The organism is Saprospira grandis str. Lewin (genome assembly GCF_000250635.1).
Classification (GTDB): Bacteria; Bacteroidota; Bacteroidia; order Chitinophagales; family Saprospiraceae; genus Saprospira; species Saprospira grandis.
On the sequence record NC_016940.1, the window covers coordinates 230,685 to 461,370 of the forward strand.

Sequence of the window (230,686 nt, forward strand, 5' to 3'; positions counted from 1 at the left end):
GAGAAGTTGGCCAAAAGCTTTGCGGGAGCGAGTTGGGAGCGGCAGCGATATTATAATCCCGACCTAGCCATTAAGTATGTAGAAATTGGCTTAAAGGCGGCAGACATCAATGACGAACTTGCGGCCCAATTGAATTATTTGGGCGCGCAGATAGAGCTTAGCCGTCCGCATATTTTGGGGCATTATTGGGACTGGGAAGATAATGTCAAGAAAAGCAAACACAAAGACTACCTCAAAGCCCTTAAACAGTATAAGGGGACCAGTTTTGAGCGAGAAGTTTTGAATGAATGCTATTATTATAGAGCGCTTTAAGTAATTAGCGGGCTGGCTTCAGTATTGAAGCCAGCCCGCTTTTCATTTGCGTTCTACAGGGCCGCAGGCAATAGCCAAATTTAAACGCACTCACTTAAAGCAGCGCGATTAAATCTGGCTGAGGGATGGATAAGGGGGCGGCGCAGCCGCAGACCCAGCAAAATGAGCCTAGCGAAATTTTGCGCAGGGCCGAGCAGACCTGCGAGCCCTGACACAGCCCGACCCAAGGCCGAAGGCCGCAGGGGCAGCCCCAAAAAAGCAAAAAAAAAGCGCCCCAAAAGGGACGCTTAAAGGATTAGATTTCTCCGCGCTCAAATTTGAAGAGGATATCCTCAAACTCTTTTAGGCTAAAAGAAACTTCATCGATAGAGAGGCCTTCATTTTCGGCCTTTTGCTCTAGGTAGTTGAGGCAGCGGAGGTAAAGGCCACGGCCTACATTGCTGATTTCGGCAATATCTTCAAGGCTTTCAATTATTTTATCTTTTTTAATTAGGCCCCAAGTCATTTTGTTCGCCCCCATGAAAAGCATGCTGTTATAGTGCGGGCTTTCAAAGGATTTGATCTTGAATTGTGCGTTTTTCTTAAAGTCATTGATGAAAGGATGAGTTTGGACTAACTTGAAGTAGAAAAAGTTGCCAATAGTCTGTAGCTCAAAGAAATCATCTTGATAGATAGGGGTAACTTTCTTGTCTCTAACCTTTAGGCCTACTTGTGTACGCTTTAGGCAATAGAGTTGTCCATCCTTTTTATAAAAGGCGAGCTGATTAACGTCCCAAATAGATTTGAGTGTTTCCCCATTGGCTAGTTCAGCCTTAATGTTATAGGCAAAGCACTCTTTTTTTTCTAGGGTAAACCTAACTAGTCGAGCTTTTTTGACTTCCTTAATGGTTTGGCCTTCATCTTTTAGTAAGGCCTCAATATTTTTGTAGTAAGTGCCTTGCGCTTGAAGGCTAAGGCCTATAAATAGCAGCAAAAAGCTGCAAATTATTGATTTCATATTTGGTGGTTATTAGTCTTGCTTTTTGATGCGTTTGATGTCTTTGCGAATTTGACTTTTTATTCTTCTAGGCAGGCTACCTAGCTTGGGTATTCCTATTTTATTATAAAAACCAATAGTTTCATAGGTCGAATTAGCGGTATTAAAAATAGAGCTAAAGTAAAGCTGCTCACTAACAACACCCAATTTCAGGTCAGCATTGACATAGCTAGCAACACCAATTGCTGCCCCCCCTGCTATCAATAAAGCATAACTTAAACCGAAACTTCTGTCCTCTTCTTTTGACATTTCTGCATTTAACATAATAGCTCCTGCAATAAATGAGACTGCTCCAGCTGCAACAGCAATTTGAATAGGCGTATTGATTTTACGATTATATCCCTGTTGAATATATCCTCCGGTAACGATATAAGGAGTGCCGTATTTTTTACAGATTCTATCTACTTCTCTTTGGTTAAAGATAGGGTGATGGCGGCTGTCTAAATTCATACGGAAGCGAAGCCAGTCCTTAATCGTGGCCACTTCGGCATAGCGTTCTGCATCTAGCTCTTCTACATTGCGGTTATCCAATGTTTGAACATGTAATCCCTCTTTTTCTGCAGCCTTATTCACTTCGCCATAGAACTTTGTTAAGATTTCATCTCGTTTTTCAAAATCTAGGCTTGTTTCTGTTTCGCCGAGAAACTTGGGAGCTTTCTTAACTGCTAACAAATACGGATTAACATAAAGAACAGAGTCGATACCCAAACCTGGCGCTTTGGCTTTTTTATCTGCTTTTCGGGCTTGAGCTTGATCAATTGAATCTTTTTGCATCAATTGCTGATGATAGTCTTCTACCTGTTCGTAGTCCGTTTTAAAGGCCTCATCGACCAAGAGGTCTGAAAGTAGATAGCGAGCAATATTATAGCCCTTATTCAAATCACTATAGCCATAGCTTTTGCGATAACTATTGAACAGCGTTTTGAGCTTTACGTCTTGCAAAGCTTTGGGTAGACTATCTTTGGTCACTTTTGCTACAGCATACTCTTGCTCGGCGGGGGCCTTGGCTAGATAGGCTTTAATTTCAGCCGCTGTCATCGCCTCAGGCAATTGATCGAAGCTAGGAACATGCTGTTGCAGCACATAGATCGCATCTCGATAATAGTTCTCAAAGTATTTATCTTCTGGATAATCTCTCTGCAACTTCCAAGCCTTGTAAAGGGTCAAACTAGCTAGTTCTACAGCACGCAGGTTACTGCTCATGAAATAAAGCTGCTGTTGCCCCCCCTCAATTTTGCTATAGGTTTTTAGCTGGCGACGATAATCACTGTTCATGAAGCTGCTTGCTTCATACATGCTAAAGCGAGAGATAGCATGCAGGGCCTGAACCTCTACTTCTCTAAGGTAACGGCTATTGGGCTCTTCTTTGCGTAGCAATTGAACCACATAGAGTGCATCTTCAAAGCGGAAGTTATGTAAATAGTAAGAGGCTAGCTCAAAGCGAGCAATTTTGCGGATGCGCTCAAATTCTGCCTTGGGCTCAATAAAAAATTGATCGCCAGTGGTTTTTCCAGAAATTGCCTCTTCTACGACCTCCCAACGGCGAAGCGTACTGGGGTGAGTGCTTCTGAGGGTATCGGTATTTTCCGAATCATCGACCCAGGCTGAAATAGCATTCAAACTATCCTCGGGCAAAAAGATAGAGGGATCTAGCTGACAGCTTCCCTCATTAAAATATTGAAGATCAAAAGCGGTGGTATCATACAGCAAATAAGCGTAATTGAGTAGACTAAAGGCCGACTTGAGGGCTGCTGTGCTGTACTGGGTTTTCAGGAAAATATCTAAGCCCCCTTTATCCGCTTCAAATTCGAGCTCTCTAGAATAAGAGTTAGACTCCAAGAGGGCGCTATTAAAGTCTGTTTTCTTGAACAGACTTCTTTGCTTGCTCTCTTTTAGAATCGCCAAGTCTTTTTCGTACTGGCTTAGACTATGTTGTTTTTGTACGTGCATCAATTCATGAGAAAGCACGAAGGCCAACTGGGCCTCATTCTCCAACTGGGCCAAAAGGCCCATATTGACACAAACCACCCCAGTGGCGGTAGCAAAAGCATTTACTGCAGAAGAGCGAATAACAAAGAAATCTACCTTGCCTTTGAGCTCTGGAGTATGCTCTAGCAGGCGGTTTCCGACCTTATTCACATAATCATTGACGGGCGTACCAAAAAGGACCTTGCCCGAGCGGAGCAAATCATCAATGCTGTAAATAGTTTGTTGTTGAAACTTTGCCTGAGTTTTACGGTCTTTGTTGCTTAAGCCCGGATCTAGTTGGGCCAATCCTAACTCATACTTTTGTGCTGAGCTGAGTAGAAAACGTTCGGGGACTTCACCGCTAGCCGACAGACAGCGGTAATCGTCAAAATCTTGCGCCCAACCCTTTTGTCCAATAAGCAGGAACAGAAGAAGGGCCCAGAATTGCATTTTTTGCATGGTTCTAGTTCTAAAAAAAGTGTTAAAATAAATTTCTTTGTACTAGATGCAAATCTATAGCTTTTGGTTCCTTTCTTCAAAAAAATATTTTCAGTAAAAATGATGAACTTTAAAGTATACAGCTTAATCTATTAAAAAACATTTTGCTCAATTCAAAGTAAACCTACTTAAATACTGTTAATTGAGCAGGACATCAAAAATAAATAGCTAAATGGGGGAAGGCATCTTAATTTAATCCATCTTAGGCCCAATAAGTGACGGCCTAATAAAATCAAATAACATCTTATTATTTTCTGGTGGTCCTAGAGGCCCGCAGGCAATAGCCAAATTTAAACGCACTCACTTAAAGCAGCGCGATTAAATCTGGCTGAGGGATGGATAAGGGGGCGGCGCAGCCGCAGACCCAGCAAAATGAGCCTAGCGAAATTTTGCGCAGGGCCGAGCAGACCTGCGAGCCCTGACACAGCCCGACCCAAGGCCGAAGGCCGCAGGGGCAGCCCCAAAAAAGCAACTCACATAGTTTAGAAAAAAATAAAATTCCTTTTTTCTGCCTGAAATGCCTACATTGAATAACAAACAAACGATCCCCTTAAAACAAGATTGATGATGTCTAAAACTCTGCGCCTAGGTTTTATTATGGGAGGTGGCGTCTCTCTGGGCAGTTTTTCTTCGGCTGCGCTCTGCGAATCGATTAAGCAGCTATTAGTTTATGCGGAATATGAGGATACTGCTGGGCAAAAGCGGCCTTATACCCGCATTGAAATTGATGTGCTCACGGGCTCTAGTGCGGGGGCCATTAGTTTGGGAATTATGCTTAGGGGTTTGGCCAGCCCTAGAGATCAATATCAGTTTTTGGGCTATAACTCCTACCCTCATTTTCGGCAGGAATTGCAGCAAGAACTGCTGGGTCAATTTGGGGAGGCCGCCTATAAAATGATGGGCGAGCAGCCTGAAAAGTTTGAGGATTTGCTGGCCATTCAGGGCGTTCAGAAGCTACAAGAGCACATCTGGGCCAAGGAGGTCAATTTAGGCGAACTCTTGGCTCAGAACAAAGAAAAAGTAAAGACGCAGGCCGGTTTATTGGACCGCAGTTATATAGATGAAATGGGTCATCGCTACTTTGGTTTTCCGCAGCAGCAGCCCGTAGTCAGTCAGCGGCGGCTCTTGGCCCCAAGGGTTCTTTTTGCCTGTACCCTAAGTAATTTGCAGGCCCTCAACTTGCAAGGCAGTCAAAAGGGATCGCCTTTTGGCTCGGCCCTCAATGATGCCGAAGTCTATAAATCTCATGCGGAACTGCGTTGCTTTGACCTCAACTTTGGGGAGGTCAAAGAGGAGTTTTTCCACCACTACCCTATTCCTTGGCGGCAATTTCATTTGGGGCCAGCCTACTGCTATGAAAATAAGGGGCAACAAAAAGAAATGGGCAGTTTGCTCAATATGGCCTATTGGCAAGAGCTCTCGGCTAGTTGTATTGCCTCGGCGGCTTTTCCCTTGGCTTTTGAGCCTGTTCGCCTTCGTCGGTATCGGCATGAATTGCAGGACCGCTGGCCAGAAGCCTTGGCGGCAGAAGACAGCCATATTTTTACCTATGTAGATGGTGGAATGTTTAATAATGAGCCGATTCGAGAGGCCATGCGGCTGGGTAGTTATTTGGACCAGCTGCATAAGGGCGGACCAGATTACGACCGCTTGATGCTTTTTGTCGATCCTATTGTGGGCGAAATTAAGGAGGATTTTCAGGAGGGCTCTACGCAGGTATTGGGGCTGCAGCGTTCTTGGTTGACTGGTCGAGCCAAATGGGGCGCACGTTCGCCTTTGGCCCGAATTGGCGACAAATTGCCCAAGTTAGTCTCGGCCCTTTTGCATGAATCTCAGCAGGGAGAATGGCGCAAAATCAAGGCGGTGGTGGATCGTTTTGAGGAGCGCAAAAAGCTCCGACAGTATCAAAAACTACAGTATTCGGGCAAACAGCTTCCGCCCCAAGAGCGGCAGGTCCTTCGGCAATTTATAGAAGAAAAGCTGGCCCAATTGCGTCAGGGGCTCTACCTGCCGCCGGCCTATTTGCAGCTGAGCCAAGAGCTCAGCCGAATCCTAAGTGAGGAGCAAGCCTTTTTTGCCGATAAATTGCCCTGGCAAGATGCGCAGGCGCTTTGGGACAGCCTTTATGCCTATGTAGAGGAGCAAAAAATCAAGGCGGAAGAGCAGGCCGCTTGGGACCTTGCCTTGAGCTTTTTGGGCCTAGATTTAGGGCTGGGCTTGCTGGCCAAAGAACAAAAGGCCAAAATTGTGGGCATTGCCCCCTTTGACTTTTACCGCTCGGAAAAAGAGCCCTATGGCCTGCTTCAGCTGCCCGGTTTGGGCCTTTCGGGTTTTGCGGGCTTTGCCTCGGAGGCGGCTAGTCGCTATGAGGCCCGTTATGCGGCCTACTGCAGCTTCAGAATTTTGAGAGAACTGGGCTATAGCAGCGCCCCCGCCGATCTGATGCAGCGGCCGCCGGCCTTCTCTTTAGCACAATTTGACCAGCCCTTGCTCAATGGGGTTCGAGAGGCCTTGCTGCAGCGTTTTTCGCAGCTGGTGCCTTCAGAATATCGGCGGGCGCTGCCTTTTTTAGAGGGCTTTTTATCGGATAGTTTGGATCGTTTTATCGGGCAAAATATTGGTCCAAAACGCAAGTGCATCCATATCGAGTTACGCCTACATTTGGCCAAGGATACCTACTGTTTGCGGGGCTATGATGAAGAAGGAGCATACAAAAAAAACCAGCTCAATCCTAAAAACTGGGCTGGCCGAGAATATATCATCACTAAGGTCGACTACTACCCGGAGCTTCAGACTTGGTCGGGCCCCAATTTAGGTCCCGATAATCGCCTTTGGCTAGACCGTATTCGCCTCTTTAATGAGCAGGAATTTATGCCCTTGCCCCTGCCCAAAATTCCAGAGGGACATCCGGCCTATCTGCGGGCCTATCCCGTTTTTGAGCTAGATTTGCGCACAGAAACTGAAATTGGCGTTGGCCGAGCCATTAGCGCCGAGGAATGGCAACTCTTGCCCGATCCCAAAAGTCTAGATACTCCTGAGTATTAGGATCTTTTTTTGGGGCTGCCCCGCCCTGCGGGCGGGTCGGGCTGTGTCAGGGCTCGCAGGTCTGCTCGGCCCTTCGCAAAAAATGCTGCGCATTTTTGCTCGGTCTGGCCTTCGGCCCCCCTTATCCATCCCTCAGCCGAGGCGCTACGCGCCTTTGCGGCGGCTTTGCCGCCTTGCAGAACGCAAAAGCGCCCGTTCTTTGAAGAACGGGCGCTTTTTTTCTAATACTGAATAGCCGTATAAGGCAAGAGCTCTTTTAGGGCTTGAATATCTTCTAGGGGAATTTCGGTATTATTGAGGTAGAGGCCAGAGAGCTGCGGCATATTGCCCAGACAGCTTGGCAATTCTTTGATTGGATTGCCCTGTAGCTCGAGTAGGCGCAAATTGACCAATTGGTCGAGATTATTGGGAATCCTTTCAATTTTATTCTTTTGCAAAGAGAGCGTTTGCAGGGCGCTTAATTGGGCCAAATCTGCAGAAAAGGCCAGAATAGCATTTTCCTCTAGATTAAGATTTTTCAAGCTCTTTAGTGTTTCAATATTTTTGGGCAGCTCTTCGAGCAGGCCCTTTTTGAGAGAAAGCCTTTGGAGATTGGGGAGTTCGGCCTGAGAAAAATCGAGGGTTTTAAATTGGCCCTCATCTAGCTCTAGTTCTTCTAATTGGCCTAAACGCAAAAAGAAAGAAGGCAAGTTAGCCCCTCTAGACTGGCTGAGGTACAAGCGTTTTAGTTTAGGCACCTCGAAGCGTTCTTTTTCGGAGAGTTTTTCAAAATTGCAGCCCTCCCAATGTAGTTCTTCTAGGGCGGGCAGATAGCAAGCCCATTCGGCTACAAAAACGGGGTGTAAAGCTTGGCAATAGCCCAAATTGAGGTGCGTAATTTTTTCATTTCGGTAGAGGTCCATAGGGATTTGATAAAGCGGATTGCCGGCCAAATCTAGAAAATAGAGTGACTGTAATTGGCCCATACTTTTGGGCAGCCGTTGGATACTATTATAGCCTAGCTGGAGCTCCTCTAATTTTTCTAATTGACCCAGGGTTTCGGGCAAGCGTTTAATTTGATTATCTCTGAGGTCCAACACTCTAAGTTTAGTCAATTTACCCAAATACTTAGAAATATCTTTGATACTATTGTAGCGCAGGCGCAACTCTTCTAAGTTGGCAAGTTTGCCTACAATTTTGGGAATATCCGTCAGTTGGTTTTTCTCCAACTGCAAAAGCTGCAAATTTTCGAGTTTGGCCACCGAGGCGGGCAACTTATGAAGATTATTATTTTGCAGATATAGGCGTTGGAGTTTATAGAGCTTACTAATTTCTTTGGGTAGATCGGTAATTCCCTGAGAGCGAAGATCTAATATATAGACAAACTCGGGGTTGGCTAGGGCCTCATCTAGATTGCGGTAAATTTGTGTTTGCTCCAGCTCTTTATCAGATAATAAATATTGTTGTGCGAAGCTGGGAAGGGCCAAAAATAGCAGGCCCAAACAAAGACCAATAGTTTGATTCATAAAATCCTGATTAGCATTTTTTTTAATGGAAGCGACTTCCTAAAGCAGTAGGTACTAAAAAGGGGATAGCAGGGACATGGAGCACTTAAAAGAAAGTCTTTTTTTAGGAAAAGACAAGAAGAAGACCAATAGTTTTTAAGGAAATCTAAAGGTAGTAAAGAATTTGTTAAGTGCTATGGGGGCTTAGAGGGCCGTCAGGCCCGCAGGCCTAGCGATGTGCAGCAGTGGCCCGCAGGGCCAGACCCAGGCAGCTTTGCTGCCGCAGGGCCGAGCGAACAGCGAGCTGCGGAACGTAGCGCCCGCCGCAGGCGGACAACAAGGCGCAAGCCGCAGTTCGACGACCAGAGGGAGTAACGCCCAAAAAGAACAGCGAGCTGCGCAACGACAACAAGCCCTTTAGGGCGTCTTCGACGACCGAAGGGAGTAACCGCCGCTACATTATATTCTGTGGAGGCCCCAAAAATTTCTAAAAAAAACCTAAAAGGCGGCTTGATTTGGTCCTTTAAGAGAAAAAAATTAGCTTTCGGGATTGCATTTTTAAAACACATCATGATGAAACGATACCAAGATATTCCCGCTGCGCTTTTTCAATTGAATCGGCAGCGATTTATGCAAAAAATGAAGCCCAACAGCATTGCGATTTTCCATGCGGCGGACCTATTGCCGCGTAATGGGGACTGTTTTTTTCCTTTTCGGCAAGATAGCGACCTTTTTTATCTTTCTGGTTTAGATCAGGAAGAGGTCGTCTTGGTACTTTACCCCAATTGCCCCAAAGGCAAAGCATTTGAGGAGGTAATTTTTACGAAAAAGACCAGTGAATATATTAAAATTTGGGAGGGTTATAAGTACACCAAGGAAGATGCGGCTCAGACTTCGGGGGTATCTACGGTGGCTTGGTTAGACAGTATGCCGGCCATGCTCAATGAGATGATTTTGTTGGCCGATACGATTTATGTTAATGGCAATGAGAATGATCGGGCGGCTTCTGAGGTGCCTAACCGCAACCAGCGCAAGGCCTTGGAGTTGAAGCATCAGTATTCGGGGCATGAGTTTTTGCGTGCTCAGCCTATTTTGAAGGAACTGCGGATGCAGAAAACGGAGGAAGAGGTTAAATTGATGCGGGCGGCTTGTGAAATTACGAATCGGGCCTTTCGCAGAGTATTGCAAACAACTCGTCCGGGCCTAAAAGAGTATGAAGTAGAGGCGGAGGTCATGCATGAATTTATTCGCTCTGGAGCTTCTGGGCATGCTTATTCGCCTATTATTGCGTCTGGGCCAGCGGCTTGTATTTTGCATTATAATGACAACAATGCCATTTTGCAGGATGGCGATTTGATGTTGATGGATTTTGGGGCAGAATATGGCAATTATGCGGCAGATTTATCGCGTACGATTCCGGTAAATGGTCGTTTTACAGAGCGCCAGAAGGCGGTTTATGAGGCGGTGTTGCGGGTAAAAAATGAGGCCCAGCAATTGCTTCGTCCGGGCAATAACTTGACCGATTACCATCAGGAAGTGGGGCATATTATGGAGCTAGAGCTCATTGGTTTGGGCTTGCTTAGCCAAGAAGAAGTGGCCCAGCAAAACCCGGCCATGCCTGCTTATAAGAAATATTTTATGCATGGCACCTCACATCATATTGGTTTGGATGTGCATGATTTGGCCAACCGCTATGTCGAATTTAAGGAGGGGATGATCTTTACTTGCGAGCCCGGTATTTATATCCCTGAAGAGGGCTTGGGCGTGCGCATTGAGGATGATTTGCTCATCACGGCAAATGGGGTGGATAACCTCATGGGGCAAATTCCAATTGAGGTGGAAGAAATCGAAAGCTTGATGAATGCTTAAGCTTTTGCGCTGAATAGACAAAGCCCGCTACTGTATAGTAGTGGGCTTTGTTGATTTTTGGGGCCTAGGTGTGCTTCTTTGGGCTTGGGTAGAATTTATGCTCAGGGTCCAAAAAGACTAATTGAAAGCATTGTTGTTCCATGAATCCGATTAGCCGACGCTTTCCAGTCAGGCGTAAAGAAGCCCAACGAGCAGTTCCAGGAATATTGCGGGGCTGCTTAAAAGCAGAGCCCTTGGGAATATTTGGCCCATAAATTTTGAGTCGCTGATCCCTTTTCAACTCATGTACACTAGAGTTAGCTAAGTTAACCAAGCTATCCAATGCATCTGCTAATAGGCCATTTTTTTCCCAATATTTAAAGGGATATAATTGCGTTCTGGAAAAATAAGCAAAAGCAAATTTGAGCAGCTGCCCATCGCCTGTTTCCCTTTCATCAAGATCTTTAGACTCCCGCTTAGGGCCTTTTCTCTCTCGTCTATTCTTCTTGCCCATACTCCAATAATTTTTCTTCTAACAGCTGAAGCTCTGGCAAAGCCCCATATTTCCCCTTCAAATAGTTCTTATCTAGTTTCTCATCATTTCGGACCTTGTAATCTAGTAGCGAATAAAGTTGAGAAGCCCCTCTGGGCGTTTTCTCGACAAAGTAAATTTGATCCCTACGCAAAAGCTTTTGCGCTAGCAAACGAGGATTGTGTAAACTAAAGGCAAACTGCGCCCCTTTTTTATTGTGCTGATGAAATAGCTTCAACAAAAGCTCTAAGAGTAAAGGATGAAAACTAGCATCTAGCTCATCTATAAACAAAACCTCTTGCTCTTCTAGCGCTTCATAAATAGGGGCCAAAAAGCAAAGCAATTTTCGAGTTCCTGTAGACATCCGCGCTAAAGGCAAACCTTGACTTTCTATCCCCTGTCCACTCTCATCAAATACCTGATGCCAAAAGCAATATTCTCTTTTTCCAGACTCCTTACTTAAAGAAATTCGCTCAATGCCCAAAGGCTGCATAAACTGCTGTAGCCAAAGTCTAAATCGCTCATCTTCCTCAAACTTTTTCAGCCCAAATCCCAGTATTTGCTCTCCCTTTAGACCCGTTAATACATTCACCTTAGCAACATAATCCAAAATAGACTTAGCAATTGTTCCATTAAACTGCGCACAAACAAGCAAAAACAATACATCGGGCCTCGTCTTTTCGGCTAAGCGATCGCCTTCTGAAAACAAGTCCTTATCATAATCAATTTGCTGCTTCTCCCGCTGAAAAAGCTCCTCTTCTTTGTTCCAACCTCGATACAGCCATTCCGCCTGCAGTTTGCCCTCAAAAATCTCAAAACCATAATGATAAAACTGCCCCTCTGCAGCAAAAACGAGCTCAAAAAAAGAGCTTTCTTGGGCTGTAGTAGGAGAAAACAAAAAGGCCGTACTTTTCCCCGCATCTTCCTTAAAAATAGTGTCCAAACCATGTCTCATACAGTCTAGCATAAACCTTAAGGCCAAAAAAAGGTTGGTTTTTCCGCTAGCATTGGCCCCATAAATAGCCAAAGACTTCAATATTTTGTGCCCCTCCAAGTAAAATATATTCTCTTCTTCATGCTCTTTGGTCGTCTTATTTCCCAAAAAACTCAGAATAGCTTCTTCTTTAAAAGAGAAAAAATTCTCTACTGCAAATTGTATTAACATAGCTCCTAAAGGATTTCGCTTTATTCAATTCAGCAATATACTTCTGTTTTGTGATTTTTTCACAAAAATTACAGCTTTTTACCATCCATTTTTTAGGTATTTGGGGCCTCCTGCCTGCGGCAGGCGCTACGCTTCAGGGCTCGCTGTTCGCTCGGCCCTGCGGCCTAACGGCCTTGGTCTGCGGCTTCGCCGCCCCCTTTCGCATCGCTAGGCCTGCGGCCCTTCGGGCCTGTAGGATGAATATATAGCCCTCTGGCTTGAAAATCTTATGAAATAACTCTAGGAATAAAATCTTGGACCTACAAACAAAAAAGCGCCTTCTGAACAGAAGGCGCTTTTTGCATGACATCTAAGGAAAGCTTAATCAACAAAAGCTTTTAATCCCCGCAAGCCCATATCCACTACAGATTCTGGATTATTGGGCCCTACATCCCATTTTCCATTGCCATTGAGGTCTTCCCATTCAAAGCTTTTGTTGGTCGACAAGCTCATGTTGATTTCAATATCTTCGGTTTCATTGCCTGTAATGCTCAGAATTTGGTCCAATTGACCAGTGACAATGCAGCTACCGGCCGGAATAGGCGAGCTGGCTGCCAAAGGATTGGGCACGGTGGTCCCTGCGGCCTGACCAGAAGTTAAATTAAAGGGCGTTTCAAAGGCCCAAAATCCCTGCAACTTATTGGCATTAACGGCCAAAGATTGTTGGTCCACCACTACCGTATCGATATAGGTATTATAGCCCACAAAACTAGCCAAACGGCCAGTAAACGCCTGGTTATTATAATAGAACGCTACCCCATAGTTTTGGTAGGCCAAAGAAAGACGGAGCCACTCATAGTCGCCCAGAGGAAATTGAGAAATGGGGACCTCCAAAAAAATATCACCAGAAGCGGTAGCTTTCCGCTGCGAGAAATCAATAGCTTGATCGCCGCCAGTAGTCACTTCTGGAGCATGATACAAAACTGCCCCATCGCCCAATTGGGTATAAGCCGAGGGAGCCAGCTCTAAATAATGGGCCGTAATTTCGTAAAAATCGGGATCTTGGCCCGCATGCCCTGCGGGCATAGCTGCAGGCTGCCCCAAATTATCTAGCCGCTCTTGGCTAGGGTCTACCGAAATGCGGAAAATGACTTTAGCCTCTTCTGTTTGAGGATCGGGCGTTTCTTTTTTGCAGGCCCAAAGCAAGGGCAAAGCAGCAAATAATAAGAGAAATTTGTTCATTAGCAGTTTAGTTTAAAGCATGAAGAATGGTCCAAATGGCCCAGCGCTGCGCAGCGGTGGCGCGAAGCGCCAGACAGAGCAAAAAAGCTCCGCTTTTTTGCGAAGGGCCGAACAGACCTGTGAGCCGCGCAGCATAGCGGCGGCCGAGCTAGCCAAAGGCTAGCCGGCCGCGGGCCCCAAATCCTCATTATCCTAGCCCTTATATTTGGCCAAAGTAAAGCCAAAAGTAGAGCCCACACCTAGGCGGCTGCGCACATTTATTGTCTGTTGATGCGCCTCCACAATATGCTTAACGATAGAAAGGCCCAGACCAGTGCCCCCCTCATGTCGAGAGCGGCCTTTGTCTACCCGATAAAAGCGCTCGAAAAGGCGGGGCAGATGCTCTTGGGCAATGCCCTTGCCCGTATCGGAAATCTCGATCAGAACATTTTGGTCCAAATCGTAAAAACCAATGAGGGTATGGCCTTTTGGGCGGCCATATTTGATCGAATTGGAGACCAAATTGACCAAAACCTGCCGAATCATCTCGCGGTCGGCTTGTACAATATAAGGTTTTTTGGCCGTGTCCTTGAAGCGCAGATCGATCTGCTTTTTCTCGGCACTGATCTCCATGCTTTCCACCACCTCTTGGGCCAACTCCTGAATATCAAAAGGCTGCATTTCTAGCTCTACTGCACTAGACTCAAATTTAGAAATCTGATTGAGCTCTTGGACAATCTCTGCAATGCGTTCCACATTATCAATGGCCCGTTGCAAATACTTATCTCGGATCATTTCATCCTCCAAACCGCCATCGGCCAAGGTATACAAATAGCCCTGCATATTAAAGATAGGCGTTTTGAGTTCATGCGAAACATTATCAATAAACTCTCGGCGGTATTGCTCCATTTTTTTGAGGTAACGAATCTCTTGGGTCCAGTCTTTGGCCCATTCGGTCACCTCTTTTTCTACTCGGTCAATAATATGATTGCGCATATCAATATTAAGCGGCTTGCTTGATTTAGGGGCCTTTAGGCTGTGTATCGACTTATAAATCAACTTCACTTTGTTATAGATAAACTTGCGCAAAGCCCGATGGCTAGCATAGTAGCCCGTGCCCAAAAAGATCAGGAAGGCGGGCAAAAGTGCCCACCAACTGAGTAAGCTAGGCAGCAACAGCTTGAGCGCAATCAAGCCAATTAAGGCCGGCAAACTGGCTTGTAGGGCCGTGAGAAAGGCCAATAATTGGGGCGTAGGATTTTTAGGCGCCAAAAATAACATAGGGTCAAAATTTAACAAAAGGCAAAAAAAGAGGAGAGTCAGCTAAGTACTCTCCTCTTTATTATTTCTTCAAAAATTAAAACTCAAACTTATAACCAATCCCCTTAATGGTCTTGATATAATACTCGCCAATCTTCTCTCGAATTTTGCGAATGTGCACGTCAATTGTTCGGTTACCGACAATCACATCATTGCCCCAAACATTCTTAAAAATCTCTTCGCGAGCAAAGACTTTTCCGGGTTTAGAGGCCAACAAACAGAGCAGTTCAAACTCTTTTTTGGCCAAGGCAATTTCTTCTTCTCCTCGAATCACCAAAACTCTTTCCTTATCAATGACGAGGTCCGCCACCCGAATTTGGTCCCCTTCTTCTTGCGGGCTATTATTATAGCGTCGCAAAAGGGCCGCAATTCGGCTGATGAGCACTCTAGGGCGAATCGGTTTGGTGATGTAGTCATCGCCTCCCACTTCAAAACCCACAATCTGCGAGTAATCCTCGCTTCGGGCCGTGAGAAAAGCAATAATGGTGTGTTCAAATTCGGGCTGGCTACGCAATTCTCGGCAAACCTCTACCCCGTCTAGCTCAGGCATCATAATATCGAGCAAAATAAGGTGAGGTTGTACTTCCTTGGCCTTTTCTACGGCTTCCATGCCGTTTCTGGCCGTACTCACCTGATAGCCTTCTTTGATGAGATTGTAGGTAACGAACTCCAAAATATCGGGCTCATCATCTGCAATTAGAATTTTGTAGTCCTTTTGGTCTTTCATAACAGGCAGCTTTGTTTTGCGCAAAGTTAAGCTTTTTTAGAGAAAAGCAGGGCGACTATTCGGGCTTGTCTATAGACATTTTCTATTAAGAAATCGTAAACATTGAGATTAACGCTGTCTGAGCCGCCAATGTTTGGGGTAATAGTTATTCATTCTCCCCCCTGCCAAGCCCTTGGCCCAGCCTAAAGGCAAGCCCTGATAATGGAGTTGAAACCAGCCTTTGGGCATGTTTTCTAAGGATAAAACTTCTCCTCTCAAATAATTTAAGGCCGCTTCTTTTTCTAACTCTATGCTCGGAAAAGCAGATTTGGCCCAAGCCAAACTCTGCCCACTACTCGCCAATGGGCGATATTTTGCCCCTTTTTGCTCCAATAAGTTGGCCCCCGCCTGCAAAAGATATAAGGATTGGGCCAATTGCTCGCCCAGTTTTTTATGCGCTTTGGGAAAGGCTAAAATTTCTTCTCCTCTCGACCAAAAGTCTAGCCCCCAAGCCACATCCAGTTTTTTGGCCCAATTATCCAACTCCTTAACGGCCTTAAAACTAGGCTTTTTAGGCGCTTTGAGCTTTTTGGCTCGCCCCGCTTTTCTCCGAATTACCGACAAAAAGAAGCCTTCTCCAGAAACCAGCCCCGGATAGGCCCGATAGCCCAAATTGCTTTCGATAAAGCCCCAGTTTTCATCTAGCGCCAAACGCAATAGCTCCAAATCTTCCCGCTCGGCCAAAAGCCGCTCGATTTGCTCCTCATTTTCATGTCGGTTAAAGGTGCAAGTGCTATATACCAAAACCCCTTCCGGCGCCAAACAACCAATAATTTGGTCCAAAATCTCATTTTGTCGACTCGCACAATGCTGCATATTGGCCAAAGACCACTCGCCTCGACTAGCCGGCAATTTTCTAAACATCCCCTCTCCAGAACAGGGCGCATCCACCAAAATGAAGTCAAAACAATGCTTTAGGTCCTTAAAATCAGCAGGGCGGTTACAAGAAATCCAAACATTCGGCCGGCCCCATTTCTGTAGGTTTTCGGCCAAAATATGGGCTCTAGATTTGACCACCTCATTGGCCAATAATAAGGCATCAGCAGGCAGTTGAGCGGCCAATAAAGTTGTTTTTCCACCCGGTGCTGCCGATAAATCTAGGGCCGCCAGATTTTCTTTTTGTGGTAAATGCTGCCGAATCACCTGCGCCAACAACATCGAAGAGGCCTCTTGCACATAATAGGCTCCCGCATGCCAAAGCGGATCTAGGGCAAAGTTTGGCCGCTCCAACAAATAATAGGCATCCGCAGACCAAGGCAGGGGCTGCAACTGCTCGGCCCAAGGCAATTTGGTCCTTTTATACGGATTTTGCCGCAGAGAAAGCGGCTTTTCCTCGGCTTCTAGCCCCGCCTGCAAATTGGCCCAATCCGCCGCAGGCAATTGCTCCTGCATCAACTGACAAAAGTCCTCTGGTAACTGCATTTCTTTTTTTTTGCAAAAAAAGCCCTTTTTTAAGGGGATCCCTAATTTTATTTATTTTTTTTGGGGCTTGCCCGCCCTGCGGGCGGGCCGGGCTGTGTCGCAGCTCGCTGTTCGCTCGGCCCTGCGCCGCCTTCGGCGGCTGGGTCTGGCCTGAGGGCCACTGCTTTCCATCCCTAAGCCTGCACGACCAAAATCAGCATTATGAAAAAAACAATCTTCTTTCTTCTCCTTTCTATGAGTTTTTGGGCCTGCCAAACCGCAAGCGAAGAGCAGCCGGTCCAAACAGAAAAACAAGAACAAACTAAGGGTCAGGCCGCAGCGCCAAAAGCTACTGTTTCTGGAAAACTGGCTTATCCGGGGCATTTGCCCAAGGACCTCACCATTGTGGCCCGCAATATTGGAACAGGCGCCATGATGACCACTAGAGAATTTGACCGCTCTACCCTAGAGTATGAGCTAAAATTGCCCGCAGGCCAATATGAAATTTTTTCGCTCACTCAAAGTCGCCCCGGCCAAAAAGCCTATTACTCAGAATATATGCTTTGCGGAGAAGGACCAAATTGCAAGTCGCATCGGCCAGTTATCCTAAATTTAGAAGCGGGCAAAAACTACCCACATATCTCCCCCTCCGATTGGGCCGCCTTTGACAAAAAATAGCTGCATGTTAATGACTGCCCAGCCTTCCCCGCCCCGCCCGGCGCCTATCGGCTGAGGGATGGTAGGGGGGCGGCGCAGCCGCAGACCCAAGTTTTTGAGCGCAGCGAAAAAACTGCAGGGCCGAGCAGACCTGCGAGCCCCGCACAGCCCGACCCCAGCCGAAGGCTGGGGCAGCCCCAAAAAATCAATAAACTACTACTTATGAGTTTTCTAAACTACTTATCTGAAATTAAGACCTTCATTTTTGATGTGGATGGCGTTTTTACGAATGGCGAACTGCTGGTGCAGGAAGATGGCCGTTTGCTACGCAGCATGAACGTTAAAGATGGCTTTGCCTTTAAGCTGGCCCTAGAAAAAGGCTATGAGATTTTTATCATTACGGGCGGCCGTTCTGAGGGCGTTTGGCGCCGTTTTGAGGGTTTGGGCCTGCCTGCTGGCAATTATTTTGCGGGACAGCACGACAAACTTTCTTGTATGCGAGAGCTGATTGAAGCCGAGCGCATCAATTTGGACCACTGTTTATATATGGGCGATGATTTGCCAGATTATGCGCCTATGCGCTTGGTGGCTTTGGCTTGCTGCCCAGCCGATGCCGTGCCTGAAATTCAGGCCGTTAGCCAATATGTTTCGCCTAAAAAAGGGGGCTTGGGTGCTGTGCGTGATGTCATTGAGCGAGTCTTAAAAGTGCAGGACCAATGGCCGCAGGAAAAAATTACGGAGCTCTAATAGGCGCTTTTTTTCGCCTGATTCGCTGGCCCAATCTACTTCTGTTGTGGATTGGGCAAGCTTTGTTTTACCTCCTACTTTTACGCCCCTTAGGCGAAGAAAATTGGTCCATTTATCTACTTTATGCTTTGGCAACAGTTAGTTTGGCTGCTGCGGGCTACCTCATCAACGACTATTACGATTTGGAAATAGATCGTTTGAATGAGCGGAAAGGGCCATTGGGCCAAGAAATTTCTATTTTTTGGGGCTTTGTTCATTATGCTTGGCTACAGCTCTTGCCCTTAAGTTTGGCGGCTATTTATTCGCCAAGCTTTCTTTTGCCCATTTTGCTGGGCATTAGTTTTTTGCTTTGGGCCTATTCTGCTCATCTTAAGGCTTGGCCTTTGGTTGGAAATTTATTGGTGGCGGCTTTAGTCTTGGCGAGTTTGGGCCTCTATTATATAGAAGCCCTACCCTATTTGCGAGAAAACCGCTGGGCCAAAACCTTTTTTGAGGCCTATTTGGTTTTTGCCTTTGGCAGCAATTTGGTCCGAGAAATAGCCAAAGACCGAGAAGATCTAGCAGGCGACCAAGCCAAAGGGACCTTTACCTTAGCCTATTATCTGCCTAGCTGGGCCCTCAAAAGTTTGCTCTTTTTTCTTCTTTTGGGCAGTTTGGGTACAGGAGTGGGTTTAGTTTGGCCTTATTTCAGGCTATTTTCAGGCTATTTTTGGGGTCATTTTTTGTTGCTAGCAGCACTTTTGTTTTTGCTTATTTTTGTCTTAATCCGAGCAAAAACTAAAAAAGATTGGCGCCAACTCAGTCTGTTACTCAAAATATATATGGCCTTAGGCTTAGCGGCCTTGGCTTGGTTGCCATAAAAAAAGAGCCCCTGAAAATTCAGGGGCTCTTTTGTAAAAAAGCAGGCTAAAACCTAATCCTCCTCGGCTAGGCGGCGCTGTTTTTCAGTATCTAGCTGAAGCACGCGCTCTTTCAACTCTTCTAAGCTAATATCCTTAGCGGCAGCCAAATCTTCTTCTGTTGGATGAACATGAGACCAGTTTAGGCCACGCTCAATACGATAGATTTGCATAGGCGTAATGGCAAAAGCCTCGGCCAATTCTCTCTTTTTGAGTTTGCTGCGCTTAGAAGCACTTTTGAGCAAGCGCACCTTAGCGGGGCTCATGCGGTAGTGACGTTCTTTGCGGCTACGGGTATCCTTATAATTAGGACTATTTTGCATGTACTCTCTCCATTCATCATGGTTGAGCCACTTAATATTGGTCCATTTATTATTTGAACGGTCATAATCTACATGCACCGCATGATTAAACTCATCAGAGGGCTTTTCGCAGAAATGAGTAGCGATAAAAATATGTAGAGCTAGCTCGCCATAAGTTTTATCTGCCAAGCGAATATGCAAACGGCGGAAACCGCGGTGGTCTACAGAGCCTTTCAACAAACGCTCACCAGTGGTGCGTTTATGATAGCTCTTAATGCGGCCCATATTAGAGATATAGTATTCGAAGTGTAGAGTTGGGCGACCAAAATCTACTTTTTGCCAAACTTCACCGGGAAGTGTGGTCACTTTTTGACTTGCATCCATTGGACAAGGAGATTTTAAGTAAAAAAATAAGTTGTCTGAGTTAGGCACTCATTAAAGATACAAAACTTTGCTGTTCTGTAATTATCTTGACTTAAAGATAAGGCATCTTTATTGCCTAAACAAGCATTTACTATTTTTTTTTAGTTTTTCGCCTACTTTATATCTCTGATAACAGCTATTTCCCCATTTTTCTAATAAGTTTTGGTCATTCGGCTAGGGACGACAAGGATATAGTCTGCTTTTTTGTAGTGTTCTCGGTCCAATTTCGAGATATCTTCTTGTTCTACGGTAGTAATTACGGCCAGTTTAATTTCGGGTTTTTCCTCTTTAATATAGTAGACGATTCCCTCATGAAAATCGGAGTGGAAGCTTCCGTTGAAGTGTAAGAACAGCTCGCCTTCATTCCAGTTAGAGAGGGTAAAATGGGCCATAGTAGCATCTTTTAGCATTTGGGCATGCGGAAAACTTTCGTCTCCGCCGGCCATATCGAGCATTTTTTGGTAGCAGCCTAGTTCCATATTGGTGGCAATGGGCAGGGGGGCAAAAAAGACCTTAGAATACTCGGGCAGATTATCGAGTTGGTCTAGGCCTTGGCGGCTCACCATAGAGGCATATCGGCGGGGGACATTGGTGCAGGCGAAGCGCAGGCCATTTTCTCTTGCAAACTCGACTAATGGTTTATAATCGGTGCGGTAATTGGGCCAAAGACGCATTTCTTTTTCAAAATTGGAGCTACTGATGTAGCCAAAAAAGTACTCATTCATAATCACCTGATTATCGGCCTCAAACATTTCGGCCCCCATCACCAGCTCCTCTCCTCTTTGGGCGTAAAGGTCGCGGCTGAGCTCAAGTTGCAACCAGTGGCTAATTGTATTATTATGCAGTTCGCCAAAAAAGACCATATCCTGCTTGCTCAATTGCTTAAGCATTTTTTTGTACTTCAGTTTTTTGCCTTTGCTATCATAAAGTTGGTAGGCTTCTTTTTCTTGGGCCATAGTTTGCCCAACAGTTAGGCTAAGTAGGAGTAGCAGACTCCAAAATGTTTTCATAATTGATTCTTTTTTATGTATAAAAATTTAGCTGTTTTTTGGGGCCCGCGGCCGGCTAGCCTTCGGCTAGGTCGGCCGCCGCTATGCTGCGCCGCTCGCAGGTCTGCTCGGCCCTGCGTCGCTTTGCTCCTTGGTCTGGCGCTTTGCGCCACGGCTGCGCAGCGCTGGGCCAAGATAACGCTTGGCGGCCTACAAGATAGGACAATTCTTTTTGCTAGGAAATTTGGGTAGGGGCCGCCAAATATAGACAAATAAGAGTTCAAAGCCGCCTTGGCCCAAAGTTGCTGGCTGAAAATCGGAATAATTGACATCATAGCTCAGGCCCAGCTCCCAGTTATTTTGATACTGCAGACCAATACGGGGCTGCCAGCTATCTTGGAAGCGCCAAGAGAGGCCGGTATACAGACTGAGTTCTCGGCCGGGGCGTTGATCTAGGGCATAAAAAAAGAGCTGGCTGCTGCTCCACTCCTGATAAGGTCCTTGTTGTTGGAACTGAAGCGCCGTTTGGGCCTTCCATTTTTGGCCCCAGCCATAAGCTAATTGGATATAATGCAATTGTCGGATAGGCAGATAGCGGTCTTCTTCTCCTAAAAAGCTCTGCTTGGGTTCATGCAAATGAAAGAGGCCCAGTCCCCATTTCAGATGCCATTTTTTGCCTTGATAATTTAGGGCCAAGCCAGCGCCCAGATCGCTAAACAAAAAGCTTTGGGCCCTGGCTAAAGCGGGTTCTTGCAGCTGCCAGCTGGGATCAAACTGATCGCCCTGAAACTGTTCATCAAAGCTAGCGCCCTTATAATTGAGAAAGCGCTGGCCAGCCCCCAAATAGCCTCCTATATTCAGCGACCAATTTGCGGCTAAAGGCTGTGTTCGGGCCAAGCTCAGGCGCAAGAGCGATTGTCCTAGGCCCAAATCTCCAGCCTGATCGGCTTGGAGATAGAGGCCCCAATGAAAGCCGGCCAAGGCCTCTTTTTGCTCCAACCCTAGGCCCAAACTCTGGTAAGCCACGGGCACTGCCGACCATTGTTCTCGGAGCTGTAGATTGGCTCGGTAGCGGCCATCAAAGGCGCCTGTTTCTGCGGGCGAGGCGGTCCAGAGGCTACGGTCAAATTGGCTAAAGTGCAAATCTTGGCCAGAGAGCCAAGGCCCAAGGCCCAAAAGAAATATAAGTAGGTAGAACTGTTTCATGCAAAGCCATTTTAAGGAGAACAAGGGTGGAAAAGGGGGCCTTGGCCCAGCGCTGCGGAGGGGTGGCCGAAGGCCAGACCGAAGCCGCCGCAGGCGGCTGAAGGGCCGAACAGACCTGTGAGCCCCGCAGCATAGCGGCGGCCAGCAAAGCTGGCCGCGGGCCCCAAAACACCTACTAAATATAAGAAACTCCTTGAAAAAAGGCGGATTCTGTCTGGGTCTTGGGGGCAAAAAAAAAGCCCTTGGCGGGGCCAAGAGCAAATATACTTACTTAAGAAACAGAATAATTTTAACGTTGACGGCCTTTGACGGCTTGGCTGGCCCAATGAGCATTCATTTGCCCAAAAGGCTGCTGGCGCTGCTTGCCCTGATCGAGGACCAAAGTAAGGCTTACTGCATGAGGCTGTAGAGCAGGAGCGGCCTGTGCTAGGCTGTTCGTTTTGGTGGTAATTCCTGCTTGAAGAATGCGCTGCTTGTTCATAATATTCAGCTTTTGGGTGAAATAATATTTTGTCTAAAACTTCTTTTACATAAAATGCTATGGAAGTATAAGGGCTTAAAAGAACTTTTGCTAGTTGACGCAAGTCAAAAGCTGGGCCAGTTGTTTTATTTTTTTAGTGCTGGCCGCCAAGCTCCTTATTATTAGGCATTTAGAAAAAGGTTAAAGAAAGCTCAAAAAAGAAAGCGCCAAATTGACACATAGCCGCTTGGTTTGGCTGTCAATTTGGCGCTTGCGTAGACAAAAGCTAAATATATGGAGGATGGTATATTTTGGCGATTGCCTAAGCAAGCGCCGGGGCTTACTTAATTAGCGTGCTTGCTATTTTTCCAACTGAGGTGAAATTGGCGCATAGCGGGATAGTGGGCAAAGCATGGGCTTTGTCCGGCTAGGGCTGTGGCGGCATCCTGAATAAGGTTAGAAAAATGAAGCATAGTTAATTTTTTGGGGTGATCCCGATAAATTACGATTGCCAAACTGCGGCGGATGGGATTCAGTTCCAAGCTGGGGAAAAGTTTTTTTAGCTAAGCGAAAACCTAAAACACAAAAATCTATTTATCAATAACTTCTGAAAAATATTTTTTTTTCAAATAGGCCAAATGAAAACTATGGCCTTCTTATTTCTCCTCTAGAGTTAATCAGTAAAAAGCTAGTCTGCCCCAAGAATAATCCGTACCTTTGGGCCTCAAATTTAACTACAATGGGCTTACAACAAGATATTCGACTATTAGAAATGGAGGACCTACTCGCCTATTTTAAGGCGAAAGGCGCTCCCAAATTTAGAGCTAAACAAGTTTTTGAATGGCTGTGGAAAAAAGGCGCTCACAGCTTTGCCGAAATGACGAACCTCTCTAAAAAATTGCGCGAACAATTAGAGGAGGATTTCTGTATCCGCCCCATTACGCTCGATATGGAGCAGCGCTCTAATGATGGCACCATCAAAAATCGCTTTCGCCTACATGATGGCCACCTCATCGAATCGGTGCTGATTCCCGTCCCTAGCCAAAACCGCTTTACGGTCTGCATTTCTTCTCAGGTGGGTTGTAGCCTGAGCTGTAGTTTCTGCGCTACGGGCAAAATGAAACGCCTGCGCAATCTAGATGCCCCCGAAATTTATGATCAGGTCCTTTTGGTCAACCGCCAATGCGAAGAAACTTACGGCCACCCTATTACCAATGTGGTCTATATGGGCATGGGCGAACCCCTACTCGCCTATCGGCCCGTGCTCAAAAGTGTGGAGTTGCTGACAGCTCCCTGGGCCTTGGATATGGCCCCTCGCCGCCTCACGATTAGCACGGCGGGCATTGCCAAAATGATTAAGCGCCTAGCCGATGATGGCATCCGATCCAATCTGGCCCTCTCCCTGCATGCCGCCGATGATAGTAAGCGAAATGAGATTATGCCTATTAATGAGCAAAATAATCTAGAAACGCTCATCGAGGCCCTGCAATATTTCTATGAGCAGACCAAAGACAGCAAACTGACCTTTGAGTACATCGCTTTCAAGGATTTTAATGATAGCATAGAGGATGCCCAAAAATTACTGGCTCTCTGCCAACAATTGCCCAAGGTGAAGGTCAATATTATTGAGTACAATCCCGTAGAGGGCGTCACCCTAACCAAAGCCGCTGCCGAAAAAATTGACCGCTTTTCAGAATACCTCAACCGCAGAGGGGTGCCCTGCACTGTCCGCCGTTCTAGAGGAAAAGATATTGATGCCGCCTGCGGCCAGCTAGCCAATAAGTAGTTGTTTTTAAAGGAGGTTTGGGGCCTCCCGCAGCAAGCTGCGGGCGCTACGCTTTGGGGCTCGCAGGTCTGCTCGGCCCTGCGCAGGCTTCGCCTGCTTGGTCTGGCCTGACGGCCACCCCGCCGCATCGCTAGGCCAGTCGCTTCGCTCCTCTACTGCCGCATCGGTTACTCCCTTTGGTCGTCGAGCTGCGAACTAAAGTCCTTGCTGTGACCAGCTCCTTCTAAAGGCAGTTAGCTATAGGCCCATGGCAAAGCCCATGGACCCAAAAGGATCAAAACTGAAGTTTTGATCCTTTTTTTATGCGCTGTTTAAAATTTTGTGTTTCGCCTTTTTACTGCCTAGGGGCTTGTCCCTAAGCGACTATTGGCCAAATCCTAGCCAGCTAAACGCCCAAATTTTATACAGGCAGACAACATCCTAAACCCTCCTTTTTTTAGCACCAATTGTTAAGGACAAGTTAATTAAGGGATTTAACGAACTTATTATTTGATAGCAATGAGCTAGCTTTTTGTTAGCTCGACCTAGCTTTCTACTTGCTCGACCTAGCTTTCTACTTGCTCGACCTAACTTTTTACTTGCTCGACCTAGCTTTTTACTTGCTCGACCTAGCTTTCTACTTGCTCGACCTAGCTTTCTACTTGCTCGACCTAGCTTTTTGCTTGCTCGACCTAACTTTTTACTTGCTCGACCTCCCTTTTTACTTGCTCGAGCTAGCTTTTTGCTTGCTCGACCTAACTTTTTACTTGCTCGAGCTAGCTTTTTACTTGCTTTTTAGGTCCAGCAGGCGGCGAAGCCGCCGCAGGCTGAGGGATGGGCAGCAGTGGCCGCAGGCCAGACCGAGACAGCGAAGCTGGCGAAGGGCCGAGCAGACCTGCGAGCTGCGAGACAGCCCGACCCGCCCAATAATTCATGAGGGTTTTAACCCTCATTTTGTATAAGCTCGCAAAGCGATGCCGCTTTGCGCTGGGTTTCAACCCGGCGGAAGGGGCAGCCCCAAAAAAAAGAAAACTTAAAGACTTTAATTTTTCGGATATATCCTGTATAATGAGAGCAGAAAATTAAGGCCTAGAAATAAACATAGCTAGACCAAAGACATTATACATATAACCAAAACATCTCTATCTAATGATGAATAAAAGAACATTTTTGAAACGTTCGGCCACCTTGGCATTGGGGGCTAGTTTGAGTCCTTTATTCTTGCAATCTTGTCAGGAAGAAGGGCCAAAAAAAGAGGGGGAGCCCCAAAAAGAAGAGGCCACAGGCGGTTTATCAGAATTTGTATTGCCCGCTTTGCCCTATGCAGCCGATGCCCTTTTGCCCCATATTGATACGGAGACCATGAACATCCATCATGGCAAGCATCATGCGGGTTATGTAAAGAAATTGAATGCGGCTTTGGCGGATAATCCCTTGCAGAAAGAGGCCAATAATTTGGAGGACCTTTTGGGTCGTTTGGAAGATAAAGAGGAGCATACGGCTTTGCGCAACAATGGCGGTGGGCACTACAACCACAGCTTATTTTGGACCAATATGAGCCCAGAGGGCGGAGGAACGCCAGAGGGGGAATTTGGGCAAGCGTTGGCTCAGGCTTTTGGCTCTTTTGAGAACTTTGCCAAAGAATTTAAGGCCGCAGCCGCTAGTCGATTTGGTTCGGGTTGGGCTTGGTTGGCTGTAAATGCAAAAAAAGAGCTCTATATTTGCAGCACGCCTAATCAAGACAACCCCTTGATGGCTAAAATTGTAGAGCAGGCGGGTCAGCCTATTTTGGGCCTAGATGTTTGGGAACACGCCTACTACCTTAACTATCAGAATCAACGAAAAGCCTACATTAACTCTTTTTTCAATATTATTAACTGGTCGGCAGTGAGCCAAAACTGGTCAAACATCGTTAAATAAAAGAGATTGAAAAAGAGAATAGTTAGCGGACTGGGGGGCATAGGTTTATTGGTAGCCTGTACCCCTACGGTTGGCCCAGAAGAGGAGCAGCAGCCTCAGGAATTGATTCAGCCTGCCATAGACAGCAGTGCAGAAAAAGAAGAACAAGACAGCCTTAGCCTTTTGGAGCAATTGGACAGCAGTGGGCTGCGGATATCGCCCAAGGCTAGTGCAGCAGAACGCGCCAAGATTATGGAAATCATTAGCAAGGAATACCTGATGGGCCAGTTTAATCCGGCCACAGACCAACGTTTTGAGCGGATCGAGCGTCAGTATTTGGTCTATCCAGAGCGAAAAATCTTTATTCGGAAGGAGGCCATGGCCAAATTCAAGGAGATGCAAGCTCGGGCCAAGGAAGATGGGATTGCGCTAAAAATCATGTCGGCTACCCGTCCATTTAATGTACAAAAAGCCATTTGGGAGCGAAAATGGCGAGGAGAGCAAAGAGTGAACGGAAAATTTGTTCCTCAGGATGCGCCTCAGAAAGCCAAGGCCGAACAAATTTTGGAGTGGAACTCTATGCCGAGTACATCTAGGCATCATTGGGGGACTGATATTGACATAAACAACATAAACCCAGCCTATTGGCTCAAGGGGCAGGGGGCTAAAGAGTACGCTTGGTTAGTGGCTCATGCTGCCGAATTTGGTTTTTGTCAGGTCTATTCTGCGGGCCGTCCTTACGGTTATCAGGAAGAAAAATGGCATTGGTCTTATATTCCTTTGGCTAAAGAGTTCACAAATCAGTACAAAAAGTACATTAAGGATCAAGACATCCACGGATTCTTAGGGGCCGAGGCCGCAGCAGAGATTGAAGTTGTTAAAAAGTATGTATTGGGGATCAACCCAGACTGTCTTTAAAATAGCTTGATGAACTTGTTGTTGGCCAGCCCAACAATTAGAAAACAAAAAGCCCTTATTGCCAAAATCGAGAGGCTTTCATTTACAAACAAGTTCATTTAAAAGCTTAACCTAAGATGCTTTCAGAAAACGACATCCAACAACTAGAAGACTATCAGTACAACCGTCTTTCTTCTAGCGAACGCAAGGCCATTGAAAAGCGCATGAAAGAAGATCACGCCTATAAAAAAGAAGCCAAGGCTTATCTTCGCCTTTATCAGGGCTTTCAGATTGACAAGCTCAGCGCTGATATGGAACGTTGGGATAAAGAGCAGCAGCACCCCCAATTTTTCCAGCTAAAACATTTGGCGGTAGCGGCTAGCGTTTCGCTCTTTATTGCCTTAGGGGCCTATCTCTTTCAGCAACAGACGAGCAGCCCAGCCAACTATGCTCATTTTTATGAGGCCTACAAGCCCTTAAACCTACTATCTAGAGGGGGTGAAGGGGGCTTAGACAGCCAGCTCATATTGAAGGCCCAGACGCTTTATAAGGAAAAAAAATACGCTCAGGCGATTCCTCTTTTGGCCCAATGCCCAAAGACAGACTGCCAATTGATGCAAGGCGTAGCCCTACTAGAAACCCAAAAAGAAAATGAGGCAAAAGCCATTTTTCGGGAACTTAGTCGAGAACAATCTATTTCTTTAGAAAAACAGCAGATTGCAAGTTGGTACTTGGCACTGACTTTGGTAAAAACAGAAGAGTGGACCGCAGCCGAAAAAGAATTGGAGCATTTGCTACGTACTGCTAAAGAAGGTTACTATATTGAACAAGCTAAAGCATTGATGCAGCAGATAAAAGCCAGATAAGTCGCTTAGGTCCTTAACTAAAATTGTTGATCTCTAGATTTTTTTTTATCTTTACTATTAAAAGAACTAGTTTCAGGCAATGCTTTTGGCCCTAACTCATCCACTGAGTGCTAGCGACTATTTCGAAACAAAACTTATGCAGTTTGCGGGTCGCCAAAAAAATTCAATTGCAAAGTAAAACACCAATCTATTCTATGAGAAATCTTCGCCTCCCTAAAGAGTTAAAGCTTTTTGCGCTGATCGCTCTGCTGCTCGTCATGATTGTCGATAGCGCAGATGCCCAAAGAAGACGCAGAAAAGGTAGAAATAGTGGCCGTTTGGAAATCATGGAAAACCTTCCTGAGTTTTTCGTGAACGATAACCGCCTACCCGATTACCTCAAAATGGTATATCGCCGCGATGCGACTCGCCTAGCTCTTCGTTTGATTGACCGCGAGCAGCGGATGTCTAAGCAAACAATTATTGTCCCCGAAGAATTGGTCCAAGCTATTTATAATGCACTGGTGGCGGTTCGTCTAAGTGATTATGGGGCCGTTCAGGACATTACCTCTAAATATTATGTGCGTACTTTTCCGCAGCCCAATGTGGAGAATATCATTTTGCTTGCCGAGCATGATGCCGACTGGCTAGAGCCACTTAAGCGACGTGCCGATACTACGGCTAGCCCTAGTATCAATAACATTATTCGCAAGTATAATCTAGTCATGACCAATATGGTTTATCTGGATGAAGAGCGTGCAGGCCTTGTTTTGCAGTCTCGCGAGTTTATCAATATGGCGGCTTTGGCCATGAAATTCTATACGGAAGAAGGGATTGGTTCTATTGAAGAGACGCTTCCCTATGGAGATGGCAATGACATTAGCATTGAGCGAACTAAAGAAGGCTGGGACTTGGTCTATAGCGTGAAGTTTGGTAACTGTGTCAATCAATGTCAGAAGGTGCATCGCTGGGAGTTTTCCATTGATGAAGGTGGTGAAGTTTCTTACAAGGGTGACAAAGGCCATACGATTCCGCCTTGGTTGAGCCCAACGGCAGAAGCCAAAAAATATCCTGATGTCTTAAAGAATTAAGGCCTTTTAAAAAGAAAGCTATTGAGTACTGCTCAATAGCTTTTTTTATTTTGCTAGTTATTGATCTGCTGATCGAAGAATAAATACTATTTGTTATTGTTGTTTGTTTTGGGGCCCGCGGCCAGCATAGCTGGCCGCCGCTATGCTGCGGGGCTCACAGGTCTGTTCGGCCCTGCAGCCGCCTGCGGCGGCTTTGGTCTGGCCTTCGGCCACCCCTGCGCAGCGCTGGGCCAAAAGAAAAAAGCGAAACTTGCCCTGGGGGCAAGTTTCGCTTTGCGCAGAAGAGCCTGCGGGATTCCTTAGGGCATCTTCTGGGCGGGGATAAGGACTGCAGCGAGGAATACCGCTCTTATTCGTCCTACAGGCCCGAAGGGCCGCAGGCTGAGGGATAGTAGGCAGTGGCCCGCAGGGCTAGACCAAGGAGCCGAAGGCGACGCAGGGCCGAGCGAGCAGCGAGCTGCCGCATAGCCCGACCCGAGCGAAGCGAGCGGGCAGCCCCTAATAATAATTAATATAATAAAGGAAAAGCCCTGTTAGCTGGCCAAAAAGGCTTGTGAGGCTACTATTGAGTTTTCCTCTGAGCAACTCCTCATAGCTTTGGCCCTTTTTTGGGGGTTGTTTGGCGGCAATTAAGGCCCTAATTTTTTTGCGGGCTTGCGCATACTGCTGCCAGCTATACCAAGCCAGATAAATAGCCAAAACAAAAGGGAAACTTCTGGTTAAATCGACCTCCCAATAATCAAAAATCCAGATAGCGATAGGCAACATAATTGCGCCCTGTGCCAAGGCCGCCAAAAACTCTATGCCTTGGATCAGCAGCGTGTTTTCGCTAAACAACTTACGGTCTCCGGCCTTGACAAAAGGGATAGCCAAGAGCAAAAGCATAAAGCTAAAGACGATCTTAATCAGTAGCGCCAGTAAGTTACTAAAGACAGAAATGGCCAAAAGGCTAATAAAATAGGCAAATATAAGTTGAAGCATTTGAGGCTGTGTTTGGGCCAAAAAAAAGGGGGCCAAAGCCCCCTATACATTAGAATGCCGAATTGGCACGTAGACGGAACTGAGAATACATTCCAGAGTTTCCAGCCTCAACCGAATAAGTTTTGCCATTGATTTTCACCTTGGCAAACTTTCGTTTCAGACCAGCCACCGCATTGTTGTACTCTGGCTTAGAAGAGGCCGTAGTGAGCACGCCATTGGTGTATTGGAAATAATACCACTCTCCGTTGGGAGAAACAAAATAAATATTCAGTACATCTCCTCTAGCGGGATCCATTTGTACTTCTACCGCTCCTTTAACAATTTGGCCAATATGGGTGCCCATCATAGAAGCCAGCTGCAATCGGCCATTAGAGACAAAAGACTGCGTTTTGGGGCTCCACTTCATAATCATCTGAGAGAAGAAAAGCGTATGTTTTAAATCTTTGGGCAAGACGAGGCGGTTATCATTGGCCACTTTTTTCCACAGCTTATCAAAGGCTTGGTTTTCGGGCACAATCTAAGGCGCCACTACCAAAGGTAATAAACTGGGCCTCATTTTGTTTTACACGGATATTATCAAACTTAATTTTTTGGTCCTTAAAATTGTCTACATTAAATTCCAAAAAGCCATCTGCCGTATACTCTCGCTTACTAATAATGTTAATGGTAGCATCTAGAATTTGGTGATTTTGGTTAAAGGTATCGGCCACAATTCTAGAGCTATCGAGGGTACGCATATGGGCATGTCCTTCAATTTCGATATGCTCATTGATGGGGTAAATAAAGGCATCCGCTACTCGGATATACTCTACGCCATCTACCTGTAAGAGCCCCGTATTGAGGTCATAATCTGCAGACACTCCCATAAAGTAAAGTGAGTCTTGGCTTTCTTCGGTGGCCAAGAAAAAGCCGGCTTTCCCCTCGGTGGCATCAATATGAATATTGCGTTTATCCATATCCCAGTGGAAGCGGTCCAAAGAGGTTTTATAAGAGTTATAGGGCAGGTCGGTACTGAGGTCCTTTTCTCGAGCAATAAAGTCACCTGTTCGTTTATCAAAATCGACTACTGCCTCTACATTGTTGTTATCAAAGGCAAAGGCCACCTCTCCTTGTTGTTTAATGGAGACGGCCGTAGAGGGGGAAGTCACGCTATTTCGCCCAAATTGAAAGTCTCCGCCAGGGTTTGATTTCAGGGTCGCTTCATCCCATTCAAAGATTCCTCTACCCAACAAGCCGTTGGGGGTTAAGTTTAGCGAGCCATCTAGGACATATTCTCCGCTTTCGAAGAACTGAAAAGGGACCCCTTCTTCCATATCCGACTCAATATACATAGAGTCGCTATAGGGGGCCCAATCAATAAATACAGATTGTCCATCTACTTTAGGAAACTCTACGCCATCAATTACTTCTTCCTCTAGGGCAAAGTCTTTTACGCTATCGGCTACAAAGCGCTCGGGCAAGAGCTCGATATACTCCGAGGAGATGGTGGCCCCCAAATAATCAAGGGTACCATTGGCCAAAAACCCTTGGTTACTGATCCCAAAGGCGCCTTTAAATTGGCCTTTTCCTTTTCCAGGATCTTCTCTTAGGTAAATGGGGTAACCTTCCTCTCCGGGGGTTTCCGACTCAAAGCCCAGAGAAAGGTCCAGATACATAATCTTTAGTGGCTCATAAATCTTCGGAAAGATATCGGCGGGAGTCAAACAGCCCCGCAAGCGCAAATTATCCGAGTCATAATCTTTTAAGGTGTGTATTTCAAAGTTTGGATAAACCTGATAATAGAAATCTTCTTGCGGATAAACCTGCTCGCCATAAATCTCATTCAGGCGGCTTTCCCGTTCAAAATAAACATAGGCCGTATCGCTCACAAAGACAGAAGGCATATCGGGCGGGCTCTCCTGCTTACCCGACTTATTACTAGGGGCATCAATAGATAATACGCCCTTGGTATTTCGCAACTGATTATTGATGAGTAGGGTTTTCTTAGAGGGTTGTCCCTCGTCGGTAGTTGCTCTAGCATCGCTATTAAAACCAGCATAAGGACCAGAAGAGTATTTCTCCCGCTCATATACATAAAAGTCAATGAAGTCAATACTGTCCATGGCCACTTCATAACTTTCATAGAAGAAGCGGAAGTTTTGCCCTGTAAACTTGAGCAAGCCTGCTTCCATCACCCCATTAAAGAGCATATCTTTATTGGCCAACATCTCTACTTTTTGCTCCAAGGGAGATACATAGACCTGCTGACTATCAGAAAGGGTGAAGGCAATAACGCCCATGGTCTCCATGCTCTGATCTTTCAAATTAAAGGTGGCATTAGAAGAACGTTTCTTGGCCTTTGAAGGGACCGATTTGATTTTAATTTGGTCGTAGTTGTGTACATTAAAGTCACTTCTACGGGCCGATTCCTTATAGTGAAATAGCTTTTTACGCAAAACGATCAAATCCTCTTCGGGATCATAGGTAATAAAACCATCGGCAATCATTTCCTGAATCAAGGTAGAGCCATTGTCTCGATTATGAGAAGGCGAACGCACATCATTGATAAAGTCCCAGTAGTAATAGGCATCGATCATTCCCTGAGAAAAGACAGAGGGAAAGCCCTTCTCAAACTGGTTCCAATCGTCATAATTTCTAATGATCTTAAATTTGGGGTTCATTTTCGCTTTCTGGATGGTTTTGCAGTCCATAATATGCAGTTTTTCCATCCGCTTATCCAACATCCCTAACAAAAACTCTGGGGGTAATCGCTTGCTGTCATCTACCTGTAGGCTCAATTCCATATCCCAATTGGCCAATTCGTCATCTGGGCATTCGCCATTGGCGCGCTGCTCCAAACTGCTGCCTAGGGCCTCCGAAATCAGGGCAAATTTAATAATGGGGTTGATGGTCCCAATCAATTGGTATTTGTGCATAACATCATCATCAAAGTACTCATCAGAGGTAACTTCCATGTTCTCTTTGTTATCGCCCAATTCCATTTCATCACTATCAATCTGCCAACGAATCGAGTTGGTCCGCATTTCTCCATCTTGCAAGGAGTTGTAAAAAGGTACCTTAGAGGTCTTGTCTTTTCCTCGCTCCAAACTGAGGTACTTTTTCTTAATGTCATAACGCATCGAAATGTTCGGATGATAAATAGAGTCAATCCCGTTTTCGGTCTCAAAGTAAATACTCACCTCCGCAGAATAAGACTCTACTTTCTGCCCCTTGGCAATATCAAAAGTCTCGGCAAAGGCCCGGACCACTAAGTCGCCTTTGCTATTCGTAATCTCAATAACCGAACGGTTGTTCTTATCGCCATACCCCCGCACGTAGTTCCCCTCTAGCTTAAATCCTCCCCGATAATCTACTCCCTCTCCAATGTCATCAATGGCTACCCGCTTAGAACTAGAGTAAAAACGAGGGTAAGATAGATTGGCCGGCTGCCGAATCCCCTCCTTTTTCTTGCCCGTTTCTTCATCCTTATAGGTATATACTTCGGAGCGTCTCGAAATCCGATCCTCAAAAATCCCCACCATCGGCTCCTTAAATACCGAGGGGTAAATTAAGGTAGAACTATCTACTTTATAAGAGGTTTGCTTGGCCAAAATATCATAGTCCGAAATCTCACAACGGGCATCTTCAGCCCCCTCCTGCCGCCAATGAACAACTCCTGACTCGCCTTCCCATACCGCATCTTTTCGCAAAGGATAATAAACTCCAGAAGCCTCCTCAATGGTCAAAGAGTCATCCTTATTAAAACAATATAAGGTGGTGTTTTTATACTGTATCCCCAACTCATTGTTCTCAAACTTAATCACAAAGTTCCGGCTGTCGGCCTTCCAAGTATGGCTGCCTCGACTCACTTTATAGAGGTTGTTTTCAATCCAAAACCCTAAGGACCACTTAAGGTAGTTCTCAAATAGGTAGTTGTCCCGAATCTCTTTTCCCTCCAATACTTTCAAGGAAATCTCAATCCAACGATCAAAGTATTTTTGGGTCAAACCATCATCTTCCGCAAAGGACACAATGGTCTCTAATAAGGGCCGAATGTAGTTGTATCGCTTCATTTTTAAGCCCACCATTTGGTTAGTTAGCTTCAAAAAACCCTCATAGTGCTGCTCGGTTACCCGCCGCTCTTTGATCGCTTTCTTAAAGCGCTTGAGCGTCTGCTCACAGTCATCTCGCTTAAATTGAGTCAATACATCCTCAATTTCCTTATATAATTTATCCCGATCTGTCGGCTCAAAAGGGTCGGTATTTACCCCCTGCGCCCAAAGACTGCCCACTAAAAATAGCAGGCCCATCAATACTGTTAATTGCTTCATCTCTTTTTTATTTTTTATTTTTTTTGGGGCCTCCGCTTCGGCTTCGCCTTGCGGCGCTACGCTGCAGGGCTCGCAGGTCTGCTCGGCCCTGCGGCCTGACGGCCTTGGTCTGCGGCTTCGCCGCCCCCTTTCGCATCGCTAGGCCATTGGCCCCTTCCCTGCCCAAAATTACAATTTTGCGCTTAGTGGATGAGCTCCTTCAAGGGAATCAAATCCAAATAATTGACAATCGCTTTTTCTTCGCTCAAATAACAATAATATGTCAAGGCCCATAAAGGCCCCAAATAATAGAGCAGATACCCAAAATCTTTTTTATTAAAGTAATATAATCCAAAAAATAATGCCCCCGCTGCCGCAGATAAGATAAACCCCAAATCAATAAATACGCCTCCTTTTGCCCAACCCAAAAGGGTATAACTCAGGCCAATTAACCCAAAGCAATGGGCCAAAAAATAGAGCCATAAAGGAGACATCAAAAGGGCAGGCCTCGGTTGCCGAATCAAATTGCTTAGGGGCAGAAATAAAGCCGAAAATAACAAACTAGCTGTGGCCCACAAAATGGCCCGGTCCAAAGCTGGCCAAGCCCAATACCAAAATAGGGCCGCTAGCAACAAAATAAAATGCCCCAGCAGTTGCGGGCCCGTCCAGATCCAATAAGCATCAAATTTGGGCCGCTTAACAAAGACCGATAAGCCCCGCCAACTGTTCCAGAGCAAAAAGGCCAGCAAGTATAAATAGACTAGCTCAGGATGAGCTAGGCCCCAAGAACTATATAGCTGGCGACTAGCTTCCATCAAAAAGAAAAAGAGCAGGTCCAACAACAAGAAACTCATCAAGTTGCTGCGCTCTTCCTCTTCTTCCCAATAATCTAAAAGACGAGTCATCTAATTATTTGTTGGCGGTCTTTTTATTAGAAAAGCGACGCAGAAAACTCTCTTTATAGCCCAAACTCAATAAGGCATTCCGAAATTTCTCTACCTCTACGGCCTGAAAACTAGGGTTTAATAGACCAAAGGATAAGCGATAATGCCCATTCGCATAGCTGATGTGCAATTGCTTGGCCAAGGCTTCGTTCCAAGCCGCCTTCGCTTGCAATTTTGACAGATCTAGTAAGCGATCTGCCGAAAACTGCAAGCTATGCGTGAGTGCATCTCCATCTACCGACTCAAATAAGACGTCTTCTTGCACAATATAGGCTTGCTTAAACCCAGATTTTTTGACCAAGGCCAGCACCTTGGCCGCTGTGGCCTTGCCCATGTACTTGCCTAGGTATACCCGAGTTAGGCCTTTATCTGTTGGCTCAAAACTAAGCACTCCATATTTGGCTAAGGGCGCAAATACACTACTATCTATGGCCTGACTCATAGCCGCAATGCGCAATTTATAGGTTCCTTTAACAATTTGCGCTTTTACTGCCGTTTGCCCAAAGCATAAAAGGGCCAAAACAGTCATGAATAATCTAATGCTTCGCATAAATCTATTTAAGTAACTGAAAAAATGGTTGGTCATTTTAAGGTACAGCTTTTTTATTGGACCGACAATAGTTTTTAGTTTCCTTTAAGGGGCATGCCCCTGCTCTTCCCCAGATTCAATTAGGCTTTTTCTAAGCTAATTTGCTTCTATTTACTAAGTAAAAAAGAGCCAAGGCGGTGCGGCCTTGGCTCTAGTGGAAAGAAATGCTTATCTATTCTACTGACTTTTTTGATCTTTAGCTTTTGGTCCATAAAACGCCCCGCCAAAGGTCCCCCGAAGGGATTCCTTAGGGAATCCCGAGGAGGGGCGGCTGGGCGGGGTCGTCATCAGGGATGAGGAGCGAAGCGACGAATGCCATTTTAAGGGAGCAACTAGCGGCCAAAGAAGAGCGCCCCAAGAAGAAATGAAGGTGGAGCGGCCCAGCGCTGCGGAGGGGTGGCCGAAGGCCAGACCAAAGCCGCCGCAGGCGGCTGCAGGGCCGAACAGACCTGTGAGCCCCGCAGCATAGCGGCGGCCGAGCTAGCCGAAGGCTAGCCGGCCGCGGGCCCCAAAAATCACAATAAAATAAATAGTAGTTCATCTAATAAACGGCGGAGGTCTTCTGATTCTCCGGCCCAGACCATTTCCTCTATGCTTTGCTTGCGGATAGGAAAACAAATGAGGCTATCTTGAGGCAGGGCCTCGGGGTGGTGCAACATCAGTTGTTGGAGGTCGGCCCTTAGTTCACGGATTTCCTCTAGCAGCATATTGGGGGCAAAAAAGACCGACTTTTGTAGGCGCTCGGCCCCTTGGCGCTGCAACAATTTGCAAACGGCCAGCCGCAGCCGATTAGAAGAAATATCGTAGGACATAATGTAGTGACTCTTCTTCATCGGGCTCTAAACATGGTGTAGGTAACAAAAGCAATGGTCACGCAAACCATAAAAATGATGACCAATTGATAAAAATTCCAGCGTTCTTGGTCCATCCGCTGCTGTTGTTGTTGCTGCGGTTCTATCTGCAACCTTTCTAATCTTGGAGTTGCGGCGGCGGCCTGTCCTTCTTGCTGCTTTCTCTTCTTTTGCCAATAATCCTGTGCATCTTTAGGACTAATTTTTTCGGGAGAAGCCTTGGGCTGCCTCAAATCTTCCTGATGAGCGGCCAACTGGCTTAGCTCATCGGTGGAGAGGGCCTGAGGGTGCAGTTCGTGCCTTTCGGTAGGATAGCGCAAAAGGACATCGGAATTGGCTTGGGCATAGACCCAATAGCGCACCCCGCCATGGCCGCTACAGGCGCCCCTTCCTTTGAGGTCCTGTTGTTCTTCATCCATACAAATACAGCCTAGGCGTTTTGTTCTATCGGGTTCGGGGCGATTGGACTGCACATATTTGGGTGTAGCTGGGGCTGTTTTGGGTTGATCAGCAGGCGGAGCGACGGGTCGTTCTTTTTCCAAATCGGAAGAGCGCAGCTCCTCCTCCCATTCATCGGCCTCTATAGAATCGATTAGGGGGTAGGTTTTTTTTTCGGGGCCTTGATTGAGGGCCAATGGAGCGGCAGAAGTCTGGGGTTCCTCCATCCATTCGCCAACCTCCCAGAGGAGCAGAGGCGTTCCGCCCAAAGTACTTAGGCCCAAAAAATAGCTCAGCAGCTTCCACCAGTCTAGTTTAAATGTTGACATTTGTATGTAGTTTGGTTAAAAATCGAGGGTTTTCAGATAGCTAGCTAAGCTTTGGAGGCCTAAGTCTATCTGGGTTTTTCTTTTTCTTTTTTGGCCCTGATAAATAGTGCGTTCCTCCAGATGGCCCAACATGGCGGCAATCACCTTTTTCTTGCCAGAGGGGGCTAGGCGGATGCCCTCTCGGATAGAGCGTTCTTCAAAATGCTGTTGGGGATCTAAGCCTTTTTCGAAGACCAATTGCAGGGCGGTCCATTCGGCCCAATGCCGATAAATTTCGATACAATCAAAGACCAGGGTAGGCCGATTATATCGGTCGGTATGCAAGACGCCCATATAGGGATCTAGGCCTGCTTTGATGAGGCTGAGTTCGACCAAGGGATAGAGCATTCCATATAAATAATTGAGTAGGGCATTAAAGGGATCGTAGGCGGGGCGGCGCATACGGCCAGCAAAGCCCCATTTTTCGGGCAAGACTCTGGCAAAGGCCTGAAAATAAGTTCGGCTAGCGCCGCCCTCCCAGCCTCTGAAAGAGGCGGCTAATTCTTTCAAATTGGCTCGGGGAGAAATGGGGAGTTTCTCCCATCTTTGGATCAGTTTGCTCAGGGATTTTTGGTCCTTGACAAAATCGCTTTGGCCTTGTTTATCTTTGCGGGCATAGGGTTGCTCTTGCAAAAGCTCTAGGGTCGTGAGTTGATTTTTGGCCCTTTGGAGCAATTGGTCTCGCACCCAATCCATACCCAGCGGATGGTCGGCAAAGCGGGCTTGTTTTTTTCTGACCGTAGAGATAGAGCCATATTGGCCCGACCAGAGATAGCCCTGCGAGCGGCCCATTTGATCGGTAAAGACCATAGGAATATTATGAGAGAGGGCCAGAAGAATGGCATCGCTACTGATGCGCACCCCTTTGGTTAAAAAGATACAATTGATTCGCTGACAAGCGATTGCACGGCCTTCTGAATGCTTGGGTTTGAACCAAAACATGCCATTTTCTACGCCTAAAAAGGCTCCGTATGAGTCTAAATATAATTGCATGAGTTGGAGGCTTCCGAAAAGCGTGCAAAAACATAAAAGACTGAATATCAGGATAAAAGTCAAAAGCAACTCATCAAAAAATGATAGTTATTATATATAATTGATAGACTAACAGCTAGTTGCAAAAAGCGGGCGTTTTATTTGGCCCAGCGCTGCGGAGGGGTGGCCGCAGGCCAGACCGAGCTGGCGAAGCCAGCGAAGGGCCGAACAGACCTGTGAGCCCCGCAGCATAGCGGCGGCCGACCTAGGCGAAGCCTAGCCGGCCGCGGGCCCCAAAACAGCAGAAAAGAAAAATTAAAGGGGAAGAGAAGCTCGACAAAAACATAAAAACTTGTAGTTTCGTGCCGCAAGAACAAACAACCTATACCGCAGGCAGCTTTAGGGCTGCACAACAAAACTATAGATCATGAAAAAAACAGCCTTACACCATATCCATGAAGAACTTGGGGCCAAGATGGTTCCTTTTGCGGGTTATGATATGCCCGTTTCTTATGCCGGAATCAAAGCCGAGCATTTGGCCGTACGTTCCTCTGTTGGTGTTTTTGACGTTTCGCATATGGGCGAATTTATTGTGCGTGGAAAAGAAGCGCTGGATTTGGTGCAGTGGGTAAGCTCTAATGATGCCAGTCGTTTGGAGATGGGCGATGTGCAATATAGCTGTCTGCCCAATGAAGAAGGGGGAATTATTGACGACTTTTTGGTTTATCGTTTGGGCGAGGACCAATGCGCGGCAGGAGAGCAAGCCTTTATGTTGGTGGTCAATGCCTCGAATATGAAAAAGGATTGGGATTGGTTGCAATCTCAGAATCGCTTTGACTGTGAGCTCATTGATATTTCGGATAAAACGACTTTATTGGCCGTGCAAGGTCCAAAAGCGGCCGAGGCCTTACAGTCATTGACCGAAATTGCTTTGGGCGAGATGAAATACTATAGCTTTCAGAAAGGAAAATTTGCTGGCTTGGAAAACGTATTGGTTTCGGCAACGGGTTATACGGGAGCTGGTGGATTTGAGATTTACATTCGCAATGAAGATGCGGAAGCTCTTTGGACCGCTATTTTTGAAGCTGGAGCTGCTTATGATATTCAGCCCGTGGGTTTAGGTGCTCGCGACAGCCTCCGTTTGGAGATGGGCTATTGCCTTTATGGCAATGACATTGATGATACCACCTCTCCTATTGCAGCGGGTTTAGGTTGGATCACCAAATTGCAAAAAGGCGATTTTGTGGGCAAGGAAAAAATTGCTGCGGTTAAGGAAAACAAGCCTACCGAAAAGCTTTATGGATTGGTTATGGAGGGGAAACGTCCGGCCAGACAAGGCTATTTGGTGTATTCTGTAGAGGGAGAAGAGATTGGACGGATCACCTCTGGTGGCCCCTCTCCTAGTTTAGGAAAATCTATTGCCTTAGCTTATATTCAGTCGAATTGGGCCAAAAAAGATACTGAAGTTTTGGTAGAGATTAGAGGCAAGCGCTTTGCGGCCAAGCTGCAGCGTCCTCCATTTTGGAAGGGCTAAAGAAGAAAAGCGGATCAAGGAGTTAACTCCCTGATCCGCTTTTTCATTTCCTAGTATTAGGCTAGTGTTTTTTCTCTGCTTTCTTGATGGCCTCTTCTTCTAGAGAAGAGATTTTCAGCTTATTGAGGTTATCGCTCAATTGGGTACCCTCCATAATTTGTTGTTGGAGGCCAGAGAGCGTACCTGGGCTATAAGGCACTAAAATAGAGGCATTTTTCTCTCCAATTTCCTTAACCGTGTCATAATGCTGGGTGAGCAGCACAAACTGCATAATTTCGGAGGGAGAGACATCGCTAAGGGTATTGCTAAAGTCTTCTACCGAATCGGCAAAACCTTTAATAATGGCCAGACGTTGTTCGGCCACCCCTTCCCCTTGCAGACGTTTAGATTCTTTTTCAGCTTCGGCATCTTTAATCTTAGAAATTTTGCGCCCTTCGGCATCTTCCGCAATGGCTTCTTTATTTCGGCGGGCGGCATTGATGCGGTTCATGGAATCCTTGACCAATTGGTCGGGGTCAATATCTGTAATTAGGGTTTTGACAATGCGGTAGCCGTATTTCTCCATATGTTCGGCTAGTTCCATACGAACTGCCGTGGCGATATCATCTTTGCGGGCAAAAACATCATCTAGCTCCATTTTGGGCACCTCGGCCCGGACCACATCAAAGATATAGGAAGAAATTTGGTTATAGGGATTATCTAGTTCATAATAGGCCTCCTTTACTTTGGTATCCATGACTTGGACGTGCACCGAAGCCTGTAGCTTGACAAATACATTATCCTTGGTTTTGGTCTCAATTTGCACCTCCATCTGCTGGATCTTGAGGTTAATCTGCTTACTGACCTTATCTAAGAAAGGGACCACAAAGTTGAGCCCAGGATGCAAAATGCGATTATAACTCCCCAAACGCTCTACAATATGGGCGGAACGTTCTCGGACCATTTTGAAGGAGGAGAAGAGCACATATAAAATAGCGCCTAAGGCGATTAAGGGGATAAATTCCATACTTCTAGTTTGTATTGGTTCTAAAAAAGAAATCGGGGTTGCTTTTTGTGCTATCTTGCACATACAATATAAGGCAAAAAGTCTTATTAAGGGTTCAGCTTTAGAGCGAAAAAACATATTTTCCAGCTATCAAAAATGTAGATTATGAGCAAAAGACTAATTATCAGCAGTTTGTTCCTCGCCACTATTTTTGTGGCCTGTGGGGGCCCCAACAACAACAGCAATAACGGCAGCAGTAGCAGCAGCAGTAGTAGCAGCAGCACAAAAACGCCCGCCAAACCCAAAGCCGTTAATGGAGCGATGGTATATAAGAAAAACTGTGTAGTTTGTCATGGGGCCAATGGCCGCATGGCCCTAAATGGCGCTAAAATTCTTCCCGAATCAACCATGACGCTAGAAGAGCGCATTATGCAGATCAAAAAAGGAAAAGGCGCCATGCAAGCCTATGAGGGGGTACTTTCTGAGGCGGCCATCAAGGCGGTAGCCGAATATACCATGCAATTTAAATAAGTCATTATATGCTTTTTGAGCTTGAAAGCCAGCGTTTGGGCCTCACCCAACTGAGCAGTGAATATGCCGAGCAGGTACAGGAGTATTTGGTTCGAAATCGTTACTTTTTTCAGCGCTATATGCCGCGCTGGCCTCAAGCTTTTTGTCAAATCGAAGAGATTCAGAAGCGTCTGAATGAAGAAAAATGGCTGTATCAGCAGCGGCGTTTTATTCGCTATTATATCTTTCATCGCAGCGACAGCCAAAAACATCGCATCATTGGCGATATTTCTTATAGCCACTTTATTTATGGGGCCATGCGCTCTTGTTTTTTGGGCTATAAGGTAGATCAGCAGTTTAATAATTTGGGCGTGGCCACAGAGGCCCTAAAACTGAGCAATCCCCATATCATGCAGCGCTTTGATTTGCAGCGCATAGAGGCCCATATTATGCCCCAAAATAAGGGCTCCAGACGCCTAATCGAAAAACTGGGCTTTGATCTAGAAGGCACCGCCAAGCAATTTATTTGCATCAATGGAAAATGGGAGGACCACTGCCGCTACGCCTTTGTCAAAGGCCTAAATGAGGAAGAATTTTGCTGATTTTTTGGCGGCTTGCGCTCCCTTTTTACTAATTTCGCCCCCATGAATATCTTGCAACAAACTTGGGCCCTGATTAAGAAAGATGCCCGCATCGAATGGAGAAAGCGACAAGCTATTGGCGGCATTTTGCTCTATGTTTTATCTACCACTTTTGTGGTCTATAGCATTGTCGGCGAAAAAACCTCTGGGGTGGTTTGGGCAGCCCTCTACTGGATTATCGTGCTTTTTGCCTCGGTCAATGCCGTGGCCAAAAGCTTTGTGCAAGAGAACCAAGAGCGACAGCTTTATTATTATTCTTTGTTACAGCCCGCGGCCCTCATTCTCTCCAAAATTTTCTACAATACGCTCCTACTTTTTGTAGTTTGTCTTTTGTCCTATGGCAGTTTTTCGCTCATTATGGACAATCCCATCCGTTTTCAGGGCCTCTTTTTTCTCCTGATGTTTTTAGGCAGCCTTGGCTTTTCTATTGCCTTTAGTTTTGTGGCTGCCATTGCCGCCAAGGCCCAGCAGGCCGCCACCCTGATGGCCATTCTCAGCTTTCCGATCGTCATTCCGATCCTGATGACCCTCTTGCGCCTCAGCAAAATTGCCCTGGGCCTAATGACCGACACGATGTATTATAAAGACATTTTCATCCTTTTGGCCATTGATCTCATTTTGGGCAGTATTGTCTTGCTGCTCTTCCCCTTTCTTTGGAGAGATTAGTTCTTTTTTTGGGGCCTGCCGCCTGCGGCGGCCGGGCTGTTTCGCAGCTCGCTGTTCGCTCGGCCCTTCGGCGCTTTCAGCGCCTTGGTCTGGCCTAACGGCCACTGCTGTCCATCCCTAGGCCTGCGGCCCTTCGGGCCTGCTAGCCGTGGCTGCAGGTTGAAACCAGCAGCCAATTTAGGTACAGCACAGCTAGCTCCTGACCAACAATTGGCCTGCAGCTTAAAAGCCGCAGGACCTGAAAACCAAATATATCCTTCCCCCAAACAAAGCAGGGGCTTTTAAGCCGCTGCGGCGAGAAAGACCAAAGCCCAACAAGAATGGCTGCGGCCTTTAGGCTGCAGATAGCGGCAAAGCCGCCATGGCCGAAGGCCAAACGGCCTAGCGATGCGACGGGGTGGCCGTAGGCCAGACCCAGTTTTTTGAGCGCAGCGAAAAAAACGCAGGGCCGAGCAGACCTGCGAGCCCCAAAGCGTAGCGGCGCAAGGCGAAGCCGCAGCGCAGGCCCCAAAAAAAATCAAAAGCAGTTTATCAGCAAAAAATTATTTTTTCCTAAAGTTCATTATCTTGTCCCAACTGCAAGATTATGGAAGAAAAGAACAGCCCCGAGCAAAAAACCACTCTTTTTTTGAGCGAGACCAAAGAAACTCTCTCTTTGGCCCCTAAAGCTTTTGCCTCGGGTGGCGAAGGCAGCTTGTTCCGCATTTTATCGCCAGGAAAGTATAGTGATCGGGTAGCAAAAATTTATCATCCGCATAAAAGGACAGCCGAAAAATTGGCCAAATTGGAGCTCTTGATAAAAGATCCTTTGGGCCAAGGAGCAGAGGGATTTGCGCCCAGTTTTATTTGGCCCCAAGCCATTTTGCAAAATGAAAAAGAGGAGCAAATTGGCGTCATGATGCCGCTGGCCCAAGGAAAAAAACTAGAATTACTTTGCTTGCCCAAATTGCCCAAAAAAATTGATGGGGCCTGGAAACGCTTGGCTTTTGATCAGGAAGGCAACCAAAAACTTCGTTTAAAAATTGCCTTTAATTTGGCCAATGCCCTTCGACAACTGCAGGCGAAAAAAAAATATGTACTGGTCGATCTAAAAGCCGAAAATATTTTGGTCCAACCCAATGGACAAATCGCTATTGTGGATGTTGATTCTCTACAGGTTTCAGATGGCGAACAGTTTTTTAAGGCCGCCGTAGCTACTCCCGAATATTCTGCCCCCGAATATTATCAATCGCCAAAAATAAAACGCTTTGAAGCCAGTTGGGATAATTTTGCCCTGGCCGTTATCCTCTATAAATTATTTTTAGGAATTCATCCCTTTGCCGCCTCGGCCAAAGGAGAATATGCCAAGCGCGTCAGTTTGCATGAAAAAATTGAAGCCAAATTATATGTGCATCATCCAAAAGCTAAAGAATGGTTGCAATTTTTGCCGCCACCCCACAAAAAATACCATGAACTTCCGCAGGGGCTGCAAAATTTATTCGCCAAAACTTTTGTAGAAGGGCTAGATCAGCCAGAAAAAAGAGCGAGTCCGGAAGATTTTTGCTACCAATTACTTCAAGCAATTGGTGGCTGGACACTCATTATCTCTTTTGAAGAGCAAAAAATATTAGAACGAAGCAAGGCTTTGCAGTTAGCTGATAAAACACAAATTTTTACCGCTTTTCAACCTCAAGAGGTAGAAATCAAAGAAGTATTGCCCAATGCGGCAAGAGAGCTAATGGCGCTCAAAAATAATTTTTTGGCCGAAAAACAAATCGAGGAAAATCAAGGCTGTTTGGCTGCTCTAGGCTTTTTTATCTATATAGCCGCTTACATTCTACTTTTTGTTAGTGCTATTGCTTTCTTTATGGCCACAGATGGCTGGCTTTCTTTCTTTTGGTATTTTGCCGGCGCCCTAACTTTATGGATGCTCGGAGCGCATTGGAAAAAATCAAAACAAATTGCCCCTCCTTTTAATAACTTCTTGCAAATTGCTGGTCGACTGGGAGCAGTCGCTCTACTTATTTGGGGCGGAGTAAAAACCCTTTACATTCACTCCATACTATATATGTATGCTCCCTTTTATTGGAGTATCTGGACGCTGAGTACTTTTGGCGTAGCTAAACTATTTTCTAAACAAGAAGAAGGTCATTTTTTTTCTTTAGATAGTTTAGCTGTCTTTTTGAAAATGATTACGCTAACAGTTTGGACCATAAATGCTTTTGATATCTTGGACCTGAGTATGGCGAATTATATGGAGGGGGAATACACTATTTTTTGGTCCATTTTTAAAGATTATTTGCCTGCAAACGCTCTAATTGCAATTTTTTACTTTGTAGGCTACCTCTTAGAGCTCATTAGCAGACAAAAACGAAGTTCCCATTCTTCCACTCATGTAAATAGCCTGATAGAAGATTATAATCTCCAAATGAGCCGCCTACAACAAGCTTATACCGGATTAGAAGCAAATTTGCAACAACTACTGCAAAATCAGAAAGGAAAAGAAGAGCGCTTTTTTGCCCACTGGAAAAATAAAGCGCTAGAAAGCAATGAAAATCTCGAAAAACGCTATGATGCACTTCAAGAAGATGCTGCGCAGGCCCAAAATAGAAGCTCAAATCATTTGCTTGAACAAATTAGTGCCGATTTTCCAAAGCTAAAACAGATAAGCAGCCTCTCGGACCTCAGCAAAAAAATTACAGCTCTTGAAAAAAACGCAATGCTCTCCCCCGCTCAAAGAGAAACACTAAAAACTAGGCTACAAGAATTATTGCAAGAAAAAGAAAGAAGCGATTTGGCCTATTTTCATAAAATGCAAGAAAAATACGCTCAACTACTTCAAGATGTAGCCAATTGGAAAAAAGAAAAGCAGCAACAATACCAAAAAGATAGAGCCGTTTACCTGCGCTCTGCTCAAAAAGAAATTGAAACGCAAGCTAAATTTAAAGATTTAGCTTTAAATGACTTTTTAGAAGAACTAGATGAGCTCCAAGATCAGAAAAAACAAATTTTGATTCAAAAACAGGCCCTAGAAGAAAAATAATTACAACGGTTTTTTCGCCGAGGGAAAATCCGTTCATCGCCTAGGGACAAGCCCCCAGGCTAAGTTTTTTTATCAGCCCGCTAAAGAGGGCCTCTTTTTATTTTGTTGTTTTTTCCCCCCATTGCTAATTGAAAGCCGCTATTTGAAAGGGGGTGTTTTTCATCCCAGATAAATTTCATAGGAACCCTAGGGCCAAGGCCCTAGGCTAAGGAAAAAATTGTCATCCCCTCATTCGAGGGGATTTTTTTTGGGTTGTGGTTTGGGCGGTTGTTTTTTTTCTTGGTGTTTTTGGATCAGTGGGTTAAAACCCAGAGCCATACAACAATTCCATTCTACATCTATAGTGCGGAGAGGATTAAAATCCTCTGCCGCTTTGAACATGATGGTTTTTGGTCCATTGTTTTTTTGCCGAGAGAAATTTTCATCCCTGTTTTTTTATGGAGGTTTTTAAACCTCCATTTAAAATGAAATGCCTTTTTGTTGCCTGGCTGTAGGTTTCAACCTACAGACCACCGCAGTTTTTGGGCCGAAGAAAAATTTTGTTGTTTTTTAGGCTTGAGCCTAATTGAAAGTGTTTTTGGATCAGTGGGTTAAAACCCACAGCAACAAAGAGGGCCGTTCTACATCCAAAAAAATGAGCCGATGGTGGAAACCATCGGCCCATAAAATGTGGTGGAAAAAATTGTGGTGGAAAAATCCGTTCATCGCCTAATAGCCTATCCTTTTTTCACCACTTCTAAGTGGTAGAAAATCTAACGACGTAAATTTCGCTCTTCATCACGGATTTGCTCTTCTTTTATCCTTTTTTCATAATATTCCACCCGTCCTTTAGCCCATTCTTGCACCTCAGGAATTCGGTGATCAAGTAATTTTGCTGATATTTTTTTTCGATCCTCCATTAAAGGCACCATTGAACCTGAACTAGAAAATGTTTCCATTCTTGCCGCAAGTGCCTCTAAAACGCCTTCTTGAGTTCCAAATTCATCAATTATAGACATTGTAAACTCATGCCAAGTTACTGAATTATCTTTTTGAAAGATTGGCAGAATACCTACTATTATAAGTGGAGCTTTGGGTTGATTTTTAGTGCACCAATTTAGTATTTCAGCGTAATTCGAGCGGTCGTCAAACAAAAAACTATCACAGTAAAAAATACTTGTTTTATGTAATAAGTTTTTAATATTAAATTTTTGTCGAAAATCTTTTCCCAAAAGGCTATCAGCTAATAAAGGCCAAACATCATTAAAATACTCCTTCAACAATACCTTTAATAACATTCTTAAATCATCCTCTTGCCCTATCGATTGGCCACTACACACTACTAATATGTCCTTGGTTAGCTTTAACGCAAAAGCTAACTGAGAGGATTCTTCTAAGAGTTTAATAGAGTTATCAATAAAATTCATGCGACTGAGGTCTTGAGGTCCATCAACTGTTAATAGATAGTCGCTCTTCATCAATAATTTTAGTAAGTCTTCTTTGTAGTACCCCCAATTTTCTGAATTGTTGTAGCAAAGCGTTCCTAAAAACTGAATCGCTAATTTATTTCCTTTATCTCCCAGTGAGTCTATTTCATAGATGAGCCATTTGACATCATCTTTATTAAGCTTAGATAAAAATCTTGCGTAGGTTAATGCCTCCAAACTATCAACTAACGAAGGATTTTTACGCACAACTTCTAATAAAGCGCTTACATCCTCCTTACAAGGAGGCAGCAGCCAGGGTAAAAGGTTAGATGCATAGATATTTATTTTGTCATTTTTTAGTACTGAATAATAGGCTGACCTTTTAAAATCTATATCATTTTGATTTCTAATAAAATTTAACCAAAAAATAGGGTTCTTACTCTCATCCTCTATTTCAATAAACTTATCTATAATTTTTTTTAGAAAATTATTATCCCCCGCATAAATTTTAGTCTTAGCCAACTTACTAGCAAAGTAGTAGGTATATCGCTGTTCCCCAACGAATAGTAAATCTATGTATGGACTTAGGTCGATATTTTTTTTCTCTATTTCATCAATTAACTCATCAATCAAAATTTCATTTTCACTTACTTTATTATTTTTTTCATCTAAAACTCTGCCTCGCCAGGTTGGCCTAACCACAGTATTTACTAGCATTAACTCAAATGTTTGGGGTGCTAGTTCTACAAGTAAGTCATCTATTACTATCCTTGATTCGCTTGGTATATCCTTAAATGTACTAACCCTCTGAATTTCCTCATACATTGACAGCCAATTTCCATTATTAAAAGAATAAAGATCTAAAATATATTTTTTTATCCTTTCTGGTGGATAAGGCATGGGTAAAAAATATGGGACTAATAGATATAAAACTCTATGCTCAACAATATCTAGAGCAATAGCTGAGTAGGGCTCTTCTTTCTTGTCTATTTCTATTTTTAGTATCTCTAAAATAGAAGCCCAGTAATCATTTATTTCTTCTATTGATGGTTTATGGTCTACTAAAATCTTGCTTCCCTGTTTCTCTGCTCCTAGCATTCTAGTAAAACGGATAGTCTCTAAAGCAGAACTACAAGCTTCTAAACATATTTTTCTAAAATCTTGGCTTTTCTCAATCCCCCAATTTATAATAGCTAATCGATTGGCTAAAGGAGTTTCGGTTCCTGCTAAAAAAACTTTAAATAATGACTTAAACTGTCCCGTAGCATTATTACCTATGCGCTCATTTTCTGCCACAGCAAACATCAACATTAACTTTGCAGCTTTAGGAAAGCTAGTCTTTCTGTAACAGAGTTTTTCCAAAGCCCAAACTAAGTTTCTTCTTCCTTCTTGAATTTCTAATAGTTGATCAATGGTATAATTTCTATAATTGTCCCATAAGGCTTCCACTGCTACTTCTGGGTTCACAACACAAATAGAGCGGAATAGACGTGAGCCCATGTAAGTATTTAAAAATTCCGCTTTAGAAAAAGGACAACCCGGTCCCCATAATTCTTTAACAAGTAATTTTGAGTTCTTTAGATTACTTAAATCCTCTAATCTCTGTGCAGCTTGTAAGCCTAAATCTTTTATTTTTTGAAATTCCAGAAACCTTGACTTTACTTTAGCATTTCTAGCATCCCTCCACCATCTAACTGCTAATTTCAAAGCTAAAGGCAAGGGTTTTAGATAGATATATCTACCCTTTGCTTCTAATAGCCCTTTCTTTAAGTATTTGTCACAAGTTTTTTGAAAAGAGTCATATGTTACTCCACATAGTTCTTCTGCAATATAAACACCTACTTTTTCTAGTTCTTCTATTTCGTTTACAGGCAAAAATTCTTCTATAGATCTTGATACGTATAGAACTTTATCAAAAAGCGCTATTGCCTGTAGAACTTTTAATTCTTCTTTGTTTTCTTTATCGTTTCCAAAAATTATTTTTCTCTGAACTTCATTATCAATTAACACCTCTCTATTAACTTCCCCTTCATCTCTGTTACAGGATTCTATTATTTTCAATCCCATTAAAGGGAAATTATCGGCACAATCTATATACTTTCTAATGATATCTTCAGGAAGATTGTGCTTTTGTAGATTACTTCTTAATATCTCTTTCAAAATTCCCTCATTAATCTCTGGTTTCATTTCAATAGGAGTACAGACTTCAGGATCAATATCAGATTTTACTGCCTCGTTGTTAATAGTCAGCAATTTAATGCTCCCCCCCCTTATTGTTTCAGCAATTTTCTTGTGAAGATCGGGCTCACAGTTGTCTAAAACAAGGGTGATGTCTAAGTTGTTCTTAGTTGCCTCAGCCACTAGCACCATTAAGTTTTGAGCTTTTGGAGCATTATAGCTATCGCCTTCCACATCAAAATAAACAATATTGTCTTTTGGGGTATCTATTCTAGCTTTCAAAGATTCAAAAACAAGACGCGTTTTACCTAGTCCTGACAAACCTACAACTCTAGGATATCTATTCTCTGCTAATGTCTGTAAAATTTTATCCCTGAGTTCTTTCAACAAAGAATTATCCTCATATGCAATAATATTAAAGTTTGACCAAGCACTTAAAGACCTAAATATTAAATTTTTTTTCATCCCCTCTTCAATGAAAAAAAGATGGTCTAAACTCCAAATAGGTTCTGCGTTTAATCCATTATCAATTAAAAGTTGATTGACTAAAGTAATAGGAACAATTCCAACTCGTTCAAAATCCTCGAAAATAGAAAAGCATCCGACTAAAGCATTTTCTTCTTTTATTGCTATAAAACAAGGGCTTCCTGAAAACCCTTGAGAAAGCCGACCTGATTGGTCAACGTGACCACTATCACTAGGGCTTGAAGATGTCAGCCTTCTACATAAGATATTTTCTGCACCGACATCTATATACTTTAATTCTACATAATCAATAGAACTATTTTTGCTATCCTTAAATGCTGCAGGGTATCCTTTTGTTTCTATGGTCTCGAATAGGCTAGCCACTTTACTACTACACCACTTTATTAAGTCAAGCAATCCAAAATCAAAGTTAATATTCTTTTTTTCCAATAAACATATTGCTATATCTTTCTCTCCCCCCCCTTTTTCTGACGAATATAGCAATATATTTTTGGGAGATAATTTCGTTTTTTTACCATCGTAACTTTCTAATATTATCTCAGAAGGAAGATCCTCACTAAAATCTTTCCCTACTAAACAGTGCTTACAGGTAACGACATAAATATATCCCTCATTTGCTATCGACTCATGAACGAATGCTGTTCCACTTATTTCATTACAGAAAATCTTAAATATTTGCTCTTGTTTAATCATACTCAAAACATATTACTTCCCCATTTTCAGGGAAATGAAGCTTAAAATTGTGATCATCCTGAACGCTTTCCGGATCAACGTCTAATATTTTTCTTAAATACTTTGTATCCTCTGTAAAGAAAATATCAATTTTCTTTTTTTCAATACCTTCTCGATAAGGTGATTTTACAATTCCTGCTATAGTTTTCTTATCTGGTAATTCTTGTAAAATACCATTAGTACAAATAATAAACTTATTTGTATTTATCATTTTTAGGAATTCATTTGAGGTGTTATGCTGAGAAGCATGATGAGAAACTTTTAATAATTCTAAATCGATTTTGGCATCAGCTCTTTCTAAAAGTGTTTGCAACCCAGATATAAGTTGTGATGGCACTGCATCAGCAGTAAATAAAAACTTTATTTCTTTATAAGATAATAGAAAAGCTATACTGCTTTTGTTCCAAATTGAATTGTCTTCTTTAAAGTTTGCAGGTTCAAAAGCACTCAAATCAAAGTCGTCTATTTTTTTATTATGATCCCTACTTTTTTTATTAGATGAGTATCCAGCGCCTCTTTCCCATTTATAAATCTCATCAGCGACAATATCTTGCTGCTCTTGGGATGGCGAGATTACATCAATAGTTAAATCTCCAATTGTATAGTGGTGACCTGCTATAATTGTTTTTGGTTTTATATTATGCTTTCCAAGCTTATCTTGAATATTTAAATATTGTTTACGCCCCATGTAGTCTTTATTTTCATTTGGACTAAGCAAAATTTTATCTGAATTGTTCATCCAGAATTCTTTTATCAAAGAAATATCAAAATTTTCATCCTCTAACATGCCTTTAATTCCTCCAGTATGATCATTATGAAGATGAGTGACAATAACCAAATCTAACTTATCAGTTTCTGAAAATCCTTTCAAAATTGGCTTTATACCCCCTCTATAAGTTTTTAAGCTCCCTCCATCTAACAAAATATGGATTTTTGCTCCATTAAATTTGTGCTCAATAAAAATACTATCACCTCCACCTGCAGGTAAAAATTTAATCTTTAAACTCATTTTTTATTTCTAATATAAATAAAAAAATAACTACATGCACATCTCTTTACTAAAAAGTATCTAGATTTAGCCCCCCAACAAAAAAAACAGCAGAAAAACCCCCTAAAATTCTCCCCCACTTCTTATTTGAAAGCCACTAATTGAAAAATATTTTTTGGCCAAAAAAAAAGCAGCCCTTTCGGGCTGCTTTTAAAATTACTACCTCAGCAGTAAATCAGTAAGAAATGGACTAGAGCGTAAGGCGATGCGCTTGCACTTGAGCAATCATATCTTGCAAAGAAGTTTGACTGCGGCTGAGCTGATCAATATTGCTATCCAACATAAGTTGGGCAACAGGACCAAAGCGCTCCATCTGGTCGCGCACTTTAAAGAGGCGATAATCTACAGTGGTTTTGCGGTCGCTCATTTCTTCATGCTGGGGAGTACCCGCCTGAAGCGTAGGCAGAAAGTTATCCAACATTTGCTGCTCGTTCAACAAGCTTTGCTCATCTACTTTGAGGTTGACGGCCTTGTCGCTGTTTTTTTCGCGGCGCAAAATGCGGCCCTGCAAACGATAGTTTACAGCATCCAATTCGGTTTGAAGCTGGGCTTCCAATTCATCACACTCATCAGTAGTCGTGATGACAGAAAAGTCATAAACCATAATTTTATAGGTTTAAAGGTAAAATAATTGTAGCTCTCGCTATGGGGATTACTACATAATTCAATAAGAACTTTTTCTAAATGTATTATACGTTATATAGTGGGGCCAAAATAATGCTGTGCGATAAACACAGCTCTGGGCCATCTACAAACTAAAAATCGTTTTTCGTTGCGATTCAAGTATATAACTGAGGCCTCAACAAAATAATTGCATCAAAAGCCAAAAAAATTTATTTTTTATGTTAATGGCCAATATTTTCTGCTTTAAAATAGTGGTATATGTTATATAGTAGAGCAAAAATAATAGTCTGTAGTATGGGTCAGCTACAAACTGAAAATCATTTTTCGTTGCGACTTAAGTATATAACTGATGTCTAAACAAAATAATTGCATCAAAGCCCAAAAAAAATAATTTTTTTTTGCCTGCCAGTTATTTAGGCGGCCATGGCCAATGTTTTTTGGCCCTCTTCCTCTGCATTAGGATATAAAGCAGCTAGGCCAACTAAATATAGACGGTAATAAAGGCCAATAAATTTATTGAGCAGGGCTAGCGGTCCCTCATAAGCCGATAAACTAAAGTTATTCATCGCCTCCTCTTTTATATTTGCTTTTTGGGGCAACTCTTTTTGAGATTGTCCCTGCAATAGGCCCAGCGCCAAAAGTTGCTCATATAAATAGGCCAATTCTTGCAGCTCCTGCATAATTTCTTGAGGTTGGCCCAAAGCCTTAAAAATGAGGAGAAACTCTGCAAACAAAAATTTTCTGCGGCCAATAAACTCCTCCAAACCCGCCGCCCGCAAACGCTTGCGCAAAGTAGGATAAGAAATGCCGTAAAACGCCTTGAGCATCTTTTTGCTTAGCTTATAGTCCTGAAGTTTTTGGTCGAGCTGCATAGTCTTTCGTTTTTGTTGTTAGATAAAGTTATAGATAAACTTTTGTATATGCAAGTTATCAACCTAATAATATTTAGTTTTTATAGCTTGAGCACTAAATTATTAGCTTTTTGAGTCAAAAAACTTTAGTTTATAGAGCACTAATGCATTTTTTAGCTCCAACTATTTTTGGGGCTGCTCCTCCCCTTTCAATTAGCAGCTTTCAATTAGTGAGGGCGGCAAAAAACGACTTGTTTTTTGCCGCCCTTTTTTTGGTCCAAAAAAATAATTAGCTTTCATTTTTAGGGCTTAAGGACTATAGCATAGAAAACAAATCTCTTTTTTTTATACCTTCCTTTTTTTCTTTACTTTTAAACAAGCAAAAGATAAGCCCCAAGCCAAAAAGCAATCTATTTTGCTTAGCGGTCCTTGGCCTAGCGATGGGGAGCAGTGCGGCGAAGCCGCAGACCAAGCAAAAAACTTGTTTTTTTGCGCAGGGCCGAGCGAACAGCGAGCTGCGGACCGTAGCGCCGCAAGGCGAAGCCGCAGCGGAGGCCCCAAAAAAATCTAATAAAAAAACAAATGACGACGCAAACAGAACAAATACTAGAGAATGAATTGGTAGAGCAACTAATTGGCTTGGGCTATGAATATCTGCCCATTAAGGAAGAAAGTGATTTAGTAGCCAATTTTAAGCGGCAATTGGAGCGCCTCAATGGAATTTCTTTGTCGGAAACAGAAATGCAACGTTTGCTCCTGCAATTGAATCAGGGAAGTATTTTTGAGCGCTCAAAACGCTTGCGGGCCAAAAAACTGGAATTACAAAAAGATGATCAAGAAACGATCTATTTGAGTTTGTGGGATCAAAAAAATTGGGCGGAAAATAAATTCCAATTGATTCGACAAATGCGGATGGATGGACGCTATAAAAATATTTATGACCTGAATATTTTGATCAATGGGCTGCCCTTGCTGCATATTGAATTAAAACGGCGAGGCATCGAGATGAAAGAAGCCTTTAATCAGATTCATCGTTATAGCCATCAATCTTTTTTGATGGGCCAAGCTTTGTTCTCTTACACACAACTTTTTGTGATTTCGAATGGCGTAAACACTAAATATTTTGCGAACAACAAAACAGGCGAGCTCAATTTTAAGCAGACCTTTTATTGGGCCAATAAAGAAAACCAGAAAATTAGTCGCTTAGAAGAATTTGCGCAGCATTTTTTGGCTCCGCCTCAGCTTTTTAAAATGATTAGCCGCTATATGGTGCTCTCCGAAGCAAATAAGCGCATTTTAGTGATGCGACCTTATCAGTGCCATGCTACAGAAGCTATTGTAAATCGAGTGAAAAATAATGGGGGCAATGGATATATTTGGCATACAACAGGCTCGGGAAAAACATTGACTTCTTTTAAAAGCAGCCAACTTTTGCAAGAGCTGCCCAAAGTGAAAAAAGTTGTTTTTGTTGTGGATCGCAAAGATTTAGATTATCAGACGATCAAAGAGTTTGATAGTTTTTCTAAAGATTGTGTGTCGGCTACAGAAAATAGCAAGCAACTGATTCAACGTTTTTTGGGCCGAGACAAATTGATTGTTACGACCATTCAGAAGCTAAATTCCGTCATTCATAAAAAAAATAAGCGAGAACAACTCCTGCCCTTACAAGAGGAAGAAATGGTTTTCATTTTTGATGAGTGCCATCGTTCGCAATTTGGAGAAAGTCATCGCCGAATCAAGGACTTTTTTAAAAAGGTGCAGCTTTTTGGCTTTACCGGCACGCCCATTCAGGCAAAAAACGCTATGGATACCAAATGGGGCAAACAAAGCACAAAAAATCTTTTTGATGAATGTTTGCATAGATACATCATCACGGATGCTATTCGAGATGAAAATGTGCTTCGTTTTTTGGTGGAATATGTGGGGCGCTATAAAAAAACGGCCACGGCCAATGAAATCGACATTGAAGTAGAGGATATTGATCGCCAAGAATTGCTAGAGCATGAATATCGCTTGGAAAAAATTGTCGACTATATTATTAAGTACCACCCCATTAAAACCAAAAATAAAAAGTACAATGCCATTTTTTGTCTGCCCAGCATTCCCGTTTTAAATAAGTACTATGAAATTTTCAAGCGAAAAAAAGCCGAGGGCGCGCATGACTTAAATATTGCTTGCATTTTTAGTTATGGGAGCAATGAATCGCCTGAAGGACAGGATGAAACTCAGGATGGCTATACTTATCGGGGGCATAGTCGAGATCGTTTAGAAGAAGCGATGATGGATTATAATGCGAGTTTTAATGCGAACTACAACAGCCAGAGCAGTCAATCTTTTGACAATTATTATAAAGACATTGCAAAACGGCTGCGCGATGGGCAAATCGATATTTTATTGGTGGTCAATATGTTTTTGACTGGATTTGACAGTCCGCGGCTCAATACCTTATATGTAGATAAAAATTTGCGCTATCATGGTTTGATTCAGGCTTTTTCTCGGACCAATCGTTTGATGGGCAGTGAAAAATCGCAAGGAAATATTGTTTGTTTTCGCAACTTAAAGCAGGCCACCGATGATGCGCTTCTTTTATATTCGGACAAAGACGCTCCGGAGCTGGCTTATAGTCCCAGTTATGAAGAACAGCGAGAAAAATTTGACGAGAAGGTCATGGCCTTAAAAAAATTGGTTCCGACTGTAGATTCGGTAGATTTTTTACCTTCGGAAGAGGAAGAGCTGGCTTTTGTGCAGGGTTTTCGGGAGTTAATTCGTTTGCAGAACATGCTTTCGGCCTTTGTCGATTTTGATTTGGAGCAAACGGCCATGCAAGAGCAGGAGTTTGCGGATTATAAATCGAAATATTTGGACCTCTATGAAAAAGTTCGGCAAAATCGGAAGCTCAATAAAACTTCTGTTTTAGAAGAGGTTGATTTTGAGTTGGAATTGATTCAGCGCGATGAAATCAATGTCGTTTATATTTTGCAGCTTTTGCAAAAGGCTGCTTCAGCTTCGGCAGAAAAAAGAAGCTTGGCCATTGAGCGGCTGCTTCAGCAGTTGCAGGCAGAAGTCAGTTTGCGCAGCAAAAAAGATTTAATTGAGAAATTTATTCGGGACAACCTGCCAAAGATCGAAGAGGCCGATGATATTCCCGATGCCTTTGAAGAATTTATGCGCAAGGAGCAAGCCGCTAGTTTTCAGGCGATTTGTCAGCAATATGATTTGGACCAAGAAAAATTTGAGCAGCTGGTCAAAAACTATTTGTATAGCCAGAAAATGCCCTCTAGCGATCAATTACTCGCCAGCCGAAAAGAAAAACCTAAATTATTAGAGCGAAATAAAATTGCCCAGGGCATAAGAGAAGAGTTGGAGGGATTTGTTGGGCGGTTTATGGAGTAGGGGAATTTGTTACCTTTAAAAAAATTATATGAGTTTCACGAATCAGAAAGAATTACAGTACATTATGCATAGATATACTATAATGTATTATTGGTTAAAGACTGATGGGAAAAAGCGTTTTATTGATTATTACTCAGATGATGAAGATGAGTTTGAATTTAATGAAGCTCTTAACAAACTAGAAAACCCTGATTTTATAACCACTGGAAAATTAGATGCTTTTCTAGAGCACTTTAGTCGATATGGTATTTTTAGTTGGTCTAACGAAGCCTATATTGGTGAAATGAAAGTACGAACTCTTATCAGAGAGCTAAAAAATGCTAAGCGTAAGTTTACTCCGCCAACATTCACAGTTGATGCAACACAACAGGTACCTATCGATTTAGAAATACAAAAAGATTATTTAGCACAAATAGATGATGATTTAAAAAAGATTAACACAGATAATCTAGAAGCAAAACGAATAGGTGGATTTAATGTAATCATTCAATCTAGTTTACAGTACGTTGAAGACACTGCTAACAGCTCAGCCCAACTTTTATCCCCCGAGTTACTTAACTATAGAAAAATTACAGCGCCTAATTCCCTTTTAAAGCTAGTAGAAACAAATAAAGTAAGAATTGACTCTTTAGATTTCAATTCTGATGGTAGTTCTCACAGTGTCGCATTAAAAATATCCAACCTCACAGGTAAACAACTAAGTATTTCTATACCAGAAGGTCAAATATTCGAAAATAGAGTCATATTTCCAAAACCTTCACAAAACTTAGCTTCTATAAATGAACATGAATTCATATTGGAAGATTTCAAAGAACTAAACATTCCTGCCTATTGTATTAACCAGTCTTTTTCAGCCCCTTCAGGAGAGGGGAACCTTACTATTTTTGAGCTAGTAAAAAAAGGATTTAAGGATCAAAATGATATTTGGAATTGGATTGAAAACATTATATGTTCTTAAAATATATAGGAACCCCAGGGCCAAGGCCCTAGGCTAGCTAAAAAATTATCATCCCCTCATTCGAGGGGATTTTTTTTGCGGTTGTGGTTTAGGGGTTGTTTTTTGAAGTTTTTTTGGACCTGTGGGTTAAAACCCACAGCAAAAAGGGAAGACATTCTACATCCAAAAAAATGAGCCGATGGTTAAAACCATCGGCCCATGAAAATTAAACTAAAAACCTTTCCCATTTTCCAGCAAACAAGGGCTTTAGCCCGCCAATTTGCATAGACAATCAACCATGGGCTTTAGCCCATGGCCGTAAAATAATTCCATACTAAAAATTCAGGGGTAAAAACAATTGCTATTATTTCTGCCCCATAAATTTCATAGGAACCCCAGGGCCAAGGCCCTAGGCTAAGGAAAAAATTGTCATCCCCTCATTCGAGGGGATTTTTTTTGCGGTTGTGGTTTGGGGGTTGTTTTTTTTGAATCTGTGGGTTGAAACCCACAGCCATACAACAATTCCATTCTACATCTATAGTGCGGAGAGGATTAAAATCCTCTGCCGCTTTGAACATGATGATTTTTGGTCCATTGATTTTCCCCAAGAGAAATTTTCATCCCTGTTTTTTTATGGAGGTTTTTAAACCTCCATTTAAAATGAAATGCCTTTTTGTTGCCTGGCTGTAGGTTTCAACCTACAGACCACCGCAGTTTTTTCCAAAAAAAATTTTTGTCCTTGTTTTTTAACCCAATCGCTAATTGAAAGCCGCTATTTGAAAGGGGTGTTTTCTTGACGGTTTTCTAGACCTCTGGGTTAAAACCCACAGCAAAAAGGAGGGCCGTTCTACATCCAAAAAAATGAGCCGATGGTAAAAACCATCGGCCCATGAAATGTCGCAGAAAAAATTGTGGTAGAAAATTATTCATCGCCATTAGGCCAGTTTTTTCCCAAAAAAAATTTTTGTCCTTGTTTTTTAACCCAATCGCTAATTGAAAGCCGCTATTTGAAAGGGGTATTTAAGGGCCGAAGAAAAAAGCCCAGAGAAAAAACTAAGGTTGTGCAAAAAAGGAGAGCGAAGCGAGCCTTTTGGCCTAGCGATGGGGAGCAGTGCGGCGAAGCCGCAGACCAAGCAAAAAACTTGTTTTTTTGCGCAGGGCCGAGCAGACCTGCGAGCTGCGGACCGCAGCGGCGCAAGGCGAAGCCGCAGCGCAGGCCCCAAAAAACAGAGATCACTACCATCTTGTCAATTTATCCTTTAGTTTTTTGGCCTTAACAATATCCGAATCAATTTCTTCTAAGGCTGCTGGCGACCATAAGGCTAAACTTTTTCGATGAAAACGCTCCTCTTCTTTCCAAATGTTGGCATAAGTCTCTCTATAAAGGGCTTTCATTTTTTGCTCTTCTTTCTCATATTCAAGCTGCATCCGATCGCGAAATTCCTGATAACGCTCTTCTTGCGATAATTTATAGGCCTTCATTTTTTCTTGCAGCTTGAGATTAACCTTTTTTAAAGCCGCTCGATAAGCAGCAAACTGTTTTTTAATGCGTCCTTTTTCCTCTGGATTATTTTTTTGGGCCAAAACAGCCTGCTGTTCTATTTTATCCAAAATTTCTTCCGCCCGCCAAAGAGTCCGAACATTTTGCAAGGCCGGATGCACCGCCTGAATTAAATGGACCACTTCTTTTTTAGCCGCAGTTTCAAACTCCTTTTCTGCGGTCAGTAGTTCTTGATAAGTTGCAGCTAAGGCCTCTTCCTTTGCTTCCCAATCCAATAGAGCCACTCCAAACTTCTTTTGCCAACTTAGCCGATGCTTTTGCATGCTTTTTTTAATATTTTCTTGCAAAACCTCCTGCTCTCTAAGCATTTGTTTTTCTCGATGCTCCAAACTTTGAATAAGATCGTGTATGCTATTTTGTAATTTTTGACGCGGATAAGCCCCCCCAAATAGCAGCCCAATAAACAGAGAAATAATGGACCAGGCCACAAAAAATAAGAAGATCAAAAAAGCAAGCCGATTTTGCCCCATCTCTTCTAACCAACTGGCAAAAGAAGAACTGACGAAAATCAACAACATGCGGAGAGAAAAGGTAATAAATAGACCAATCAAAATATTCAACAGCCAAACTTCACTAACAGCAGAGTACTTCTTTGCTGGATCGGCCTCCAAAAACTGCTTAAAATGAATGGGCGTTTTCCAATCTATAGCCATGCGCAAAGTCGGCGATAAAGACAACTCTCCGCTTGCATACTGATTTAAATTGGGCAAAATACTTTCTAAAGCGGGCAAGCGATAGGCGGCAAAAGTCTGCGCGCTCATTTTTTTCTCAAAAGCAGTCCGCAATTTTCCATCTTGCATTTCTTGCAAGATCATCCAACACCATTTCTCTGCATTAGGGCGAAGTTCGGGCGATTTATGTCCCTCTACAAAAGCTAACTGAAACAAATTTCGAAACTCTGCCGAAAAGCTATGATAATTTTGATGCGGTGGCGGAACAGATGAAAAAAGTTGATCCGCCTTGGGATGATGAACAAATAAGCCGGCCTCAATTTTTTGATGCAAACTCGCTAGGTTTTCCCATTTCCCCTTGGCCGAGGCCGCAAAAGGATGAATGCCCAATAATAATTTGTAAATAATAACGGCCAAGGCAAAATTATCCCAGCTGGGAGAAAAATAATTACTTCTTGGTCGCCGATAATATTCTGCTGCGGCATATTCTGGCGTAGTTACCGCCGCTTTAAAGCGCAATTTTCCATTTTCCAAAATTTGCAGCGAGTCTACATCCACAATAGAAATTTGCCCATCGGTTTGCAACAAGACATTTTCGGGCTTAAAATCGACCAAAACATATTTTTCCGATTGCTGCAAACGATAAAGCGCATTGGCTAGGTTAAAGGCAATGCGCAAGCGAAATTCTCGGCCCATTTTAGCCGATAAAGCAAAACGGCCCCATTCTTCACGCATTTTTTTGGGCAAAGTGGGCAAACAAAAGAGCTCTAGCTTTTTTCCACTGACCATTCGCATAATAAAACCAATGGCCTCGCCCCGCTCATTTTCTATAATATCTTCGGGCCAAACAAAACTCGGCTGCTCCTCTGGCCGATAATGCGCCAAGGGATCTTTTAATAAAAGCCTGATCTTGGCTATTTTTTCTTCCGTCAATTTATGCGGATGATAAATTTTTGCTACCCGATCTTGATAGTTTTTTGGCGTTCTAATTTTAAACAACTGCCCTTCTCCCCCAGCCGCAAAAGGTTTGCTGGCCAAAATAATTTTGTCTTTGCGTTTACTTAAATAAAGGCTGTGCATTTACTGTTGTTTATGGTTCTAAGCCCTGCATTTCTTGCACAGAAAACTGAACAAGCGCATCCGCAGCAGCTTCTCGATAGGCCAACAAATGTTCGCTTTGCATATGCTGCTCCCAAAGCGCGCGACTTTCCCAAAGCTCATAAATTAAAAATGAATTCGGATCTTTAAGGTCCTGATTTAAGTCATAGGTGATACAACCTTCCTCCAATCGAGTGGCATTTACCAATTTAAATAATTCTTCCTTAATAAATTCAACTTTTTCAGCTTTCACTTCTAGTTGAGCGACAATTGTTAATTTTTGTTCTTTCATGAGTTCTTTTTTTAAACGTTTCCCCAAACTAAGCGAGAATAAACAATTTGGCAAATCACGGCCCTTTTTTAGGATTTCTTTTTTTGGGGCTGCCCCTGCGCTTCGCTTGGGTCGGGCTATGGCGCAGCTCGCTGTTCGCTCGGCCCTGCGTTTTTTTTCGCTGCGCTCAAAAAAACTGGGTCTGGCCTTCGGCCACTGCTATCTATCCCTCAGCCGCTCGTCTAATTTTTTTCTTTGGGCTTTTTTCTTCGGCGGTTTTGCGGCTGTTGTTGTTTTTCTTGCAACAAAAATGTTTTCCATTTTCCAGCCCATGGCCATAAAATAACTCCACAAAAAAATTCAGGGGTAAAAACAATTGCTATTATTTCTACCCCATAAATTTCATAGGAACCCTAGGGCCAAGGCCCTAGGCTATTGAAAAAATTGTCATCCCCTCATTCGAGGGGATTTTTTGGGGGATGTTTTTTTTGAATCTGTGGGTTGAAACCCACAGCCATACAACAATTCCATTCTACATCTATAGTGCGGAGAGGATTAAAATCCTCTGCCGCTTTGAACATGATGATTTTTGGTCCATTGATTTTTTGCCGAGAGAAATTTTCCTCCTTGTTTTTTTATGGAGGTTTTTAAACCTCCATTTAAAATGAAATGCCTTTTTGTTGCCTGGCTGTAGGTTTCAACCTACAGACCTCAGCAGTTTTTCCGCCGAAGAAAAATTTTGTTGTTTTTAGGCTTGAGCTTATTTGAAAGCCGCTATTTGAAAGGGGAATTTAACCGCCGAAGAAAAAAGCCCAGAGAAAAAACTAAAGTTGTGCAAAAAAGGAGAGCGAAGCGAGCCTTTTGGCCTAGCGATGGGGAGCAGTGCGGCGAAGCCGCAGACCAAGCAAAAAACTTGTTTTTTTGCGCAGGGCCGAGCAGACCTGCGAGCTGCGGACCGCAGCGGCGCAAGGCGTAGCCGCAGCGCAGGCCCCAAAAAATCAAAGAATTATTCCTCCGCCCAGTTTTTCACCTGCCTAAATATTTCTTGCTGCCAAGCCCTTATATTTTTATCGTGGGGAATAGAAACGCCTAAAATACTACAGTCTTTTGCAGCCGATTTTTTCTGTGACTGAAAAAAACCTGCTTTAGAAACTCCATTGGGGTGAATTAAAGCCGCTTTTTGGCCCTCATAATAATCTAGATAGACATAAAGTTGCCGCAAATCATGCGGAGAAGGTTTGGATTGCTCCAATCGCTTCCATTTGCAGTCTAACACATACTTTTTGTTGTTGAGCTGCAAAATAATGTCGGGCTTCATGTAAACGGATGAATTTTGATCCGAAAATTGCCAAAACTTTTTTCGCGGCTCGGCCCAAATGCGATCAGTAGGACCCAACTGTTTTTTTAAACTCTTAAAAATAAAGCGCTCCCAAAGAGCATTCATATCAAACATCAGGGCCAAAACTTCTTGCTGTCCCCGCTGCAAATCTGGATGATAGTGCAATAATAATAGCCGCGCAATGGCCAGCGCCCGCCGATAATGCTCATTGTTGCGATGAAAAGAAATTTTTTGAAAACTGGCCTCCGAAATAAAAAGATCGGGCATGGGCGGAAAATCAAGCAATAGCGAGCCAATTTTACTCTTCAAATTTGCCTCTCGATTAACTTTACTCAATAAAATCAAGGCTTTGTACAAAATCTGATGAATAAAATGCTCCTTATTATATTGACTGTGGCGAACGTAAAAACGCTGCTGCTGACAAATATTTTTTTGAAGCTGCTTGGCAAAAATTAACTTCCCTTTTAATGCCGTTTGATTTCGCTCCACTTTTTTGTAGCGCTTAATCAATCCTCTATGCAATAAATACTGCAACTCTTTGATATATAAATCAAAGTAAAGCGATAAAATTGCATTGGGTTTGAGTTTCAACTGGCTGCTGCTGGGCGTTTGAATGGGCAAACTATCCACAGCACGCAAAATATCAATCAACATTTTTCGCCAGTGATTTTTATCCGCTGATTTATCGGCCTTGGGCAAAATTTCGATGCTAAAATCAGCCAGTTGCAAAACACCTACCTGCTCGCAAAACTTGACATATTTATGGCCCAAAGAAAAATAAGGATGACCGCCCCGCTCATGAAAAACTTGTAGTTGCTCCAACTGCTTTTTCGTCAAGCCATTTTCACCCAAATACAATTTTTCATGCTCATAAACAGTAAATTGCTTGTTCATAAGGCCTTATTTTATGCTTCTTTTTCTAGCCCAAGCTGCGCCAAAGCCATTTCCAAATCTACTTCGGCCCAAGGGATCAACTGAAAACGCTCCTCTTCCATCAAGGGCTCATAATCCATAGCGGCAAAAATTTGGGTTTCTTCTTCTTTGCGGACAAATCCCTGGCCCAAAACCAACCCAATTTTTCCAAAGTCGCCATAAAAATACTCCTGCAAAAGTGGAAGAATTTTATGCTGCACGACCAGTGCCAACTCTTTTTCTGGCGCTTCCGCATTTTTTATGGGCAAAAAATAACTGTGGCCAATCAAATGATCTTTAGACAGTAGCCGCTCTATCCGTTGGTTGATGGTCCATAGCAATTTTTCCATCGCATAGCCATAAACCAAAGTATTTTCAAGCAATTCTGGACGAGGCGGCATTTCTACAAAACTAAATCTTCTGCGCAAAGCGGCATCCAAAGCTTCTACGGAGCGGTCCGCCCTGTTCATCGTTCCAATAATATATAAATTGGGTGGCACCGAAAATTCGTCTTTGCTATAGGGCAAGACAATTTCTAGGCTTTCTTTTTGGCCCAAACGTTTATCTTCTTCCAATAAAGTGATGAGTTCGCCCAGAATTTCTGAAATATTTCCGCGGTTAATCTCATCAATGATGAGGACGTAGTTTTTGGGCGCCTCTATTTTTGAATCCGTAGCATATTGCTCTAAGGCATTCAAAATGGATTGATAATAAATCCCCAATCCTTCTTTTAAATTAAAGTCTCGCTGGCTGGTAAATATTTCTTTTAGCGTGGCTATCCTCAAATAGTGTGTTCGGCTACCACTAGCTTTTTCAAAATGAATCCGCCCCCTTTCTTGATCTATTGCATAAATTTGAAATTCTGAATTTGCTCGACGTAAAGAAAAGGCCATATTTGGATCGGCCTCCCAAGCCGCCAAAAATTTTGCAAAGGCAGCATCAAAACTACTTTCGGCATGCAGACGATTTTCGCCCAAGTAATTTTGTGCTGCAAGTTGGGCCAACTGCTTAAAAATACCCGCCTTAATTTCATAGGATAAATTTCCCTCACTTTCTTCTTCCAATACAGGCTTGATCCCCTCTACAAAATCTTCATAGCTCATACTTTGATGAAAAGTAGTGAACTGAATTTGTCCCAACTTTTTGTACTGCGCATAAGCAGCCCGCAAAATTTCTCGACCAGTAGTAAAAGGGCCTTCTAAATCAAGCTCAGAAAAAATCTGCTGGGCTTTTTCTAAGTTATTTTCCTTTTCTATTGCATTTAGCTCCTCCAAATCTACTCCCGCCAAAATGGCCAGCGCATAATTGATGCTGTTGTAGGTTTTTCCGGTGCCGGGAGGGCCAAAAAGAATTTGGTTGTTGGGGAAGTGCGATCTTTGTTCAGGCAATTTTTCAAGCTGTTTAGAATTTTCTTCCTCTGTAGCATAAGCCAAATCAAATATATATTCTTTATAGGCCGCATTATATACTGCTTCCTCTAACTCCGCTACATTATATTTTGCAAAACTTGTTTTCTTTGTTCGCTCTAACTCCTTAGCTGAAGAAGCGATAATTACGGGCAGTTGTGCTTGAAGTTCTTCTATATTTGCTACAGGATGTAGCCAGTTTTCCATAAAGTTTCTCGTATCAATATGTTGATAGATTTTAGCCCCTTTTTCATACTTATATATAAGTACTTGTCTTTGCCCAATAATCAATGCTAATACAGGCTCACTTTTAGGCAAAGAGTACATCACTCTAGGGTCGTTCCGATCTATATTTAATTTTTCAATTACTTGCTCCATCAAATTAAAAAGCAAACTGGCCTCTGCCCTACTAATTTTTCGAAGCATTTTAATCAATCGATTTTCGGCTTCTATGTTTGCCTTAGGATAAGGATTTGGATTTTTAGTTTTCCAATCCCAGAGCGTTTCGCCAAAAGCAAAAAAATCTTGCTCCCCTTTCTGAGCCAACAAATAATTATTTAAACTACTATAACTTAAATCTTCGCCATCATAACCAAAAGCTTGGGCTGCTAAAACAAGATCTTCTTGTTTGAAGGTGTTTACCACTTTATAATCACTGTATAAGAAAGCAATTTTTCTACGCAAAGCTTCTCCATAATCTAAATCTGCCAAATCGGCTAAGCGATGTTCTTTTCCAGCCAAGGCTGCTGCATAAATAATTTGACGAACATTTTTAAAGGCCTCTGCTGCTGTTTCTCCATATTTTGCCTGCCAAGCATATTCTCCATCATTTTTTTGGCTCTCTTTGCTCGACTTTGTGGGCCTTTTCATTTTATAAATACCGTGATTAAAAGAAGAGCCTCCTCCAGCACTGCCCAAAGGTCTAGTCTTATATTCTAACCAATAACAAAAAGAGGTTTGCTCCGTATTACTATATTCCTCCAAACTCATTTTTTCGAGCCGCTCTAAGGGCCATTCTTTTAGAAAGGCTGCTTTTAATTCTGCTAGTTTCAAGGCTGTTTCCATCTTTATTTTTTATTTATTCCAAAGCAAAATGATAACTAAAAAATGGCTTAATCTGTCTCCACATCATTATGCTTTATCTATTTCATTTTAGGCCCCTTAAAATAGGATTTTTTCTGTTGTTTTTTTTTGGGGCCTCCGCTGCGGCTTCGCCTTGCGGCGCTACGTTTCGCAGCTCGCTATTACTTGCTTCGCTGCGTCGGCTCCCGTTGGTCGGGTCGCTCGGCCCTGCGCAAAAAAACAAGTTTTTTGCTGGGTCTGGCCTAACGGCCACTGCTGCACATCGCTAGGCCGCTCATCTAATTTTTTTTCTTTGGGCTTTTTCTTCGGCGGTTTTGCGGTTGTTGTTTTGAACCTGTGGGTTGAAACCCACAGCCATACAACAATTCCATTCTACATCTATAGTGCGGAGAGGATTAAAATCCTCTGCCGCTTTGAACATGATGGTTTTTGGTCCATTGATTTTTCCCAAGAGAAATTTTCATCCCTGTTTTTTTATGGAGGTTTTTAAACCTCCATTTAAAATGAAATGCCTTTTTGTTGCCTGGCTGTAGGTTTCAACCTACAGACCACCGCAGTTTTTTCCAAAAAAAAATTTTTGTCCTTGTTTTTTAACCCCATTGCTAATTGAAAGCCGCTAATTGAAAGGGGTGTTTTCTTGACGGTTTTCTAGACCTCTGGGTTAAAACCCACAGCAAAAAGGAGGGCCGTTCTACATCCAAAAAAATGAGCCGATGGTAAAAACCATCGGCCCATGAAATGTCACAGAAAAAATTGTGGTAGAAAATTATTCATCGCCATTAGGCCAGTTTTTTTCCAAGAGAAATTTTTATCCTTGTTTTTTTACCCCATTGCTAATTGAAAACCGCTATTTGAAAGGGGAATTTAAGTGCCGAAGAAAAAAGCCCAGAGAAAAAACTAAGGTTGTGCAAAAAAGGAGAGCGAAGCGAGCCTTTTGGCCTAGCGATGGGGAGCAGTGCGGCGAAGCCGCAGACCAAGCAAAAAACTTGTTTTTTTGCGCAGGGCCGAGCAGACCTGCGAGCTGCGGACCGTAGCGCCGCAAGGCGAAGCCGCAGCGGAGGCCCCAAAAAAACTATTCATCTGAATAATTATCAATTACCATTTCCCCCCAATCAATGATAGCATTGATGAGCGGGACAAGAGTTTCTCCGAACTCAGTTAAGGAGTATTCTACCTTTAATGGTGGTTTAGAAGTATATACTTTACGGTTTATCACTCCGGCTTCTTGCAAAGCTTTTAATTGAAGACTAAGGGTACGCTCCGTTACTCCTTTCATTTTTTTTCGTAATTCGCTATACCGCAATGTCCCATCAATAGTTAAATGTGCAAGAATAACCGTTTTCCATTTTCCGCCAATAATTCCCATCGTAACACTTGTACAGCAGGGGTATTCCACGCCTTTCACTTTATACATATTGCCTCTTTTTTTTAAAAAAACTTGATACTATCCTTTTTGACCGTTATTGCAAAGATAGCAAACTATACTTACATTTGTTACTATAAAAATTATAGCTGCTATTAGCCAATAAAAAATTGAGCTAGTGAGCTGTATATATTTTGTATAAAAAAGCTTGTTAAGCCCTGATAGAAAGTAATTATCTAATTGAAGTCAATCAAAAATTGGCGTAACAAAATAAAAGTAGACTAATGGATATTATTAAGACATTAAATTGGAGATATTCAACCAAAGAGTTTGATCCTGAGAAAAAAATCTCTGCAGAAGATGTTGAAAAGATTAAAGCGCTTCTGAGAATGAGTCCTTCAAGCACAAATATTCAGCCTTGGCATTTTATTATTGCGGATAATGAAGAGGGGAAAAAACGTATTGCTAAAGGAACGCAAGGCTTTTTTCAATTTAATGAGAAGAAGGTCCTGGATGCCTCACATGTAATTCTTTTTTGCTCAAGAACGGATGCAGATGATCAGTTCATGACTAAAGTGCTAGAACAAGAAGATAAAGATGGGCGCTTCCCGAATGAAGAGATTAAAAATATGGTAGATGGCGGGCGAAGATACTTTGCAGATTTGCACCGCTATGATTTCAAAGATTTTCAGCATTGGATGGAAAAGCAAGTCTATTTGAATATGGGAAATCTTTTATTGGGAGCGGCTGCTATGGAAATTGACAGCCTTCCTATGGAAGGAATTGACTTAAAAGCTCTTGATGAAGAGTTTTCTTTACGCGAAAAAGGATATACTTCTGTTGCTGTTATTGCTCTAGGGTACAGATCTTCAAGCGATTTCAATGCAACAACACCTAAATCAAGACTGGAGTTAGAAGATATTATAACGATGGTCTAATAAAATGCCGACAACAAAAAATATCTTGATCGTAGCTGAGGATTTTAATCCTTGGCTACTTTTTTTTGTGCTAGTCTCAAGCTGTTATTCTGGCGGCATTAGTTTTTACTCACAGATAAAATCAAATTGATTTTTCTGCTCTTTGCTAATTGAAAGTCACTATTTGAAAGGGGAATTTAACCGCCAAAGAAAAAAGCCTTGAGAAAAAACTAAGGTTGTGCGGCCTAGCGATGCGGCGGGGTGGCCGCAGGCCAGACCAAGTTTTTGAGCGCAGCGAAAAAAACGCAGGGCCGAGCGAACAGCGAGCCCCAAAGCGCAGCGGCGCGATAAGGATTGGCAAATTTTTCTGCATATTCAGCTTCTTTTTCGGCCAATTTGGCGGCGCTATCATCGGCCTCCATAATTTCTCGGCGGAAAATAATTTCTGAAGCGCCTTTAGCGCCCATCACCGCAATTTCTGCAGAAGGCCAAGCAAAATTCAAGTCGGCGCCAATATGTTTAGAGTTCATCACATCATAGGCTCCGCCATAGGCTTTGCGCGTGATGACCGTGATGCGAGGAACGGTAGCCTCACAAAATGCATAAAGTAATTTGGCCCCATTGCTAATGATGCCATTCCATTCCTGATCGGTGCCGGGCAAAAAGCCAGGAACATCTTCCAAAACTAAAAGAGGAATATTAAAGGCATCACAAGTGCGCACAAAACGAGCGCCTTTTTTCGAGCAATCGACATCCAAACAACCCGCCAAGACCATGGGATTATTGGCAACAACGCCAATACTTCTGCCGCCAAGGCGAGCAAAACCAACTACGATATTTTCTGCATACTCTTTATTGACCTCATAAAAAGAATCAGCATCTACCAATTCTTCGATCAAAGCACGCATATCGTAAGGATGATTGGGATTTTCGGGCACGATTGTATTTAGTGCGGGACGTTCCTCTTGGCCAGCTTCATAAGGCAGCATGGCTGCTTCTTCTTCGCAGTTTTGGGGCAAATAAGAAAGCAACTTTTTAATCTGAAGCAGACAATCCATATCATTTTGAGCGGTAAAATGCGTCACGCCAGATTTTACGGCATGCGTCATCGCTCCACCCAATTCTTCAGCACTTACTTCTTCATTGGTCACGGTTTTTACCACATTGGGCCCCGTGATGAACATATAAGAGCTTTGCTCCACCATATAAATAAAATCGGTCAAAGCGGGAGAATAAACCGCACCGCCCGCGCAGGGGCCCATAATGGCCGAAATTTGTGGAATTACACCAGAGGCCAAAGTATTGCGATAAAAAATATCGGCATAACCGCCCAAAGACTGTACGCCTTCCTGAATGCGCGCTCCACCAGAATCATTGAGGCCCACCAAAGGCGCCCCGTTTTTTATGGCCATATCCATCAACTTGCAGATTTTTTCTGCATGAGTTTCAGAAAGAGAACCACCAAAAACGGTAAAATCTTGAGCAAAAACATAGACCAAGCGTCCTTCTACGGTTCCATAACCCGTCACGACGCCATCGCCATAAATTTTTTGCTTTTCCATTCCAAAGTCATTGCAACGGTGGGTCACCAAAGCGCCCATTTCTTCAAAAGAACCTGGATCCAAGAAAAAATGAATACGTTCACGGGCCGTAAGTTTGCCCTTGGCATGTTGTTTCTCAATTCGTTTTTCTCCGCCACCTTGAGCCGCTTGGGCCAATTTATCTTGCAGCGTTTGTAGTTTATCTTGCATAGCTTCTCGATATTTTTTTCGCCGCCTAAAATGCTACTTTTTTAAGGGACGGCCAAACTTTACTCCTAAAAAACTTGCCCTAAATGGCTTTGGCCCTTGGCAAATGCTCGGGCCGCATGATCTGCTCTTCGGATGGGCTCCGGAATCCGATAGCCCTGATCAGCCAACTGCAAAACCATTTCTCGAGCCGTTTCCAAATCTATTTTATGGCCTATACTTATATATATAGGCTTGACGCCCGCCTGCGTCCGCAAGGCATAGCCCAAAAGCTCTTCATTTTGCATAATGGGCGAAACACTTCCTCTTTCCATTCCTGCCGGATCATCAACAGCCAATAATGGGCGCTTGGCCATACCAATGCTAGGCCGATCTAACTGAACGCCCAACCAACTAGCCACCCCCAATCGCCGAGGATGCGCAATGCCATGCCCATCGACCAATAAACAACTGGCTTTTTCGCCCAATTTTTCTTCTAAGGCCAAAATAGCCGCTAATAAGGGCGGTCCTTCCCGAAAAGAAAAATAACGAGGCCGATATTCCATGCCCGCCTTTTGTAGCGATAAATATACTTTTTCGGCTCCTTCTTGCCAACGCAAAACATCTATGGCCACAAAAGCATCCTCTTCTACATACTGTATGTCTAAACTAAAAATCAAATCTCCCTTTTGGGGAGAATAAGCAGTACGCGCTACTTTTTGGGCCATTTTTTTCTGCGCCTCGGCCAATTCAGGGATTTCTTCAAAGGGATTTGCCATAGGATTAGGGTTAAGAGAGTTCTTCTACAATCAATCCGTCTTGCATCCGCAAGCAGCGGTCACTCATTTTGGCCAGCTCCATATTATGCGTCACAATGACAAAAGTTTGTTCAAAATCTTTACGCAGGTTAAAAAAGAGCTGATGCAATTCTTCCGAGTTTTGACTGTCCAAATTCCCCGAAGGTTCATCGGCAAAGACTACCGCCGGCGAGTTAATCAAGGCTCTGGCCACCGCCACTCGTTGTTGCTCTCCGCCCGACAACTGTTGGGGTTTATGGTCCATACGATCTGCCAAGCCCAAATAATCTAGCAGTTCTTTGGCCTTTTTATGCGCCTGTTTTTCTGGCGTTTTCTTAATAAAAGCCGGCATGCAAACATTTTCTAGAGCCGTAAATTCTGGCAAAAGATGATGAAACTGAAAAACAAAACCAATTTGCTCATTCCGAAAGCGAGAAAGCGCCTTTTTCTTCATCTCCCCACAATTCTGCCCATCAATCCAGAGCTCCCCCTCATCGGCTTGGTCCAAAGTGCCCATAATATGCAGCAGCGTACTTTTACCCGCCCCCGATTTTCCAACAATACTCACCAGCTCGCCCTTGGCAATCTCTAAACTTACGCCCTTGAGCACCTGCAATTGCTGATAAGATTTACGAATATTTACTGCTTTGATCATTTTCTTCGATTTGCCGAAAAGATAAACATTTTTCCAGAAGATTTTTATCTAGAGGAGCTTTTGGGGCCCGCGGCCAACTCAGCCTTCGGCTTCGGTCGGCCGCCGCTATGCTTCGCGGCTCGCTATTCGCTCGGCCCTGCGTTTTTTCGCTGCGCTCAAAAACTGGGTCTGGCCTACGGCCACCACTGCGCAGCGCTGGGCCAAAAAAAAAGCGAAACTTGCTATTCAGCAAGTTTCGCTTGGCGCCATTCAGCTCATCCGCCTAAATACCAAAGATCTCGGCATCTACAAAAAACTTAGTGTAGATATTTAGCTCATGGTCTTGGCTAATCGCCTCATCGGTTACGGCATTGATTCTTAGGCTAAATTCATCGGCCTTGATGTACTCTTGAAGATCTACGCCGGTGGTGGTCAAACTCAATGACTCTCCAGCCGCTACATCTACAGAATCTTGGTAGGCAATCCGTACTTCATCCAAGCTATCGGCAGAAATAAAGACCTCAATAGACTCTAGAAAAGAGAAATCGGCCCCAGAAGGACTGTTAATCGTCAAGGTCATTTCTGTCAATTGAATTTCTTCAATCAGGTCCTTACGGGTGTCATTCGACTCAAAGGTAGAAGTCGAGCTAGTGTTAATAGCAGGAGTAGACACATCAAAAGGAACTTGCACCCCAAAGGTAGAAGGAATAGTAACAGTAGTATTGTAGTCAATATTAAACTGTGTCAATTTTTCGGCTTCTTCACAAGAAGACAAAAGGCCCAAGCTTAGAAAAAGGCCAAGGAAATAAAATGCAAATCTTTTCATCTTGTTAGTTTTTGGGCCTAAAGGCCAAGTTATTTATAAATTTTAAGACGATCGCCCTTATAGATGGTGTTCTTGCTTTTGTTGTTCCATCTTTTCAATTCCTGAATGCTCACATTGTATTTTAAGCTAATGGAATACAAGGACTCTCCACTCTTAACGATATGTGTGCGGTAATTGCCAGTAGCTGCCGCAGGCTTTTGATTACTTTTTGTCGTTTTCTGGCTCATAGACTCCGACTTGGGCTTTCCTCCATTTCTTAAGACGGCCTGTTCTTCCTTAAGTTTATCGATGCGGAAGAAGAACTCATTTTCCTTGGGGTTTTCATCCAACCAAGCCAAACTATTTTGTAGGGCCTCAAAGAAGAGGTCTCCTTTTAGGCGGTAGCCTTTTACGGTTAGGTGGACCATATCTGGCTGGGCCAAGCGGCTTTTGGTCCAATCTAACATTTTGCGTTGGCCACCAGAAATCCAGTACCAATCAAAGAGCGCACATTTTTTATCATAGGCAATTTTGTGCATCATATCCGAGAAAGGCTCTCCAGACATACAGTTCTTTTTCTTCCAGAAAAGGTCTTGCGTACTGGTCAGAATAATACAGATATCGGGCACCGCCTTGCGCATCTTATCAATGATGGTTTTGATTTCGCTTTCTAGCTCGGGCTCAATCTTATCATAATATAGATAATCATTGGTCCCAAAATCAATAATCGCTACATCGGGCTGTAGATGGGGCAATTGCTCCCAGAGCAATATCTGATTGAGCAAAGAATTGTACTTGGCCGCTCCTACTCCAGCATTATGGACCACGGCGCCCTTATCGGCTTCATCCTCTAGGCTCATGCCATAAAACTCAAACTCCGACTCATATTTATTGCGGCGAACAATATGTAGGGTTAACTTTTGGTCCGTAATAGCAGGCAGTTCTACCTCAATGTAAGGCTTACGGCTAGACGCATCCACAATGACGGGAATTCTCTTACCGCTGGTTTCTACCACAATATCAAAGCTGCGAATATCTCGCTTGCAAAAGATTTTTAGCTGGCGGTAGTTTTTGGGTACTGGCTTTTTAAACTCAAAGACTAGGCTGCTGTTGGCCTGTTCGGTTCGGCAACTCATGCCCCGAATCCCCAAAGGCAATTTGAGGCGCATGCGAAAGCTACGCTCCGCAATCCATTTTCCCGTATGCTTGGTTTTATACTCTATAGAGGAGTAAGTTCTGGCGGTAGAAGTGGGAAACATCAACCCACGGCCCGTTGCTCCATGTACTTCCTGCATCCGCTTTCGGATTTGGCCAGGCAAGGCATCATTCTGACAATGAGAGTCGCCAAAATGAATGACAGTCAATTTCTCCTTATCGGTCCGTTTCCACTTCTGGCGCAAGGTCTCTAAGGCTTCGCGGTTATAAAACTGCAGCATATTGAGCTCGGGATGCATCCAAGGGTATTCAGACAGATCCACCTTTGTGGTCGGCGTAAATTTTACAGCTTCGGGCTGTGCCTGACAGGCCTGCTGGGCAAAAATGAGGAGGAGTACGGCAAAAAAACTAATTCGTCCAAACATGAATTCTTCTATTTTAGGCGGTTGAGCAGTTATTTTTTAAGCTCGAAAAGCAAGCGCAAAGCATGCGCTTCGGCTTAGCGCTGTGAAGGGGTGGCCGAAGGCCAGACGGAGCTTTTTTGAGCAAAGCGAAAAAAAGCGAACGGCCGAGCAGACCTGCGAGCCCCGCAACATAGCGACCCGAGCGGAGCGAGGGGAAGCCCCAAATCAAAACAATTAAACAGTGCGCTGAGTTTCTAATTCTGGGGCAAACTGTCCCATTCTTCCTTGGCGGCTTTGGCGGCTTGCTCTGCCAATTCTTTTTGCTTTTTCAGGTAGAGCTCATTGTATTTTTCTGCCTTACCCAAATGACGCGAAAGGAAATCGCCCATCGGAAACATTTTTTTGCGGGCGGGCACTGCATGAGGCGCACAAACGCCCCCCTGCGTCAATAAACGCTTAATCATTTTGACATGTGAAGGCGTATTGGCCGAAAAACTATTGTGAAAAAGGATCAGGTCGGTTACCTTGTTCTTTTCCATAAAGTCCATCAAATTTCCCTTAAAATAGCGGTAATCGATCACATAGGTCCGCTCAAAATGTGAGGGAATATAAGTGGCAAATGGATTCCCATAAGAGTTTTTAACCACCAAAGCACGGCGATGATTGGAGGTATCCTGCTCGCTAAATACGCAGATAGCGGGATAATCTCCCCCCAAGAACACCCCATAAGCAGCCCCACCTTTGGCATTTTCAATATACAGACGGCTGCCCGCCAAACGGCTATAATCGGCCCCCACCAAACGATAAGTTTTGTGGCGGAAAGGGATTTTAAAGTACTCTACCGAATCGCCTTTTTCCTTGAGGCGTTTATCTCTAGTTTTGAGGTAGAGCGAACCCAAAAAGTTGGGGATGGTCCCCTGTTCCATTTCCTCAATCGGAATCGCTTTCAGGCCAGCTTCATCACAAAAGGCTTTGTAGGCATAATAGGCCCCTCTGCCCGTCCAGTGATGGTCCGTATTAAAAAACAAATATTCGTCTTTATGCTTAAAGAGCTCGGTGGTCACATCAAAGGCATGCACGGCAGAGTCCAAATAATGATAGATGGTATCAATGTTTTTGCGCTCTGAAACCGCCTCCTCTATGTATTCTGAAGGCAGGTAAAATTCGCCATGCGTGGGCGTAACCCCACAATGCAATTGGATCCCTTTGGGTGCCAACTTCTTTTGGTATTCGTTCACGACTCTGGCCCAAAGCTTAGCGGTGTTTCGGCTACCGCCAAACATCTGTATCGCCATGCCTTCATAGATAAGTAGACCTCGGCTAAGGCGCTGTACATCAGAGGCGAAGCCCTCATTTTCAAATAGATTATTGGCACTGCTGTCTTGGGCCAAAGAATCGCCCCCAACTAGCTGTAAACTATCGCCTTGTAGGCTATCGTTGGCCGCAGCAATGGCATCTATACCCGCATCCATATCTACTCCCTCGGCATAAAACTTTACATCTTCATTCGCAAAGCCTCGGTGGTTTTCAATAAACTTTGCAACAGCCACCCAACGCTCCCGAAAAGGAAAATTATCAGAGAAATGAAGGTCCAAACTGTCGGTGTAGCCCCCCGCAAATAATTTTTCGGCAGAAAAAGACGGCATAGGCGCCAGCTCCCGCTTCTCAATTTCAGAAACTTGCTGCTTGGGCAAAACAAAAAACAAAATGCCTAAAACCCCCAAGGGGATCATAAATAAAATAGCATTCAAACGATATGGATAAGGGGTGTTCATAAGCTAGAAACGATAATAAATGAAGGGATTGAAGGAATCGCCAACCAAAAGGGCCATAGATACAAGAAGCAAAATTAACTGGATAATTCCCAAGGACCACCAATAAAGCAAACCCGACTGAAAACGCAGCTTGTTCTCAAACCATCTCCCAAATGGCGGATAAATGGGCAAGCAAAGCAGTACCGCCAAAGCCAACCAATAGGCATGCTCTTTCAAGACAAGGCCCAGCTTAAAGTTCCAAAGCGAATTTTCACTGGCGCCTACCATAATTTCAAAGAATTGGAATAACTGATTGCTGTCCTCAAAGTAAAAGAGCACCCAGCTAAACATGACCGCTATCAATAAATAAGCATGACTGAAAATAGCCGGCAAACGCTTAAAGATTTTATTCAAAATCAAACGCTCCAATAAGATCAACACACCAAAATATAAGCCCCAAAAGACAAAGTTCCAACTTGCGCCATGCCAAAGGCCCGTCAAAAACCAAACGATGAAAAGGTTGAGGTAGCCCCTTAGCTTCCCCTTGCGGTTTCCCCCCAAGGGTATATATATATAGTCCTTGAAAAAACTCCCCAATGACATATGCCAACGCCGCCAGAAGTCTGCGGTGCTCTTCGCTATATATGGATAGTTGAAGTTCTCGTAATAGTGAAAGCCAAACATTCTCCCCAAACCAATCGCCATATCGGAATAACCCGAGAAGTCATAGTAGATCTGCAAAGCAAACATGAAAATCCCAAACCAGGCCTCGGCAACGGTAATGGTACTCAAATCTAATGGATTGCCCGGCTCGCCCAAATACAAAACAGCCAAACCACCCGCCACATTGGCAATGAAGACTTTCTTAAACAACCCAATGCAAAATCGCAAGATGCCCTGACTAATATCATAGGCCGTTTCTTTTCGGTTGTTAATGTTGTCCTCAATATCCGAATAACGAACAATCGGACCAGCCACCAACTGATGAAACAAACTGACAAACATCAGAAAACGCAGAAAACTTTTTTGCGCCTTGACCTGCCCTCTATACACATCTACGGTATAAGAAATGGTCTGAAAACTATAAAAGGAAATTCCAATGGGCAAGGCATATTTGGTCGGCTCAAAGGCGGTCCCAAACAAGGCATTGAAGTTTTCATAAAGGAAAACATTGTACTTAAAGGTGGCTAGCAAACCCAAATTGACCAACAAAGAAGAAATCAACCCCCATTTGGCATGGGCCGTCCCCCTAAAATGCTCAATCCAACGCCCATTGCCATAGTCCACCAAGGCTGAAATAATCAGCAAGATGATCCAGACAGGCTCCCCCCAAGCATAAAAAGCCAAAGAGAATAAAGTCAGCAGAATATTACGATAGGTCTTGTTGTCTACCGCATAGTAGAGCACTAAATGCAGGGGCAGAAAGACCGTTAAGAAGATGAGGCTAGCAAATACCATTAAATACGCTTTGAGAAAGTCCAGCTTGGTCGTTAAATCATTGACCCGCAAAAGTACAAATATCTATAGTATTTATCCACCTATTTCTGCCGCTGTTTTTTATTGCTGTTTTTTGGGCCTCCGCTGCGGCTTCGCCTTGCGGCGCTACGTTGCGCAGCTCGCTGTTCGCTCGGCCCTTCGCAGGCAAAGCCTGCTCGGTCTGCCCCTGCGGGCCACTGCTGCACATCGCTAGGCCGTTTGGCCTTCGGCCATAGCTGCAGCTTGAAAGCCGCAGCCATATACATACCCAATACGCTAGCGCTTTAGCTTCCCATGGCCTGCAGCTTAAAAGCCACAGGACCTGAAAACCGAATAACTTCGCCCATCTCCAATGAAGCCTGTAGGTTGAAACCTACAGCCATACAACAATTATATGCTACATCTATAGTGCGGAGAGGATTAAAATCCTCTACCGCTTTGAACGGCCCTCAGAACTGCTTCATTTATGATTTAGTCAGCCTAGAAGATGTTTGTTTATGCAGGGTTTTAACCCTGCATACTATATTAAATTGCATTCGTTAATTGGCTGTAGGTTGAAACCTACAGCTCGGCCCAGCAGGCCTTTAGGCTGCAGGATATTTGGCCCAAAAATACAACTGCCTTCCATATTTCGATTCTAATCGCCTATTGTTAAACTGTAGTAGGGTCGGTCCAGAAAAAAAAGATAGCGCATTTTAGATACGCCCGGAGGAGTTTGTAAACTGCAGATTAGCTCCGGGCATCGTTCAGAGCTGTTTTGCAAATGCAAATTAGCTCCGGGCATCGTTCAGAGCTGTTTTGCAAATGCAGATTAGCTCCGGGCATCGTTCAGAGCTGTTTTGCAAATGCAAATTAGCTCCGGGCATCGTTCAGAGCTGTTTTGCAAATGCAAATTAGCTCCGGGCATCGTTCAGAGCTGTTTTGCAAATGCAAATTAGCTCCGGGCATCGTTCAGAGCTGTTTTGCAAATGCAAATTAGCTCCGGGCATCGTTTAGAGCCGTTTTGCAAATGCAAATTAGCTCCGGGCATCGTTCAGAGCTGTTTTGCAAATGCAAATAAACAAGATGCGGCCGTTTTGGCTGTATTTGCATCATCCGAAACTTGCTAGACTAGCGTTTAGCTGCCGCCTTGGACCAAGAAGGACCTAAAACGATTCTCTAGCCGCATCAAGCAAGAGTTTGCCCCAAAAGGGCCGAAGGCCCGCGGCTGAGGGATGGTAGCGGGTGGCGCAAAGCGCCAGACCCAGCTTTTGAGCGCAGCGAAAAAGCGCAGGGCCGAGCAGACCTGCGAGCCCGCGCACAGCCCGACCCGCCCAAAGGGCGGGGCAGCCTCAAATCAAAAAAAATAAAAGGACAATAAATAATATGCTGGCGGCCCCAGACAAGCGGCCCAAAGAAAAAGGCGAAAAAATATTATGCGCAAAAAATTGTAGCTTTGCCAAAAAGCGATGAGCTGCGTTTAGTATAAAAAGAATAGCTAGCGATATGAGATTAAAAAAGTATTCCTGGGCCTGTTTGGGCCTTTGTTTATTGTTCCTTCTGCCCTTTAGCGCCTGCCGAAAAGAGCAATTCTTAACGCAAGCGGGAGCAGATCTTCGCTTTGAACTGGATACCCTCAGTTTTGATACCGTCTTTACCGATATGGGCTCGGCCAGTAGGCGATTTAAGGTCTATAACCCACACAGCCAAACCCTAAAAATTAGTCGGATTGAGCTAGCTGGAGGCGGAAGCTCTGATTTCAGTTTAAACATTGACGGCCAAAATGCCTTGGCGGTGGAAGACATCGAATTGGCGGGAGGCGACAGCCTGTATATCCTCGCTTCTGCCCGAATTGACCCCAATAATGGGGACGCTATACGGCTAGACTCTATTTTATTTGAGACCAACGGCAGCCAACAAAAGGTCTACTTAGAGGCCTATGGCTGGAACGCTATTTATCTTGGCCGAAGAGGCTACCAAACCCGCTTTGTCAATGAGCAAATCCAGCTAAACCCCGATACCCCCTATATCTTTTTGGGCCAACTCTACTTTGACAGCAGTTCGGTACTGACCGTGCCTGCCGGAACAGAGGTATTCATGTTTGGGGGACCAACAAGTCGCCCCGGCGACCGAGCAACCATTGTCATCGGGCATAATTCCTCGATCAAAGTGAATGTAGGCGGCGATCTCAACCAGCCCGCCGAGTTCAAAACCCATCGATTGGAGGAGGATTATCAGGATTTACCCTTTCAGCATGGGGGAATTTACCTCACTGCCCAAAGCGTGAACAACCAAATACATGGTTGCATTATTCGCAATGCGGTAGATGGAATCGTCATTGATTCTTTGGCCCCGAACCACCCTACGGTCAAGTTAGAGCTTAAGAAAAGCATGATCTATAATGTAGACCGCAGCTGCATTTTGGCCCGTTTTAGTAGCCTTTGGGCCGAAAACTGTATCCTGGCCAACTCGAACCAATATAATTTCATCAATATTTTAGGCGGCGATTATACCTTTAGGCATTGTAATCTGATTAACTTTGGGACCAACCCCTTTGTGGGCCGCAATGAAGCCGTTTTGAGTATGCGTGACTTTGAAATCCGTTATGATGCCGATGGAAATGAAATTCCAGTTACGGCGGATCTTCGCGCTCGCTTCCAAAACTCTATCGTTTATGGCAATCAGGCCGAAGAGATTGAGCTGGGCTCTTTAGAAGACTTTAGTGGCGGCGCCCAATGGGACTACGCCTTTGAACACTGCCTACTCAAGGTAGATACCTTTGCAACGGGGCAATTCAATTGCCTCATCAATCAAGAACCTTATTTTAGAGATTTAGAACTGTATGAGTACCAAATTGACAGCAGCGCCTCTCCCCTTATCAATGCCGGCATGCCGCTCAATCCGAGCCTAGCCGATGATGCAGAGAGCAAAGGGCGAGACGCCCAGCCCGATATTGGTGCCTATGAATTTTAAAAGCATGAAAACACTATTGCTCTTAGAGCCCCCTTATGCCGTCTACAGCCTAGAAGTAGAAGAATTGGCCTTGCAAGAAGACTATTACTACCTCTCGCTTAGCGATTTGTTTATGCAAGAAGCGGGAAGTAAGTCGGCTTTGGGCCAAAGCTTGGGCGAACTAGATGCCAAGGACCGTTATAAGCAGCTGATGCAAAGCAAATTGCGCAAACTCCCCCGCAATATTAAGGCGGGCTGGTTGCTAGACCCCGATTGCATTTCTTCTTTGGAGGAAGCACAGGCCCTTAAGGAGTTGTTGGAAGAACTCAACCACCCTTTAGATGCCATTATCATTGGGCAAGCCACTGCCGAAAACCTCTTGGCGGAGGTCCCCGATTATGAGGACAAAGAAACTGCTGCCGAAGAAATCAAAGACTATTTTGTAAAGCTTTTACCTGGCATCCTTCAAATTTTTCCCGAGGTTCCTCAGCTAGAGCTAAGTGAGCAAGACGACTGGAAGGCCCTACACAAGCAAATTCGCAAACTGCTCCGCGGAACGACCCAAGAAAACTAGACTTCATGTATTCCCCCTCTTCCACTAGGGCCAAAGGCTTTGTATATAGCTGTTTGGCCCTATGTTTTTTAGCCTTGGCGGCTTATAAAGCCTATTTTTTGGCCTTCACCCATGATGAAAGCCTTAGCTATTTAGACTATGTGATTGGCCGCAATAGCTGGGAGGTCATTAGTTTTGCCCATAATGCTTCGGCCAATAATCATCCGCTCAACAGTTTGTTGATGAAGGGCTGCAATACCCTTTTTGGAGCTGCAGAATGGGCTTTGCGGCTGCCCAATCTCTTAGCGGGAGCCCTATTTGCCTATGCGCTTTGGCGGCTTCTACAGGCTTTGCCTCGCCTTTCGCTTCCGCTCTTTTTCTTGGGCGGCAGTTGGCTTTTGGGCCAGGCTTATTTCAATGATTTTTTCTCTTTGGCCAGAGGCTACGGCCTTTCTTATGGCTTTTTCTTGCTGGCTTTTGCCCAATTATTCCTCCTGAAGTCTAGCCTAAAAGGCTTGGCGGCTGCCCTGCTCTTGGCCTGCCTTTCGGTTTATGCCAATTTTTCTCAACTGGTGCCCCTTTTGGCCCTTTTGGCCAGTTATACCCTCTATCAGTTATTATTTGGTCCAAACCGCAAAGCCCATCTTTTTGCCCAATTGGGCCTGATGGTTTTGGCACTGCTTGGGCTTGGCGCCGCTATTGCTGGCCCTATTTCGGGCCTAATTGAACGCAAAGAACTCTATTTTGGGGGAGAAAAAGGGCTGCTACAAGACACGATCGGCTCTTTGGCCAAGCATCAATTGCAGGGCCTTGGGCTAGAACAATATAGTTTCTTGCTCTGCTATGCCTATCCCCTTTTGCTGCTTTTGGGCCTGCTCTTTTTAGTCCTAAAACGAAAGGAAAATAGCCCCATTTACCGCCTCATCTTTATGAGTAGCCTCTTGCTCAGCCTCATGAGCATCGGCCATATTTTGGCCCACAAACTCTTTGGGGTCCGCTTCCTCATCGATCGTACGGCCCTCATTTACCTGCCCTTTATCCAACTGCTCAGCTTTGCGCTATTTGCGGCCTTGGTCCAAAAATGGCGGCTACAAAGCTGGCTAGCGGGCGGTTTTGCCTTGCTGCAGCTCTACATCTTTGCGCAAAGCTGGCAGCCCCATGCTTTTCGAGAATGGACCTATGACCAAGACAATAAAGCCATCCTTGCTGCGGTCTCTGAATTGGCCCAAAAGGAGCAAAAAACCTATAGCTTAGGGACCTACTGGCTCAATTTGCCCAGTTTCCGCTACTACCAGCAAAGGGGCTGCTACCCAGGCATCCAACTGATGAACTATCGCGCAGAATTTGACGCCCAAGCCCATTTCGATTTCTACTATATCTATGCGCCCTATGGCTATGAGGCCCTAAAACAGGACTATCGCCCTTATCAATCCTTTGCAGAAGGGCAACTTTTTAGGCATAGATAAAGCAAAAGGCCTAATCTCTACAGACTAGACCTTTCTTTTCTTTTGGGGCCCGCGGCCGCCCTTCAATTTGGGGCGGCCGCCGCTATGCTTCGCCGCTCGCAGTTCTGCTCGGCCCTGCGTTTTTTTTCGCTTTGCTCAAAAAAACTGGGTCTGGCCTTCGGCCACGGCTGCGCAGCGCTGGGCCATTCTGGCCTGCGGCCAGTGGGGGCTTCGCCCCCAGCTTAGCGGATCCTTGGCCGAAAATTATGCTTTCTGGCGGGCAGGGGCGTAAGGACCGAATCAATGGGGGGGAAGCCCTGCCAGTAAGTGGCGGGCAAAAAGCGCTCTTGGCCGGCCCCTTGGGCCAAATTCTTTTGATTACGGAGATAAGTGGCTTTCATTCTGGCCCATTCCGCCTGAGGCAACTGGGCAAAATTGCTACTATCTGCCAAAAGGGCCGAAATAGGCAGTAAAGTATAGATCCAATCGGCTACGGGCTTTTGTTTATAGTGGTGGATATGTCGCCAAATGGGGATATAATTGGCTCCTTTGGGCTGTAGCTCTCCCGTAAAGCGGTTTTTCTGAAAATCCAGCTCTAGGATCAGCCCAATATCGGTATTGGGGCGAAACTGATTAGAGATAAAATTACCGAGAGAATAGGCGGTAAACTGTCCGCTACTGCTATCACGGGCCAAAGGTTGCAAAACATGGGGATGTCCCCCAATAATAAGGTCCACCCCTTCTTTTCTTAGCCAAGCCTCCCATTTTTGCTGTTCTCGGTTGGGCTGTAGTTGATACTCTAGGCCCCAATGAGCTAGCGCAACAATTAAGTCGGGCTTTTTGGCCTTTGCTTTGGCAATGTCGGCCCTAATTTCTAGGCTATCCATCAAATTGACGATACCCGGTTTGCGAGTTGGGATGCCATTGGTCCCATAGGTAAAAGAGAGCACTGCCAGGCGCAGCGCTACACTATCCTTTTGCAGCTCATAAAGAAGCGGATAAATCGCTTTTCGTTCTATGCTATCTCTAAAGCTGCCCGTATGGGCCAAATTTAGGCTATCCAAAACATCTAGGGTATGTTGTAGGCCATAATCAAAGTTATCATTTGTGTGATTATTGGCAGTAGAGAGCAGATCGAAGCCTGCCGCCTTAATAAAATGGGCCAGGGTATCGGGCGAGCGGAACATGGGGTAGCCGCTAAAATTATTCTTATCGTTTAGGGTCAGCTCCAAATTCAGAATGGCCAAATCCGCCGAATCGATGAGGGGGCGGAGATAGCGAAAAGCGGGTTCATAATCAAACTGCCCAGAGGCGGGATCATAAGCGGCGCGGATTTGGTCCCCATGCTGCATGAAATCGCCTACGGCAAGGAATCGAAAGTTGACAAAGGTATCTAGGGGGGGCGGAGGTGCCTGGCTACTGTCCTTAGTGGTCCTTTGGTTTTCTACAATTTGGGCGGGTTCGCAGGCCCAAAAGAGGAGCAAACAAAGAGAGAGGGGGAGAAAATACTTCATAGATAGATTTTAAGAGAAAGGGAAAAGTTTTTGGGTGTAGAGGCGCGCAGCGCCTGGCTGAGGGATGGAAAGCAGGGCCGCCGCAGGCGGCAGACCCAAGGCTTTTGCAGCGCAGCGAAAAAGCCTGCAGGGCCGAGCAGACCTGCGAGCTGCGACAGAGCCCGACCCGCCCGCAGGGCGGGGCAGCCCCAAATCCTGCAGTTTGTTAATCTTGTTTAAAAAGCGGGAGGCGGATATAGAAATCTGTGCCTTGGCCCTCTTCTGTTTCAAAATAGATTTCGCCTTGCATCGCTTGGATCATTTTGCGGCACATAGACAAACCGATGCCCGTGCCCGAAGATTTGGTCGTAAAATAGGGGACAAAAATGCGTTTGCGTTGTTCTTCAGGGATGCCGCAGCCATTATCTCGGACAAGGACCAGCGCGTCTTCGCCGGCCTGTTCCAATTGGATTTGCACCCGTCCTTTTTGTTCTTCGGGAATAGCTTGGATTGCATTTTTGACCAAATTATTGAGGATGCGCAGCATCTGGCTACGGTCGGCCCAAACGGCTAATTGGGGCAAGGGGGAGAGCAGTTCGATTTCGGTTTCGCTTTCATTTTCCTTAAAGAGCTGTTGGATAGACTGCAGCATTTCGTCTAGGGCGATCACCTCATTTTCTGGGGGCGGCATCTTGGCGAAGTTAGAAAACTCGGAAGCGATGCGGGCCAGATTATCAATTTGTTCCACTAGGGCCTTAGAGATGCGGGGCATCATTTGCTGGGCTTTTTCGGGGCTTTTTTGGGCGGCTCTTTCTAGCAATTGCAGCTGCAACTTCATGGGAGTCAGGGGATTTTTAATTTCGTGCGCCACCTGTTTAGCCATATCTCGCCAGGCCGACTCCCTTTGGCTTTGGGCCAATTTCTCGGAGCTTTCTTCTAGGGCCTGCAGCATTTCATTAAAGCGGCGGACAAAATCGCCGATCTCATCTCGGCCCTTCCATTCTAGTTGTTCGTTCTTCTCACCCACCTTAATCAGGCGCAACTTCTCGCCAATTAGGGAAAGGGGGCGGGTTACAGAATTGGCAATTAGGAAAGCCACCCCAGCGGCTAAAATTAGGAAAATCACATAGACATTGAGCAGGGCCCCGAGGAACTCCGCCACATCCTGCGAGCGAATATTATTGCTACCCGCCAAATCATAGGGCAGATTGAGAAAAGCGATAATATTATTTTCCTCATCTCGTAGCGGCACATAGCCTGAGAGATACTCTAGATTATTGATCGTTTCTCTTTGGGGATAATTATCGAGTTGTTCGAAGCGCATTTTTCGGTAAGCCAGGGGATCCATCTGTCGGCTGAGTAGGCGGCGTTCAAAAATGGCATCTTCAGAGGAGGACAAAAGCTGGCCATTGAGGCCATAGACATTCACATCAATTTTGTGAATATTGGCTAGGTCCTTTGCATCGGGAATCAGTTGGCTAGAATCGGGGCGATTGACAATTTGCCAGCTGGCGGTTTTGGCTGTACTAGCAATTTTTCGTTCTAGGCGTTGTTTGTGGTAATCATTATATTCATTTTGGAAATAGAAAATCGTGACCACCCCGATAGCGATAAAAGAGAAAAGGCTCACCAAGACAATCCCTTGTTGGATGCGTTCTCGCAAAGAGGCCTTAAACTCAATCACAATAGGTTGCCATTGGAACAAATACTTCATAGCGGCTAGGCTAATAAAGAGCAAGAAAAGCAAGAGAAAGCCAATACAAAAGATATAAGAAAAGAGGCTAAAGGGTTGCAGCCAGGAAGTTGCTTGCAGAGCCACCAAGCCCAGATAATTCCGTTCATCTTGGTAGAGCAGATAAGTTTTATCGCCTTTTTTCTTGCGTAAAAATTGCTTGGGTTCGGGCAACTCCTCATCAATAGCCAGATAGGCGGCAAAATCGCCATCTTTGCTCAGCACCCTTTGGTTGCCCTTATAGAGTGCATACTCAAAATTGCCGTAGGTTTGTTCTAGGCGGCTTTTGGGCAGAGAGAGCAGTTCGACATAGATCGAGTTTTGGCTATCCTCCTCCTTCGGGCGGAGTTCGAGGACAATTCGGCCCAAGAGCTTATTGCCCTCCCGCAGTTCTAGGTCGGCATAATAGACAAAGCGGCCTGATTTCTCTGAGTAGAAATAGAGGTTGGGGCTAGCCATTTTCTGCGAGCGTTCAAAAATATCTTTTAATTGGCCATAAGGGAGTTGCTCTCCTTTTTTGGGCAAATTCAGGCTATTGTAGAGATAGATATTATAATCGTAGCGGCCAAAAAAGGCATTATCCAGATAAAGGTAGGTCAGGCGATCGACCACTTGGCTATAAGGGATATAAAGCGAGCTAAAATAGACCTTAAAGAAATTATCGTTGAGCAATTTGGGCTCTAATTCCAAGAAAGCTTCTTCTACTTTTGGGTCTTGTTCAAAGGTAAGGACCTTAAGAAAATCTTGGCGGAGGGCCAGATTTTTTTCATGATTGGCCTGTTCGATAAGCAGGGTCCCTACCCCACTAAAAAAGAGCAGCCAAGCGGTGATCCACATAAAGGTCAGTTGTTTTTCCTGCACAAACCAAAGCAGCAAAATGCCAAAGGCAATCACAAAGGCTGCCAGGGCCAAAACATAGAAAATGGGCAGGCCCATACTCAGGCCTAGGGCGGCGCCAAAAAGCAGACAGATTAACAGATAGCTTGCTTGCTGTAAGTAGCTCCAATTTAAGTTAGCCAGCATGCGATACAGCTTATTGACCAAGAGAAAATAGGAGAAGAAAAGGACCACTAGGGCCAGCATTGCCAAAAAGGAAGGGGCATCCACCCTAGTCGAGTTTTCAAACTCCAAATAGACATTGGCATTGAGCACAATATCTCGGAGCGTAAGCTCTAGAGCAAGGAAACCGCCCACCAAAACCGAAAAGACAAAGAGGGCCAGACCATTTTTCCGCCAGCTACTCCAGCTTTTGATCGCTTGTTCCTTCCAGTTGGCTAGAATAAAAATCAGCAGGGCCACAATCCAGCCCAAATCGAGGAGTAAATCGCCTAAGGCATAATACCAAAGCGAGTCATTATCAGATAATTTAAAGCTAAAGAGCGGCAAATCGTGGGTTAGTCGAGGCAGCTCGGTATAAACCCCTAGCAGGCGTAGGCTGAGGCTACCGAACAAGAAGAAAAGGGTGCCCAACAACTGCCCCTTTTGCCGAGTGAGTTGGGCGGCTAGGCGAAAAAGCAGGGCGATCCAGCAAAAAGCCCCCAATAAATAAAGGGCCAAAGCCCCATAGGCCGAGTCTCGGTAGGGAAAATTGGGTTGTTCCTCCAAGCGCAAATACGTTAGGCCCAAATCATCTAGGACTAGCTGCGCCGAACTATCGGTACTTGGGCGAACATACTCTCCAAACTCCTCTGACATCAGCGGAAAATTATTGTCTAGATAGCCATTTTGCACCGGGAAACGCAGGTAGACCGGCAAGAGGCCCAATAAAGTATAGCGGTACTCCTGTTGGTTCAAAATCACCTTAAAAGGGCGCTTAATCATCAGGTACTTAGAGCCCGCCATATCCATAATACGGCGTTCTGGCTTACTTTTATAACGCACATCGGTCTGGTAGGGCTCCACCTTATTATTGTTCCAATAAATCAGCGAATCGCTTTCATTATAAATCAAAAGCGTATAGGGCAGAGCATTATAAACCGCCAAACTATCCTCGGACCATTCATTATCTACCGAGCGCATCAGAAACTCTCGGCGTTCAACTCGCTGCTCTAAATCCTGCTCCCAAAAGGCCAATTGACTAGCTAACTCTTGGGCTGCTTCTGGCAAATCTGGCGATCGATAGGCCCAATTTTCTAAGGTATTTGCCGAGAGGATAAACAGTAAACCCAAAAGGAAAATAAAGCTGGGCCAAAATATGGTTCGTTTCATGATGATGCTAGACTAGATGATGATGATGGGCCTCCTGCCTGCGGCAGGCGCTACGTTCCGGGGCTCGCTGCTCGCTCGGCCCTGCGTCGCTTCGCTCCTTGGTCTGGCCTGCGGCCACCCCTACACATCGCTAGGCCGTTTTGGCCTACGGCCAATAGGGGCGACTTAGCTGCGCTCAAAAGTACAAAGCGAAGCAAAGGCTTTTCCTAAAAGAACTAAAATATTTTCGGTATTCTAAAGTTTTTCCTCAACTTATGGTTGGCGGCAAAAAAATCAATAGCGGCCCTCAAAAAAAAAGCAAAAAAAGTTTGCAACTTGAGACTTTGTTCTATTTTTGCCGCCCCAAGCAAAATTCATTTTTTTCATGCAGCTCTTGCTGCGCACAACTTTCACATTTAGCTGATGAGCAAGACTTTAGGAAGACACATTTTGGTTGAGTTTTTTGGTTGTTCACCTGACATTCTCAACGATGTTATCACCATTGAAAAATCTATGGTAAATGCCGCTCTTGAGGCCCAAGCAACGGTCATCAATGCGACTTTTCACCACTTCTCTCCTTATGGTGTTTCTGGCGTTGTCGTTATTCAAGAAAGCCACTTGGCCATTCATACTTGGCCAGAGTACGGTTATGCTGCGGTAGACCTTTTCACCTGTGGCGATGAGGTAAACCCTTGGATTTCGTATGACTACCTCAAAACCGCTTTTGAGGCAGATTATGGTTCGGCCATGGAGATCAACCGCGGTCAAGCGGACTTGCTCAAGCGAGTAAACATTGACCACCTCCTCAAAGAGCGACAGGGCACTGAGTCGCAGCTAGAGCATAAGGTTAAATTTAGCCGCAATGTTTGGTTTACCGATAAGGATGAAAACCTAGCGCTTTCTCTTCGTCATACTGGTAATTTGCTCTACCGCAAAAAGTCAGAGTTCCAAACTGTTCAGGTTCTAGAATCTCATGCCTTTGGCAAGATGTTGACCATTGACAACCTCATTATGACTACAGAAAAGGATGAATTCATCTATCATGAGATGATTACGCATCCCGCCATGTTGAGTCATGCCGCTCCCAAAAACATTTTGGTGATTGGTGGTGGTGATGGAGGAACCGTTCGCGAGTTGTTCCGTCATGATTCGGTAGAAAAGGTGACCATGGTAGAAATTGACGGCAATGTGGTAGAAGCTTGTAAGGAGCATTTGCCTCAGATTGCGGCGGCTTTTGATCATCCTAATTTGGACCTCAAAATTGCCGACGGCATTGCTTATGTAGCCGAAGCTGCTGCAGAAAGCTTTGATATTATCATTGTAGATGGCAGTGACCCCGCTGGTCCAGCAGAGGGACTTTTCTCTGAGGCCTTCTACAAAAATGTACAAAAGGCCCTTAAGAAGGATGGTATTTTGGTATTGCAGAGCGAAAGCCCGCATTTCCACCAAAAAGCCTTTGTTGAGCTCAACCACTGTCTAAAGGACATTTTTGGTGCTGAGGCCGTAGAGGTATACTTGGCTCAGATTCCTACTTATCCTACAGGGACTTGGAGCTTTACCATGGCGAGCAAAGATGGGCAGGCCAAATTGCCTCAGCTCGATCAGGCAGCGGCCAATGCTTTTTCTGAGAAGCATGGCTTGAGCTACTATGATGGGGGGGTACATCAGGCGGCTTTTGCTTTGCCTCCCTTTGTTCGTAAGATGTTGAAATAAGGTGTAGGCCTGAATAGAAGAGGAGCGCAGACTTTCCATTGGGGAGGGCTGCGCTTTTTTGGGTCCAAATGGGCGGCGAAGCCGCCCCTGGCCGCAGGCCAGCATGGCCCAGCGCTGCGCAGCCGTGGCCGAAGGCCAGACCAAGGAGCGAAGCGACGCAGGGCCGAGCAGACTTGCGAGCGGCGCAGCATAGCGGCGGCCGCCCGCCCTATTTGGGGCGGCCGCGGGCCCCAAAACAGCATAAAAAAACAGCTAGTAGAAAACTACTAACTGTTGAGTAATTACTTGAGCATCCAAGCGGTAATGCTGAGTCGAGCTCGTTTGGCGGGCAGGACGGCATGTGGTAACTCATGGCTTCTGAAGCAGACGAATCGGCCAGCTTTGGGGGCAATTTTTACTTCTTGGCCATTGGGGAGTTGGAGCAAGAGCTCTCCCCCATCGGTATCTGCCCAATTTTCATTGAGGTAAAAAATGGCAGAAAACTGTCGGCGGCTATCGTGTTGAAAACGATCGACATGCATTTTATAAAAGCTGCCTATATCGTAGAAAGCGTAGTGCATTTCGGCGCTGCGCAGGCCCGTATAGCAGCTGTGGTTAAGGTAGTGCAGAAAGCCCATTAGGGCCTGTTGGTACCGGGCTTCTAGGGTTTCTGGGCTATGGGGTTCTATCCAGAGAATCTGGTCATTTCGGATAGTGGTATGCTGGGCAGCTTGTTGGCCGATGCCAGCGGTTTTGAACTTAGATTGGGCTTTTTGGGCCAGCAAATAAGTTCGGATTTGGGCCACAAAAGGGGCTGGCAGAAAATCATCTACCAGCCCGTAGCCCTGCTCAATAATCCCAGTAATTAGGGATTCGTATTTTTCTTCCATTCAAGGGATTAAAAGCGCCATTGGTTGGCGTACTTAACAAAAATTTTGGCCAAATTGATTGCGTCATCAATACCTCGGTGGTGGGCGCCTTCAAACTCAAAGCCTTCTCGTTCGACGGCTCTTTTGAGGCCAATTTCTCGGCGGATGCCCTTAATGCGGGGATATTGATGTTTGAGGCTAATGTGTTTATCGGTCCAATCGGCCGGTAAATCGTGTAGCTTACAATTTCGGGCTAAGGCCTTGCGGTCAAAGAAACCCCAAGAGCAGAGCAAGTAGTCTTCGCCTTTTGTTAGGCCGATCCAATCTTGGAAATCCTCGATTACGGTAGGAAATTCGTCGGCTTGATTGACCTCTATTTGGCTGATTCCGGTTAGTTGCGTACAAAAATCGGAGAGTTTAGGATGTTCGCTTGGGCGGACAAAGCTCTCGAATCTGGATTGTAGTTCGGCGTATTCATTAAAGAGAAGAGCGCCGATTTCGATAATTTCTTGGCTGCGCCCCCGTCGTTCCACATCGGTTTTCCAACAGGTAGCTTCTAGATCATAAATGATAAAGTTCATAATATTTTTTGGAGTAAGTTCAATAAAAGCGGGGGCGGCCAGTCTAATCGTCTTTTTTGAGTCGTTCGGCCTCTTCTTCCTCCTCCTCGTTTTGGCTAGCTTCATCGAGGATAGCGGCATCATCTTCATCGTCTAAGCCAAAGTCATCGCGGAGAGTTCCGTCATCATCGTAATCGTCATCATCTTCGATGATTTGTTCGGCTTCACGAATTGTCATACGGACCAAATAGTAAACATCTTCGCACTCGAAGGGGAGTGCAGAAACCAGCTTACCGTTTCGGTCGGTATATTTGACGAGGTGCTGGGCAAAACCCCGGGGGTAGCGGAGTTTAATTTGATCAAGGGTTTCTTCTGCTAGGGCATCATAATCCTTGATAATGCGTTTTTTGCTGTTCACAACTTGCTAATTTAAGTGGTGGTGTATAAGGTTGTTATTCTTGTCTTTTAAATCCGTCTATTGGGCCTATTGGCTTAGGGCCGCAAAACTTGCAAAAAAAGCTTAAATCCTCAAGTGAAAATCAAAAAAAATTAAGGTCGTAATCCTTCGCCTGCTTTGATCTGAATTTGCTCTACCTCTTGGTAGAGGATCTTGGCATAAGCGTCTAACTCCAAACTGAGAATTTCAGTTTCATTTTCGAGAACAATCCAGTAGGTATAATGGCCAAGGGGGTGTTGGGTGGCCAAGACATAGCTAATGGTTCTGTCGGCATATTCTTTTTCTAAGAAGCGCTTAATGGCCAGGGTAAAGGAAGAGGGGTCCACCTCCATTTCTGATTTGAGCCATTTGCCGAGCTCATCAAAGTAGGCCAAGACATAGATTCCGTTGGCTTCATCCCAAAATTGGCCCTGATAGCTGCTATCTACCTCCTGCCAGATGGCTTGTTTGACCTGGGCTTGGGGGTATTTAGTTTCAAAAGCGGTTTGGACCTTTTTGGGGAGCTTGTGGGGGGCAATATTGGCTGTTCTTTGCGCCCAACTAGGGCTGCTCAGGGCCAATAGTAAGAGAAAAAAGAGGTATTTCATCGTTTTCTTTTCATTAGTTCTAAGAAAGTCAGCCACTTAAGGCATAAGCAAGCGCTGATATTTTTTCTTTTTCCCCAACAATTCTAGGGCCATATCGAGGCAATGATCAGCCTTTAGACTATGGGCAATAGCTGCAGCTCTTAATTTTTCTTGCTCCACAATTTCGACCTCTAAGAGATGTAGAATTTCATCCTTGGCGGCCAGTAGTTTGTTGCGTTCTTGGCTGCGGAGTCCTTTTTCTAGGGCCTTTATTTCTTTATCAAGGGCTGTTTTTAGGGCTCCTTCCTGATCGAGCTTTTGCTCAAACTGCTCGAAGGCCAAGGCCGTTTTGCTCTTTTTAAGGTAAGCGTTTTTATCCATCAAGGCCATAAAATCATCAAAGTCTTTGGCCTGAAGGCTCCAGTTATCCAAATCTTCGGGCAGTTTATGCTGGCTGCGATAGGCTACGCCAAAGTCAAAAATAGCGGGGCTGGCCAAGAGCTGTTTTTTCAAGCTCAACCATTCTTGATTCTCATGTACTAAATCGGGGCGAATGCCACCGCCATCATAGACCTTTCTACCCGCCAGGGTACTAAAGGCTTGGCGCAGAGAGTCGGCAATCACTTTTGGGGCCCCATTTTCATATTCTAGCGATTGGATACAGCGGCCCGAGGGAATATAATAGCGGGCGGTGGTGAGCTTGAGCTTAGCCCCATGCGGTAAATCTACCGTGTTTTGCACCAAGCCTTTTCCAAAAGAACGCTGCCCCACAATAACGCCTCGGTCTAAGTCTTGGATTGCCCCCGCCACAATTTCTGAGGCAGAGGCCGAACGCTCATTGATGAGCACCGCCAAGGCAATGCTGCTATCAATAGGCATATTAAGGGTTCTAAAAATTTGCTGTTGCGATTTCTCTCGGCCCTGAATAGAAACGACTTCCCGCCCTCTGGGCACAAAGACATTGATGACATTGACGGCCTCGCTCAATAAACCGCCCGTATTGCCTCTAAGGTCGAGAATCACGCCATTGAGCTTTTCTTTTTCTTGCAAGGCCTCTAGGGCTTCCCCCAAATGCTGCCCCGCCTTTTCTGAAAAAGTAGTGAGCGAGAAGTAGGCAATTTTGCCTGGCAAAACCTCATAATGCGGAAGATTATTGATGAGGATATTTTGGCGGCGTAGGCTAAATGTTAGCTTTTTGCTCTGCCCCGGCCGATGTACGGTCAATTGCATGGCCTGCCCCATTTTCCCTCTCAACTCTTGGCTGATTTCTGAAAGGGCTTTGCCTTTTAAAGATACCTCATCAATAAAAAGAAGGGTGTCTCCGGCCATAAGGCCCGCCTTATGGGCTGGACCATCGGGGTAAATGTGCGCCTACCCCAATGCTTAAACAGAAAGTCCCTTAGTTTAAGGTGGAGGTTCTTCAGGGAGGGGAGCTAGCTCCCCTCCCTAGAGAAGATGCTGAAGAAAAATATCCTTGAGGAGTTTTATATCCTAAAGAACTATGAAGCCTGTGATTGTTATAATAATTAAAAATACTCTTTAAGTCCTTTGTGTAAATCTAAACCATTTTCATAAGCTCTCAAATAAATATGCTCATATTTTACGGACCACCATAATCTTTCTACAAACACATTATCTAAGGCGCGGCCTTTTCCATCCATGCTGATCTTAATTCCTCTGTTGAGCAACTCAGACGTAAATTCTAGAGAAGTAAATTGGGCTCCTTGATCAGAATTAAATATTTCTGGCTGCCCCCATTTCCAAGCTTCGTCCAGAGCCTCTAGACAAAATCGCTTATCCATGCTGTTCGAAATCCGCCAGCTCAAAACATATCGACTATACCAATCCATGACAACGGTTAAGTACATAAAACCCGCTTGCATAGGAATATAAGTAATGTCAGTTGCCCAAACTTCATTTGAACGGCTCACTTTTAGGCCTCGAAGTAAATAAGGGTATTTCTTATGGCTTTTAGCTGATAATGAGGTGTTTGGCTTAGGTAAAACAGATCGAATATTCATCTTTTTCATCAAGCGAGCAACTCGTTTTTTGTTACAAGTCAAGCCTGAGGCCCTTAAATACTCGGTCATCCTAGGGTAGCCCCATTCTGGATGTGACAGATGAAACTCGTCAATTTTACGCATCAGCTTTAAGTTTTCTGCACTTTCGCCCACAGCTTGATAGTAGTATTTTGATCGGGAAACCGACATTAACTCACATTGCCGAGCTATGCTAAGTCCTTCTAATACTGCTATTTGGCTCAGTCTTAAAGCTTCATCACATTCCTCTATATTTTTTTTTAAGCCAGTCTAGCTCAAACTGCAACTTGCCTATTTGCTCATATAAACGGGCTTCTTTTTCTTCATCAGCATCCACTTTGGGCCCTCGCTTTTTTTCATAAAGCAAAAAACTATTGGCCAAAAGTTCTTTCTTCCAGGCCGATATTTGATTTGCATGTAGCTCATATTTTGTCGCTAATTCTGCCAAGGTCAATTGCTCTTTTAGCGCTTCTAAGGCTACTTTTGCCTTAAATTTAGAACTGAAATTACGGCGCTTCTTTCTCATCTCTTTTGTAATTTAGTGCTTCATTATACGACTTTTTTTCTTGCGTTTTTCCACCTTAAACTACTGTCCTAATTTTGGGGGTAAGGGCAAATGGCCGTAATTAAGCCGCCCGAAGCCGTGGCCCGCACTCGGGTTCCTATGCCCGCATAACTGCCCGTAATAGAAGAGCGAAAACGCTCTACTTCTTGGGCTGGAATATAAGTGGTGTAGGGGTCCAAGCTCTTGAGCATGGCATCCAAGCCCGATTTCATCAAATCTTCAGGCGGCACCTCATCTACATAGTAGGTATTGAGCTCTCTAAATACATTAGAGTAGAGCTCTAGGTTCTTAGCAATTTCAAACTCATCTGTTAGGGTGGTGGCCAAACCTATCCCGCCCCCCAAAATGAGAAAAGCGAAAAACAGTTTCTTGGCTGATTGTATGGCAAACATCTCTGTAATCGGTTTTAATGTGGAGTGAATTTACTTTTCTGGCGCTTCCAAAAGCTGATCGAAGGCCTTTGCATCCCCAAAAAGAGCAATGGCGGCCTTTACTTCTTTATCCTCTTTCAATCGAGCCATAATAACTTGGTCCTCGCTATAATAACGACGCAAAATGGCCTGACGAAGCTGAATAGATAAGGCCTCTTTTTCTTGATTCAATAGCCGCTTTTTTTCTGCTTGGATTTTGGCCCGCAAGGCCTCAAAAGCCGCCTTTTCCGAGGCGTATTTTTTCTCTTCTTTGGCCGTTTTCTCTAGCTTGGCCAATTCTTTTTCCGAAGGCAACTCAAAAGCATAGTTTTTCTGGGCCAAAAACTGCAGATAGTCCGCATACAACTGCTCCGATACCTGAAAATCCAAGGCGGGAGCAATGCTGTCTACTTTCTGCCGAAAATCATTGGCAAATTCAAAGAGTAGGCGACTTTCCGTTATCGCATCCAATAAGTATTTGGTTTCGGCCAAAGCTATTTTATGGTCCGGCTCCAAACCGCCTCCATCAAATACTTCTCGGCCATTTTCGGTGCTGAAGCTGCTCCGCAAAGAGTCGTCCATCCGCTTAGACGTCCCTCCCTTGTAGGCTAGGGCCTGAATACAACGGCCCGAGGGAATATGATAGCGGGCGGTGGTCAGTTTGACCTTAGAGTTATAACCAATATCATAGGTGTTTTGCACCAAACCTTTACCAAAAGATCGCTGCCCCAACAAAACCCCTCGGTCGTAGTCCTGTATGGCCCCCGCTACAATCTCCGAGGCCGAGGCCGACTGTCCATTGATCAACACAATCAAAGGGATTTGGCTGTCTAATGGCTGATTTCTGGTGTTGAACGAACGGTCCCAATTGGCTACCTTGTTTTTGGTGTAGACAATCAGCTTATTCTTGGGCAAAAAGACGTTGCAAAGCGCTACCGCCTCAATCAAAAGCCCCCCGCCATTGTCTCGCAAATCTAAAATGACTTGCTTGGGGTTGTGTTTTTCCTGCAGTTCTTGCAAAGCGTTAGAGACATTGCCCCCAGCTCGCTCCGTAAAGGTGGTCAACACAATATAAGCCGTACTATCGTCCAACATACTATAATAAGGGACGTTTTTTCGTTCTACCTTGGTCCGCGTCAGGTTGTGTTCCTTCGAGGCCGCCACTCCCCTACGGGTTTCTACCAATACCTGCGTGCCCGCTTTTCCATGCAAACTCCGCTCGATATCCTCTAGCTTTTTGCCCGAAATATCGCTGCCATCTATCCGCAGAAGCTCGTCGCCAATCTGAATGCCCGCCGCCTTAGCTGCCGAGCCATCCACCAATTCATTCACCAATACTTTCCCTTTATATTCAATGAGCTCCATGCCGACCCCATCCCAAGAGCCCTTAAAGTTGATGCGAAATTGCTCAATCTGGGCCTCCGAAAAGTAGTTGGTATAGGGGTCCAAACTGCCATTCATCGAGTCTATGGCTATGCGCATCAGGGCCGTCGGCTCAGGCTCTTCTACATAATAGCGATTCACGGAGCGGTAGGCGGCCGCAAATATTTCCATGCTCTGGGCCAAACGAAGCAGCCGACCACCACTGGCCAAACTCAGCCCCGCTAAAAGCAGTAGCCCTAAGGGCCAAAATTTTCTGTATTTCATACTGTTTTTTGTTTCTTTTTTTGGGGCTTCCCCGCCCTGCGGGCGGGTCGGGCTCTGTCGCAGCTCGCTATTCGCTCGGCCCTTCGCTTTTTTTCGCTATCGCTTCAAAAAAGCTTGGTCTGGCCCTGCGGGCCACTGCTATCCATCCCTAAGCCTGCGGCCGCTTCGCGGCCTGTAGGACCTATGTTTTGGCAAAGCTCAAGCCCTCTTCCTTCCAATCCAATTCTTGTAAATGCAGTTTGCGCTTATAAAAAAGTGCGGTGGCCTTCTCAAAAGAAGGCGTATAATCGGTAACATAAAACTGGGCCAAGGGCGCCAGATCTGTTTTGGCTTGCATATCATTTTGGACCAACTGCGCCTTTACTTCTTCTACTACTGCCGCAATAGAGTCAAAAACAGCCACTCGGCCCTCATAAAAGGCCTCTATCTCTGGCCGAATAAGCGGATAATGCGTGCAAGCTAATAAAAGCGCTTCGATATCCTGAAAATCAGGATAGCTGAGGTACTGATGTAAAACGGCCTGACTCACCGCATTGTTAATAAAACCTTCTTCTATCATAGAGGCCAACATGCCCGTAGCCAAAGAACTAACGGCAATATCTGGCCTTAGGGCCTGCAATTGCTGAGGGTATTGGTCTATTCGAGTAGTGACTTTGGTCCCAATTACCCCCACTTTTTTGTAGTTTTTTTGGGCCATGCTTTTTACCAAAGGCGTAATCACATCCACGATCGGTAGACGGTCCCCCCAATAGGCTTTGAGCCGCCCCAAAGCCGCAGCCGAAGCCGTATTGCAAGCAATGACCAGCATTTTGCAGCCTTGCTCTACCAAAAAGCGACTAATGTGCAGGGCATAGTTGGCGATGGCCTCTGGACTCTTCTCCCCATAAGGTAAATGAGCCGTATCGCCCAAATAGATAATAGACTCCTGAGGAAGCGCCTGGCTAATCCCCGCCGCAACGGTCAGTCCACCTATACCCGAATCAAATATGCCGATAGGGCCATGTTTAGCTGTTGCCATAAAGAATATAAAAAGATTTTGGGCGAATGCCCGTTTGTGCTGCAGATTTAAGTTTTTCTTTCATTGGGCCTAAATATAAGCTTGAACTTAGTTAAAACCAACTGTCCTTTGCCCTCAAGGCTATTTTTGCCTCCTTAGGGCTGTTTTAAATTTTGTGCCTGCCCTTTTTGCTGCCTAGGGGCTTGTCCCTAGGCGACGATTGGCCAAATCCTAAGCAGCTAAAGACCAAAATTTTATTCTGATACACAAAATCCTGAACAGTCCCCAAAATCCTGAACAGTCCCCAAAATTCTGAACAGTCGTCCCATCATCAACGACCGCTGAACTATCATCAATGATGTCTGGGGTATCATTAACAACCGCTGAACTATCATCAATGATATCTGGGGTATCATTAACGACCGCTGAACTATCATCAATGATGTCTGGGGTATCATCGACGACCGCTGAACTATCATCAATGATGTCTGGGGTATCATTAACGACCGCTGAACTATCATCAATGATGTCTGGGGTATCATTAACGACCGCTGAACTATCATCAATGATATCTGGGGTATCATTAACGATACTAAAAAGGTCATTTTCTAGCTCTTTGAATAAGTTCAGTAAGTCAGTACTTTAACTTATTGCTAACAATTGGCCCATTAGGCGGTTTAGCAGGCGGCGAAGCCGCCGCAGGCCTAGCGATGTGCAAGGGTGGCCCTCAGGGCCAGACCGAGCCAGCGAAGCTGGCGAAGGGCCGAGCAGACCTGCGAGCCCTGAAACGTAGCGCCTGCCGAAGGCAGGAGGCCCCAAAACAGCAGCGAGCTGCGACAACAAGGACTTTAGTCCGTCTTCGACGACCAAAGGGAGTAAACGCCGCAAGGCGAAGCCGCAGCGACAACAAAGACTTTAGTCTGCAGTTCGACGACTGAAAGGAGTAACGCCCCACCCCTTAATCATTATCTTCATGAATAGCCTTAAGGACCCTTTTATCGATGCGGTGCGGGCCATCAAAAAGTTGGATATGGGGAGGCTGGGGCAAGTTTTTCCAGAAAGCGATTTGTTGTTCTAGGCGTTCTTTTGGGAAATAGGCATCTTGCTGGCCACAGACCCAATGGAACTTAAGCTGGGTTAAAAACTCGCTCTGAACATCTAGCTCGGGCGGGGCATCGGCGGCCCAGATGATCAATTTATTTAGCCTTTGGGGTTGGCGGTGCAAGGCCCAGCGGAGGGCCGTGGCGCCTCCTTGCGAAAAGCCCAGCAGATGGAACTTTGCCTGGGGTGGAAACTGGGGAAGCAGATGCGCATAGAGTTGATCTAGATAGGCTAGATAATCCTTAATTTCGTCTTCTCGGTGGTTTTTGGTCATCCAAGAATGGCCAATTTGGCCGCTGCTGGCCTTGCAGTAAAAAGAAGAGAGCGCCTCGGGGGCGATGACAAAGGTATGGGGCAGTTCGGCAAACTTTTGGGGCAGGCGGCTAGCATCTTGGCCATAGCCATGTAGGGCCAGGTAAATATGCTGAGTTTGAGCATTCAGCTTGCCTAAAGTGTGGTAGTGAGCGGTTTTTTTAACGGTCAGACGTTCTATTTTCTGCATAGTTTTTACTTTTTTGGGCCCTAAAATAAGAAATTCATGCACTCTCCCTCCCTTTCTTCTTCTCGGCCTTGGGCCAAGATAGTTGCTTACAGCCTAGCTATCTCACTGATGGTCCTTGTTTTCAGTTGTCAGAAATGGCTGATGGCCTCTCCTATTATGTTTGACATTTGGTCTTATTATGCCTATTTGCCCGCCACTTTTATAGAGGGCGATTTGAGCTTAAGTTTTTTGGATGAGCATCCGGAATACATTGACTTATACTATCAGCCTGTTTATACCGAAGATGGAGAGCGGATCATTAAGATGAGCATGGGGCTGGCGGTTATTTACTCGCCTTATTTTTTCTTGGGGCATCTTTGGGCGCATTTGCATACGGGTATGGCGGCCAATGGATTTTCTCAGCCCTATCAGATTACGCTGATGTTGGCGGGGCCAATTCATTTGCTCATTGGGCTATTGAGTTTGCGAAAATTCTTGTTGGCCTATGTAAGTGAAAAAGTGGTGGCTTGGACCTTTATATTTATTGTTTTGGGCAGTAATTTGGCCTATTATGCCTCTAATGATGGACCAATGCCGCATGTTCACAACTTCATGCTCTTTAGTTTATTTTTAAGGGGAACGCAACTTTGGTTTAGGGAGCAGAGCTGGAAACATACGATTTGGCTGGGGCTGTTGTCTGGCCTCATCGTTTTGGTTCGGCCCAATAACGTCTTGATTGGCCTGAGTTTTATCTTCTTTGGGGTATATCATTGGCAGAGCTTGAAGGCGCAGCTGCAGTTATTTTGGAACAATGCCCCCAAGCTGGGGGGATTGTTAGCCTTGGCCTTTTTGGTCCTATTGCCTCAGCTCTTCTACTGGAAATACGTTTCTGGCGACTGGATTTGCTACTCCTACAAAAACGGCGAATATACAGAGGGCTTCTTCTTTGATCGGCCTAGAATTTACCTGGGTTTATTTTCCTATACCAAAGGTTGGTTGCTCTACAGCCCCTTGATGCTGGTGGCTATTTTGGGTTTATTTCGCTTGCCCAAAGGCCTGCGCTGGGCCTTTCCGATCTATCTACTGCTCAACAGCTACATCATTTTATCTTGGTGGTGTTGGTGGTATGGGGGCAGCTTTGGGCATCGGGCCTTTATTGATGTTTATCCCTTTTTAAGTTTGGGCTTTGCGCTTTTCTTTCAGGCCTTTTTTAATTGGTCGAAGCTATTGCGTTGGGGAGTAGGCAGTGTACTAGGGGCATTTTTAGCGCTCAGTATCTTTCAGACTTGGCAATACATTGAGGGCATTATACACTGGGACAGCATGTCGAAAAAGACCTATTGGGATCATTTTTTACGGACCGAAAAAACGGCAGATTACGAGGAGTGGCTCATTATTCCCGACTATGGGGCAGCCTTAAAGGGAGAAGTTTCTTATTGGAATGACTACCGAAAAAAGGAAGAAAAAGAGTAGAAAAGGTTTTTTATCTTTGTGGATAAACCATACAAATTCACTAAGATGAAACTAATCTTTTCGCTCTGCCTTTGGCTATTGAGCAACTCTATTTTATTGGCCCAGCTCAACATGAGCGCAGCGCCATCGGGCCAAGCCAAGGCCGTCAAAGAACAGTATTTGGACCTAGAAGACGGTCGTCGGCTTTTGCAGGCCGAGCGTTTAGCTGATTTAGATATTAGCTACCAGGCCCTTGTACTAGAAGAAGAAGAGCTCAGCAGCTTGCCGGCTACAATTGGCCAATATAGCGAGCTGCGTTACCTTTCGCTTTGGGGGCAAGAAGCGCTAGAAGAGCTGCCCGAAGAAATTGGCCAGCTACAAAATTTAGAAGTCTTAATCCTAAATAGTACAGGGATCAAGCGCTTGCCCGCCAGCATTGGGCAGCTCCAAAACCTCCGAATATTGGACCTAGGCAATTGCCAACTGCAGCAGCTGCCCGAAGGGCTGGGCCAACTCCAAGCCCTAGAAGCGCTTAATCTGTCGGCTAATCAACTAGAAGAGCTCCCCCCTAGCATTGGACAATTGCAGGCCCTAAAAATGGCCGACCTAAGCAGCAACCGCCTGCAAGAGCTGCCCAATGAATTTTCCCAACTGACCCAACTAGAAGAACTGGCCCTAGAAAATAACCTGCTCTCTTTTCTGCCTTCTAACTTTGGCGGATTAGTTGCCCTAAAAACATTAGTGCTCGCCGAAAACCAACTGGACCAACTGCCGGCCTCTCTTGGCCAACTAAAACAACTAGAACTATTAGAACTCCAAGATAATGACCTGGGCCAACTTCCTGCCCAAATTGGCCAACTCCAAAGCCTAGTAGAGCTAGACCTCTCGGATAACTTTCTGCAGCAACTGCCCCCAGAAATTGGCCAACTCCAAGCCTTGAAAAGCCTATTTATTACAGAAAACGAACTGCAGCAACTGCCCGCAGAGTTTGCCCAGCTCAAAAACTTGCAAGAACTACAATTGCAAGAAAATAAGTTGACAGCCCTGCCCCGAAACTTTGGTAAATTGAGCCAGCTAGAAGAGCTGCAGCTCAGCGAAAATAAGTTGGAGGCCCTGCCCAAATCTATCAAAAGACTCAAAAAACTCTCTAGCCTAAACCTGAGCAATAATGAAATTTACCTCTTCCCAAAAAATGCTTCTGGCATCAAAAATTTAATCGCCCTAGACCTAGAAGGGAATTACATAGAAGAACTTCCAGAGGAAATTCAAGAGCTCCAAAACCTAGAGTTTCTGATCCTTTATGATAACGAACTCCGCAATTTGCCCCCCTATTTACAAGATTTAAGCGCCCTGCGCCGTTTAGATATTAGCGATAATGAATTTGAGGCTTTTCCAGAGGTGCTCTACCAAATGCGCCAACTCAAAGACCTCATCCTAAATGTAGATCAGTTTGAGCCCACTAAAATACAAACCCTAAAAAACCGCCTACTCAACTGTAATATAGGCCCCTATGAAGGCTAGCCAATCGTTTTTTGCCCTCACTTCTTAAAAAACAATAGCGATCGATTCAAATTTTACCTTTTCTTGCATATTTTTTGCGCCTTTGCGCCAAGCCCTAATTTAGCCCTTGCGCAAGCCTGACTAAACAACTATTATGAAACGATTTGCATTGCTTTTTATCTTTGCCGCGCTCTCTCTGAGCTCCCTATCCGCCCAACGCAATTGGGAACTAGGTGCTGGCGTTGGCGCCGCCTCCTATTTTGGCGACCTCAACCCCTTTTTTACGGTCAAACACCCCGGCCCAGCCATTAACCTGCTCGCCCGCAAAAATTTTGATGGCCGCATCTGCCTGCGCCTCAATGCTGGCTTTGCCCATGTTTGGGCCGATGATGCCCAATCGGCTAGCGATTATGCCCAAGCCCGCAACCTCCGATTTCAATCTAAGGTCCTCGAAGGCTCGGCAATTATTGAGTTTAATTTCCAAGATTTTCATGGCGATAGCCGAGACGATGCCGATATCTCGCCCTACCTTTTTGCAGGGGCCGGCATGATGTATTTCAACCCCCAAACCCGCTACAATGATGTGCTCTACGACCTACAACCACTAGGCACCGAGGGCCAAGCTCCCGGCCAAGAATATAGCCTCTTTAGCCCGGTCGTGATTCTGGGCATCGGCCTCAAATTCCATGTCGATTATCACTGGAGCTGGAATGTAGAGTTGGGCCATCGGGCTACTTTTACCGACTACCTCGATGATGTCAGCGGCAGCTACGCCAATGTGCAAACCGTTGGCGATTATAATGGGACCATCGCCGCCGCTCTCTCCGATCGCTCGATCGAAATTTCAGATGTTCGCCTAGGTGGCAATGGCCGACAAAGAGGCGACAGCAGCACCAAAGATAGCTATATGATGCTTACGGTGGGCTTTTCTTACCGTTTTATGCCTTTGCATTGCCCTGCTTATTAATGGGTTTTGGGGCTTGCCCGCCCTGCGGGCGGGCCGGGCTGGGTACTCCCGTTGGTCGTCGAACTGGCGCCCCTTCGGGGCTGGTTGTCGCAGCTCGCAGGTCTGCTCGGCCGTTATTCCCTTCGGTCATCGAACTGCGGCTTTCAGCCTTGTTGTCAGCGCTAAAGCGCTTCGGTCTGGCCCTGCGGGCCACTGCTTTCCATCCCTAAGCCAATCGAAAAGGCGGCGATGCCGCCAAAAGAAAAAGGAGCAAACAGAAAATTCTGTTTGCTCCTTTTTTGCGCCTTCCCGACTAGCCAAAATGGTCCAACTCATCTAGTGTTCCCTGATAGTTGGCCTCGCCAAAGCCCAGCAGAGGCAGAAAAACAAAGGGTAAAAAAATCATCCCCATGGCAAAGCCTGTTCCCTTCCCAAAACGCTTGGCAATTTCTATGGGCACCACAAAAATGGGAATAATCGGCAGGATAATCCACCAAAGGGGCTTTTCGGCAATTTCTAAAGCCACAATAATATTATAGATCGGCACAATAGCCGCCCAGCCGGGTTTGCCCGCCTTCTCAAAAATTTTCCAGCTGCCCGCAATGATGCCAAAAACGACCAAGAGGTAGACAATCAGGAGTACAATTATACTTGCCATAATAATTAAGTTCTTCTTTTTAATCCGTTGCAAAGCATAAATTAGGTATTTTTGCCAGTAAATTGCCGCTTATTCTATTAAAACTAAAAAAATATATCCCATGCTAAGCAGTACTATTGCCCTGGCAGGCGACCATGCCGGATTTGATTATAAAGAAGCCCTCAAGGCGGTTCTGATTGAAAAAGGCTATAGCGTAAAAGATTTTGGTCCAAATGCTAGTGATTCTGTAGATTATCCCGACTATATTCACCCCATGGCCCAAGCCATGGAAGAAGGTGACTTTAAGCTGGGCATTATTGTCTGCGGCAGCGGAAATGGGGTGGCCATTACCGCCAATAAATATCCACATATTCGGGCGGCCCTTTGCTGGTTGCCAGAGCTAGCTAGTCTGGCCCGCCAACACAATGATGCCAATGTTTTGGCCCTGCCCGCTCGCTTTATTGAGCTAGAGGCGGCCAAAAATATTCTAGATAGCTTTTTATCTGCCGACTTTGAGGGTGGGCGCCACGCCCGCCGAGTCGCTAAAATTGCCGATGGCCTTAATTTTTAAGCCGAGAGAAAGAAAAAAAAAAGAGAGCTCTGGCTCTCTTTTTTTTTGGCCCTATTGTCTTGTCCTGATATACTGATACAACAAAAACAGAAGATAGATGGAAAATAAAGAAGGTCAGTATGTTAAGCGGACGCAAAAAGATTATACCTTAGCTTTTAAGCTCCAAGTTGTGTCGGAAGTAGAAAATGGCGAGATTGGATTAAGGGCGGCTCAACGGAAGTATGGGATACAAGGAGACAGTACAATTCGGACATGGATCGAGAAACATGGCCAATACGATAAAAGCTATAAATTAAGAAGTATGAAGAAGAGTCCAGAACAAGAATTGATGGAGTTGCGTCAGCAATTGAAGCTTTTAGAGAAGAAAAATCGTCGCTTGGAAAAGGAGCTAAATCAGGCAGATAAGAAGGCCTTGTTTTTTGATATGATGATAGATATAGCGGAAGAAGAGTTTGAAATTCCAATCAGAAAAAAGTCTTTACCCGAACAGTTGATAAATTCCAAAAAGAAGAAAAAATAAGCTTAAGTGGCTTATGTCGATTGGTCGGGATAAATCGTCAGCAGTACTATAGATCGAAGGCGAAACATAGATCTAATCAGGGTTTGGCAGAAAAAGTAGTTGCCTTAGTTCAAGAAGTACGGAACAAAATGCCTCGCTTAGGAGGCCGCAAATTGTACCATTTACTTCAATCTGAGTTGAAGGCTCTGCGAGTAGGCCGAGATAAGTTTTTTACTATTTTGCGGGCCAACAATCTGCTAGTTCGACCTCGAAAGAACTATCATACAACGACAAATTCCTTCCACCACTACAGAAAGCATAAGAACAAGATAGCTGATTTGAAAATTTATCGGCCAGAGCAAGTCTGGGGTTTCAGATATTACTTACATTGGAACGAGAGAAAATCCAATGTATTTAGCCTTGGTCACAGACGCTTATTCTAAGCAAATAATGGGATATGATGTCTCTGACAGCTTGAGCAGTATTGGCTCTATTCGAGCCTTAAAACAGGCTGCAAAGCGTCGTTTATATCCTAACGAAGAGCTGATTCATCATTCTGATCGGGGCATTCAGTAATGCTCAAATGATTATCAGCAAGTACTCAAAGAGTTAGGCATAAGTTGTTATATGACTGAGTCTTATGACCCTTATGCAAATGCCGTAGCAGAGCGAATAAATGGAATATTAAAGCAAGAGTTTATTGCAGATTTTTTCCATTTAGGGCTAGATGCGATGAAGAAAATAGTGGCTCAAAGTATTGATATTTACAACCAAGCGCGGCCACATTGGTCTTGTCAATTTATGCCGCCTGCTGAAATGCACCAACAACAAGAGCTCGAATATAAGAGCTATAAAAAGAAAACAACTCTAGCCCAAGATCATCTTAAGCCAGAGTTGTTAAATTGACAACAAGTTATTTCCGTAAGATTTTTTGACCTTTTTGAAGGAGGTCAAAATCTTCCAGAATAACTTTTCACCCGTATTTAATCAGAATTTTATTGCTTTAAATTCTGTATCAGTTTTTCAGGACGGGACATATGCGTCTAGCAGGGCCGAAGGCCCGCAGGCTGAGGGGCTGTAGCAGGGCCGCCGAAGGCGGCAGACCCAGGCGGCAAAGCCGCCGCAGGGCCGAGCAGACTTGCGAGCTGCGCAATGGCCCGACCCGAGCGCAGCGAGTGGGCAGCCCCAAAAAAACAATCTTAAAATCGTTCTGCGCTGCGCCAAAATGGCCATAATTGCATCTTATAAGGTATAGATTCAATTCACTTAACTGCTATCCTTATGAAATTATTGATGTCTTTTTGTCTGCTGCTCCTCAGTCTCCCTATTTGGGCCAGCGGCTTTCTGATTGTAATGCCCGACGGTAGTGGCAATGGCCGACAAGTTTTGTTTCCACTAGAAAACCGCAGCACGCAGGTCGAAGTAGAAGTTAGCGATTTTATGGCCTCTACTTCCATTAAACAAAGCTTTTATAACCCAACAAACAGCCGCTTAGAAGCTTATTTTTTGTTTCCTGTGCCCAAGGAGGTCGTGATTCAGCGATTTGCCATGACGGTGAACGGAAAAATGCAGGAGGCCGAGCTACTAGATGCCAAAAAGGCCAAGCAAATTTATGAGCAAATTGTGCGGCAGGCCAAAGATCCCGCCCTGCTCGAATATTATAATCAAGAACTATTTAAGGTCCGAATTTTCCCGATTGAGCCCCGCTCCGAGCAAAAAATTGAACTGACTTACCATCAGGCACTCAAAAAAGATGATGGCGGTTTGAGCTATAGACTGCCCATGAATAGCGCTAAATTTTCGGCCAAACCCATCCAAAACATCAGCCTGCGATTAAAACTCAAAAACCAGCAAGCGATCAAAAATGTCTATAGTCCTAGCCATGAAATTGAGCTCATCCGCAAAGGCGAAAAGGCGGCTAGCGTAGGTTTTGAGCAAAAAAATGTACGGCCCGATCGAGATTTTGAGCTCTATTGGCGAGCCGAAGATAAGGCCATTAGCAGCTCTTTATTGCAATACCAAAAGGGCAAAGAAGATGGCTATTTTTTCCTCAATTTGAGTCCGGGCTGGACCGATCCCAAAGCCGTGATGGCCAAGGATGTCGTCTTTGTTTTTGACAAATCGGGCTCTATGTCAGGCAAAAAAATGGAGCAAGCCCAAAAAGCCCTAAAATTCTGCGTCGATAATCTGGGACCAGAAGATCGCTTTGAGCTGATCCCCTATTCTACCGAGGCCCAAAGCCTTTTTGGGCAGCTCAAAAGCAATAGCAAAACCAACCGAGAAGAGGCCAAAGAATATATTGACGAGCTGCGGGCCATTGGCGGCACCAATATCGAAGAAGCCCTGCAAATGGCCCTCGACCGCAAAGAAAAAAAGGCCAAACGTCCATTTTTTGTCATCTTCATGACCGATGGCAAACCCACTATTGGCGAAATTGAGCCCCAAGCTCTTTTAGATAAATTGGCGGGCTACCAAAAAGACCAGGTGCGCATTTTTACCTTTGGCATTGGTAGCGATATCAATACTAAATTATTGGACCAAATGACCGAGATGTCTAAAGGCTACCGCGATTATGCCCTAGAAGATGAAGATTTAGAACTCAAACTCTCTAACTTCTACCTCAAGGCCGCCTCTCCCGTCCTCAGCAATATCGAATTGGTCTTTGATAAAAATGTAAAAGTAGAACAACTCTATCCCCGCAAAACCGAGGACCTCTTCCGTGGCGAAAGCCTCAATATTATGGGCCGCTACAAGGGAGAGGGACCCGCTAAGCTCCAACTCAAAGCTTTGGTCAATGGGGAGGAAAAAACCTTTGAGTTCCAACTGGATTTCAAGAAAAAGCAGGAGGAACACAGCTTTATTCCCGACCTCTGGGCCCTTAGAGCCGTAGGCTATCTCTTGGACCAAATCCGCTTTAATGGCGAACAAGAAGAGCTCAAACAAGAGGTCATCCGCCTAGCCAAAAAGCACGGCATTATTACCCCCTACACCAGCTATTTGATTGTGGAGGACCAACCGATTGCGACAAATCCAGGTATTCGTCCTATTCCTAGACGAGCCCCTCAGGTTTTTCAGGAAGAACTAGACGATCAGCTGCAGAGAGATGCCGCCCAAGGACTCAAAGAGAGCTCTGGAACGGCCTCCGTCCGTGCTTCTAGACGGTTCAAAAAGATGAATCAGGCCCAAAACATGGCCGAAATGGAGCAAGAAAGAGCCGAACTAAACAATAAAGACTTGGCTCAAGATAATGCCTCGGCTATTGTCAACCGCTCTGGCCGTGCCCTCTACCGCCAAGGCAATAATTGGGTAGATGCCAATTATCTACTACTCGATAAGGCGCCCAAAAACCTACGTCGAGTGGCCTTTAATTCTAAGGAATACTTTAAGCTACTCCAAGAAGATGGCCTGCAAGACATTCTGGCCCTCGGCAATAACATTACCTTCGAATGGAAGGAAGAATGGATCGAAATTTATGAATAAAGCAAAAAGGCCAGCTCTTTTCAGAGCTGGCCTTTTTTATCGGTCCAAAATGCGCAATTACTTGAGCATTTCCATGCCTACGCTACGGTCAATTTTGCGAAGCATACCCAACAAAATGCGGCCACGGCCACCTACCTCGGTAAACTCCTGCATACCGTCCGCAATCATTTTCTCTACCGATTGCTGCCAGCGCACCGCCCCCGTCAATTGCTGAATCAAATTCTGCTTGATGACTTCTGGATCTTGGCTCGGACTAGCTGTCACATTTTGGTAAATGGGACAGAAGGGCGCATTAAACTGCGTTTTCTCAATAGCCGCCTGCAAACGATCTTGGGCCATTTTCATCAAGGGAGAGTGGAAAGCCCCACCTACCTTGAGGGGAATCACCTTGGCCCCCGCTTCCTTCAATGCTTCAGAGGCTTTGGCCACCCCTTCTACAGAACCCGAAATCACCAATTGGCCGGGGTTATTGTAGTTGGCTGGCACCACCACTTCTTCCACTTCTGCGCAGATCTTCTCCACCAATTCGATGTCACGGCTCATAATGGCCGCCATGGTTCCCTCTACCGCTTCACAAGCCGCTTGCATAGCCAAAGCCCGCTCAGAAACCAACTTAAGGGCCTCTTCAAAAGAGAGTGCGCCACAGGCAACAAGGGCCGTAAACTCGCCCAAAGAGTGACCCGCCACCGCTTGGGGACGATCCGCCTCTTCTACCTTGGTCAAATAGGTGATGATGGCATGCAAAAATACCGCTGGCTGCGTAATTTTGGTCTGTAGCAAATCCTCTTCGCTACCCTTGCGCATGACTTCCGTAATATCAAATCCAAGAATCTCATTGGCTTGAGCAAAAAGGGCTTGGGCCTGCTCAGAACTTTGGTAAAGCTCCTCGCCCATGCCTGCAAATTGGGCGCCTTGGCCCGGAAAAATAAAGGCTTTCATATAAAGGTTGAGTTATTTCTAATTTTATTTGGGGGCTGCCCCGCCCTGCGGGCGGGTCGGGCTGTATCGCAGCTCGCTGCTCGCTCGGCCCTGCGCCGCCTGCGGCGGCTGGGTCTGGCCCTTCGGGCCACTGCTGTCCATCCCTCAGCCGAATTGGCCCCTGCGGGGCCAATTGGACCAACGGCTATGACTGAACATTCACCATAGAAGTGGGCGGCATCGCCTCATTTCTAATGGCTACCTGCCGCAAGGTCTGACGGGCCACATTCATAAAGGCTTCTTTAGTAATAGGGTCTTCATTTAGAATGGCGGGCAAGCCATTGTCGCCCCCCTCCCGAATAGCCTGCACCAAGGGAATTTGGCCCAAAAGTACGCTATTCGATTCTTTGGCCAATTGCTTGCCGCCTCCTTGTCCAAAGATGTAGTATTTATTGTTGGGCAGTTCGGCTGGCGTAAACCAAGCCATATTTTCCACTACGCCCAAAATGGGAACATTCACATTGGGTAGACGGAACATATTCATGCCCTTGACTGCATCGGCCAAAGAGACCTCTTGGGGGGTAGTGACCATCACGGCCCCGGTTACGGCTACCGTTTGGACCAAAGTGAGTTGCACATCTCCGGTGCCTGGAGGCAAATCAATAATCAAATAATCGAGCTCGGGCCATAGGCAATCTTGAAAAAACTGCTTAATGATGCCCGCCAAACGAGGTCCACGAAGCACCACCGCCTGTTCGGGCTCAATAATATAGCCCATAGAAATAGAGGGAATTCCATATTTCTCAATGGGGACAATTTTAGGCTGTCCATCCACATCCTTAATTCTAGGGCGCTGCTTTTGCAAGCCTAGCATGGTCGGCAAAGAAGGACCATAAACATCCGCATCCATAATGCCTACTCTAGCACCAAGGGCCTTTAGGCCTAAAGCTAAATTGAGTGATACAGTGCTCTTCCCTACGCCCCCTTTTCCAGAAGCTACGGCAATAATATTCTTAATCTGGGGCACAATAGAAGTTGGGGCCGTTTGGACCACCGTTGTTTTTACATGTATATGCACCTCGGCCTCTGGAAAAACCGAATTGACGGCTGCTATACAGGCAAAGTTGAGGCTGTTTTTGGTCCCACTATCCATATTGGCGGGCAAAAGTAGGCTAAAACTAACATTCTGCTCATCAGTTTCAAGCTGCTCCACCATTCGAGCCGAGATAATGTCCTCCCCCGATTTGGGGTCCTTGACCTCTCGGAGTGCCTCGATAATTTTTTGTTTATTCAGTTCCATAAAATGAACGCTTTTTTAGATGACTGGCTTTTGCTATCTTCAGGCAAACGCCCCCCATCTGAATATGTTTGACAAAAGGGGGCTCAAAACTACGCAACAAAAATTAAAATGAAGAGAACAGAGCGCCCCAAAAATTGGGCAGCTTGGCGAGAACGGCTGCATGTGATTATCTTTGAGGCCGATACCTTGGCCGGAAAAACCTTTGATGTCTTGCTGCTCATCGCCATCTTTTGTAGTGTTTTGGCGGTTTCTCTAGAGAGTGTACAGGAGTACCAAAAGGACTACGGAACCCTATTTTATGTCCTAGAATGGGTCTTTACTATTTTCTTTAGCCTAGAGTATATCTTGCGGATTATGGCGGTTTATCAGGCTAGGCGCTATGTCTTTAGCTTTTTTGGCATTATTGATTTGTTGTCTATTCTTCCGACTTATTTGGGCCTGTTTTTCCCTATTTCTGGGGGCTTATTGACAGTTCGTGCGCTGCGGCTCATCCGTATTTTTCGGATTTTCAAGCTGGGGGGCTTTCTCAATGAGGGCAATCTCCTCTTGGGCGCGCTCTACCGCTCTAGGGCCAAAATTACCGTTTTTCTCAGCTTTATTAGTTTATTGGTGGTGGTTTTGGGCAGCCTGATGTACCTAATTGAGGGGCAGGCTGACTCTGGTTTCACCTCTATTCCCCGCAGTATTTACTGGGCCATTGTCACCCTCACTACCGTGGGTTATGGCGATATTGCTCCGGCCACTCCTTTGGGCCAATTTGTGGCCGCCCTCATTATGATTTTGGGCTATGGCGTGATCGCGGTCCCTACGGGCATGGTTACAGCCGAAATCATCCAACAAGAAAAAGGCGCCGCCCCTAGCACCCAGGTTTGCAAAGCTTGCCTAAAAGAGGGCCATGCTCAAGATGCGATTTACTGTAAATATTGTGGCGAAGAACTATAAGCTCATGAAAAGACTTCCTTGTGACTGACAAGAAGCTGTTCGCAATAAAAAAGTGGGCCTTGTAGCTGACAAGAACCTATTCTTAACAACAAAGTGGTCCATGCGGCTGACAAGAAGCTATTCGCAATAAAAAAGTGGACCTTGTAGCTGACAAGAAGCAATCTGAGAATTACAAATCCCCTCAAGAGGCTTAATTTTACAGTTTTACAGGCCCGAAGGGCCGCAGGCCACAACAAGCCCTTTAGGGCGTCTTCGACGACCAAAGGGAGTAACCGATGTGAAGCAGTGGCCGTCAGGCCAGACCGAGCGAAAACTTGTTTTTTGCGAAGGGCCGAGCGACCCGACCAACGGGAGCCGACGCAGCGAAGCAAGTAACAGCGAGCTGCGGAAGGTAGCGCCGACGAGCGTAGCGAGGCGACAACAAGGCTGCAAGCCGCAGTTCGACGACCAACGGGAGTAACGCCCCAAAACAGAAAAAGGCCTAGCTCCTTACAGAACTAGACCTTTATATTAGAGAGAAATCCTCTTATTTTTTGACAATCACAACGATTTTGTCGGTTTTCCAGAACTCCTCGGCATTATTGACCTCTAGGCGGTTGCCATTGATGGTATAAGAGCTTTCGGGGCGGGCGGGAAGCACGGCAATAATCTCGCCTTCGGTGCCACATTCGATTTGGTTGCTCTCAAAATAATTGATGCTCGAGCTATTGGCGCGGACGGCAGACTGGTACTGCTTGGTCAGCTTCATGCTAAAGCGGCTAAGGATGCCTTTTCGGCGGAGGGTTTTCTTACTTCCGCAGGCCACATAGCCCTTAGCTTGCTCATCGATAAAGACATTTTTGCGGTTAAGCTCCTCGATAGTCGTGGTGAGTTGGCGGTTCGTGCTTTCGAGGTCTTCATTTTTAGTTTTGAGTTCCTCATAGGCTTCGGCCAGGTTGCCTTCGCTTTCGAGCAGCTGCGACTCCATTTTAGAGAGGGCGGTACGTAGGCCATCGATTACGCCTTGGGCCTCTTCTAGTTCCTTCTCTTTGGCCATCACCTTTGTTTCGGCCTGAGAGATCATTTTGCGGAGCTGTTCATTTTCGATGCGGAAGCTATTGAGGCGGGCCTGCATTTGGCGGGCTTGGCCATTAGACTTCTCATTGGCATCTTTGAGTGCTTGGAGGCGGGCGATAATCGTTTGGCGTTGAGAAATATCGCCAGACATCTCCTTACTTTGGCTCAGCTTCTGAATTTCCTTATCGCGGGTTTCGATAGCACGGAGAGTATCCTCAATAGCGTTAAGCGTTTCGATTGTTTCGGAGTATTCGCCACGAATTAGGCGGTCCTCCTCGCTCATGGCATTGAGTTTTTGTTGAATAGCTGCATTTTCGTCTAGCAACTGTTCATATTCTGACTTATAATTATTGCAAGCTGAAAAAAGGAAGCTAGCGAGCAATAAAAAGCTAAAAAGGTAGGTGGTGCGCATAAAAAAGCTACTTCATTAGAAAGTGATGATAATAGATGGTTTTACTTGAGTCGCCAGTACTGTTTGGGGTCTACTGACTCGATAATCAGCTCGCCATTTTTCAGATAAGGCAGGGCTGGCGATAGGTCGAGGACAAAATCCTGTTGTTCTCCCACTTGCTCGAGGAACATGATGGTATAGGGAGCTTGTTGTTCGATGCGGCCAGTAATTTGGCAGCGGATATCGTTAGAGAGGTGCACATCAGCCAGGAAGCTTCCATCGGTTTCGTTGAGTTCGACAAACTTCATGGAGAGAATTTCCTTATCGGCGGCATGTTCATACTCTACTTTACCCACAAAAGGCTTAGCGGTTAAGATGTCCTTGGAGGGTAATTTAATACTTTTTTGAATATTTGCGAGGGCTTCTTGGGCTTCGGCTTTTCGTTTTCCTTCTGGAAAGTCGGCCAAGTATTTTTTATAAAAATAGACGCGGTTTTCCATTTGGGCCTGTGCAAAGAGCAGGCGTTCTTTTTTGTTGGCCAGCTGCTCTTTAAAGCTATGCTCGGGATATTGGCTAACAAAGCTATCGAGGGCGGCTAAGCTATTGGCTTTTTCGGCAGTTTGCCAGGCGGCCTCTTCTTCTGGAGATACATTGGGGCCGCAACTAAAGAGCAGCAGGGCTAGGGGCAGCCATAGGAGACGGTAATACATCTTTAGGGTTTTAAATTTTAATCAATCGGTGCAGGCCATAGGCCTTCATGCGGTTATGATAATAATATAGCAAATTGAGGTCTTCACTTTCATAGCAATTCTCTTTTTTGTTCCAAAAAAGAGGCTTATTGACATGAAATGCGCCAATATTTTGCAGGCCATCGGCCACCAATTCTTCTAGGCTATTTTTGGCCAACATCTCTGATAGTTTGAGTTCTCCCTTGGCCTCTAGCTCTTTTAGGGCAGTTCGGAGCAGCTTCAAGTTATCAAAGAGCAGGGCTTGGCTAATTCGGCGTTCTTCTTTTGGCAAACGCAAGATACCGTATAAATCTTGTTCTTTTTGTCTTGCTTTAATAATATTGAAGGCCGTAAAAGCCAAAAGATGGCTAGAGAGAACCACATTTTCCACCCTAAAGCGTTCAACAATTTTATCGGCTAGGCGCTCGGTATAGACCTCATTGCGTTGGCGATCATAGCAAAGTTGCCCCGCAGAAGTATAATAATCTTTAAGGTCCACTTCTCGGCCTTGGGGGTCTAGGCTACGTCCCTCTTCATCTACAAAGTTGCCCATAACGTCCATGGGTTGCCCAAAATTGACCAAAATCTCGGAGCTATTATAGACAAATTGCCGTAGATACTTCAGAATACCCATAGCGCTAAATCCGCTACCTTCAGGGATATAGAGTTCCTTACCCGTATACTTCAGATGCTGTTCGATTAGGCTTTTAGCCTCTAGCACAAAGTGGTAATTGAGGACCACAGGTACAATGTAAACCTTATTTTTTTCGCCTCTTTCCAAAACCGCTCCTTGGGCATCAATGGCCGTACCGAGCAGGCCCAACTTCAGGCGCTCTTCTAGGGCACCATTTCTAGAGCGGGTACCGCCCGGAAAAAAGAGCGAGTGCACCCCTCTTTCAATAGAAAGTTGAGAAAAGGACTTCAGGCTTTCTAGGTAAAAAGGATTTTTCTTTCGCCGGTCTAGGGTATAGGCCCCCAGTCGGCTAAAGAAATAGGACATAATTTTATTGTTGAACAGATTGAGCCCTGCCCCATAAGAAAAGGCCAACATACCGATTCTATCGGCGGCCCATCCAATCAGAATAGAATCTAGATTAGAAAAGTGCGTGGGCACAAAGACCACCGTTCCCTTATCGACCAAAGAGCGCAGCTCTTCCACATGCCCAGAAATCCGCAATTTTTTGCGCAAATCGGCCTTGCGGATCGTCATGGTATTAAGGATAGAGTTGAAGAGCATGGGCAGAAGAATTCGGGCCAATTTATAGGTAGAAATCTTAAAATTGCCCGTAATTTCTTCTGTGTAACGTCTCAAAATTCGCTCAGAAAGTTGCTCATGATGCGCTTGGGCCTCGGCCCCTTCCAGTTTGGCCCCCTTAACCAATTTTCGGCGGATATCGCCCCAAAAATCGAGTTCATCTGGGGGGTCTACTTTCCAAGGGTTTTCTAAAATTCGTTGTCGTTCTTTATAGACTACGGCAGCAATTTTCTGGGCCAACTCTCCCCCTTTTTTCTGGGCAATCAAGCGGTCTTGCGTAAAGGCCACCAGCTGGTCCATAAACGCTTTTTTATCTCGATACAATTGATTGATGGGCCATTTATTGAGGTCCTCAATCACAGAGGGCAAGGGATAGGCTTTTTCTGCCTGATAAGACTGATCCTCCTGTTCTATTTTCATGTAAAGGGGCTTAAATGAAAAATTAAAGTGTATTTTTGCAGGCCAATAAGGGCCCAAATTACTCTTTTTTTATCTTGGGGCCTCCCCTCGCCCTTAGGGGCTCGGGGCGCTACGTTTCGGGGCTCGCAGGTCTGCTCGGCCCTTCGCTGCTTTTGGGCTTCGCCTCAAAAGCAGCTTGGTCTGCGGCTTCGCCGCCCCCCTACACATCGCTAGGCCGTTCGGGCTTCGCCCGCTCGAGAGCGGGGCCATTCCAATTTATGATATTTTGCTGGGCCTACAAACATATAAAAAACTTATGCAAACTTACCTTTCTTTTTCCTTTTCAGTAGCTGAAGAAGACCAACAAGAGCAGTTAATTGCGCTTTTGGCCGATTTTCCCTTTGAGGGTTTTCAGCAAGAGGAAGAGGCCCTAACGGCCTTTTTGCCTCAGTCTGCCCTAGATGAGCAGCTAAAAAGCTTTTTGGCCCAATTGGCGCCCAAATGGCCAGAGGCCCAAATTACAGAAATTGCGCCTACCAACTGGAATGCCCAGTGGGAGTCGGATTATCAACCCGTTGAAGTAGATGACTTCTGTCTTATTCGGGCCAATTTTCATGCACCTGCGGCAAAACATATTGAGCATGAGATTGTCATTACGCCCAAAATGTCTTTTGGTACTGGGCATCATGCCACTACTTATATGGTTTTGCAGGCCATGCGTCCCTTGGACCTAAAAGGCAAAAAGGTCATGGATTTTGGTTGTGGGACAGCCGTTTTGGCCATCATGGCGGCCTATTTGGGGGCCAAAGATATTTTTGCCTTTGATTTTGATCCTTGGGCCTATGAAAACTCGCTGGAGAATGTGGCCAACAACTGCCCAGAGGCCCCTTTGCGTTTGGCCCAGGGGGGAAGCGAATTATTGGAAGGCGAAACAGATTATGATTTAATTTTGGCCAACATCAATCGCAATGTAATTTTATCTTCTATGTTGGATATGGTGGCGGCCTTAAAGCCTGGCGGGCAATTGATTTGCTCTGGCTTTTTGGAGGAAGATATTCCCTTAATTATAGAAAAGGGCCAAGGGCTCCGTTTATTGGAGCAGAAAGCTCGAGAAAAGTGGCGTTGCCTCATTTTTGAGAAAGGCTAAATGAGAAAAGCAGAGGAAGATCTTCCTCTGCTTTTTTTGGTCCAAATTCTGGATGTAGAGGCGAGCGTAGCGAGCCGGCTGAGGGATGGGCAGCAGTGGCCCGAAGGGCCAGACCAAAGCGCGAAGCGCTGCAGGGCCGAGCGAACAGCGAGCTGCGATACAGCCCGACCCGAGCGCAGCGAGTGGGCAGCCCCAAAAAAGGATACTTATTATAATAACAAATCGATAGCTTTTAAGGTGACTTCTTTTCTGGCTGCGGTAAACTTATCGAGTTCTAGGCCTTCTTTTGGGACGATATTCGTGGCAAAAAAGTAGGTTTTATCTTTGCTTTCGAGGTAGCCGACAAACCAGCCATTATGGTCTCCATCTCGGCTTGCCCAGCCTGTTTTTCCTCTTAGAATATAATCCTCTTCTTGGGTAATAATCATCATTCGGCTCATGATTTCTTTGGTGCGGGCCCTAATGGGCAATTGGTCTTGGTAGAACCTTTTCAGAAAATCGATTTGATCAAACTGGCTAATTTTGGAGTTCCCTTCTAGCCAGAATAGGTCAATATTTGATGAGTCTACCTGCATCTCGCCAAAATTCAGTTTAGCGAGATGTTTCTTCATTCTTTTGGCGCCAATTTTTCTGGCTAATTCTTGGTAGCAAGGGACGCAAGAGTAGTGAAAGGCCTTTTTGAGGCTAAGGTCTTGTTCCCAGCTAGCGAAGGTCCTTGGTTTTTGGTCCCAATAGAAGATTGTACTATCATCTTTGAGCAGGGCGGTTTCTAGCCCAATGATGGAGTGAGGTATTTTGAAGGTAGAGGCGGGTAGGCGTCCTGATTGGGCCCAGTGATACTCATTGGAGTAGTAGGTATTTGTTTGCAGCTCATAGATTAAAATAGCGCCTCGAACATTTGCGGAGTCGAGAATTGGGTGAAATTCTGTTTTAATTTCTTCTTTAGGCCCTGCTATTTCGATCTGTTTTTTGGGCTGGGAGTTGGTGCAAGAAAGGGCTAAGATTAGGATAGCGACAGAAAAGTATTGATACATGGCGAAGTTTGCTATTAGGGATTTTCAGCTACAATCTTGTAGTTCTGGGCTAAGGTAGCGATAAAGCTTGGTCTAAAAAAAACGAAAGCCAGCAACCGTAGTTACTGACTTTCTATCCTGACAATTACACCATCCATCCTTAAATTCTTCTATGATTCAGCAAGAGGAAACAGAGGCGAATGGATAAAAGAGGAACGCCTAAACTTGTTTCCCTTTCATCATGTAATTCCAGTACAAATAGGGAAGCATATACTTCTTGAGCATCCAGAGACGCCAGTGTTCCTTAGCCGAATTAAAGACAAGCATTTGCTTGAGTTTGGGATCGGGAATAAAGTTATTTTTATAATCGAATTCGGCTAGGGCCATTTTTCCGTAGCCGGTAACGAGGGGGCAAGAAGAGTAGCCATTGTATCGTTTGGCGCTAATATCTTGGCCTTTCATGAGGCGGAGAATACTTTCTACCACGATAGGGGCTTGTTTGCGTATAGCGGCCCCTGTTTTGGCGGTGGGCAATTGGGCCACATCACCTAGGCTAAAGACATTGGGAAACTTGACATGTTGCATTGTTTCGATATTCACATCCACCCAACCTGCCTCGGAGGCCAAAACAGAATTTTTGACAAAATCGGGAGCGGTTTGGGGTGGTGCTAGGTGCATCATATCATAATGAATACCCACTAGGCCGTCTTTTTCTTCAATTTTGGCATTAGAGTTTTCATTATAAAGGCTTTTATGGTCGGCCATTTCGAACCAAGCGATTTGGTTGGGGCCATCTACCTTAACCAAACGGTGCCCAAAACGGAGATGAATATCGTTGCGGTCCACTACCTTCATCAGGGTTTCGGCGATAGGTTTCACGCCAAAGATCTTAGAGCCAGGAGAGGCAAAAACGATATCTGTTTTATCCTTCAGGCCAGCCTTTTTAAAGTGGTCGGCAGCTAGGTACATAATTTTTTGGGGAGCGCCACCGCACTTAATGGGCGTAGTGGGCTGCGTAAAGAGAGCTGTACCGCCTTTAAAGTTTTGGAGGACCTTCCAGGTATGTTTGGGGTCGGTATAATTGCTACAAACTACCCCTTTATCGATTGCTTCAGAGAGGCCTTCCACCAAAGAGCAGTCGATTTTGATACCGGGAGCGACCACGAGGTAGTCATAGGTATAATCACCTTCTTTACAGTGGAGTTTATTATTATCGGGATCGAAGCCCGTGGCATAATCTTGGATCCAATCTACGCCAGCGGGGATAAGGCTAGCCATAGGGCGGGCGGTATCCTCATAATTATAAGTATTGGCACCGACTAGGGTCCATGCGGGTTGGTAATAGTGTGTTTTTGCGGGTTCTACTAAGCCGATAGAAAGGCTAGCATTTTCTTTTTTGAGTTGGGAAGAAACCATAATTCCGGCTGTTCCTCCACCGATGACGAGTACCTGATAATGTTTCATAATATATTGGATAGTTGCTGACTGTCTGACTCGGTTAAACTGGGCGTTCCTCTAAGCAGAGCAGGCAATCATTGGTGAATAGTCAGTACAAATAATATAAGGCCTAGCTGTGGGTCTTAATTACTTTTTGTAGTTGGTCTGCTGATGCAACACCAGCCTGTTGCCAGAGTGCTTGGCCATTTTTGAACAGCATGATTGTGGGGATAGAGCGGATACCATATTGGGCAGATAATTTTTGGTTTTTATCTACATCAATTTTGATAATGCGGACCGCATCGCCCATTTTATCTTTTACCTCTTTGAGGATGGGGGGCATCATTTTGCAGGGGCCGCACCAGACTGCGTAGAAATCTACGAGTACGGGGGTGTCGCCACTAATGATTTCTTGAAATTTGCTCATAACTTATGATTCTTTTAGGTGATTGTTTTTGGGAGAGTAAGGCAGTTGGCAACTGCCTAGGCAGGGTTTATGAAAAACGCCTTGATAAAGAAGGAATAGGCCTAAAATTAGCATCCAGGGGCTATGACTATAGTAGACATCTATTAGGAAGAAGATCGCCATAGTTAGGCGGAGGATGCGCATGAAGGGCCATTTATTTGACCACTTCATAGCCTGCTCTTTGCCAAGCCATAATTCCTCCATTGAGGTTATAGACTTCTGTGAATCCTAGGCTTTTCATGCGGGCCACAGCACGGCCAGAACGAGCGCCAGAGCGGCAATAGACATAAACGGCTTTTGTTTTGTCTAGGCCTTCAATATTTTGATCAAAGGCCGAGTCATTCCAATTGATTTTATCGGCTCCTTTGAGGGTACCTTGGGCCCATTCTCCGGGGGTGCGAACATCCACTAATTGGACCTCTGGGCCAGCGGCTTCTACTGCGGCTTTAAAGTCGGCAGCAGAGATATTTTTAGCTAGTTGCGTAGCAGCAGGGCTAGCGGCTTCTTTTTTATCGAGCTCTTGTACTTTTTGGGCTTCTTGGGCATTGCAAGAGACAAAAATAAGAGCGGCTACAAAAAGCGATAGATATTTCATTGTACAGATTTAGAGTTGTTTATTCAAACTGGTCCAGGCGCCGCCATTAACGGCCTTGATGCCCCAAGCATTGAGTTGGTTAGCAGCTTGGCCGGAGCGGTTTCCGGAGCGGCAACAGGTAATGATTGGACCGGGAAGTTGTTTTAATTTTGCTTGAAAGTCGGCCAAATTGCCCAAGGGCATATTGATGCTCCCTTCGATATGGCCCATGCCATACTCCATAGGGGTACGTACATCAACGATAGGGCAACCTTTTTCAATGGCGTCCTTGACTTCCTGAGGGAGTTCTTGTGGTTTGAACAAAAAATCGAAAAATCCCATTTTATCTTTATTTTTGAGGGTGAAGAGAGCAAAAAGTGGCTGTACTTCTTGCTTTTCTTAACCTAAAATTAAAGCATGCTTGATACTTTATTGGTGACAGTCGTCACATCAAAACAAAGCTAAGCGCTAAAATGGGGCTGAGATTTTGGTCTAGGCTTCAGAAAATGAGGCAGATAGGGTGTTTAAATTAGCAAATTTAAAATGGGGGAATAAAGCCTTGGTCCAAATTTTTTTTCTTTTTTTCTGTCTTTATTCCTAACCTCTTTAGATTTTTGGCACTATTCTGTAACAGGCTGAGCTTATCCTGTATTTCTATTCTACTAAAACAAGATTCTAGTATGCGTCCATTTATGTTTTTGATCTTCTCGCTTTTCTTTCTGCCCCTAAGTTGGGGTCAAATAGAAACAGCCTCTGATAGTAGTGGGGCAGAAAAGCGGATGTATATTCGTCGGCAGGTGGGACCTATTGAAAAGCGGATGGATTCGCTTTATCAGCAGCGGATTACCCAAAGAGAAATCAATGGGATTTATATCCCCAGAGACCTTTATGATTGCTTTCGGGTATTGGATGGGGCCATGGAAGATGACTTTAAAGAGTATTTTATGAGTTTATCTGATGAGGAAGTAGATGCTCGCACCCATGGCAGCCTAGGGCTTTGGATGAAGCACCGTTGGCAATTGATGGAGGGCTCTCGTTTGTCTGATTATTTTAGGAAGATGGGGGTTCCTCATCCAGAGTATGCCGTAGGGATTATTATTCAGACTTATCATAGAAAATTGCACCAAAGAGATTTGGGGGTAAAGGAGTTGGTCCAGAAGTTTCAGAAGATTTGGGCCAAAAAACAAGAGGAAGAGGCCAAAGCCCTGCTGGGGCAGTAATTTTGGTCCAAATTAAGGAAAAGCCCGCTGGCCTGAAGGCCAGCGGGCTTTGTTGTTTGGCTGGGGGCGAAGCCCCCAGGGCCCGAAGGGCCAATGGCCCAGCGCTGCGGAGGGGTGGCCGTAGGCCAGACCGAGGAGCGAAGCGACGAAGGGCCGAACAGGCCTGTGAGCCCCGCAGCATAGCGGCGGCCGCCCCAATAATCAGGGCGGCCGCGGGCCCCAAAACAGCTACTTTTGTCTCCATTTGAAATTCCAACTGATGGAAGGAATGATGGGAAAGAGGGAGACTTTATAAGATTTGAGTTCTAAATTGCCAGAGTCCGCATTTTCCTCCGGCAGGGTGTAAGTGAAAAATACATTTTTGCGGTTGTAGACATTATAGATCGAGAAAACGAGGGTAGAACTAAAGCGTTTTTCCTTCTTTTTGTTGAGGCGGAAAGAGGCCGAGAGATCGAGGCGATGGTAGGCGGGCAGGCGGGCCGAATTGCGCAGGCCGTATTCTAGGACAGGGTCGCTGCCAATCAGGTAAATGCTTTTGATGGGCGTATAGGGGCTGCCGGAGCCAAAAATGAAGCTAGCACCGAAGTTCCAGCGTTTATAATCATAGCTACCGACAATAGACAAATCGTGTAGGCGGTCGAAGCGAGAGGGGTATTGATTGCCCAAAATGCCTTCAAAGTCGCGGGTAGAGCGAGCCAAAGTATAGGCGATCCAGCCCGTAAAATCGCCTTTTTGCTTGCGCAAAAACAGCTCTAGGCCATAAGCTTGGCCTTTGCCAGAAATAAATTGTTCTTCTACAACTTGATCGATTGTAGGCGTATAGTTTTCGGCATAATCGAGCTGCTGTCGGAGATCCTTATAATAGGCCTCTACCGAAAACTCATAGGTATTTTCTTTAAAGTTTTGGAAATAGCCCAGGGCATATTGGATGCCCCATTGCGGTTGGACCAATTCGCCAGAGGGTACCCATAAATCGGTGGGTAAGGTAGTGGCCGAATTGGCCACCAGATGCACATATTGGCGGCCGATATTGATGCCCGCTTTGATAGAAGAGCGTTCTGTGAGACTGTATTTCCCACTAATTCGGGGTTCTGGTCCATAAAAGGTTTTGACCGGCTCGAAGCGGCCATAAACCGTACTATCTAGGCTAGAAGTATAGGGACCCAACTGCTGAAAAAGTGAAAAGCGCAGGCCTGCATTGAGGGAAAGGCGATTAGAGATTTTCCAATCGTCCAGAATATAAAGTCCTGCTTCTTGAGCATACTTAATAGGGGGCGCAATATCAAAGGCCTCCTCGCCAGAAACGGCCTCGGCAATATTGGGCGTAAATTGGTGGTGGGTATAATCGCCGCCAAACTTGATATGATGCTTGGGGTTGGGATAATAATCAAAGCTCAATTTTCCGCCCCAGTCGCGGATCCCCGAATTGACAGAAAAGGAAAATTGGTCCTGTCTTCCGCCGCTGCTAAAATCATAATCATTAAAGATAAAGCTGGCATTCATAAAGAGTTTATCGCCAAAAAGGTGGTTCCAGCGAACGGTAGAAGTGGCATTTCCCCAATTGAGGCCAAACTCTAGGTCTCGGTCGGGATTATTCAATTTCAGGACATCTCGACCAAAATAGCCGCTAAGATAAATGCGGTCTCTGGGCGAAAGTCGATAATTGGCCTTTAAATTCAGGTCGTAAAAATAGTAATTGGTCCCTTCAAATGGGCTGCCTTTGAGAAAAGGTTGGGCCAAATCAAAGAGGTAAGTTCGGCGGCCAGAGACCAAAAAAGAGCCTTTATTTTTTACAATTGGGCCCTCAAAAGTCAGGCGAGAAGCCACCAAACCAATACCGCCCTCGGCCCCAAAATTTTGCTTATTGCCATCTTTCATTTGGATATCGATGACCGAAGAAAGTCGCCCGCCATAATTAGCTGGCATTCCGCCCTTAATCAGGGTAGTATTTTTGATTGCGTCGCCATTGAAGACCGAGAAAAAGCCTAGTAAATGTCCGGCATTATAGACCACCGCCTCATCGAGCAAAAGCAGATTTTGGTCCACTCCTCCCCCACGCACATAAAAGCCCGTATTGCCTTCTCCAGCGGCCAAAACGCCTGGTAAAAGCTGAATCGTCTTTAAAATATCGACCTCGCCCATCAATACCGGCAACTTTTTGATCTGCTCCATGGGCAGGTCAATTGTCCCCATCTGCGTATTATTCACATTGGCATCGCCGCGGACATCGGTCACCACTACGGCCGAATCGAGGGTAATTCCCTCTTCATTAGAGAGCGAAAAATTGATGGTCGTATCGGCTTGTAAATTTAGCAAAATGCGTTTTTCGGTATAGCCCGTATAATTTACTCGGATTTCGTATTCGCCAGCCGGCAGGCTCAGGGAATAAAATCCGTAGACATTGCTCACCACCCCGGCATTGGCCTGCGAGGCATAAACGGTGGCCGAAATCAGGTCTTCACCAGAGTTAGCATCTTGAATTTGGCCGCTAATCGTGTATTTTTGGGCCATCAGGCTGGCCATTTGCAGGCAGCAAAATAGGAGGACTAAGGGGAGTTTCATTAGCTATAGTTTTAAGTTTTTTTTGGGGCTGCCCCTTCGGGTCGGGCTGTGCACTGGCTCGCAGGTCTGCTCGGCCCTGCAGTTTTTTCGCTTCGCTTCAAAAACTTGGGTCTGCGGCTTCGCCGCCCCAGTTTCCATCCCTCAGCCAAGGCGCTTCGCGCCTTTCTAGACGCAAAAAGGACCAAAAGCATAACAGCTTTTAGCCCTTGGGGTTTTCTTTCATTAAAACAATATACCTACAGAAAGGTGGGGACGGATCAGCCATTGCTCAGTAGCAATAAGGCTATTGTTAATTTCCATCTCATAAGCGGCCTGAATAAATTGGTAGCCAAAGCCCATATGCCAGCGAATATGTCTTTTGCCCGCAAAGCGGATACCTAGCTCGGGGCGGGCATAAAGCCCTCCTTTGGCGCCAAGCATTCTCCGGCTATCGTTCCACCAACCTGCAGAAGTGGCGCTAGTGTCTAGCAAAGCCACATTATAGCCTACAGCCAAATTGTAAGTAAAGGCCCAGGGACGATTAGTCTTAAAATCTCCACGGATTTCTGCAAAAAGAGGAATATGGCTAGAGGGCATAAAGCCATTAGACATCCGCAGCATAGACAGGCCAGCGCCAAACATCAAGTTAGGGTTTTTGGCCCAACCTCCAGAAAACTGCATAAAGATGCCTACATCAGGCGAACCTGTCTCTGTAATGCTTCCAGGCAGGCCCATATTTAGAAAAAAGTAGCTGCGTTCTGTGTAGCTACTATCTCTACGATTTTCTACTCCTCGGTCATTGGCAACAAGAGAGGGCCGTTCAATCCGATCCACTTCGCTTAAAGGATAAACCAGTTTGGTCCCTCCTTCAATCTCTACTCGAATATTTCCGTTCTCCCCATAATTGATAATCTTGCAGCGCAGTTCGCTGCCGTTTTTCAAAATAACAAGATCGGGATAGCCATTGTATTCTTTAGTCGAGCGACTTTCGCTGCGGGGGGCTTTTAGCGCTCCATCTTGGGCGTAGCTATAGGTCGACAAACAAAGACAGAACAAAAAAAGGTATATAGTTCGCATAGTTAATTGGAAATAGGGGCTTAAAGAGGCTAAAAAAGCAGCAAAAACAGAGAAGTGTTTTTGCTGCTCCGAATCAAACAATTCCTTATTCTTCTACCAAAATGCTACTAATCCGTTGCAATTGGTTGGGGTTGCTAATATCATACTGATAAAAGCCGTCGGGGCCAATCACTAGGGCCAAGTCATCAAAGGGAGACGCAATGACATCATAGGCAGAGAAGCTGGCATCCTGCGCCATGAGGCTGCTACCAATAGCATAATCATCGCTGGCATCAAAGATTTTGAGCCCCTCATCTCCATCGCAAAGGTAGAGCAGATTATTTTTCAGGCTCAAGCCATGCGGATTGTGCATAGGGTGGCTAGTAATTAGCTGAGGATCGCTCAGGTTGCTCACATCTACTACATCTAGCTGGTTATTGTAGCTATCGCAAATTCCACCGCCACGCAAGGTCACATAGGCGCGGTTGCCCTCTACATAAACGGGGTCGCAGGCGGTAGCATGCTCAAAGGTTCCGGTCAGTTGAGGGGCGGCAGGATCGGCTAGGCTATAAATATACATCCCGCTATTGCTTCCGATAAAGAGGTTGTTTTCATGCGGGAAAATCGTCTCGATAGTCGCCCAACCAATATTCTGTGGTCCCTGATAGCTCGGATTATCGAGCTGGCTAATATTAAAGACTCTAAGGTTGGCTTCATCTACCGTATACAGATAATCTCCAGTAATGGTAAAACGGGCCATAGAGCCGCCCAAACCTACAGCGGTGGCGGTACGGGCATTGCTTCCGTTACTTCCATTAGAACTCCCCACCATTACAGGGCTAACTCCCTGGTCTTCTAGCTGAGGATTCCCCCAGCCGCCAGCCAAGGCATCTAGCTCGCTACAATTTACTTTTCCGGTAACTTCTTCTTTGTGGTAAGCCACCAAAGAGCGCCCCTCTGCATCCTGTCCATAAGTTGGAAAAACGTCCTGATCTCGGTCTAGCAACTGTACATTTTGCCAGTTCGAAATATCAATCGTGAGCAGGTCGGTATAATTATCCGCATAGAGAATATTGCCCTTAATGGCCATATCTAGGTTACCAATAATATTGATAAAGCCAATTTTAACGGGTGCGGCAGGATTACTATTATCAAAAACGTGAATCCCTTCTAGTTGCTCATTGATGAGCAAGAAGTTGCGATAGATATAGAGCTTGCCTGGCTTTTTGAGGGGCCGAGCGGGCAGCATCATTAGGGGCTTGCGGTAATCCTCTCCATTTAGGTAAATGGGATCATACTTAATGTAAGTCGTGGTGGTCTTACATTGGTCTTTAGTACAACTTCCGAGGCCTAAAATAAGGGCCAGCAGTCCGAGGTAAAAAAAGGATTTTAAGTACATAAGTTATCTTGTTTAGTGGGGAGATAAATTTCTCATTTAAACTTTCCTCTAAAACGCTCGTCTTCCTTAATTCGTTGGAGTACTTGCTGCTTTTTGTCGATCTCGGATGCCTTGAATTAAATCTTGGCGGCTCAGTTGTAGCATGGCGGCATAGGTTTGCACCTTTTGCGGGCCCATAATAGGAGCGGCTTCTTTAAGCAGGGCATCAACACTTTCTCTCGCTTTTTCTTCTTGGCCCAATAGCAGCAAGCTATGCGATTTCCCGGCCCAATTATCATAGTAGTAAATAATATTTTCTGGCTGTCGATACTTTTTGCCTTTGGCCAAACGGCCATCAAATAAAGCTAGACTTTTCTCATAGTACTTAAAGGCCTCTACACTATCGCCTTGCAGGTCCTTAAAAAAGCCCAAAGATTGCCAGCCTTCTGCAAATTCAGGTTCTTGAGCTAGACGCTGACGCAGGTATTTTTCGGCCTCGGCCATATGGCCTTCTTGCATTTCTAGGGCAGCCATATTGCTATACAAAAGGCCATAGCTACTATCTTGGGCCAAGGCTTGCTGATAATAATAGCGGGCCGAATCTAAATAAATTTCTCGCTGTTCTAAGTTGATTGTGGGATCGGTTTCGGCCTGTGTTTGATAGCGAATACCAAGGTCATTTAGGCGGAGCATTTCCGGACTCGCCTCATAGTTAGGGGGCAACCAGCCCTCTTCTGTATTGAGTTTAGCCGCTTCTTTGGCAGGCAAATTCTGTTGGTCTTGGCAGGCCGTTAGGCCTAAAAGGAGAAGCCCCAAACAAGATATAGATTTGAGCATTTGCATACGTTCTTTTTTTTGCAAAGCTAAATATTATCAGGAGAATAGCCAGCGGTCTTACTCTTTTTTGCGCCTCAGGCCGTACGCTACACTTAAATCCTCCTCCCTTTTCTAGATGTTTATTCGAAGCTTCTTTTTTTGGGGCCTGCCGCCTTCGGCGGCCGGGCCCTTGCAGGGCTCGCAGGTCTGCTCGGCCCTGCGGGCTTCGCCCTTGGTCTGCCGCTGCGCGGCACCCTTGCAGGCCCCTAGGCCGACGGGCCTTCGGCCCTTTGCGGCGGCTTCGCCGCCTCCTAGCCGTGGCTGCAGGTTAAAACCAGCAGCCAATTTAGGTACAGCAGAGCCAACTCCTCAGCAACAATTGGCCTGCAGCTTAAAAGCCGCAGGACCTGAAAACCTAATACCTCCTTCCCACAAACAAAGCAGGGGCTTTTAAGCCGCTGCGGCAAGAAAGACCAAGGCCCAACAAGAATGGCTGCGGCCTTTAGGCTGCAGATAACGGCAAAGCCGCCATGGCCGAAGGCCAAACGGCCTAGCGATGTGAAAGGGGGCGGCGAAGCCGCAGACCAAGGCCGTCAGGCCGCAGGGCCGAGCAGACCTGCGAGCCCTGACAACCAGCCCCTACAGGGGCGCCAGTTCGATGACCAAAGGGAATAAACGACAACAAGCCCTTTAGGGCGTCTTCGACGACCAACGGGAGTAACCGCCCGCCGAAGGCGGGAGGCCCCTCCTATTTAAACAAAAAAATGAACTTCTCTCAATAGCCCCTTAGCATCAAATATAAATAACAAATTATCCGCAAGCACCCCTTTTTGCCCTAACTTTCTATACCGAAAATCTTCTTCAAAAAGCAACTGCTCATCACTTAAAAAACGGCAGACCTTTGTGTATGAATTATTTTGGTCAGACTCCATAAAACTCATCGAGATCCTAGTTAAGACGGACTTGAAAAAAAAGAATTCAAGTCGCCCTAACTTATAAAAAGTCTTTCCTTTTTTAGCAACAGCTTTTTGTATACCCCAAAAAAGAACGAAAGCGTCCTCCTTGACATTGATAGCGTCCTTTTCTTTTGACAAAAGAACGATTTCCTCATAACTACATAAATCAAAACTACTTATCATCAACAGTTTGTAAAATTTCAATTCTAGCAAAAGTACTTAGTTTGCCAAAACACTGGCTATTCAATATACTCATTAGGCATTCCCACATCCTCATATTTTACGTACTTTTCAAACAGATGTACACCTCCTTTCCATTTATACCCATTTTTCTTTGCCATTGACAAAAAAAAGAATAACCTTTTCTCACTGTAGGGCTTATAGCATTCTTTTACCTTATACGGATATAGGCGAACAATATCAAAATAAGCCTTGGCATAATTGTTCTGTACGGCCATTAGCAGTGAAATTGAAACTCCTTTTTGAGGAGCTCTGCTGCGATTGAACAACCTTGCTATGCTATCATATTTGACTTGATTATTCTCCTTAACAGCTTTCATACCTTCATCAAATAATCTCTTGAGATCATATTCATAAACTCTAGATATATCTCTATCCCCTTGTTTATCAATAAATGATTCTTTAGCGCTTGTTTTATCATCTTTTGGTTGGGTACAACCCAAAAAAGCCATTGTTATCAAAACCAATAAAGTCCGTCTATCCATACTTTAGTTTGTTTCAGGGTCATTTCCATTAGGCTAATCATCTCAGGCGATGAACAGCAGGCGGCAAAGCCGCCATGGCCGAAGGCCAAACGGCCACAACAAGCCCTTTAGGGCGTCTTCGACGACCAAAGGGAGTAACCGCCCGCCAAAGGCGGGAGGCCCCTGCTATACATCAATATAGATGGGGTTATTCATCTGAAGATGGATTCGGCCACTAGTACAAGTAGACATCTATTTTGTTTCAATTCGAGAGAAATTGTATTTAGGATTATCTTCAAATAAAGTTAGAGAACAACGACCGTCATAACTGAACCCAAGTATACAACTACTTGACTTACAGATACCCAATTCTCTAGTCGCCGCCCAGCTATCTAAGTAAACTGTTTTTCCACGAAAATCATAAGTACCTTCGTTTAAAATCTTATTCCCCTTTCTAAGAATATAATATCCAGAAGTTTCTATCTCTAAGGTAATTTCGTCATAATAATCATTCTGATAACTTCCAACTAAACTTTTGGTTTCAAAAAGACTGCATTGGTAAAATAAACCAATGCCGAACAAGCTAATTATCAGTAGCTTAAAAAATTTCTTCATATTAATCTGTTAGTTTGCACTGCCCTTCCCCAAAATTAGAACCCTAGTTAAAAAACGGAAGAAAAAGTTGAGGGACTAATATTGAAATCTTGTTTGCGCCCTTTTTGCTGCCTAGGGACAAGCCCCTAGGCTAGCTTTTTTAGACAGCCCTCTGCGAGGGCCTTTGGATATGCACTTCTTTGCAATCACAACAGAGCAAAGCCGTAAATCATAATTTGAGGACCTTTAGGGCTGACTCCATTTATTAGCCTAGGGGGCTTGTCCCTAGGCGATGAACAGCAGGCGGCAAAGCCGCCATGGCCGAAGGCCAAACGGCCACAACAAGCCCTTTAGGGCGCAGTTCGACGACCAACGGGAGTAACCGATGTGAAAGGGGGCGGCGAAGCCGCAGACCAAGGCCGTCAGGCCGCAGGGCCGAGCAGACCTGCGAGCCCTGAAACGTAGCGCCCGCCAAAGGCGGGAGGCCCCCCAAAAAAAAACAGGCCCATAGCAAAAAACTATAGGCCCATTAAAACAATTATATCTTTGCCAAATTATTTAGCAGCGGCATAACGCTTATTTACTTCCTCCCAATTGATTACATTGAAGAAAGCTTCCACATAGTCGGGACGGCGGTTTTGGTAGTTGAGGTAGTAAGCATGCTCCCAAACATCTAGTCCAAGAATAGGCGTACCTTTGCAACCTGCAGTGTCTACATCCATTAGGGGATTATCTTGGTTAGGCGTAGAGCAAACCTCTAGTTTGCCATCTTTCACGCAAAGCCAAGCCCAACCAGAACCAAAACGAGTTTTGGCCGCAGCAGCAAATTTGTCCTTGAAAGTCTCATAGTCGCCAAAAGCAGCTTTGATAGCCTCAGCTACTTCGCCTGTAGGCTCGCCACCACCATTGGGAGACATGACCGACCAGAAAAGGCTGTGGTTGTAGAATCCACCGCCATTGTTGCGAACGCCAGCGCCAGCAGCAGAAACATTAGCGAGGATGTCCTCAATGCTTTTGCCTTCTAAGTCAGTGCCTACAATAGCAGCGTTCAATTTATTTGTGTAGCCAGCATGATGCTTTCCGTGGTGGATTTCCATGGTGCGGGCGTCAATATGTGGTTCTAGTGCGTCATGCGCATAGGGCAATTTGGGCAATTCGAAAGCCATAGTTTTCTTATTTTGTGGGTAAAGTAATTGAATGTTTCGGGCGCTTCGCCCTTTCTTGCGAAGCTATCATTTTTTATACAGAATCTAAACAAGGAGCTAGATTAAAAGTTGGCCGATATGTCCTTAGCTAGATGTTAAAGGCTAAATATCGACTAATTGTCAATAAGATAAAAAAATTATTTTTTTTCTATTTCCTTTTTTTCTGCTTTTAGCGCTTCTATCTCTGCCTCTAATCGGCTAATTTGGTCCTTACTTTTAGCCAGTTTCTGGGCCAGAATATCGGCCGCCCGCCTTTTACTGATTTTTTGAGCCCTTTTTTGCTCGTAGTCCTGAAATTGCGTGGCGATCTGAGCAAAAGCCGCCTCCTTTTTTGCCGCTCGCAGGTATCGCTCATAGGCCGCCGTCTGATCAGCCAAACGACGAGCCCCATCTATGTCATTATGCTTAAATACTTGCATCAAACTCTGGTCAATCTTGGCCGATTGGGCCAATAACTCCTGCCAAATCGCCTTGGCTCCTCCCCCTATCTGCTGGGCATTTACCCAAGTTGCTAAGGCTTTTTCCGCCTCTTTGGCCTGCTCCTCCGCCAACTCATAATCCTCCTCTTGCTGCTTGAGCTGCGCCTCTAGGGCCTGCAGTTTTAATTCCTGACTTTTAAGGGTCAATAACAGCTGCTTATAACGCAAATAATTTGCCGCCAGCTTCTTAAGCGCCACCCGCTGCCCCGATAAAGAAAAACTCCTCTGGCTCTTGGTCTCCACATAATCCCCCTCTCCCTCTTCTATAAAAAAGTTGGGCAACTCACTCAAAGGATTAAGCGGCAAAATAGAAAATGATGCCCCCCAAAGATCTTGCATATTGGCCGGCAAACGCAAGGCGGTGGGCTCCAAATCTAGCCGCCTAAGCCCCCCTTTTGGCCCTTTTAGCTCTAGGCTTTTAGGCGGCTGCTCTCCACAAAAAAGGCCTGTGGGTAGGCCATTTTCAGCTCCCACAGACCAATATAAATAGCCGCTCTGCGCTGCCGCGCCCGAAGCTGCTGTCATCAAAAAGAGGCCTAGCCCCCAACTCAAAAGTCCTTTCATACGGTTATTTCGCTATTTGCTTAAAATAAGCAAGCAGTTCCGCCTGATCCTCCGCCGATAGTTTGGCATCCCCATGGGTCCAAGTATAAGACTTTAAAGGCATTTTCCCCTTTTCCATCTCCTCTACACATTCCTCCAATTTATGCGCCTGCTTCTTGGCCTCATAACTGCCCCAAACCGAAAAATTCAAATGCTTGCGCCCATGCTTTATATGGTTGTTGATCCACTGCCCAACCGGAACCACATAAGTGTACCAAGGATATACCGTCTTATAACTGTGACAATCATAACAGGCCGCCTCCAATAAGGCTTTCTGCTTGGCCGTCGGCTGATGAATGGCCATCAAATCCGCTTGCTCATCAAATGTAGGGTTTTCCTTTTGGATTTGGAAAAATTGAGCCACTAAGAGCAAGGCCAAAAAGCCCCAAAGGCCCCTTTTTATCCACTTCTTTTTCATAAGTTTTAATTTAGACTGTTTCTAATTTGTGCAAATATAGAGGTTCTTATATTTAAGAAGCCCTTAGACCACTGTTTTTTAATAAAGTTTAATGTTTAGGGGCCTCCGCTGCGGCTTCGCCTTGCGGCGCTACGCTGCAGGGCTCGCAGGTCTGCTCGGCCCTGCGGCCTGACGGCCTTGGTCTGCGGCTTCGCCGCCCCCTTTCGCATCGCTAGGCCTGCGGCCCTTCGGGCCTGTAGGATGTATTTTGCCTAGGGGCTTGTCCCTAGCGATGGTTGGCCTAACTAGTTTACTTCCAGAGTCTGTTTAAAATTTTGTGTTTCTCCTTTTTGCTGCCTAGGGACAAGCCCCTAGGCTAGCTTTTTCAAACAGCCCTCTAAAGAGGGCCTTTGGATCATCTCTTCTCTGCTACAACTACTGAGCAAGACCTTATACATCAGCAGTTGAGGCCCTTGTCAGAGCTGACTCCATTGGATTAGCCTAGGGGCTTGTCCCTAGGCAACTATTGGCATAACTAGTTTACCGCCAAACCTAACTAGTTTACCTCCAGACCTAACTAGTTTACTTCCAGACATAACTAGTTTACCGCCTGACCTAACTAGTTTACTTCCAGACATAACTAGTTTACTTCCAGACCTAACTAGTTTACCTCCTGACCTAACTAGTTTACCTCCAGACATAACTAGTTTACCTCCAAACCTAACTAGTTTACTTCCAGACCTAACTAGTTTACCGCCAGACCTAACTAGTTTACCTCCTGACCTAACTAGTTTACCGCCAGACCTAACTAGTTTACCTCCTGACCTAACTAGTTTACTTCCAGACATAACTTTTGCCTTTTTTCATTTTGTTACGTTTTTTCAGTTTTTAACAAAACCCTAACATGTGGACTTAAAAAAAGGCGAAAAACCTAAGTTTTTCGCCTTTTGGCTAGCTACAATAGCTCTTAAAAGCCATCCCAGCCCAAGCGGATGCCCAATTGGGCCAGCAGGGCATCTCTTTGGCCCCAACCAAACTTGATAAAGGTTTGTAGAGAAAAGCTATCTACTGTGCTGCCTCGACAAAGCTCGACGATATGCAGCCATTTGGCATTACTGCCATTGACATTATGGCCCAAATACACCCATTCTTGTCCGTAGCCCAAGCTCAAAAAGCTCTTAAAGGGCGTTCTGCGGTTTTGTTTATAAGAAGAATCGAGTAGCCAATGCCCTTTTAGCATAAGAGGAGCCGCCAAAGTAGAGCGGATTTTATTTTTCTTCGGTCCAATGTCTAGACTAAAGGGATAATAACTCAGTCCCCCCTCCAAAGAAAAGAGAAAGCTTTTTCGGTTGCCTGCCCAGACGCTCATGTGTAGGCCAGGCAAAACATTGAGTACCTGCCCAATACTTTGGGGTTGGGGGCTAATCGCTTCTTGCCGTTGTTGGTCCCAGCGATAGGCACTAAACTCTAGTAAAATACTTTGTCCCCAGCCCCAAGCCCTAGGTGCCTCGCCCTCTGGCCAAAGGCTACTACTATAGGTTTTTTTTAGGGCCAAGCTATCGCTTTGGGCCAAAAGTGGGGCAGAAAAAAGGGCAAAAAAAGAAAAGAAGAGGAGGAAATATTTCATAGTTGCTAAAGCGATTTAAGGGGCAAAAAAAGGGGCGGCCCATGGCCGCCCCAATTTACACTTTATTCTAGGAAAGGCCCAATATTTTAGGGCCTTGGCTGGGCGGCGCAGCCGCCTATTGGGCAGGGGCTGGCCCCTGCCCTCTTCGGCTATCGCGAAGCGATGCCTTTTTTGGCTGAGGGATAGTAGCTGGTGGCCGAAGGCCAGACCAAAGCCCGCAGGGCTGCAGGGCCGAGCGAAGAGCGAGCCAGCGCATAGCCCGACCCAGCCGCAGGCTGGGGCAGCCCCAAATCCTCCTCCCCTTATTTATTCCGCTTAAAGGGATTTTTATTGCCAAAGGGATTTTTCAACTTATCCTGAAGAATCTTGTCGGCTGCTTCTTTGGCCGCCGTCTCAATGCTATCTCGGATGCGTTTGGCCTCTTCGGAAGAGGCGGCCTGAGCCGCCAAGCGCTCGGCCTCTTTACGGGCACGCTCCTTAGCTTCCTCGGCTAGGCGTTCGGCCTCTTTGCGGGCGCGTTCTTCGGCTTCGGCTTTGAGGCGTTCGGCCTCGGCTTTTACTTTTTCCTCGGCCTCGGCCTTGAGTTTTTCGGCCTCTTCTTTTAGGTTGTCCTTAACTTGGTCCCCCATAGATTCGCCAGATTTGCCCTCGGCACCAAGGACCTTGGGACTAAATTTGGGGTTGCTCAAATTGCCCGTAATATCTACAGCAAAGTTGATAAATGCGGCCTCTTCTACCTTGATGCCCAGCTTGCTAGCCTGACTAGCGAGGAGATTGCCAGCGGCTTGGGTGGCCCCGCCAATTGCCGAATTATCGATCATGGCTTTAGGGACCCGCATCTTGAGGTCGTAGTCCATCGTTTGGTCCAAACCATGGGCCCCACCAAAGGTCATATCAATTCCCTTTTGGGTAAAGGCAAAAGGCTCTACCATCAGTTTTCCATCCTTAATTTTAAAGAAGTTGCGGGTATTTTGAATCTCGATATTCTCCAAAGCCTTGATGCCCAATTTCTGGCTCAGGCCCTTGAGGGGGGTGCTGCCTTTAAGGACCGCATCAAAGGTTTCTAGCAAACCCTCAGAGTTGAGGCTGGCCATATCGGGATACAAATTGGGCTCTAGAATCCCGTTGAGGCTAAATTTAGAGTTAAACTTGCCCAACATGCTCTTCATGATGGGCGCAAAAGTGGCCACTAGAGGCACTCCCTCGGCAATTTTGGCAAAATCGAGTTGGGCCACATCATAGGCAAAGTTGAACTTGGGCGCTTTGGGGTCTTGGCTGTTGTATTCTCCGTTTAGGACAATGCTTCCGCCAAAGGCATTACAGCTCAAATTGGTCATTTCTACCTTCTCTTCATAGATGCGGAGGTCGCCCGCCACATTATCCAATTGATAGACATCATAGATAAACTTTTTGAAGCGGGCCTTCATGTGAAAATCAATATTGGCCGGGACCAAAATGGGTTCAAAGGCTGTTTCTGCGGTGCTAGGATCGGCTGGAGCGGGAGCCGCTTCGGGCTCTGTGGCGCTGCCGTCCTCTGTCATGAACTGATTGACATTCATGTAATTAGAGTAGATATTTAGTTCCCCTTTGAGCAACTCATTTTTAAAGAGATAGCCAAAAACATTATCGAGCTGGCCATCGGCTTTGATATCTACTTTATTGATAAGCAGCTCAAAGTTGCTCATTTTGGCTCGGCTGGGCGAGAATTTGCCCACGGCCTTCATATTTTTCATTTCATAGACATCATAAACCATTTTATCGCAGCTAAAATCTGCGGCAAAATCCCAGCGATCAAAGAGTTCATCCTGATTGATGGCCGTAGTGGTATCGGTCATATCGGTAGCGGCCATTTCCTCCTCGGAGGTAGTGCTGGTATCGCCCATTAGCTCATTAAGATCAAGCAGACGAGAAGTCACTTTGAGCTTTCCGGTCATAATTTTATCGCCAGAAAAATAAGTGAGTAGGTTGTCTAATTTTCCTTGGGCCTGAACATCACTTTTGCCCATTGTCAGGTCAAAGGCTTGGAGGTCCACATCATTGGGGCTAAAGAGCATCAGCATCTTTTTGATGCGGATATCGGGCATGCCTTCCATCAGGTAAATCATATTTTCGATGCCTAATTTTCCTTGCATATCGACCTTCTCATATTTTTGTTCGGTCACATAAGACATGCGGGTATTGGCCTTAAGTTGGGCCTCGATGAGGCCGGCCATGCTGCTGCCTTCCATGGGAAAAGCCTTAGAGAGTTCGGCCAGATTGATTTTGCCTTCTACTGCGCTCTTAATATCGGGGTCGCTCATAGGCGTTTTGAGGAAAAGCGAGGCGGAAAAGGGATTTTGGCCCAATTTGAAGGCGAATTGCTTCAAGTCTACGGTCAATTTATCCAAATCTGAAGAAGGGCTATTGATTTTGAGGTCTACGCCAATATCGCTCACGCCCATGGGCAAATCGGGATATTGAAAGGTCCCATTAGCGGCTTTTAGGGCCATATTAAAGGCGGGATAACTCTTTTCGTTGAAAGTACCGTTTACCGCTCCGCTCAGACTAAAATCGCCAGAAGTTTTTACGCTTTCAAAACCCTCGATATAGGCGGCGGGCACCATAGAGAGTAGGCTTGCAAAATTATTATTGGGAGCCGAAAACTTAAGTTCCTTAAAAATAATATCGTCGCCTTTCATGAGTACGGCCCCTTCTGCGCCCAACTTTAGGGCATTAAGTTGAAGTTGGTTATCGAGTAGCGTAAAGCTCATTTCGTCTTCCTTCATGCCCACGCCAATATTGATTTCGGCATCAACCACCGCTTTATTGAGGTAGCTCACCCCATCATAATTGAGTTGGAGCGACTGCATTTGGGTGCTGGTATAAAAATCAAATTGTTCTAGGCTCATATCGCCAGAACCCTTATGATTAAGGCCTTTGATTTGCAAAAAGGCGGCATTGGGGGCATCATCATAAGTCATTTCGCCCTCAATAATTTGGTAAGAGCGGAGCGCAAACTGAAAATCGCTGCTTTCGCTACTGCTCGTTTCTTCTTCGGCGGTGGCGCTGCTATCCGTTTTCATGATATCATAATTGGCCTTTCCGTTTTTGAGGACCTTCACATAGAACTTGGGTTCTTCAAAAACCAAGGAGTTCACGGCATAATTGCCCGAAATCACTTGGAAGAGGTTGAGGCGCAGGCTAATGCGTTTGACATCGGCTAGTTTGAGGCCATCAAATTCCTCTTGGCCCGTCACTTTGAGGCCCTTAAGATCAAAGGCAAAATTGGGAAAGGTCCAGAGGAGAGAAAGCTCGGTCCCTTCAAAATCTAGGGTCGCATTGAGTTGTTCATTGGCTGCTTCCTTGACCAATTTTTCGATATCCTCTTTAAAAATCATGGGCAGCGTAATGGCTGCAACTACAAAGATGACGAGAAAGCTAAGCAATCCAATCAGAGAATACTTTATCCATTTTTTCATACAGTGAGTTTTTTTTTAAAGGTAAAAATTAGGATCTAAAGCAGGGGCTTTAAATTCATTTTTTTTTGGGGCTGCCCCTTCGCTGCGCTCGGGTCGGGCTGTGCCGCAGCTCGCAGGTTTGCTCGGCCCTGCAGGCTTTTTCGCTTTGCTTCAAAAGCCTTGGGTCTGCCGCCTTTGGCGGCCCTGCTATCCATCCCTCAGCCGGTCGTCGCTTCGCTCCTCGGCGGCGGCTTCGCCGCCTTATTTGGACCAAAAAATGCGGGTCGTTGGGTTTCATTTGAGCTAGAAAGCTTGTCTGCCTGCTATTTTTTTCTGTACTTTGCCAAGGGTCAGTTTGGCCCAGCGCTGCGCAGCCGTGGCCCGCAGGGCCAGACCCAGCGGGCGAAGCCCGCGCAGGGCCGAGCAGACCTGCGAGCGGCGCAGCATAGCGGCGGCCGACCTAGCCAAAGGCTAGCCGGCCGCGGGCCCCAAAAACAAAAAATAAGATGTTTAAAGTCCTTATCTATAGTAGTTGTTTGTTTCTTTTGTTGGCTTGTTATCGGCCATTAGAGACCGAGACGCCCATTTTGGGAGAGCAAGAAATCATTCCTTTTTTGGTGGACCTTCATTTGGCGGAGGCCAAGCTAGCGGAATATAATAGTTTGACTATTTTGGCCAAAGATAGTTTAGCGGCTGAGCAATATGCCACTCTCTTTCAGATTCACCAGATTTCCCCCACTGATTTTCAGCAAAGCATGCAGGCCTATATGGGCAATCCCGAGGCGTTGCAGCAGCTCTATGAAAAAGTAGTAGAGGCCCTATTGGCGCATGAGTTGAAACATAGTGAACGGACTAAGAAAGGTAAAAAAAGCTCGGCGACAGAAGCCATAAAACGAATAGAGCAAGTTCGGGACAGCAGTAAAAAAGAAAACTAAGGGGGCTTAAACTCTTTTTGGGGCTGGGCTGTTAAGATATTGTCTAAATAAACAGCCAAATTCAGAAAAAAGCCTTAGCTTTGTTGGCTATAAACTACATTGAATTCTATGTCTACAGAAAAAAATACCCCTCAGATGGAAAACCCAATTGTATTGACGGATGGGGCCGTAAAACAGCTCCTTAGAATTAAGGAAAACGAGAACATTGCCGAGGGCCATGGTTTGCGCGTGGGCGTGAAGGGTGGCGGTTGTGCTGGTTTCTCTTATATTTTGGGCTTTGATGAAAAAGGCGCCGATGATGATGAATTTGTGATAAATGGCATTACGGTATTTATGGACCGGGCCCATGCGATTTACCTCCTCGGCATTGAGATTGATTTTCAGGACGGCCTCAGTAACCGAGGATTTACCTTTAACAACCCCAATGCGGAAGAAACCTGTGGTTGTGGCACCTCTTTTTCGGCTTAAGATAAAGACAAGTTAAAAAAGTGAAAAGGACTAGCAAAATTGCTAGTCCTTTTTTGTTTTGGGCCAATCAGATTATTCTTTTGGAATTGACTTAATGACTTTGGCGGGGCAGCCCGCCACCACCACATAATCGGGAACATCTTTGGTTACTACTGCGCCGGCGGCAACGATAGAATATTGCCCCACTGTTACTCCAGCTAAAATGCAGGCATTGGCGCCAATCCAAGCATTTTTTTTAATGTGAATGGGAGCCGTTTTCATACTTTGTCTTTGCCTGGGGGCTATAGGGTGGCCCTCAGAGCTAAGGCAAACATTTGGTCCGATCATGACCTCATTATCAATGCGGATACCGCCCAGATCTAGGAAAGAACAATTGTGATTGATAAAAACCCCTTCGCCCAACTGGATGTTTCCTCCATAGTTCGTATGAAAAGGAGTAAAAACGCAGCTATTCTCGGCCATTTTTTGGCCCGTGATTTTTTCCCAGAGTTCTTGGATTTCCTCATCTTTGGTGGCTCGATTCATTTTGCGAATAAGTTGGCGTTTTTCTTTGCAGACATGACCTAGCTCAGCAAAACCTGCATCCGAATGTAGAATTATTTCTCCGCTTTTAAGCCGATCTAAAATAGTTTTATTCTTCATTAGACTACCTTTGTATTTGATAATAGGACAAAGATAGTTAGGCTTTCGATCAGCAAACAATGCTTTTCAAAGTAATACTTAATATATAGGGCCTTTGGTCCAAATAAATCAGATGATGACCATAATGAAAAACTTAGTCGTTTACTTTTTTTTGGCCTTGGGCCTTATTGCTTGTCAAACAGCTCCTAGAGCGGTCCAAAAAGGAGCCGAATATTTTAATCTACCCGCTTATTTTAAGGCAGAAGCCCAACGCTTGAAAGAAGAAGCGCCAGCTTACCAAAAAGTAATTTGGGCCAAGGGAGAAATAGATAGTATATCTGGAGAAACCCTAGATTGGGAAAAAGAGCTGGCCATTTTTGGTCGAGAGCAGCTACATGAGCCAGCGGTGCGAGAAGATTACCAAAGAGATAGTATTACTTTAGAAAATGGCTATGAGATTCGCTATCAAAGTTTGATAGAAAAGCGTAATTTACAGCGTTTAGTCCTTGAATATGGTCCAAAAAAGGAGTTGCAAAGCCTGCAGTTGAGTCTCCGTCAAAACAATACGGTATATGCTGGCCAAAGCGAGCTAAGGTATTGGCCCAAAAAGGGCTATCAGTTACATAAGGACCAAAAAGTAGTTGCTTTTGATTCGGCCCAATATCGCCTTCACCTCCATTTTCTGGCCCATTAAGTTTTTCTGTTTATGTTTCCCTTATTTCGGCAGCCCTCGGCTTTGCGCGAATCGCTTTCTTATCAGCTTGGGTTTAGTCTCTTTTTGGGGCTAGTGGTCACTCTTGTGGTCCATAGCCAAATGCCCGATAGTCCGGTTTCGGCTTATCGGGAGTGGGCGGATGCTGCCATTTGTGGACTTACGGCTATTTTGGTCTTTAGTGGGCAGCTCAGCATTTTGCCTTATTTGTTTGGCAGTTGGTTTAGTCCGGACCGTTGGACCATTGGCCGAGATTTACTGTTTAGTAGCTGGGTGTTTTTTGTGGTGGGGGTCGTCAATTCGCTAATGCTGGTTTATTTGGGCTGGATGCAGTTTCAGTGGTCTGGCTTTTTTTGGCAGCAGTTTTTACAATTGGCTTGGGGCCTCCCTCCTATTAGTTTGATGGTGGTTTGGCGCAATCAGAAGTATGCGGCCTTAAATATGGCTTGGTCCAAACAGATTGAAGAAAAAATTGAGGAGCGGGGCAGTTTGGCCCTAGGCCCCGGCCCCGAACTGCTGCGCTTGCAAGCGGCCCAAAGACCTTTGGGTTTGCCCGCTCCCCAAAAACGAGAAGGGCCCAAGTTGTTGGTTTATCATCAGGGAGCGGCCAAGAGCATTTTTTTAGAAGATATTTTGGCGCTTTATAGCCAAAAGGGAGAATTGGAGATTTATTGGGCCGAAGCGGGACAACTGGCTTACATAAAAGTGCAAATGCGGCTAAAAGACACTCAAGAAGCCCTGGCCCAACAAACTATTTTGCATCGGGTGCACCGTTTTTATTGGGCCAATTTGGCCCGAGTAACCGCCACCGAAAGTAATGCAAGGCATATTTTACTCTCTTTGCCGCAGTTGCCACAAGCTATTCCCGTTTCTAAAACTTATAGAAAAGCCGTACAAGATTATTTTGAGATGGATTAGCCCTGGCCATTAAAGGGCCGAAGGCCCGCCGGCTGAGGGATGGATAGCAGTGGCCGAAGGCCAGACCGAGCAAAAAACTTGTTTTTTTGCGCAGGGCCGAGCAGACCTGCGAGCTGCGACACAGCCCGACCCGAGCAAAGCGAGGGGCAGCCCCAAAAACAACCCCTAATCTTTACAAGCATTCATTTTTTTGCTTATCATTTCTTGGCGTTCTGGCGCCAAACTCATGGCTTTTTTATAGATTTTTTTAGCCCCCTTGCATTTTCCCTGGGCCGCTAAGTTTTCGGCTTGAATAACGCAAGCTTCCCAGTCTTCGGGCAAAATTTTGTACATAATATTGCTGAGCGGGCCACTAGCCGCATAATTTTTTTGGCCATAATGGTAGCGCTCCAACCAATAAATATCGAGCAAATCCTCTTGGTTATCGTCCTTTTTGTTTTTCCAATACCCTTTTTCTAGGTTTTTGAAGTCGCCCGCCTCAATTTTTTCGGCCAAATCATAGGCTAAATTTCGCTGCGGTTCCTCCAATTCCATTTTTGGATAAATGTAGGCCAGCGCAATATCATCGGCCAATTGTAGGGAGTTGCTCAGCAGCACTACGCCCTTGCCGTTGGTTTTATTATAGGCCATGATGCTAGAATAACTGCCCGTGAGGCCCGTATGCATGAGGATTTCGGTCTCTTTATCGGGTCGATAAATAAACCAACCGCCTTTGTAATAAAGTTTTCCTTGGCCCAAATCATCCAGGCCAGTAGGAATCGCATCCTCCACCCAGCCGGGCTGAAATAAAATATTATGTTCAATTTGGTAGTTCAAAAAAGTGGCTAAATCTTCGGTCGAACTCCAAAGTCCAGCCGCATAGCGACTAGGACCAGAAAACTCCCAATTTGCGCTCGGCACGCCCAAATTTCGAGGCGCTACGGCTTCGGCAGTGGGACCAAAATGCGTATTTTTCAGCTTGGCTTTTTTAAAAAGCGATTGCAAGAGTTGCTCATAGCTTTGCGCTGTTTGCTGCTCTATAATTTGGCCCAAAATCATATAACTCCAGTTAGAATAGGCCCATTGCCCCATTTCATAGGGCTCCCAATCCCTCAATTCCTGCCACATTTTTTTTTCGCTATAATCTTGATAGGGGTTGGCCCAATTGGCCGGCGAAAAATTAGGCGATAAACGAGGGATGCCCGCCTGATGCTGCAGTAAATCTAAGGGCCGAATTTCTTCCAAATATTGATTATCGACCTTCGGAAGCAGCTCCGATAAAGGCTGCCGAAGTTTTTTGCCCAATAGATGTAAAGCCAATTCTGCCGTGAAGGTTTTGCTCAACGAACCAATTTCGTACTGGCTTTTTTCCGTGATTTCAGGGCCGCCAAAGTTCCGATAAGCAAGCGGCCCCTCAGGATATATTAAAGCGACAGAAATGGCCGGATTGATTTTTTCTTGCTGCCGTCTCCGCATTTCTGCCTCTAAAATGGCTTCTGCTTGCGCCCAAATTGAGCCCGACAAGCCCATGAACAAGAGTAATACACTGAGTTTTTGCATAATCTATTCGTTTTTGTACCCTATGAAGCTAGCTTATTTTTTTGGCCCAAGAAAAAATAAAATAAAAAAAGCCAACTCTTAAAAGGAGTTGGCTTTTTTGCTGGGCTAGAAAAATTTGACTTAGATATAGTCGTAAATTTGTTCTACCGTTACATTTTCGGCTGGAATTTTCGTGACTTCTGAAACCACTCGGTCTTTTCCATCTTCAATTCTTAGCAAGTCAGAAAATAGCTCGCCTTCTACATATTCTTTTTGTGTAAAGCGAACGGCAACTTCTTCCGCATTATATTCTTGTGTCAACTCAATTTTGCTATCGGTCAACAAATATTCTACTTCATTATAAATCAGTTGGCCTTTTTCATTGTATTTGGGTTGCTGAACATCCGCCATTTGTAGGTCGGGCGCCTCCCCTTCTTCTTCCAACATCACATAATGCGCTACTTTTTTGGGCAAGTTGCTGCCTTCAGCATACTCAAAACGATGTTCGCCTTCCAACTCATCGCCAAAAAGCTCAGTAATTTTAAGCAAACGCTCGCCTTCCCAGTCCAAAAGGACATAGCTGGTCGGCTCATCAGAAGGAAAAACTTCTTGCACCACTTTAACGAGTTGGCCCGCCTCATTATAAAAATAGCTGTCGGTATCTTTGCCACCTTCTTGCAGATCAGAAAAAACAGACTGCACAATTTGGCCTTCTTCGTTATAAGTAATCAACCAATGGCCAGCTTCTTCGCCCTCCTGCACATTAAGCACCTCATGTTGGTTGGCCGCGGGATAATTATGCTGATATTCTTCCATCAGTTCATTATCTGGACCAAAATGACGCACCAGTTTGCTGCGGCCTTCTTCATCATAAAGCACTTCTTCGCTCAAAAACTCAATTTCTTGCTCCGCTCGCTGCATCCGCGTTTTTACCTGCAGTTTTTTTGCATTTTGTTTCGGATTCTTGGGCATCAAGTCAATAGAACTAAATTCTTGCACCAAATAATTGGGATTCTTTTTTTCGCTGCTCATTTTCTAATATTAAAGATGATGATGATTTTTTTTGGGGCTGCCCCTCGCTATGCTCGGGTCGGGCTGTTTCGCAGCTCGCTACTCGCTCGGCCCTGCAGTTTTTTCGCTTCGCTCAAAAACTTTGGTCTGGCCTACGGCCACTGCTGTCCATCCCTCAGCCAAGGCTCGCTTCGCTCGCCTTCTGCTGTATAAGGCGCAAAGGTAAAATAAGTCTTCTTATTTCTTTGTTTTTTCAACTAACAACTTGCTCAACTTCTCAGCTCCCTGTTCGTTTAAATGATCTCCATCGTAAAAATCACTGTCCTCAAACTCTTCAGCCTTCAAAAAATCGTAATATTTACAATGCTTGCAACTACTTGTAATTTCACCTATTACATTATAAACTCTACTCAGTTGCTTAGGGTCTAATTCTTCTGTATAATAGGAGCTGGCCGCTGCTGTAAAAAAAATAATCTCGATGCCAAGTTCGTCGCAATATTCTACAACTGCTTCTAATTGATCTTTGTTAATTACATTAGACAAGGATAAACTATCAAGAGATAAGGTGTGTGATTTTGCAGCATAAACCCCTGTTTTTTTTAAATCTTTATTTATAGCTGTAGGACCTTCTATAAGTCCTCCTAAGGAATCAACAGTACTAAAACTTTTTTTAAAATCAAATAATTTTGGAAAAGCTACTTTTAAAGGTGTATTCAATATTTCAAAATAGTACTGCCACCTTATAGGCCTAAAACCATAGTAAATTGTATAATTCTTACTCCAAGAGTAACTTACATCCGAAAAAGAAGAATAAGAAATATTCCAGTAAATTTTTTTTAACTGCTTAAATTTTCCTTTCTTTTTTTTCAAAAATCATACAGTCATAATATAAGTTCTGGGAGTAGTATGCCATACTATAACTATTATCTCCTAAAAGAGCTGGACGTATACCATTAAAAGCATGTGAACTTCCTAAAACTAAATTTTCTAAGGTCTCTTCTTTTTCTTCCAAACCTTTCCATTTAGTTTTATAATCATTCGGTAATGATCTCAAGGCTATTTCTAAGCCGACCATAAGAAGTAGAATAGGAGTAATAAAAATAATTAGCTTAAGTAAAAACCTGTTCATAGCCTTAAAATTGAAAGTAAATAAAGTCTTGCTCTTTACCAGAAAAATAGAAAATCATAAATATTAAACCATAATAAAACAGATAGCGAAATAACGAGGGCCAAGGATCCAAAATCTTTTCTATAGCATACTGTTCTCTACGCCCAAGCCACTCTATAGAAAAGAAAAAGATGAGAAGGAGAAAAATCATTTTGGGTAAAATATTTTGGCCTGTATTTTCTTCTATGAAATAAGGCATCTCCAATAATGAATAATCAAAAATAGATTGTATGTAATGAATAGCCGCAGGCATATTTTCGGCCCGAAAAAATATCCAGGCAAAAACGGTAAGACTAAAGGTAAGCGCTAGAGCAAAAAGCTCTCTAATAGAGGGCAAAAAACGATTCTCCGCTACTACGTTTAGATTTTTTCTATTTTGTCCTCTCAATAAAAGCGGTAAAAAGTAAATCGCATTTAAAGCCCCCCACACAATAAAGGTCCAGTTGGCGCCATGCCAAAAGCCGCTGATCAGAAAAATAGCAAAGGTATTTCTAATTTTCATCCATTTTCCTCCTCGACTTCCACCAAGCGGAATATATACATAATCCCGAAACCAAGTGGATAAGGAGATATGCCACCTCCGCCAAAATTCAGCTATATCTCTAGAGAAATATGGGAAAGCAAAGTTTTGCATCAACTTAAACCCAAATAAACGAGCCGTTCCTATCGCAATATCCGAATAGCCCGAGAAATCTCCATAAATTTGCATGGAAAAGAAAAATGCTCCTAATACTAAACTACTTGCAGGTAAAATATCTGGCGAATTAAAAGCTGAATTCGCTAATTCAGCACAGTTATCAGCAATCACCATCTTTTTAAATAATCCCCAAAGGATTTGCCGCAAACCATTGATCGCATTCGCATAGTCAAATGTTCGTCTTTTATAAAATTGTGGCAATAATTGAGTCGCACGTTCAATTGGTCCCGCTACCAATTGAGGGAAAAAACTGACAAAAGCTCCAAAAGCTATAAAATCAGTTGTCGGCTTTAGTTGCTTCCTATACACATCTATGGTGTAGCTCATTGTCTGAAAAGTATAGAAACTAATCCCTACAGGTAAAATTAAGTTGAGACTACTAACCTTCAATTGCCAACCCAAAAAAGCAAAAGCCTCTACAAAGTTTTCTATGAAAAAATTATAATACTTAAAAACCCCCAGTAGCCCTAAATTCACAGCCAAACTAGTAAACAGCAGTAACTTACGCTTTATTTTTTGCTCCGTTTTTTCTATGCCCAAAGCAACAGTGTAATCGACTACCGTACTGAAAATAATGAGCAGTAAAAATTTCCAGTCCCAGGAACCATAAAAAATATAGCTCCCTATGAGAACAACTAAATTTTGTATCCTCAGTGAGCATTTATTCGCTAACCAATAAATAGCAAACATAAGGGGAAGGAAAATAGCAAAGTCTATAGAGTTGAATAACATTGAATAAATATTAATTTCCTAGGTGTTTATAACAAGATTTTTAGGCTATAGCGAAAATAACTGCTATAGTTTATAGAGCCCACAAAAGAAATAAAAATAAGGACTATCCTATACATTTTTTACTTTTAAGAAGTTCTTAAACAATTTGCAATTCGCTGCGGCCTTCTCCTTTTTTCTGCAATTGAATTTGGCAGGGAATTCTTTCCTTGAGCAATTCTAAATGAGAAATTAAGCCGATGCGTTTGCCTTCATGCTCCAAACGCTCCAATAATTGCAAGGCAAATCCCAATGTTTCTTGATCTAAGGTGGCAAAACCTTCATCGATAAATAAAGATTGCATTTGTTGTTTGGCCGATAAATTAGAGAGGGCCAAAGCCAGCGCCAAGCTGCACAAAAAAGTTTCTCCACCAGAAAGTGTAGAGAGTGGCCGCTTAGATCCAGCCTGAAAAGCATCAATGACGTTAATATTTAAGCTGTCGTAGCTTTCTTTTTCCAATTCGTAGCGATTTTGCGCAAAACTTCTCAAATGTTGGTTGGCATAATAGAGTAGTCGCTCCAAAGAGATCGCATTGGCAATATCTCTAAACTTTTTCCCGTCGGCGCTACCAATTTCATTTTTAAGTAAAATCCAGCGGTCGGTTTCTTTTTCTTGTTTTTTATGGGCCAACTGTATGCGCTTCACTTTTTTCTCCTGCTCTTTTTGTCGGTCCAATCGCTCTAAGGTACGCCCAATTTCGGCTTGTTCTTCCTTTGTTATTTTTTGCAACCGCTCTTTTTCGGCCAAATAATCGGCTAAGGGGGCCAAATTGGGCCAATTTTCGGCTATATTTTTTGCCTGTAGCTCTAACTGCTCTGCTCGATCATCTAAACGCAATTTTTCTTGGGCCGCTTTTTCCTTGGCCTCGGCAATAGCTGCGGCTTTTTTAGCGGGCAAAAGCGCCTGCGATAATTTTTCTAGGTTTTCAAACCCTAACTGCCCAGCCAAATCGGCTAATTTCAAACGCAATTCGGCTTCCTCTTTTTCATTGCCCTGCAATTGCTGCCCCAACTGCCGCAAGCCTCCTTTTAAAGCCTCTTTTTCGCTTTGTAGCTGGGCCAATAAAGTTTGTGCTTTTTTCTCCGATTTTCTTAATTGGGCCAATTGCTCGACAAATTTTTTGCGGGCTTTTTCTACCTGCAAATCGCCAAACTGCTCTTTTCGCTGCTTTTCCAACTGCAATAAGGCCGCTTTTTCAGCCAATTGCTTTTCTTTTTGTTCCTCTCCCTCTTTTTGGCAACGCTGCAAATCTTTGCTCGATTTTTCCCAATTTACCGCCATAATGGCCAGTTCTTGTTGCAACTTTTGCGCTTGCTCCAATAAAGCCTGATAATTTTTGTAGTCGCTTTTTAAAACCGCAATTTCTTGCTTGAGCTGTTTAGAGCTCGACAATTCCCTGCCCAATTGGGCCAAAGCCGATTGCGCCTGCTGCAATATTTTTTGGTCCTGCTCTAGTTTTTCTGCCAGTTCAGCCCCCAATTGCGCCAAGCTTTCGAGCATTTTTTCTTTTTGCTGCTCTTTTTCTGCATAATTATTTTTTGTGGCCTTCTTTTTTTCGGCCAAAATGGCCCACTTATGCTGAATGTCCACTAATAATTTGAGTTGCTTTGTTTTTTGCGCTTGCTCTTCGCCAAAAAGTTGATAAAGTGCCTGCAATTCTGCAAGCTCTAAGGTTTTTAAGTTTTTTTCGGACCAATTCAATTGAGGCAGGGCATCTAGTTTGGCCCACAATTGCTCTACCGATTGATTCAGGCTTTCTTTTTCCTGCTCCAATCGCTTTAAACGATCAGCTAAAACAGAACTTTTTTGTTCCAATTTGCTCTGCGCCGATTGAATTTCTTGCTGTTTTGCTTTTAAATCGGCCAGACGCTCTTGTTCGGCCTGCAATTCTTTTTGCTTGCCTTCTTGGTCAAAGGCTTCATGCGCATGCGGATGTTCCGTAGATCCACAAAGTGCACAGGCTTTTCCCTCTTCTAAATATTGGCGATACTGGGCCGCCCCCATTTGTTGCTTGAGCAATTCACAAAGGCGCTCTTGAGAAGCAATATGTTTTTGCAGATCGGTCAAACGCTCTTTGTTTCTGGCCTCATTTTCTTGCAGGGGCTGTAATTCTTCTTCATTTTTTGTTTTCTCGGCCAAAGTTTTGGCCAGTTGCTCTTCCGCTTGCTGAATCCCCTTGCGCAAATCGATATGTTCTTGCCAAGGCCCTTGAATTTCTTGGGCTTGGGCCAAATCTTTTTCCAAAAGCGTCTTTTTGGGAAGCAGCTCCGCTAAACTTAGTTCTTCTTTGGCCAAAGCTTCCGAAAGGGCTTGCTCTTCCTTAGCTTCTTCGGCTAATTTATTTTTAAGTTGTTCTAATTGTTGCTCTAGCTCTTTTTTGGCCTTTTTTTGCTTTTTTTCTTCGGCTCGCTGCGCATTTCCGGCCTTATGCAATTGCTCAATTTCTTGGGCCAAGGCCTGCAATTGTTCAATAATTTCTGGACTATCGGCTAGGGCGGCCTGTTCTTTTTGGGCCAAGGCTACCGCAGCCGCTTTTTGCTCGCTTTTTTCTTTTTGCTTGGCCAATTGGTCCTGTTCGGCAGCTTGTTTTTTTTCTTGGGCCAATATTTTTTCTAGGGCTGCTTCTGTTTCGGCCAATTTTTTTTGCGCAAATTTAATTTCCTGATCCAAGCGTTCACAGGCCTGCCATTGCGCCTGCAAATCATTTTCTTGGGCCTCTTCTTGGGCTAGTTTTTGGGCCAGCTCTTTTAAGATAGTAGCTTCTTTGGCCAAAGCATTTTCTTTTTCGGCCAATTGCTCTTCATCTTTTCTTTGCTGCACCAAAAGCGCCTTAATTTCTGTCTCCAACTGGCTTAGGCGCTTCAATTCGCCCCCAGCTTTTTCGGCCTTTTGGTGTTGGGCCAATAAAAAATGTTCTGGCTCTTGGGCTGCCCAATTTTTGGCCCAAGCTGCTTTTTGTTGCTGCAATTCGAGCAAGGCAGTTTCGCACTCTTTTTTTTGCTCAGCCAATTTAATTTGCCCCTCTAGTTCCTTTACTTTTTGCTGTCGCTCTTCTGCTTCGGCCTTTTTTTGGACCAAAGCCGTTTCTAGGGCCAATAATTCTTCTGCCGATAATAAATCAACGGCCTGCAATTGCTTTTCTAATGCTTCTAGCTTTTCTTTTTCCTCTTTTGCTTTTTGAAATGCGGCTTTAGAAATTTCGCTATACTGCTCTGCCGAGGTAATCCGAGCCAAAATATCTGAGCGATTTTCTTTGTCGCGCAAAAAGGCAATAAAATCGCCTTGGGCCAAAAGCACCGAGCGACAAAAGCCTTCAAAACCCAATCCATCTAAAAGTTCTCCTATTTTTTTATGGAATTCTCTTTTTTTAGTGGCTAAAATGGGCTGTTTTTTTTCCGAAATAATTTGCACCAATCGTTGCTTGGGCAGCTCTAATTTTCCGTTTCTATTGATGCGCACTGTCCACTCCGCTCTATAAACTCCGCCCTTGGCCGAAAACTCTAAGGCCGAAAAAGCATTTTTTTGGCCTTTAGAAATCATATTGCTTTCTTTTCCGTGGTCGCTTCCTTGCGTGCCACTAAAACGGGCGGCTTTTCCATAAAGCGCCAAAGTCATGGCATCTAATAAAGTTGTTTTTCCAGAGCCTGTTGGTCCAGCAATTAAAAAAAGACTGTGCTCTTTTAAAGGCGCCGCTTCAAAATCAATGCAAATGGGCTCTTCTGCTTGTAAAGAGTTAATATTTTGGATATAGAGTTTTAGGATCTTCATGTACAACTTGGCTAAATAAAATAGAATGTTCCAAGTTACGGACTTTCACTTGTGCAGAAAAACTGTAGCGCTATTAAAAGGCTTTGTTTTTTTGAAGTTTTTTTTGGGGCTGCCCCTGCGCTTCGCTTGGGTCGGGCTATGTCGCAGCTCGCTGTTCGCTCGGCCCTGCGTTTTTTTTCGCTGCGCTCAAAAAAACTGGGTCTGGCCTGACGGCCACTGCTATCTATCCCTCAGCCGTTTGGCCTTCGGCCATAGCTGTAGGTTAAAACCCACAGCCATACAACAAAGCCATTTTACATCTATAGTGCGGGGAGGATTAAAATCCTCCGCCGCTTTGAACAAGGGCCATTTTTTTTCTTCGGCGGTTGGAGAAGATTATTTTTCTTTAGTATTTCTAGACCAGTGGGTTAAAACCCACAGCAAAAAGGGAGAACGTTCTACATCCAAAAAAATGAGCCGATGGTTGAAACCCTTGGCTCCTAAAAAATTAAACTAAAAACCGTTTCTTTTTTCGGGGCGGTTATTTTTTTCTATTGTTTTTTTATGGAGGTTTTTAAACCTCCATTTAAAATGAAATGCCTTTTTGTTGCCTGGCTGTAGGTTTCAACCTACAGACCACCACAGTTTTTTACCACAGAAAAAAATTCATTGTTTTTTGGCCCAGTTGCTAATTGAAAGCCGCTAATTGAAAGGGGGATTGAAGGCCAAAGAAAAAAGTTTAGAGAAAAAATACAGATGAGCGGCCTAGCGATGTGCAGCAGTGCGGCAAAGCCGCAGACCCAGCAAAAAACTTGTTTTTTTGCGCAGGGCCGAGCGAACAGCGAGCTGCGGAACGTAGCGCCGCAAGGCGAAGCCGAAGCGGAGGCCCCAAAAAAATAGCGAGCTGCGACAACAAGAACTTCAGTTCGCAGTTCGACGACCGAAGGGAGTAAACGTAGCGCCGCAAGGCGAAGCCGAAGCGACAACAAAGACTTTAGTCTGCAGTTCGACGACTGAAAGGAGTAACGCCCCAAAAAAATCGCATTAAAAAATGAAGCGTCTTGAAATAGAAAAGCATTTAGTGTTAAAAAAATGAGCCGATGGTTGAAACCATCGGCTCATTTTCAGCTAGCTGTTTGGAGCTGGCCACTTTTATTAAAGGCGTTTAAATTCTTGAAAAAAATGGCTAATTCTGGCGCGAACAGAATTTGGGAGATAAGGCGCAATAAACAGATCAAAATAATGATAGATATAAATATGGTAGAGGGAATGTGCCTTATTTTTATGCGTATTTTCTCTAATTTCTTTGAAAATAGATTTTAATGCGCCTTTCAGCTCAGCTTGGTCGCGACTTGAGATGTAATCATGAATTGCTGCACTAATCTTTGATGCATATTTTTCCCTAATTTCAATTCGCTCTCTTCTTAAATCTGTTCGATTTAGGTTACAAATTTTTATTGTCTCTTTTCCCTCCTCTGTGCGCCCGACAATAGAGCCATTCTTCAAAAATTTGAAATGACGTTCTGGTTCTGTTTCAACTTCGGGGTTAATGAGCAATGGTTGCTCTTGCTGTTGTAACCAGATTAAATTATAAGGCTCAAAAGGATCTAGTCCTTTAGTATTCGTATGGCTATCTACTCTAGATATTTCTGTCCATCCTTTCAACGGAAATTTATTCCTTTTTGCATTATTACATTTTGAACAGAGGGGAATCAAATTAGACCAGCTATAAGCTAACCAATAATATCCGGGTTGATTATATTCTCGCTCGGATTTATTATTTCTTGTTTTTTTAGGTCGGTAATGATCTACTTGTAATTCCAATCCTCTTTTTCGCTCACAAATTGCACATTTCCCGGCATAAATAGTATGTAGCGCTTCTATTGTTGTATCCCGGTAACAACTGCTCTTCACTTCATGATTATGCTTTTCTATTAGTAGCTTAGCTTTTAAATCATTCCATTTAGGATCGACAAGCAAAACAGGCTCAGCATCAAATTTTTTATTTCTGTGCACCATAGCTAGTCTTCATTTGAAAATAAATCCTTAGGGAAAATATCTACGCTTACATTCTTTAGCCTTTCCTCAATTTCTTTATTTTTTTGGACGGTTTCATAGTCGTCTTCTACATAAATCTGCTCTAATTCTTCATTGCTTTTGCCTTCAAAAAAGTCAAAATCAAAAATGTCGGAGTCTAAGACAATATTAGGAGTCAATTTATGTATTTCTTTTTCTAGCTGGCTTAACCGCTCTACCCAAATGCCTTTTTCTGCCGTTCTGTTTACTTTGAGAAAAACCGATCCTTCGGGAGCGCCCAATAAAGGAATTGGGCTATGCGTAGACGCAATAAATTGGATCTTTGGAAAAAGATCGGTCAATAATTGTGGGATTTTTTGTTGCCATTTAGGATGCCAGTGCAAATCGAGCTCATCAATAATAACAATACCCTCAAATTCTACTGGATTGAGTACATCTGGTTGTGCTTCAAACATTCGAATAATCAAGTCGCCAACCATAGCGATTAAACTACGGTAGCCCGAAGCTAATTGATTAAACTGAATGGCCGATTTACCTTCTTCCAGATAAAAAACTCTTTGGCTTTTGGTCACTTCAATCTGCATTCCCATGGCGCCAAGTAATTGCTCAAGTAGGGCAATTGTCTGCTTAAATTTTTCTTGGATTGTTTCATCCGAATGCAATTTCCAAAGCTTTAAATAATATTCTATGCTGCGCAAGGGAATACTGCTGCGGTAAATACTGAGAATGGGATTTTTTACCACTGTTTTTGAAGGCTCATCCTGTTCATAGGTTTCTAAACGAGCAGGACCATAAGCAACGACATTTCTATAGACCGTTTTTAACCTTTCTCTAGGATAGACATAATAATTTTTTTCATCATCATCTGGAGATTGCAACAGCAGCCCTAGTTTTGTTTTTTTGTCTTTTTGATCTAGAGAAGAGAATCCCTTATTTTCTTCTGCCATAGGAATTTCAGCATAAAGTGCTGTGGCTATTGCTCGAAGCAAAGAAGTTTTTCCGTAGCCATTTTCTCCCGTTAGAAAAATCCAGTTGGCTGAAGTGGGTAGGTTTTCGAGCCCACTGCTTTTTATACCCTGAAAATTTTCAAACGTAAATGCAGATAGGCGGCCAGAAGGGGTATAATAAAGATTATTTTCTTTTAGGTGGTGCTCAATATGCTCTTGCTCTTCAGTAGTGAGAGAAATGGTCTCCCCTGCAAACTGTTGCATCAACCAGTCTTTGAAATTCAAACTACTATTGGAAAATGCAGAACTATAAGCAGTATAAATAGGTATACTAGGCCATTTTTCTCTTAAAGAATTATACAACTGTTTCAAAACTGCCGGGATGAGTTCATGTGCATCCTCTTGTAACAATAAGAGTCCTTTAGTTGGAATAAAAATCAAAAAATCTAATACCGCTATTATATCTACTATTCCTCTTTCTTTTTCAAAAGCTTCAGTTGTTTTTACATAAACCTCATGATGAAAAGAAACAGATAGTTCTTCCCCTTGATCGACCAATTCTTTGAGGCGCAAATAAATTTGCTCATCTAAATAGGAGGTATTTTCTGAGGCGGGAAAAGATTTTGGGTAAATCATATCACTATATATTCTAGGCGAGGGCCTGCTTTTAAGTAAAAAAGTTGATGGCGCTATTTTCTTGCTTTATTTCGCGCTATGGTTAATTGCGCATTAAAACGACAGCCGATTATTCTTTATCATAGAATAAAGCGCTACTAGAAAATGAGTTCAACAACTTGGCCTCAAGATAAAGATTTATAGAAAAAGGGGGCATTAAAAAATGGCTTAAGCGGCGGCCAGCTCTATTTTGTTCCTGTTCTTTTTTGGGCCTTTATTCTCGACGAAGAAAAGTTTCCCCTATAAATTCATCTTCCCAACTAGCAATAGCCTGATACAGTGCAGTAGTTCTAAAATCTTCTACACGATAACTAATGCGTAAATTTTTTTCTAAATCTTCTGCAGCTATTTTTTTGCTGCTGCCAGATTTAGCAATACAGCGTCTTAAGGCAAAAGAAAACAACTCTAAGAACTCATGACCGTTGGTCCATTTTTCTAGCTCCTTTGCTATAGTTGTAGTGGCTATTTCTTCTTCTATTTCAGGATTTCGTTTAAAAAATCCAGGCTTTTTCGATTTGTTTTCGACGGCTCGCAATAATTTGGGCAGTGAAAAAGATAAATCCTGTTCTTTAAAAAAATCCTTGAAGGGTAAAAGCACTAACTTACTGTTCTTTATGCTCTTAAATTTTAGCCCCCAGCGATTGAGCTCATTTAAATAGCGGAGATAAGATAAGGGCCAAAGTTTTTCCATCAACACCTCTAAGAGTTTGCTTCCATCCCCACAAAAACTGGCTAATTTTTCATCATCTACATATTCAGCCAGTAAATTTTCCCAGCAGCTTGGACTTTGAAGCTGCATCATTTCTGCGTCATGTGCATCGGTCAAAAAAACTTGATCGGGAGGACTCCAACCCAAAAAAGGTTTAAAATCTGCATCAATAATGGCAATGACAAATTCTAGCGCCTGCTTTTTGGCCATCTCAACTAACCTAAGGGCCATTTCCCAACCCGAGCTAGAAAAAAAAGAAGTATTTCGGTTGAAAAACTTCTTATAAAATTTTTCATCTGATTTGGATTCTACAACAACGGCCAAGTTTTTTTGATGACTACGATCTAAACACATTTTAATTTCGCCGAACAAATAGTTATCATCTTGCTCATATTTCAGGTCTTTGGGGCTAGGCATCTTCTGGTCCTTTTAAAGAGATGGTTAAATCCCACTCTCCATTGATAATACTTGGAGAATGTGTAGAAACAATAAAATCGAAGTTCTTGAGGGCAATAATATCCTGCATATCCTCAATAAATTCTTTTTGCCAAGCGATATGCAAAGAAATTTCTGGCTCATCTAATAAAATGAGGGAAGCGTCTGGAATTCGGAACAACAACTCATAGAGTAGAACTAATTCATGTTGCTCTCCAGAAGATAAATTCTTTGGCAGAATATCTTTATCCCGAATATTTTTGAAGTAAAAACCCTTTTCTTCTGAGAGATAGATTTTTTTGTAGGAAAAGCGACGCTCATTTAAAATCTCTAGAAACAATTTCACTTTTTGGTCAAAAGCATCTTCTTCATAGACCTTAAGCTGTTCTTGCATATCTAAAATATTGACTGCCAGAATAGCTTTTTTAATATCGTCTAGGCTGTCGGGGATATCTAAAGGGGCGGTATCCTTAGACAAAAGTCCTAACTCTTGTAACTCTCTTCGTTTTTGATTGACTTTGGCCGCCATTTTTTGCAGCTCTTCTACCTCATAGTCTGTTTTTATCTCTCCAGAAATAATGCGTTGACTCAAAGAGTTTTTTAAATCATCCGATTTTTTACGGTACTGGGCCGTTTTTTCTTGTAAAATAGCGGCTAATTCTGCCGCATAGTTGGTGGAAGTTGTATCCACTTTAAAGTTCTTTATCCCAGTGTTTTCAGCTTGAGGGAACAAATACAACCTTTGTGTTTTAATAAATTGAATTTTGACATTGTTCAAAATATTTTTGAGCACATCTGGTAGTATTTCACGCTCTAACTCATTTCTAAATCGGGGAAGAAGCTGATCATTATAAAGTTTAAGGACTTTCTCTGCACTTAATAAAGTCTTTGTTTTTAACTCAAAAAATCTATTTGGCCCCAAAGCTTCTAGAGGCAAATAGTCTGCTAGATTAGCAAAAAGATCTTCTGTTTTCTTTTGAAAATTTTTATACTGAGTGAATCTCTTAACTTTCACGCTGCTAGCATCAAAAATTGTAAAGACTACTCTATCCTTACGACGGTTATCTAACTCGAGCTGTTTTTCATCATCAAAAACAATTTTCAGAAATGAGAACGGAATGTCCCATATTTTCAAGAAATCAGGCTGATCTGGGTTAAAAACGCTATTCAACAAGCGAAAGAGTATTGTTTTGCCCACTCCATTTTCGCCATAAATAATGGTCAGTTTATTATTTAAATCTATTTGGTGGTCAAATAGACCGAGCAGGCCCTTAACTTGAATAGAGCTAATTCGCATAAGTGGAAAATTCAGACAGTTTGATAAAATGAGTTCAACAACTTGGCCTCAAGATAAAGATTTATAGAAAAAGGGCCCATTAAAAAATGGCTTAAGCGGCGGCCAGCTCTATTTTGTTCCTGTTCTTTTTTGGGCTTGGGTATAAGGCGGCCAAGCCTGCCAAGTAAATTTTATAATACAAGCTAATAAAGCGGTTGAGATAAGTTAGGGGCGAAGCGATAGCTGCTAAATAATTTACTTTTTTGGACTGCGCTGTTTTTTTCTGGTCCTTTTGCGGCAAGTTGTTTTGGCTTTGGCCTTTTAGTAAGCCCAAGCTAATCAATTGCTCATAAATGAGGTTTAATTCTGAAACTTCTTCCAAAATGGCTGTGGGTTGGCCCAAAGCCTTAAAAATGAGGAGGAATTCTGCAAAGAGAAATTTTCTGCGGCCAATAAAATGGTCCAAACCCGCAGCACGCAAACGTTTGCGTAAAGTAGGATAAGAAATGCCGTAAAAAGCTTTGAGCATTTTTTTACTCAATTTATAGTCTTGCATTTTTTGATCGAGCTGCATAATATCTTGTATTTTTTGTTAGTACTTAAAGTTAGGGTTAATATTTTGTAAACGCAAATTGTTGGGTGTTTTTTTCTTCATTGTTTTGGTCCGCGCAATTTTTTTAGCGCCAAAAAAATTCATTGTTTTTTGGCCCAATTGCTAATTGAAAGCCGCTATTTGAAAGGGGGATTTTATTCCCAGATAAATTTCATAGGAACCCCAGGGCCAAGGCCCTAGGCTAAGAAAAAATTGTCATCCCCTCTTGCGAGGGGATTTTTCTTGGCGGTTGTTGTTGGGGGGGGTGTTGTTTTGAAGTTTTTCTAGACCAGTGGGTTAAAACCCACAGCAAAAAAGAGAACCATTCTACATCCAAAAAAATGAGCCGAAGGTTGAAACCATCGGCTTATAAAAAATTAAACTAAAAACCGTTTCTTTTTTCGGGGCGGTTATTTTTTTCTATTGTTTTTTTATGGAGGTTTTTAAACCTCCATTTAAAATGAAATGCCTTTTTGTTGCCTGGCTGTAGGTTTCAACCTACAGACCACCACAGTTTTTTACCACAGAAAAAAATTCATTGTTTTTTGGCCCAGTTGCTAATTGAAAGCCGCTATTTGAAAGGGGGGATTTAAGGGCCGAAGAAAAAAGTTTAGAGAAAAAATACAGATGAGCGGCCTAGCGATGTGCAGCAGTGCGGCAAAGCCGCAGCCCCAGCAAAAAACTTGTTTTTTTGCGCAGGGCCGAGCGAACAGCGAGCTGCGGAACGTAGCGCCGCAAGGCGAAGCCGCAGCGGAGGCCCCAAAAAAATAGCGAGCTGCGACAACAAGAACTTCAGTTCGCAGTTCGACGACGGAAAGGAGTAAGGCCCCAAATAAAATCGCATAAAAAAAGCAAAAAAATGCAGCCCTGTAGATTTCTTGATCTAGGTCAAGAAGGAAGAAATTTGGAAAGAGGACCTTTGCCTTAGACAAAAATAGATCTGGCATGAAAAAATTGATGTTTTCCTTTTTTCTTTTTTGGGCAGCACTCCCTATAAGGGCCCAAGAATTTATTCCGCAAGAATTTTGGGGGCTTTGGGAGGCCACAGCAAAGCGAGACGCAGGCCTAAAAAGTTTTGATTTGGCCCAAGAGCAAATTTTATTGCAAGATAAAGCGCTGCGCTATCGCTTTTTGCCCAATTTAGAACTCAATGCAAGTTATACTCGCTTGGGCGAAGACCTTCGTTTTGATAGCGATATGGAAAGTTTGTTGATGGGCAGCCAACGTTTGTTGGCCAAAGAAGCTTTGGGCATTCCATTTAATGCGGCTTTGCCCGAACAAGTACCACTTTCTGAAATTCCGCCCATTTTGGAGCGAAATATTTTGAAAGCCTCCGCCGATATGAATTGGTTATTATATAGTGGCGGAAAAATTAAGCAGGGCCGAAAAGCTTTGCAAGCCAAAGGCGAACTGCAATTGGCCCAAAAACAAATGCAAAAAGAAACGCTCTTTAATAATTTGCTGCAAACTTATGATCAGTTGGGTTTATTGCTGGCCGCAGAAAAAGTATTGTCGCAAACAGGCGATTATTTGGCCCAGCAAGAAAATTTTGTAGAAAAAGCTATTGCCAACGGTTTGGCGATTCCGATTGATCGCAAAAAAATTGAACTGGCCAAAAAACAACTGGCCCTCAAAGTAGAAGAGCAAAAAAGCAAGAAGAAAATTGTTTTGGCCCTTTTAGCTCAGCAATCGCAACTGCCCGCAGAAGAATTGGCCAATTTGCACCCTCAATTGGTTTTGCCTGCAGAAAAAAACTGGTCCAGCGAAAAAAGAGTAGAATTAAACGCCTTAGAAGCGGCCCAAAAAGCTTTGCATGCCCAAGAAAAAATGGAACGCCAAAGTTTTATTCCCAAACTTGCGCTCAAAGGACATTATGAAATTTTGCAGCAAGATTTATCGCTGCTCGACCCCAAAGCCTATGTCGCTTTGGGCATGAATTGGACGCTCTTCGATGGTCGGCAAGGCCATCTCAAAGCAGAGGAAAAAGCTTTGGAGCAACAAAAAGTCAAAGAAAAAATACGTGAAGTAGAAGAACAACTGCTTTTGGCCGAGACCAAAGCGCAGGCGGACTGGGATTTGGCCCAAGAAAAAATTGAGTTGCAAAAAGCCGAGAAAAAATTGGCCGAAGAACATTATGCGCTAGTGCAAGAACAATATCAAAATGGATTGACGGATTTGCGTGAGCCTTTGGCGGCCCTAAAAGATATTGAACAAATTTCTTTTTCCTTGGCGCAAAGCAGATACCAAGCAAGACGCGCCTATTTGGCCCTCATCCAAGCAAAAGGACAGTTAATTAAGACCATCGAACAACAATAATCAAATGAAACGACTATTTATTTTGGGCCTTCTGCCCCTACTCCTTTTTAGTTGCCAGACAGAAGAACAGCCAGAAAAAATTAAATTTCCTCAGGGAAAAGTAAAATATAAAACCTTGGGCGTTAGCTCGAAGATTGCCGGCCGCTTGGCAAAAATTTATGTTCAAGAAGGACAGCTGGTCCAAAAAGGCGATACTTTAGCCCGACTCGACATTCCGGAGATCGCTGCAAAGATGGCGCAGGCCGAAGGCGCTATTTTAGCGGCCTCTGGACAATTGGAGATGGCAAAAAATGGGGCAACTAGCGAACAAAGAGCGCAATTGGAACAAAAAATTGAAGCCGCCAAAGCACAACTCGCTTTTGCAGAAGCTTCTGAAAAAAGATTGGCGGCTTTGCATGCCGATTCATTACTCTCTACGCAATCTTATGAAGAAGTAGCCATGAAAGTAGAATTGGCTCAAGCACAACTAGCGGCTTTAAAAGAAAAGCGAAAAGAGGTTGAAAAAGGAAGTCGCAGCGAATTAGTACAGCAAGCGCAGGGACAATTGGCCAGAGCGCAGGCGGCCAAACAAGAATTAGAAGTGGCCCAAGAAGAAATTTATATTATTTCGCCCGCCAATTTTAGAATCGAAACCATTTCGCTAGAAGAAGGCGAGCTCCTTGGCCCCGGTTACAGCCTTTTTTATGGCTACAAAACAGAAAGCATGTATTTCCGCTTTAGCATTGCCGAATCTGAAATTTACAACTTTGAGGAAGGACAAAAAATAAATGTTCAAAATCCTTACACCAAAGAAGAAATTCCCTGCGAATTGCGTCGCATCAAACAATTGGCCCGTTATGCCAGCCAAAGTTCTGCGGCCCCCAACTACGAATTGGCCGAAAATTTATACGAGCTACAACTTTGGCCCATTCAAAAAACCAAAAGTCCGCAATATGTCAATGCAACAGTTTTGCTGCTTGCTGAGGCTACAAAAAAATAAGAGAAATGAAAGAGTTTTTTCAATTGCTGGGCCTAGAGTTTAAGCGTTTTTTGAGCAACCGTGTCATTCTGGCCATTTTTTTTATGGCGCCAGTTTTTTACGGCCTTTTATTTCAGGCCGTTTATCGCAAAGCACAATTGCAAGACCTGCCCATTTTGGTGGTGGATGCCGATCAAACGCCTTCTTCGGCTCTCTTAATCGATGCCCTTTCCGATAATCCAAGTCTAAAAGTGGCCGAAGTATTGGGCGAGGTACAATATTTAAAAGAAAAAATGTTGGAAGAAGAATTTATGGCGGTGGTGCAAATCCCCCAAGATTTTGAGGCCAATATTTTACAAAAGCGTCATCCAGAGGTTCGTGTAGATCTCAACATGGTTAATTTGTTGGAAGCCAACCTCGCCAGCAGAAATTTGCAATTGGTTTTGGCCAGTTTAAATGCGGGTTTTGAAATTGAAGGCCTAAAAAAACAAGGGATGTCGCCTCCTCAGGCTGCCGCAGCTTATGAAGCTTTTCAAATTAGTTTTCACAAGTTATATAATAGTAGCGGCAGCTATTTATATTATATGTTGCCTGGTTTGTTGGCCGCAATTTTACAACAAGTGATTTTTTTGGCCATGGCCATTAGTTTTGCTCGAGATTTTGAAGATGGTCATTTTAGTCGCTTGGCCAAGGCTTCTCCTTTTGCAGGCTATAGTTTATTGCTGAAAATTTTGCCCATCGCCATTTTTCTGCCCCTCAATTATGCCTTGATGTATTGGGGCTTCCAATATTTTCAGATCGATTTTTTGATGCCCTTAGATAAATTGCTGCCTTTGGTTATTTATTTTTCTTTGGCCGCTACCTTTATCGGTTTATTATTTTCGATTGTTTTGCCCAGCCAATTAACGGCCACCGAATTATTGATGGTCATTTCTACTCCCGCCTTTGTTTTGAGTGGATTTAGTTGGCCGCGTTCGGGCATGCCGCCCCTTTTGGCCGAGGCTGCCAATTATATACCCCTAACGCCTTTTATTGAAGGCCTTAGAAAATTGAGTTACTATGGCGCAGAGCTTTCGCAAATTGAGCCCGAAATTAAACAGCTACAATTTTTGGCGCTTTCGGCTTTCGTTTTACTTTTTGTGGTGCTACAAATAAAAACCCTTTTGCGCAGAAGGAAACTTAATGCTTTGCCCGAATCCGACTCAAAGTTTCGGGCCGAATCCCTAAAAAACTAGCAATATCGCCTAGGCGCAAGCGCTGAAACAGATCGGGATAACGCTCCAACATAAAATCGTAGCGCTCTTTGGCCGATTTAAATTGCATGGCATGCCAACGCTGAATCATTTCGCCCAACATTTCAATCGCTAGCAATCGGCCAAAGCGCTCAATTAAATGCAATTCTTCAAAGAGTTGCTCCAAACGCTGATGCGAAATTTCATACAAGCGGGCATCTTCCAACAATTCTATATTATATATAGAGGGCTTTTGCTGGAAAAAACTTTCGCTATTGGTCAAAAACTCTCCTTCTCTAAAAAACCACAAGCTAACATCAGTGCCCGAATCTCCATAGTAAAAACTGCGGGCCAAGCCCTCTTCAATAAAAAAAAGTGAGCGACAAACCTTGCCCATTGGAAGAAGTAATTCGCCTTTGGGCAATTTTTTTTCTACAAACTCTTCTTTGAGCCTGGCCAAATCACTTGCTGGAAAATCTACTCTAGCTTTTATTGCCGCTTCTAATCGCTTCATTTTTTATTTTTTTTTTGCAAAGATACGTTTTTTTTGGGGCTGCCCCTGCGCTTCGCTTGGGTCGGGCTATGTCGCAGCTCGCAGGTCTGCTCGGCCCTGCGTTTTTTTTCGCTGCGCTCAAAAAAACTGGGTCTGGCCTTCGGCCACTGCTATCTATCCCTCAGCCGTTTGGCCTTCGGCCATAGCTGTAGGTTAAAACCCACAGCCATACAACAAAGCCATTTTACATCTATAGTGCGGGGAGGATTAAAATCCTCCGCCGCTTTGAACAAGGGCCGTTTTTTTCTTCGGCGGTTGGAGCAGATTATTTTTATTTAGTATTTCTAGACCAGTGGGTTAAAACCCACAGCAAAAAAGGAGGCCGTTCTACTTCCAAAAAAATGAGCCAATGGTTGAAACCATCGGCTCATAAAAAATTAAACTAAAAACCGTTTTTTTTTCGGGGCGGTTGTTTTTTTCTCTTGTTTTTTCATGGAGGTTTTTAAACCTCCATTTAAAATGAAATGCCTTTTTGTTGCCTGGCTGTAGGTTTCAACCTACAGACCACCACAGTTTTTTACCACAGAAAAAAATTCATTGTTTTTTGGCCCAGTTGCTAATTGAAAGGGGGATTTGAGGGCCGAAGAAAAAAGTTTAGAGAAAAAAATACAGATGAGCAGCCTAGCGATGTGCAGCAGTGCGGCAAAGCCGCAGACCCAGCAAAAAACTTGTTTTTTTGCGCAGGGCCGAGCGAATAGCGAGCTGCGAAACCTTGGGTTGACCCACTTTTTATAGCGGTGTCAATTTAGGGATCGATATCCATCATACATAAATATGAATCTCTCTAACCCTAGTCCTATTTTCTTGACGGATACGGCATGCCTAGTTTTCTTCACTGCGCCATTAAATCCGCCCAACCTTGCTATGATCCAATAGGCCCAAGCTATTGATTTAGAGGTAAATGGGTTACGCAAAGAAGGGCTTTGGCTTTCGCCTTTTAGATATTGTTTAAATATAAGATCTAAGACTTCTACTTCATCTTCTGTGAAAATAGAGGTTGCTGGAGTCTCATTATCTTGGTTAAGTCCAGCTTCTTTAAGCTTAAGGACCTTGTCAGATGCACTGATTGCCATAAGTATCATTTTGCGGATAGCTTTACCTGTTTTTAAACATATGTTTTCAATATCAAAGCCATCTGATTTTAAATATTTAAAGTATGTTTCAATTAACCACCTCTTGCGGTAGCAAAGAACAAGCTCTAAGAGCTCTTCTTCGCTGTTGATTTCTTCATTTGTGAGTAAGCGCCAACTGATGGTTTCATCATCATGATCTTTTTTTGTTCGGCTTCTTTTTCTAGCGGCAGATTTTGAAAAACCTTTGCCCTTTTCAAAGACCTCAATAACATTGATTGTCATTGGTTTAGGCCTTGGTTCGCCAAGAACATACTTACAAGATTTGGGAACGGCAAAAGTCACTTTTTTAGATCGAATAACTAGCTTCTTCCCGTTAAGTTTTTTACGGCTACTCTTGACCGTTTCTGTCGTCTCAAAGTCTGCTGGATAATGTTCAAAGACATCACATAATGGAATCTTTTTGCCATCCTCCCAAATCGTTGCTCGTCTATCTGTTCGAGACCGAATCAAGAACTTAATATGCTGTCTGAAAAAACTTTCCATCATGGGATAAACATCTCCTTCTCGATCACAAACATGTAAAATATCAATTAGGTCGTTAATTACTTTTAACGCAGATTCTGTCTCTTCTACATTTACTTTCCATCTCGTAATTTCACCTCTAAAATGACCCGTATTTCTATTTTCAGCCTCCTTACAAGTTACTCTATTTTTATATCGATTATAAAGCTGAACACCTCCTAAGCCATGATAATGAAAGCTTTCTCGACCATATAGTAGAGCCATGTGAAGAAATACAGACAAATTTGTTTCCCGACCTCCAGGGCCTAAACCCTCTTTGTCCGTTAGTCTATTTCTTTGCTTATTCAGTACAACTTCAGAGGTGTCGTGAAAGGCCAGAAGCTTTTCTTCAACCACCTTCATAGACTCCCTACTTTTGCCAATAAACTCAAATTGAATGTATTCCTCAGTAAGATTTTTGTTTGATAACAACCTCATGAAAGCCTTACGGTCTGCATCAGTTTTTGCTACATTTGTTAAATGTGGGTTAGGATTATTTTTTAGACTCTCTGCTAATCTATAACATACTCTCACTGATTGCTTATTTAGCATAAATGAAGATACCTTTGTACTGTCCATATAAATCTTGATTTAGAGCTAAGTTAAGCTTATTTTTAAAAGTGGGTCAACCCAAGCTGCGAAACGTAGCGCCGACGACCGAAGGGAGGCGGAGGCCCCAAATAAAACAATTGGAAAAGAAAAATAAAAAATCCTAAATTGGGTCGTGGACTCATTTGATGCGTTCCGAGATAAAAATATGAGCATGAAAACATTGACCTACCCTTTGTGGAGTTATAATTTGGCGGATGGTTCTCAGTTGGGCTTTATTTTGGGCCAGAATCATTTGCCTTTGATAGAAAAGGATTTAAAAAGTTTGAAGGCGGCTTTTGTGCAGCTTTTGCAGAAGCAGTATAAAAAATATGGGCATTATCCGCCGCAGACTTTGGAGCAGTTTAAGAAAAAGCGCTTTGAGATTGAGTTTCGGCCCAGTTATCAGTTGGGGGAGCATAATTTTCCGGTAGAGCAAAGTTTAAAAATTCCGATTTGGACCGTTTATGGGCCCAGCTCGAACGGATATGCCTATGAATGTCAGTTGCCTGATCTTTTTGAGTCTTTTCGGTATCAGGATAATAATAGTTTGTCTTCTTTGCTTCAGTATTATTGTAGCAACTTGCTCAATCAGTATCAGCCAAAAAGTATTTTTCGTTTGATGAACCGGCCCGAGCCGCAGTTGAGTGAATTGCAATTGCGGATTAAGGAAGTGGAAGAGCGCAGTTCTTTTGGGCAGGCTTGGCAACAGGGTCCGCAATTAAAAGAATTGCCGGCTTTGGCCGAATTGTATCCGCCCAAGCAGGCCGATCTTCGCAAAAAGCGTTTGCCTGAGCAAGCTTGGGAGCGAGAAGATGTGGTGCAGCAACTGATTGATAAAATTTTGAACAAAAGAGCCAATATTTTATTAGTGGGCCCGCCTTCTTCTGGAAAAACGGTGGTTTTGCAAGAAGCCTTACGAAAAATTCAGAAAGTGAGTCAGATGGGCTTGCAATTTTGGCGCATCAATAGTCAGCGCATCACGGCGCAGGCCAAATATTTGGGCGAATGGCAGCAGAAAGTAGAAAGTTTGGTAGAAGAACTGCAGTCGGTGCAGGGCGTGCTTTGGGTCAATGACTGCATTCGTTTGTTACAAATTGGTGGCGAAGGGGCCGAGGATAGTTTGGCGGCCTTTATGAGTGGATTTATTGCGGAAGGCAAACTGCAATTGATTGGAGAATTGACGCCCAAGGAACTGGAGAGTTTGCGTCAAAAACTGCCTAGTTTTGTTCAGCATTTTCAGCTTGTGCAGCTCAATCAGCTAGATGAAATGGCTGTGTTTAGAATTTTGGAGCGTTTTGCCCAGTATGCCGAGCAACAATTTAAGCAAAGCATACAGGCCGATGCTTGGCAATTGGCATATCGTCTTTTAGATCGCTATTATCCTTATGAGCATTTTCCGGGCAAAGCCCTTCGTTTTTTGGATAAAGTCATGCAAAGCCATAAAAATCAGCCCACAATAGATAGTAAGGCAGTTTTAGAAAGCTTTAGCAAGCAGACGGGCTTGCCAGAAATATTTTTGCGGGATGATATTTTATTGCAGCCCGAAGAGCTACAAGACTATTTTTCTAGTCGCTTAATTGGGCAAAAGCCAGCGGTAGATGCCCTTTGCAACTTGGTTAAAATCTTTAAGGTAGGGCTTAATAACCCCAGCAAACCCATTGGGAGTTTACTATTTGCTGGACCGACGGGAGTTGGAAAAACGGCGGCGGCCAAACTGCTGGCCGACTACTTTTTTGGGCAAGGGCAGCAAAAAAGTCCCTTGATTCGGATTGACATGAGTGAATTTCAACATCCGGCCCAAATTGAACGTTTTATTGGGGCCGCTGGGCGGCCGGGCAAATTGGTCCAGGCTGTTCGAGAACGGCCTTTTGCCCTATTACTTTTGGATGAGGTAGAAAAAGCACATCCCGCCATTTTTGATAGCTTACTCAGTCTATTGGATGAAGGTCGCTTTGTGGATGCCTTTGGTCGAGTGACCAATTTTAAAAACTGCATCATTATTATGACCTCTAATTTGGGGGCCAGCAACCAAAGCCGCATTGGTTATGGACAAAATGAGCAGCAAAACTATGAATCGGCCATTTATAAATTCTTCCGTCCAGAATTTATTAACCGTTTGGACCAAATTGTCTTTTTCAAAGCCCTAGAAGAAAAAGATATTCGAAAAATTCTAGACATCGAGCTGCAGCAACTGGCGCAAAGAGAAGGCTTTAAGAAAAGAGAACTAGAATTGGACTTTGGGCCAGCCCTCAAAGAACTATTGGTCCATAAAGGATTTGACCAACGATATGGGGCCAGACCCCTGCAACGCTGCCTAGAAAGAGAACTAATTGCCCCCCTAGCCAATTGGTTACTTCAAAAAGATGTTGCAGTTCAAAAACAAAAACTGTATATTGAATATGTAGATGGAGAGCTAACTATTATTAACCTCTAATTCATCCCTTCATAAAACGCGAAATACAATGAAAGATAACGAATGGAACAATGGCGACGGCCCTGGGCCCCCTATGCAACCCGGAGATGCCAATGGTGGCGGTTGGGAACCCCCAAAACAAAGAGATATTCATGAAAATGAGCTTTCTGACGAACAGCTAGAAGGTCCCTTTAGCTATTTCAAAGTTAATGGCTACCATTTTCATAATATCGAGTCACTACTCACTGATGAAAGCCATCAGAACAGCTATGAAAATGGCGACCGCTACATTGGCGAGCTGCTCGGAGGCTGGCGCGAAGGCGTTGGTAAATATTATTATTCTAGTGATAATAGCGTCTACTTTGGCGAATGGAGCCGAGGCAGCCGACACGGCAGAGGCATTTTTGTCTGGGCCGATAATGAATACTATGATGGCGATTGGGTCTTTGGCAGAATGCACGGCCAAGGCAACTACTACTATAAAAATGGCGATAGCTACAAAGGCGAATGGGTCAATGACCTCAAGCAGGGCCGTGGCGAATATGTCTATGAAACCACGGGTAGCCGATATTTGGGCGACTGGCTCGGCGATAGCCGCACCGGAGAAGGCACTTTTTGGTGGGCCAGCAATGACCGCTATGAAGGCCAATGGGCCGAAAGTAAAATGAATGGCTTTGGCAAATACTTCTATGCCAATGGCGATATCTTTGAAGGCCATTGGCTACATGATAAACGCAACGGCTTTGGAACCTACCATTATAATAATGGCGACCGCTATGAGGGGAATTGGATCAATGGAAAACGAACAGGTTTTGGAAAATATTTTTATCTTGATGGCAGCTATTATGAGGGCTTTTTTAGAGAAAATGAGTTCCATGGCCGAGGAAAATACATTTCTAAGCTTGGAGAAGTAGAAGAGGGCATTTGGGATCGAGGTGCTTTGATCCATGCCGAATAAGCCTTGCAAAAGGCGAAGATATAAAAAAGGTCCTTCCAGGACCTTTTTTTTGTGCCACACTGAATTTAGATATCATGGACTGCATCTGGCTGTTACAAATAGGGTTTATGGATGTAACCCTCTGGGACCTAGTCGACATCATTATTGTTGGCTATCTCCTCTTTCAAATTTATAAATTACTCAAGGGAAGTCTGGGCTTCAATATCTTTTTGGGGCTGGTCTTCGTCTACATCCTTTGGTGGCTGGTCTCGGCCCTGGGCATGCCCCTACTCAGCAGCATTTTGGGACAGTTTGTTAGTGTTGGAATGATTGCCCTGCTCATTCTTTTTCAGCCAGAAGTCCGCCGTTTTCTGCTCTTTTTGGGCCAAGGCTACCTACAGGGCCAACTTATCGAGCGGCTATTGGGCAAAAAGTCGGGTGCCCAAGAAGATGCACAAATAGAGCTGATTATCCGTGAAATCACCCGGGCCACCGAAGAAATGGCCCAAGAAAAAACAGGGGCGCTCATCCTCATCAATACGGGCGCTAGCCTAGACGGCTACTACAGTTCGGGCGTAATGTTGGGCGCAAAAATCAGCAGCCAATTATTGCTCAGCATTTTCAATAAATATAGCCCCTTGCATGATGGGGCCACCATTATTTCGGGCCAAGAAGTTATTGCCGCTAGCTGCGTGCTGCCCGTTTCCGACCGCCCTGGCATTCCTCAATCGCTGGGCCTTCGCCACCGAGCCGCTATTGGCATTACCGAAGAAACCCCCGTTTTAGCCTTCATCGTTTCTGAAGAAACAGGCCATATTTCTTATGCCCGCCAAGGCAATATCCAACGCAATATTTCGGCTGAAGATATGCACAAACTGTTGCGTCGAGTGTTGCGTTAGTTTTTTCTTTTTTTGGGGCTGCCCCGGCCGTTGGCCGGGTCGGGCTGTGCCGGGCTCGCAGGTCTGCTCGGCCCATCGCTTTTTTCGCTACGCTCAAAAAGCTCGGTCTGGCCTTCGGCCACCCTTTCCATCCCTCAGCCAAATTTGGTCGCGCCCTAAAAATTAGGTTAAAAAAAAAGGCTGTTAGTTGGCCAGCCTACACAAAAGCAGTATTTTCGCTAAAGGCATCATACTGAAGCAGTACAAATGAAGCCTCTATTTTACCACTGCCCTCCTAGTTGACGCTACCTTATGCAAGATATATATCAAACAAGGCTCAGAATTTTACAAGGCGCCATCATTTTGGCCGCCTTAGCGCTCTTGTTTAAATGTTTCCAAATTCAAATTATAGATACCTCCTATCAACAACAACAAAGCTATCGACAAGCACTCACCCTCTACCCTTCCAGAGGATTGCTCTATGACCGCAATGATAGCCTACTGATCTATAATTTACCCACCTACGATATATTGGCCACCTACGAAACTGTTCGCCGAGCCAATATAGATACCGCTCTTTTCTGTGAGCTGCTGGGCATCGACAGGGCTACCTTTGTCAAAAATATGGAGAAAGACTGGAGCGACCGCCGTTTTTCTAAACGCAAGCCCATTACTTTCATGAGCCGCCTGCGTGCCGATAGCCTCGCCATTTTACAAGAACACCTCTACAATTTCCCGGGCTTTGAACTACATAGCCGAAACAGCCGTGGTTATCCCGTAACCGTAGGTGCTCATGCCTTGGGCTATATTTCTGAGGTCAATCCAGAGCAAATCAAAGCCTCTGAAGGCATCTATAAAAGAGGGGATTATATTGGTATTTCTGGCCTAGAACAAGCCTATGAAGCCCAACTCAGAGGAACCAAAGGTAAAAAACAGGTCCTCAAAGATAAATGGGGAAAAATCAAGGGGAGCTATAAAGAAGGAAGCCAAGATGTTCCCGCTATTTCAGGTTGCGACCTCATTACCTCTATCGACCTGAACTTGCAGCGCTATGCTGAGGAACTCATGCAAAATAAAAGAGGGGCCGTAGTGGTCATTCAACCCTCTACAGGTGAGATTTTAGCCATGGTCAGTGCTCCCAACTACAACCCTCAGTTACTAACCGTAGACCAAGAGCGACAAAAAGCTTACCTAGAACTGGTCAGAGATTCTAGCCGCCCACTCTTTAACCGCGCCCTGCAGGCAAAATATCCTCCAGGCTCTATTTTCAAACCCGTTTTGGCCGCTATTGCCCTGCAAGAAGGGGTGTTACAACCCGATCGTGGCATGGGCTGCGCAGGTGGTTTTGTGATGGGGAGTTTAAGAGTAGGTTGTCACGGCCATGCCCCTACACATGATGTAGGTGCCGCTATTCAATACTCTTGCAACAACTATTTCTGCCAAACCTATCGAGAAATGGTCAATCTCTATGGCTATGATTTTCCAGCTAAAGGGATGCAGCTCCTCAGCGAACATCTAGAAGCCTTTGGCCTGGGTAGAAAACTGGGTATTGATATTGGTGGAGAAGCCAGCGGAAACATCCCTACCGTAGATTATTTTAACCGCCGATACGGAGAGGGCCGCTGGCGCTTTTCTCATTCTGTTTCTATTGGTATTGGACAAGGAGAACTAGAAGTGACGCCTTTGCAAATGGCCAATATGGCCGCCATTATTGCCAACCGAGGCTATTATTATACCCCTCATTTTGCCAAAGAGCTCAAAGGCGATACGAGCAACACCCTCGCTCGATTTAAGAAAAAACATTATACCAAGGTCCACCCAAGACATTTTGAAGCCGTCATCGATGGCATGCGCCGAGTTATTCTCTCGGGTACAGGCCGCCGCGCGCATATTGAGGATATTTCTGTTTGTGGCAAAACGGGAACTGTAGAAAATGTGCATGGCAAAGACCACTCTACCTTTATTGCTTTTGCCCCTATGGAAAAGCCTGAAATTGTGGTGGCCGTTTATGTAGAAAATGGAGGCTATGGCTCTACTTATGGAGCCCCGATTTCTTCGCTCATCATTGAAAAACACCTCAGAGGCCATATCGAAAGCCCTCAACGCCAGCTTCTAGAAAAGATGATGCTAGAAGCCGATTTGGTTTCTCCTACTCATATCCCTTAAGCCATGTCTAGCCAAAAACAAGCATTTTTATTTAGTTACCCAGCCCTTCATTGCCCTTCTGAAAAAGTGAGGGTTTCTGCAGAGAATATTAGCTCTTTTTTGCGCTTGCTCCAAGCCTCTAAAGCAGAAGCTTTTTGGGCGCTAGAAACTGCCGATTTTTTGCAGGATGATGTCCAAAAGGAGCTCTATGAATTGGCCCAAAAACTAATTCGTCCTCGGCAGCTGGCGCTAGAGCTGCTCGATCAGGCCTTTACTTTTCTGCGCAAAGAAATATTTGGCTGTTGGGAGCTCCCCCAAAGTCACTATTTGGCCGTTTTGCGCCCTATGCTTGCCGCTCAGTATCTTTTGACCCAAAATAGCAGTTTAGCCAGCCAGCGTTGGACCAATTTGCTCCCTCTCTTGAGCAGGGCTTGGCAAGAAAAAACAAAGGAATTATTAGCCCATCCCGATAAAACAACCACTATTAGCGGCGACTGGCTCAATTTCTTTGAGGACCAACAGAAGGCGCTCTACACCCTAGCCGAAAACCATCCCTCTAGCCCTAAAATAGAGCATACAGAAGAGGTAGAGGCCTTTCTGCAAAAGTTTGCCTTCTCCTCTTCTTTCAATAAGTAGTTTTATTTTTTGGGGCCTGCCGCCTTCGGCGGCCGGGCCCTTGCAGGGCTCGCAGGTCTGCTCGGCCCTGCGGGCTCATTTCATTTCGCCCTGGGTCTGCCGCTGCGCGGCCCCCTTTCAGGCCCCTAGGCCAAGTCGCTTCGCTCCTTTGCGGCGGCTTCGCCGCCTGCTAGCTGTGGCTGCAGGTTGAAACCAGCAGCCAATTTAGGTACAGCAGAGCCCGCTCCTCAGCAACAATTGGCCTGCAGCTTAAAAGCCGCAGGACCTGAAAACCAAATATATCCTTCCCACAAACAAAGCAGGGGCTTTTAAGCCGCTGCGGCAAGAAAGACCAAGGCCCAACAAGAATGGCTGCGGCCTTTAGGCTGCAGATAGCGGCGAAGCCGCCATGGCCGAAGGCCAAACGGCCTAGCGATGGTAGGCAGTGCGGCAAAGCCGCAGACCCAGCAAAAACTTGTTTTTTGCGCAGGGCCGAGCGAACAGCGAGCTGCCGAACGTAGCGCCGACGAGCGTAGCGAGGCGGAGGCCCCATAACTTTGAAAGAAGCGAATTAGGCTATAAGAATCACTACTTTAACTTTTGTCTTAATCTACATTTTCTAAAGTTGTACAATCTAATAAAAACCGATCCTCTTCTACCCACCCTTTATCCAAAACATTCATTTTCTGCCCTAAAACAATTTCAATTTCACCTAAAAAAGACTCCCTTACACTAACTAAGGTGTCATAAGTATTAAAAAATCTTTTATTTACCACCTCACCATTACATTTCTTTACCAGGAAAAAGCCAGATGGCGCTGTTGCATGCCCTTCATTCTCGTATACTAAAATAGTGCAGTCATCAGTTGTCTTAATGGTAGTAATAGAATTATCAGTTAAAGGTTTACAGCTAAATAATGCTAAACTCAAAAGTACAAATATTAGATATTTCATATGAACACTATTTTTAGGCCGGCCTTGTTGCAAATCACAACCCCATTAATTATCAACAACTTTTAACTCAACAGCATTAAACTCATTTAAAATTTGAATACGCATCAGGACTTCTTGCTTCTGCATTTTGATGCTGAGCGAAGAGAGCCATTCAGAGAAAAAGTGCTTGAGTCGCATCATTGCGATAACGGATCATCAACTTAATCAATAGCTAACAATTCGATTTCTGCGGCAATAACTAAGAAAAATGCGTCCTCATCTGTGGCGAGTTTAAATAATGAAGTTACGCCTTCTTCTGTCAAACTCTCCTGTATATATTGACGATTAACTTGCTCGATAAAAGAAAAGTCAACGGATTCAATAAATGGCTTAGTAGGCTCCCAAGTCCAGCAGCGACCTAGGTTAAAATAATTCACCCCCTCCAATTTAAGCTGATATCTAGGACTATATGTCAAATCTTCTCCTAGATTTAATACCAATGTTTCATCCATAATTGAAGCAACTTCTACATCTAACCATAAATGGTTGCTTAATTTCTCATTTATCTGTTTCAACTTATCGGCCCACATTATCAACTGTATTTAATGCTATATGAGTTTAGTTTCCGTCTTCGGGGAGATTTTTGCCCCAAATCAAAGTTGTATATAGGCAGGATGAAATAGCCTTAAAGCTAATTATTTTCCTCCAAGATAAATACACAATAACGGCCATCCTGATTCACGGCTAAAGTAAAAATTTTTCCTTCTTGATAAAAATTAAGTACGCTTTCAACATTTTTTTCATCAAAGTCGAATAGGCTGTCTTCACAAGATAATTTAAACTTTCCTGATGCTAAGCTTTCTCCATAATACCCCGAATAAACCTGAGCATAGAGGTACATATTGTTATTCTTCTGAACTATTGAGTCTATATTCAGCCAATTTCCACCATCATATCCCCCAAGCCAGCAGGCAGTTTGTGGAACAGCTTCTGGTTTTGGGAATGGAATATAATCTTCTGGAAAAGCAGCATTGTAGTGTAGGTTGAAAATAAAAAATATTATTTTAAGTATATCCATAATGAACGGTTTTTTTAAGATGCTTGTGCAGAAAGACAAAACAACTGTATACTGGCTTACCCCCTTGAGCATTTATTCATTGCCGTTATTTTATAGTTGCTGGAGCAAAGGGAGAATAATCAAATTCTGAAGAATGCTCAAAAACCGCCTTCCATCCGCTACTATCCTCTAATACTTGATATTGAAAATCAGGTATTTTCTCACAGACTATTGAAAGATAGTCTGGCTTTCTTCGCTGCCCTCTATCTAAGACAACCTCAAATCCATCATCAAAAACAGTTTTATAGTAATTAGAGAAAACCTCTAATGAATGTGGAGGAGACATAAGACTATCAGTAAACATAACCGAAAATACATTCTCCGCTTTTGTTAGCAGTTCGGCGGCCTCTCCCCCCTTTAATGAGCTGAGGGGATATAATTTATCTTTAACCTTAATACGTAAATTTTCTGCTAGAAGAACGCTATCCCTACAGTTGGCTTGTCCAAAAGGATAGGACAATATAATTTCCTCCTCAGGAAAATCTACAGCCTCAATATCTATTAAAATAAATACTAGGTTGCAATCACTGTTATGTAAATTTCTAAAATCGTGGCAGATGGTCATCCTTTTCACTACTCCTTTGATTGAAGGAGAACTACTGCAACCAAAGAAAAGGAAAAAAGGTATACTAAGAGCGACAACACTAGCTACTCTCTTTAAATTTAGCATTTTTATAAATTATGTGCTTGTCCTAAAATAGCAATGAAGGGCTTTAGCCCATGGGCCAAAGCCGCCCAGCCGTTAAAAGACACTTTACTTTCTTCGCGCTTCTATCCACAGAAAAAGTTGAGGGACTACTGAAGCTATCTGCCTGCTCTGCTGCCTAGGGACAAGCCCCTAGGCTAGCTTTTCAGACAGCCCTCTGCGAGGGCCTTTGGATATAGCACTTCTTTGCAAAAGCAGATGAACAAGGCCAGCTATATAAGCAGTTGAGGCCCTTTAGGGCTGACTCCATTAGGTTAGCCTAGGGGCTTGTCCCTAGGCGATGAATAGCAGGCGGCTTTGCCGCCATGGCCGAAGGCCAAACGGCCACAACAAGCCCTTTAGGGCGCAGTTCGACGACCAACGGGAGTAACCGATGGTAGGCAGTGCGGCAAAGCCGCAGACCCAGCAAAAACTTGTTTTTTGCGCAGGGCCGAGCGACCCGACCAACGGGAGCCGACGCAGCGAAGCAAGTAACAGCGAGCTGCCGAACGTAGCGCCCGCCGAAGGCGGGAGGCCCCTAACTGCAAGGGCAATTAGTATCGATGAACGCCTATCTACCAATCGAAAATTAAATTTTCAGGAATAGGTTGTCTCTGATTTAGATAAGTAATTGGTACTTTAATTCGTGAAATATTTACAGCTTGTAATGTATCTTCTTTCCATATAACTAAATACCCCATTCGACTGTCTTTTTGAACGACAACAAATCTATAACCATAGGTTTCTCCTCTGTGATTTAAGACTTGCGATAACGCATTTATCTTTTCATCCACAATGAGCTCTAATACTTTCATCCATTCTTCATCCATCATACCTGTTTAATTGTGGCTTACCAAATAATATTATTTTGTTCTATCTCCATTGAATTTCCCATCTAGACTCTTCAACATATTCGAGGATATCATCTTTATTCGGAAGCCAGTCATCAAAAACATTTTTAGTAAAAAACTCGTCCTCTGAAATTAAGATGTAAATTCCTCCAGTACTACCACTAGTATCATCCTCTATTTTAACATATTTAGCTTGATCATCACCTTTTAATATAAGGCCAACTACGCCGTATTTTATTTCCATGTTTATAGGCTTTGCTGCATAAATCTCAAACAAATAGCTCAAAATATACTAAAAGTAAGTTTCGGTCAGACTTTAGAGGACTAAAGTTCGAGTTTAACTAGCGTCCTTCTCTTTTATAAAAAACTGAAATCCCTCTAAATTAAATTCTTCAAACAATTCAAGGTATTTCACTAACTCTTTTGTTGGCATTGCATCAAGAAGCTTTCTGCCCTTATCGGTCATTTCATACTCCCCTAATTCTAATTTTGAAGTCTTCTCATAAAGCTGAACATAGGCCTCACTTTCTAGCTTTTGAAAGAAAAAAGGTAGATCTACAAATATCCCTATCTTAGTGAAAGCCTTAAATATTAGATAAAAACGCTTTATCTTAAAATTGCTATTAACCAAATGTAGCATCAGAACAAGAATAACCTTATCTCCTGCAATCAACTTTTCCATAAACTGCTATTTTAGGCCTAAATCCAGAAAAAGCTGAAGGACTAACACAACTTAGTCCCTCTCCCAAGACTCATTTCGCAAAAACTGATTTAATTCATCATAAAGCATCAAAAAGCGAGTTGGAATATGCTCTAGATTAACCTTTTCTTCCAAAAAGTAATTTTCTACAAAAATGTGCTGCTTATCCACTACTTCAATCAGGGCGTAACGAGCCAAATAATTTGAGGGGGCTGCTGCTTTTTCTTGTGGCTTCAAAGATAGACTTTTTTCTAATTTTAGCTTTTCCCAAAAGCCTCGATAGCTAAATTTATCCAACTTAAAACAAGCTTTCCGCAGCAAATAAAGCTGACGCAAACGATAAGTTTGCTCATCTGCATAACTAGCTACTAAACGGCCTTTCTCGCTTTTTTCTTTTTCTTTCAAATAATAACAACAGCAGCTGCTGTCCGCCTTTTGTAGGTAGCAAACTCGCCGACTAGACAAATGAGTCTCATAAAAAATTAAGGCAGCTTCTGTCCCTATTGGCGCCGGAATTACTGCATCAATGATTCTTTGGTCTATTTCTTTTAGTTCCGATAATTGATTAACCTCTGACCGACAAGCAAGGAGCAACAGCCAAGCACAAGCACAAAGCAAAAAACGCATAACTTATTTTTTTAATGAATAAATAGCTTGTAATCATTCAAAAAATGCTTTTTAAGCAGTAGCTGTCCCTCCTTCTCTTCCAGCTCATAGCGATAAAATATATCTCCATAATCATGCAACTGCTGATCCTTTCGATTCTTCGGATGAACAGTCTGATAACAAAGCAAATAGCTATGCTTGCTCGCCCTGCTCATCTCCTCCTCCAAAAGCAGCTTATCCAATAAAAATAGAGCAAAAACAGCTTGTTTATTAGCTCCACCAGCCAAGACAACAGCTTCTGCCTCATAGGGATCTATATAATAAGTCGAAAGCCTTGGATCTGCTTTATTATCTACAAAAAACGCTTGTTTGCTTTTTCCCCAATCTAGCTGTAAAATTAGTCGCTTAAAGGCCGCTACATCCTCTTTACCCCAATCTTTTAAACGTTTTTTTGAGCCTGCCAAAACCTTATTTAAAAACACTGTTTGCTCAAAAACGGCATAATCCTCCGCAATAAGTTGCCTCAAATCAGCATTATTTTGCAAGAATAGCAACTGCTCAAAATCGCTAAGTGCATCCCAGTCTTCAGGGTAATCCAAGACCTTCAAGAAGCTTTTGGCTCGCAGCTCTTTCCTTTTCGCCCTATAGATAGCCGCTGCAATTGCCGCAAACTGCTTCTGATGCAAATAATGACTAATGGGCTTGATTTCATGATAATGCTGCTGCATCAACTCATTGGCAGCCTGCTCAAAATCGAGCTCTGCGGGCACTCTTTGACAAGATAATAGGCCCAAAAACAATAGCCATAAGAATAAGTTGAGGAATCTTTTTATCCGCATATCCATATTTATTTTTTGGGGCCTGCCGCCTGCGGCGGCCGGGCCCTTTCAGGGCTCGCAGGTCTGCTCGGCCCTGCGGGCTTCGCCCTGGGTCTGCCGCTGCGCGGCCCCCTTTCAGGCCCCTAGGCCAAGTCGCTTCGCTCCTTTGCGGCGGCTTCGCCGCCTGCTAGCCGTGGCTGCAGGTTGAAACCAGCAGCCATACAACAGCGGTATTGCTTCGCAATAATCTATAAATGAGGGTTGAAACCCTCATAAAATTAACTTATCGGCCATCCTTTGATAAAAATTTCAGGCTAGTCAAGGCATAGCCCTAGCTATGAGAGAGAAAATAAGGCAAAATAACAAGAAATTAAAGCAAAGGATAGAAGTGGCAGGGCTTTCATTTGGCCTTCGCCGCCTGCTTGCTGTGGCTGCAGGTTAAAACCAGCAGCCAATTTAGGTACAGCAGAGCCAGATCCTGACCAACAGTTGGCCTGCAGCTTAAAAGCCGCAGGACCTGAAAACCAAATATTCCCTTTCCATAAACAAAGCAGGGGCTTTTAAGCTCCTGCGGCGAGCAAAATGATGGCCCAACAAAAATGGCTGCGGCCTTTAGGCTGCAGGTAGCGGCAGAGCCGCCATAACCGAAGGTTAAAACCATCGGCCCATATCATTTACAGCAAACAAAGGCTTTAGCCCGCCAGTTTGCATAGCCCCACAAGCATGGGCTTTAGCCCATGGACCCAAAACCAACTAGTTCCTAAAAGGCTTCTTCTCTCTTCCCTCCCTCTCTTCCAAACTAACGAGAAAAAGCTGAGGGACTAATAAGCGGCTATGCTTACCAGGGGCTGTTGAAGAAGTCAAATTCACTTCTTCGACTCAAAATATTGTTCTACAAATAAAAAATGGTAGGCGGATAAAGGCATTTTTAGCCCTAAAAAGAGTCTATTCAAGGTCGTTTTTGGAGAAAATCTATACTGCTCAAAATTTTATTTTGGCATTTTTAGGGCAACTGTCCTTTTTCAACAGCCCCTTGCTGACTTGAGCGAACTGACGGAGAAAGTCCTTGTTCGCTTTTCCTACTTGTAGCTTTCCATTAAGCTTCAGCCCATCGGCGCAAAACTGCCCAGCCACTAAAAGACTCTTTCTCCCCCTTTTTCAAAAGGACCAAGAAAAAGTTGAGGGACTAATAAACCCTAAAAAAACAAAACCAGCCAGGACTGTCCCTAGGCGATCAATGGCAGGCAGCTTCGTCGCCATGACCGAAGGCCAAACGGCCACAACAAGCCCTTTAGGGCGTCTTCGACGACCAACGGGAGTAACCGTCCGCCCAAAGCGGGAGGCCAAAAAAAAAAGGAGAAAAAGCCAAGCTTCTTCTCCTCTTCCGCCCGCTTATTGCGCAGGGGGATTGGGTGGGGTGTCCTGATCTGGATCAGGATCTTCAGTGTAATTTTTCATAGAAATTGTGTTTTTGTTAAAAAATTAGGTTGTTTAGTTTGGTTAGCTTTATGTCTAGTTATTTAGGCTACTCATCCTCTGGATTATTTTTTTCCATACTGCTGCTAAAAGCCGCGATATCCATTCCCGGATAAAATTGCGCCATCTCCTGCAGACAATCTTCTACTTTGTCCAGAGCGCCAGTCACTTTATACAATTTTGTCTGCATCCGCAGGCCTTCCACACTCAACTGATGGCGATTGGCCTGCTCGCAAAAAAAGAGTGCCCCCTCATGCAAACCCAAAGCATAAAAATCTTGGGCCTTTTCCAGAAAAATGCGGTCCTGACTCATCTGAGGCAACTGCAAGCTATTGTGGTAGCTGCACCAAGCCTGGGCCGCCGCCAAATCTTGTTTTAAGTCCTGCAAAAGCTGCGCATATTCCGACATATAGCCGATCGGATCTGCCGCCTTTTCGGTCAAGGTTTTTAAATAGGGAAGCGCTTTTTCGCCCTCTCCAAAAGCAATATACAAGCGGCAAAGCAGCTCAAAACAGTCCTCCTCAAATTCGGTGTTACAAATTGGCGATAAGAGGGAAATTCCCTGCAGATATTCGCCTTCTTCCAAGGCAATGGCCGCCAAAAAATAGCAGCTTTCTGCGGTGGGGATCGCCAAATTCTCGAGTAAAATTTTGGCCTTGGGCAGATCTTCTTCCAACAAAAAAAGTAACTTGGCTTGGGCCAAATCGGCCTGTTCATCGCCCTGCCCCTGCTCATAATAATGAAGCGCCAAATCATAGCGCCCCTCTTCTTCCATCAATTGGCCAAATAAAAAATACAGCGGCCCTTTTTCGGCAGAACGCTTTTGGCCCAGCTGCAAACAACGCTTGGAATTCAAATAGTTAGGTGATTCTTTTTCTAATTCCACCTTTACCCAATAATAATATGGCGCCGAGCTTTTTGCTCCTGCAGCCATTAATTTTTCGGCTAATTCCTGACAAGCCGTCAGCTCATCTAGCTCAAATAGTTCGGTTAATAAGGTCTCATTTTTTTTCATGCTGTCTTTTTGCCCCATGCTAGCTAGAGCATGAGTTTGGGAAAAAATCTTTTGGGAAAACTACGCCCTCCAATTAAAACCATTTTCAACTTGCGCCTCCACTCTTGGCATAGCTGTTAAAACATTTTATTAAAGTCGGTCATCTACTAAAACAGCGACTTATGCTTTAATGTCACCTAAGTTCATTTTGTGAACTTTATTTTTAAGTTTTTTTAAAAAATTTTAGGCGAACTGCATTTTTGCCATAAACTAAACAGCTATTCAAGTTTAAGGGGGTAGTTTTTTCAACTTTGAAGGGTAAGCAGTTGGCTAAGATGGATATATCTACTTTTAGAGATAAACCCAGCGAAATAAAATGGGCCAAAGGTAAAACCATCGGCCCATAATGAGTTATAATAAACAGCAAACAAGGGATTTAGTCCATGGGCCCCAAACCGCCCAGCCGCCGAAGAAGAAAGCCAAAAGAAAAAAGACAGCTGAGCGGCCTAGCGATGTGCAGGGGTGGCCGAAGGCCAGACCTAGCGGGCGCAGCCTGCGCAGGGCCGAGCGAGCAGCGAGCCCCGCAACGTAGCGCCGCAAGGCGAAGCCGCAGCGGAGGCCCCAAATCCTAATTCCCTCTAAAAACGACCTTCTTTTGTAGCAGCCAATCGCCTATTTGCAAGCGCAAGATATAGGTTCCAGCCAAAGCCGTTTGCGGCATAATTATCTGCTGTTCTTTTTGGCCTTGGGCCCAGTTTCCAGTAGCTATAGTTTGGCCCAAAAGGCTGTACAACTGCCAGCTTCCGGCCTGAAGCGCGGGCTGCTCCAACAACAACTGAAACTGCCCAATATTGGGGTTGGGAAAAAGCGATAACTGAGGCGCAACAGCCTCTTCGGGGGCTTCTTCTTGGCCCAAATAAATAGAAATATCTCGGCTGCTATAGACCTGATGAATAAAGCTACTATCGGCGGTTTGCTCTTGAACAAAGGCCACCCATTGTAGCTGCTGCGGCTGCCAATCTGGCGATAAAGGCTGGCTAAAGCTATAGTTTAGCGACTGTCCCGCAGCCAGGTTTTCGGGCAGCTCTGTACCCGCTGCATCGGGCAAAAGTTTGCGCACAAAAGCATGCAAAGGCTGGCCATTATCATAAAAAAGCGAATCCTCGACCAAGGCGACATAAAGCTTGAGGTTGGCCTGCTGCCAATTGTCCAAAGCCTCTAGCGAGAGCTGCAGCTCTATCTCATTGGCCCGAATAAAAGACTGCCCCTCTATATCCATCAGCGGATCGGCTAAGCGATCTTTCTCCAAATCCATAGCCTGCAGTTGTAGGGCCAAGGGAGCCGACTGGCTAAAACGGCGACCATTGAGGACCAATTTCCCCGCCTCCGATAGGCCATAAAACAACAAACGCGCAGAAGGATCCGCCATGTTTTGGGCGTAAAAAGGGTCGTAGCTAGGGAAATCCGTATTGTACTGTAGGAGGACCAAATCATGCACCAAAGGCGGCTGATAAACCAACTGATTGAGATGCGTATAAGCCGCCCCCAAATCAGCCTGCCCCAAATTGGAAAAGTACTCTAGCAAAACCTTTTTGCGGCGATTGCCCAAAAATATATTGTCAAAGGCAAAGCCTTCATAGGCCGTGGGGCTCACGCCCAAGGCCCCAAAGGCAATCCGAAAGCGAAAAGACTGCTGTCGAAAACTATCTAGGGCATAGCGAGCTGTTTGCCAGCCTGCACCTGAGCCCGACCAGCCTCTGGGGGCCAGCTGCTGCTCGCCAGGGCGGCCCGCAATAATGTCCTCATTGTACCAATTTAGGCCCTGCCCTAAATCGCCCAAAGGCCGCCAAAGTGCGAGTTGAGGGTCGTAAAACTCAATGACGGTTCCATCATTGCCCGCATCGGTATCATCAAAAATATCGAGGCTGAGCATCGGGCGGTCCAAAAGGCTCAAATCAAAGCAAGGGCTATAGACCCAAGCACTCTGATTGGCGGGATAGGGAGCAGACAAACGACTGGCCCAAAGCGATAAATGGGCGCTATCTTGTAGGCTGTTGATTCGCTGACCTTGGGCCAAGCCCCACTCCCATAAACTATCGGGATAACCCGCTTGACTTTCGGCTAGCCATTGGCCATCATCCTGATTAAAGTCTTCTGCATAAGGGAGTTGCGCAGTAGGCTGAACATTAGGCGAGGCCTGTATTAGAATACTATCCTTGGCCAAACAAACGCCCTGATTTTCGACGGTTAGACTGGCCCAATAACTGCCCGCTTGCGTAAACTGATAGGACAGACTGTCCAGCTCGAAGGGAGCCGATAAGCTAGCCGCAATAGCTGCGCCCCCGCCTATCTGCCAATAAGCCTGACTGATACTATCAAAAACCTGATTCTGAAAGAGGCCCCCTAGGCCCAAAGAACGGTTATTCCAAAACAAATAAGCATCATTCAAACAGCCCCCAGATGCATCCAGTGCTAATTCTGGCTGGCTAAATACCCTCAGAGTATCCCAGTAAAACCCCTGACAGCCCTGGCTATCCGTATACTCATAGCGAATAATATGCTCGCCCAAACCGGCATTGTCGGCCAAGAATAAAGACTGCCCAAAAGCCAGCCCATTGCCGTAGAATTGACCGCCCAAAGGTTGGGGAAGCAAAAGCAAACTATCATTTTGGCCTAGACAAAAAGCATCTACATTTTGGTCCAAGCTAAAACTAACCTGAGGATTGGGAAAAACAGTAACAAACTGCGTATCGCTAGCCTCACAACTACTGTTGCTGACTAGATAGACCAGTGTATCTTGCTGATTTTGACTCAGTGGCTGCTGAGGATACAATGAATTGGGTTGATATTCATTTTGCAATAGCGTATCGCCATTGAGAAAGAAAATCCCCCCTGCTGGGCTAGCCGATAGAATTTGGCGGGGAGCCGACTCACAAAACTGGCTGTCTAGGGCAAAGCTGGGGCTGGGGGTAGCCAATACCTGCACCAAATGGCTAACAGAATCTAGGCAACCGAAAACATTGCTTGCGCTAAACTGTAGTTCATGCAGGCCTACTCCAGCCAGAGCGGGATCAAAATGATAAATGGTATCTAAAACAATGACATTAACGGTTTGGCCATTTACGGTCATCGTATCTACTCTTTGCAGATATTCGGGCCGTAGGCCATTGCCAGTATAGTTGGCATCTAGTAGCAAAGCCGTGTTTTGAATTCCCCCAATAAGTTGCTCACTAGGGCTAGTCAGACAGAAGCTACTATTTGCCGTAGGTTGCAATAGAGTGGGTCTGGGCTTGGGCCGAACCTGAACTTGGGTTTGGGCCAGATCACTACAGATCAGGCTATCTTGAGCTGTAGGAAACAAATGTAGCTCTTCTACTAAATAGCTAATTAGATGGTTTCCAGCTGCAGCTCGAGCAGGAATAAAGATATTGCTATTTTGCAAAACCCCCGGGCCCGAAAACTGGCCATAAATGGAGTTTCCTTGCATATAAATACTATCCTCTTGCTCACAATAGCTAGTATCCAACCCTTGTATTTGGGCCTGCGGTCGAGCAAAAACAGTAGTAAAAACCGTATCCTGATTCTGGCAACCATTGGCATCGGTATAGGCATAGGCTAAAAAATAAGCCTGAGGAGCCAGAAGAGATGGACTCAAACTGGCTTCTGCCTGCAAAGCAGAACGAATCTGAAAACTGGCCATTGGGAAATTATGGCTATACTGAGCTTGACTTCCAATACTGCCAGCAGGAAAAGCTCTAATATCTACCTCTGCCCCTTGATTACAAAGCGCAGCAGGCAAGCCCGTAATATTGATTATAGGCAAATCATTTAAGATATAACTCTCTGTGCTGCTGTTTTGACAACCATTACTATCCTGTACAAAAAACTGAACCTGCTGCAAACCAAAACCTGCTTGCTGAGCCGCCAAAGCAGGAGAAAAAATACCCAAACTACTATCCTGTATACCTGCAGCTTGAAAATAAGCTTGGGCATACTGCTGCATTTGTACCCTATTAGACAAGGTATCTGCTTCTGCATCTACACAATAGGCCGAAGCCAAACTGAATTGTGCTTGAGGCAATGGATTGACCAAGGTGTGCACTTGATTTTGGCCCTGACAACCTCGACTATCTACAAAGCTGTAAGTAAGTGCTATTGGCTGTAAAATACCCGCTGTATTTGCCGCTTGCTGAGCAGAAAAGCGAAATTGGCCATTGATAAAATTGACTCCAGCCCCCGTAAATGTAGCCTGCTCATTGGGTCCAGCCTGTGGCTGCCCTTGCAAAACAAAAGATGGCTCGGCCAAGCAATACTGACTATCCAACTGCAAAATCTGCGGCTGAGGCACAGAATCTATTTGGACCAATTGCATAATTTCTCGCTGGCATCCGTACTGATTTGTCCGACTATAATAAACGGTATCTTGAGGAGCTGTTGCCAATTGAGGACGATAGACATTATTGGTCAAAGCTCTCCCCAAAAACTGCCCCTGCCCCAAATTGCCCGAACGATCGCCCCCCTGCAATAAAACAGCTGAAGCATTGGCACAGTAAGCAGGAGCTAAGTTTAGTATTTCTGGAGTAGGCAGAGGATAAATAGATAAGACTAAACTATCAGTAGTCCGACAGCCCAAACTATCACTATAGCTATACCAAAGCTGTACCCCACCCGAAGCCGCTGCACTATCTAGTAAATAGGCCTGATTGGGATGAAATAAGCTATCGCCTAAAATAGTTGGACCAAAATACTGCCCACCAAAAGGCTGCCCCACTAAAGCAACAGCCGTATCATTGGCACAAAAGTCTTGCGATCCCGCCAAAGTTTGCAAACGGACTACAGGCGCAGCCTGTACCCGAAAACTTTTGTCTATACGGTGCTCACAAGCCGCCAAATCTGTAAAAATATAGCTGATCGTATGCTGACCCGTATCGGCCAAAACAGGCGAAAAAGTATTGGCCAATGGCGCCGGCTGACCATTATTTAAATAACCCATACCTGGCCCAACAAACTGAGCAGATAAACCCATATTGGCCGTAGGATAAGCATTCAAATAGACCTCTTGGCTATTTTCGCAATAGGTATTATTAGTTTGTGGACCAGTAAAATCTAAATGCAAGGGCGCAATCACCTTAAAGGTGTCTTCCTGCAAACCCGACTGACAACCATAGTATTTGTTGTACTCATAACGAACAATATATTCTCTATCTACGCTGTCCTGAAAGTAGGGCTCCCCCGAAATATCGATGATGTCATCCACTAAGCTAATTCCTGTAGCTCCACCTAAAGGTCGAATACTCACTCTAGAAAAGCCTGTTTCATAAGCAGGCTGTACCGCCAAGGAAAAAGCCTGCTGGTTATAACAATAAGTAGGGTCTAGTAAGCTATCGATGATCCCAATATTGGCCACATCCACAAATTCTACATACTGTATAGCTGCAAAATAACTGCTATCATATGTTGGTTGCCGACTCGTATCCAAAGCCGTCCCCTCCTCATTAAAATATTGCCGCTCTTCTATGCTCCTAAATAACATGGCCACATAACAAGAACTGTCATTTGAGGAGGCCAAAAAGTTGTTAATCGCCCCCATATTCAAATAGAAATCCTCCGGTTGCCCATTATAGGCATTAGGCGCATTTATAGCTCCAGCAATAGGAGCTCTTCCAGACAAAATATCATTTAAACTAAAGGTGCCTTGGTCCGAATAAGCCGCCACGCTAATCAACTCATTGCGCTTACGGCTGCGTAAGACACTAGGCACATTCTGACAATCGTAAATAACAGCTCCTGTACTCCGATTAAACAAACTGCCAGCTGAAGATGCACTAATTTGCACACAATTTCGCCTCAAAATAGTGTCTCTGGACCAATCCGAATAGGCAAACAAACTATCCCGATGAAAAACAACGGTATCTGCCCCCGTACAAATAACGCTGGGCAAATCAGGAATACTAGCTTCTGGCTGAATAAATAAGTTTAACGCTATTTCTGATTGACAACCAGAAGATGACAATTCTAGATTTACGGGATATTCCCCACTACCCGACAAATGGACCAAAAAGGAGTCCGTATTCCCATAAGTCTGTACATAGGTTCCCGAAAAACTGCTGTCTAAATCGCTAAAATAAGCAGTTTGTGGCGCTGGACGAAGGTCCTGCAAAATATCTCCCAAACAAATATTTTCGCCCACTAATTGCGGAGGCAAAAAAGCCGAACTCAAGCGATTGTCTATAATTGGATATTCTACAGCTAAACGAATACTGTCCGAACAAAACTGCTGATTACTATATGTCGGCAAATAACTGTAGGTCAGCCGAATACTGGCCCGACCATAATTTAGATTGGGATCCGAAAAAATAAATTCATCCGCCTTTAAGGTGTCTCCATCTACCAAAGCAAAATTGGGCTGCCAACTGCCCGACCGCCCGCCTAGGGTGTCCAATTGCTCCGCAGAAAAGGTCCCGCCCGAGGGCTGAGCATAAATCAATAAGCGGTCATTGGCACAAATAGGTGTCTTTAATGGACTAAAAGCCAAATTAACATCAGGCATCAAAATCGACGGAGCTTCTAATAAATATTGCCCAGCCGTATCCAATAAGTAAACGCTGGCCGACCGCCAATTTTGCCCCGCTTTGTAGGCTATAGATCCCGCCTGCAAATGCGAACTATCTAAAGGAATAAGCAGACTATCCCCATTAAGTTGCCGCAATAAAATCTGGGCCGGAACCGCCCGCAAATTGGCCCAATAAAAGCGCAGACTATCCCCCACACAGGCCTCTCCTACTGCCGCCCCAATTTCTAAATTTTGCCAAGCAAAGCTGGGGGCAGGTTCAATATTCAGCAGGCTGTCGTAACTATAGCGGCAGCCTGCTTTTTTTATATAGAGCAGCAGGCTATCTTGGCCGGCCCATTGCGGATAATAATAGTCTTGTTGCAAGAGGCCCAAGGGCTGCTGCCCCAATTGCAATTGGCTCTGCCAGCCCGTATCTAGCAAGCTATAAAGCGCTGGAGTATAGAGAGAATCATCGCCTAGGGCGTAGCTAGTCGGCAGTTGCCAGCCCCCAAAGGGCGATTGATAATTGGGGAGGACTCGGCCGATAGAGTCGCGGCCCCCGCAGCTTTCCCAAGAGAGCCAAAGCTGAAGCTGAGGGCTGCTGCTGGACAAAGAAAGCAAAAAACTATCCTGATGAAGGCCTGGCCCCGCATGAGGCAGCAGGCGGTTTTCTAAAAGCTGACTGCCCGCATAGAGCCGCAGGCGGAGGTCGGGCAGACTGTCGACCAAGGCATAGCTATAGCGAAAAAAAGGCGGCTGCTGGGCCCGAGCATCTAACTGACAAAGCGGCCCAAAAAACAAGGGATCAGGCTGCTGCCGTCTAGACAAAAGCTCAAAAAATAGGGGCTGGCCCAAACTATCTATATATAAATAGGCGCCCGGCTGATGCAACTGCAAACTATCGGCCCCCAAAGCAGGCGCACTGCCCAAATGCTGGCCCTGAAAATATAAACTCCCCCCCGCAGGAAGAACAAACAACACACTGCCCTGACAAAGCCGATAACTGCTCCCCGAAAGAGGAAAAGAGCTGGCGGGCCAAGCCTGCCCCCAAAGTCCCAAGGGCAAGAGAAAGAAGAAATACAGTAAATAATTACGCATAAATTGAGGTTTTAACTTTAAACATACACCTAAGTTATGCAACCCTGTTCGTTAACGCAAGTATTTTGTATTTTTTATAGTTATTTTTTGGGGCCTCCCGCCTTCGGCGGGCGCTACGTTTCAGGGCTCGCAGGTCTGCTCGGCCCTGCGGCCTGACGGCCTTGGTCTGCGGCTTCGCCGCCCCCTTTCACATCGCTAGGCCGCTCAACAGCGGGGCTAGAGTTTGGGCTGGCGGCTGCGGCCCCCTTCACATCGGTTACTCCCTTCGGTCGTCGAACTGCGGCTTGCAGCCTTGTTGTGGCCGCTCAACAGAGGGGCTAGAGTTTGAGCTTGCGGCTGCGGCCGCTGGGTCTTTTGGTCCTTTAGGGCTAGCTCTTGGTCGTTATTTAGGGCTGAAGGCTTTGAACTTCCTTAAAAATTGCGTTTTTTACTTGCGTCTAGCAGGCGGCGAAGCCGCCGCAGGCTGAGGGATGGACAGCAGTGGCCCCTAGGGCCAGACCGAGGCGCTTTGCGCCGAAGGGCCGAGCGAATAGCGAGCTGCGAAACAGCCCGACCCAGCCGCAGGCTGGGGCAGCCCCAAAAAAACATTAGCAACCCTCTACTTTAGTTTATGAACATATTTAAGATTTCTTGGAAGAGTCTATTGAGCCGCCCATTGAATACGGGCCTGAGCTTGGTTTTGGTGGCCCTGGGCGTAGGGCTAAGCAGTTTGCTGCTGCTGCTCAACCAGCAGATGGAAGAGCGACTGTATAAAAATATTGAGGGCATCAATATGGTGGTGGGGGCCAAAGGGAGCCCGCTGCAAATGATCTTGTCTTCGGTTTATCATATTGATGTGCCCACGGGAAACATACCCTTGGCCAAGGTCCGTTGGATGAAAAAAAACCCCTTTATTGAGGCGGCCATTCCCCTGGCCCTAGGCGATAGCTATGAAGGCTTTCGGATTGTAGGGACCGACGAGCAACTGGGCCAACATTATAAAGCCCAATTGGCCGAAGGAAAGCTATTTAGCCAAGATTTGGAGGTAACCCTAGGCGCCAAAGTGGCCAAAAAACTAGGGCTCAAAATTGGCGATACCTTTTTTGGGGCCCACGGTCTAGAAAGCGAAAGCATGCATGTGCATGAAGAGTATGCTTATACCGTAGTGGGCATTTTCAAGGCCAATCAAACCGTTTTGGACCAGCTGATTTTGACCAATGTGGCCTCCGTTTGGCGGGTGCACGAAAGCCATGATCATGAGCATGAAGAAGGCGAAGAACACAGTCATGAAGGGCATGATCATGGGGAGGCCGAGCATAATCATGAAGAGCATGAACACAGCCATGAAGGACATGATCATGGGGAAGCCGAGCATAATCATGAAGGGCATGAACACAGCCATGAAGGACATGATCATGGGGAAGCCGAGCATAATCATGAAGGGCATGAACACAGCCATGAAGGACATGATCATGGGGAAGCCGAGCATAATCATGAAGAGCATGAACACAGCCATGAAGGACATGATCATGGACATGAGCATACAGCAGAACTGGCCCCAATTTCCGAAGAGGGCAAAGAAATCACGGCCGTATTGATTCGCTACGCCAAAGATTCGGAGGGAAAAACCTCGGCTATGGCCTCTACCATGTTGCCTAAAATCATTGATGAAACCGAAGGTTTGGAAGAGCTCGGTTATGCCGTACCCGCCTTTGAATTGCGTCGCTTGATGGACAATATGGGGATGGGGGCGCAGCTGCTTTACTATTTGGCGGCCATCATCATTATTATTTCGGCCTTGAGCATGTTCATCTCTTTATACAACTCGATCAAGGAGCGCAAATATGAATTGGCCTTAATGCGCAGCATGGGCGCTTCGGCGGGACAGCTATTGGTCATGCTTTTATTGGAGGGCATTTTGGTGGCCCTCTTTGGGGCCCTCTTTGGCCTCTTGATTAGTCATTTGGGCATGGGTATTTTGGCGGGTTATATAGAAGAAACCTACCGCTATAGTGTAGACCCTTGGCGCATTTTGGCGGGAGAAACTTGGCTCTTTTTTGCCGTTTTGGGCTTGGGGACTCTGGCCAGTATTATTCCGGCCATACAAGCCTACAGTCAAGATATTTCTAAGACCTTATCGGAAAACTAGATGCGTAGCCAACAGCTCAAAGCCCTGCGCTTGCAGGGCTTTAAAAATTATAGGGATAGTCAATTTGAATTTTCGCCCAAGCTAAATTGTATTTTGGGCCAAAACGGCATGGGCAAAACCAACTTGCTGGATGCCATACATTTGTTGTGTTTGGGCAAAAGCAACTTTGTGAGTAGAGACCGCTATTTGATTGGTTTTGAAGCAGATTTTTTTCGCCTACAGGCCCAATTTGAGCGAGGAGAAGAAAGCGAAGAAATTGTGGTGAAGGCGGCCAAGGGCAAGCGAAAAACATTTGAGCGCAACCGCCTGCCCTATGAGCGTTTGGCCGATCATGTTGGGCGTTATCCTTTGGTCATCATTGCTCCCGACGACAATAAACTCATCTTGGAGGGCAGCGAATTAAGGCGTCGTTTTATGGACCTGAGTTTGAGTCAGGAGTCGCCTAACTATCTGCATCAATTGATGCAATACAACAAGCTCATCAAGCAAAGAAACGCCCTACTCAAATCGGTAGATTATCCCGCCCAGCCCGACCCCATTTTGCTCGACAGCTATGAGCAGCAGTTATTGGGGCCAGCTCAGGCCATTGTTTCGGCCCGAAAAAAATTTATTGCCGAGCTGCAGCCCGTTTTTCAGCAAGTTTATGCGCAATTATCTAAGGGGCAAGAGGAAGTGAGTTTGCGCTATAGCTCTTCCCTTTTGGAGCAGGATTTTGCGGAGCTCTTGCGAGAAAATCGGCGCAAAGACATACAGTTTCAGCGCTCGACGGTAGGGCCACATAAGGATGATTTAGTCTTTGGGATGAAGGGGCAAACCCTCAAGCAATTTGCCTCTCAAGGGCAGCTCAAATCCTATTTATTGGCCCTTAAATTGGCCCAATATCAGGCCCTAAAGGACAGTAGCCAAAAGCTGCCCATTCTATTGCTCGACGATATTTTTGATAAGCTAGATGCGCAGCGGTTGGGCCAATTGCTCGAGCTTTTGATGGGCCCAGCCTTTGGGCAGGTCTTTATTAGCGATGCCCATGAAAACCGCCTGCTAGAGCTGCTGCAAAAGCTACCTAAAGCAGTCGATTTCAAGCTATTTTTGATTGAAAATGGGGCCATAAAAGAAGACTAAGATCTACCAATCTCCACTAGCCCCGCCCCCGCCAAAACTTCCGCCACCAAAGCTACTATCCGAATAATCGGAATAGTCAGAATAGTCGGAGTAATCCGAATAATCGCTATAGCTAGAGGAGGAAGAATAGGAAGAGCCCTTAGAAGAGGAACCATAATTTCGGTCCCTACTGTCCGAGCCCTTACCTTTGGTCCCAAAATAAACCAGCAGCAAGACCAATAGCCCCAAGCCGCCAAAGATTAGGCTGCGATAGAGGCGTTCTCTTTGCCGAAGCCGTTTGTGCATGGCTTCATTTTCTTGGGCATATTCTAGGTCTTTGGCCCGTTTTTCTTTTCGCAAAAAATGCTTTTCTACCGAGGAGACAATGGCTAGGCTTCCATCATAAATTGCATCGTAGTAGGCAGCTTCTTGTAGTTTGGGCACAATTTGTTTATCAATAATTCTTTTCGCTGCTAGGTCCGTAATTTGGCCCTCCATGCCATAGCCCAACTCAATGCGGACCTTTCGCTCGGCTCGGCTAACAAGCAGCAAAACCCCATTATTCCAGTCTTTTTCGCCAATGCCCCAGCTTTCGGCTAGGCCTTGGGCATACTGTTCTACAGTTTGGCCCCCCAAATCGGGAACCGTAACCACCACAAGCTGAACTTGGCCCTTTTCTCGGTATTGATTGAGTAACACCCTAGACAAATTGAGCTCCTCTTCTTCTGTCAAAAAATCGCCTAAATCTGTCACATAAGCAATGGGATCTGGGGCGGCGGGATATTGGGCCAAAAGGCTGGCCGAAAAAAGGAGAAAGAATAGGAGTAGGCGAAAAATAGACATAGCAAATTGGTTTTAGCTAAAATACTCAATTGAGCAGAAAAAAAGGCCAGTAGCGGAGTTTTCCACTACTGGCCCAAAAATTAAGGGCGCGCCCTTGGCCTATTCAGACAGAATGAGGTCTACCCGACGGTCATTGGGATTTACCTGATCATCGCCTTTTAGGCTGTTGTCTTCTCCCATGGGCAAAACCATAATGCGCATGGGGTCTAGGCCCAAATTGATCAAATATTTGCGCACCACAATACAACGCTCATTGGAGAGCTTGAGATTTTTGGCGGGATCGCCATCGGTGCTTGCATTTCCAAAGAGATAAAGCATCGCTTTGGGCTGATCGGCAAAGATTTGCTTTAGGGCCTCTAGCTTGGCTTTTTCTTCGCCAGTAAGTTGCGCCTGCCCTTGCTTAAAGTAAATGGAGCCCAGTCTATCATACATCATAGGTTGCTCCTTGATGGCTTGACGAAGCTCCTCAATATCCTTTTTGTTTTTGGCCATCACTCTTTGCTGTTCAGTAAGTAGGCTGGCTTGTTGCTTGATCTGCTCTTGCATGCTGGCTTTCTCGGCTGCAGCTGCAGCCTGTGCTTGACGCAGACTGTCTAGGCCTTTTCCTTGCTGGTCCATACGCTGCAACATATCGAGCTCACGAGATTTCATTTTCTCGATTTCGCTTTCGAGTTTTTCGTTTTTCTGCTTCCGCTCCTTAAAGCGATAAGCCAACATAAACTCATGCTGATTGCCTAGGGCGTTATTTAGGCTGGCATCGGCTCCCATCTCAAAGCTATAGGCAAAAAACATTTGCTTTTGCACATTCACACCAACCGTAGCAATAATGGCCGAAGTAGCGGTTTCATTATTGCTAGAACGATAAGCAAAGCCGCCCCAAAGCAGTTGTTTCCAACCAAAAAGCAGGTTCCCTTCTACTTGCAGGGGCAAGCCGGGCACAATTCGGCTCATAACTACTGGGCGAATAAAGAATTTTTTCTGCTCTCCCAAGGCAAATTCATAGCCTGCAGAAGCCATAAAATGGCGGGTATTCACATAGCTGACCTCTCTTTCTAGGGCATCCAAAAAGCGAATTTGGTTATTGAGTCCTTGTAGCATCGACAAGCCGATATTTAGCTTTTTCCAGCGATAATTTAGGCCCATATTAAAGTCAAAAGCGGTTCCCTGAGCTTGGTCGCCCAAAATTTCGGGATCGTTTTGATCTTCTACATCTGCCGATTGAAAATCAAAGCGTTGGTTGACCAAACCCAGCGACAAACCTGCCGACAAGCCATGGCTACCATCCTCCGAAAAGGGAATATGATAGGCATAAGAGGCCAAACCACCCACCTTCCGAATAATATGCGTTTGGTCGGTATACAGCATGCCCCCTAGGCCCATTTTCTTATTCTGGATAGGCGCTTCAGCGGAAAAAGCAGCGGTAAGCGGCGCATAAGGCAGGCTGGTCCACTGCCGCTTGATATTCAGGTTCAGGCTCCCCAAACCTTGGTCCCCTGTCCGTGCCGGATTATAGAGGTAGGGGTTGTAAATATAATGGCCAAAAACCGGCAACTGCTGTGCCTCGGCCGTTTGTAGGCCCAATGCCATCAGCAGAGAAAGCCCTAGTTTATAAATTCCTTTCATCTATAGTTAGATTTCTATTGTCCTTTAAAATAATGTTTTTTGGGGCCTCCGCAGCAAGCTGCGGAGGCCCCAAAAAACAAAAATTAACGCTTAATGGTCACTGCTCCAGTAAACTCCTTAAAGTTGGCTTGGATTACATAATAATAAGTGCCTTCTGGAAGCTTTTGGCCCGTTTTATAGTGCCTGCCATCCCAATCATTATTGTAAGCCGTAGAGCGGAACACCTCTAGCCCACCTCGAGAGAAGACCTGAATCGTGTAAGGCTCAAAGTTCTGGAGAAAATCAATCCGCCAATAATCGTTAATTCCGTCATTATTGGGCGTAAAGAGATCTACCACCACCAAATCGGTACGAGGAGTCACCTCAATTTCGACCTTTTCGGTAGCGGCACAGCCTGTAGCATCCTGAATGCTCACATTATAGGTATATACACCAACAGGAGCGCCAGAGAAAACAGGGGTAGGCGTAGCATTAGAGCTGAGATAATCGGCGGGGCTCCATTGGTAGAGGATACCGCCTGTAGCGTATAGTTGGAGCATTTCGCCCTCCTCAATAGTGGTATCGGCGATGATGCTGGTATTGGGCAAAGTATTCACTTCTACCTCTACTTCTAGCAAGCTACTACAGTTATCTACGGTCACTAGGACCGTATAAACGCCAGCGGCATCGGCGGTTGCCTCTGTAATTTCGGGCGTACGATCTGTAGAGCTAAAGCCGTTGGGACCGGTCCAGCTATAGCTAGCATTAAGGACGGCAGGCACCGACAACTGAAGGTCTTGGCCAATACAAATCGGGCTATTGCTAAAGGCCATACCGGGCTGTGGTAGGCGGTTAATTTGGACCAAAGTGGCCAAAGGAGCCGATTGGCAGCCCGTCACATTATCGGTAGCCACTACCGTATAAAACCCTTGATGATCTACTTCGCTCACCTCTGGAATACTGATGCTGGCTTGGTTGGCCGTAAAGCCATTGGGACCTGTCCAGGCATAGCTCCAGCCCATCTGTGCATTGATTCCCAAATTGAGGGTTTCATCCTCGCAAAGGGGCGCATTACTACTAATCGGGCCCACTAACTGAGGAGCGGCCAAAACCTGTAGTTCGGTAGAATCAAAGGCAGAGGCACAACCGCCTACAAAAGCCTGTACATAGTAAAATCCAGCCTGAGCGGGAGTCAGATCGGTCAATTGGATCGTTTGGTTACTCGATACAAATCCGTTGGGACCGGTCCAGCTGTAAGTAGCGCCAGCGCTACTATTGGCCTGCAAGAAAGCCTCTTCGCCTTCGCAAGCAGGGCTATCGTTAAAGGCCGTAGGAGCGGCAGGGCTCGCCTGAACATTGGCCAAAACAGCCGTGGGTGCCGAGCTACAACCTGCATTTTCTTCTCGAACAAAGAAATTGTAGTTGCCTGCAGCCAAAGCACCTGCATTATAGCTAGCGCTATTATTTCCTGCAGTCATACTAAAGCGGTTGATCTCTAGTTGGTTATTATCATAGAAAACCAAATCGCCAGTACCAGAACCCAAGGCCGTGATGATCAAATCATCGCCTTCACAGATGCTTGCCGCAGAAGCTGCGGGGGCCAAAGGCAAAGGGCTCACAATAGCCGTAACGGGCGTAAATGCAGAGGCACAGCCATTGGCATTCACCGCCTGCATATAATAAGTAGTAGACTGTTGCAAATTGGCCGTTGTATAGCTATTCCCTAGGGCCAACAACATGCTTCCAGCCGCATCGGCATACCAAGAAATGGCGCCTGTTCCTGTAGCATTAAAGGTAGCGCTTTCGCCTTGGCAAATGGTTACATTTGTTGCGCTGGGCGCTGCGGGCGGTGCATTTACAGTAACCAAAGTAGCGGCGGCCAAAGAAGTACAGCCATTAGCATTCGTTTCTACAGCATAAAAAGTAGTATTGCTCGTCAATGCGGGCGTATTGTAGCTATTGCCAGCGCCAACCTGGTTCGTTAGAGCAGCATCGGCATACCAGCTAATATTGTTTCCAGTTGCCGAAACAGTAGCCGTTTCGCCAGCACAAATTGTCGCGCCAGTTGTGGCGGGGCTAGCGGGCAGGGCATTTACAGCCAAGCCAACTACCTGCAAAGGAGAAGTACAAACGCCATCATCCTCGGCCACATAAAAGCTATAATTACCTACGGCAAAGGGGCCAGCATTTAGCGTTTGCGTGGCGTTTCCAGCCGTCATCGTTTGGCGGCCAATTTCTGTTTGGCTGGCATCGTAGAACACCAAATCGCCAGTACCAGAACCGGTAGCATTGAGAATCACATCCTCTCCATCACAAACATCCTGAGCACTTACAGAAGGCGTAGAAGGACGAGCATTTACGGTGACTGTTACCGCAGTCAATGGACCTTCACAAGCTTGGGCAGAACTAGAAGTTTCGCCCACATAATAAGTAGTATTTTGGTTAAGGGCTGCGGTCGTAAAGTTTGGACCGCTAGCGAGCAAGCTAGATCCAGCGGGGTCTGCAAACCAATTGAGCGTGCCTGTTCCGCCTGTAGCGTTAAGGCTAGCCGTTTCGCCAGCGCAAATCGTTGCGCCTGTGGCTATAGGTGCGGCGGGCAAAGCCTCTACCGTTACAGTAGCCGTAGCGGGCAAAGAAACACAAGCTTGGGCCGAAGTTGTTACGGCAAAATAGTCCGTGCTGCTGTTCAAGCTAGCTGTATTATAGCTATTGCCTGCGCCCAATTGGTTCGTTAGAGCGGCATCTGCATACCAGCTAATATTGCTGCCAGTAGCCATAACGGTGGCGGTTTCGCCAGCGCAAATAGTCGCGCCAGTTGTGGCGGGGCTAGCGGGCAGGGCATTTACAGCCAAGCCAACCAGCTGCAAAGGAGAAGTACAAAGGCCATCATCCTCGGCCACATAAAAACTATAATTACCTACGGCAAAGGGGCCAGCATTTAGCGTTTGCGTGGCGTTTCCAGCCGTCATCGTTTGGCGACCAATTTCTGTTTGGCTGGCATCGTAGAACACCAAATCGCCAGTACCAGAACCCGTAGCATTGAGAATCACATCCTCTCCATCACAAACATCCTGAGCACTTACAGAAGGCGTAGAAGGACGAGCATTTACGGTTACTGTTACCGCAGTCAATGGACCTTCACAAGCTTGGGCAGAACTAGAAGTTTCGCCCACATAATAAGTGGTATTTTGGTTAAGGGCTGCGGTCGTAAAGCTAGGACCACTAGCAAGCAAGCTAGATCCAGCGGGATCTGCATACCAATTGAGCGTACCTGTTCCGCCTGTAGCATTAAGGCTAGCTGTTTCGCCAGCGCAAATCGTTACGCCTGTGGCCGTGGGTGCAGCGGGCAAAGCCTCTACCGTTACAGTAGCCGTAGCGGGCAAAGACAAACAGCCTTGGGCCGAAGTCGTTACGGCAAAATAGTCCGTGCTGCTGTTCAAGCTAGCGGTATTATAGCTATTGCCTGCGCCCAACTGGTTTGTCAAAGCGGCATCGGCATACCAAGCGATACTATTGCCTGTGGCATTTACGGTAGCGTTTTCGCCAGCACAGATAGTTGCGCCAGTCGTGGTGGGGCTAGCGGGCAGGGCATTTACAGTAACAGCAATTAGGCGGAGAGGAGAAACACAGTTTCCATTATCCTCTGCCACATAATAAGTATAGCTTCCAGCCGTCAGAGCGCCTAGATTATAGCTAGTATTAGGTGCCGTTAAGCTCATAGCTTGGCGGGCGATTTCAGTTTGGCTAGCATCGTAGAAAACGAGGTCGCCGGTACCAGAACCTGTAGCGTTTAGGATAGCGTCGGCACCTGCGCAGACCTCTACATCCGCAGCGGCGGGTTGAGCGGGAAGTGGCTCTACTTGCACAGAAACGGAAGTGATTCCGCCAGGGCAAGTGGCTGCGCCTTCGCTCACATAGAAGACCGTATTTTGGCTAAGGGGATCAGTGGTATAATTATCTACTGGGCCGGGGCCTGTTTGCAGTAGAATTTGGCCTAGGGGATCCTCATACCAGCTCAGTGTTCCGCCATTGATAGCGGTAGCCGAGATAGTTGCTGTTTCTCCGGCACAGATCGTGGCGCCAGTAGCCGTAGGGGCTGGAGCGGCATCTCTGACCGTAAAATCGAAATAATTGGGAGCGGACCAGCCGCAGCATTCTGTGCGCACACGCAGTCGAACGCTATAATTGGTTACTGTTCCTAAGCTTGGGGGCATCCAGCTAGCCACCTGAGTGGTAAAAGCTGCTACGGGAGTATTTACATTGGTTCCCGCCTCAAAAATAATCCATTGATACTCTACACCTAGGGCCGAGCTACTCATAAAGAAGGTTTCTCCTTCACAGAGATCGGTCAGCATAGAAGAGGCAAAAGCGGGTAAAGCTCGGTTGGTATTCATTTGGACCATGGCATCGTAAGCGGTGCCATTAAGGCCTGTGCTTTGTGGACCTGTAGCTGTATAGCTAATAATTGCGGTCGCCGAGCTATTGTCATAGCTAGAAGTGGTACTATTTAGGTCATTGATAAAGCTAGCGCCTGCGGGCAAAGACCAAGTACCGCCATCCTTAGTAATAAGGATTTCAGAATTGGTACAACCTTCTAGAGGTTGAGCGGTAATAATTTGGGTAATACCTGCAGAAGTCGTTGCCGTAAGAGCGCTTCCGTTAACACTACGGACCGTCTCAGAACGTCCATCAGCGCCATCGCCACCGCGACCGCCATTTCCGCCATTTCCGCCACGGCCACCGAGTCCACCGACGCCTACTTCACAGGTAGAGCAGTTAAATAGGCCGCCACTAGATCCGCCGAGTAGGCCGCCTGCGCCACCGTTACCGCCAAGACCTGCGGCACCGCCAGTACCACCAGCAGCGGCAGCAGCTGGGTTTAGGCTCAGGTTATTGCTAGAGCCATTACTTGCGTAGGCATAGAGGCCAAAAGAGCTACCAGAGCCCCAACCGCCAGTGCCGCCTAGGGCCCCTTGGCCACCGCCACCGCCGCCGCCGCCTGCGCCGCCAGTACCGTCAGTACAAAAGAAGCAACCTTGGCCACCGCCGCCGCCGCCGCCACCGCCGCCACCACCACCGGTACCAGCAGTACCCGTAGCTCCTTGGCCAGCGGGCAGCCAGAAGAGGTCGAAGGTATTAGAGATAGGCGAAGCGGCGCCATTAGTTCCGTTAGTGCCATTTTGGCCGGGGGCGCCTGACTGGGCATTTACTTGGCTACAAGTTCCATCTCCGTTTGTGGTATTAAAACCAGTAGAGCCAGCGCCAAAGGTTCCGCCAGCGCCACCACCACCGGCAGCACCAGCGCCACCACGGGCCCCTCGATTATCTTCTGCGCCACCGGTTCCACCAGAGCCACCGCCACCACCGTTGCGGCCTGTGGCTGCGGTACCGTTGCTTCCTACTTGACCAGCATTGCGGCAACTTCCATCGATATTGGTAGGGGCACCAGAGGCGCCACCTCCGCCAGAGCCACCACGTCCACCGCGGTTTGTGGTACAATCGTCATCACACTTAGCTTCTGTTCCGGTACCGCCAGCGACACCATTAGCTCCGGCAGCGCCTTGGGTACCATTTGTTCCTCGGCTAGCTTGTCCTGTATTCATGACTACTCTTTCGATATGCCAGTTATTGGCATTGCGAAAATAGAAGCCATAGACCGAGTTTCCGCGGTTGCCGGTTGTGCCAGAGACGGTACCTGCGGCGCCACCATTTTTGACGTTAATCTCTAGGTCTAGGATTTGGAAGTCATTAAAGTTAATGGCTTCGATACCGATATGATAGCCCACCAGGGTTCCTGTGGCTCCATCATAGGGAGCGGTTTCTAGAGGCGAGTTAATATTGATTGTTGTGGCTAGGCTAGAATTCTTTCGGCCTACGCCATTGAGGACTTCCCAATCTCCGTCGATAATCAGTCCATCGCAATCGAGCACCATTTTATCGGATAGATTGTAGGTACCGGCTAGCAGTCGGATATGTTTTCGATTTTGGAGGCAGGCTTCATCTAGGGCCGTTTGCAGGTCCATAGGGTTAGCCTCTGAGCCATCTCCCAGAGCTGTTCCTGCGGGATCTACATAAATGTAGGCGCATTGAGCGGAGAGTAGAGAGGAAAAAAACAGGCTCGTCAGTAAGAGCAAGCCCAGTGTAGTCATTTTCTTCATAGAGGTTTTATTCTGTTAAAAATTTATTAAGACAAAATTAAATATAGCGGCTTTAATTGAGAAAATAAAATAGTTTGTAACTAATAGCCGTAGGAAATTCTATAGTACGGTATTTTTGATCCTCTATATTTTGGAAACATTATATTTTTGGCCAAGGTGCGCCTACCCCAATGCTTAAACAGAAAGTCCCTTAGTTTAAGGTGGAGGTTCTTCAGGGAGGGGAGCTAGCTCCCCTCCCTAGAGAAGATGCTGAAGAAAAATATCTTGAGGAGTTTTATATCCTAAAGAACTATGAAGCCTGTGATTGTTATAATAATTAAAATACTCTTTAAGTCCTTTGTGTAAATCTAAACCATTTTCATAAGCTCTCAAATAAATATGCTCATATTTTACGGACCACCATAATCTTTCTACAAACACATTATCTAAGGCGCGGCCTTTTCCATCCATGCTGATCTTAATTCCTCTGTTGAGCAACTCAGACGTAAATTCTAGAGAAGTAAATTGGGCTCCTTGATCAGAATTAAATATTTCTGGCTGCCCCCATTTCCAAGCTTCGTCCAGAGCCTCTAGACAAAATCGCTTATCCATGCTGTTCGAAATCCGCCAGCTCAAAACATATCGACTATACCAATCCATGACAACGGTTAAGTACATAAAACCCGCTTGCATAGGAATATAAGTAATGTCAGTTGCCCAAACTTCATTTGAACGGCTCACTTTTAGGCCTCGAAGTAAATAAGGGTATTTCTTATGGCTTTTAGCTGATAATGAGGTGTTTGGCTTAGGTAAAACAGATCGAATATTCATCTTTTTCATCAAGCGAGCAACTCGTTTTTTGTTACAAGTCAAGCCTGAGGCCCTTAAATACTCGGTCATCCTAGGGTAGCCCCATTCTGGATGTGACAGATGAAACTCGTCAATTTTACGCATCAGCTTTAAGTTTTCTGCACTTTCGCCCACAGCTTGATAGTAGTATTTTGATCGGGAAACCGACATTAACTCACATTGCCGAGCTATGCTAAGTCCTTCTAATACTGCTATTTGGCTCAGTCTTAAAGCTTCATCACATTCCTCTATATTTTTTTTTAAGCCAGTCTAGCTCAAACTGCAACTTGCCTATTTGCTCATATAAACGGGCTTCTTTTTCTTCATCAGCATCCACTTTGGGCCCTCGCTTTTTTTCATAAAGCAAAAAACTATTGGCCAAAAGTTCTTTCTTCCAGGCCGATATTTGATTTGCATGTAGCTCATATTTTGTCGCTAATTCTGCCAAGGTCAATTGCTCTTTTAGCGCTTCTAAGGCTACTTTTGCCTTAAATTTAGAACTGAAATTACGGCGCTTCTTTCTCATCTCTTTTGTAATTTAGTGCTTCATTATACGACTTTTTTTCTTGCGTTTTTCCACCTTAAACTACTGTCCTAATTTTGGGGGTAAGGGCAAGGCATAAAAGAAAAAGTGTATTTGGGACATAAAAAAAGCGCAAGGAAAGAGATTTCCATGCGCTTTTTGCGGTTTTGCAGGCGGCGAAGCCGCCGCAGGCTGAGCTGCCTGTAGGGGGGCCGAAGGCCAGACCTAGGCGCCTTTGGCGCCGCAGGGCCGAGCAGACTTGCGAGCCCGGAAGGGAGCGACCCGAGCGAAGCGAGGGGCAGCCCCAGATGAGGTTAGTTATGAAACAATGTTAATAATTGCATCACTAATGTTTTTCAAATCTCTTTTAAGTGCTCCAACTGTAGCATAATTATTCTTATATCCACAGTGGTTAATATCATTTCGCTTACCTGCTCCTGTCATTTTTTTATAATTAGACGTTAGGTGAAACCTATTTGGAGCAATAGTTCCTTCCATTCTTCTAGCGATTTCTTTGACCTCATCTTCTGATAAGTTGCTATTTCTCCTAGAAGATCTGAGCTGAAGGCGATTTGCACTAATTTTATTTAAAACTCCGTTTGCAATTTCTCTATAGTCTTCTCTATTGATATAGCGAGTACCTTCTGTCTCCTCGATTAACCAGCTAATTGTTGTTTCTAATAGAAACGTATAACCTTGTTGCACCATATTATGCTCGATACACCATTCTACAGCATGAAAACCTTTTAGAGTTGTTGAGTTGCCCAGTGTACTTAATTTATCATCAATTTTCTTTAAGATAGGGCGAAGTTGGTGACTAATCTGCTCATCTCCATCCAAGTTATTGATATCATTCTTGATTCTGTCAATATCAACTTCTTGAGTTAGTTGATGTCCACGACAGTTTAATATAGCGTCTGCAACTTTTTGTACATCACTAGCTAATTTGGGATTTTCTTTTTTAATCAGATTGGCCAATTCATCGGGGTAAGAGGCCTTAGTGAACATTTCTACGGCGTCGGTCCATTGTCCTAATTCAATGATGTTATTTAGCACTTGAATAGGGGTTATACTTTTCCCTCTTCCTGCCTCAAAATTACCATAGAAAAGTCCTTTAGGGATACAATCCTTAACGGAGGCGAGGTAGTTAATGAGACTTAATGCCAACATGGGTAAAAAGCGATAGCCATTAGTGACATCCATATAGAGTTCTGAGTTTGAATCTACTTTTTCTTCTATCGCTTTGAATATTTCCCACATTTCAGATTCAGTAAAGCCATCAGGAATAGTTACGGCCTCAAAGTGACCTATTTTACCTTCTTCCTTTAGAAGTGCAAGAGTTTCACCAATTCCCCCCTCTTCATTTTCAGAAGCATAAATATTCTGCGTTAAATCATCATAATTTATTTTTGCAACACGTTTATCAAAGCAATGAGTCTTGGCCATTTCTGTTGTAAAAAAGTAAATTTCATCTATCTCAGGGTCCCAGTTCTTCAATATATTTAGCTCAAGAATTGCTCTTGACGCATAGTGGCTAGACTGTTTTTCAGCGCCATATACAGCTGTATTTTCAAATTGATAAGTTACTTTTCGGTATGCAGAATACCCCAAAAACGAGATAAAAACCTTTTTCTTCTGATTCATTGATTAAAGTTGGTCCAAGGCGGCTTGCAGTAGGGGTTTGATGGTCTCCCAATCCTCATTTTTCAGCTTATCGAAGCGATGGCGCAGGCTAGCATAATGGCTAGCGAGCAGAATCGTGGGGCGAATAAAGGGGAGTTGGAGGATAGCCGCTAGGGCATCGCCGTCTTGTTTATGAATAATTTTTTTGAGTTCTTTTTTGATGAATTTCCGATGGTTGAGCAGTTGTTCGGCCTGTAATAGGGCCAGGGTGTTATGCTTATCGGAGTTCATAAAATCGTTGAGGGTATGGGCGGGAATCCCCTCAAACTGGCTACGATTGATAAAGCTGAGGGCCAAAAAATGGCGACAATTTTTGAGCTGGCTTTTAGAGGCAACGGTTCGGGGCTGGTAGTTGGGGTCGGCATATCGCTCGGGGATCCCTTGGCGGTGTTTCCATACCCGAATCGTTGTCTCTTTAAGGCCAAACTTCTTTTGTAGCTTTCTGGCTAGCTCTTCGTTGTAGCTGATGTATTTCTTCGCCATAGTGGTATTTTTATGTGTTTCAATACTTGTATGGTTGAAGATAGGGAAATTATTTACTTTAAAATAATTGCCTTATATCTATTTATCCGGCTTTCTAAATCTCGAATATCGGCAGTAAATGAATTCCGGCCACCAATAGAAGCATGGGCAATATCTTTACGGACATTGTTGATGGTCTTAAATAATTGATTTCGATTAAACTCTCTATGCCCATAAGCTTGATTTTTTGCATCTCTCCGACTATTTTCTGATGCAATATCCTCAACCTCATTTTGCTCACAAATATATGTAACAGCGGCCTCTACAAGAAGAATATAAGCTTGAGCATAAAAGTCTTTTTGGGCATACCATTCCGCCATTAAAATCTGAAATGCAGATTCCTGACTTCCTGATTTAGTTATAATGTCATTAAACTCTTTAAATGTCTGAGGCAAAATTAAGCGTGCTTGAGTAGAAAGGTCATTCATTTCTTTTTGAACCCGTCCTAAAAGTCCCTTAATTTGTGTAACACTAGATAATCGTATTGCTTGTGTCAATTCTCGAATCTTTAGGGCAAGAACCTGCTGATTATCTTTTTCTAATAAATCTGCGATCAATTGACCATTGCCATGATTCTTAAAATTATATGCCGCTTTTGACCACTCTAACATATTATCAACTGATCCCAAATCGATGATAGGTGCATGTTTTAAAGAACGAGCACTTTCAAGCATCCCATAAAACATACCTTTAATTTTCAAATTCTTTGTTGAAACTTCTCTCAGGTAGCTCAGAATAGTGGTTATAAAAACAGCACTTGATCTAAACCCATGCGTAATATCTAAATAGAGCTCGTCTCCATCTTGCAAAGTGCCATCAACACCTTTAATAATAATATCTAAATTTTGCTTCATTTGAACCTCGTTATATCCCCAATAAATAGGAATTACTTTTGAGCCTACACCTAATGCCTTCTCTAAGTCTGCAAATACTTGTTGCGGTTCAGAATCAAAATCAGCTTTTTCTGAAATCTCTAAATATTTCTCATCAATTTTTTCCTCATAACAATCTGACTCTTTTGCATAATGCGTATACAAGGCATCCCACATTGAGCCCATCGTCCCAATAATAATCTTAGTATCAATAGCAAAGTGCTTTGATAGGGGAGAAGATACAAACTCTTCTCCTTCATAAGATTTTTCATCAATCTTATATGTTGCCTTAAGATAAGCTCTATTTAGAGCATCTCTATCTAAAATTCCCTTTCCCAAAAAAGAAATCAACACCTTACGTCCCATATCTCCAAGTTTTTAAGTAAAAAATAAAGGCCAAGGCAGTTATAGTCCTTGGCCTTTTTTGTTGGTTTATGATTTTACAATTACCTCATACCATTCCTTAGCTTTAGCTTCATCCTTAAAGCACTTTTTCAAGAATTTAAAGAATTCTGTGTGCTCCATTTTCTTCTTCTTACTAGGAATCCAAGTTGCCTGTGTACGTTTGTTTTCCTTTAGCACTAACTGAAAGCTGTCTTTAAACAACTGCATGAATTTTTCCTCTTCCGCTTCTGGAATAGGATCGTAGTCTAAGTAACTAAGTGTCGCGCTGAAAAGCCCCTTTACCTGAGGGTTTGGGAATGGGTAAGAGCGTTTATTCTTTGCTATTTCATCATCTAGCTCCTTTTTCTTTTTTTCTCTTTCCGCCGCATCGTCTTTACGCTTCTGCTCCCTTTCCTCTTCTGCTTTTGCTCGCCGTTCTTCTTCCTTGCGCCGCTCTTCCGCTAACCTTTCAATTTGCTTTCGCCGCTCTTCCGCTTTAGGTTTCTCTTTTTTCAACCCTTTTTTCACAGCCTCTGCTTTTGTCTTTAGCACTAAAGCCTTTTTTATAAGTTCTATTCTAGCATTCCCCCTTGTAATTGGAGTTAAGGCTTGCCCCCCATTTGTCTCGGTTTTATCTGGTGACACAGCTCCTAATTTCGTATAGCGAACGAGGGCTTCTTTCATTGTCCCTTTCTTTTTATTTTCATTTTTTGCACTTCTAAAATCCTTAAGTTTCATATACTTAGGATTAAAGTCATACAGTTGTTTTTGTACCGTAGTCATGGCTAATAACTCTTTTAAGGGATCACTATTCAACCATCTTTTTTCAAACCCCTCATCACTGAAAAATTGTTGCATCAAGAACTCAAATTGCCCCATATAAGCTGCAACCTTTCTATTTTCAATTTCTTCTGTTTTTAGATGTAGCTTTACTTTCCCAAAGCCTAGAGGCTTTCCCATACCTAAATTGTGAAAACAGCTATCCGTTCCATGCATCGTAATTGCACTAATCAAAGCCCCTAACTCCTCTGGAAGCAAATTGTGATAATGCACTTTAAACTTTGCAGTTAAGTCCTCTTTTAATGGCTTAAAATGACTTAGTATTTTTCTATTTATACCATTTGTTGAAGGAAGTTTTTCATAACTAAAATTTTGATGTATAGGATATCGCTTCCGACCTGCTAGGTTTACTCTTTTGGGATCATCCATATATGTTTTATAAGGCTGTCTGTAAGGAACTTTCGTTTCACCCCCCTGATCAATATAGCTAGGATAATAAGAAGCCTTAGGGCTACTCAAAACAGCTGATACTGTCTCTCCTTCAAGGTCATCATCATCTTTCTTAATAAAATTAGCATGCGAAAACTGAACCCGTCCCTTAAGCATGAGCAAGCTATTCTTTTGGTCTCCCTCATCAACATTACCAAAAATACATTGACTTAAATCAAGCTCATTTAATCTTTGATCCTTAAAATAGTCTCCAATCCGATGCTTAAAAGGCAGCTTATATAAATAGGAATAACCTAAGCTCTTAATTTTCCCCTTTTCTTCAATGAAGAAAACAGGAACTTCTTTGCCAGCCTCTAAGCGTTTCTTCCAATATTTCCAATCATGAGATTGTTGATATTCATCAAAATCAAAATAAGCAAACTTAAAATCAGCAATTACTTCCTCTGGAACCACAAACTGCTCCCCCCCTATATCAGGAAAGATAAACTCAAATACTTTTCCTGAGGATTTCCCTCCCTTGGGCTCTTTCCTTTTAGATGGCTGACCTGTAAAAACAACCTTTCCTTTTTGCCTAGTTTCTGTTTCAGACAGCGTACAAACTTTCCGCCCTCTATCATCTTTTGTTCTCGCTATAAAAACATCTTTTAGTCCTATTTTAGGATATAACTCATATTTATGCTTTGCTGACTTTAAATAATCATCTTGCTCGTTATACTTATTGTATTCCGAAGATACTTGCCCATCAGTAGTTTTTTCATACTTTAAAGAAACTTTACCTTGAAAATAATCGGACATTTTTAAACCAAAAGAATCATCTAATTCCTTATGAGAAATTCTTTTGGGCTCTCCACAACTTTCTATAATATATTTATCTCCCTCCTTCTTCATCCAACCACATTGCTGATACTTCATTTTCTTCATATAGAAGTTGTCATGAGAACTCAAATCACGGGCAGCATAACGATGGTCGTTATAAAAATTCATCTTACTAAAAGACAATACTTCCAAGACAGAACGCAACATTCCCTTTAAAGAAGTAGCTGGAATAAAATACTGCTTATCCCCATTCGCATCATAATAGTGAGAAAAAGCCAACGGCCCACCTTCGCTACTTATTAGCTCTTTGCCCTTAGAGTCGTAGATAGCCTTATCCTTTCCCAAAACTCCATTCGCAATAAAAATAGGACTATGTGTCTTTAGCTCTACCTCTAAGGTTCCCGAAAGGCCATCTTTAAATGGCTGGTCATGTGAAACCAATGGTCCCCAAGCAGGGTAAAACACTTTCTTCTCTAAAGGCACAAAATTGTACGGCGCTTTAATTATACTCATCTTATTGTTCGTTTTTTGGGTTTTTAAATCCAGCAAAAGCCCAGCCCATTGGCTCAAAGGCTGCTGCCTTAAATTCATTATTTCCAGCCTCTACTAATGCCCAGATTTCCTTAAACAAAATTATTTGCTCCTTATTTTTGGCCATCCGCAGCTCATGATCTATACATTTAAAAGCCTCGTTTCCTTCTACCTCCGCCAAATTCACACAGTAAATCTTTAACTCTTTACCTAGCTGCCGAATGTGCAGACTTTCCTTGCTTGCAAGATCTACAAAGGCCGCTTCTACAATAAAGCCATCATTGTCAGCTTTCAAGGCCTTTTTTAAGGCCTCAATATCCAAGGCTGATTTTTTATTGCTATTCTTTAGTCCATCCGAATACAGCTCTGGCCGCTCTGCTGATTTCCGCCAAATGTAGCCTTCATAGGTCCCCGCTTTGATTTCCTCAAGCGCTATTTCCCGCTTTTTATATTTCTGTTCTGCTATTTTCATCTTTGCTTTTCTATTCTTGATCTAATAATGATTTGGGCGGCCCCCTTCGGGGCGCTATGTCCGTGGGCTCGCTATTAGCTCGGCCCTGCAGCCGCCTTTGGCGGCTTGGGTCTGGCCCTGCGGGCCACCCACTACCAGCGCTGCCGCTTTAGCGGGCCTTCGGCCCGCTCTTTAAGGGCCATTAAGCCTCCGTAGTTTGGATCTCCCCCTTCATTCGGCCATGTCCGCGCATTACGCCTCCACCTAAGGGCAGACGGCCCTCACAAAGGTCTTTTAGACTAGCTTCTAGGGCTTGCTGGACTTGATTCTCCTCAACAGCTTCAAAAGCTTTTTGCTCTACATAAATATTAAGCGTCATTGACTCTCTAGGCTGTAAAACCTCTTCACTGTATAGCGCTTGGTCCAAAGCTCCAGCCGTAAAGCGATCTATAGCTACATGGTTAAAGATCTTCTTAGCGCTTGTATCTTTAGCCAAATAAATATCCTCAAATAGAATGCGTCCTCTCTGCCCTTTCGCAGCTTTAGAATCTAAGGCCTGACCAAATAGTGCTGTTTTCTGTAGCTCTACTGTCTCAGCATTTCCCATATTTTGTAGACCTTCTGTTAATTTGACCAATTCTTTTTCTAGTTTCTCCAATTTCTTTAGTCCTTCATTTATCGCCTCTAATGGTTCAGCTTGATAATTTTCCAGCGCCGCCAACTGCTGCTCATAGTCCGCTAGCTTGCGTTCCACTTCTGCATGATCAACTTCTTGCTGGTCCACATAAATACCCAACAGCTTATTCAAATGATAAACAAAGCGATGCGCAATAGCCCCCTTTATAGAGCTAGCCGGCATTAGATAGCAATCTGTAGTTGCCATCTCCCCCCCATCCCAGTAGATTACTTTCTCTGTTTTTGGCGTGAAGTCGGCTAAAGCAGATGTAAGCGACAAACTTTTTTCGTCTGACTTCTTTTCGTCTTGTTTTTTCTTTGCTTTCTCTGCTCTTGCTTTCTCCAAAGCTTTCTCTGCCAACTCCACATTAAAGTCTCCACCAAACAGCATAAAGTCTTCTGCGCTTAAGCTCAAGCGATAGTGCTTAAATGCTTGTTCTGATTTGCTAGATGGCTTAAAGGCGGCATACTTATTCTGCCCTGCTTCTCTATAGGCCAACTGGCTACTTTTGGCCAAATACATTTGTAGGTCTTCCTCTTGACTTAGGTCCAAGCTTCTTGTTATTAGTTGCTCTACCTTAAATCGACCAAAACCTTTGCGGCTACCGCCCCCTAAACGGAAAAGCGGATGATGCAAGAGCGATAGTATAGCTTCCCAATTCTTAGCATCTTCTGCTGTTCCTACTAGCTCTATCTCAAAGGCAAAGCGACAGCCCTTGGGCAATAATTCTGACTCAAACTTTCCTTTCAGATCTTTATCCGCAACTCCTCTATGGTTGATGCGCACATGCTCTCTGCGTACAGGCTGGATATGCTCAAAGCCGCTCCCTGTACCCTTTAGTTGCTCATCTACTTCTATCAAATCCACAGCAGAGAGTCCGTCTGCTATTTTTTTCCCATTAAGGAGCAAATGGGCCGAAGATAAAATAAGGCGACTTCCTTGGCCCTTATCTTTCTGCATCTCTTGATGGCCAAAGATAGATTTTAAATCTTCACTTTCTTCTAGGCCTTCATCCTTCTCCCAAAAGAGATGACGCAGCACCCCAGTCAAACTTGTAGCTGGAATATAATAAAAGCCAAAGGCATCTTTCAATAAGCTATTACTGACAGTCAGGGCTTTTTCCCCACTGCCTATTTGTATAGGACTTTGAGCTTCTATTACGCAAAAAGCCTGATATCTATAGTTCTTTTTCTGATCACTCATAATTCGGTTTATTTTCTGGGAGAGTACTCCCATTAGGGTATAAAATAAGGCTAAACGCTGGCTGGCCTAGCGATGTGCAGCAGTGGCCGAAGGCCAGACCCAGGCGGCTTTGCCGCCGCAGGGCCGAGCAGGCTTGCGAGCTGCGAAACGACAACAAGGCCTTTAGGCCGCAGTTCGACGACCAAAGGGAGTAACCGCCTGCCGCAGGCAGGAGGCCCCAAAACAAAACTAACTGCGTTTTGCCGCCTCATTACTAAGCTGTATAATAAAGAAGCGACTATACTTCTGCTCTAAGCCTTTCACTAAATTCCGCTTCCATGTATTTTTACGGCTAGCGGTATTCAAAAACCCTATGTCGTCGTTAAAGAGCAATTCTTTTAGGTTCTTCTCATCCTCAATGTTAATTGCAAAGTTGTGCAACTGCCCCCATTGGCTAGAAGATATTTTAACCATCTCCGCCTGATGTGTTTTCATAAAATCAAGCACCTCTTTAGCCGTGCTGTTTTCCTCCGTTCTTTGCTTAATGCGCTTCAAGTACTTTTTGATCTGCTGCTCTTTGCTATTGAGTGGAATAGCTTTCTTGCTTCCACCTTCCGTCTCGGAGCTATCGGCTTTTTCTGGCTTATCTTCCCTTGGCTTCTCGTATCGATTATAAGAGTTATGCTCCTCAATAGCAGGTACTTCTTTATCGAAAACCTTATCCTGGAAAATGATTTCCCCAAAGCCTTCATTCTGGAAAAGGCCGACTCTCTGCTTTTGCTTTAGCTCTACCTCTTTGGTCGCCTTGATAAAAAAGACGGATCCCTTTTCAATGATCCAACGATCAGCATCTCTAGCCTTGCGGTGGCCATTCCAGCTAGTATATAAGCGGTGGCGAATCTGTGTTTTGGACCAGCAGATTTCCATTCCAGCTAAGTTTTTATCTAAATCCTCTGCCTTGGGACTAAGCGTGAACTCCCCACTATCATCCAGAAAACAAAGGTTACTTGCTGCATATACCTTGATCCACTCATCTTTACTTACTGTAACAGATTCGGGCGAAACATTTTCTACATCTAACTCCTTATTATGAGTAATACAAACCCGACCATACTCAGCAGTAGTAGATTTTCCTATACTGGCCTTTCCTTCTAGGCTGTTAATAATCAGATCTTTTAGATCCTTTGATTCAGCAGCCGCTCCCTTTAGGGTAACATAAAAGGACCAAACACTGCCCTTAGGCAAAGAGAAATACCCGAACATCTGCTCATCCTCAGGCCGTCTTTTATTTCTATTATAGGCAGATTTCACAGAAAAGCGGGCATCACTGTATATGCTGTCTTCTTTATAGATTGCCCCCTCTGCTTCAATAAAATAGCCCTTACGCATCTGCCGCGTTTGGACATCATTTTTCCTAAGGGTTTCATAATGGCCTTTATCTAATAAATGATTAAGGTAAATCCCTTTCTCCTCATCATTTTTATCTGTAAAAAAGTCTAAGGGCATCTTTAGACTTCGCTGTCCTTTTACTATGGGATGCGCATCGCTAAAGCAGACCAATTTACTATGGAATACAGTGTCTACATCAAGTTTATCAACTGCTCCATACTGTTTCTTGGCGAATATGCCCAAGAACTTATTGCCAGGAATATAATCTAAGCGCTCCGAGGCCGAGGATGAAGTGGCCGCACTAGCATTCAATACAATGTCAGAGCAGAGCTCACATTTAAAATGAAGTTTTATCATAATATTTTGGGCTTTTATTTAGTAAAAGAGAACTGTACACGACCTAGCCCCCGATGACGGCTAAGGCCCATTTGCTTAATCATTTTGCTACAGCGCTCTAGCTTGTCTTTATGCTTGGCCAATATCTCCCCTTCTATCTCCCCCTCTAAAACCATAGGTGCACAAACCTCTACCTTTCTTAGGCTATGTTCCTTGGCCACGCCAGTCTCATAACTAATAGCCGTAGAAGAAATACTGCGATACAAGCCTTCTTTTAGCGAAGGCTCTTGATCAAAAAGCTCTTGTAGATTACTGCTCAAAGTGGCCGAAGAAAAGAAACACTGCCCAGCAGTACCTTCATGTTCACCAGCATTTACTCGCTTGCCAAAGACCTCTTCAATAAAGGATTGCCATGCTTTATGTTCAGGGCTATCTTTTTCTTTAAACTCCTCTAATTGCTCAGCAGCATCTCGAAACATCCCCTTTAAGGTTTTGCCAGGAATATAAGGCTGGCCTTTACTGTCCTTTAATACAGCAGCATCGGCATCTCCTGCAATAGATAAACCACTGCCTATATGCCAATCAGAGAAAAACTCTATTTGATATTTTATGTTTTCCATGTCTATTTTGTGATTTATGCGGGTTCTTCTTGAGTAAATTTAGAGAATGAGTGTAGACTCAATAAGTCGTGTAGCTGCTGACAGTTTTTAACTATTTTGTCAGTCACATCTTCGCTTCCCTGAAGGTTGATGCCTAAGCCTTTTAGCTCTTTTGGATAGAAGGTAGCAATCCGCTCCAACTCAAACTGAATCTCTCCTGGCGCATGCGTATAAAGCATAGATAGTACTCTACGCAGACGGCTAGCTAGACTCCCACTTTTGCTTAAGATCTCTAAACGATTGCTCAATTCGTCTACTGTAGCCTGTTGTACAACAGCTTCCGAGCCCATTAAAGGCTTTTCTGCTAAGAAATAGGGGTTGAGACTTAGAGCACCTCTGTCATTCAAAATCCCCTCAACACCTTTGTTCTTATTATTTTCTGACTTTTTAGCATAAATAGCTGGCAAAAGCTCTTCCTTTAAATAATCACTATAGCCCTTGGCATAAGAAGACTCTAGCTTATAAAAGGATAAACTAGCAGGCGTTAGAATGGTCTCTTTATCCTCCTCCCCTCTGTTTTTTTCTGACTTAGCCCTAGCAGCCTTAGCGACCTTCTTGGTATAACTACAAAGACTTTCCGCTAAATCTGCACTATAATGAAAAGGAAACTTCTCCGTCACATAGGCAATTCCAGCACAAGCCGTAAGGCCGTTTTTAACGTAATCATAGCCCTCTGTTCCTTCCTCAAAAACCTGCGTTAACTCTTTTTTCGTTTCTTTTTGAAACTCCTCTAAGAATGCCTTGGTAAAATCTAAAGCTATTTCTGCAGGAACCATAATGCTTAAATCATCACCACCAATCACTACCGGACGAATGCCTAGAATAGGTGCTGCATTTCCTTGCTCTTTATAATAGCGTTCAAAGAGGGCTTTGCCTTTTTCTTGGCCAGACTTTACATCTTTCTTATCGTCTCTAAATATCGTAGTAAAAGCTTTTTGTACAGCCTGCCTTGTTGCATCATCTAATGCCTTTGAAAACCTAATCTGTTTATCTCTAAATGCTTGCCCTTTAACCCCTTTAAATAGCTTGGGAATAATCCGCCCCAAATCATTGCCATCTGCATGAATCATAGCTAACCAGCTATGTCCCTCATTGGGACAAATTCTTTTAAGCTCTTTAGCAAAGACACAGACTTTATCTTTTAGCTCAATGTTGAGACTTTTCTTTAGTAAAGAGTTGGTACTTGATTCTACTTCTTGGAGTTTTCGATACCGGCCTAAATTAAGACTCTTAGAGCGGAATAATCTGCTAATAGAAGAGTCTTTTTCTTCAACCTCCCCATCTGGGTAAGCTCCCAAAGCTGGCCGCCCGGTCTCTGGCACCCGAGCCGTAATCATCCAAGAGAGGGTATTGGGCCGCATAGGGCGGTTACGCTCTGCCTTCAATTGGTTTTCTAGCTCATGAATGTCTTGCTCCCCTATTGTTTCTCTCTTAATAGGCAAAACGGCCTGACTAATAGTGATGCCTGGCGCTTTTTCTGCAATATGATAGGGAAACTCTCTAAAGGCTTTCTCACAATCTTCCTTGCTATCAAAAATATACTTGATATTTCCTGCGGCAGCAATCAGGAAGTTCTTCTTAGAGGGGTTGCTGACACCAACAGACTTCAAAAATTCAATAAACTCTCCTGAGTCAGAGACCTTGGCCACTAACTCACTGGCGCCTGCGATCTCTTTTAGCTTGTTGGTCTCAAAAATGAAGGACTGTATGCCCTGCACTGCAGCAGCATACAAATATACGTTCTCGTCCATAATGTGCTTTTAACCCCAAGCCAACAACAGCCTCCCCCAAAAGGGGGGCTTTACATTTGTTTGGGTCATGGGATAGGTTTACGGTATAATTACGATCTTAAGGTAATAAAAAAAATATAATATTAGGCTTTTTGGCCACTTACTTTGATCAAAAAAAGGGATAAAGAGTACTTGCTTGAAGCACTCTCTTTTCCCTAACTTTGCTGGGGCCTCAAGGGGAGGCATTGAGCTGGGGGCAAGGCAAAAAACTGGGCCAAGCGCTAAAGGCCTCATTTTCAATAAATTTATTTTTTAGGCATATATCAAAATTTGATAGGGCTACTCATTTATTGATAAATGCCATTTTTTTAGCCCACAAAAGAATAGGCCCCAAAAATAAGCTTCGCTCAGCTTGGCACAACTTTGGAAAAATCTTTTGCCCTAAGCGCCAAGCAAAGAAGAAAAAAAAATACCTTGGCCCCTCTATTCCTTCTCAAAAAATATAACTTATGTACTATAAGCTTTTTTTTCTGCTCGCTCTGCCGAGCCTGCTCTTCGCCCAAAATGATTATCCCCAAAAAGAAATTGAACTCTCCGAACTGGCCGTAAGACTACAACAAGAAAGAGATAGCTTCAACCGAAGCTTGCTGGCCCAAAACCTGAAAACCGAACTGCAAAATACCCTGCAAGATACCCAAAGCTATAGCTACCCCTTTGAACAACTAAAAGGAGTCTCCCTCCTCAATGCCCCCGATAAAAGTTTTCGCATCTTTAGCTGGGAGCTATATGTAGATAAAGACCATTACACCCAATTCGGCTTTATCCAAAAAGCAGATGGCCAACTGTTTTTCCTCAATGATAAGTCCGACGAAATGAGAAGCCCACAGTTTGGCCGACTCTCCGCCAATAATTGGTATGGTGCCCTCTATTATAATATACAGCCCTTCGAGTCGAACGGAAAACAGTATTATCTGCTCTTTGGCCGAGATTCTTACTCTTTCTTCGACCGTAGAAAGGTGCTCGATATCCTCTATTTTGACCAAAAAGGAGCCCCCAAGTTTGGCCAAAATATTATCGATATTAAAGATGGCCGTGGCATGAAGCGAACCGTTAGCCGCCATATTGTCCAATACTCTGCCGCCGTCTCCGCTGTGCTCAATTATAATCCCGACCAACAAAAAGTGATCTTCGATCACCTGATTTATGGCCGAGCCGTCCCCGGCGCTCCCGCCTCTAATGTGCCCGACGGTAGCTACTGCGGCCTAGAACTCAAAAAAGGCCGCTGGGTATACATCGATAAGGTCTTTAAAGATGACCCCAATAATGTGCTGGTCAATGACCAAAGCCCTATCGAAATTATGAAGCGAACGCCCAAAAAGAAAAGAGAAAGTAATCTCCAAAAGATGTTTGGCAACCGCAAAAAATAATGATAAAGAGCGCCTATCCCCTATCGGATAGGCGCTCTTTTCGTCTATAAAACCCCGCCAAGGGCTGGCTCGGCCCAGCGCTGCGGAGGGGTGGCCGAAGGCCAGACCCAGGGCGAAACGAAGTGGAGCCCGCAGGGCCGAACAGACCTGTGAGCCCCGTAGCATAGCGGCGGCCGACCTAGGCGATAGCCTAGCCGGCCGCGGGCCCCAAATCCCCCTTATATATATGGCCCTAATCTGGAGCAGGAAGCACCCAATCCCAGTTTTTCCAACCATTCTCGGCCTCCAAAAGGTTGTAGTTGGGGTCAATCAAACGGGCAGATGGCCGACCATTCCAAGATACCCAGCTCTCCGCATAGATGGCCCGAGCCCCATGCCGCCGCCCCAAATCTTTGGCATAGGCCAGAATCATGTCGGGCTGAAAACGCATCTGCTGCAATTGCCAGGGCTCTAAATTATCCTCCGGATAGAGCAATTTTTGACGGCCATTTTGGTCAATTAAGCGATAATGCAATTGCCCCACTTTCTCGACCAACATGACCCGCCAACTAAAGCGAAAACCCTGCTCCTGCCAACAAACTGGCCCCTTATACAACAAAAAACGCCAAGGAAATAGCAGTTGCCAACTAAAGAAAATGACCCAAATGGCCCCCTGCAATTTGGGCCAATACAAGCGATAAGGCCGCTCCAAATGCTCCTGCGGCAGATAGATGAAGCGAAAGCGCCCCAATTCCTCCGCCGAGAAGAAAACCAAGGCCAGGCCCATCATCACATAGGGAAAAAGCCCAATGGAAAAAAGCAAAGCCGTCATCGCATGAAAGAGGATAACAAATAAATAGGCCCAAGGGCGCGTTTTGCGGAAACTCAAGCCAAAAGGAACCAGCAAATCATAGAAAAAACCCGCCCAAGACATGAGGAAAGCCGTAGGTCCCCAAGCCAGAATAGGGCCCAAAATAGGATAGGAAGAACGAGCCGATAACCAAATGCTTAGGGGCTGCGCCCGAAACCACCAGTCGGGCTCTAGCTTGGCTAGGGCCGCATAGATATAGAGTATGGCGATCAGAAACTTGGGCAAGAGGAAGTAGTAGTTGGGCAAATGCCGCCGCCGCAGGCTGGGCCGAAAAAAAGCATCCACAGAAGCATTGCAATGCAAGGGAACAAAACAAAGCAGAAAGGCCAATAAGGACACAAAATAGTAGTGGTTCAAATAAAGGCATTTCTCCCAAAGCTCAAAGTAGCTAAAGAGCAAAAAATAGAGCGCCATGCTCCAGCGATAAAAGGCGCCCAGCAAAACCCCCAAGGCCGCCAAAAGCATCAGGCTGTATAGGAAATAGCAAAGCTGAGGAGAAGCCAAAGGCAGCCAGTCCCAACCCCAAAAACGAAAGTGATAATCGGGCGATAAATAGAAGTCTTCGATCCAACCCTTGGCCCAAAAGCGTATGCCCGACCAAAGAAAAAGACCCCCCAATACAATGCGAAAAAGCAGAAGGGGAAGAACTTCCCGCTCCTGCTTTAGGTATGCTTTAATCGCCGTCATTGTCGCTAGGTAAGACCGTGATGCCAAAAACAGCCGCCATATCATTGGAGAGCGCAAGGTAAATGGCTCGACTCAAATCATAGAGCTGCTCGACCTCCTCCGGTTGGTTCTGCAAAGCAGCCTGCAAATCATCGCCTAGGCTTTCGCAAAGGCTGATGGCGGCCTGCAAATTGGCCAAAAACTGGGCGGGAACCTCATTGCTGCTTTCCGATTCCCAATAGGCCTGCAAATTGGGCGTGCCCAATAAAAAGGCATTTTCCAAACCCTCAAAATTGGCCTTCAATAGGCCTATGCTAAAGTGCGCATCGGGATGTTCAACCGATTCGGGCAGGAAAATCCCATCGTTCTCCTTGCCCAAGGGTTTTCCTAACTTCTTGCGGCTCATCTCCTGGGCCAAGTTAATCATTCCGTTGCTCAGCTCACTAATGGCCGAGCCCAATTCATAACCTTCGGCAGCAGCAAAACGCTGGCCCTCCCCCTGATTTTCCCAAATGTCCTGCGGTTTTTGCATCTCTAGGGCCAAATGCTGCACCGCCAAACGCAGGTAATCCGCCCGACGAGCAGAAAAAGGCAATTGCTGACTACTGTCGGCAAATAATAGGTATTCTATAGCCGAAAGGCTTTTGGCATAACTGCTCTGTTGCCGCATATACAGGCTGTCTAGCGTTCGGCTCGTATCCGAAATGCTGGCTTCTATAGAACTGCCATTGGCGGGACTCCGCCCTATGCCCCAATGCAAATATTGGCTTTTCATTTCGCCAAAAACAAAGGGTTCTGCAGCCCCCCAAGCCCTTGCGGCCTGCCGCCAAGCTTCACGAGCATCGGTCAAACTGGCATTGCTGGGCTGCGCCAAAAACAAATTAACCTTAGTGGCTAAGTTGGGGCCCTGGGCCGCTACCTCTTGCCAAGCTGGGGCAATAACTTCTGTTTGCCAAGCTTGCAAAAGGGCCGTTTTATCAAAACTGTCCTGCTTGCTACAAGCAAAAAGGAAACAAAGGCTGGTCATAGCCAATAGAGAAGCTAATCGTTTCATATTATATATAGTAGTTTTATTTTTGGGGCCTCCGCTGCGCTACGCTTGCGGCGCTACGTTACAGGGCTCGCTATTCGCTCGGCCCTTCAGCGCTTGTAGCGCTTCGGTCTGGCCTTCGGCCACCCTTTCACATCGCTAGGCCTGCGGCGGCTGCGCCGCCTGCAAGACGCAGGAAGTAGGGCCTAGTTGGCATAGCTCGCAAATCACCCCTTCAGATCGGTTACTCCCTTTGGTCGTCGAACGGCGGACTAAAGTCCTTGTTGTGACCTGCGGCGGCTGCGCCGCCTGCAAGACGCAGGAAGTAGGGCCAGATTAAAGAGAGTTTAAAAATTCGAGCACTTGGCTGCGCTCTTCTGCGCTTAGGGCCATAAAGGCATCTTTAGCCGCTTCGGCTTCTCCCCCATGCCAGAGGATGGCCTCTTCTATATTTCGGGCTCGGCCATCATGCAAAAGCTCTGAATGCTCATTGACGGTAGAAATGAGGCCCAAGCCCCAAAGAGGTTGTGTTCGCCACTCTTGGCCATTGGCTAGATAATCGGGGCGGTTATCGGCTAGGCCTGCGCCCATATCATGTAAGAGAAAGTCGCTATAGGGATAAATCTTTTGATTAGACAGAGGGGCCAAGGCATGCACTCCTGTCTCAAAACTCGGGCGATGGCAATCGCCACAGCCCATCTCTAGAAATAATTTTTTGCCTTTAAGGACCCTTTGGTCTTTCCAATCTCTGCGAGCGGGCACGGCCAAGGCCTGCAAATAAAGTTCTACTCTATCTAAGGTCTGATCATCTAGTTCGTAGCCTTGGGCATTATTGCCATTAGGCGCTTGCTGGCAGTCGGTTTGGCCCGGACTACAATTTTGCTCGGGAAAAAGAGAGGAACTAATGCCCATATCCCCCTGAAAAGCGGCAGTAATCTGTTCTCTTAAAGTGGCAGCATTGGCTTTCCAGCCATAACGGCCGAGCAGTTGTCCGTTAGCGCTCGGAATCCAATTGGCCCGTCCAGACACCCCATTTCCATCTATATCTTGTGGATCTTCTAGGGCCAAGATACTCTGTTCGGGAATAGCTTCTATCAGCCCCATCCCCACTAATTGGTTGGCTACCCTTGGCGATATTTCTACATCTGCGGCCAAGGGGCCATAGGCTAATTCTTGTACCCCATAAGTAGGTTTGCGCAACTCATAGCTACTGCCATCGGGGTATTGCCCCTGAATATAATCGTAACTAATGCTAATTTTCCCCTCTGCCGCAACATTGTTAATCCCTTGGTCCTGTAGCTGCCCCCCATAAGAAGGTTCGGGCCAGTTTTTGGCCCCAGCCGAAGCGCCGGGCACCGACAAACGAAGCAAAAGGCCATGTCCCAGCTCCCCACTAAAAGCAGGAGAGCGCCCCCGCCCATCTTTAAAATGGCAGGAAGAACAAGCGACCGCATTAAACAATGGGCCTAGACCATCCCGGGCCGTTGTTGAAGCTGGAGAAGAGACCCAAGATTGATTAAAGAAGGAATTTCCCGTAAAAAAGGCCAATTCGTCCATAGAAGACAAACCCGAAGTTTGAAAACCAAAGGCATTTCGAGAACTATTAAAGACGGTGGTCGCCCCACCGCTATATTCTTCGCCAGCCTCTGCTTGCAAAGCCCCCTCTTCCTTTTTACAGGCTCCTAGGAGCAAGAAAGAAATGATGATAATGGGCAGTAATTTTTTCATACAAATAGATATAAAGTGGTTCTGCCACAAAAGTAAAAAATCCAACTTATTAAACTAGACTAATTCTTAATAAGAATTAAGAAATACCTTAAGAAAACAACTACATCTATGGCATGGAGGAAAAAGCAACTAGCTTGAATCATTGCAAAGGAGTGTTGGCTGGAAAAAAAATGGTCTGGGGGATTTATTCTTAGCATTCGCTGGAAAAAAAACAGTCCATTGCAACTCAAAAAGAGCATTCGCTAGAAAAATAATGGTCTGGGGGATTTATTCTTAGCATTCGCTGGAAAAAAAACAGTCCATTGCAACTCAAAAAGAGCATTCGCTAGAAAAATAATGGTCTGAGGGATTTATTCTTAGCATTGGCTGGAAAAAAAACAGTCCATTGCAACTCAAAAAGAGCATTCGCTAGAAAAATAATGGTCTGGGGGATTTATTCTTAGCATTCGCTGGAAAAATGACGGTCCATTCCAACTCTTTTAGCTCTTTTTGGCCATCAAGGCCAGTTCCCCCTTCTCTTTCAACAGTAAGATAGGATCATCAGCCAAATGATTTTTGAGTTTTAGCAACAGCAGGCCAGTAGGCTAAAGCCCTCTTTAACTGCAAAATAGGGAGTATTTCTGGCCTAAAACTAATATTTAGTACATTATTTAGTTAAAAAAGTTAGATTTATTTGCAAAACATTTGACTTTACGAAAGTTTATCCATAGGTTTATAACGTATCAATTATTTATAATAATTAAATTCATTTCCTATGAATGATCTAGTTCGTTGGTCTAAGCTGATCAACTTCTTTATTTCGGTTACCGATGGCTCGCATCGCAAGATGTATCTCTTGGCTACCGATCATCTTCACAAGCTGCAAGAGATGGCGGTTCATGACCCATTTTTGCAAGACTTGCTTACTTTTTTGTTGCCCTTTTACAACAGCTTTATTGCGCAGTATCGAAAGAGCAATCAGGACCGTATTCTCTTGGCGGAAAAGACGGCCGATTTGAACGACATGTTGGTAGAGCTTTCTACAAACAAGATTCGTCAGTGGGATATTCAGATTCAGGGCGTTTATGACATGCGAAGCAATGTATACAAACGTCTATTGCCAGACGGAAGGGGGCCTTTTCAGACCAACTCTTATGAAATGCGGATTGAGGCTATTTTAAGTTTGGCGGAGCGGCTAAACCTAGACCCTCAACTGAGTGCTTTGGGCCAAGACGTAGAAGCTTATGGTTTGCAGCTACAAAGTTTGCGCATGCAGCAGCAGGGCATAAAGGTCTATCGTTCGGCTAACTCTAAAGCTTTGGAAGAGCAGCGTTTGGAATTGGCCAAGGGCTTGTATGCTGTATTTTGCCGACTAAAGGGCCACTATTATGAGGAGCTCTATGAGGTAGAGAAATTTTACAAACTTCATTACTTCCGTACGAGCAATGACAACAATGGGTTGCCTGATCAGGAGGTCAATAGCTTTGAGATTAGCTTAGAGGCCAATAGTCGTTCTGGACAATTGGAAGACCTCTTGGAAGGGGGCCAAAACATTCGCCTTACTCATTTGGAGGGAGCGCAGCTACAGTATTATACCGTGGTCAATGCGGTAGACACTCCTTTGGAGGAGCATAACCTCGACCCCTTGCAATCGGTTATTTTGACTGTAGCCGATGGGCACCAACTCTTGGTTGTGAATAATACGCATGGCATCCCGGCCAAGCTTCAGGTAGAAATCCTTTAATTAGCCCATCTGCTGAGCAGCTATCTATAGATCTCTAGCTAGCAGTATAGACAGAAAAACAGGAGTAGCTCCTTAGGGGGCTAGCTCCTGTTTTGTTTTTTCATCTATTGACTGCTTGTCCTTAAGCTCTACATTTATTTTTCATCTTTGGAGGCTTGGCCAACTCCTCCATAAGGACAAACTGTATATTCCTTCAAATAAAAAAACCAGTCTGCAGAAGCAGACTGGTTTGAGGTTAATGTATTTTATCTTGGCAGAGATAAAACAGCTTCAAATAGTAGGAAGAGGATTAGGCAAAGGCCTCATTCCATACGGCTTGGTTGTGTAGACGACCAATTTCTTGGCGGCCCCACTTATTAAATTGTTCAATTTTCTCGTCATAGCCGAAGCTTGCCCAGCCACCGAGTAGCCAACCCAAGCCACGGGCCACTTTTCCACCTGCGCCTTTGTTCCATTCTTTAACGCCGGCATCTTTCATGATTTCAAAGCGTTCTAGTGCATCAATTACATTGTCGACAATCACCGTATCGGTTTTCTTAGACAACCAGTTGGCATATTGGGCACGGCTAAGGAGCCAGTAGGCTGCTTTTTCGTTCACTCTTGTTTCCTGTGTATTGACATACTTGCTCATAATTTCGGCGCGTAGGCGCTTCCATTGATCTGCACCGCTAGCAATAGCGCCTTTAGCATCTTCTAGCTGATCGGCTCTTTGCTTATAGAGGTTCGTATAAACAATATCCAGTTGTTCTTGGATTTTGGCCAAGAGGGCTTTCATCTCTTCATACTTGCTAGTGACCCCACGCTTGTACAATCCATCGAGGTCAATCAAACCAGCATTCTGGGCCTCTGTCATCGTAGACAAGCCAGCTCCGCCAGGAAGGGCAAGAGAGAGGAAACCACCAATTTGGCCCATGGTTCCACCAGATTCGCTAGCGGCACCAAGGAGCATTTTAGCAATATCGCCAAAACCGTTTACACTACCACTAAGTAGAGCGGTAACACCGGCAGCTACAGCGGGATTGACAGGAGTCAATGCCAAGCCAATAGAGCTTACGACCACCTTACGCACCGATTCTAGCAGCTTCATCAAGTCTTTCTGCTTCTTCATTACAGATTCATAGTCTGATTTAGCCTTAAGATAGACTTCAGCAGCAGCTCCACCTGAAGCAATTGTTTGGCGGTAGGCACCATCTACTTGAGAGCCGAGGGTAAGGATATCTTGGTTGAGGCGAGTAAGCACTGCGCCTAGGGTATTGACCAAGGGGCCATCAAATCCACCAGAGAACTCTCCGATGAGGGCGGCTTCTTGTTCATCTGTGAGTGTTGTTGCATTGGGGAAGTCAATAACGATTTTATCCTCATTGAACTCCATCATAGAATCTTGGACCTCGTACTTCGTCAAAGCGAAAGTAAGTACATTATCTACAGCGCCGAGGATATCTTTAACCTCATCGGTCATTTCTCCATTGGCGCGGCCGCCGGTAAGGGCATTAGCCAACCAAGATTCGGCTTGGCCTTGTAGATCTTTAGCTTTAGCGAGTAGGCGGTTATCTACTTCAGTACCTTCTAAGATATCGTCGGTATCGCCAAGGCCAAAGTAAGCGGCTTTAATCTTCTCATAGACAGAGAGGAAGTCGCCTTCTTTGATATCTTCAATAAAGCCAGCTACTTCTTTGAGGAAGTTGCCTCCTACTTCGATCCATTGTTTGACCATAGTGATCTTTTCTTGGATCTCGGCACCAACTTCTACGGCTTTAGCCAACCATTTTTCGGCTTCTGCGCGGAAGATATTGACCTTACCGATGAGTTCGTTATCTACATTAGTGTTAGAGATAATGTCTCCACCACCAGTGATATCATCCCAAGCGGCGGCTAGGCGGTCATACCAATCGGGCAAGTTATTGCCATCGGCATCGCCAACAGCTAGGCCGATAAGGTCAGAGGCTTTATCGAGTAGGCCTTCAGAAGACTGGATCCATTCGCCTGCGGCAGCAATCTTATCGCTAAAGTCGCCATTTTTCATAGCGGAAGCGGAGGCCACAAAGCGTTTAGCTTCATTGACAAAGCCAGAGACTTGGCCGGCCACTTCGGCGGTAAATTCTTCTTGGCCATCCAATACTCTTTTGATTTGGCCCTGGGCCCATTCTTTGGCGAGTTGGAGATATTTTCCGACCACATCCTCGCCATTGGCCATATCGGTAGCAATTTGCATAGCCATTTTGATCCAATCTTGGACCTCTCCAAGATGTTCGCCAGCGGGAAGCTTAGCGATAAGGGAGTTGGCTAGGCGGGCAAATTCGTCGGCCTTTTGTTTGTATTCTTGAACTTTGGCTAGGAGTTTATCATCGATATCGGTGCCGGCAAAAATATCATTGGCGCCATCGAGCTCTGTCCAAAGGGCAGAGAGCTGATCATAGACGGCATTGAAATCCTTATTTTTGAGGGCATCGACAAACTCTTTTCCTTTTTCGGCCAAAGAAAGGAGTTTCTGAATATTATAGATCCAAGTTTTGACCAAGTCAATTTTCTCTTGGACGGCAGGGTTCATTTCTGCGGTGGCCTTAGCCAGCCATTCTTCGGCTTTAGTTTTAAAGCCATTGATTTTACCCAACAGTTGTTCATCGATATCGGTACCGGGGATAATATCCATAACGGCTAGTTTATCCCATTCGCGAGCGAGTAGGTCGTACCAATCGGGCAGGCTATTATTGTCGGCATCGGCGAAGAGGTTATCGACGATATCGCCGGCCTTATCGAGGAGATTGTGGGTGCTGCCGAGCCATTCTTCGGCTCTAGCTACTTTATCATCTAGGGAAGCGTCGCCTAGGGCTTTGGCCTTATCGACAAAATCCTGGGCTAGTTTCTTAAAGTCGATGGCTTCTGCCACAACGGCATTGCTGAGTTCTCCGACTACTTCTGTACCGCTAATGACAGAGGAGATACCGCCTTCCATCCAGCTTACGGCTAGATCTCTCCATTGGCCGAGGTATTCCTCTAGGGCCTCTACTTTTTCGATAACAGATTTGGCAAGTTCGATCCATCCTTGGACCTTTTCTACTTTATCGCCTAGTTCTCCTCCGGTAAAGAGGGAGGCGAGGCGGAGCCAGCCTTCGGCTTGTCCGATATACTCTTGAGCGGTGGCGAGGATGCCTTTATCTAGTCCTTCTTTAGAGCTAAGGATTTTATCGATGCCGGTATCGAGCCAAGAGACGGCCAGGTCTTTCCAGCCGTTGAGGGTGGCCTCGAGGTCGGCATTGCCTTTAGCTTGGGTAGCGATATCGCTTTCCGTTTCTGCTTCAATTTCTTCGGCGGCGGCTTTTTGGGCGCTGCGTTCTTCGCTTTTGGCTTCGCGAGCGGCGGCGGCCTCTTCGGGCATGGGGATAGTTCCTTGCTCCTCTACGCTAGGCTCATCTTGATCGGCTTGGGCCAGGGCGGCTTGGGTCTGATGCAAGGTGGCTAGAACTTGGCTGTGTTGGGCTGCGGTTTGGGGGTCGGAAGACAGCCCAAACTGATAGTAGTTAGAGAGCCATTCGTTGGCTTTCTTTTGCAGCAATTCTAAGCTTTCTTTTTGTTGCTTGCTGATGGCCATAATATATATATGTTAGATAGGTATTTTGCCTTGCGGCGGGCAGATTTTTTCTTGAACTACCGAAAGTTAAGGACTTTATGGCCGTTTTTCAAAGCTTGTTGGGAAAAGAAAAAAACCTTTTTGATATTCTGTTTTTCTATTGTCTATTTAGTTTTTTTGGCTTATTTTGTTCGGTTTTTGCCCAGCCCTCCCGAAGGGATTCCTTAGGGAATCCCGTAGAGGGGAGGGTGGGCGGGGACATATTGATGAATGAGGAGCGAAGCGAGGAATACCGCTTTTGCAGAGGATTGGCATGGCTGAGGGATGGATAGTGGTGCGGCGCAGCCGCAGACCAAGGCGCTGCAAGCGCCGCAGGGCCGAGCGAACAGCGAGCCACGGCACAGCCCGACCCGACCGCAGGGAGGGGCAGCCCCAAAAAAATAGCAGCAGTTCTCTATACAGAAAACTGCTGCTCCCTAAGCTAAGCTTCATATTATTTACTTGGGCTCGAAGCCAAGAACGATATTGAACGAACCATAATCGAAGACTGAAGAGCCTGCGGGTAGGTCCTTATCGAAGCCAATACCATAATCGAAACCAAGGGTACCAAACATAGGCAAGAAAACCCGAAGGCCCGCTCCTACTGAACGTTTGAGCATAAATGGATTGTATTCGCGGAAGCTAGACCAAGCATTTCCGCCCTGTACAAAGCCCAAAACATAGATCGTTGCATTGGGGTTGGGCGAAAGCAGATAGCGCAATTCGGCCGTAAACTTATTGTAGACCGCCGCCCCTGTTTGGTTGGCAATAGACACATCCGTCACGGGATCGCTGTATCCACGGAGCGAGATAATATCTTTTCCTTGTAGGCCCACAAAGTTAGAAATACCGTCACCACCTAGTTCATAGCGACCAAAGGGAGACAAGCCCACATCCTTATTATAGCTCCCCAAGAAGCCCAGCTTGGCCTCTGTCTTAATGACCAAGTTTTTGGCAATCTTGGTATACCAAGCGCTTTCAAAATCCCATTTATGATATTCTACCCAACGGAAACGGTCGGTATCGGGAAGTTCTGTATCGGTATAATCCCAGCCATTGACCAAAGAATAAGGGAAGGTCAGTTTCATAGAGAGTGAGAGGGTAGATCCTGACTCGGGGAAAAGCGGGTTATTGACCGAGTTCCGAGAGAGGGTTTGGCGGATCGAAAGATCATTAAAGATGCCTGTAGGAATGGTAAAGTCGTAGCGGCGGAGCAGATTCATATTTTGGTACTCCATAGCGATTTGGTAGCTAAAATAGTCATCGGGCCAGCGCAGGCGAGTCCCTAGGCCCACCGTTACCCCTGTAATTAATAGCTGTTGAAAACTGCTACTTTCTGGAGTTTGTCCATTATTGTATCTAGAGTGGTAGGCGCTAACAGAAAGCGCATTGCGCTTTTTGCCACCTAGCCAAGGTTCGGTAAAAGAGAAGTTATAGGACTGAAAATAGCGTCCGTTTGTTTGAATACGCAAGCTTAGGCGCTGTCCATCTCCCTGCGGAAGGGGGTTCCAGGCTTCTGCCTTAAAGAGATTGCGCAAAGAAAAGTTGTTAAAGGTGACCCCAAGCGTACCAATCAATCCGTTGCCATAGCCTCCCCAACCAGCAGAGAGTTCCAATTGGTCAGAAGGACGTTCTTCTACGGTATACTCAATATCTACAGTTCCTCGCTGCGGATTTACAGGCGTATTGATGCCCATAGCCTCGGGGTTAAAGTAGTTGAGCGCCATTAGTTCGCGTTGAGAACGCATAATATCTGAGCGGCTAAACTTAGCGCCGGGCAAGGTCCGTAGCTCTCGGCGGATCACATGCTCATGCGTACGGTCGTTCCCCTTAATAATTACGCGGTCAATGGTGGCGACAGGCCCTTCTTGGATGCGGATTTCGATATCTACGGTATCATTTTTCACGCCTTTTTCTACGGGATTGGCCTGAAAAAAGAGGTAGCCATTATCCATATAGAGCGTACTCAAATCGCGGCCGTTGCGGTCAAAGCTAATACGGCTCTGCAAAAGCTCTTCATTATAGACCTCTCCTCTGCGAATGCCTAGAATGCGGCCCAGAACCTCATCAGAATAAGAGCTATTTCCTCTAAACTTAATGTCGCCAAAATAGTAAGTGGTCCCCTCATCAATGTGCATATCAATTTGGATCGCCTTTTTGACTTTTCCGTTTTTCTTGGGAATTTCTACGATATAAACCGAATCGCGGACAATTTTAGCATCTCGCAAACCGATCTTATTATAATAGGCCATAACATTTTCTTTGTCGGCCTTATAATCGTACTCAATATACTTAGAGGGCTTAAAAATGCCCATAATGGGGCGTTTCCGTTTGGTATCTTTCAGTAGGCGGCGCAATTTGGCATCAGAGACCTTTTCGTTGCCCACAAAGTTGATATCTTGAATCCGAATCCGCTTCCCTCGATCTACATTAAAGACCCAGCGGATACTATTTTTCAAAACGATATCTTCCTCTTCTTCTACAGTAACGCTAGCATCGGGATAGCCTTTGGTGGCAAAGAAATCTTTAATTTCTCGCACAGCACTGCGCTTCATACTTTTGGTAGCGGCCCGCCCTTTGAGCAAATAGCGGTTGAGCAACTCATTCAAATCATCTTGCCAGCCTTTACGTACGCCACGGTAGGCATGTCGAGCAAAACGAGGATACTCCTTAAGGACAATTTTAAGAAATACAGCTTCTCCCAAACGGCGTTCGAGCAAAATCTGCACATCGACAAAAAGCCCTTGGCCCCAAAGCTTACGAATTGATTTACCAATATCATCTCCAGGCAGCTTAATGCTCTCCCCCACCTTCAGGCCCGAAACGGCAATCACGGCATTGGGGTCGGTATATTCGCAACCTTCCACCTTAATGCCTCCAATTTCATAGGTTTGAGGCAGTTCATAATCCATCACAGGCAGACTAGTATCTGCATTACTGTTCGGCAGGCTATCGGTTTGGGCCAATAAGGGTTGGCTCAGGCAAAATAGGCAAGCTAGGTAGACGCCTAGCCGTATAGAGTTGTAGTTCATGCGTTTTTGGCAGACTTTTTTTTCTTAAAACATAGATCGAGGAGCAGACTTAGCCCCCTTTTCCAAACAAAACGGAAAGTTCGGGCCAAAGGTAGGGGATTTAAAAGAGATAAAAAATATTTTGTCTATTCTGCTTTTTTGGGGCTGCCCCTCCCTACGGTCGGGTCGGGCCATTCCGCAGCTCGCTGCTCGCTCGGCCCTGCGCGGGCTTTGCCCGCTAGGTCTGCCGCCTTTGGCGGCCCTGCTACAGCCCCTCAGCCTGCGGCGGCTTCGCCGCCTGTCCACCGTAAATTTGGACCAAAAAGGGGCTTTAGGCTTAGCAGATCAGCTAGTTTTTCAGTAGATTGCCTGTTCTTCTGCCACAACAACCCCTCTATACTATGTCCCTAATTTGCTATGCCAAAAGGACCAAAGATAAGGTCCAGCTCCAAGAAAAACCCTTTGCCTCTGGCGGAGAAGGCAGTCTGCACCGCATCAAAAGCCCCTCTCATTGGAGAGGACTTGTGGCCAAAATTTACCATCGCCCCAAAAGAACAAAAGAGCGAGAAGAAAAAATCAACCTACTGATTAAGCATCCGCCAGAAGAATTGCGGGCCGGCCAATGGCCTACCTTTGTTTGGCCCAGAGATATCCTCCTTACTCAAGATGGCCGTTTCTTGGGCTTTGTGATGCCTTTTGTTCAGGGCAAAAAATTAGAATTACTTTGCCTCCCCAAACTCCCCAAAAAGCTAAATCCAAGTTGGCAACGCTTAGCCTTGGACCAAAAAAATAGCCGAGAGTTAAGACTGCGCATAGCCTTTAATCTCAGCCTGGCCATTTATCGGCTCCACCAAACAGATCGCTATGTCCTAGTGGACCTCAAGCCAGAAAATGTTGTTTTGCAAAGCAACGGACAACTGGCCCTAGTCGATATGGACTCTATTCAAATAAAAGAAAATGGCGAGCTTAAATTTATGGCCCCTGTGGCTACTCCCGAATACTCGGCCCCGGAATATTACAAACAAGATAAACCCAAAAGCTTTGCCCCCAGCTGGGATAATTTTGCCCTAGCCGTCATTCTTTATAAGCTCCTGCTGGGCATTCATCCTTATGCCGCCTCCGCAGCCTCTCCCAACGAGCAACTCGTGAGCCTGCACCAAAAAATTGAGGCCGGTTTGTTTGTCCATCATTCAGAAGCTCAACGCCTATTTAAAATCATCCCCCCACCCCATCAGGGTTTTCTACAGTTTTCCGATGCCCTACAAAGCCTATTTATTAGAAGTTTTGTAGATGGCCACAATCTGCCCGAACTCCGCCCCCTAGCCGAAGAATGGTGCTGGGCCTTGCTCGAAGAACTAAAAGACCCCGAACTCAAACAGCGCTTTCAGCAAATGCTGCTGCAACAGGGCCTGCAGTTTAAGCGGCTGCGCCGCCCCTCCGATATTTTGCCACCCTTAGAAAAGGAAGAAAAAAAATGGAGCGATTACCTTCCCCGAGACTATCAATTGGCCCTAGCTTGGAAAATGCCGCAGCTGTCATATCCTAAGTCAGCACAGCAAATCAATCTAGAGATCAATATGGATAGCTGGGGGAATTTTATTCTGAGCCTAATTGCGACCCTAGCCACGGCCGTCGCCCTGCTCAGCAGCTTTCCAGCAATTTACGACTGGATGAGCAAGGACCTACTGCAATACCCCTACTGGCAAATCATGCTGATCATTCAAGGCTTTTTTGCCTTTCCCATTCTTATTTTTCCCGTTATTATTCGGGGGATCCACCAGCTTGTCCACCCCAAACGCTTCAAGTGGAAAAAACTAAAAAATAATGCGCAAAAGCTGCAAAACGAACTGGACCAATGGGACAGCAAGCTAGAAAAGTCTAAGAGCAAGTTAGTAGAGTTCTTAAAAACGGAACTCCCCCCTTTCCAAGCCCTAGAAAGAGAAAGTAAGGCCATCAAGCTGAGTTATCAGGAGGGCTTGCAACGGCTAGACCTAGCCTTTGAGGAATTGCTGGCCCAGGAACAGGAGCATAAAGCGGTTATTATAGCGCCCATTCTGGCCCAGCTACAAACAGAACTGCCCGAACTGAGTTCAGCCCATGATTTTAAGTCGGCCCTAGAGATCTTACGCAAAGCCGAGCAAAACGAACTCCTAGCTGCACAAAAAGAAGAGCTGGGCCAAGAATTTCATCAATTTAAGGCCATGGCCCAAGCAGAAAAACGCCTTGCCTTTGAGCGCCTAGCCGCCGAAGAAAAACGCTTCTTCTCTTATATTGAGGAGCAAAGAGAACTACTGCAAGATCGCCAAAAGCAAGATATACAGGCCCAACACAATAGCCTCAGCCGATTCAAGAACCTCAAAGCTGGCTATAAGCAGCATTTGCACCTAAGCGCTCGAGATGGCTTCAGCCTTATCCTTAAACTCAATGAGGCCGGCTTTCACTCTATGGGCCAGCTAGATGATATCAATATCCCTAAGGCCCAATTTATCTTTAGAGATGGCCGCGTTTTGAATCTATCCGACTTCAGCCAGAATGATGTTAATCTGGCCCACCGTTTTATGCACTGGTTGCAAGCTTGCCAGAAAACAGAGCGGCTGACAGAACTAGAGCTAAAACGCATAGATAAGTTTTATGCCAAAGAACGGGAAGAGCTAGAAGCCAAAGCCCGCTTGGCCGTTCCTAAGTTTGCCAAAAGAAAAGCCGACCTACAACAGCAGGCCCAAGATGCTTTTTTGGCTAAAAAGGCCCAAAATATACGGCAGCAGTATCAGGAAAAACGGCAGCAAGTACGCCAAGCACAGCAGCGTTTTAGTCAGGAAATGCAGCTTGTTTTAGAAGAAAGAAGCCCCCTCTACCAAGCACTGGAAGAAGAGGCTAAACAATTACAGAAAAAACATAAGGAGCAGCTCAACAACTTGGCCCATTTGCATCAGCACAACTTGCATCAAAAGCTACAAGAAGAACGCCATCGTTTGCGGGACTGGCAAGCCGAAAATATGGCCCAGATTGAAATTACACTACAAAAGAAAGCTGGAATTGAGCAGCAGCTTTCTGCTTATCAGCCCTAGCGGGCGGCCATTTTTGGCGCAAATAGCTGTTGTACCTCTTCGGCTGTTTTGATTTGCCCTGGCTGGGCCCGCAAGACAATCGTATAGGGTTGGTCCGCTGGGCGGTCCTTGATTTCACTCCAATCTATAGCCGCAAAATCATCTAGATCGAAGAGCGCCACTTGATCATTGGGCAAAACGGCCAAAAAGCGGAGCGGACGATCGGGAGATATGCGGAGCTTATTCCAGTCTCTTGCTGGCAAATCAATTAGGCTGGCCTCATTTAGTGGAAAACAAAATACTTTGTCCAAACGAAAACTAGCAGGCAACTCTCCGCCTTCTATTTCAAACTGGGCCACTAGGGGTAGAGCTTCATCCCACTTCAGAAAACGATCATAATTATAAATGCCAAAGTCGCTAATTTCAAAACTGCGGAAAAGGTCGGCCTCTTGGCTGAGGCGTTGCATTTCCACCTCAATTTCGGCCATATTTTTCTCATAATTTTTGGCCCAACTCTGGGGACTATAGCGATACAACTGCATCAAAGGCATGACGGCCTCTATTCGACCGCTCCATTCTTCGGTCCCATCATTAGAGTTTAGGGTAAGCTGATAAATATTGCCCCGAATGGGCTGCAAATCAAGGGCATCAAAGTCTTTATCTTTGGCCCAAGCTGGGAAGCGCCCCCCGCTCAACCTTTTCCAAACCATCATGGCCGCAGGCTGCTTGCTTCCCTGATAATCAATATACTTATAACATTGACTATTTAGCCAAGAAAGTCCGTACTGCTGGGCCTTCTGCCCTACTAGAGGGTTCTCTCGGTTTTCATATATTTTGCCATAATTATTATTGTAAGTAGCATCTAAAATGGCCGAATAATCAAAGCAAAAATACTTAGCCTCTAGGGGCATTTTAAGCAGACTTTGGGCCTTATAATTTACCTTTTTGAGGGCTTTTTGCTTGCTCTTATTTTCTACTATTTCATATTCTTGGTCCAAATATTCCCATTTTCCATCTTCATCTTTCAGATGAAAGAAGCTATAATTTCCTTCTTTTTGAAAAGAGGGGGTGGTAATTTTCATGGCTTCGGCCATCTTTAGTTTGCTCCCATTTTGTTCTGCTCGCAGCTCAAACATGCCCGCAGTGGCCATATATCTTTTTTCTCCTTGGGCCTCGTAACTCATGGGCATAGCGGCCAAAAAAGCGCTGGGCGCATCATGAAAAATGCGGTACTTCAGGCTAACTTTTCCGCTAATGCGATCTCCATTTTCATTGCGCAGGGCCCCGCCTTTAAAGTAAAATGCACCGCCTTGAGGCAAGGCTAAAACGGTATCTCGATCTGCATCAATTTCATAGTCTTCAAAGGGAATATCAATATTGGCAAATGGGCGTTGGGCTTCCCATTGGCTGCTAGCAAGGACTTCAGTTGTCTTTTTTTCTTGGCAAGCCATTAGGCTTAGCAGGGCCAGAGCGGCCAAATAGATTTTTGTTTTCATGGCTTCTTTTTTTTTCTGTTGATTATTTTTTGGGGCCTGCCGCCTATGGCGGCCGGGCTGTGCACTGGCTCGCTGCTCGCTCGGCCCTGCGCAAAAAAAGCGAAGCTTTTTTTGCTGGGTCTGCGGCTTCGCCGCCCCAGTTACCATCCCTAGGCCATGAGGCCCTTCAGGCCTTACTTCTTATTTTGGTCCAAATTGTTGGTAGTAATCTAGGGCGATATCGCTATAATTATCTTGGATATCGGGACTTAGTTTTGGGCCATAGGGAAACGCCTTTTGCTGCCGCCAATAGCTGAGTTCTTCTAATGATTTATTGAGGCCAGAATTATACTTACAGCTCCAAAGCTCTAGGGGGCTCCAATTGGGGGGACATTTTTCTTTTTGGCAGATTTGCAAAAAGCACTTTAGGTAAAAAATTTGGCCCTCTAGGGTTTTGAGGCGGGCCAAGCGGGCCTTAGGGCTTCTATCTATGGCTAAGTCCAGGCTATCTTCTAGGGTTTGGGCAAAAGAGGGTTTCATTTGAAAAGGGCCGATAGAAAAATCGACAGCTAGTCCACGGAGGTAAGCTTGTTCTAGGGCCTCGGTTTCTAGCATATCCTTTAATTGGTTATAGCGGAGGAGTTCGGGAAAAACCACTGCCTTTAAGGCGGCGGGTTCTATTTCTAACTCCTTGGCGGTTTGCTCCAAAAGGCTTTGGTGCTGCTGCAAAAAGGCGATTGCTTTTTGGTAGTTCTGGCCATATTTTTTTGCGTAGGGACTAGGCGACCAAAGCAGGCAAAGGAAGAAGAGGTATTTCATTTTTATTTTTTATGCCCTGCTTTGGCTAAGGTTAGGCCTTGGGGAGCATTTTTTTTGCTGAGCCTAGAAAAGAGTAAAAATCAGGCGGCCGGAGATGTTCTTTTTGGGCAAAGAAGGCTGATGAGCGGCCCAGCGCTGCGGAGCGGGTGGCCGTTAGGCCAGACCGAGGGCGGAAGCCCGAAGGGCCGAGCAGACCTGCGAGCCCCGCAGCCTTGGGTTGACCCACTTTTTATAGCGGTGTCAATTTAGGGATCGATATCCATCATACATAAATATGAATCTCTCTAACCCTAGTCCTATTTT

The 230,686-nt window shown here is 44.8% G+C and carries 178 protein-coding genes and 1 pseudogene (2 of these 179 only partly in view); 52 read left to right on the top strand and 127 right to left on the bottom strand.

Annotated features, from left to right (window positions below; all coding sequences use genetic code 11):
* Window positions 1-312: the 3' end of a hypothetical protein gene (locus tag SGRA_RS01000; RefSeq protein WP_014373224.1), read on the top strand. It extends 1,953 nt beyond the left edge of the window; only the last 312 of its 2,265 coding nucleotides appear in the window; its start codon lies beyond the left edge, outside the window; the stop codon is at window positions 310-312.
* 295 nt (window positions 313-607) lie between these two features.
* Here the strand turns inward: SGRA_RS01000 and SGRA_RS01005 are convergent, their stop codons facing one another.
* Both SGRA_RS01005 and SGRA_RS01010 read right to left on the bottom strand, forming a co-directional pair.
* Entirely contained in the window at window positions 608-1,309 is a 702-nt protein-coding gene (locus SGRA_RS01005; RefSeq protein ID WP_014373225.1) for a hypothetical protein, read from the bottom strand.
* 12 nt (window positions 1,310-1,321) lie between these two features.
* Window positions 1,322-3,775: a M48 family metallopeptidase gene (locus SGRA_RS01010; RefSeq protein ID WP_014373226.1), complete on the bottom strand. Its 2,454-nt coding sequence runs from the start codon at window positions 3,773-3,775 to the stop codon at window positions 1,322-1,324.
* Between the two features lie 603 nt (window positions 3,776-4,378).
* On the opposite strand from SGRA_RS01010, the gene SGRA_RS01015 reads away from it, so the two are divergent.
* Window positions 4,379-6,859 carry a patatin-like phospholipase family protein gene (locus SGRA_RS01015; protein ID WP_245538610.1) on the top strand — a complete coding sequence of 827 codons (2,481 nt, stop codon included), beginning with the start codon at window positions 4,379-4,381 and terminating at the stop codon, window positions 6,857-6,859.
* Between the two features lie 221 nt (window positions 6,860-7,080).
* On the opposite strand, the gene SGRA_RS01020 is transcribed toward SGRA_RS01015, so the two are convergent.
* Entirely contained in the window at window positions 7,081-8,364 is a 1,284-nt protein-coding gene (locus SGRA_RS01020) for a leucine-rich repeat domain-containing protein (RefSeq protein ID WP_014373228.1), read from the bottom strand.
* A 549-nt stretch (window positions 8,365-8,913) separates the two neighbouring features.
* Here SGRA_RS01020 and SGRA_RS01025 point away from each other — a divergent pair.
* Entirely contained in the window at window positions 8,914-10,212 is a 1,299-nt protein-coding gene (locus SGRA_RS01025; protein WP_041329797.1) for an aminopeptidase P N-terminal domain-containing protein, read from the top strand.
* Window positions 10,213-10,276: 64 nt separating this feature from the next.
* On the opposite strand, the gene SGRA_RS01030 is transcribed toward SGRA_RS01025, so the two are convergent.
* The 6 genes from SGRA_RS01030 to SGRA_RS01060 form a co-directional block, all read right to left on the bottom strand.
* Window positions 10,277-10,705, bottom strand: coding sequence for a hypothetical protein (locus SGRA_RS01030; RefSeq protein WP_014373230.1), 429 nt, complete (start codon window positions 10,703-10,705; stop codon window positions 10,277-10,279).
* Entirely contained in the window at window positions 10,689-11,888 is a 1,200-nt protein-coding gene (locus tag SGRA_RS01035) for an AAA family ATPase (RefSeq protein ID WP_014373231.1), read from the bottom strand. The genes SGRA_RS01030 and SGRA_RS01035 overlap by 17 nt, the downstream gene beginning before the upstream one ends.
* A 360-nt stretch (window positions 11,889-12,248) precedes the next feature.
* On the bottom strand, window positions 12,249-13,109 hold the full coding sequence (locus tag SGRA_RS01045; RefSeq protein WP_014373233.1) for a hypothetical protein: 861 nt from the start codon (window positions 13,107-13,109) through the stop codon (window positions 12,249-12,251).
* 192 nt (window positions 13,110-13,301) lie between these two features.
* On the bottom strand, window positions 13,302-14,369 hold the full coding sequence (locus SGRA_RS01050; protein ID WP_014373235.1) for a sensor histidine kinase: 1,068 nt from the start codon (window positions 14,367-14,369) through the stop codon (window positions 13,302-13,304).
* 76 nt (window positions 14,370-14,445) lie between these two features.
* Window positions 14,446-15,135 carry a response regulator transcription factor gene (locus SGRA_RS01055; protein ID WP_002660455.1) on the bottom strand — a complete coding sequence of 230 codons (690 nt, stop codon included), beginning with the start codon at window positions 15,133-15,135 and terminating at the stop codon, window positions 14,446-14,448.
* A gap of 108 nt (window positions 15,136-15,243) precedes the next feature.
* On the bottom strand, window positions 15,244-16,596 hold the full coding sequence (locus SGRA_RS01060) for a methyltransferase RsmF C-terminal domain-like protein (protein WP_014373237.1): 1,353 nt from the start codon (window positions 16,594-16,596) through the stop codon (window positions 15,244-15,246).
* A 201-nt stretch (window positions 16,597-16,797) separates the two neighbouring features.
* Between SGRA_RS01060 and SGRA_RS01065 the strand changes: the two genes are divergently transcribed.
* The 3 genes from SGRA_RS01065 (at window position 16,798) to SGRA_RS01075 (ending at window position 18,839) form a co-directional block, all read left to right on the top strand.
* Window positions 16,798-17,253, top strand: a complete 456-nt coding sequence (locus tag SGRA_RS01065; RefSeq protein WP_014373239.1) for a hypothetical protein — start codon at window positions 16,798-16,800, stop codon at window positions 17,251-17,253.
* A gap of 201 nt (window positions 17,254-17,454) precedes the next feature.
* Window positions 17,455-17,979 carry a KdsC family phosphatase gene (locus tag SGRA_RS01070; RefSeq protein WP_014373240.1) on the top strand — a complete coding sequence of 175 codons (525 nt, stop codon included), beginning with the start codon at window positions 17,455-17,457 and terminating at the stop codon, window positions 17,977-17,979.
* A complete protein-coding gene (locus SGRA_RS01075; protein ID WP_014373241.1) occupies window positions 17,949-18,839 on the top strand; it encodes a UbiA family prenyltransferase in 891 nt (296 codons plus the stop codon). Before SGRA_RS01070 ends, SGRA_RS01075 begins: the two co-directional genes overlap by 31 nt.
* A gap of 53 nt (window positions 18,840-18,892) precedes the next feature.
* Here the strand turns inward: SGRA_RS01075 and SGRA_RS01080 are convergent, their stop codons facing one another.
* The 5 genes from SGRA_RS01080 to SGRA_RS01100 form a co-directional block, all read right to left on the bottom strand.
* Window positions 18,893-19,564, bottom strand: a complete 672-nt coding sequence (locus SGRA_RS01080) for an NUMOD4 domain-containing protein (RefSeq protein WP_014373242.1) — start codon at window positions 19,562-19,564, stop codon at window positions 18,893-18,895.
* A 191-nt stretch (window positions 19,565-19,755) separates the two neighbouring features.
* Window positions 19,756-20,613 carry a ChaN family lipoprotein gene (locus SGRA_RS01085; RefSeq protein WP_014373243.1) on the bottom strand — a complete coding sequence of 286 codons (858 nt, stop codon included), beginning with the start codon at window positions 20,611-20,613 and terminating at the stop codon, window positions 19,756-19,758.
* A 189-nt stretch (window positions 20,614-20,802) separates the two neighbouring features.
* Window positions 20,803-21,798, bottom strand: a complete 996-nt coding sequence (locus SGRA_RS01090; RefSeq protein ID WP_014373244.1) for a PorP/SprF family type IX secretion system membrane protein — start codon at window positions 21,796-21,798, stop codon at window positions 20,803-20,805.
* Between the two features lie 289 nt (window positions 21,799-22,087).
* Window positions 22,088-22,279, bottom strand: coding sequence for a hypothetical protein (locus SGRA_RS01095; RefSeq protein ID WP_014373245.1), 192 nt, complete (start codon window positions 22,277-22,279; stop codon window positions 22,088-22,090).
* A gap of 323 nt (window positions 22,280-22,602) precedes the next feature.
* A complete protein-coding gene (locus SGRA_RS01100) occupies window positions 22,603-22,800 on the bottom strand; it encodes a hypothetical protein (protein WP_014373247.1) in 198 nt (65 codons plus the stop codon).
* 197 nt (window positions 22,801-22,997) lie between these two features.
* Between SGRA_RS01100 and rlmN the strand changes: the two genes are divergently transcribed.
* The 5 genes from rlmN to SGRA_RS01130 all read left to right on the top strand — a co-directional run bounded on the left by rlmN (window position 22,998) and on the right by SGRA_RS01130 (window position 28,755).
* Complete coding sequence (gene rlmN, locus SGRA_RS01105) at window positions 22,998-24,044, top strand: dual-specificity RNA methyltransferase RlmN (protein ID WP_014373248.1); 1,047 nt, start codon at window positions 22,998-23,000, stop codon at window positions 24,042-24,044.
* Window positions 24,045-25,172: 1,128 nt separating this feature from the next.
* Window positions 25,173-25,943, top strand: a complete 771-nt coding sequence (locus tag SGRA_RS01115; protein WP_014373251.1) for a superoxide dismutase — start codon at window positions 25,173-25,175, stop codon at window positions 25,941-25,943.
* A 6-nt stretch (window positions 25,944-25,949) separates the two neighbouring features.
* On the top strand, window positions 25,950-26,840 hold the full coding sequence (locus SGRA_RS01120; RefSeq protein WP_014373252.1) for a M15 family metallopeptidase: 891 nt from the start codon (window positions 25,950-25,952) through the stop codon (window positions 26,838-26,840).
* A gap of 116 nt (window positions 26,841-26,956) precedes the next feature.
* Window positions 26,957-27,685 carry a hypothetical protein gene (locus tag SGRA_RS01125; protein ID WP_014373253.1) on the top strand — a complete coding sequence of 243 codons (729 nt, stop codon included), beginning with the start codon at window positions 26,957-26,959 and terminating at the stop codon, window positions 27,683-27,685.
* Between the two features lie 194 nt (window positions 27,686-27,879).
* Entirely contained in the window at window positions 27,880-28,755 is an 876-nt protein-coding gene (locus tag SGRA_RS01130; RefSeq protein WP_050981187.1) for a hypothetical protein, read from the top strand.
* A gap of 498 nt (window positions 28,756-29,253) precedes the next feature.
* Here SGRA_RS01130 and SGRA_RS01135 read toward each other — a convergent pair whose 3' ends face one another.
* The 8 genes from SGRA_RS01135 to cas1 all read right to left on the bottom strand — a co-directional run bounded on the left by SGRA_RS01135 (window position 29,254) and on the right by cas1 (window position 38,208).
* Entirely contained in the window at window positions 29,254-29,736 is a 483-nt protein-coding gene (locus SGRA_RS01135) for a hypothetical protein (protein ID WP_071823228.1), read from the bottom strand.
* Window positions 29,737-29,785: 49 nt separating this feature from the next.
* Window positions 29,786-30,250 (bottom strand): hypothetical protein, encoded by a 465-nt coding sequence (locus tag SGRA_RS01140; RefSeq protein ID WP_014373257.1) that lies wholly within the window; start codon window positions 30,248-30,250, stop codon window positions 29,786-29,788.
* Window positions 30,228-34,046: a hypothetical protein gene (locus SGRA_RS01145; RefSeq protein WP_014373258.1), complete on the bottom strand. Its 3,819-nt coding sequence runs from the start codon at window positions 34,044-34,046 to the stop codon at window positions 30,228-30,230. The genes SGRA_RS01140 and SGRA_RS01145 overlap by 23 nt, the downstream gene beginning before the upstream one ends.
* A 182-nt stretch (window positions 34,047-34,228) precedes the next feature.
* Window positions 34,229-34,930 (bottom strand): hypothetical protein, encoded by a 702-nt coding sequence (locus tag SGRA_RS01150; RefSeq protein ID WP_014373260.1) that lies wholly within the window; start codon window positions 34,928-34,930, stop codon window positions 34,229-34,231.
* 4 nt (window positions 34,931-34,934) lie between these two features.
* Complete coding sequence (locus tag SGRA_RS01155) at window positions 34,935-35,519, bottom strand: hypothetical protein (RefSeq protein ID WP_041329799.1); 585 nt, start codon at window positions 35,517-35,519, stop codon at window positions 34,935-34,937.
* A 554-nt stretch (window positions 35,520-36,073) separates the two neighbouring features.
* A complete protein-coding gene (cas2, locus tag SGRA_RS01160; protein WP_245538611.1) occupies window positions 36,074-36,391 on the bottom strand; it encodes a CRISPR-associated endonuclease Cas2 in 318 nt (105 codons plus the stop codon).
* Window positions 36,388-37,176 (bottom strand): hypothetical protein, encoded by a 789-nt coding sequence (locus tag SGRA_RS01165; protein WP_014373263.1) that lies wholly within the window; start codon window positions 37,174-37,176, stop codon window positions 36,388-36,390. Before SGRA_RS01165 ends, cas2 begins: the two co-directional genes overlap by 4 nt.
* Window positions 37,177-37,191: 15 nt before the next feature.
* A complete protein-coding gene (cas1, locus tag SGRA_RS01170; protein ID WP_041329428.1) occupies window positions 37,192-38,208 on the bottom strand; it encodes a CRISPR-associated endonuclease Cas1 in 1,017 nt (338 codons plus the stop codon).
* Between the two features lie 406 nt (window positions 38,209-38,614).
* Here cas1 and gcvT point away from each other — a divergent pair, with 406 nt between their 5' ends.
* Complete coding sequence (gene gcvT, locus SGRA_RS01175; RefSeq protein ID WP_014373265.1) at window positions 38,615-39,721, top strand: glycine cleavage system aminomethyltransferase GcvT; 1,107 nt, start codon at window positions 38,615-38,617, stop codon at window positions 39,719-39,721.
* A gap of 61 nt (window positions 39,722-39,782) precedes the next feature.
* Here the strand turns inward: gcvT and SGRA_RS01180 are convergent, their stop codons facing one another.
* A complete protein-coding gene (locus SGRA_RS01180) occupies window positions 39,783-40,727 on the bottom strand; it encodes an SPFH domain-containing protein (protein WP_014373266.1) in 945 nt (314 codons plus the stop codon).
* 144 nt (window positions 40,728-40,871) lie between these two features.
* On the opposite strand from SGRA_RS01180, the gene SGRA_RS01185 reads away from it, so the two are divergent.
* The 4 genes from SGRA_RS01185 to SGRA_RS01210 all read left to right on the top strand — a co-directional run bounded on the left by SGRA_RS01185 (window position 40,872) and on the right by SGRA_RS01210 (window position 45,545).
* Window positions 40,872-41,237, top strand: a complete 366-nt coding sequence (locus SGRA_RS01185) for a c-type cytochrome (RefSeq protein ID WP_014373267.1) — start codon at window positions 40,872-40,874, stop codon at window positions 41,235-41,237.
* Window positions 41,238-41,245: 8 nt separating this feature from the next.
* Entirely contained in the window at window positions 41,246-41,818 is a 573-nt protein-coding gene (locus SGRA_RS01190) for a GNAT family N-acetyltransferase (protein WP_014373268.1), read from the top strand.
* Window positions 41,819-41,860: 42 nt separating this feature from the next.
* Complete coding sequence (locus SGRA_RS01195) at window positions 41,861-42,523, top strand: heme exporter protein CcmB (RefSeq protein WP_014373269.1); 663 nt, start codon at window positions 41,861-41,863, stop codon at window positions 42,521-42,523.
* 586 nt (window positions 42,524-43,109) lie between these two features.
* Window positions 43,110-45,545, top strand: coding sequence for a protein kinase domain-containing protein (locus SGRA_RS01210; RefSeq protein WP_014373272.1), 2,436 nt, complete (start codon window positions 43,110-43,112; stop codon window positions 45,543-45,545).
* 228 nt (window positions 45,546-45,773) lie between these two features.
* On the opposite strand, the gene SGRA_RS23705 is transcribed toward SGRA_RS01210, so the two are convergent.
* The 5 genes from SGRA_RS23705 to SGRA_RS01235 form a co-directional block, all read right to left on the bottom strand.
* Window positions 45,774-45,926: a hypothetical protein gene (locus SGRA_RS23705; RefSeq protein ID WP_014373273.1), complete on the bottom strand. Its 153-nt coding sequence runs from the start codon at window positions 45,924-45,926 to the stop codon at window positions 45,774-45,776.
* Between the two features lie 371 nt (window positions 45,927-46,297).
* Window positions 46,298-50,308 carry a hypothetical protein gene (locus SGRA_RS01220; protein WP_014373275.1) on the bottom strand — a complete coding sequence of 1,337 codons (4,011 nt, stop codon included), beginning with the start codon at window positions 50,306-50,308 and terminating at the stop codon, window positions 46,298-46,300.
* A complete protein-coding gene (locus SGRA_RS01225) occupies window positions 50,301-51,356 on the bottom strand; it encodes a ComEC/Rec2 family competence protein (RefSeq protein ID WP_014373276.1) in 1,056 nt (351 codons plus the stop codon). Before SGRA_RS01225 ends, SGRA_RS01220 begins: the two co-directional genes overlap by 8 nt.
* Window positions 51,357-51,585: 229 nt before the next feature.
* Window positions 51,586-51,999 carry a hypothetical protein gene (locus tag SGRA_RS01230; RefSeq protein WP_014373277.1) on the bottom strand — a complete coding sequence of 138 codons (414 nt, stop codon included), beginning with the start codon at window positions 51,997-51,999 and terminating at the stop codon, window positions 51,586-51,588.
* A 433-nt stretch (window positions 52,000-52,432) separates the two neighbouring features.
* Entirely contained in the window at window positions 52,433-52,891 is a 459-nt protein-coding gene (locus tag SGRA_RS01235; protein WP_014373278.1) for a hypothetical protein, read from the bottom strand.
* A 561-nt stretch (window positions 52,892-53,452) separates the two neighbouring features.
* On the opposite strand from SGRA_RS01235, the gene SGRA_RS01240 reads away from it, so the two are divergent.
* Together SGRA_RS01240 and SGRA_RS01245 are read left to right on the top strand one after the other, a co-directional pair.
* A complete protein-coding gene (locus tag SGRA_RS01240) occupies window positions 53,453-56,263 on the top strand; it encodes a type I restriction endonuclease subunit R (RefSeq protein WP_014373282.1) in 2,811 nt (936 codons plus the stop codon).
* Window positions 56,264-56,291: 28 nt separating this feature from the next.
* On the top strand, window positions 56,292-57,221 hold the full coding sequence (locus tag SGRA_RS01245; protein WP_014373283.1) for a hypothetical protein: 930 nt from the start codon (window positions 56,292-56,294) through the stop codon (window positions 57,219-57,221).
* Window positions 57,222-57,637: 416 nt separating this feature from the next.
* Here the strand turns inward: SGRA_RS01245 and SGRA_RS23710 are convergent, their stop codons facing one another.
* The 8 genes from SGRA_RS23710 to SGRA_RS01285 form a co-directional block, all read right to left on the bottom strand.
* Window positions 57,638-57,778: a hypothetical protein gene (locus tag SGRA_RS23710; protein WP_014373284.1), complete on the bottom strand. Its 141-nt coding sequence runs from the start codon at window positions 57,776-57,778 to the stop codon at window positions 57,638-57,640.
* A gap of 658 nt (window positions 57,779-58,436) precedes the next feature.
* Window positions 58,437-60,512, bottom strand: coding sequence for a protein kinase domain-containing protein (locus SGRA_RS01255; protein WP_014373287.1), 2,076 nt, complete (start codon window positions 60,510-60,512; stop codon window positions 58,437-58,439).
* Between the two features lie 10 nt (window positions 60,513-60,522).
* Window positions 60,523-60,822: a putative quinol monooxygenase gene (locus tag SGRA_RS01260; protein ID WP_014373288.1), complete on the bottom strand. Its 300-nt coding sequence runs from the start codon at window positions 60,820-60,822 to the stop codon at window positions 60,523-60,525.
* A gap of 434 nt (window positions 60,823-61,256) precedes the next feature.
* Entirely contained in the window at window positions 61,257-61,382 is a 126-nt protein-coding gene (locus SGRA_RS24245; RefSeq protein WP_014373290.1) for a hypothetical protein, read from the bottom strand.
* A 425-nt stretch (window positions 61,383-61,807) separates the two neighbouring features.
* Window positions 61,808-63,034, bottom strand: coding sequence for an McrC family protein (locus tag SGRA_RS01275; RefSeq protein WP_014373292.1), 1,227 nt, complete (start codon window positions 63,032-63,034; stop codon window positions 61,808-61,810).
* A gap of 11 nt (window positions 63,035-63,045) precedes the next feature.
* Window positions 63,046-65,523: an McrB family protein gene (locus SGRA_RS19515; RefSeq protein ID WP_014373293.1), complete on the bottom strand. Its 2,478-nt coding sequence runs from the start codon at window positions 65,521-65,523 to the stop codon at window positions 63,046-63,048.
* A gap of 292 nt (window positions 65,524-65,815) precedes the next feature.
* The gene (locus tag SGRA_RS23715) at window positions 65,816-65,962 is read right to left on the bottom strand and encodes a hypothetical protein (protein ID WP_014373294.1); all 147 of its coding nucleotides are present in this window, start codon (window positions 65,960-65,962) and stop codon (window positions 65,816-65,818) included.
* 651 nt (window positions 65,963-66,613) lie between these two features.
* A complete protein-coding gene (locus SGRA_RS01285; RefSeq protein WP_002656524.1) occupies window positions 66,614-66,955 on the bottom strand; it encodes a winged helix-turn-helix transcriptional regulator in 342 nt (113 codons plus the stop codon).
* A 233-nt stretch (window positions 66,956-67,188) separates the two neighbouring features.
* Between SGRA_RS01285 and nfsB the strand changes: the two genes are divergently transcribed.
* On the top strand, window positions 67,189-67,842 hold the full coding sequence (gene nfsB, locus SGRA_RS01290) for an oxygen-insensitive NAD(P)H nitroreductase (RefSeq protein WP_014373297.1): 654 nt from the start codon (window positions 67,189-67,191) through the stop codon (window positions 67,840-67,842).
* A gap of 224 nt (window positions 67,843-68,066) precedes the next feature.
* On the opposite strand, the gene SGRA_RS01295 is transcribed toward nfsB, so the two are convergent.
* The 7 genes from SGRA_RS01295 to SGRA_RS01330 all read right to left on the bottom strand — a co-directional run bounded on the left by SGRA_RS01295 (window position 68,067) and on the right by SGRA_RS01330 (window position 76,555).
* A complete protein-coding gene (locus tag SGRA_RS01295) occupies window positions 68,067-69,572 on the bottom strand; it encodes an acyl-CoA carboxylase subunit beta (RefSeq protein WP_014373298.1) in 1,506 nt (501 codons plus the stop codon).
* Between the two features lie 65 nt (window positions 69,573-69,637).
* Complete coding sequence (locus SGRA_RS01300; protein WP_014373299.1) at window positions 69,638-70,327, bottom strand: endonuclease V; 690 nt, start codon at window positions 70,325-70,327, stop codon at window positions 69,638-69,640.
* A 10-nt stretch (window positions 70,328-70,337) separates the two neighbouring features.
* Window positions 70,338-71,000, bottom strand: coding sequence for an ABC transporter ATP-binding protein (locus SGRA_RS01305; protein WP_014373300.1), 663 nt, complete (start codon window positions 70,998-71,000; stop codon window positions 70,338-70,340).
* Window positions 71,001-71,262: 262 nt separating this feature from the next.
* On the bottom strand, window positions 71,263-71,805 hold the full coding sequence (locus SGRA_RS01315) for a hypothetical protein (protein WP_014373302.1): 543 nt from the start codon (window positions 71,803-71,805) through the stop codon (window positions 71,263-71,265).
* 29 nt (window positions 71,806-71,834) lie between these two features.
* The gene (locus SGRA_RS01320; RefSeq protein WP_014373303.1) at window positions 71,835-73,364 is read right to left on the bottom strand and encodes a GDSL-type esterase/lipase family protein; all 1,530 of its coding nucleotides are present in this window, start codon (window positions 73,362-73,364) and stop codon (window positions 71,835-71,837) included.
* A gap of 233 nt (window positions 73,365-73,597) precedes the next feature.
* Window positions 73,598-75,118, bottom strand: coding sequence for a DHHW family protein (locus SGRA_RS01325; protein ID WP_014373304.1), 1,521 nt, complete (start codon window positions 75,116-75,118; stop codon window positions 73,598-73,600).
* Between the two features lie 3 nt (window positions 75,119-75,121).
* Window positions 75,122-76,555 (bottom strand): MBOAT family O-acyltransferase, encoded by a 1,434-nt coding sequence (locus SGRA_RS01330; protein WP_014373305.1) that lies wholly within the window; start codon window positions 76,553-76,555, stop codon window positions 75,122-75,124.
* A gap of 1,503 nt (window positions 76,556-78,058) precedes the next feature.
* Between SGRA_RS01330 and SGRA_RS01340 the strand changes: the two genes are divergently transcribed.
* From SGRA_RS01340 to SGRA_RS01350, 3 genes are read left to right on the top strand one after another with little or no spacing between them, the layout of a single operon-like run.
* Window positions 78,059-79,525 (top strand): hypothetical protein, encoded by a 1,467-nt coding sequence (locus tag SGRA_RS01340; RefSeq protein ID WP_014373307.1) that lies wholly within the window; start codon window positions 78,059-78,061, stop codon window positions 79,523-79,525.
* Window positions 79,526-79,529: 4 nt separating this feature from the next.
* On the top strand, window positions 79,530-80,078 hold the full coding sequence (locus SGRA_RS01345; RefSeq protein WP_245538612.1) for an adenylate kinase: 549 nt from the start codon (window positions 79,530-79,532) through the stop codon (window positions 80,076-80,078).
* A gap of 5 nt (window positions 80,079-80,083) precedes the next feature.
* Complete coding sequence (locus SGRA_RS01350) at window positions 80,084-81,523, top strand: hypothetical protein (protein WP_014373309.1); 1,440 nt, start codon at window positions 80,084-80,086, stop codon at window positions 81,521-81,523.
* 221 nt (window positions 81,524-81,744) lie between these two features.
* On the opposite strand, the gene SGRA_RS01360 is transcribed toward SGRA_RS01350, so the two are convergent.
* Together SGRA_RS01360 and SGRA_RS01365 are read right to left on the bottom strand one after the other, a co-directional pair.
* Window positions 81,745-83,016 (bottom strand): CapA family protein, encoded by a 1,272-nt coding sequence (locus SGRA_RS01360; RefSeq protein WP_014373311.1) that lies wholly within the window; start codon window positions 83,014-83,016, stop codon window positions 81,745-81,747.
* 205 nt (window positions 83,017-83,221) lie between these two features.
* Window positions 83,222-86,935, bottom strand: coding sequence for a sensor histidine kinase (locus tag SGRA_RS01365; protein WP_014373312.1), 3,714 nt, complete (start codon window positions 86,933-86,935; stop codon window positions 83,222-83,224).
* Between the two features lie 402 nt (window positions 86,936-87,337).
* On the opposite strand from SGRA_RS01365, the gene speE reads away from it, so the two are divergent.
* Entirely contained in the window at window positions 87,338-88,627 is a 1,290-nt protein-coding gene (speE, locus tag SGRA_RS01370; protein WP_041329431.1) for a polyamine aminopropyltransferase, read from the top strand.
* A gap of 281 nt (window positions 88,628-88,908) precedes the next feature.
* On the opposite strand, the gene SGRA_RS01380 is transcribed toward speE, so the two are convergent.
* The 10 genes and pseudogenes from SGRA_RS01380 to SGRA_RS01435 form a co-directional block, all read right to left on the bottom strand.
* Window positions 88,909-89,496 (bottom strand): 2OG-Fe(II) oxygenase, encoded by a 588-nt coding sequence (locus SGRA_RS01380; protein WP_014373315.1) that lies wholly within the window; start codon window positions 89,494-89,496, stop codon window positions 88,909-88,911.
* Between the two features lie 8 nt (window positions 89,497-89,504).
* Window positions 89,505-90,056 carry a 3'-5' exonuclease gene (locus tag SGRA_RS01385; RefSeq protein ID WP_014373316.1) on the bottom strand — a complete coding sequence of 184 codons (552 nt, stop codon included), beginning with the start codon at window positions 90,054-90,056 and terminating at the stop codon, window positions 89,505-89,507.
* Window positions 90,057-90,099: 43 nt separating this feature from the next.
* The gene (locus tag SGRA_RS01390; RefSeq protein ID WP_014373317.1) at window positions 90,100-90,453 is read right to left on the bottom strand and encodes a hypothetical protein; all 354 of its coding nucleotides are present in this window, start codon (window positions 90,451-90,453) and stop codon (window positions 90,100-90,102) included.
* A gap of 131 nt (window positions 90,454-90,584) precedes the next feature.
* Window positions 90,585-91,079: a hypothetical protein gene (locus tag SGRA_RS01395; protein WP_014373318.1), complete on the bottom strand. Its 495-nt coding sequence runs from the start codon at window positions 91,077-91,079 to the stop codon at window positions 90,585-90,587.
* A 36-nt stretch (window positions 91,080-91,115) separates the two neighbouring features.
* Window positions 91,116-92,387 (bottom strand): S41 family peptidase, encoded by a 1,272-nt coding sequence (locus SGRA_RS01400; RefSeq protein WP_014373319.1) that lies wholly within the window; start codon window positions 92,385-92,387, stop codon window positions 91,116-91,118.
* Window positions 92,388-92,478: 91 nt separating this feature from the next.
* Window positions 92,479-93,623 (bottom strand): annotated as a pseudogene (locus SGRA_RS22620) (IS3 family transposase).
* Between the two features lie 68 nt (window positions 93,624-93,691).
* Window positions 93,692-94,054, bottom strand: coding sequence for a S41 family peptidase (locus SGRA_RS01415; protein ID WP_014373322.1), 363 nt, complete (start codon window positions 94,052-94,054; stop codon window positions 93,692-93,694).
* A gap of 30 nt (window positions 94,055-94,084) precedes the next feature.
* Window positions 94,085-95,719, bottom strand: a complete 1,635-nt coding sequence (locus SGRA_RS01420; RefSeq protein ID WP_014373323.1) for a S41 family peptidase — start codon at window positions 95,717-95,719, stop codon at window positions 94,085-94,087.
* Between the two features lie 181 nt (window positions 95,720-95,900).
* Window positions 95,901-96,737 carry a glutamate racemase gene (gene murI / locus SGRA_RS01425; protein ID WP_014373324.1) on the bottom strand — a complete coding sequence of 279 codons (837 nt, stop codon included), beginning with the start codon at window positions 96,735-96,737 and terminating at the stop codon, window positions 95,901-95,903.
* A 937-nt stretch (window positions 96,738-97,674) separates the two neighbouring features.
* A complete protein-coding gene (locus tag SGRA_RS01435; protein ID WP_014373326.1) occupies window positions 97,675-98,319 on the bottom strand; it encodes an alpha/beta hydrolase in 645 nt (214 codons plus the stop codon).
* Between the two features lie 36 nt (window positions 98,320-98,355).
* On the opposite strand from SGRA_RS01435, the gene SGRA_RS01440 reads away from it, so the two are divergent.
* From SGRA_RS01440 to porG, 3 genes are all read left to right on the top strand, one after another.
* Window positions 98,356-99,771 (top strand): hypothetical protein, encoded by a 1,416-nt coding sequence (locus SGRA_RS01440; RefSeq protein ID WP_014373327.1) that lies wholly within the window; start codon window positions 98,356-98,358, stop codon window positions 99,769-99,771.
* Window positions 99,772-99,816: 45 nt separating this feature from the next.
* Window positions 99,817-101,271, top strand: coding sequence for a leucine-rich repeat domain-containing protein (locus SGRA_RS01445; RefSeq protein WP_014373328.1), 1,455 nt, complete (start codon window positions 99,817-99,819; stop codon window positions 101,269-101,271).
* 133 nt (window positions 101,272-101,404) lie between these two features.
* Window positions 101,405-102,217, top strand: coding sequence for a type IX secretion system protein PorG (porG, locus tag SGRA_RS01450; protein WP_014373329.1), 813 nt, complete (start codon window positions 101,405-101,407; stop codon window positions 102,215-102,217).
* Window positions 102,218-102,509: 292 nt separating this feature from the next.
* Here porG and SGRA_RS01455 read toward each other — a convergent pair whose 3' ends face one another.
* Window positions 102,510-102,854, bottom strand: a complete 345-nt coding sequence (locus SGRA_RS01455) for a DUF5684 domain-containing protein (protein WP_014373330.1) — start codon at window positions 102,852-102,854, stop codon at window positions 102,510-102,512.
* A gap of 100 nt (window positions 102,855-102,954) precedes the next feature.
* Here SGRA_RS01455 and rpiB point away from each other — a divergent pair, with 100 nt between their 5' ends.
* From rpiB to SGRA_RS01475, 5 genes are all read left to right on the top strand, one after another.
* Window positions 102,955-103,404 (top strand): ribose 5-phosphate isomerase B, encoded by a 450-nt coding sequence (gene rpiB / locus SGRA_RS01460; RefSeq protein ID WP_014373331.1) that lies wholly within the window; start codon window positions 102,955-102,957, stop codon window positions 103,402-103,404.
* Between the two features lie 97 nt (window positions 103,405-103,501).
* Complete coding sequence (locus SGRA_RS23910) at window positions 103,502-103,924, top strand: transposase (RefSeq protein WP_014373333.1); 423 nt, start codon at window positions 103,502-103,504, stop codon at window positions 103,922-103,924.
* Between the two features lie 357 nt (window positions 103,925-104,281).
* Entirely contained in the window at window positions 104,282-104,479 is a 198-nt protein-coding gene (locus SGRA_RS23915) for a DDE-type integrase/transposase/recombinase (RefSeq protein WP_342626603.1), read from the top strand.
* A gap of 39 nt (window positions 104,480-104,518) precedes the next feature.
* A complete protein-coding gene (locus tag SGRA_RS23920; protein ID WP_281046525.1) occupies window positions 104,519-104,809 on the top strand; it encodes an integrase core domain-containing protein in 291 nt (96 codons plus the stop codon).
* A gap of 375 nt (window positions 104,810-105,184) precedes the next feature.
* The gene (locus SGRA_RS01475; protein ID WP_245538613.1) at window positions 105,185-107,383 is read left to right on the top strand and encodes a VIT domain-containing protein; all 2,199 of its coding nucleotides are present in this window, start codon (window positions 105,185-105,187) and stop codon (window positions 107,381-107,383) included.
* A 57-nt stretch (window positions 107,384-107,440) separates the two neighbouring features.
* Here SGRA_RS01475 and fabD read toward each other — a convergent pair whose 3' ends face one another.
* On the bottom strand, window positions 107,441-108,322 hold the full coding sequence (gene fabD, locus SGRA_RS01480; RefSeq protein ID WP_014373337.1) for an ACP S-malonyltransferase: 882 nt from the start codon (window positions 108,320-108,322) through the stop codon (window positions 107,441-107,443).
* 184 nt (window positions 108,323-108,506) lie between these two features.
* Window positions 108,507-109,601 (bottom strand): Mrp/NBP35 family ATP-binding protein, encoded by a 1,095-nt coding sequence (locus tag SGRA_RS01485; RefSeq protein ID WP_014373338.1) that lies wholly within the window; start codon window positions 109,599-109,601, stop codon window positions 108,507-108,509.
* 108 nt (window positions 109,602-109,709) lie between these two features.
* Here SGRA_RS01485 and SGRA_RS01490 point away from each other — a divergent pair, with 108 nt between their 5' ends.
* On the top strand, window positions 109,710-110,543 hold the full coding sequence (locus tag SGRA_RS01490; protein ID WP_014373340.1) for an ion transporter: 834 nt from the start codon (window positions 109,710-109,712) through the stop codon (window positions 110,541-110,543).
* A gap of 526 nt (window positions 110,544-111,069) precedes the next feature.
* Here SGRA_RS01490 and SGRA_RS01495 read toward each other — a convergent pair.
* The 3 genes from SGRA_RS01495 to SGRA_RS01505 are packed head-to-tail and all read right to left on the bottom strand — an operon-like array spanning window position 111,070 to window position 114,393.
* Entirely contained in the window at window positions 111,070-112,011 is a 942-nt protein-coding gene (locus SGRA_RS01495) for a hypothetical protein (RefSeq protein ID WP_014373341.1), read from the bottom strand.
* A gap of 41 nt (window positions 112,012-112,052) precedes the next feature.
* A complete protein-coding gene (locus tag SGRA_RS01500; protein ID WP_014373342.1) occupies window positions 112,053-112,700 on the bottom strand; it encodes a hypothetical protein in 648 nt (215 codons plus the stop codon).
* Between the two features lie 10 nt (window positions 112,701-112,710).
* Window positions 112,711-114,393, bottom strand: a complete 1,683-nt coding sequence (locus SGRA_RS01505; protein ID WP_050981152.1) for a 1-acyl-sn-glycerol-3-phosphate acyltransferase — start codon at window positions 114,391-114,393, stop codon at window positions 112,711-112,713.
* A 295-nt stretch (window positions 114,394-114,688) separates the two neighbouring features.
* Between SGRA_RS01505 and prmA the strand changes: the two genes are divergently transcribed.
* Window positions 114,689-115,519 carry a 50S ribosomal protein L11 methyltransferase gene (gene prmA / locus SGRA_RS01515; RefSeq protein ID WP_014373344.1) on the top strand — a complete coding sequence of 277 codons (831 nt, stop codon included), beginning with the start codon at window positions 114,689-114,691 and terminating at the stop codon, window positions 115,517-115,519.
* Between the two features lie 209 nt (window positions 115,520-115,728).
* On the opposite strand, the gene blaOXA is transcribed toward prmA, so the two are convergent.
* From blaOXA to SGRA_RS01545, 6 genes are all read right to left on the bottom strand, one after another.
* Window positions 115,729-116,553 (bottom strand): class D beta-lactamase, encoded by an 825-nt coding sequence (gene blaOXA / locus SGRA_RS01520; protein WP_014373345.1) that lies wholly within the window; start codon window positions 116,551-116,553, stop codon window positions 115,729-115,731.
* A 198-nt stretch (window positions 116,554-116,751) separates the two neighbouring features.
* Window positions 116,752-117,996, bottom strand: a complete 1,245-nt coding sequence (locus SGRA_RS01525) for an NAD(P)/FAD-dependent oxidoreductase (protein WP_014373346.1) — start codon at window positions 117,994-117,996, stop codon at window positions 116,752-116,754.
* Between the two features lie 103 nt (window positions 117,997-118,099).
* The gene (gene trxA / locus SGRA_RS01530; protein WP_014373347.1) at window positions 118,100-118,396 is read right to left on the bottom strand and encodes a thioredoxin; all 297 of its coding nucleotides are present in this window, start codon (window positions 118,394-118,396) and stop codon (window positions 118,100-118,102) included.
* 3 nt (window positions 118,397-118,399) lie between these two features.
* The gene (locus SGRA_RS01535; protein ID WP_041329434.1) at window positions 118,400-118,606 is read right to left on the bottom strand and encodes a hypothetical protein; all 207 of its coding nucleotides are present in this window, start codon (window positions 118,604-118,606) and stop codon (window positions 118,400-118,402) included.
* On the bottom strand, window positions 118,590-119,030 hold the full coding sequence (locus tag SGRA_RS01540) for a rhodanese-like domain-containing protein (protein WP_014373349.1): 441 nt from the start codon (window positions 119,028-119,030) through the stop codon (window positions 118,590-118,592). Before SGRA_RS01540 ends, SGRA_RS01535 begins: the two co-directional genes overlap by 17 nt.
* A 9-nt stretch (window positions 119,031-119,039) precedes the next feature.
* Window positions 119,040-119,351, bottom strand: a complete 312-nt coding sequence (locus SGRA_RS01545) for a rhodanese-like domain-containing protein (RefSeq protein ID WP_014373350.1) — start codon at window positions 119,349-119,351, stop codon at window positions 119,040-119,042.
* Window positions 119,352-119,689: 338 nt separating this feature from the next.
* Between SGRA_RS01545 and SGRA_RS01550 the strand changes: the two genes are divergently transcribed.
* Window positions 119,690-120,229 carry a DUF6794 domain-containing protein gene (locus tag SGRA_RS01550; RefSeq protein WP_041329435.1) on the top strand — a complete coding sequence of 180 codons (540 nt, stop codon included), beginning with the start codon at window positions 119,690-119,692 and terminating at the stop codon, window positions 120,227-120,229.
* Window positions 120,230-120,457: 228 nt separating this feature from the next.
* Here the strand turns inward: SGRA_RS01550 and SGRA_RS01560 are convergent, their stop codons facing one another.
* The 13 genes from SGRA_RS01560 to SGRA_RS01635 form a co-directional block, all read right to left on the bottom strand.
* Window positions 120,458-122,791 (bottom strand): TonB-dependent receptor, encoded by a 2,334-nt coding sequence (locus SGRA_RS01560; RefSeq protein WP_014373353.1) that lies wholly within the window; start codon window positions 122,789-122,791, stop codon window positions 120,458-120,460.
* A gap of 222 nt (window positions 122,792-123,013) precedes the next feature.
* Entirely contained in the window at window positions 123,014-123,847 is an 834-nt protein-coding gene (locus tag SGRA_RS01565; protein ID WP_148268241.1) for a hypothetical protein, read from the bottom strand.
* An 85-nt stretch (window positions 123,848-123,932) separates the two neighbouring features.
* Window positions 123,933-125,225, bottom strand: a complete 1,293-nt coding sequence (locus SGRA_RS01570) for an LVIVD repeat-containing protein (RefSeq protein WP_014373355.1) — start codon at window positions 125,223-125,225, stop codon at window positions 123,933-123,935.
* Between the two features lie 66 nt (window positions 125,226-125,291).
* Entirely contained in the window at window positions 125,292-126,047 is a 756-nt protein-coding gene (locus tag SGRA_RS01575) for a tetratricopeptide repeat protein (RefSeq protein WP_014373356.1), read from the bottom strand.
* 725 nt (window positions 126,048-126,772) lie between these two features.
* Complete coding sequence (locus SGRA_RS01590) at window positions 126,773-127,189, bottom strand: hypothetical protein (protein WP_148268242.1); 417 nt, start codon at window positions 127,187-127,189, stop codon at window positions 126,773-126,775.
* 26 nt (window positions 127,190-127,215) lie between these two features.
* Entirely contained in the window at window positions 127,216-127,701 is a 486-nt protein-coding gene (locus SGRA_RS01595; protein ID WP_014373360.1) for a hypothetical protein, read from the bottom strand.
* Window positions 127,702-127,932: 231 nt separating this feature from the next.
* Complete coding sequence (locus SGRA_RS01600; protein ID WP_014373361.1) at window positions 127,933-128,295, bottom strand: hypothetical protein; 363 nt, start codon at window positions 128,293-128,295, stop codon at window positions 127,933-127,935.
* 533 nt (window positions 128,296-128,828) lie between these two features.
* Window positions 128,829-129,440 (bottom strand): superoxide dismutase, encoded by a 612-nt coding sequence (locus tag SGRA_RS01610; protein WP_014373363.1) that lies wholly within the window; start codon window positions 129,438-129,440, stop codon window positions 128,829-128,831.
* 176 nt (window positions 129,441-129,616) lie between these two features.
* On the bottom strand, window positions 129,617-130,522 hold the full coding sequence (locus SGRA_RS01615) for a hypothetical protein (RefSeq protein ID WP_014373364.1): 906 nt from the start codon (window positions 130,520-130,522) through the stop codon (window positions 129,617-129,619).
* A gap of 4 nt (window positions 130,523-130,526) precedes the next feature.
* Window positions 130,527-130,979, bottom strand: coding sequence for a heme-binding domain-containing protein (locus tag SGRA_RS01620; protein WP_014373365.1), 453 nt, complete (start codon window positions 130,977-130,979; stop codon window positions 130,527-130,529).
* A gap of 494 nt (window positions 130,980-131,473) precedes the next feature.
* Window positions 131,474-131,806 carry a pseudouridine synthase gene (locus SGRA_RS01625; RefSeq protein ID WP_014373366.1) on the bottom strand — a complete coding sequence of 111 codons (333 nt, stop codon included), beginning with the start codon at window positions 131,804-131,806 and terminating at the stop codon, window positions 131,474-131,476.
* Between the two features lie 119 nt (window positions 131,807-131,925).
* Window positions 131,926-132,585, bottom strand: coding sequence for a hypothetical protein (locus SGRA_RS01630; protein WP_014373367.1), 660 nt, complete (start codon window positions 132,583-132,585; stop codon window positions 131,926-131,928).
* A gap of 302 nt (window positions 132,586-132,887) precedes the next feature.
* Complete coding sequence (locus tag SGRA_RS01635; protein WP_014373369.1) at window positions 132,888-136,043, bottom strand: AsmA family protein; 3,156 nt, start codon at window positions 136,041-136,043, stop codon at window positions 132,888-132,890.
* A 485-nt stretch (window positions 136,044-136,528) separates the two neighbouring features.
* Between SGRA_RS01635 and SGRA_RS01640 the strand changes: the two genes are divergently transcribed.
* Both SGRA_RS01640 and SGRA_RS01645 read left to right on the top strand, forming a co-directional pair.
* A complete protein-coding gene (locus SGRA_RS01640; RefSeq protein WP_014373372.1) occupies window positions 136,529-136,957 on the top strand; it encodes a DUF4296 domain-containing protein in 429 nt (142 codons plus the stop codon).
* A 108-nt stretch (window positions 136,958-137,065) separates the two neighbouring features.
* Entirely contained in the window at window positions 137,066-137,425 is a 360-nt protein-coding gene (locus SGRA_RS01645; RefSeq protein ID WP_014373373.1) for a HesB/IscA family protein, read from the top strand.
* Between the two features lie 72 nt (window positions 137,426-137,497).
* Here SGRA_RS01645 and SGRA_RS01650 read toward each other — a convergent pair whose 3' ends face one another.
* The gene (locus SGRA_RS01650) at window positions 137,498-138,067 is read right to left on the bottom strand and encodes a sugar O-acetyltransferase (RefSeq protein WP_014373374.1); all 570 of its coding nucleotides are present in this window, start codon (window positions 138,065-138,067) and stop codon (window positions 137,498-137,500) included.
* Window positions 138,068-138,179: 112 nt separating this feature from the next.
* Between SGRA_RS01650 and SGRA_RS01655 the strand changes: the two genes are divergently transcribed.
* Together SGRA_RS01655 and SGRA_RS01660 are read left to right on the top strand one after the other, a co-directional pair.
* Window positions 138,180-138,740 (top strand): hypothetical protein, encoded by a 561-nt coding sequence (locus SGRA_RS01655; RefSeq protein ID WP_245538614.1) that lies wholly within the window; start codon window positions 138,180-138,182, stop codon window positions 138,738-138,740.
* A gap of 12 nt (window positions 138,741-138,752) precedes the next feature.
* Window positions 138,753-139,676, top strand: a complete 924-nt coding sequence (locus tag SGRA_RS01660) for a LytTR family DNA-binding domain-containing protein (RefSeq protein ID WP_014373376.1) — start codon at window positions 138,753-138,755, stop codon at window positions 139,674-139,676.
* A gap of 165 nt (window positions 139,677-139,841) precedes the next feature.
* Here the strand turns inward: SGRA_RS01660 and SGRA_RS01670 are convergent, their stop codons facing one another.
* The 6 genes from SGRA_RS01670 to SGRA_RS01695 all read right to left on the bottom strand — a co-directional run bounded on the left by SGRA_RS01670 (window position 139,842) and on the right by SGRA_RS01695 (window position 148,607).
* Window positions 139,842-141,215: a serine hydrolase domain-containing protein gene (locus SGRA_RS01670; protein WP_014373378.1), complete on the bottom strand. Its 1,374-nt coding sequence runs from the start codon at window positions 141,213-141,215 to the stop codon at window positions 139,842-139,844.
* Between the two features lie 120 nt (window positions 141,216-141,335).
* Window positions 141,336-142,226: a hypothetical protein gene (locus SGRA_RS01675; protein ID WP_014373379.1), complete on the bottom strand. Its 891-nt coding sequence runs from the start codon at window positions 142,224-142,226 to the stop codon at window positions 141,336-141,338.
* 216 nt (window positions 142,227-142,442) lie between these two features.
* Window positions 142,443-143,075 (bottom strand): hypothetical protein, encoded by a 633-nt coding sequence (locus tag SGRA_RS01680; protein ID WP_014373380.1) that lies wholly within the window; start codon window positions 143,073-143,075, stop codon window positions 142,443-142,445.
* Complete coding sequence (locus tag SGRA_RS23720; RefSeq protein WP_187288178.1) at window positions 143,050-143,217, bottom strand: hypothetical protein; 168 nt, start codon at window positions 143,215-143,217, stop codon at window positions 143,050-143,052. The genes SGRA_RS01680 and SGRA_RS23720 overlap by 26 nt, the downstream gene beginning before the upstream one ends.
* Window positions 143,218-143,338: 121 nt before the next feature.
* Window positions 143,339-144,802 (bottom strand): MBOAT family O-acyltransferase, encoded by a 1,464-nt coding sequence (locus SGRA_RS01690; protein WP_014373382.1) that lies wholly within the window; start codon window positions 144,800-144,802, stop codon window positions 143,339-143,341.
* Between the two features lie 136 nt (window positions 144,803-144,938).
* On the bottom strand, window positions 144,939-148,607 hold the full coding sequence (locus SGRA_RS01695; protein WP_014373383.1) for an SbcC/MukB-like Walker B domain-containing protein: 3,669 nt from the start codon (window positions 148,605-148,607) through the stop codon (window positions 144,939-144,941).
* Window positions 148,608-148,632: 25 nt separating this feature from the next.
* On the opposite strand from SGRA_RS01695, the gene SGRA_RS23725 reads away from it, so the two are divergent.
* On the top strand, window positions 148,633-149,103 hold the full coding sequence (locus SGRA_RS23725) for a hypothetical protein (RefSeq protein ID WP_014373384.1): 471 nt from the start codon (window positions 148,633-148,635) through the stop codon (window positions 149,101-149,103).
* Between the two features lie 638 nt (window positions 149,104-149,741).
* Here the strand turns inward: SGRA_RS23725 and SGRA_RS01705 are convergent.
* The 6 genes from SGRA_RS01705 to SGRA_RS23730 form a co-directional block, all read right to left on the bottom strand.
* Window positions 149,742-150,605 (bottom strand): HNH endonuclease signature motif containing protein, encoded by an 864-nt coding sequence (locus SGRA_RS01705; RefSeq protein ID WP_014373386.1) that lies wholly within the window; start codon window positions 150,603-150,605, stop codon window positions 149,742-149,744.
* A gap of 2 nt (window positions 150,606-150,607) precedes the next feature.
* On the bottom strand, window positions 150,608-152,206 hold the full coding sequence (locus tag SGRA_RS01710; RefSeq protein ID WP_014373387.1) for an AAA family ATPase: 1,599 nt from the start codon (window positions 152,204-152,206) through the stop codon (window positions 150,608-150,610).
* A 253-nt stretch (window positions 152,207-152,459) separates the two neighbouring features.
* Window positions 152,460-153,371, bottom strand: a complete 912-nt coding sequence (locus SGRA_RS01715; protein WP_014373388.1) for a DUF4435 domain-containing protein — start codon at window positions 153,369-153,371, stop codon at window positions 152,460-152,462.
* Window positions 153,364-154,686, bottom strand: coding sequence for an AAA family ATPase (locus SGRA_RS01720; protein ID WP_014373389.1), 1,323 nt, complete (start codon window positions 154,684-154,686; stop codon window positions 153,364-153,366). The genes SGRA_RS01715 and SGRA_RS01720 overlap by 8 nt, the downstream gene beginning before the upstream one ends.
* Before the next feature lie 91 nt (window positions 154,687-154,777).
* Window positions 154,778-155,239: a hypothetical protein gene (locus tag SGRA_RS01725; RefSeq protein WP_014373390.1), complete on the bottom strand. Its 462-nt coding sequence runs from the start codon at window positions 155,237-155,239 to the stop codon at window positions 154,778-154,780.
* A gap of 575 nt (window positions 155,240-155,814) precedes the next feature.
* Window positions 155,815-156,204 carry a hypothetical protein gene (locus tag SGRA_RS23730; protein ID WP_014373392.1) on the bottom strand — a complete coding sequence of 130 codons (390 nt, stop codon included), beginning with the start codon at window positions 156,202-156,204 and terminating at the stop codon, window positions 155,815-155,817.
* Between SGRA_RS23730 and SGRA_RS01735 the strand changes: the two genes are divergently transcribed.
* From SGRA_RS01735 to SGRA_RS01745, 3 genes are read left to right on the top strand one after another with little or no spacing between them, the layout of a single operon-like run.
* Window positions 156,203-157,573 carry a TolC family protein gene (locus SGRA_RS01735; RefSeq protein ID WP_014373393.1) on the top strand — a complete coding sequence of 457 codons (1,371 nt, stop codon included), beginning with the start codon at window positions 156,203-156,205 and terminating at the stop codon, window positions 157,571-157,573. The genes SGRA_RS23730 and SGRA_RS01735 overlap by 2 nt on opposite strands.
* Before the next feature lie 4 nt (window positions 157,574-157,577).
* Window positions 157,578-158,552: an HlyD family secretion protein gene (locus SGRA_RS01740; RefSeq protein WP_014373394.1), complete on the top strand. Its 975-nt coding sequence runs from the start codon at window positions 157,578-157,580 to the stop codon at window positions 158,550-158,552.
* A 5-nt stretch (window positions 158,553-158,557) separates the two neighbouring features.
* On the top strand, window positions 158,558-159,766 hold the full coding sequence (locus tag SGRA_RS01745; RefSeq protein ID WP_014373395.1) for an ABC transporter permease: 1,209 nt from the start codon (window positions 158,558-158,560) through the stop codon (window positions 159,764-159,766).
* Here the strand turns inward: SGRA_RS01745 and SGRA_RS01750 are convergent.
* Entirely contained in the window at window positions 159,711-160,277 is a 567-nt protein-coding gene (locus SGRA_RS01750) for a Crp/Fnr family transcriptional regulator (RefSeq protein WP_050981153.1), read from the bottom strand. The two genes, SGRA_RS01745 and SGRA_RS01750, sit on opposite strands and share 56 nt — an antisense overlap.
* A 779-nt stretch (window positions 160,278-161,056) precedes the next feature.
* Window positions 161,057-162,502: an IS4 family transposase gene (locus tag SGRA_RS01760; protein WP_014373399.1), complete on the bottom strand. Its 1,446-nt coding sequence runs from the start codon at window positions 162,500-162,502 to the stop codon at window positions 161,057-161,059.
* A 211-nt stretch (window positions 162,503-162,713) separates the two neighbouring features.
* On the opposite strand from SGRA_RS01760, the gene SGRA_RS01765 reads away from it, so the two are divergent.
* From SGRA_RS01765 to SGRA_RS01785, 5 genes are all read left to right on the top strand, one after another.
* Window positions 162,714-164,975, top strand: a complete 2,262-nt coding sequence (locus SGRA_RS01765) for an AAA family ATPase (RefSeq protein ID WP_014373400.1) — start codon at window positions 162,714-162,716, stop codon at window positions 164,973-164,975.
* A 28-nt stretch (window positions 164,976-165,003) separates the two neighbouring features.
* The gene (locus SGRA_RS01770) at window positions 165,004-165,912 is read left to right on the top strand and encodes an MORN repeat-containing protein (RefSeq protein ID WP_014373401.1); all 909 of its coding nucleotides are present in this window, start codon (window positions 165,004-165,006) and stop codon (window positions 165,910-165,912) included.
* Between the two features lie 107 nt (window positions 165,913-166,019).
* A complete protein-coding gene (gene cdaA / locus SGRA_RS01775; RefSeq protein ID WP_014373402.1) occupies window positions 166,020-166,790 on the top strand; it encodes a diadenylate cyclase CdaA in 771 nt (256 codons plus the stop codon).
* Window positions 166,791-167,081: 291 nt separating this feature from the next.
* Window positions 167,082-168,935: a penicillin-binding protein 2 gene (gene mrdA, locus SGRA_RS01780; protein WP_014373404.1), complete on the top strand. Its 1,854-nt coding sequence runs from the start codon at window positions 167,082-167,084 to the stop codon at window positions 168,933-168,935.
* A gap of 3 nt (window positions 168,936-168,938) precedes the next feature.
* Window positions 168,939-169,550, top strand: coding sequence for a hypothetical protein (locus tag SGRA_RS01785; RefSeq protein WP_014373405.1), 612 nt, complete (start codon window positions 168,939-168,941; stop codon window positions 169,548-169,550).
* Between the two features lie 584 nt (window positions 169,551-170,134).
* Here the strand turns inward: SGRA_RS01785 and SGRA_RS23735 are convergent.
* The 11 genes from SGRA_RS23735 to SGRA_RS01855 form a co-directional block, all read right to left on the bottom strand.
* On the bottom strand, window positions 170,135-170,482 hold the full coding sequence (locus SGRA_RS23735; RefSeq protein WP_014373408.1) for a hypothetical protein: 348 nt from the start codon (window positions 170,480-170,482) through the stop codon (window positions 170,135-170,137).
* Window positions 170,483-170,682: 200 nt separating this feature from the next.
* Window positions 170,683-171,051, bottom strand: coding sequence for a hypothetical protein (locus tag SGRA_RS01800; RefSeq protein ID WP_014373410.1), 369 nt, complete (start codon window positions 171,049-171,051; stop codon window positions 170,683-170,685).
* A 101-nt stretch (window positions 171,052-171,152) separates the two neighbouring features.
* Window positions 171,153-171,539: a hypothetical protein gene (locus tag SGRA_RS01805; RefSeq protein WP_014373411.1), complete on the bottom strand. Its 387-nt coding sequence runs from the start codon at window positions 171,537-171,539 to the stop codon at window positions 171,153-171,155.
* Between the two features lie 85 nt (window positions 171,540-171,624).
* Window positions 171,625-172,248 (bottom strand): hypothetical protein, encoded by a 624-nt coding sequence (locus tag SGRA_RS01810; protein WP_041329437.1) that lies wholly within the window; start codon window positions 172,246-172,248, stop codon window positions 171,625-171,627.
* Between the two features lie 590 nt (window positions 172,249-172,838).
* Window positions 172,839-173,096: a hypothetical protein gene (locus SGRA_RS01815; RefSeq protein WP_014373414.1), complete on the bottom strand. Its 258-nt coding sequence runs from the start codon at window positions 173,094-173,096 to the stop codon at window positions 172,839-172,841.
* 40 nt (window positions 173,097-173,136) lie between these two features.
* Window positions 173,137-173,358, bottom strand: a complete 222-nt coding sequence (locus SGRA_RS01820; protein ID WP_014373415.1) for a hypothetical protein — start codon at window positions 173,356-173,358, stop codon at window positions 173,137-173,139.
* Window positions 173,359-173,451: 93 nt separating this feature from the next.
* Entirely contained in the window at window positions 173,452-173,796 is a 345-nt protein-coding gene (locus tag SGRA_RS01825) for a hypothetical protein (RefSeq protein WP_014373416.1), read from the bottom strand.
* Between the two features lie 51 nt (window positions 173,797-173,847).
* Window positions 173,848-174,441 carry a hypothetical protein gene (locus tag SGRA_RS01830; RefSeq protein WP_014373417.1) on the bottom strand — a complete coding sequence of 198 codons (594 nt, stop codon included), beginning with the start codon at window positions 174,439-174,441 and terminating at the stop codon, window positions 173,848-173,850.
* A gap of 11 nt (window positions 174,442-174,452) precedes the next feature.
* Window positions 174,453-175,265 carry a hypothetical protein gene (locus SGRA_RS01835; protein WP_041329438.1) on the bottom strand — a complete coding sequence of 271 codons (813 nt, stop codon included), beginning with the start codon at window positions 175,263-175,265 and terminating at the stop codon, window positions 174,453-174,455.
* Between the two features lie 1,498 nt (window positions 175,266-176,763).
* Window positions 176,764-177,729, bottom strand: a complete 966-nt coding sequence (locus tag SGRA_RS01845) for a tetratricopeptide repeat protein (RefSeq protein ID WP_014373422.1) — start codon at window positions 177,727-177,729, stop codon at window positions 176,764-176,766.
* Window positions 177,730-178,336: 607 nt separating this feature from the next.
* Window positions 178,337-185,359 (bottom strand): T9SS type A sorting domain-containing protein, encoded by a 7,023-nt coding sequence (locus SGRA_RS01855; protein ID WP_014373425.1) that lies wholly within the window; start codon window positions 185,357-185,359, stop codon window positions 178,337-178,339.
* 610 nt (window positions 185,360-185,969) lie between these two features.
* Between SGRA_RS01855 and SGRA_RS01865 the strand changes: the two genes are divergently transcribed.
* Window positions 185,970-187,487 carry an ABC transporter permease gene (locus SGRA_RS01865; protein WP_014373427.1) on the top strand — a complete coding sequence of 506 codons (1,518 nt, stop codon included), beginning with the start codon at window positions 185,970-185,972 and terminating at the stop codon, window positions 187,485-187,487.
* Window positions 187,488-188,606: a DNA replication/repair protein RecF gene (gene recF / locus SGRA_RS01870; RefSeq protein WP_014373428.1), complete on the top strand. Its 1,119-nt coding sequence runs from the start codon at window positions 187,488-187,490 to the stop codon at window positions 188,604-188,606.
* A gap of 3 nt (window positions 188,607-188,609) precedes the next feature.
* Here the strand turns inward: recF and SGRA_RS01875 are convergent, their stop codons facing one another.
* The 13 genes from SGRA_RS01875 to SGRA_RS01940 all read right to left on the bottom strand — a co-directional run bounded on the left by SGRA_RS01875 (window position 188,610) and on the right by SGRA_RS01940 (window position 211,021).
* Window positions 188,610-189,428 (bottom strand): TPM domain-containing protein, encoded by an 819-nt coding sequence (locus SGRA_RS01875; protein ID WP_014373429.1) that lies wholly within the window; start codon window positions 189,426-189,428, stop codon window positions 188,610-188,612.
* Window positions 189,429-189,527: 99 nt separating this feature from the next.
* Window positions 189,528-191,051, bottom strand: a complete 1,524-nt coding sequence (locus SGRA_RS01880; protein ID WP_014373430.1) for a PorP/SprF family type IX secretion system membrane protein — start codon at window positions 191,049-191,051, stop codon at window positions 189,528-189,530.
* Between the two features lie 83 nt (window positions 191,052-191,134).
* Window positions 191,135-197,188, bottom strand: a complete 6,054-nt coding sequence (locus SGRA_RS01885; protein ID WP_014373431.1) for a T9SS type B sorting domain-containing protein — start codon at window positions 197,186-197,188, stop codon at window positions 191,135-191,137.
* A 237-nt stretch (window positions 197,189-197,425) separates the two neighbouring features.
* Window positions 197,426-198,542, bottom strand: a protein-coding gene (locus tag SGRA_RS01890; RefSeq protein WP_425358655.1) for an IS3 family transposase whose coding sequence is annotated in 2 segments (ribosomal slippage) — window positions 197,426-198,256 and window positions 198,258-198,542 — 1,116 coding nt in all. Because the reading frame shifts where the segments join, the coding sequence is not laid out codon by codon here.
* A gap of 315 nt (window positions 198,543-198,857) precedes the next feature.
* Window positions 198,858-200,183 carry a TIGR02221 family CRISPR-associated protein gene (gene csx2 / locus SGRA_RS01900; protein WP_014373433.1) on the bottom strand — a complete coding sequence of 442 codons (1,326 nt, stop codon included), beginning with the start codon at window positions 200,181-200,183 and terminating at the stop codon, window positions 198,858-198,860.
* Window positions 200,184-200,186: 3 nt separating this feature from the next.
* Entirely contained in the window at window positions 200,187-200,705 is a 519-nt protein-coding gene (locus tag SGRA_RS01905; protein ID WP_014373434.1) for a hypothetical protein, read from the bottom strand.
* Between the two features lie 53 nt (window positions 200,706-200,758).
* Complete coding sequence (csx2, locus tag SGRA_RS01910) at window positions 200,759-201,982, bottom strand: TIGR02221 family CRISPR-associated protein (protein ID WP_014373435.1); 1,224 nt, start codon at window positions 201,980-201,982, stop codon at window positions 200,759-200,761.
* Between the two features lie 66 nt (window positions 201,983-202,048).
* Window positions 202,049-204,559 (bottom strand): TIGR03986 family type III CRISPR-associated RAMP protein, encoded by a 2,511-nt coding sequence (locus tag SGRA_RS01915; RefSeq protein WP_014373436.1) that lies wholly within the window; start codon window positions 204,557-204,559, stop codon window positions 202,049-202,051.
* A gap of 1 nt (window position 204,560) precedes the next feature.
* On the bottom strand, window positions 204,561-205,049 hold the full coding sequence (locus tag SGRA_RS01920; protein ID WP_014373437.1) for a TIGR04423 family type III CRISPR-associated protein: 489 nt from the start codon (window positions 205,047-205,049) through the stop codon (window positions 204,561-204,563).
* Window positions 205,050-205,230: 181 nt separating this feature from the next.
* Window positions 205,231-206,907, bottom strand: coding sequence for an RAMP superfamily CRISPR-associated protein (locus tag SGRA_RS01925; RefSeq protein ID WP_014373438.1), 1,677 nt, complete (start codon window positions 206,905-206,907; stop codon window positions 205,231-205,233).
* Between the two features lie 228 nt (window positions 206,908-207,135).
* On the bottom strand, window positions 207,136-208,632 hold the full coding sequence (locus SGRA_RS01930; protein WP_014373439.1) for a hypothetical protein: 1,497 nt from the start codon (window positions 208,630-208,632) through the stop codon (window positions 207,136-207,138).
* Between the two features lie 14 nt (window positions 208,633-208,646).
* Complete coding sequence (locus tag SGRA_RS01935) at window positions 208,647-209,231, bottom strand: RAMP superfamily CRISPR-associated protein (RefSeq protein ID WP_014373440.1); 585 nt, start codon at window positions 209,229-209,231, stop codon at window positions 208,647-208,649.
* Window positions 209,232-209,245: 14 nt separating this feature from the next.
* The gene (locus SGRA_RS01940) at window positions 209,246-211,021 is read right to left on the bottom strand and encodes a Cas10/Cmr2 second palm domain-containing protein (protein WP_014373441.1); all 1,776 of its coding nucleotides are present in this window, start codon (window positions 211,019-211,021) and stop codon (window positions 209,246-209,248) included.
* Between the two features lie 488 nt (window positions 211,022-211,509).
* Between SGRA_RS01940 and SGRA_RS01950 the strand changes: the two genes are divergently transcribed.
* Window positions 211,510-212,427 (top strand): hypothetical protein, encoded by a 918-nt coding sequence (locus SGRA_RS01950; RefSeq protein WP_014373444.1) that lies wholly within the window; start codon window positions 211,510-211,512, stop codon window positions 212,425-212,427.
* 232 nt (window positions 212,428-212,659) lie between these two features.
* Here the strand turns inward: SGRA_RS01950 and SGRA_RS01955 are convergent, their stop codons facing one another.
* From SGRA_RS01955 to SGRA_RS01965, 3 genes are all read right to left on the bottom strand, one after another.
* Window positions 212,660-213,964: an HTTM domain-containing protein gene (locus SGRA_RS01955; protein WP_014373445.1), complete on the bottom strand. Its 1,305-nt coding sequence runs from the start codon at window positions 213,962-213,964 to the stop codon at window positions 212,660-212,662.
* Window positions 213,951-214,997 (bottom strand): imelysin family protein, encoded by a 1,047-nt coding sequence (locus tag SGRA_RS01960; RefSeq protein ID WP_014373446.1) that lies wholly within the window; start codon window positions 214,995-214,997, stop codon window positions 213,951-213,953. The genes SGRA_RS01955 and SGRA_RS01960 overlap by 14 nt, the downstream gene beginning before the upstream one ends.
* A 312-nt stretch (window positions 214,998-215,309) precedes the next feature.
* On the bottom strand, window positions 215,310-216,701 hold the full coding sequence (locus SGRA_RS01965; protein ID WP_014373447.1) for a di-heme oxidoreductase family protein: 1,392 nt from the start codon (window positions 216,699-216,701) through the stop codon (window positions 215,310-215,312).
* A gap of 754 nt (window positions 216,702-217,455) precedes the next feature.
* Here SGRA_RS01965 and SGRA_RS01970 point away from each other — a divergent pair.
* Entirely contained in the window at window positions 217,456-218,424 is a 969-nt protein-coding gene (locus tag SGRA_RS01970) for a hypothetical protein (RefSeq protein WP_014373448.1), read from the top strand.
* Between the two features lie 289 nt (window positions 218,425-218,713).
* Here SGRA_RS01970 and SGRA_RS01975 read toward each other — a convergent pair whose 3' ends face one another.
* Together SGRA_RS01975 and bamA are read right to left on the bottom strand one after the other, a co-directional pair.
* Window positions 218,714-222,013, bottom strand: a complete 3,300-nt coding sequence (locus tag SGRA_RS01975; RefSeq protein WP_014373449.1) for a hypothetical protein — start codon at window positions 222,011-222,013, stop codon at window positions 218,714-218,716.
* A gap of 476 nt (window positions 222,014-222,489) precedes the next feature.
* The gene (bamA, locus tag SGRA_RS01985) at window positions 222,490-225,063 is read right to left on the bottom strand and encodes an outer membrane protein assembly factor BamA (RefSeq protein ID WP_014373451.1); all 2,574 of its coding nucleotides are present in this window, start codon (window positions 225,061-225,063) and stop codon (window positions 222,490-222,492) included.
* A 380-nt stretch (window positions 225,064-225,443) separates the two neighbouring features.
* Here bamA and SGRA_RS01995 point away from each other — a divergent pair, with 380 nt between their 5' ends.
* The gene (locus SGRA_RS01995; RefSeq protein ID WP_014373453.1) at window positions 225,444-228,110 is read left to right on the top strand and encodes a protein kinase domain-containing protein; all 2,667 of its coding nucleotides are present in this window, start codon (window positions 225,444-225,446) and stop codon (window positions 228,108-228,110) included.
* On the opposite strand, the gene SGRA_RS02000 is transcribed toward SGRA_RS01995, so the two are convergent.
* The 3 genes from SGRA_RS02000 to SGRA_RS02015 all read right to left on the bottom strand — a co-directional run.
* Complete coding sequence (locus tag SGRA_RS02000; RefSeq protein WP_041329806.1) at window positions 228,107-229,585, bottom strand: hypothetical protein; 1,479 nt, start codon at window positions 229,583-229,585, stop codon at window positions 228,107-228,109. The two genes, SGRA_RS01995 and SGRA_RS02000, sit on opposite strands and share 4 nt — an antisense overlap.
* A 180-nt stretch (window positions 229,586-229,765) precedes the next feature.
* The gene (locus tag SGRA_RS02005) at window positions 229,766-230,383 is read right to left on the bottom strand and encodes a hypothetical protein (protein ID WP_014373455.1); all 618 of its coding nucleotides are present in this window, start codon (window positions 230,381-230,383) and stop codon (window positions 229,766-229,768) included.
* Between the two features lie 240 nt (window positions 230,384-230,623).
* Window positions 230,624-230,686, bottom strand: the end of a protein-coding gene (locus SGRA_RS02015; RefSeq protein WP_014373399.1) for an IS4 family transposase. 1,383 nt of this gene lie beyond the right edge of the window; 63 of the gene's 1,446 nt are visible here — the last part of the coding sequence; its start codon lies beyond the right edge, outside the window; the stop codon is at window positions 230,624-230,626.

Coding starts and splice junctions, on each gene's coding strand:
- SGRA_RS01600 (WP_014373361.1), bottom strand. CDS start 128,295: ATGAAGAAATTTTTTAAGCTACTGATAATTAGCTTGTTCGGCATTGGT.
- SGRA_RS01010 (WP_014373226.1), bottom strand. CDS start 3,775: ATGCAAAAAATGCAATTCTGGGCCCTTCTTCTGTTCCTGCTTATTGGA.
- SGRA_RS01500 (WP_014373342.1), bottom strand. CDS start 112,700: ATGTATTACCGTCTCCTATGGCTGCCCCTAGCCCTGCTGCTCTTTAGT.
- SGRA_RS01635 (WP_014373369.1), bottom strand. CDS start 136,043: ATGAAAAAATGGATAAAGTATTCTCTGATTGGATTGCTTAGCTTTCTC.
- SGRA_RS01915 (WP_014373436.1), bottom strand. CDS start 204,559: ATGAGTATAATTAAAGCGCCGTACAATTTTGTGCCTTTAGAGAAGAAA.
- SGRA_RS01325 (WP_014373304.1), bottom strand. CDS start 75,118: ATGAACACCCCTTATCCATATCGTTTGAATGCTATTTTATTTATGATC.
- SGRA_RS01385 (WP_014373316.1), bottom strand. CDS start 90,056: ATGAACTTTATCATTTATGATCTAGAAGCTACCTGTTGGAAAACCGAT.
- SGRA_RS01655 (WP_245538614.1), top strand. CDS start 138,180: ATGATGACCATAATGAAAAACTTAGTCGTTTACTTTTTTTTGGCCTTG.
- SGRA_RS23710 (WP_014373284.1), bottom strand. CDS start 57,778: ATGTTCAAAGCGGCAGAGGATTTTAATCCTCTCCGCACTATAGATGTA.
- SGRA_RS01785 (WP_014373405.1), top strand. CDS start 168,939: ATGTCTAGCCAAAAACAAGCATTTTTATTTAGTTACCCAGCCCTTCAT.
- SGRA_RS01345 (WP_245538612.1), top strand. CDS start 79,530: ATGAAAACACTATTGCTCTTAGAGCCCCCTTATGCCGTCTACAGCCTA.
- SGRA_RS01955 (WP_014373445.1), bottom strand. CDS start 213,964: ATGACGGCGATTAAAGCATACCTAAAGCAGGAGCGGGAAGTTCTTCCC.
- SGRA_RS01435 (WP_014373326.1), bottom strand. CDS start 98,319: ATGCAGAAAATAGAACGTCTGACCGTTAAAAAAACCGCTCACTACCAC.
- SGRA_RS01745 (WP_014373395.1), top strand. CDS start 158,558: ATGAAAGAGTTTTTTCAATTGCTGGGCCTAGAGTTTAAGCGTTTTTTG.
- SGRA_RS01670 (WP_014373378.1), bottom strand. CDS start 141,215: ATGCAAAAACTCAGTGTATTACTCTTGTTCATGGGCTTGTCGGGCTCA.
- SGRA_RS01150 (WP_014373260.1), bottom strand. CDS start 34,930: ATGACTCGTCTTTTAGATTATTGGGAAGAAGAGGAAGAGCGCAGCAAC.
- SGRA_RS01675 (WP_014373379.1), bottom strand. CDS start 142,226: ATGAGCAGCGAAAAAAAGAATCCCAATTATTTGGTGCAAGAATTTAGT.
- SGRA_RS01415 (WP_014373322.1), bottom strand. CDS start 94,054: ATGTTTGCCATACAATCAGCCAAGAAACTGTTTTTCGCTTTTCTCATT.
- SGRA_RS01440 (WP_014373327.1), top strand. CDS start 98,356: ATGCACTCTCCCTCCCTTTCTTCTTCTCGGCCTTGGGCCAAGATAGTT.
- SGRA_RS01005 (WP_014373225.1), bottom strand. CDS start 1,309: ATGAAATCAATAATTTGCAGCTTTTTGCTGCTATTTATAGGCCTTAGC.
- SGRA_RS01935 (WP_014373440.1), bottom strand. CDS start 209,231: ATGGAAAACATAAAATATCAAATAGAGTTTTTCTCTGATTGGCATATA.
- SGRA_RS01920 (WP_014373437.1), bottom strand. CDS start 205,049: ATGAAAATAGCAGAACAGAAATATAAAAAGCGGGAAATAGCGCTTGAG.
- SGRA_RS01090 (WP_014373244.1), bottom strand. CDS start 21,798: ATGAAACAGTTCTACCTACTTATATTTCTTTTGGGCCTTGGGCCTTGG.
- trxA (WP_014373347.1), bottom strand. CDS start 118,396: ATGAGCAAATTTCAAGAAATCATTAGTGGCGACACCCCCGTACTCGTA.
- SGRA_RS01075 (WP_014373241.1), top strand. CDS start 17,949: ATGGCCGCAGGAAAAAATTACGGAGCTCTAATAGGCGCTTTTTTTCGC.
- bamA (WP_014373451.1), bottom strand. CDS start 225,063: ATGAACTACAACTCTATACGGCTAGGCGTCTACCTAGCTTGCCTATTT.
- SGRA_RS01365 (WP_014373312.1), bottom strand. CDS start 86,935: ATGAAACGAACCATATTTTGGCCCAGCTTTATTTTCCTTTTGGGTTTA.
- SGRA_RS02005 (WP_014373455.1), bottom strand. CDS start 230,383: ATGAAATACCTCTTCTTCCTTTGCCTGCTTTGGTCGCCTAGTCCCTAC.
- SGRA_RS01695 (WP_014373383.1), bottom strand. CDS start 148,607: ATGAAGATCCTAAAACTCTATATCCAAAATATTAACTCTTTACAAGCA.
- SGRA_RS01235 (WP_014373278.1), bottom strand. CDS start 52,891: ATGCAGCTCGACCAAAAACTTCAGGACTATAAGCTAAGCAAAAAGATG.
- SGRA_RS01565 (WP_148268241.1), bottom strand. CDS start 123,847: ATGCGAACTATATACCTTTTTTTGTTCTGTCTTTGTTTGTCGACCTAT.
- SGRA_RS01640 (WP_014373372.1), top strand. CDS start 136,529: ATGTTTAAAGTCCTTATCTATAGTAGTTGTTTGTTTCTTTTGTTGGCT.
- SGRA_RS01065 (WP_014373239.1), top strand. CDS start 16,798: ATGAAAAAAACAATCTTCTTTCTTCTCCTTTCTATGAGTTTTTGGGCC.
- SGRA_RS01940 (WP_014373441.1), bottom strand. CDS start 211,021: ATGGACGAGAACGTATATTTGTATGCTGCTGCAGTGCAGGGCATACAG.
- SGRA_RS01805 (WP_014373411.1), bottom strand. CDS start 171,539: ATGGATATACTTAAAATAATATTTTTTATTTTCAACCTACACTACAAT.
- SGRA_RS01165 (WP_014373263.1), bottom strand. CDS start 37,176: ATGTCAACATTTAAACTAGACTGGTGGAAGCTGCTGAGCTATTTTTTG.
- SGRA_RS01455 (WP_014373330.1), bottom strand. CDS start 102,854: ATGGCAAGTATAATTGTACTCCTGATTGTCTACCTCTTGGTCGTTTTT.
- SGRA_RS01145 (WP_014373258.1), bottom strand. CDS start 34,046: ATGAAGCAATTAACAGTATTGATGGGCCTGCTATTTTTAGTGGGCAGT.
- SGRA_RS01830 (WP_014373417.1), bottom strand. CDS start 174,441: ATGCGTTTTTTGCTTTGTGCTTGTGCTTGGCTGTTGCTCCTTGCTTGT.
- SGRA_RS24245 (WP_014373290.1), bottom strand. CDS start 61,382: ATGTTCAAAGCGGCAGAGGATTTTAATCCTCTCCGCACTATAGATGTA.
- csx2 (WP_014373433.1), bottom strand. CDS start 200,183: ATGAATCAGAAGAAAAAGGTTTTTATCTCGTTTTTGGGGTATTCTGCA.
- SGRA_RS01240 (WP_014373282.1), top strand. CDS start 53,453: ATGACGACGCAAACAGAACAAATACTAGAGAATGAATTGGTAGAGCAA.
- SGRA_RS01185 (WP_014373267.1), top strand. CDS start 40,872: ATGAGCAAAAGACTAATTATCAGCAGTTTGTTCCTCGCCACTATTTTT.
- SGRA_RS01645 (WP_014373373.1), top strand. CDS start 137,066: ATGTCTACAGAAAAAAATACCCCTCAGATGGAAAACCCAATTGTATTG.
- SGRA_RS01230 (WP_014373277.1), bottom strand. CDS start 51,999: ATGGTTTATGACTTTTCTGTCATCACGACTACTGATGAGTGTGATGAA.
- SGRA_RS01485 (WP_014373338.1), bottom strand. CDS start 109,601: ATGGAACTGAATAAACAAAAAATTATCGAGGCACTCCGAGAGGTCAAG.
- SGRA_RS01615 (WP_014373364.1), bottom strand. CDS start 130,522: ATGAAAGGACTTTTGAGTTGGGGGCTAGGCCTCTTTTTGATGACAGCA.
- SGRA_RS01295 (WP_014373298.1), bottom strand. CDS start 69,572: ATGCAAGATAAACTACAAACGCTGCAAGATAAATTGGCCCAAGCGGCT.
- SGRA_RS01095 (WP_014373245.1), bottom strand. CDS start 22,279: ATGAACAAGCAGCGCATTCTTCAAGCAGGAATTACCACCAAAACGAAC.
- recF (WP_014373428.1), top strand. CDS start 187,488: ATGCGTAGCCAACAGCTCAAAGCCCTGCGCTTGCAGGGCTTTAAAAAT.
- SGRA_RS01015 (WP_245538610.1), top strand. CDS start 4,379: ATGATGTCTAAAACTCTGCGCCTAGGTTTTATTATGGGAGGTGGCGTC.
- SGRA_RS01960 (WP_014373446.1), bottom strand. CDS start 214,997: ATGAAACGATTAGCTTCTCTATTGGCTATGACCAGCCTTTGTTTCCTT.
- SGRA_RS01810 (WP_041329437.1), bottom strand. CDS start 172,248: ATGCTAAATTTAAAGAGAGTAGCTAGTGTTGTCGCTCTTAGTATACCT.
- SGRA_RS01225 (WP_014373276.1), bottom strand. CDS start 51,356: ATGAGTTTAAAGATTAAATTTTTACCTGCAGGTGGAGGTGATAGTATT.
- SGRA_RS01760 (WP_014373399.1), bottom strand. CDS start 162,502: ATGCTAAATAAGCAATCAGTGAGAGTATGTTATAGATTAGCAGAGAGT.
- SGRA_RS01720 (WP_014373389.1), bottom strand. CDS start 154,686: ATGCGAATTAGCTCTATTCAAGTTAAGGGCCTGCTCGGTCTATTTGAC.
- SGRA_RS01380 (WP_014373315.1), bottom strand. CDS start 89,496: ATGGAAGAAAAATACGAATCCCTAATTACTGGGATTATTGAGCAGGGC.
- SGRA_RS01610 (WP_014373363.1), bottom strand. CDS start 129,440: ATGGCTTTCGAATTGCCCAAATTGCCCTATGCGCATGACGCACTAGAA.
- SGRA_RS01490 (WP_014373340.1), top strand. CDS start 109,710: ATGAAGAGAACAGAGCGCCCCAAAAATTGGGCAGCTTGGCGAGAACGG.
- SGRA_RS01770 (WP_014373401.1), top strand. CDS start 165,004: ATGAAAGATAACGAATGGAACAATGGCGACGGCCCTGGGCCCCCTATG.
- SGRA_RS01180 (WP_014373266.1), bottom strand. CDS start 40,727: ATGGAATTTATCCCCTTAATCGCCTTAGGCGCTATTTTATATGTGCTC.
- SGRA_RS01705 (WP_014373386.1), bottom strand. CDS start 150,605: ATGGTGCACAGAAATAAAAAATTTGATGCTGAGCCTGTTTTGCTTGTC.
- cdaA (WP_014373402.1), top strand. CDS start 166,020: ATGGATGTAACCCTCTGGGACCTAGTCGACATCATTATTGTTGGCTAT.
- SGRA_RS01125 (WP_014373253.1), top strand. CDS start 26,957: ATGCTTTCAGAAAACGACATCCAACAACTAGAAGACTATCAGTACAAC.
- SGRA_RS01260 (WP_014373288.1), bottom strand. CDS start 60,822: ATGAAAGAACAAAAATTAACAATTGTCGCTCAACTAGAAGTGAAAGCT.
- SGRA_RS01715 (WP_014373388.1), bottom strand. CDS start 153,371: ATGCCTAGCCCCAAAGACCTGAAATATGAGCAAGATGATAACTATTTG.
- gcvT (WP_014373265.1), top strand. CDS start 38,615: ATGAAAAAAACAGCCTTACACCATATCCATGAAGAACTTGGGGCCAAG.
- SGRA_RS01660 (WP_014373376.1), top strand. CDS start 138,753: ATGTTTCCCTTATTTCGGCAGCCCTCGGCTTTGCGCGAATCGCTTTCT.
- murI (WP_014373324.1), bottom strand. CDS start 96,737: ATGGCAACAGCTAAACATGGCCCTATCGGCATATTTGATTCGGGTATA.
- SGRA_RS01800 (WP_014373410.1), bottom strand. CDS start 171,051: ATGTGGGCCGATAAGTTGAAACAGATAAATGAGAAATTAAGCAACCAT.
- SGRA_RS01535 (WP_041329434.1), bottom strand. CDS start 118,606: ATGAAGTGGTCAAATAAATGGCCCTTCATGCGCATCCTCCGCCTAACT.
- SGRA_RS01350 (WP_014373309.1), top strand. CDS start 80,084: ATGTATTCCCCCTCTTCCACTAGGGCCAAAGGCTTTGTATATAGCTGT.
- SGRA_RS01400 (WP_014373319.1), bottom strand. CDS start 92,387: ATGGCCGGAGACACCCTTCTTTTTATTGATGAGGTATCTTTAAAAGGC.
- SGRA_RS01195 (WP_014373269.1), top strand. CDS start 41,861: ATGAATATCTTGCAACAAACTTGGGCCCTGATTAAGAAAGATGCCCGC.
- SGRA_RS01525 (WP_014373346.1), bottom strand. CDS start 117,996: ATGAAACATTATCAGGTACTCGTCATCGGTGGAGGAACAGCCGGAATT.
- SGRA_RS01360 (WP_014373311.1), bottom strand. CDS start 83,016: ATGAAGTATTTTCTCCCCCTCTCTCTTTGTTTGCTCCTCTTTTGGGCC.
- SGRA_RS01320 (WP_014373303.1), bottom strand. CDS start 73,364: ATGTTTGGACGAATTAGTTTTTTTGCCGTACTCCTCCTCATTTTTGCC.
- SGRA_RS01545 (WP_014373350.1), bottom strand. CDS start 119,351: ATGGGATTTTTCGATTTTTTGTTCAAACCACAAGAACTCCCTCAGGAA.
- SGRA_RS01420 (WP_014373323.1), bottom strand. CDS start 95,719: ATGAAATACAGAAAATTTTGGCCCTTAGGGCTACTGCTTTTAGCGGGG.
- SGRA_RS01845 (WP_014373422.1), bottom strand. CDS start 177,729: ATGAAAAAAAATGAGACCTTATTAACCGAACTATTTGAGCTAGATGAG.
- SGRA_RS01560 (WP_014373353.1), bottom strand. CDS start 122,791: ATGAAACTCCCCTTAGTCCTCCTATTTTGCTGCCTGCAAATGGCCAGC.
- SGRA_RS01930 (WP_014373439.1), bottom strand. CDS start 208,632: ATGATAAAACTTCATTTTAAATGTGAGCTCTGCTCTGACATTGTATTG.
- SGRA_RS01135 (WP_071823228.1), bottom strand. CDS start 29,736: ATGCTTCAACTTATATTTGCCTATTTTATTAGCCTTTTGGCCATTTCT.
- SGRA_RS01835 (WP_041329438.1), bottom strand. CDS start 175,265: ATGGATATGCGGATAAAAAGATTCCTCAACTTATTCTTATGGCTATTG.
- SGRA_RS23735 (WP_014373408.1), bottom strand. CDS start 170,482: ATGAAATATCTAATATTTGTACTTTTGAGTTTAGCATTATTTAGCTGT.
- SGRA_RS19515 (WP_014373293.1), bottom strand. CDS start 65,523: ATGGAAACAGCCTTGAAACTAGCAGAATTAAAAGCAGCCTTTCTAAAA.
- SGRA_RS01750 (WP_050981153.1), bottom strand. CDS start 160,277: ATGAAGCGATTAGAAGCGGCAATAAAAGCTAGAGTAGATTTTCCAGCA.
- speE (WP_041329431.1), top strand. CDS start 87,338: ATGAGCAAGACTTTAGGAAGACACATTTTGGTTGAGTTTTTTGGTTGT.
- cas1 (WP_041329428.1), bottom strand. CDS start 38,208: ATGCAATTATATTTAGACTCATACGGAGCCTTTTTAGGCGTAGAAAAT.
- SGRA_RS02000 (WP_041329806.1), bottom strand. CDS start 229,585: ATGAAAACAAAAATCTATTTGGCCGCTCTGGCCCTGCTAAGCCTAATG.
- SGRA_RS01620 (WP_014373365.1), bottom strand. CDS start 130,979: ATGAAAAAGAAGTGGATAAAAAGGGGCCTTTGGGGCTTTTTGGCCTTG.
- rpiB (WP_014373331.1), top strand. CDS start 102,955: ATGCTAAGCAGTACTATTGCCCTGGCAGGCGACCATGCCGGATTTGAT.
- SGRA_RS01865 (WP_014373427.1), top strand. CDS start 185,970: ATGAACATATTTAAGATTTCTTGGAAGAGTCTATTGAGCCGCCCATTG.
- SGRA_RS01155 (WP_041329799.1), bottom strand. CDS start 35,519: ATGCGAAGCATTAGATTATTCATGACTGTTTTGGCCCTTTTATGCTTT.
- SGRA_RS01505 (WP_050981152.1), bottom strand. CDS start 114,393: ATGAAAATAGAACAGGAGGATCAGTCTTATCAGGCAGAAAAAGCCTAT.
- SGRA_RS01055 (WP_002660455.1), bottom strand. CDS start 15,135: ATGAAAGACCAAAAGGACTACAAAATTCTAATTGCAGATGATGAGCCC.
- SGRA_RS01765 (WP_014373400.1), top strand. CDS start 162,714: ATGAAAACATTGACCTACCCTTTGTGGAGTTATAATTTGGCGGATGGT.
- SGRA_RS01190 (WP_014373268.1), top strand. CDS start 41,246: ATGCTTTTTGAGCTTGAAAGCCAGCGTTTGGGCCTCACCCAACTGAGC.
- SGRA_RS01395 (WP_014373318.1), bottom strand. CDS start 91,079: ATGAAATACCTCTTTTTTCTCTTACTATTGGCCCTGAGCAGCCCTAGT.
- csx2 (WP_014373435.1), bottom strand. CDS start 201,982: ATGGGACGTAAGGTGTTGATTTCTTTTTTGGGAAAGGGAATTTTAGAT.
- SGRA_RS01060 (WP_014373237.1), bottom strand. CDS start 16,596: ATGCAGTTACCAGAGGACTTTTGTCAGTTGATGCAGGAGCAATTGCCT.
- SGRA_RS23730 (WP_014373392.1), bottom strand. CDS start 156,204: ATGCCAGATCTATTTTTGTCTAAGGCAAAGGTCCTCTTTCCAAATTTC.
- SGRA_RS01740 (WP_014373394.1), top strand. CDS start 157,578: ATGAAACGACTATTTATTTTGGGCCTTCTGCCCCTACTCCTTTTTAGT.
- SGRA_RS01625 (WP_014373366.1), bottom strand. CDS start 131,806: ATGTCTGGAAGTAAACTAGTTAGGTCAGGAGGTAAACTAGTTAGGTCT.
- SGRA_RS01570 (WP_014373355.1), bottom strand. CDS start 125,225: ATGTACTTAAAATCCTTTTTTTACCTCGGACTGCTGGCCCTTATTTTA.
- SGRA_RS01880 (WP_014373430.1), bottom strand. CDS start 191,051: ATGAAAGGAATTTATAAACTAGGGCTTTCTCTGCTGATGGCATTGGGC.
- SGRA_RS01070 (WP_014373240.1), top strand. CDS start 17,455: ATGAGTTTTCTAAACTACTTATCTGAAATTAAGACCTTCATTTTTGAT.
- SGRA_RS01995 (WP_014373453.1), top strand. CDS start 225,444: ATGTCCCTAATTTGCTATGCCAAAAGGACCAAAGATAAGGTCCAGCTC.
- cas2 (WP_245538611.1), bottom strand. CDS start 36,391: ATGAAGAAGAGTCACTACATTATGTCCTACGATATTTCTTCTAATCGG.
- SGRA_RS01650 (WP_014373374.1), bottom strand. CDS start 138,067: ATGAAGAATAAAACTATTTTAGATCGGCTTAAAAGCGGAGAAATAATT.
- SGRA_RS01130 (WP_050981187.1), top strand. CDS start 27,880: ATGAGAAATCTTCGCCTCCCTAAAGAGTTAAAGCTTTTTGCGCTGATC.
- SGRA_RS01885 (WP_014373431.1), bottom strand. CDS start 197,188: ATGAAGAAAATGACTACACTGGGCTTGCTCTTACTGACGAGCCTGTTT.
- SGRA_RS01875 (WP_014373429.1), bottom strand. CDS start 189,428: ATGTCTATTTTTCGCCTACTCCTATTCTTTCTCCTTTTTTCGGCCAGC.
- nfsB (WP_014373297.1), top strand. CDS start 67,189: ATGGATATTATTAAGACATTAAATTGGAGATATTCAACCAAAGAGTTT.
- SGRA_RS01855 (WP_014373425.1), bottom strand. CDS start 185,359: ATGCGTAATTATTTACTGTATTTCTTCTTTCTCTTGCCCTTGGGACTT.
- SGRA_RS01725 (WP_014373390.1), bottom strand. CDS start 155,239: ATGCAGCTCGATCAAAAAATGCAAGACTATAAATTGAGTAAAAAAATG.
- SGRA_RS01925 (WP_014373438.1), bottom strand. CDS start 206,907: ATGAGTGATCAGAAAAAGAACTATAGATATCAGGCTTTTTGCGTAATA.
- SGRA_RS01820 (WP_014373415.1), bottom strand. CDS start 173,358: ATGGAAATAAAATACGGCGTAGTTGGCCTTATATTAAAAGGTGATGAT.
- SGRA_RS01030 (WP_014373230.1), bottom strand. CDS start 10,705: ATGGGCAAGAAGAATAGACGAGAGAGAAAAGGCCCTAAGCGGGAGTCT.
- SGRA_RS01020 (WP_014373228.1), bottom strand. CDS start 8,364: ATGAATCAAACTATTGGTCTTTGTTTGGGCCTGCTATTTTTGGCCCTT.
- SGRA_RS01550 (WP_041329435.1), top strand. CDS start 119,690: ATGCGTCCATTTATGTTTTTGATCTTCTCGCTTTTCTTTCTGCCCCTA.
- SGRA_RS01275 (WP_014373292.1), bottom strand. CDS start 63,034: ATGAACAAGCAATTTACTGTTTATGAGCATGAAAAATTGTATTTGGGT.
- SGRA_RS01245 (WP_014373283.1), top strand. CDS start 56,292: ATGAGTTTCACGAATCAGAAAGAATTACAGTACATTATGCATAGATAT.
- SGRA_RS01025 (WP_041329797.1), top strand. CDS start 8,914: ATGATGAAACGATACCAAGATATTCCCGCTGCGCTTTTTCAATTGAAT.
- SGRA_RS01050 (WP_014373235.1), bottom strand. CDS start 14,369: ATGTTATTTTTGGCGCCTAAAAATCCTACGCCCCAATTATTGGCCTTT.
- SGRA_RS01970 (WP_014373448.1), top strand. CDS start 217,456: ATGAATGATCTAGTTCGTTGGTCTAAGCTGATCAACTTCTTTATTTCG.
- SGRA_RS01315 (WP_014373302.1), bottom strand. CDS start 71,805: ATGAAAAGATTTGCATTTTATTTCCTTGGCCTTTTTCTAAGCTTGGGC.
- SGRA_RS01905 (WP_014373434.1), bottom strand. CDS start 200,705: ATGGCGAAGAAATACATCAGCTACAACGAAGAGCTAGCCAGAAAGCTA.
- SGRA_RS01735 (WP_014373393.1), top strand. CDS start 156,203: ATGAAAAAATTGATGTTTTCCTTTTTTCTTTTTTGGGCAGCACTCCCT.
- SGRA_RS01210 (WP_014373272.1), top strand. CDS start 43,110: ATGGAAGAAAAGAACAGCCCCGAGCAAAAAACCACTCTTTTTTTGAGC.
- fabD (WP_014373337.1), bottom strand. CDS start 108,322: ATGAAAGCCTTTATTTTTCCGGGCCAAGGCGCCCAATTTGCAGGCATG.
- SGRA_RS01475 (WP_245538613.1), top strand. CDS start 105,185: ATGAAATTATTGATGTCTTTTTGTCTGCTGCTCCTCAGTCTCCCTATT.
- SGRA_RS01815 (WP_014373414.1), bottom strand. CDS start 173,096: ATGATGGATGAAGAATGGATGAAAGTATTAGAGCTCATTGTGGATGAA.
- SGRA_RS01630 (WP_014373367.1), bottom strand. CDS start 132,585: ATGAAATATTTCCTCCTCTTCTTTTCTTTTTTTGCCCTTTTTTCTGCC.
- SGRA_RS01575 (WP_014373356.1), bottom strand. CDS start 126,047: ATGCAAATGCTCAAATCTATATCTTGTTTGGGGCTTCTCCTTTTAGGC.
- SGRA_RS23910 (WP_014373333.1), top strand. CDS start 103,502: ATGGAAAATAAAGAAGGTCAGTATGTTAAGCGGACGCAAAAAGATTAT.
- SGRA_RS01595 (WP_014373360.1), bottom strand. CDS start 127,701: ATGGATAGACGGACTTTATTGGTTTTGATAACAATGGCTTTTTTGGGT.
- SGRA_RS01285 (WP_002656524.1), bottom strand. CDS start 66,955: ATGTATAAAGTGAAAGGCGTGGAATACCCCTGCTGTACAAGTGTTACG.
- blaOXA (WP_014373345.1), bottom strand. CDS start 116,553: ATGTATCAATACTTTTCTGTCGCTATCCTAATCTTAGCCCTTTCTTGC.
- SGRA_RS01710 (WP_014373387.1), bottom strand. CDS start 152,206: ATGATTTACCCAAAATCTTTTCCCGCCTCAGAAAATACCTCCTATTTA.
- porG (WP_014373329.1), top strand. CDS start 101,405: ATGAAACGATTTGCATTGCTTTTTATCTTTGCCGCGCTCTCTCTGAGC.
- SGRA_RS23705 (WP_014373273.1), bottom strand. CDS start 45,926: ATGTTCAAAGCGGCAGAGGATTTTAATCCTCTCCGCACTATAGATGTA.
- SGRA_RS01825 (WP_014373416.1), bottom strand. CDS start 173,796: ATGGAAAAGTTGATTGCAGGAGATAAGGTTATTCTTGTTCTGATGCTA.
- SGRA_RS01085 (WP_014373243.1), bottom strand. CDS start 20,613: ATGAAAACATTTTGGAGTCTGCTACTCCTACTTAGCCTAACTGTTGGG.
- SGRA_RS01115 (WP_014373251.1), top strand. CDS start 25,173: ATGATGAATAAAAGAACATTTTTGAAACGTTCGGCCACCTTGGCATTG.
- SGRA_RS01045 (WP_014373233.1), bottom strand. CDS start 13,109: ATGAACAAATTTCTCTTATTATTTGCTGCTTTGCCCTTGCTTTGGGCC.
- SGRA_RS01690 (WP_014373382.1), bottom strand. CDS start 144,802: ATGTTATTCAACTCTATAGACTTTGCTATTTTCCTTCCCCTTATGTTT.
- SGRA_RS01495 (WP_014373341.1), bottom strand. CDS start 112,011: ATGCGCACCACCTACCTTTTTAGCTTTTTATTGCTCGCTAGCTTCCTT.
- SGRA_RS23715 (WP_014373294.1), bottom strand. CDS start 65,962: ATGTTCAAAGCGGCAGAGGATTTTAATCCTCTCCGCACTATAGATGTA.
- SGRA_RS23725 (WP_014373384.1), top strand. CDS start 148,633: ATGTTCCAAGTTACGGACTTTCACTTGTGCAGAAAAACTGTAGCGCTA.
- SGRA_RS01080 (WP_014373242.1), bottom strand. CDS start 19,564: ATGGATGCAAGTCAAAAAGTGACCACACTTCCCGGTGAAGTTTGGCAA.
- SGRA_RS01950 (WP_014373444.1), top strand. CDS start 211,510: ATGTACTATAAGCTTTTTTTTCTGCTCGCTCTGCCGAGCCTGCTCTTC.
- SGRA_RS01330 (WP_014373305.1), bottom strand. CDS start 76,555: ATGGTATTTGCTAGCCTCATCTTCTTAACGGTCTTTCTGCCCCTGCAT.
- SGRA_RS01300 (WP_014373299.1), bottom strand. CDS start 70,327: ATGGCAAATCCCTTTGAAGAAATCCCTGAATTGGCCGAGGCGCAGAAA.
- SGRA_RS01965 (WP_014373447.1), bottom strand. CDS start 216,701: ATGAAAAAATTACTGCCCATTATCATCATTTCTTTCTTGCTCCTAGGA.
- SGRA_RS01340 (WP_014373307.1), top strand. CDS start 78,059: ATGAGATTAAAAAAGTATTCCTGGGCCTGTTTGGGCCTTTGTTTATTG.
- SGRA_RS01305 (WP_014373300.1), bottom strand. CDS start 71,000: ATGATCAAAGCAGTAAATATTCGTAAATCTTATCAGCAATTGCAGGTG.
- SGRA_RS01255 (WP_014373287.1), bottom strand. CDS start 60,512: ATGCACAGCCTTTATTTAAGTAAACGCAAAGACAAAATTATTTTGGCC.
- SGRA_RS01975 (WP_014373449.1), bottom strand. CDS start 222,013: ATGGCCATCAGCAAGCAACAAAAAGAAAGCTTAGAATTGCTGCAAAAG.
- mrdA (WP_014373404.1), top strand. CDS start 167,082: ATGCAAGATATATATCAAACAAGGCTCAGAATTTTACAAGGCGCCATC.
- prmA (WP_014373344.1), top strand. CDS start 114,689: ATGCAAACTTACCTTTCTTTTTCCTTTTCAGTAGCTGAAGAAGACCAA.
- SGRA_RS01445 (WP_014373328.1), top strand. CDS start 99,817: ATGAAACTAATCTTTTCGCTCTGCCTTTGGCTATTGAGCAACTCTATT.
- SGRA_RS01035 (WP_014373231.1), bottom strand. CDS start 11,888: ATGTTAATACAATTTGCAGTAGAGAATTTTTTCTCTTTTAAAGAAGAA.
- SGRA_RS01540 (WP_014373349.1), bottom strand. CDS start 119,030: ATGAAATATCTATCGCTTTTTGTAGCCGCTCTTATTTTTGTCTCTTGC.
- rlmN (WP_014373248.1), top strand. CDS start 22,998: ATGGGCTTACAACAAGATATTCGACTATTAGAAATGGAGGACCTACTC.
- SGRA_RS01220 (WP_014373275.1), bottom strand. CDS start 50,308: ATGATTAAACAAGAGCAAATATTTAAGATTTTCTGTAATGAAATAAGT.